The organism is Chitinophaga polysaccharea (assembly GCF_902150045.1).
In the GTDB taxonomy this organism is placed as follows: domain Bacteria; phylum Bacteroidota; class Bacteroidia; order Chitinophagales; family Chitinophagaceae; genus Chitinophaga; species Chitinophaga polysaccharea_A.
Genome location: NZ_CABFVU010000001.1, coordinates 1845491 through 2076176, shown reverse-complemented (window position 1 = coordinate 2076176; position 230686 = coordinate 1845491). Strand labels below are relative to the sequence as shown.

Below are 230686 nucleotides of genomic sequence, written 5' to 3'. Positions count from 1 at the left end.
AAACTTCCATTCATGCAAAGGAAATCACCATCCTGTCCAAATCACTGCGCCCCCTGCCGGTGGTAAAAGCCAAAGAAGGAGAAGTATTTGACGAGGTAACAGATCCGGAATTCAAATACCGCCAGCGTTATGCCGACCTGGTAATTAACCCGGAAGTAAAAGAAGTGTTTATTAAACGCACCCGGATCATGCAAACGATCCGCGACTTCTACAACAACCTGGGGTACCTGGAAGTGGAAACGCCTATCCTGCAGCCGATTCCCGGCGGCGCTACTGCCCGTCCGTTTATCACGCATCACAATGCGCTGGATATGCCTCTTTATCTTCGTATAGCCAATGAATTGTACCTGAAGCGCCTCATCGTGGGCGGTTTTGAAGGAGTATATGAGTTTGCAAAGGATTTCCGCAACGAGGGAATGGACCGTACGCATAACCCGGAATTTACCGTAATGGAAATGTATGCGGCCTATAAGGATTACGAATGGATGATGCGCACCACAGAGTCGCTGCTGGAAAAAATTGCCATTACCTTACACGGTACCACCCTTGTACAGGTAGGCGATAAAACCATCGATTTTAAAGCGCCGTTCCGCCGGGTATCCATGTATGAAGCCATACAGGAGCATACCGGTTTTGATATTGCCGCTATGGATGAGGCACAGCTGCGTGATGTGTGTAAACAGCTGGGCATCCATGTAGACGCTAAGTTCGGCAAAGCCAAACTGATAGATGAAATTTTTGGTGAAAAATGCGAAGGCAACTATATCCAGCCAACCTTTATTACCGATTACCCGGTGGAAATGAGCCCTCTCACCAAAAAGCACCGCAGCAAAGCAGGCCTGGTAGAACGTTTTGAGCTGATGGTAAACGGTAAGGAAATTGCCAATGCCTATAGTGAGCTGAATGATCCTATTGATCAGCGTGAGCGCTTTGAAGAACAGGTGAAGCTGATGGAGCGTGGCGATGATGAAGCCATGTATATTGACTACGACTTCCTGCGCGCCCTGGAATATGGCATGCCGCCTACTTCAGGTATCGGTATAGGTATTGATCGTTTAACCATGCTGATGACCAACCAGCCATCTATCCAGGATGTGCTCTTCTTCCCGCAGATGAAGCCGGAACAACAGAAATAGGATCATCTTTATAAAATAAAAGAAGGCGAATGGCTACGGTCATTCGCCTTTTTGCTTTATACAGGGTAAATGTGGCATTAAATTTTCATTAAGCGTTCATATACCAATGCACATCGTTAACTTTAAGTAGTGCTTATTAGTATCTTAAAATTAGCCCATATGAAAACAATATTAGTACCCACTGATTTTTCTGATACCGCTTATAATGCCGCTACCTACGCTATTGCGCTGGGAAACAGTTTAGGCGCCACCCGCATTGTATTGTACCACGCATATGAGCTGATCGTACCTATCCCGGATGTACCCACTATGATCCCGATGGTAAACCCGGAAGATCTGAGAGCTGCCAGCCTGGAAGGTTTGGAGAAAATGAAAAGGGAACTGGCGCCCCTGGCCGGGGAAGGAACCACGCTGCTTATGCGGGCAGACAATACCCTGCTGGCGGCAACTATTGAAGATGTATGTAAAAATGAAGGGGTAGACCTGATTGTGATGGGCATCACCGGTGGCAGTAAACTGGAGGAAGTGCTGGTGGGCTCCAATACGATCGATGTAGTGAAGAATACCAGCTACCCGGTGCTGATAGTACCAGGATCCGCAAAGTATAAACACATAGAAAAGATAGTTTTTGCGGCAGACCTGCGGAAGGTGGCAGATACCACACCGGTAGAACCATTGAAAAAATTACTACATATTTTTAATGCGGAACTGCATGTGATCAATATAGACCACGAAAGCCGTCATTTCAGTACCGATACGCCTTTTGAAACATTAATGCTGGATACGCTGCTGGAAGATTTCCACCCGGAATATCATTTCATTGATAATCCCAATGTGGTAGCTGGTATTGCAGAATTTGCCGAAGAAAACAAAGCCGACCTGATTCTCACCATTCCTAAAAAGCATGGGCTATTTGAAGGTATTTTTAAACGCAGCCGTACTTCCAAACTGGCGTATCAAACACATATACCACTGTTGACTTTACACGAATAATTTATACTTTTGAAAGATATTAATATTTATAATAACACTATGTTTAAACGTTCATTATTGGTACTGCTGGGCTTATTCAGCCTGCAGGCAACTCAGGCCCAGCTGCTGAAGAAACTGGGTAAACAACTGGAAACCGCTACCAACAAAAGTAGCAGTACAGGTACCGGCAGTGGTACTTCTATTGCGGGTTTAACAGAATCTGATGCCGGTTCTGCCATCAAAGAGGCGCTCTCAAAAGGCGTGGCTGCCGGTATTGCAAAGCTTAATAAAAAGGATGGTTTTTTTGGAAGCGACATATACAAACTGTTGCTGCCGGAAGATGCGGTGAAAATCGGTAATACCCTGCGGGCCATCGGCTTGGGTAGCCAGGTAGATAAGGCCATCCTGCAAATTAACCGTTCTGCTGAGAAGGCCGTTGGTTATGCAGCCCCTATTTTTGTAGGCGCTATCAAACAAATGACCCTCACCGATGCGCTAAACCTGGTAAAAGGCGGCAATACATCTGCCACTGATTTCTTTAAAAGCAAAACAACAGATTCCCTGAAAACCGCGTTCCGGCCGGTGATCAAGAAAACGTTGGACAGCACCAGCGCCACCCGTTATTATGCAGATATCGTAAATAACTACAACAAGCTGCCTACTACCTTCAATAAAGTAAATCCCGACCTGCAGGATTACGTAACCACTATGGCGGTAAATGCTTTATTTGACCAGATAGCAAAAGAGGAGCTGGCCATCCGTGCCAATCCTGCTGCAAGAACAACAGACCTGCTGAAGAAAGTTTTCGGCGCCAAATAATATCAACAGCATAAAAAGAAAGGGTCGGAGATCATGATCTCCGACCCTTTCTTTTTATGATTTATAACGCTAATAGCTGCCTGCCAGCAATATTTGCCATGCTGCCGCTACGTTCCCCTCATCCAGTAATTTCTTTGCATAATAATGCAGTTCCTTTTCCATTTCATCCGGTGTTACACTGTAGTACTGGATAATGTTTTTGAGATGATCATCATGGAAGGTGGCATCTACAAAAGGCACTTCATGAACATTGCCCAGTTGCCCCAGGTTGTTGCCGGTAAGGATACGGCTGTTCCGGATGGCCAACGGCAACGCATCTACGCCGATGCCTAGTTTCGTATTGGGTTTAGCCACCTCGAAAACGGCATCGCCGGAGGCGCGGCAATAGTAATCACCTCCCATACGGGCCACCAGGTCTATTTTATGCGGATCTATTTTGCCGTGGCTATCCAGTATGTTTTCATTGATATGCAGCATTACCGGTTCGCAGATCACCAGGTTGCCGGCGCCGCCACCCTGCCCTGTTTCAATGATTTGTTTAACAATACATTCCATTTGCACCGGGCTTTCCTTTACCCGGAACGGCTGTACTTTTTCCGATTTCAGCGCGGTAAATCCTGCTTTTTCAAATTCATTTACACCTGCCGGGTACTCGCAACTCGATAAAGAAGCCTGCTGCACCATGTTGTAGCTAACCACGTTGATCACTACTTCTTTTGTGGCGTATACATTTTCCAGTGTATGCTTTACCGTATTGTCGCGCACACGGCGTGAAGGGGAAAAGATCAGCGTTGGCGGATTTGAGCCAAACACATTAAAGAAGCTGAACGGCGACAGGTTAGGTTGACCGCTGGCATCGATAGTGCTGGCAAAGCAAATAGGACGGGGTGCTATTGCCCCCAGGAGGTAAGCATGTAGCTCACTTGTTTTCACCTGTGATGGATCTATCTGCATGGTTATGCTTTTTTCTTAAGTGCCAGCAGGGAGAAGTCGGTATCTTCTTTTACGATGGTATTGGATAAAATACCTAAACCGGATACTTCCATTTCCACTACATCGCCGGGTTGCAGCCATTGTTCTGTGTAATCGGGGTTATTCAGTTTGCCCGTACCATTCAGTTCCAGGAAGCAGCCGGTACCTACCGTGCCGCTGCCGATAATATCGCCGGGGAGAATATTTACCCCATAGGCACAGCGTTCCACTATTTCGGCGAAGGTCCAGTCCATATCGGCCATATTCCCTTCACTTACAGGGATGCCATTTACCTTACAGGTCATTTTCAGGTTAAAGTTATTGCCGGTATGCCCATCTTTTGCCGGCACTTTCAGGTGTTCCAGTTCATCGGCCGTTACCAGCATGGGGCCTACCACCGTACTGAAATCCTTTCCTTTTGCGGGCCCCAGGTTAAGCAGCATTTCTTCCATCTGCAGGGTGCGTGCGCTCATATCGTTCATGATCATGTATCCGCCTATATAATCGTCTGCTTCAGCAGCTGTGATATTGCGGCCTGCTTTACAGATAACAATGGCTACTTCCAGTTCAAAATCCAGTTTTTCGAAATGGTCGGGCATACACACTATTTCGCCAGGTCCCTGGATGGCGTTATGATTGGTAAAATAGAAGATCGGGTATTGATCGAACTCCGGGATCATAGGCACCTTGCGGTTACGCCTTGCTGCGGCTACATGCTGCCGGAATGCGTATCCATCCCTGCAGGAAGTAGGGAATGGCACGGGCGAAAGCAATTGTACGCTGTTTACGGGAATACCGGTAGCAGAGCCGGGGTGTTTACCTTCCTTCAGGAGGGCATCGGTCCGTTTGGCGATCTCTATCACCTCTTCCCACATCATGAGGAACATGCCCATGTTGTTAGGCAGATCGGGATGCAGTTCCTGTGTATTGTATAACAAACCGTTTACCAGGATGGCCAGCTGGTCTGTTTCTTCTCTTAAATAACTTACTAGTTTCATGGTTTGGTAATTGTTCTGGTTGTATGAAGGATCAAATATAAGAATGGCGGTTAAAAGCAATGGCTATTTTTTTGCCTGCCGGCGAATTACTTTATATTTATAAGCAGAACCACCAATATGCGTTGCCGTTTGCTGCTATTCCTGATGTATGGCCAGTTATTAACTGTGCAGGGCCAGTCCCGCACAGATACGCTGCTGAAAAACCTGCTGGACCGCGAGGCTTCACCGGCGCTCCGGCATATCCTGCAATATCCTGATTCATTCCGTTACCAGCTTATTTATACGCAAATTGACCGGGATGCCCGTAACCGCCCGCATTTTAAAAGTTATTACCTGGAGGTAGACGGCGGTAAATATTTTAACCCCGCCAGTACTGTGAAGCTACCTATTGCTTTGCTGGCGCTGGAAAAGATGCATCAGCTTAAGGTGCGGGGGCTTCACCGGAACACGACCATGCTTACAGACAGCGCCTGGCAGGGCCAGGTAACCGTGCATACAGACAGCTCGGCAGCGAATTTGCTGCCATCTGTAGAGCATTATATCAAAAAAATATTCCTGGTCAGTGATAACGACGCCTACAACAGGTTGTATGAATTTGTGGGTCAGCGAACCATCCACGAAAAACTATGGGCAAAAGGATATAAGGATGTGCGCATTGTGCGCCGGTTTATGCCGCTTACGGAAGAAGAGAACAGGCATACCAATCCCATACGTTTTGTGGATAACGGGAAGCTGGTATACGAACAACCAGCAGCTTACAACAACCAGATATTCGATTTCAGCAGGGAAGTAAAGCTGGGACGTGCTTACCTGGATAAAAACGACAGGCTGGTGTTTACGCCCATGGATTTTACCAAACATAATAACCTGCCGTTGATGGATTTGCAGCAAATGTTGCAGTCGGTGCTGTTTCCTGCCAGTGTACCGCTATCGCAGCGGTTTGATATAACGGAAGATGATTACCGTTTTTTATACCGCTATATGTCGCAATACCCGTCAGAAACCCTTTGGCCGAAGTATGACACTGCCGAGTATTATGACAGCTACACTAAATTCTTTTTTTTCAAGGCAGGGAAGAAAAACATTCCGCCGTATATACGTGTATTTAATAAAGCCGGCTGGTCGTACGGTTTTCTTACGGATGCAGCCTATATTGTCGACTTTAAGCATGGAGTGGAGTTTATGCTGACCGGTAACATTTACGTGAACCGGGACGGTGTTTTAAATGATAATAAATATGAATATGAAGAAGAGGGGCACCCATTTTTTAAAGAAGTGGGGGAAATAATTTACCGGTATGAATTACAGCGGAAGCGGAAACACCGGCCTGATCTGCATAATTTCAGGATAAACTATAAAGAATGACAGGGAACAGGATAAATAGAATTTATAGCCTTATAGAGTGATATAGTGAGCGAAATAATCTACGAACGTTGTATTTTTGCGTTCGATAATGACAGCCATCTTCAAAATGCGCATCATTTTTGAGGCGGCTGCCAGGGTAAATAAGGAAGGTTTTATTCATGTCCCGTAACTGCACTCTAAAATTTGGGAGCTATGAAGTTTGAAAAGATTAAGAACAAAGGACAGGCAAGATTATTTGAAAGCCAGTATCTTGAGATGCTTACCAAAACGCATCCATTGGTGATCTGGGGGCTCTATCTGCCCATTATTGGCTATATGCTCTATTATAGCCACAACACCTTAGGTTTTACACCCGGTACAGTTGTAGCTATATTCGTTGGGGCCATGTTATTCTGGTCGTTTTTTGAGTATCTCATGCACCGCTTTTTGTTTCACTTCGCAAGTGATAACCCCAGGGTGCAGCGTTTCATTTACGTAATGCATGGTAACCACCATGAGTACCCGAGAGACAAGCAGCGTTTATTTATGCCTCCGGTGCCCAGCCTGATACTGGCTTCCGCCATCTTCGGCATGCAGTATATCTTCCTGCGTGAAATCACATTTATGTTTTTCCCTGGCTTTATCCTGGGATACCTGATCTATGGAAGCATGCACTATGCCATTCATGCGTGGAATCCGCCACTGAAGTTTATGAAGCCATTGTGGCGTAACCACCATCTTCACCATTATAAGAGCGAGGATAAGGGCTTTGGAGTGAGTTCTTCTGTATGGGATCATGTATTCGGTACTTTCTTCGACCTGGAAAAGGAAAAAGAAGATAAGGAAAAAGTGAAGGAACTGACATTTTAAGTTTTTAAAGAAGAAGGGGTGATGCTTACGCGTCACCCCTTCTTCTTTTACCATCTTTCTTCATCGTCGGGCAAATCATGTTGTTTGTATGTGGCCCGGGATGTTATTTTTTGCAGTTGCCTTTCAATAATCAGTGCGGCAATGGCCTTATACGGATCCTCTCCTGTAGTTGCCGCGTCCTCCAGTATTCCTTTTACTTTTTTTTCCGCCACATCAGTACGGTACAGCAGGAAGATGAACCTGGAGAAATCTTCGCTGATGAGCTGTTGTAGTTTGCCCGCGAGTATCTCCCACAGTTGTTCATAACTAACATTCACGGGCACACTTATTTCAAAGTTGTCCTGTGCCCATGCGGCTGTTTCCCGGAGATATTGCGCTGGCAGTGCAGTCATTACTTCATCTGTTTTATTTTATACGATGCATTGGTAACTACCTTTACCGGTACTTTCAGGTCGTGCTTAATACGTTTTGCCTTATCCGCTTTATAGGTATAGTTGCCAGACATCTCGGTGTTTTGTACGCAGATGCCTGGTAAGCCGCTGCTGCGGTTAATCAGGTAGTTGGAAGAGGTAGTGCCGCTGATCTCTGCGGTAGCTTTGATGCCATCGTCAAGGGTGAGCATTTGCACCTTATCTGTGTTGATTTTAGAAGTGCCGCCAACTTTGGCGGTTTGTGCATCCCAGGTTTGCAGGTTCCAGTAAAGGTCTATCCGGCCTACAAGCCCGCCACGCAGCGGTACATTTTCTTCCCATTGCGTACCGGTTTTAATGCCATGGGCGGGATACATGATGAGCAGCTGTTCCAGCCAGCTTTGGAAAGCTTCTGTTCCAAACTGGTCTTTCATCAGTTTTTTATAGGCTTCCTGTTCATCTTTTTTAAGCGAGCTGAAAGCGCTGGATGCGTTGTCCAGTATGCCTTCCAGGCCGTCTATTTTATTGATGATCCCGGTGGACTGAACTTCTACGGTGAAGGGTTGGTCCAGTACTTTTTTCAGGCCGGCCTGAAAGGGTTCTTCCTGTTTGGTGACCTTTGCATCTACGAAGATGTTCTGATTTTTGGCGTTGAAATTGAACTTAAGATCTTTATAGCGAAAGGTGAGCGTGGTTTTGCCCGGCTCCACGGCTGTTACTTCCATCGCAATAATGTTGTTATAATCGCGGGTGGTCCGTTGCACTACTTCATTTACCGTCATATAGGTTTCGCTCCGGCTCTTTTGTTCCAGTTCAAACAGTTCGCCTTTATTGAAAGTATATTTCAGATCCACATATTCCTGTGCTTTAACGGATAAAGACAGTGTTACTACCATTGCAATCAGTCCCAGGATTCTTTTCATTATCATGTTTATTTTATCAGACATATTTTTCTATCACTCCCAGGCCAAATAAGGCAAAGTCATATTTGGCAGGATCATCAGGATCCAGTTTCTTCAACTGGTGTGTGAGAGCGGTGGCTGTTTTCCAGTCGGCCTTCGCGTCCTCTATTATTCCCAGCCTGGTGGCCACTCTGCTTACATGTACATCCATCGGGCATACCAGTTGTGAAGGTGATATGTGCTGCCAAAGCCCAAAATCCACGCCATTTTCGTCATTTCTCACCATCCAGCGTAAATACATATTCAAACGCTTGCAGGCAGAGTTCCTGGCCGGCGTAGCAATATGCTTACCGGTCCTTTCCGGGTGTTCCAGGGCAAAAAATACTTTCCTGAACCCTATCAGTGCTTTTTCCACATTTTCATCCTGTGGGGTGATGTGAGCGCTGAAGGCAAATTCCAGCGATGTTACATTCATGTAGTAATGCTGGAGGAATTCCACAAAATACAGCAGATCCAGGCCGTTGAAGGTGCGGTGGCAGAAGGAAAGTAATTTCATACGGTCCTTCGGCTGATGATGGCGGATAAAATCATAGGGGGAGTCGTCCATCATTTTCATCAGCTCTGTGCATTTGTTGATGATACTGGTACGGTTCCCCCATGCCAGTATTGCTGCAAAAAGGCCGGCGATTTCAATATCCTGCAATACACTAAACCGGTGTGGTATGCTAACCGGATCGTTAGCAATAAAGTCCGGGTGATTATAATATGCCGCCTTGGCATCTAAGAACTCCCTTAGTTTCTGGATCTTCATAAGTTAAATCACGTGTATTACCATAAGCTTTTTTATACCGGAATTTTCCATTCAGATATAAAAAGGCGCTGGATATGGTTAGGATAAATATTTACGCTCCCGGTAAAGATAATTTTTACTGCATAAGAATTAAAATCTATTACTTAACCGATAGCTTTTGCGAGATCCCCGGTCAGGTCGTCTGCATCTTCAATACCTACGCTCAGCCGGATCAGGGAATCGGCAAGGCCGTTCTTTATTCTTTCTTCACGGGGAATGGAGGCATGCGTCATGCTGGCAGGATGGCCTATCAGTGATTCTACCCCTCCCAGTGATTCTGCCAGGGCAAAGAGCTGGGTGCTGCCCAGGATCCGGTTGGCCGCTTCCAGGCTATCGTCTTTCAGGGTAAAGGACATCATTCCTCCGAAACCTCTCATTTGTTGTTTGGCGATATCATGATTAGGGTGGTCGGTGAATCCCGGCCAGTATACCTTATCCACTTTGGGGTGGCTGCGGAGGAAGTTGGCTACCACCTCCCCGTTTTCACAATGGCGCTGCATACGCACATGCAATGTCTTAATACCACGCAGCACCAGGAAGCAGTCTTGCGGACCCGGTACGGCGCCGCAGCTGTTCTGGATAAAGTACAGTTGCCTGGCGAGTTCTTCATTTTTTACAATTACCGCGCCGTGCACCACATCGCTGTGCCCTCCCAGGTACTTGGTGGCCGAATGCAGAACAATATCGGCGCCCAGGTCAAGCGGGTTTTGCAGGTACGGTGAGGCAAAGGTGTTATCCACGCAAAGGATTACTTCGCTTTTGCGGGCTATGGTGGCACAGGCTGCAATATCTATGATCTTTAAAAGCGGGTTGGTAGGGGTTTCCAGCCATATCATCCGGGTTTGGGGGGTAATATGGGACTCTATGTTCCTGGCATCAGACATGTCTATAAACCGGAACCTGATACCATAGCGTTCAAACACTTTGGTAAAGATCCGGTAGGTACCCCCGTAGAGGTCATTTGTGGCAATTACTTCATCGCCGGGGCTGAGGAGCTTCATCACCGCATCTGTGGCTGCGAGACCGCTGCCAAAAGAGATACCGTGCGTACCGTTTTCAATGGCTGCCAATGCGTTCTGAAGGGCGTCGCGGGTAGGATTCTGTGTCCGGGCGTATTCATAGCCCTTATGCACCCCAGGCGCACTCTGTACATAGGTAGATGTTTGAAAGATCGGCGTCATAATAGCGCCGGTTGACGGATCGGGAGCTACACCTGCGTGTATGAGTTTTGTACCCAGCTTCATGTCTTAAATAGTTTAGAATGATCAATTTTGGTGGTTTCCAAATATACTCCAGTTTTTGCGATTGGCGGGTTACAATTGATAAAGGACAAACTTGTCCATTTTAGCTGATACCAAAAATATGAGCGCATAAATTTCAACGCTTACGAACATTTTTATATCGTTCACCAATTAGCTACTAACGGATATGGTTAATCGCGCTAAATTCGTTTTAGGTTTTTCATAGGATATGGTTAAAATTCTTAAGGCGGTATTCTTACCGCTTTTTCTTTTTAAAGCAGCAGCTGTGTAAACAGTTTTCGTATAAACGTTACCGGGGCGAAGTAAAGCAGTAGCACACTGCATTTACTTCGCCCCGGCGGCATTTTATATTGTAGGTGTTATTTCTTTTTTGCAACAGCGGTTTCCGTCCACTTAATGGGCAGGCTTACGCTTACTTTATCCCAGGCAATGATAAGATTTGCGCCGGGATCTCCCTTCTCAAATACCATTGTAAATGCCTCTACCGGCGTATCCAGCGACAATACAGGAAGAGCAGTTCTCACCACATCTTTTTTCTGATCGTATTTAAAAGCGCCCCATACATCAGTGTCTTTGTTCAGGATGATGGTCCAGGTTTTTTCTGTTGGGATAGCATACAGGGTATAACGTCCTTTCGGAATGTTCTTTCCGGCTATGATCACCGGTCTGAAAAATTCAATCTCAGTAGCTTCATTAGCGCCCAACCGCCATATTTTGCCGTATTCTTCCAGGTTTCCAAAGATATCCCTTCCTTTTGTCTGGGGGCGGCTGTAAATAATCCTGGCTACCAGGGAGCCAGGTTCGCCTTTTACTTTTACAACATAGGGATACATTACAGGGTAATAGGCCATATCCATCGGGCTGGCATCGAGTGGTGGTAGTTTTTTATCCTGTGCGGCAGCGCTGAAACCAATCAAACCTGCTACAAAGGCAAAAAGGAGAACTTTTTTCATCATCCTGGGAAGCTTTATTTCTTTTATAGATTATTGGCGGCAAACCTACTTTTTTTTAAGGAATCTGAAAAGCGTAGTTCTCTCATTTAACAAGCCGTTAGCGGTTTTCGGTTTGCAGCAGTCCTTTCACGTAAGCCTGCAGCTCGGGGAAGAAATCCTGGTAGCATTTTTTCAGCGCGGCATAATGCTCCATAAACACGGCAAATACAATACTGTTGTCTGTTTCCAGGTATTTGGCCCGGCGTGCTACTCCCCTGATGGAGCTGGAAATACCATCGGTGCTATGGTAATTATACAACCAGTTATAGGCCTGCATGTGCTCAAACATCTGCAGAAAAGCCGGCGGCAGCTGCCCGGCGCGCTGATCCACCTGGCTGTAAACGTAACGGGCAAACGAATATAGTGAGTTGTTGGTAAAGCGCTCAGGATCAGTGGCCAGGAAATGATCGTACACGAGATCAGTGAATACGCCGCTGTATAATCCGCACGACGGGCGGAAAAATTGTTTAGCCCTGGCCGTTACCGGATGTTGGTCAGTAAAGTTGTCGATAGCCCGGTGTATACGGATGCCCTGCTGAATCCCTTCCGTGTAGGCCAACAAGCCCTTTTTACCCTTTACAAAATCGGCAATGAGATTACCGGTGATCAGTTCCGGCTGGTTAAACGATAAATAAGCATGGGCCAGGTAATTCATCGTCTCAAGGTACGTTTTATACGCCAATTGGCAGCGACAGGTCCGCACGGCCCCGAACCTTATCCATTTTAACAATTTCTTAACTCTGCCCCAAGCAACATTGGCAGGTTGGCACCAACAAACAGGCTATGGCTGGTCTTTACAGGCCGTTGTCCGCCACCGGTCAGGCGGACGTTCATTAGCGGATAGCCCAACTAATCATGTGCTCCCACCAGTAAAGTATGCCTTGACCACCAGTCACTTTGGGGCGTAGCTTTGACTCATCGAAACAAAAAAAATTACAATCACCATAAATTTTTTCCGCCATGAAAAAACTTATTGTATTAATCAGTGCAGCGCTTATGCTGAGTGCAAATGTACTTTTTGCAAGCCCTTATGAAACTACTGTTAACAACAAGATCAACAGTACATTCAACGAATCTTTTACCGGTGCTACCGATGTGAAGTGGTATACAGAGGATAATAAAACCTTTACCGCCAAGTTTACCATGAGCAATACGAAAGTGACCGCTTTCTTTAAAGAAGATGGTACCCTGCTGGCCACTTCCCGCTACCTGCAGGGGGATCAGCTGCCACTGAGAGTGCTCAGCAAGCTGAATAAGAAGTATTCCAATAGCAGCATTTATTGTGTAGTGGAATATGCATCTTCAGAAAATGTGGTATATTTTGTAACACTGGAAAGCACCGATACCTGGACGGTGATCAAAACAGATGCAGAGGCCAATATGAAAGTATACAGCCGTTTGAAAAAAGCTTAGTTTTAGTAGTGTTAAAAATACGGGGCCTGTGGCATTTGCCACGGGCCCTTTTGTTTTATCCCCACGCCCTTGCCCCTGCAAAAATTATCTTAACTTTGCCCCCTGTTAAGGCTTTATTAGCCAGACCGTTAATGTATAAATGATTAAATGACATGAATAAGGGACCTGTTTCTCAATTTATCCAGCACCATTACCGCCACTTTAATGCAGCTGCATTGGTGGATGCTGCCAAAGGATATGAAACACATCTGCTGGAAGGCGGTAAAATGATGGTGACATTAGCCGGTGCGATGAGCACGGCTGAACTGGGCATTTCTTTCGCGGAAATGATCCGTCAGGGTAAAGTGGATATCATTTCCTGCACCGGTGCCAACCTGGAAGAGGATATCATGAACCTGGTAGCGCATACACACTATAAGAGAGTACCCAACTATCGTGATCTGAGCCCGCAGGAAGAATGGGATCTGCTGGAGCAGGGCTTCAACCGCGTTACAGATACCTGTATCCCGGAAGAAGAAGCTTTCCGCCGTATTCAGAAGCATATCTACAAAATATGGAAAGACGCTGAAGAAGCCGGTGAACGCTATTTCCCGCATGAATTCATGTACAAGCTCCTGCTGAGCGGCGTCATGAAAGAGCATTATGAAATTGACCCTAAGAACAGCTGGATGATCGCTGCTGCTGAAAGAAATATTCCTATCATTGTTCCGGGTTGGGAAGACAGCACCATGGGTAATATCTTCGCATCTTACTGCATCAAGGGTGATCTGAAAACGTCTACCATGAAAAGCGGTATTGAATACATGATCTACCTGTCTGAATGGTACCGTAAAAATTCTGCTGGTAAAGGTGTTGGTTTCTTCCAGATCGGTGGCGGTATTGCGGGCGACTTCCCCATCTGCGTGGTACCGATGATGTACCAGGACCTTGAGTGGACAGATGTGCCTTTCTGGGGTTACTTCTGCCAGATATCCGATTCTACTACTTCCTATGGTTCTTACTCAGGCGCAGTGCCTAATGAAAAAATCACCTGGGGTAAACTGGATATCAACACACCTAAGTTTATCGTGGAATCAGATGCTACCATTGTAGCCCCGCTGATGTTTGCGTATATCCTGGGATGGTAACTAAGCATTGTGAATATTTATATAACAGGCAGCGGAGATCATTTCCGCTGCCTTTTTTATAAGATAAATAGCTCGCCTGCTATTCCATCTGCAAACAGGCGGCCGGCTTTTGTTAACCGTAACGTTTCCCCTACCCGCTCTATGCGGCCCATCCTGATATAGGGCTCGCTATGTGCCAGCAGGTGAATGGTATGATCCGTCCCGAATTTCTCCGACACCCATTCCAGGTTACATCCGGCCGAAGTGCGGAGGGAGGTCATAACGTATTCATTAAACTGCATGGCGGTAGTGAGGGATTCAATCTCAAAAGGCACTTTACCGGCTGCCATACTTTTGATGTATTGTGGATTACTGGCAATGTTCCATTGCCTGGAAGTGCCGTTGAATGAATGTGCCGATGGTCCCAGGCCAAGATAAGGCTTACCCTGCCAGTAGCTGCTGTTATGCCGGGAATGCCATCCGGGCAGAGCGAAATTGGAGATTTCGTAATGTTCATATCCTGCGGCGCCCAGCCATTCCATCAGCATTTCAAAATGTTGTGCCGCCTTATCCGGATCAGTGGCAGCCATTTTCTTTTTCTTTATAAAGTGATCCAGCGCTGTTCCTGGCTCCACGGTAAGTGCATAACACGATAAATGCGGAATACCTAGGGCAATGGCCCGCCTTACATTTTGCTCCCAGCCCTCATCCGTGAGGGTAGGCCCTCCGTAAATGAGATCGATGGTAATATTCTGAAATCCCAGGTCCTGCGCCAGTTTGATACAATCCTGCGCCTGCCGGCTATTGTGCGCACGGTTCATCCAGGTAAGGTCTTCTTCATGGAATGACTGTACGCCTATGCTCAGCCGGTTGATGCCGGCAGCTTTGAGTTGGGTCAGTTTTTCAGCGGTAAGGTCGTCGGGGTTAGCTTCCAGGGTAATTTCTGCATCCGGCGCCACATTGAAGGTAGTCCGAAGGTGCAGTAGCAATGCAGTGAGCTCCTGCTCCTTTAGCAGGCTGGGAGTGCCGCCACCAAAGTAAATAGTATGTACCGGCTCCTCCCCCAGGTAGTTTTTTTGTAGGGTGATTTCCTGCAACAGGCTATTTACCATTGTTCCCTGTTGCGCCAGCGAGGTGGAAAAATGGAAATTGCAGTAGTAACAGGCCTGCCTGCAAAAAGGGATATGTAAATAAATTCCGGCCATGACGTTTTTTGTAATTTGTTACCTGTATTGGCCGCAAAGATACCTTCTTCCCCTTACTACACCCCGGTCAACTATGGACTATTTTAATATCTTTGCGATATTAAAATTGCGTTTCCTTTTTGTTATGTGGGCCGGACGTTGTTAATTGCTGTTGATTCCTTCTTTGGAAACGTGTTATTGAAAAACCGATTTAAAAATCATTGCAAAATATTTTCCTGGTGCGAAACTGGTTACTGCTGTTATTCATTTTTGGTTATTTGCCGGTTTGGGCGCAAACAACAGATTCCGCTGCGGCGACGGCAGTAAAGAAAAAGCCGGTGGCTACCCGTACCGTTGCAGATTCACTGCGTCCGAAACCGCGTACCACGCCTGTCAGAAAAGACAGTACCAGGGCCGTTTTACCGGCAATTGCGCGGGCCGGTAAGGATTCCACAAAGTCAGGGAAGGATTCTGCCACCCTGAAAACAGACAGCCTTGCCCTGGCGGCAGCGCCTAAAGTAAAGCCAGTATCTGCCTATGATCTTTACCTGAAGAAGATATCGCAGGAAAACATCTTCCTGAAACCCGGCAAGCCCAGGTTTGTGGATACTAACCCGATAAGGCCCTACCGTAATATGGACTGGCTGATCTACCTGATGGCCGGTGTATTGCTGGTACTGAGTATCATCCGCTTGTCTTACAGGAAATATTTCTCTGACCTGTTCCGGGCGTTTCTCAATCCCACATTGAGCCAGCGCCAGTTGAAAGACCAGCTGTCGCAGTCGCCTTTCCCAAACCTGCTGCTGAATATTTTCTTTGCCATTGCACTGGGACTGTATTTTTACCTGGTATTATACCGCCAGCAGGTGTTTCCACAGGCTGAGCCATGGTTGCTTATACCCGGACTGATATTAATGGTAGCGGTGGTATATGGTTTTAAATACGTTATGCTGCGGTTTTGCGGATGGTTGTTCGGGAATTCTGAACTGGCAGATGCCTATATTTTCATTCTTTACCTGATTAACAAAATTCTTGGGGTGTTGCTGGTGCCGTTTTTGGTGATTATTGCCTTTTGTTCGCCGGAAATAGCGCGTACTTTCCTATATATATCTTTGTTTTTTATTGTATTACTTATTATCTACAGGTATATTAGATCTTATTCTCTGGTTCGGCAGTACCTATCTTTCAGTAAATTGCATTTTTTTCTTTACCTTTGCGCTTTCGAAGTAGCGCCTGTTTTAATATTAACCAAGGTGCTGCAGAATATCTGGTTAACTGGTAATCCCTGATTATCGCCTATTGTTAACACAAGAGCAAAAAAAGTATGATAAAAGGCGGGCCAAAAAAAGATTTGCAAGGAAAACAAATTCAGTCAATCCTAATTTCTCAACCTAAGCCTGAAACAGAAAAGTCACCCTACTTTGATCTGGCCAGGAAATTCAATATAAAATTGGATTTTTATCCGTTCATAAGGGTGGAAGGTTTGCCAGCGAAGGAGTTCAGAAAACAGAAAATCGACATTCTCAGCTATACGGCAGTGATTTTCACCAGCCGTAATTCGGTGGACCACTTTTTCCGGATCTGCGAGGAAATGAAGATTAAGGTGTCACAGGAATGCAAATACTTTTGTATTACTGAAGCAGTTGCGTTGTACCTGCAGAAATTCATTCTCTACCGGAAACGGAAGGTATTTTATGGGGCAGACGGTTCTACCAAAGGAGTGCTGGAAGTGATGAACAAACACCGGGACAATGAAAAGTTCCTTTTCCCGAGCTCCGATAGCCAGAAAAAAGATATTGAAGAATGGTTGAAAGCGAACAAGTGCGACTATGCCACTGCTACTCTTTACAAAACTGTTTCAACTGATGTAAAGGAGGTATTGGCAGCTACTGCTTATGATATGATCGTGTTTTTCAGTCCTTCCGGTGTGAAATCGTTGTTTGAGAACATGCCGGAGTTTGTGCAGAACGGGACGCATATCGGTGCCTTTGGCCCAACTACTTCTGCCGCTGTGGAAGAAGCAGGATTGAGACTGGATGTAAAGGCTCCGCTTCCGCAGGCGCCATCTATGGCAGCTGCGCTGGAGCAATACCTGACAACCCTGTCAAAAAAGTAAGCATTTTTTACTGCAATAAAACTGGCAGGGATGGCACAATGCCATCCCTGTTTTTTTGCTGCAATGGCAATGCAGGGGCTGTTTCCAAAATATTTCTTTATAATCCTGAAAAAATAAATTTCTTTGTAGAAGAAATAGAAGATCAATCATTATTTATCGAGTAGGGGGGATCCATGAATAAGCTTATCAGTGAAACCAGTCCATATCTGCTGCAGCATGCGCATAATCCTGTAAACTGGTATCCGTGGGGAGAAGAGGCGCTGCAACGTGCGTTGCAGGAGGATAAACCTATACTGGTAAGTATTGGGTACGCTGCATGCCATTGGTGCCACGTAATGGAGCGGGAGAGTTTTGAGCAGAAGGCCACGGCTGCCATTATGAACGAGCATTTCATTAATATCAAGATAGACCGCGAGGAGAGACCGGACCTGGATCATATTTACATGGATGCCGTGCAGGCTATGACCGGCGCTGGTGGCTGGCCACTGAACGTTTTTCTTACACCCGACAGGAAACCTTTTTACGGGGGTACATATTTTCCCCCGGTGAAGGCATACAGCCGTCCTTCCTGGACAGATGTGCTGCTGTCGCTGGCCGATGCGTTCCGGCATAAGCGCGACGAAATTGAGTCCCAGGCCGACAACCTCGTACAGCATATCCGGCAATCGGCCCAGTTTGGCCAGCAGCCAGGTTTACATCTGGATATTCCTTTTGAGGAATTATTTACCAAAGCGCAATGTGATACTATCTGCGAAAATATACTGAAGCAGGCAGATACCCGGTGGGGCGGTTTCGGACGGGCGCCCAAATTCCCGCAAACGTTTACTATTGCTTACCTGTTGCGGTATCACCATGCCTATCAGTATCCGGAAGGGCTGCAGCAGGCGTTGTTGTCGCTCGATAAAATGTTGCAGGGAGGCCTTTACGATCAGCTGGGCGGCGGTTTTGCCCGTTATTCCACCGACGAAAAATGGCTGGCTCCTCATTTTGAAAAGATGCTGTATGATAATGCGTTGTTGCTGGATGTGCTGTGCGACGCTTACCAGCTCACGCACAATGAGGTATATGCACAAACGATCAGGGACACGATGAGCTTTATAACCCGTGAAATGACCTCGCCGGAGGGGGGCTTTTATGCCGCCCTGGATGCGGATTCTGAGGGAGTGGAGGGGAAATTTTATACCTGGAGCAAAACGGAGATCCATCATATACTCGGGGAGCAGGCAAAGCCTTTTTGCGAGTATTATGATGTAACAGAACATGGCAACTGGGAAGAGCAGAATATATTATGGGTGCAGCAGCCCCTGGAGGCTTTTGCTGCCGGGAGAGGATATGATGCAGGTATTTTCGGGGCGATGTTAAAGGGTTGCCGTGAAAAGCTGCTGGCAGTAAGGGAGAACCGGATCAGGCCAGGTTTGGATGATAAGATCCTGCTGGGGTGGAATGCCCTGATGGTGCATGCCTGCTGTAAAGCTTATGCAGCCCTGGGTGATCCGGCTTACCGGGAGATGGCTGTCCGCAATATGGATTTCTGTTTAACGAGTTTCCGCGAGGAGACTGCCGGTGGCGGGTTTTACCATACCTGGAAACAGCAGCAGGCGAAGTACCCTGCATTCCTGGATGACTATGCATGTTTGATCCGGGCGTTGATAGCTTTACAGGAGATCACCGGCGATACCCGGTATTTGTATGAGGCACGGGATATTACAGCATTTGTAACTGCTCATTTCAGTGATGAAAGCGGCTTGTTTTTTTACTATACTATTGAGGGCCAGAACGATGTGATAGTACGGAAGAAGGAAGTGTACGATGGAGCAGTGCCCAGCGGTAATGCAGTAATGATGCAAAACCTTTGGTACCTTTCTGTTGTTTTTGATCGGAAAGAATGGGCGGATCGGTGTGTGGAGGCTGTTTCCAGCCTTTCGCAAACAATAATCAGATACCCTACTTCGTTTGGCGTGTGGGCGAGCCAGTTATTACAGCTGGTAAAAGGCACTCCTGAACTGGCCATTGTTGGAAAAGATTACAGGAAAAGGATGGAAGAGGCAGGAAAATGGTTCCTCCCATACAGGGTACTTGTGGGCGCCGGGAAAAATGTTCCGGGGATTCCCCTGCTGACCGGACGGGAACAGAAGAATGAGACGCTGGTGTATTTATGTAAAGATTATCATTGCATTAAGCCGGTACATTATATAGAAGAAATTGTTAATTTAATATAATATTTATGTAACTTGCCCCTTGTAAGGGAGGGTTTAGATTCAATAAATGTTATTACGTTCATATAATAAAATGTTAAAAGGAGCGTTTAAACTAGTTACAGACCGGATATAAGGCGAATTGAAAAAGTTGGATAAAAAGTCACTACGGATTAAAATAAATTATTACATTTGCTATCTTTCATATAAACAAAGCGGGTGAAAAAATGAGAAATGTGTTCCCTTGCATACAGGCAAATCACACCAGGCTGGTTAATAGAAAAAACATATTCTGATGAAAGCTACCCTTATGAAGCTTAACTATGTAAAAGGTCTGTTGGCAGTTTTGCTGGTTTCCCTGCTGGCCAGCTGTGGCGGTAGTAAAACCCCAAAAAATGCACAAGGGCAATTGATCGGCGTGAGTCCGAGACCGAAGTACACTCCCCCTGTACCGTACGGAATGGTATACATACCAGCCGGAACTTTTCACATGGGTCCCAGTGATGAGGACGTAAACTATGCGTACACGGCGCGTAACAAGTCGATTTCCATTTCCGGTTTCTACATGGATGCTACGGAAATCACGAATAACGAGTACCGCCAGTTCGTGAATTGGGTACAGGACTCAATTGCGCATATTTTACTGGGGCATGTAAAATCTGATGATGGTCATGATATAATTGACTGGAAGCAGAAGATTGTATATAAAGATAAGGCGACCATGGAAAAGCTGGATGCGATGGTATATACCGAAGCAGACCGGTTATATGGCCGTAAGGATATTGACGTAGGCAAACTGATATACCATCAGGAAACCTTTAACTGGGATAAAGCGAAGCTGAGAGAGAATTTCGGCAAGCCGCGCTCTACTTTTATAGTAAAGAAAGATGTGCCCATTTACCCGGATACACTGTGCTGGATCAGGGATTTCTCTTACGCCTACAACGAGCCGATGACACGTATGTACTTCTGGCACCCGGCGTTCGACAACTATCCGGTAGTAGGTGTAAACTGGCACCAGGCGACAGCTTTCTGTGAGTGGAGAAGTAAGTTCTGGGAAGACTACCGCGCCAGCAAGAAGCTGTTTACGGAAGATAAATTCCAGTTGCCTTCTGAAGCACAGTGGGAATATGCCGCCCGCGGCGGAAGAGAGCAAACGCCTTACCCATGGGGTGGTTACTATATCCGTAATAAAAAAGGATGTTTGCTGGCTAACTTCAAACCAGGCAGAGGTAACTATCCGGAAGACGGTGGTTTTTACACCGTTCGTGCAGATGCTTACTGGCCTAATGACTATGGTTTATACAACATGTCCGGCAACGTTGCGGAATGGACAGCAGATATCTTTTACGAAAACGCCTATTCTTTCACATCAGATATGAACCCATATCTGAGAATGGATGTGCCGGATGACGCACCATTAAAGATGAAACGTAAAGCAATCAGGGGTGGTTCCTGGAAAGACGTGGGATATTTCCTTCAAACCGGTACCAGAACTTATGAATACCAGGACAGTTCGAAATCCTATGTTGGTTTCAGATGTACCATTGCCCTTAGCAGACGAGTAAAGCACAGATAGAGATAGGATAATTAAAACCAGTAATAGCCTGTATTTATTAACACCAAAGAAACCTTTGTAGTATGTACACTATTATGAGTAAATCAGTGAGAATTAACTATTCCATACAGACTTTAACTAACATTTTAACCAGTAAATTTTAACCTATGGCTATGAATCCTAACAAAGCTAAATGGCTGAACTTTTTCGTATGTATTGCGGCCTCCGTGGTAATTATCGGGGCATTATTCAAATTACAGCACTGGCGCGGAGCAGACATCGCTTTGATCCTGGGTCTGAGCACAGAGGCGCTCATCTTTTTTGTATACGCTTTTGTACCTGATACCGGCGCACATACAGAAGGACAGGTAGTAGCAGTAGCAGGAAGCCCTGCTGTGGCCGGCCTGGACAAAATGCTCCAGGAAGCAGACATTACTCCTGCCAACCTGCAGCGCTTAAGCGAAAACTTCCAGAAACTGGGTACAACCGTTGATAAAATGAGAGACATCAGCGATGTAGTAGCAGCTACAGGAGATTATACACAAAAAACCAGAGAAGCTGCCAGCGCTATCGGTAATGTAGCAAATGCCTACACCACTGCCGCCGCTGCTGTATCTTCTTTCAACAGTGCATCAGAGTCTACCAAAGACTTCCATGTACAGATGCAGGGTATGACTAAAAATCTCGCTTCCCTCAATGCTATCTATGAACTGGAACTCCAGGATACCAACAACCACCTGAAAGCAATGAACTCATTCTACAGCAACCTGCAGAATGCCTCCAGTGCAATGAGTGGCAGCATTGAAGATGCCAGGAAAACACAGGAGCAAATTTCCCTGCTCGCTAAAAACCTCAGCAACCTGAACTCAATTTATGGTAACATGCTGAGTGCTATGCACGGAGGAAGATAAGGTACAGCTAATAGTTTCTGAATTAAAACATATCAATTAAATCTGCAAACAAACTATGGCACTACCTAAAGATCCTAGGCAGAAGATGATCAACATCATGTACCTGGTCTTGACGGCCATGCTGGCGTTGAACGTCTCTGCTGAAATATTGAACGCTTTTAGTATCGTAAATAACTCAATTAATACTTCAAATAAATCCTTAGCCGACAAGAATGACTTTATCTACAGGCAGTTTGACGCACAGATGAAGGATAACGCGGAAAAAACTGCACCTCTCAGAGCCAAGGCCCAACAGGTGAAACAGATCTCTGCCAGCATGTACGACTATGTTGAATCTTTAAAGAAAACCATCATTACAGAAAGTGGCGGTTTTGATGAACATGGTGAAATCAAGGATAAAGCCGGACTGGATGCTCCTACCAGGGTGATGGAAAATATGAAGAAAGGCCCTGAACTGGAAGCTAAACTGAAGGACTTACGTGCTAAATTGCTCTCTTTCGTTGATCCAAAAAAGAAAGATCAGTTCGAAAAAACTTTACCACTTAAAATAGAAGTAGGCAAATCAAATGATGAGCATGGCAGTGGTCCTAAATCATGGACAACCTACCACTTCAACATGGTTCCTACCATTGCTGCAGTAACCATCCTGGGTAAATTCCAGAATGATATCAAAAACTCTGAGTCTGCCATTATCGATGACCTGTTCCGTCAGATTGATGCGAATACGTTCAAATTCGATAAAGTAAGACCGTTTATTTCTCTGAACTCCAAAAACCTGATGGAAGGACAAACCTTAACTGCCAACATCGCAGTAGGCGCTTACAGCACCACGGTGAACCCGACTATCGTTGTGAATGGTCAAACCATTGAAGCACACGAAGGTTTAGGAGTATTTACAACTCCTGTTTCCGGAATTGGTGAAAAAACACTGACCGGTACTATTACCTTACCTAGCCCAACTGGTGGCGCTCCTGAATCCTATCCCTTTACAGAAACTTATAATGTAGGTGCTTCGGCAACCTCTATTTCCGCAGATAAAATGAACGTGCTGTATATCGGCCTGCAGAATCCTATCTCGATCTCTGCTGCTGGTGTGCCCGCTGAACAGGTATCTGCCTCTATAACAGGTGGTAATATGACCAAACGTGCTTCCGGCGAATACATCGTAACTGTAAGCCAGCCAGGCAAGGCAGTAATTAATGTAGTTGCCAACATCGATGGTAAAACCAAGTCACTCGGCCAGAAGGAATTCCGTGTAAAACGTGTTCCCGACCCGGTGCTGAAAGTAGGAGTTAATAAAGGCGGAAGCATGAAAGCTGCCGACTTTAAAGTACAGGGCGGTTTACGTGCCGACCTCGAAGATTTTGAATTTGAAGGCGTGAAATATGAAGTAATCGGTTACCGCGTAGGTATCTCTGCAAAAGGCAAAGAATACCAGGAAGGTGATGCTACTTCAGCTTATTTCCCGGGAAACGTAGCCGCATCCATCCGTTCACTGCGCCCAGGCGATGAAGTTTTCTTTGAAAACGTGAAAGTGAAAGGACCGGATAACGTGGTTCGTTCCATGCCGAGTACAATATTTAAATTAAACTAACGGTCCATTAATTACTGAATTATGCGAGCAGTAATATTTAACAGAATTGGTTGGTGCACTCTTTTGCTGGTGATGCTGGCAACAGCTGCTGAAGCGCAACGCCGTGGTGGTACTACCCGCCGCAGAACCGCAACCACAGCAACACCTGCACCGGATAGCGTAGTAAACCCGGCTACCGGGAATGCCGTGGCACCTCCTCCCCCCACTGCTGCTCCCCCGGCTTCTTTGCGCCCGGACGATATATCAGCCCCGCTGGTAGATACTCCCCGTAAATCGCTGCGTGTGGATGGTGTGGTGGAAAGGAACCTTGCCAGGGAACGTACCCCCATTGCCTACGATTACATACGTGAGGATGACAGGTTCTGGGAAAAGCGTGTATGGCAGGTAATCGATATCAGGGAAAAGATCAACCTCCCCTTCCAGTATAATGTGGAAGATGAGTCTGGTGTGAACCAACTGTTCATTAATATTTTGCTCGAAGCCATCAAGAATAAAGAGGTAGAAGCTTTCAGCGCTATCGACGACCGTTTTACCACTGTAATGCCCTACTCGGAAATACAGACTAAGTTAAGCGGAGAAGAAAGAACTGTACGTAGTATAGATCCGGTGACCGGCGAAGAAAAAATGGTGACTACCCGCGACGACTTTGATCCGCGTACCATCAAACAGTACAAGATCAAGGAAGTATGGGTATTCGACAAAGAAGCCTCCGCCCTCAAAGTTCGCATACTCGGTATAGCTCCCATGGTATCCCGTATAAACGAAGATGGTAGCGTACGCGCATCCATTCCTTTATTCTGGGTGTATTATCCGGATTGCCGCGCTGTTCTGGCCAAACATGATGTGTATAACCAGAATAACGATGCCTCCACTATCAGCTGGGAAGACCTTTTTGAAATGCGCTTCTTCGGCAGCTACATAGTAAAGGAAAACAATACCTACAACCGCGAGATCAAAGACTACATTAAAGACGGTACCATGCGCCTCCTGGAAGGACAAGCCATTCACGACCGTATCTTTAACAAAGAGCAGGACCTCTGGCAGTACTAATCAAAAAATGATCACCGATCAATACGGGAAGGCAATCAGTTATGCTGATTGCCTTTCTTTTTTTATCTTGCCGTTATGCCCCTTCAGCAGTTACGTAAAATTGTTTTCCAGGTAATGCCTCTCCCCGATGATGTATGGGAGGCACTGGCGGCCTGCTGGCATCCGGTTCAGTTTAAACGGAAAGAAGTCATGACCGCAGCAGGGGAAATAGAAAAATACCTCTATTTCGTGACTGCAGGTGTTCAACGCGTTTTCTCCCTGGAAAATGATAAAGAATCCACGCTCGTATTTACCTATGCCAGTTCATTTTCAGGAGTGCTGGATTCCTTCCAGCTCCAGCAACCCTCTCCCTGGTATCTTGAAACACTTACCCATAGCGAGCTTCTTCGCCTGTCGTATACAGACTTTAACCAGCTTACATTACAATATCCCATCCTGGAAAGATGGGTCCGGCTGGCAACCGTTGCCGCATTGGCCGGCGTACTGGAAAGACATAAAGAATTGCTGTCTTTTTCCGCAGAACAAAAATTCAGAACATTGCTTACCCGCAGTCCTCATGTGTTACAGATAATCCCACATAAGTACCTGGCCTCATATCTTGGTATAGATCCGGCTACCTTCAGCAAACTGCTAAGTACTGTAAAGCTATAAAATGTTGATCTGCACAAAGATTTTGTATCCTCCGCACGCCTAGTTTTGCAGTAAACAAATACAACATGACCAGCGTAAACAGTGATGAACTGCTGCAGGAACTGCGAAGGAAGAATGTGGAAATCCAATATAAAGCTGAGAACCGTTTCGGTGGACAAACAGACGCGGTACTGCAACATATGCCCGGCCCCGGCCAGTGGAGTGCCATGCAATGCCTGGAACATCTGAACACTTATGGCCGGTTTTATCTGCCAGCTTTGGATGAGGCCATTACCAGGGCGGAAAGGCGCAACAGCCGGCCCGCTCCCCGGTTCCACAGCAGCTGGATAGGCGCCTGGTTTACCCGGCTTATGGAGCCCGGAGCCGACGGTCAGTTACGGTCACGTATGAAATCTCCAAAGGGGCATTTACCGTCTGCTCAACCGGAGGTAACACCAGTATTGCATGAATTTATCCGGCAGCAGGAACAGATGGAAGACCTGTTGCTCCGTGCGGCAAAAGTAAATATCCAGCAGATAAAAGTGCGCACTTCGTTATCACGGTTTATAAAATTATCTGCAGGCGATACATTTGGTTTTTTAACCGCGCACACCCGCCGGCATGTTTTACAGGCGGAGAAGGCCATCAGTAGCCGGCGGCAGGTGGAAAATGCCATATAGCTGCCGCTGGCCTGCAACGGTAATGCACCTGGCGAAGGTGTAGTGGAAAAAAACTGTATAGCCGGTAAGATCAGGCATCTTCTTTATGGAAATGATCCCAGATCAGTTTGGCCTTGGCGGCGCCCACTTCTTTCACCAGGTCGTCTTGTGAAAGAAGTTTGATTTTAGCTACAGAGCGGAATGTTTTCAATAGTTGTGTAGCCGTACTTCCCCCGATGCCCTTTATGCTTTCCAGTTCATTTTTAAACGTTCCCTTGCTTCTTTTCTGGCGGTGGAAAGTGATCCCGAACCGGTGTACCTCATCACGTACCCGGCGGATCAGTTTCAGGCTCTCGCTGTTATAGGGCAGTTTGATGCTTTCCGAGTCTCCCGGGAAAAATATTTCCTCTTCATTTTTTGCGAGCCCCACTACCGTCATGCTGCCTATAAGGTTCAATTCCCGGATGCTTTCCATGGCGGAGCCCAGCTGCCCTTTACCACCATCAATGATTACTAACTGGGGTAATGGTTGTTGTTCTGCAAGCAGGCGGTTATAGCGCCGGAAAACGATTTCCTTCATGGAAGCGAAGTCGTTGATCCCTTCTACCGTTTTGATATTGAAATGACGGTAATCTTTTTTAGAAGCCAGGCCGTCTTTGAACACTACACAGGCAGCCACCGGGTAGCTGCCCTGGAAGTTGGAGTTATCGAAACATTCGATATGTTCCGGTAAGGCGGGTAATTCCAGGTCGGCCTGCAGCTGGTAAAGCACCTGCCTGCGTTCCATGTCCGATTTCCCTTCCAGGTGCAGGATCTTTTTACGGTATAGCTCTTCTTTAAAATAGTTCACATTTTTTTCAGACAACTCCAGCACCTTCTTTTTATCGCCGCCTTTGGGAACCGTCACCGTGATATTACTTTCCGGATAGGTTAACGGGAACGGCACTATGATTTCTGAATTGATGCTTTTAAATGCTTCCCGCAGGTAGGCAATGGCATAAGTCAGCACTTCTTCATCGCTTTCTTCCAGCTGTTTTTCGAGCGTTACGGTTTTGGTATCGGCAATAGTGCCATTCAGGATGCGTAGGTAATTTACATATGCATGATTACCTTCGCTAATGATGGAAAACACATCCACATTGCCCATGCGGGTATTTACAATAGTGGATTTGGCAGAATAATCCTCCAGGCTTTCTATTTTTTTCCGCATGATCTCCGCTTTCTCAAATTCCATCTTTGATACATGCTCCAGCATTTGTTCTTTGAACAGGTTTACTACCGGGGTAAGATTGCCTTTTAATACATTCTTTACCTGTTGCAGCCCTTCACGATAATCATCCTGTGTTTGTAATCCTTCACAGGGACCTTTGCAATTGCCCAGGTGGTATTCCAGGCATACCTTAAATTTTCCCCTACGGATATTTTCTTCAGATAAGTTCAGGTTACAGGTACGCAGGGGAATGTTATACTTGATCACATCCAGTATTTCCCTTACCCTCCCTACCGAGGTGAAGGGCCCCAGGTAATCAGAGCCATCCTTTATTACATTCCGGGTGAAAAATACCCGTGGAAATGGTTCATGTTTGATAACGATGTAGGGGTAGGTTTTATCATCTTTCAGGTTGATATTGTACCTGGGCTTGAATTGTTTGATAAGGGAGTTTTCCAGCAGGAAAGCATCCTGTTCAGAATCAACAATGGTAAACTCAATATGATGGATATGTTCTACCAGTTTGCGGGTTTTATAGTTGTCGTGATTTTTTACAAAATAGGAACTTACCCTTTTACGCAAACTTTTGGCCTTCCCTACATATAAGAGGGTGCCTGATTCATCGTAGTATTTGTAGATACCGGCATCTCCCGGTATGGTGTGTGATATTTGCTGAAACTCCGCTGCTGTCATGTTTACAATCCTGTTTTGGGTGCAATCGTTACATTTACTTCAAGTTGTTTGGGCGCCAGGAAAGCAATCTTCTGATAGGTAGTCATCCGGACCTGCCGGTTTTGCTGGTAATGCAGATCCTGCCGGAATTCATATACCATATTGCTGGTATAGGAGTGAATGTTTACCTGTTGTATGTTGCCTTGTTTATCCAGCTCAAGGGTAATTTCCGAAGGGGTGGTCTGTTTTCCTTTTGATTTATAGATCAGTGATCTTCTCCCGGAAAACGGATCATACAAGCCGGAAGTATCGTATTCATCCCGGAGGGAAGGCTTATTTAAATCTGCATCCATGAAGGGCTTTAACAGATCGTGTACGGTAGCGCTGTCGTTGCCGGGGATACTGATTGTATCAGTTTTACCATTGAGGGTCACTGATTTATGCAGTATATAGCCGCCTGCGCGGATATGAGCGTTCTCCTGGCTGAAATATTCAGGCAGTTTTATGAATTTATCGGGAGCCTTTTGCTTTGATGGGTTATTTGCCAGGTTACAGGCCATTAAGCCAATCATGGTAAACAGTGCCGTTGCTTGCCTGTATTTTTTCATGTTGCAAAATTAATACTTAAATGTGGGTCATAAAAAATGCGCCGTGAAAACGGCGCATCGATGCATGAGCAAATCTGTCGAGAGCACTAAAAATATGTAAATCAGCGTGTTGAGCTGATATTTTTCGTGGGTAACGCTTGTTAAACGGAGGTGATGAACTAAATGTTACAGGGGTTAATAAATAAAACGGGAAATATCGCCTTCGGAGATGAGAAAATTGTCTTGGAACACTGATTAGGCTGATTTTGATGATTAGTTTGATTTTATAATAATTGAGAGCGATAAAAATTAAGGGAGATAAAAGCATAGATGCTTCTATCTCCCTTAATTCTTTGTGCATAGAATGATTTCAATGAAATCATCAAAATCAGTTCCGCAGTGCTTATACCAGCAGGTTTCCGGTCATTTCCTTCGGAATTTCCAGGCCCATGAAGTGAAGTATAGTAGGTGCAATGTCGCCCAGTTTACCGTCTTTTACGGGGCCCTGGAAGTCTTTATTGATAATAAAGAAAGGTACCAGGTTCAGTGAATGGGCGGTGTTGGGAGTACCATCTGCGTTGATCATGAAGTCGGCGTTACCATGATCTGCTGTCAGGAAAACGGTGTAATCACTTGCCAGCGCGGCGGTAACTACGCGCTCCACGCAATGGTCTACTGTTTCCACGGCTTTAATAACGGCTTCAAACACACCGGTATGCCCCACCATGTCTGCATTGGCAAAGTTGAGCACTATGAAGTCGGCAGATTTTGCCTGCAGTTCCGGTACAATGAGGTCTGCCAGCTCATTGGCGCTCATTTCCGGTTTCAGGTCATAAGTGGCCACCTTGGGTGATGCCGCCATCAGCCTGCGTTCTCCTTCAAATTCCTTTTCCCGTCCGCCGGAGAAGAAGAAAGATACATGGGGGTATTTCTCTGTTTCAGCAATACGGATCTGTGTGCAATGGTCTTTCTCGAGCACTTCACCCAGGGTCATATTGAGGTTATCATTTTCGAAGATGACATGTACATTTTTATAAGTACGGTCATATTCTGTCATGGTGGTGTAGTAGAGATCCAAAGGCTTCATACCAAAATCAGGAAATGCTTCCTGGGTAAGTACCTGTGTTATTTCACGGCAGCGGTCTGTACGGAAGTTGAAACAAAGCACAGCATCGCCATCCTGTATGGTGGCAATGGCTTTGTTTTGTGCGTCGGTTACGATAATGGGTTTAATAAATTCATCGGTAACGCCTTCGGCATAAGATGCTTTCACGGCTGTGAGCAGGTCCTGGGTAGGTGTACCGGTACCATTTACCAGTGCATCATAGGCCAGCTTAACCCTTTCCCAGCGCTTATCGCGATCCATCGCATAATAGCGCCCGGTAACCGAAGCAATTTTGCCGGTTGTTTTTTCCAGGTGGGCAGAAAGATTTTCCAGGAAGCCCAACCCGCTTTTAGGGTCGGTATCGCGGCCATCTGTAAATGCGTGTATATATACTTTTTCCAGACCATGTGCCTGGGCAATGGTAGCCAGTGCTTTTACGTGCTCAATATGAGAGTGAACGCCGCCATCGCTTACGAGGCCAATAAGATGCAGCGCTTTATTATTGTTTTTCGCATGTGCCAGGGTATCAAGAAGGATCTGGTTTTGTGCCAGTTCGCCTTCACGGATGGCCACATTAATCCTTTGCAGCTCCTGGTATACGATCCTTCCGGCGCCTATATTCAGGTGACCTACTTCAGAGTTACCCATTTGCCCGTCAGGAAGACCAACAGCTTCTCCACAGGTGATAAGGTGGCTATGCGGGTATTGTTTGTATAAACTGCTTACAAAAGGGGTTTTTGCGTGTGCAATGGCATCGGCAGCAGGAACTTTACCTTCGCCCCATCCGTCCATAATTACGAGAATGGCTCTTTTCTTTTCCATATCCTATCTGGTTATAGTTTTAATGTAAAAAACTCGAAAGGGTGAAAGTACTTATAAAGGGTTTAAATATTTTGCAAAAATAAAGTTTCCCGGAAAAATAAGCGTTCCGGCCTTTCCAACAGATGCTGCATTATAATTATTCAAAATGAAACACATATTATCTTACTGTTATTGTTTACAGGTTAAGTGCTACTACTATAATGTGATTTTGTTGATTTGCAGGGTGTTTGGCATAGTTTTCGCTTTTAATTTGAGTTGGAGAAAATCACATTTTTAATAAAAAAACTGACAATGAAGAAGCTATTGATGGTGCTGGGGATTATGTTGTTGGGAGGTGCTTTTACAACACTAAAATTATCAGCCAGGTCAATTGAAATCACTGTTGCCGGCCCGTTCGAAGATGTAGTGGCGGCACTTAAGAAAGGAGATGTAAGCGGTTTAGCCAGTTACCTCGATAATAATGTAGAGATCAATATAGCCGGAAAATCAAATACTTATAGTAAGGCACAGGCTGAAATAATTTTGAAAGATTTCTTTTCAAAAAACCAGATTAAATCATTTGAACTGGTGCACCAGGGAGGGGATAACTCCCGTTTCGGTATCGGTAATATGACTACCACTGCCGGCAATTTCAGGGTTTCTTTTTTCCTGCAGAAGAAAGGGGGGTCAATGGTATTGAACGAGCTTAGATTTGAGAATAAATAAAGATGCTAATATAAATTAGTTGAAAAACCACGGTGCCCCGCAATTAATTGCGGGGCACTTTTTATTTTTGACCTATCTTTCGCGCTCAGAAACAAAGCACATCTCTTTGCGTGAACACCAGATAATACAATCAATTATGTTAGATGAAGCAGCGCTGAATGCGTTTATCAGAAGCGCACTGGCAGAAGATATCGGAAGCGGCGACCACTCCACGATGGCCTGTATTCCTCCCACCGCCAAAGGTAAAGCGGTGCTGAAAATTAAGGAAGATGGTATCCTGGCCGGAATGGAAGTGGCAGAAGCCATATTTAAGTGGCTGGATATGTTTACCGTTTTTACGCCTCATAAGAAAGATGGCGACCCAATGAAGGCTGGTGAAACAGCCTTTGAAGTAGAGGCCGCCGTGCATACCCTGCTGATGGGTGAAAGACTGGTGCTGAACTGTATGCAGCGGATGAGCGGTATTGCCACGCTAACACACAGGTACGTGGAAAAACTGAAAGGCTATCATACCCGGATACTCGATACCCGTAAAACCACCCCAAACTTCAGGATGCTGGAGAAAGAAGCGGTTCGTATAGGCGGCGGCGTGAATCACCGGATGGGATTGTATGATATGGTTATGCTGAAAGATAATCACATCGATTTCTCAGGTGGCATCACTGCGGCAGTAGCCAATACAGTGGCTTATCTGAAAGCGCATAACCTGCCGCTTGCCATCGAGGTGGAAACACGTAACCTCGAAGATGTGAAAGAAGTGCTGGCTGTAGGGCAGGTGAACAGGATTATGCTGGACAACTTTACCCCCGCCGATATTGTTAGCGCCATGGAGCTGATTAACGGCCGTTTTGAAACAGAAGCCTCCGGCGGCATTACACTGGATACTATTGAATCGTATGCAAAAACGGGAGTGGATTATATCTCCGTGGGCGCTGTCATACACCACGCGGTGAGCCTGGATCTGAGCCTGAAGGCAATTATATTATAAAACAGTTTTTTTGAAGAAGATTCTATTTATCATTAACCGCAAGGCGGGCACCGACCGCGAAAAACGATTGGAAAATGCTATCAGCAGGCATTTGCCGGCTGATCAATACGAAGTGAGCACTACCTACCTGGCGTATCTGGGCCATGGTGCAGACCTTGCCAGGGAAGCTGTGAATAATGGTGTAGACACTGTAGTGGCAGTAGGCGGTGATGGCTCTATCAATGAAATAGCACAGGGACTTGTAGGCAGTAATACGGCAATGGCCATCCTTCCACTGGGTAGCGGTAATGGCCTGGCACGCGCGCTGAAAATCCCGCTGGATGTAAATAAGGCTTTGAGCCTTGTTGTAGCCAATAAGCAACGCGCCATCGATGTGGGATATGCCAACGAACATCTTTTCCTTAGCAATGCAGGAGTGGGTTTTGATGCCCTTATTGCAGAACAGTTCCGGCATAATACCAAACGTGGCTTATCCGGGTATGCCAAACTGGTATTGAAAAGCTTTAATACCTACGAACCTGCAGAATACCGCATCGAGATAGACGGCGAAGTGCTGCAAACAAAAGCCTTTCTCCTAACGGTGGCCAATGGCAACCAGTTTGGTTATGAATTTAAGCTGGCTCCGAAAGCCAGTGTTTTCGACGGTCAGCTGGATCTTTGCATAATGCCGCCTGTAGGCATTATGAGCCTGTTGCCGGTCAGCATTTTTTCCTTAATGGGTAATATCGATCAAACAAGATACCTGAAACATTATACCGGTAAAGATATTACCATTAGCAGCAGTGCATTGCAATACCTCCAGGTAGACGGAGACGCGGTGCCGCTCACAGAAAACGGAGTGGTACGCATCCGCATTCAAACGGGTGCTATCAATTTAGTGGTCAACGAATAACCTTTAAATATTTTAGAGAGATGTCGAAAAAGAAAAATACACCAGGCAATGGAATTGTTTATTCCACCAATCCCAACTTCTCATTTGAACCCGAACAGGAAGAAGACGCAGTTACCCTTGCGCCTGCAGAGCAAATATTAAGAGTTACGTTAGATAAAAAACAACGTGCCGGTAAAGTTGTAACCCTTATCACCGGTTTTGTTGGCAAAGAAGAAGATATTCAGAAGCTGGGTAAGGAACTCAAAACCAAATGTGGCACGGGCGGGAGCGTGAAAGACGGTGAAATCCTGATCCAGGGAGACTATAAGGATAAAGTAATAAAGTGGCTGCTGGACTGGGGATATAAGCGCACTAAATAATGCAGCGGATTTTGTCCGGCTCAGGATTTTGCTGTTTTTTTTGAATAAATATTAAGGGAGATATAAGGGGACCTACCCACTTATATCTCCCTTAACTATTAGAAATTCAATTTCTAAAAAAATAAATCAGCAAGATCAGCAAAATCCTGAGCCAGACAAAATCTGCATCGCCGTAGGCGATCCGTTTACTATCTGTTCACCAGTTTCATTCCTCCCTCTGTATACCGGGTACCGGCAATGGCGTTGTCGCGTAAAATACCATCTATGGCAGCCAGGTCATCTGCAGATAAATTCACTTCAGCTGCTGCAGCGTTTTCCTGTAAATATTTTCTGCGCTTTGTTCCCGGGATAGGCACTATATCTTCGCCTTGCGCCAGTAGCCATGCAAGCGATAACTGCGCCGCAGTAATACCCTTTTCTTTGGCAAATGCTTCCAGCGCATTTACAGTTTGTAAATTCTGCTCAAAATTTGCTCCCTGGAAACGGGGTAAATTTTTACGGAAGTCGCCGTCCTTTATACTATCGGTGTTGTTGATAGCGCCGGTGGAAAGGCCTCTCCCCAGCGGACTGTAGGCTACCAGTGTAATACCGAGTTCGCGGGTGGTGGCTAAAATACCTTCTTCTACATCGCGGGTAAACAGGGAGTATTCTGTTTGGAGCGCTGCTATGGGATGTACCGCATGGGCTCTTTTAATAGAGTCAATGCCTGCTTCAGACAACCCGAGATAACGCACCTTGCCTTCTTTCACAAGTTGGGCCATAGCGCCTACTGTTTCTTCTACAGGAATTGTTTCATCTATCCGGTGTGTATAGTAAAGATCAATCACATCTACCTTCAGTCTTTTCAAACTGTCTTCCACTGCCTGTTTCATATATTTCGGTGAACCATCAAAATAGTAAGTGCCATCTTCTTTAAACCTGAACCCGAATTTGGTAGCAAGAAAAACTTTATCTCTTTTGGTGGCAAGTATTTTTGATAACAGGATTTCATTAGCTCCCTGGCCATACATATCTGCGGTATCCCAGAAGTTGATGCCCAGGTCCAGCGCCAGCTCAAGTGTGGCAAGTGATTCTGTTTCATTAAAATCCTGTGCTGTGCCGTATGCAAACGACATGCCCATGCAACCCAGTCCTATTGCGGAAATTGATTCGCCTGTTTTACCTAGTTTTCTGTACTGCATATTGTTAAAATTTTTGTGATACAAATGTACATGCAGGTACAGGGCCTTGAATTGTAGAAGGCAAAGTATTAATTGTTAATATCAAAGTACTATTGCGCCCGGTAGAGATGCGGGGAAATGCCACTATGATTTTTGAAGAAATGCGTAAAGTTACCGGGATCCTCAAACCCCAGGCACCATGCAATTTCAGCGATCTGCCAGTCGGTATGCATCAGCAGCAGGCGCGCTTCCAGCAGCATCCTCTGCCGGATATGCTCACTTACTGTCCGACCGGTGGCTTGTTTCACACAGGCGTTCAGGTGATTGGGATGCGTATTTAATACCTGTGCAAACTCTTTTGCTGTTTTCAATGACAACTGGTTATGCGTAAATTCTATTGGAAATTGTTTTTCCAGTATATCAGTAAAACGATGCGCGAGGGCCTGTGCAGCTGTTAGCTGGCGTTTGGGCTGATTAGCCTGGGTGGATAAGCGTTTGCCTTCCAGCATCAGCAGTTTCAGGTAAATGAGAATGGCTTCATGTTTAAAAGCTGCATTTTCCCTGTATTCTTTTACCAGTTGCCGGAAAATGGATTGAAGATAATCTACCTGTTCATCTGTTAATGTGAACACGGCCTTTGCTCCCATCTGCCAGAGCGGATGTTGTAACAGGTTTTCCTGGTGATTGGGTTGCGACTCAAACAACAGGTCGGTGAACAGGCAGTAATAGCCTTCCTGCTCATCAGAGGTAGCATGCCATGTTTTTAATTCAAAAGGATTAATAAAAAGTAAAGCGGGGCCATTGATCTCATAGCGATCATCACCGAGAGTAAAAATACCAGAACCTTTGGTGAAGAAACTAATTTTATAATAGTCCCGTCTGCTGGCACTGACTTCGTCCAGGCAGGGATACTCAGATCTTTCATGTACGGCGAAACTACCACGTAACGGCGCTTTGGGAGTTACCTCTTTGTGTGTGTATAATAGCAGGTCGTCGTTAAAATCGTTGAAAGTTTTGAGCTTAATGGAGTTGTTTTTACTTGAAGACATACTCAAATTTAAACAATTCTATGTTAAAATCTTCTCACCCAACTTGCGCGTATGTTAACTTTTAGCAGGATGAATTGCCTGTAAACCCTTACTGGCATTGTCTTGTTTTTATAAATGAAACATCGTTGCAATTTCATTTTTGATTAATCAGAAAAAATTTCACAATTTGTTAACGCCTTTATCAACCAAAATCTTGTTATCATCAGGCCCTGATGATCGCTATGTAGAGCAGCCTGCCACATATGCCCTGAACAAGAAATTTTAAAATCTATAAACGGAAATACATTGCAGCACAAGCAGGTATTTCCGTTTTTTTAATAGTTAAAATTTTTTGTCGCTGCGTATGACACATCGCATTACCGGGCAACCGGAGCATTACCGCACTTCTTCATGGCTGTTATTATCATTTATCATTATAAAAATGATTTTCCAGTTTGCAGTACTGAGCCCCTGTTATGAGCTGCACCGCGATGAATACCTGCACCTGGATATGGCCAATCACCTGGCTGCGGGATATTTGTCGGTACCTCCGCTTACTGCTTTCAATTCTCTGCTGGTACAATGGCTGGGAAATAATTTTTTCTGGGTAAAATTTTTTCCTGCACTTTATGGCGCGCTCACCATGGCGCTGATATGGAAGATGGTGGAAAAGCTTAATGGCGGCTGGTTTGCACAGGTATTGGCGGCATCGGTATTTTTATGTTCTGGTTTCTCACGAATGAATATCCTTTACCAGCCCAATTCTTTTGATATCCTCGCATGGACGGCGCTGTTCTGGTGCCTGATGCAATACCTGCAAACTGGGGAGAATAAATGGTTACTGTGGATGGGCGTTGTTACCGGTATAGGGATACTTAATAAATACAATATTATTTTCCTGGTGATCGGAATGGCTGGCGCCCTGGGATTGTCGGCCCACCGGAAAGTATACAAGAACAAATACCTGTATACAGGAATGGGAATAGCGTTGGTGATCATCGCGCCAAATATCATATGGCAATTGCAGCATGGAATGCCCGTATTGCATCATATGAAGGAACTGAGCGAAAACCAGCTGGTGCATGTAAGCCGTATTTCTTTCCTCGGAGATCAGCTCCTTTTCTTTATGGGCGGTGCTTTTATAGTGGTGGCAGCAGTTATAGGGTTAATATTTTCGCCGGGGTTCCGGCCTTACCGTGTTATCATCGGCGTTTATGCATTAACCATATTATTGTTTACCTACCTGCGTGCAAAGAGTTATTACGCTGCGGGTTTGTACCCGGTGTTGCTTGCTTTTGGCAGCGTATACTGGGAGCAGATTTTTACCCACGACTGGACCCGCTACCTGCGGTTATTGTGGCTGGCATTGATAGTAGTGCCTTTCGCCCTGCTGGTAAATGTTATTTTCCCGGTAATGAAGCCGGCGCAGATCAGTGAAAAGGCCGGCAAATTCAAGAAGCTGGGGTTGCTGCGGTGGGAAGACGGGCAGGATCATAGCCTGCCGCAGGATTTTGCGGATATGCTTGGCTGGCGGGAGCTGGCAGATATGGCCTGGCAAACCTGGCAGCGGGTGCCTGAGGCCGACAGGCCGTATACATTACTTATCTGTGATAACTACGGGGAGGCCGGCGCGCTGAATTATTATAATAAGGGCAGAAACATTCCATTGGCCAATGCCATGAATGCGGATTATGTTTTCTGGTTTCATGAAATGGATACTATCCGTTATATCGTTAAAATAGGTACGAAGCCGGAAGCTGAATACATGAAAATGATTGGCCACATGGAGCAAACCGGCATTATGAAAGACACCTTATCAAGGGAATATCAATCGGGGGCGGGCGCCTGGCTGATGTCCGACCTGTCGCCGGATTTGCCGGCAGTGCTGAAGATGGCTTTGCGGGAGAAGCAAAATGTTTACCAGGGCAGATAATGTATGGTGTCCCAAATGTAAGCGACCTCAATGCTCCGTGGCCCTGGCAGCTATTATGTTGTAACTGGTTCCGGTTCAATTGGAGAAAGCACCTATAACAGGCCGTTACAGGAGTAATAATTCCTGTTAACTACTTTTAAATGCTACTGCCCGCCATCAGGAATGCGGTTACCGCGTAATGATAAATTCCACTTCTCCGAAACCCAATTGCAATATTTCGCCGTTCCTTTCCAGGCAAAGATGTCCATCCGGCAATACGTTGCGGATGATGCCTTCAAATATTTCCCCGTCTTTACGATAAAGGCCTGGCTGTTGCCAGCGGAAGAGCCGCGAATTGTATTCGGTAAGCAATGCTTCATAGTTTGCGGGTTGCAGCTGCCGGATCCTTTTATCCAGGAAGGTGCATAATTCCCTGGCCAGGTCTGCCGCCTGGCGGGTTTTACCGGTAATTTGCCGGAGGGAAACCGCGTTGGGCAGTTCGGGGGGGAAAGCCGTCTGGTTAATATTGAGCCCTATACCTATAATGGCATATTGCCATATATTTCCGCGTAATACGTTCTCAATCAGGATGCCGCCTGCCTTTCTGTCACGCCAATAAATATCATTTGGCCACTTGATGATAGTTTCGTCGCCGGCGTGCGAAGCAAAGAAATCGGTGGTGCCGAGGGCTACCGCAACGCTAAGTATAAATTGTCTTGAAAGAGGCAATATTGCCGGCTGGAGGGCAATTGTGAGGGCGCTGATATCCCCGGGTTGGGCGAGCCATTGTTTTCCGCGGGTACCTTTTCCGGCCGTTTGGTTGCTGGTAAACCAGGCTGTGCCTGATGTCACCTGGCCGGAATTTACCTGCTCCATGGCATAGTTATTGGTGCTGTCTATTTCGTCTAATATATAAAACGGGTGTCCTATCACATGAATCTTTTTTAGTCTGTATCCGGCCCGAAAAGTAATTCATTTTATTATTTAATTAACATTTTCAGGCCCCCCGCGGCGGATATTAAACATCTTATATTACTGCTTGTTTAGTAACTTTGACAATTAAAGATTATTTTTAACAAAAACGAGATTTATTGGCACCCTTAACCGTTCTGAGCACGAGAAAGAAGGCGCAGCAACGCCTGACCAGAGAAAGTGAAATTTTTACCACCATCATAAAGGCCATACAGGATAAGAAGGGGGAAAATATCGTGTCCCTGGATCTACGCCAGATTCCTGAAGCCGTGGCCGATTTCTTTATAATATGTGAAGCCAATTCAGGCACCCAGGTAAAAGCCATTGCTGATTATGTATCAGAGGAGGTGGAAAAACATACGTCGGAAGAACCGTACAAACACGAAGGATTTGGTTCTCAAAACTGGGTTCTGGTTGATTATGTGAATGTTGTAGTACACATCTTTCAACCCGAAAACAGGAAGTTCTATAATCTGGAAGAAATGTGGAGTGATGCTGACAGGATGGATCACACCGAAGACTGAACAAACAGCTTGTTTTAGAATTTAATTATTCATATTATTCTGATAGCAATAAACATCCGTAAAGGAGCGTAAGATTATGGAAAAAGGAGGCAATAACTTCAATAAGGGTTCGGAGAAATCACCTAAGAAAGGACCGAAGTTCAATATATACTGGGTGTACGCCTTTATTGGCGTGGCCCTGCTCGCAATGAACTTTTTTGATTTAAGATCCCCAACCAAAGAAATCAGTTTCCAGGAATTTCAGATCGATTATCTGAAACCGGGAGATGTTGATAAGCTGGTTGTTGTAAATAAAAAGTATGTAGAGGTCTACATAAAACATGACCGTCTCAAAGAGGCGAAGTTTAAAGATGTTAACAAAAGCAAATTTGGTGGCGAGAACCCCGGTCCTCACTTCCGTTTTTCTATTGGTAGCGAAGAAAGTTTTAAAAAGGATATAGATAAAGCCCAGGAAGGTATTCCGGTAGAAAACCAGGTAAAAATCTCATATGATGAGCGTCAGAGCTGGTTTGAACCTATCTTCCAGTTGCTGTTACCAATTATCCTGATCATTGGTTTGTGGATACTGCTGATGCGTAAGATGGGTGGCCCTGCAGGTGGCAGCGGCGGCCCGGGAGGCATCTTCAATATCGGGAAATCCAAAGCTACGCTGTTCGACAAAGGCACCCGCGTGAATATCACCTTCAATGATGTGGCTGGTTTGGACGAAGCGAAAGTAGAGGTAATGGAAATCGTGGATTTCCTGAAAAATCCTAAAAAATATACTGCCCTGGGTGGTAAAATTCCCAAAGGTGCATTGCTGGTAGGCCCTCCGGGCACCGGTAAAACCCTCCTCGCAAAAGCGATGGCCGGAGAGGCACAGGTACCTTTCTTCTCCATGTCCGGTTCCGACTTTGTGGAACTGTTTGTAGGAGTAGGCGCCAGCCGTGTACGCGACCTGTTTAAACAGGCCCGTGAAAAAGCGCCATGTATCATTTTTATAGATGAGATTGATGCAATTGGCCGGGCAAGAGGTAAGAACGTAATGATGAGCAACGACGAGCGTGAAAACACCCTGAACCAGTTACTGGTAGAAATGGATGGTTTCGGAACAGACAGCGGTATCATTATCCTGGCTGCTACCAACCGCCCCGATGTACTGGACAGCGCATTATTGCGCCCGGGCCGTTTTGATCGTCAGATCTCTATTGATAAGCCGGACCTGGCCGGAAGGGAGACTATTTTTGAAGTGCACTTAAAGCCTATCAAAACCTCCCCTAACCTGGATGTGAAGAAACTCGCTTCCATGACACCGGGTTTCGCTGGCGCTGATATTGCCAACGTATGTAACGAGGCTGCCCTGATTGCTGCCCGTAAAGGCAAATCACAGGTGGAAATGGACGACTTTAACGATGCCATTGACCGTGTAATAGGCGGTCTGGAAAAGAAAAACAAAATCATCTCCCCGGAAGAAAAAGAAGTAATTGCTTACCATGAGGCCGGTCACGCTATTTGCGGCTGGCACCTGGAACACGCTAATCCGCTGGTAAAAGTAACCATCGTTCCACGTGGTGTGGCAGCGTTGGGTTATGCGCAATATCTTCCGAAGGAACAATACCTGTATAATACAGAACAGTTGCTCGATGATATCTGTATGACGCTCGGCGGCCGTGCAGTAGAGGAACTGGTTTTTGGCAAAATATCCACCGGTGCGCAAAACGACCTGCAGGTAATTACCCGTATGGCCTATGCAATGGTAACCGTATATGGTATGAACGATAAAGTTGGTAATGTATCGTTCTATGATCCAAACAGCGACCAGTCATTTACCAAACCTTACTCAGAAGAAACATCCAAGATGATCGACGATGAAGTAAGAAAACTGATTGCGAGCGCTTATACCAGAACCAAAGAGCTGCTCACCTCCAAAATGGACCAGGTGAAGGCGCTGGCGGAAGAATTGCTGAAGAAAGAAGTTTTATACCAGGCCGACCTGGAAAGATTGATCGGTAAACGCCCTTACGATACCCACAAGGAACACCAGCTGGGTAAGGAAGGCGCTCCTACTGAGGGAGTACATCCGTCAGATATCATCAATCCTTCTCCGTCACCAGCTAATGCGTAAATAGTGATATGAAGATTTCTCCTGCTAAGGAAAATATTCTGAAGAGAGTACGGAATGCTTTAAGTCAGTCAGTACAATTGCCCTTCCCTAATTCGGAGGGCAATTCGTCTGTTTTCAAAACTGAGAATGAGAGCCTGGAATTAAAGTTTGCTGAAGAATTTACCAGGTTGCAGGGAAAGTTTGTTTACTGTACGGGAAAAGGCGAATTGATGGAAAGTCTTCGTGCGCTTTGTGAACACAAAGAATGGCACAATGTATTTTGCCAGACGCCTGCCCTGCTGAAAACAATCCACCAGCAGGATTTGCCTGTACTGAACCAGGGCACCATGCATGAAGCGGATGCAGCTATCACAGACTGCGAATACCTGGTGGCGCGTACCGGAACATTGGTGCTGAGCTCCGCACAACCCAGCGGCCGGGCATTGCCGGTGTATGCTCCCGTGCATATCGTGGTAGCCTATACGCACCAGCTGGTTTTTGACCTGAAGGATGCGCTCAATAAGCTGAAAGATAAATATGGTAACGACATCCCGTCGGCAATATCCTTTGCAACAGGGCCCAGTCGTACCGCAGATATTGAGAAAACGCTGGTGGTAGGGATTCATGGTCCCAAGGAAGTATACGTATTTTTAGTAGACGAATAAATAATTGGCTTTTAGTTTTTAACCGTTAGCTTTTAGTAGCAGGGGCGATGTATCGCGTCTTTCACTAAAGGGTAACAGTTAAAAGCTAAAAGCTTCATAATTTTAAGAATGGATATTGCATTACCGGCCAATAAGAAAGTATATTTTGCCTCTGATTTTCATCTTGGCGCTCCCAATCCTGCAGCCAGCAGGGAGCGTGAAAAATTGCTCCTGCAGTGGCTGGAGCAGGTGGAACATGATGCACAGCATATTTTCCTGGTAGGCGATATTTTTGATTTCTGGTTCGAATACAAGCATGTTATCCCGAAAGGCTACACCCGTATTTTAGGTAAGCTGGCAGCATTAACTGATAAGGGGATCGGTATTTCCATTTTTATTGGTAACCATGATATGTGGATGGATGGTTATTTTGAAGATGAACTGAATATACCGGTATACTATGAGCCGCAAACCTATACCATTGGCAACAAGCGGTTTTATATTGGTCATGGCGATGGTTTGGGGCCTGGCGACCATGGTTATAAGATGCTGAAGAAAGTATTCAGGAACCCGTTTTGCCGCTGGTTATTTTCCGCTATTCACCCGGCATGGGGTATTGCCCTTGCCAATTACTTCAGCCGCAAAAGCCGCTCTGCTACCGGGCAGGAACTGGAACATTTCCTTGGAGAGGAAAATGAATGGCTGGCGATATACAGTAAGGAAATATTGCAAAAAGAGCATTTCGATTATTTCATCTACGGGCACAGGCATCTTCCACTTGATATTTCCTTACCGGGAAACAGCAGGTATATTAATCTTGGCGACTGGCTCAATTATTTTTCCTATGCTGTTTTTGACGGCAACACAGTAGACTTGAAATTTTTTACTGAAGAGGGTGAGAAGGCCGCCGCGATTGGCCGGCAGATCAGGCATCCAGGATCTCATGTAAAATAGGCGGGGAATGCATTTCCGTAAAATCCGGCAGGTGCAGCCGGAAAAATTCCAAATACGCATACAGTAACTTCCTTCTTCTTTCCTTATTCATAGTGATCGCCGCCAGGTGCTCCACTGCTGTGCACTGAAACAGCTGATCCGTTAATTCGCTGCTATAGGTATCCAGGTGATTGGAGTGATGCGGGGGCAGGTCTGAGAAAGTACCTTCCTGCAGATCGAGGTATGGTGTATATTCAGAGAACCTTCCGTTAAGCCTGAATCCCAGGTGCTCTCCCATTTTAAGCGTAAAATACAATGGCAGGTTGGCTACTACCTGCAAACCGGAAACATCCAGCAACTGCAGCATATTTTCAGTAAAGAAATAAAGATCTGTTTGCTGCTCCGGTTGTTTCAGGCATTTTTGCAGCAGCTCTATCATATAAAGCGCTACCGTATTTTTCACCACATTCAGGTGTATGGAATGGTAGAGAAAGCCCAGTTTGTATTCAGAGATCCGCTGCAGGTTTTTGATATCATTGTGATATACTACCAGGTCAAGGATATTACCGGGTTGCAGCAGATTGCCTTTGGCTGCCTTGGGTTTGGAAGAACGGGCGCCATTAACCATATACGACTGTACCCCGAAGAGTTCAGTGAATATACTCACGATAAGGCTGGTGTCGCCATACTTTACTGTGCGTAATACGATGCCGCGTGTTTTGTGAAGCAATTTTCCTGGCTTTTGCTGTTAGCAGTTTGTGAAAGCAACCGGCATGCAAGTTAACACAAACCGGGCTATTGAAACAGCTAAAAGCTAAAACCCAGCACCTGGCAGCTAAAAGAAGTCAGCTCATCGCTGCCGGCTAACAGCTAATAGCTATTTTAATTACCTTTACGCCCATTACTAAAAAGGGAATCCTTATGTGGCAACGTTTAGCAGGCTTTGTGCTAAAATATCGATTATTGCTTCTTGTTCTACTGCTTGCCGGCACCGGCTTGATGGGTTATTTTGCCAGTAAGGTACAAATGTCATATGAGTATGTGTCCAGTATACCTCATGATAACCAGAAGTTTCTTGAATTCCAGGAGTTCAAGAATAAATTTGGCGGAGATGGGAATGTGCTTATGCTCGCCGTGCAAACAGATAAATTTTTCCAGGCAGATTTTTTCAGGGATTATGTTCAGTTGAACAAGGACATGAAGAATGTTTTTGCAGTGGAGAATATCATGAGTGTGCCAATGGCAATCAACCTGGTGAAGAATGACAGCACGCAGAAGCTGGAAGCTAATTTACTTTTCCAGGGCGATCTTACCAACCAGGTGGTGATTGATAGTTTATCCCGTATTTTTAACACACTTCTTTTCTACAAGGGGCTGTTATATAATCCTGATACCCATGCTTACCTCATGGCCATTTACGTGAATAAGGATGTATTTAATTCCCCGAAGCGTACAGGAGTGGTGAAGGAAATCACTAAGCTGGCAAATGCTTTCCAGGAAAAGCAGCATACTGAAGTGCGGCTGAGCGGGTTACCGCTTATTCGTACGGCCATGGCCGTTAAAGTGGCTGATGAGCTGAAGCTGTTCCTGAAAATATCGTTCCTGTTAACGGGGCTGATCCTGTTCCTGTTCTTCCGTTCATTTGGCGCAGTATTGATGTCGATGATTGTGGTGGCTATCGGTGTGATCTGGTCGGTGGGTACCATTGTGCTGATGGGATATAAAATTACATTGCTTACAGGGCTAATACCCTCGCTTATAGTAGTGATTGGGATTCCGAACTGTGTATATTTCCTGAGCAAGTATCATACAGAATATGCCAAGGATGGCAATAAAACACGGGCGCTGGTACATATGATACAGCGCATGGGAATAGTTACCCTGTTTACCAATCTTACGGCCGCCATTGGTTTTGGTGTGTTCTGTTTTACAAATAGCGCCCTCCTGAAGGAGTTTGGTGTAGTGGCAGGATTAAATATCATGTTCATCTTCCTGATCTCTTTTATTTTCCTGCCATCTGTTTTAAGTTATTTACCTGCACCTAAAAGTAAGCATACCACTTACCTGGACAACCGGTTTTTCGGAGCAATACTTGATTTCCTGAATACGCTGGTATTTAAGTACCGGCCATGGGTATACGGAGTGAGTGTAGCATTGGTATTGGTGTCTATTGTGGGAATGGGACGGTTACAGTCGGTGGGATATATGCTGGATGATATTCCGCATACCGATAAGCTGTACACGGATCTGAAGTTCCTGGAAACGAACTTCAAAGGTGTAATGCCATTGGAAATATCAGTAGATACAAAGAAAAAGAATGGTGTTATCAGTTTGCAAACGCTGAATAAGCTGGATGAACTGACGCAGCTGATTGCTTCCCAACCAGATTTTGGCCGCCCGTTATCGGTGGTGGAAGGTATCAAGTTTGCCAAGCAGGCGTATTATAATGGCGACAGCTCCAACTATGCAGTGCCTAACCAGTTTGATCTGAGTTTCCTGGCGCCTTACCTGCGTATGAAAGGTGGAAATACGGCCGGGCCGGCTTCTACTTTCTCGAAACTGGTTTCTTCCTTTATGGACAGTACCAGGCAGGTAGCGCGACTGAGCGTGAATATGAAGGATGTAGGATCACAGAAGCTGCCGGTACTATTGGATTCATTGCAGCCTAAAGTAACCGCCATTTTTGATACCGCACATTATAAGGTCACCTTTACCGGTACCAGCGTTATTTTCCAGGAGGGTACCCGTTTTATTATTAATGGGCTGATGGAGAGTGTGATACTGGCTTTTGTATTGATCCTGATTTGTATGCTTTACCTTTTCCGTTCCTGGAGGATGCTGATGATATCATTGATCCCGAACGTAATTCCGCTGGTGGTTACTGCCGGGGTGATGGGATGGGTAGGCGTTCCTTTAAAGCCGTCTACCGTACTGGTTTTCAGTGTGGCGCTGGGTATAGCCATTGACGTTACCATCCGCTTTCTCGTTAACTTCAAGCAGGAATTGCCGCGTCATGATTTTGATATCAGTGTCACGGTAAAGCAAACGATCCATGAAACAGGGTTAAGTATAATTTATACATCTGCCATCCTGTTTGCCGGGTTTATGATCTTCAGTTTTTCCGAGTTTGGTGGTACAAAGGCCCTGGGCTGGCTTACATCCCTGACCTTAGTAGTAGCTATGATCACTAATCTGACCATATTGCCGGCGCTGCTGTTGTGGATGGAAAAGGCGTTACTGAAGAAAGCAAAAAAGAAAGAGTTGTGGAAAACGCTGGATGAGGAAGAGGATATCGACATCCGGGAGTTGGGGATCAGCGATAAGGAATAGTATTTAAACAGATAATTATACCGTGCCACCGGGATGAGCAGTTTGCGTTTTGGGCGCCCTGTTTGTCCCGGTGTTTTTTTAGTGTCATGATACCGCAGTAAATGCTAAATATTTAGCTAAAATGGACAAAAAACAACGCTGAAATGATCTAGTGGGCAGCATTCACATACCCTTATAGCCGCTCGTAAAAAAAGGGGGGGGATTATAATGAAAAAGTATGAGGTTTAGTATGCCATTCTAACCACATAGTTCATGAAAAATAAGTACTTAAAGGGCGCTCATTTATCCGAGCGCAAGTTTAAGGAGATCCTGCGGCTGTTTGCCGATGATCTCACTGCGACCCAGATAGCGAATATCAGCGGTGTAAGCAGGGTAACTATTAACAGCTACCTGAAGAAGCTACGACACCAGATTGCGCGATACTGTGAAACGCAGCATCCTGTGCCGGTTCCCGTATTAACGTATGAACCCCGGCAGAGCGACCTTACCTCCGACCACGACAGCGACACGCTGGTGGCGGTAAAGCCGGAAGTAGACCGGATTGTAAAGCCGGTGATTTTCGGCATCTGCAGATCCTCAGACCGGTTACACACCGAAATTCTCCCAGATGTAAGCAGGTCCATGATCCACGCCGCTACCCGCGGGCGTTCCGTACTGGAAACGCAGTCTGCTACCGAGCGCCTGCGCCGGTTCAACGGGCTGGTTGATCTTGGTCAGTACCGTTTATACCGGTTGGGGCAAACATCAGACACCCATCAGATGGATGATGTAGATGCTTTCTGGGGCTTGACCAAGCACCGCCTAGCTAAGTTCAAAGGGCTTAACCGGAACACCGCGTATTTGCATCTGAAAGAGTGTGAGTACAGGTTTAACCATCGTAATGATGATCTTTTCACGGTATTGCTGGAGTTGTTGAAAACATATCCGCTTACCCTTTCCTGATAAACATATTAGCCCCGCATTTATGCGGGGCAACTTTAATCTCGATTTAGATTTTGGTTGATGAGCACAGGCGGTATTCTTGCCGCTTGTTTCATTTTTATGCCCATACATGTTATTTTATATAACAATATGTTAATGAGACGTTAAAAAGATGTTATCCAAACGTTATCAGCAACTTTCCAAGCTTAACTTTTTGTTAAGAATTATTACATTTGATCCCGGTTGAAAATTGCTTAAGGAAACTGCTTATGAGGAAGAAGTTGACTACTTCTATTTGTGATTTATTGAATAAATCGCAAAAGAAAGGGTTAATTATTTAATATAATATATGGTCAAATATCACTGTACCGTTTACCCGCTCCAGCTTTAAGTATCCAATTACAATTTCACCAACTGCTTATTTAACGGGAACCAATTGAATTAAGGCTTAGGGCCTTGATAATGATGTTTATTATTTTTTAAGGTTAGGAAACAAAATCATGCTTATGAGGAAAGTACTATTTCTCCTCTTGTCCGTGCTATTTCTGGGCGGACAGGTCTATGCGCAAAGTCGCACAGTAACAGGGAGAGTCACTGATGCCACAGATGGCTCAGCAATTCCCGGTGCCAACATCCAGATCAAAGGCACCACCAAAGGAACCGTAACAAATCCGGAAGGGGCTTACACTATCCAGGTAGATGCCAATGCTACACTGATCGTATCTTTTATTGGATTTGAAGCAAAAGAAGTACCTGTTGGTAATGCAGCCACTTTAAATGTAAAGCTGAAAACTGATTCCAAAAGCCTGGAAGAAGTAGTAGTAACAGGTTACACTGTAGAGAAGAAGATCAACTCCACCATTGCAGCCTCCAGCATCAGCGGCGCAAAGATCAACAATGTGGCATTGCCCGACGTAAACCAGATGCTGCAGGGTAACGCACCTGGCGTGGCGGTATCTACCAACTCCGGTCAGCCCGGCGCTAAAACGGAAGTACGCATCCGTGGTATCGGTTCCATTTCCGCCAGCAACAGCCCGTTATATGTAGTGGATGGTGTGATCATTTCTTCCGGTGATTTCACCCAGAACACACCTTCCCAGGATGTAATTGCCAACCTGAACCCTGCCGACATTGAAAACGTGACTATCCTGAAAGATGCGTCTGCAACAGCATTGTATGGCTCCCGTGGTTCCAATGGTGTGGTAGTTATAACTACTAAAACCGGTAAAAAGGGCCAGAGCAGAATTAATTTCAATGCCAAATATGGTTTTCAAAACCTTGCGCACGGTATTGATATGATGAATGCTACAGAGCTCCTTGCGTACCAGCGCGAAGCCATGAAGAATGCTACCAAAAAAGACGGTACGCCTCTTTTCACAGCAGAACAGATCCTTGCCAATCGCCCCAACAGCCTGGCAAATATTAACACCAACTGGATGGACGAAGCATTCCGCACCGGTAAAACCCAGTCCTATGGTATCAATGCCAGCGGCGGAAACGAAAAAACACAGTTCTATGCTTCCGGTGACTATTTCAAACAACAAGGTATCCTGATCGGTTCGGACTTCAGCCGTTATAGCGGACGCTTGAATGTGGATCATAAATTCAACGAGAAATTTGACCTGAGCGTAAAGGTGAATGGTAGTTACACAGACCAGAGAAGCGCCAGTGCAGGTAATAGCTACTCATCCCCATTGATGGGAGCTTTAGCCAATTCTCCGTTTATACCTTCCCGTGATGAGAATGGAAATCCTTATAACGGATATACTACCGGGCAGCCAGGTACTACTTCCTGGACTGGTTTTGCTGATATTCCTTCCTCCTACCGCCCGGTATTACGTGGTGGTAACTTCCTGAGTACTGTAAACAGTAACTATAACAGAAGTAATAACACCCAAACAGTTTTCAATGCTGCATTGGGCTACAACATTATCGACGGGTTACGTTTTGTAGTGAAGGGAAATGCCGAGCTGACCAACATCCGTGAGAAACAATGGACTTCGCCTAACTCCTACGACGGCCGTAACTACGGTGGGTACCTGTATAACGTAAATACCAACATGGCGCTGTACACTACCCAGCAGTTACTGACCTATAATTTTAACATAGGTAAAGATCACAGTATCCGCTTACTGGCAGGAAATGAATATTCTTTCCAGAACCGTGTATGGAATTATAGCGCAAAGAATGGCTTCCCGAATGGCCAGGCGCAGGTGCCGGATGCAGGTTCCCAGTACTTCGACATGGCAGGTGATGAAACTTCTTACGCCTTCCAGGGCTTATTGGCGAAAGCGGATTATGATTACAAATCAAAATATTTCCTGAGTGGTAGTTTCAGGAGAGATGGATCTTCCCGTTTCCCTAAAGACAACCGCTATGGAAACTTTTACTCTGTAGGTGCTGCATGGCGCATTACGGAAGAAGAATTTACAAAGAATATTTCCTGGCTCAGCGATCTGAAACTGCGCACCAGTTACGGTATCATGGGTAATGCGGAAGGTTTGGGAGATTATCCGTACCAGCCGTTGTACAGCCTTGTAGGTGCATATGACGGAGGTTCTGTTGCCTACCTGAAACAACCGGGTAACATGGCATTGAGCTGGGAAAAACAAAACCTGTATGATGTAGGTTTGGATATCAGCGTGCTGAAAAAACGTTTATACGGTAGCGTAGGGTACTACGACAAGCGCTCTTCCGCATTGTTAATGCAGCTGCCATTGTCTATGACCAGCGGCTTTGACGTAATGACGATGAACGTAGGTAAAATGCTGAACCAGGGATTTGAAGTAACACTGGGTGGTATACCGGTGGCTACTAAAAACTTCCAGTGGACTTCCGACCTGAACTTCGCAACACTGAAAAACAGGATCCTGTCGCTGGGTGGCCAGCAGTTTATCCCGGCTGGTTCCCGCCAGCGGATTGAAGTGGGCATGCCGTTCGGGTCCTGGTATATGCCGGTTTGGACAGGTGTGGATCCGGCAACTGGTGCAGCTACCTGGGAAGGTGCTGATGGAAAACCAACATCTGACTACAATTCAGCAGTTAGAAAATATGTTGGCCAGGCACTGCCTAAGATCACCGGCGGTTTCACCAACAAATTCTCCTATAAAGATTTCGACTTGTCTGTATTCATCACTTTCAGTGCTGGCAACAAAGCATATAACTATAACCGTTCCTTCCTGGAAAGCGATGGTAACAACACAACCGGAAACCAGGCAAAAGATGCCGGCAGCCACTGGGAAAAACCAGGCGATATTGCCGACAGGCCTAAAGTTATCTGGGGTAACGGTACCAATTCCAATGCCTCCTCTACCCGCTACCTGGAGGATATTTCTTACGTAAGACTAAGAAACCTGTCGTTAGGTTACAATCTTCCGAAAAGCACTTTGAGCAGACTGAAAATGCAGGGATTAAGAGTGTATGCGCAGGCCGAAAACTTATTTACGCTGACAGGGTATAAAGGATGGGATCCGGATATGAGTACCAACCCGATTTCTCCGACCAGTACTGCGTCTCCGGCTACTACTAATGCAGGAACTGATTTTTACCGTTATCCTACTTCAAGGGTGATCACATTTGGTATTAGTGTGGGACTGTAATGAAGTAACATCAAAAATTTAAGTTAATTATGAAATATACAAAACTCTCCATATTGGCATTGGCTGCAGCTGGTTTGTTTTCAGCTTGTTCCAAGCTGGATCAGAATCCACAGTCCTCACTAAATGAAGGCGATGCGGTAACTGAAGGGAACGCCCGTATCCTGGCAAACGGGATGTACGAGCGTATGCAGGCGCTGGAATATTATGGCCGCGACTTCATGATAGTAACAGACCTGGGTGGTAATGATATGAAGATCACTTCCCAGAACTCCAACAGGTTTATAACAGAATTCCAGCTGAACTATACACCGTTAGTAGCGCCGCAAACCAATACTTTTCTCAATGCCTACCGGGTGGTAAACCAGGCGAATGTGTTGATTGATAAACTGCCGGAAACAGAAAAAACCAGTACTATCCGCGGGGAGGCTTATTTCCTGCGTGCGTTGGCAGACTTTGATCTGGCCAGAAGATACACGAGGCCCTATACCAACGTTGGGGCAAAGGTAAATGAGGCCAATACAGGGATTACATTGGTGACGAAAGCAGTGGATGCACCTGGTACATTTAAACCAGGCCGCAGCACACTGGCAGAAACATATGCATCAATCATCAGTGATCTGAAGGTTGCCCAACAAACTGCTCCTGCCGGCAAATCTGAAAATAAATCAGCCAATATTTTTAACGCTACAAAAGATGCGGCTACCGCGTTGCTTACCAGGGCTTACCTGTACAAAGGCGATTGGCAGCTGGTAATTGATGAAGCGGATAAACTGGTTGGTAAGTATCCTTTGTACGAAGCATCTGAGGTGGCAAAAGCCTTTAACCTGGATGCGGCCGGTGCCGAGGAAATATTTTCACTGCGTTTCCTGACTCCCGATGGTAATGGTGCCAATAACTTTGGTTATATGTATGTGCCGGCTAAATTAGGCGGATATGGTGATATAAGATTGACTGATGGGTTTATGGATTTACTGGATCCGAAGGATGTGCGTAATGAGCTGGTGCAAAACCTCGATGGCAGCAACTACCTGATGAAGTTCTCAGGTAATGAGGCTACCGGTCAGGTAGGCCTTGTGAATGTGAAGATCCTGAGGATCAGTGAAGTGTTGCTGAATCGTGCAGAAGCATATGCTGAGCTGGGCAACCTGCAGAAAGCAACAGATGATGTGAATATGCTAAGGGCGAAACGTGGCCTGGATCCGTTTACTGATGTAGCTAATATCAAGGCCGAAATCGCTAAACAGCGGAGATTGGAGCTGGTGGGTGAAGGTTTTGGTATGACCGATCTGTTCCGTAAGAACGGACAGCGTAATATTAAGGATGCCAACGCACTGAGTACGAGGGTTACAGAAGCAAATGATTTCCGTGTGGCTTTCCCGATTCCACAGGCTGAAATGGATGCAAATCCTAACATGGTACAAAACCAGGGGTATTCTAATTAATGCACAGTATAGTTAATAAAAAAGGTGTCTTTTTCAGAAGACACCTTTTTTATTAACTATACTGGATAAGAAGAATAGCCGAAGAAGGTTATCGAGTGATTTATTTCGGAAATATAAATGCAAGGGTGCATGAACAGGGGCTGGCAGTGAACGTTACTACAATAAATATACTATCAGCTTCATCATTTGAATATTAAATATATAATACTGTTAGCTTTGCTGAAAGATTTAATTTTTAATATAAAATATTAAAAATTAACTGTTTATGAATATTATTTCAAATAAATATCTCAAAATGACGTTATTTGGAGTATACATAGGAGTACGGATTTAAAAAAATGTGTGTTTTGCACTAGTATTTTTTAAATTTCCTATATTGCAGAAGAATTTAAACAATATTTAACAAATACGTACCACAGTAAAAAACAAAATCTAAGAACAAAATCTGAATTAGTTGGTGCTTGTGTGGATTTAACCGCCATTTCAAATCTATACCGGAAACAGTTTCTGATATAGTTTCGGAACGAACAGAGGGGAGAAACTGGAATTTGCTTTTGAGAAATAACAATACAAAACGATGGGCTATGAGGAAGACGGATTTACGGAATTAACCTTGGGATAAATAACTACAGCACTCCCTTTTTTATTAGTTAACTGACAATATCTTTCAAATCTAAATTGCTTATGAAAAGAGGACTACTCTTATGGTTGCTAATGGCCATCAGTGTTGTGCAAGCCTATGCACAAACAAAATTAATCAGCGGCAAGGTTACGGATGCCAAAGACGGTTCCGGACTCCCTGGTGTATCAGTTGGAATTAAAGGTACAGGTAAAGGCGCTTTAACCACCAATGACGGATCTTTTAAACTTGAAGTTCCCGCAGGATCTGTGCTTGTTTTTTCATTTATCGGATATGCGAGCAAGGAAGTGTCAGTAGGTTCCGAGAACACAATCAATGTAACACTTGGTGCAGACAATAAAGACCTCAGCGAGGTAGTAGTTACAGCGCTGGGTATCAAACGTGAAAAGCGTACCCTGGGATATGCAAACCAGGAAGTAAAAGGTGATGATATCGTGCAGACCAAGGAAGTAAACTTCCTCAATGGTTTACAGGGTAAAGTAGCCGGCGTACAGATCAATAACACTTCTGGTATGCCAGGCGGTGGTACCCGTATTATAATACGTGGTAATTCATCTTTAACAGGTAATAACCAACCATTATTCGTTGTGGACGGTAACCCTATCAGTAACGACCAGATCGGTGCAGGTGATGACGATCCGGTACGTGCAGGTGGTACAACTGCTAACAGGGGCATTGATATTGATCCAAATATCATTGAATCAGTAAATATTCTCCGCGGAGCTTCTGCTACTGCTTTATATGGTTCAAGAGCTTCCGGCGGGGCAGTGATCATCACTACCAAAAAAGGTACTAAAGGAAGAAGCTTTAACCTGAGCGTAAATTCCAGTACTACCTTTGACAAGGCAATTCTGCCTGAGTTCCAGAATCAATGGTCACAGGGAAATAATGGTTTGTTTACAGGATCAACTACTTCTTCCTGGGGAGCAAAAATGGATACACTTAAAATTGATGGTAAACCAGCTACGAAATATGATCCGCGTGATATGTTCTTCAAAACCGGAACAACCCTCGATAATAGTTTAAGCCTAAACGGAACCACAGATAAATCCAGCTATCTGTTTTCTTATTCTTCATTAAGACAGGAGGGGGTGGCCCCTAATGCAGATTATTACAGGAATTCCTTTTATGCCAATTTCTCCACCAATCTGACAGATAAGTTAAAAGTAACTGCGGGCCTGAATTACATTGATTCCCGTAACCACAGGTTAACAGAAGGTAACTCCTTCTCCGGTTATTTGTCCAGTCTCTATTTTGAACCTATCAGCTTTAATCCGCTGCCTTATAAAGATCCTTTATCCCAGAAACAGAATCTGTATGCTCCTGCGAGCACCAACAATCCCTTCTGGGCTGCTGATAACATAGGTTTGGAACTGGATGTACGCCGCTTTATTCCTAACGTAAGCGTGGAATATTCTCCGTTAAATTGGTTAACACTGACAGAAAGATTGGGTGCGGACGTTTATACAGAAAAACGTTTGTACCAGGAAGCTATCGGATCAATAGGTAACTTCCCTAATGGACGTATGTATAACGAAACCATTAACAGTCAGCAAATAAACCACGACTTTTATGCTACAGCGCGCAAAAGTTTTGATAAGTTTGATTTAACCTTTATGTTAGGTAATAATATCATTTCTGAATATTATACTGATGAATTTACGAAAGGTATCGGCTTGTCTGTTGACAACTTCTACGATATTTCCAATGCGGAATCAGTTTCATCCAAAATGACCTATTATAACAGGAGAAGGGTTAGTGCATATGCGCAGGCCATTTTAGAGTATAACAGAATGTTGTCTCTAACATTAACCGGAAGAAATGACTGGTCTTCTTCCCTGCCATCCGGAAATAACTCCTACTTCTACCCATCTGCAACTGCAGCATTCATCTTCTCTGAGCTGCAAGGACTGAAAGACAGTAAGGTATTATCCTTTGGTAAGTTAAGAGTGGGTTATACCGGTATTGGTAATGATGCTCCTCCCTACAGGGTAAAAACACCATTCCTGAAAACATCTATCACAGATGCTTTGGATGGTACCATTATTATACCATTTAATGGAGTAAACGCCTTTTCCCAAAACAATGTACTGGGTAATCCGGGTTTGAAGCCTGAAAGTATCAGAGAGCTTGAAGTTGGTTTGGAATCTAAGTGGTTTGGTAACCGTATAGGCTTGGAAGTAAGCTATTATAATAAAATCAGCCGTGATCTGATCTATACTTCTGAAGTGTCTGCTGCTTCCGGATTTAATTCAGCGATTATCAATGCAGGTAAAATCACCAATAAAGGGGTAGAAGTTACCTTAACCGGCAGCCCGGTACAAACGCGGAATTTCAACTGGAATATTGCGGTGAACTACTCTAAGAATAAAAGTATGATCAACGAACTGTCTGAAGGCGTTGATCGTATCCAGATTGGAGGCTTTACTTCTCCTGGTATCTTCCTCATCGCGGGTCAGCCATATGGTTCCATTGTTGGTTCCCGTCAGGCAAGATACACTACAGGAGAAAAACTGATAAATGCCAATGGATATCCGGTTCAGGATCAGACAGGAGATGCTATCATCGGAAATATTCAGCCAAGATGGATTGGTGGTGTTACCAATACATTATCTTATAAAGGCATCGATCTGTCATTCACATTTGATGGCCGTTTTGGCGGAGACATCCTCAACTTTGATGAATACTATTTAACCGGTTCAGGACAAAGTGTGAGAACAAATAACAGGGAAGGAACTACTATCCTTGATGGAGTAACTGCTGATGGTAAACGCAATACCGTAGCAATTAAAACAGATCAGATTTACTACAGAAACTATTGGAGAACGATGTTTGAAAACGTAGTGCAGGATGGAACGTTTGTAAAACTGAGAAACGTAACAGTAGCTTATTCCTTACCTTCAAAATTGTTAGGAAAAACCTTTATTAAAGGAGCAACTATTTCTGTTGCAGGTAGAAATCTCTGGTTATATGCACCAAACTTTACCGGATCTGATCCTGAGTTGAGTTTATATGGTTCCGGCAGTAACTCTGCAGGCGGTATGGTGAACTTTGTATCACCTTCTACCAGATCTTATAATGCAACTGTGAAATTAACTTTCTAAACTGAGTAATGATGAACAAGAAGATAATTATATCCATATTAGCAGGGGGCATTTTATTATCCGGTGCAGGATGCAAAAAGTTCCTCGATGTAAATGACGATCCGGCCAGTGCTACAAAAGTAAGTGATGCACTTCTGTTATCCGGAGTTGAACTTACTACGGCTTTTTCCATTACAGGTGGTTACCCAGCCAGAACCAGTGCCTTCTGGACACAACAGCTGGCGTATAATCAGGCTGGCCCTGATTGGGATTCTTATGAAGTAACTTCATCAGACGTAAATAATACCTGGGCATTTGACATGTATCCTGCAGTGTTACAGAATCTGAAAACGCTGGAAAGCCAGGCCAATGCTGCCGGGCACAAACATTATGAGGCGGTTGCCAAAATATTGATTGCCTATAATATGGCTGTGACCACCGATTTGTGGAATGATGTGCCTTATTCCAAAGCCTTTGGTGGATTTGGTAACCTGAAACCTTCATATGATTCGCAGAAAGACATCTATACAGCTATTGGTGGTTTGCTTGATGCTGCGATCACTTTGTTGGGCCAGGAAGATAAAACTGTTGTTCCTGATGCCAAAGATTTGATCTTTAGTGGTGATGTTGACAAATGGACTTCATTTGCTTATTTCCTGAAAGCCCGCTATGCGCTTCGTTTAAGTTACGCGCCAGGTAATACACCAGTACAGCAGGCTCAAGCTGCTTTGACTGCTATTGCTAAAGCCTTCCCGGATGAAACAGGAAATGCTGCTTTTCAGTTTACTACTGGAGCAGGTGCTGAATCACCATGGTATCAGTTCGTCCAAAACTGGGGCAGTGTTGTTTCCTCAAATACCTTTATTAATTTCTTGAAGGCAAAGAATGACCCACGTTTAGCTGTTGTTGCAAAACCTGCTGAGAATAGTGGAGAATATGTGGGAAGAGTAATCGGAGCCTCACTTACAAGCCCTGCAGGAAGTGTTTCTGATGTTGGAGACGCATTCAATGCAGCTGATCAGAAAATTAATCTGGGAACTTACGATGAACAATTGTTTATCAAAGCTGAAGCTACATTCCTCGCTACCAACGATATTGCAGCCACCCAACCAATTTTGAAAGAAGCGGTGGAAGCGACTATGCAAAGATTCGGTTTAGACCCGTCAAGTGCTGCTGTACAAACTTATATTACAGCTAACTGTACACTTACTCCTGCTAATGCCTACGAGGTGATTATGTATGAAAAATACATCTCCAACTTCGAAACACTGGAAGCGTATAACGACTGGCGCAGAACCAATTTACCCAAACTGACAGTGGTACAAAACGCTTATTTGGGAATGACTACCATTCCGCGCAGATGGTTGTACCCGGCTTCTGAAAATAACACTAATAAACAGCCACAGCAACCCGGTGTAATGACCGATCGCGTTTGGTGGGATACCAAACAATAATCAGTATTTCATTTAACCAATAATACGAAGCGGCTGTCTCTATAGAAAGACAGCCGCTTTTCTTTATGGTGATCGGAAACAACCAACATTATTTATCAGGAATACAACAATTATTGCAGAAGTATTGAGGGAAATGTGTTCAGAAAGTTGCTATTATAATATCAGCTTCAATAAAGCAGGCTTCATGCCCGCTATAGGACTTCCGGCGGGTAAAACAAGTTATTAATCTTTATAAAAAAAACCTCACAGGGATCTTTCCTGTGAGGTTTTTTTTATAAAGATTAATAACTTACTTCAGCACTTCCTGCAACTTGGCTTCCAGTGCGGGGCCTCTCAGGTTGGCCGCAATCACTTTCCCCTGTGGATCAAGCAGGAAGTTGGTAGGAATGGCATTGAGACCATATAAAGGCACCACTGCTGAATCCCAGAATTTAAGATCACTTACATGATTCCAGGCCAGCCCGTCTGCTTTAATAGCTTCCTGCCATTTATCTTTTGTTTTATCCAGCGATACGCCAAGGATAGTGAAGTTCTTTCCTTTGTATTGCTGGTAGGCTTTTACTACATTGGGATTTTCCTGGCGACAGGGACCGCACCAGCTGGCCCAGAAATCCACCAGTACATACTTACCACGGAACGAGCTTAAGCTGATCATTTTGCCGGATGGATCCGGAAGTGTAAAGTCGGGAGCTACCTGCCCTACTTTTACGGCAGACGGCTCTTCTCCACCTGCAGCATCACCGCCGGCCTGGTTTTTCTCCAGTTCCAGGATCTTATCGGTCATGCTTTTTACCAGGGTGTTTTTAGGAAAACGGGTAGCAAGATTAGTGATCACCTGCTTGTGCGCCACAATTTCTTCCCCGCTTCTTACCTGGCTGATAGCAAATACTGCTGTAGCAGGATTTTTTGTTTTATCTGCCATCAGGAAAAAGCCGTTTTCAAACTCTTTTTCTTTTTTCTGAAAAGCAGCCACCTTAGGTTGGAATGCGCTATCAGGCAGTATAGCGTGAAGACTATCCAGGCTACGCATTTCTTCTGTAAGGGCAATAGATTGTTTGCTGATGTCGCTCATAAACTGCTGCAGTTCGGCAGTTGGTTCAGAACCACTGATCTTCACATCTTCCAGTTTATCGGCATCTCCATCTATTTTCATATTACCGGCATCAAGTGCGAGCAATATAAATTTGCCATTTTCAAAGCGTATGCGGTACAGGCCCTGTTCGGGTACCATTCCTTTCAGTGTGAATTTTCCACTGGCGTCTTTTACATTGGTAGAATCAACTACTTTCACATTGTCCAGTGTCAGTTCTTCCAGTAATACAGCACCCAGTGGTAAATTATTCAGGTGCCCCTCTATTTTAAATTCACCTTTTTCCGTTTGTCCAGCACATCCTGCAAGGAGAGCAGCGGCGGAAACCCATAATAAGTATTTTTTCATGCTACTATTTTTTGAACATTCATCTGACGGATGCCACTCAAGATAGGCTAAATATTTTCAATGCAGATTTAGCCCTTCAGTTTTTCAGCCAGCAATTCGTTGGTAAGTCGCGGATCTGCCTTGCCTTTAGACAGTTTCATTACCTCTCCCACAAACAGTGACATAAGCCCTTTCTTGCCACCTTTAAAAGCAGCCACTTTATCGGGATACTTAGCCAGCACTTCGTCAATGATAGGAGAAATATTATCGGCATTGTTATCCTGTAATAAGTTCAGGCGGGTGGCAATATCCATCGGGTGATCCGCAGGCGCCTGGATCATTTCCGGCAAAATACGGGACGAGGCGATGGAGAAGCTCACCTTCCCGGCGTCTGTAAGCGTAATCAATGCAGCGAGTGCCTGTGGCGTTACCGGGAAATGGCTGATTTCCGCAGAATGCTCGTTCAGCCATGATTTAACAGGGCCTAACATCCAGTTGGCGGCCGCTTTATATTGCGAGGTAACAGCAATAAGACTTTCGTAATAATCTGCGGTAGATTTATCATCGCAAATTACACGGGCATCGTATTCCGGCAACCCGAAATCGGTCGTATACTTACGGATAAGCTCTTCCGGCAATGCAGGCAATGTGGCCCGTATACTATCGATAAATTCATCAGTTAGTTTGAATGGCGCCAGGTCCGGTTCCGGGAAATAGCGGTAATCGTTGGCTTCTTCTTTGGAACGAAGCGAAAAAGAGCTGCCATTGGAGGCGTCAAAGCTGCGCGTTTCCTGTACCAGCGTACCACCGGCTTCTATCAGATCAATCTGTCTTTTTACCTCGTTATCAATAGCCCGCTTTACGTTGCGGATGGAGTTCATATTTTTTACTTCCACCTTTGTACCCAGGGTGGTGCTGCCTTTCAGGCGAACTGAAATGTTGGCATCGCAGCGCATGCTGCCTTCTTCCATATTACCATCACATACGCCAAGATAACGCACCAGTCGGCGCATTTCGGTGAGATAGGCGTATGCTTCCTCACTGCTGTGAATATCCGGTTCAGTTACAATTTCCACGAGAGGCACGCCGGCACGGTTCAGATCTACATAGCTGTCGTGAGTATCCTGGTCGTGCAGTAATTTGCCGGCATCCTCTTCAAGATGAATACGGTTCAGCTGTACATTGCGGGAGCCGGCGTCTGTAATAATGCTGATATAGCCTCCTTTACAGATAGGCGCTGTATGTTGTGATACCTGGTATCCTTTGGGAAGATCCGGGTAAAAGTAATTTTTACGGGCAAAATAGTTGTCCTTTTCAATCTCACAATGACAGGCAAGCCCCAGTTTAATGGCATATTCAGCCGCTTTGCGGTTCATACGGGGCAGTGTACCCGGATGTCCCATTGTAATCGGGCTGATATGTGTATTGGGAGCGCCGCCAAAAGCTGCGCTGTCGCTGCAGAATAATTTACTTTCGGTAAGCAGCTGGGCATGTACTTCCAGCCCGATCACTGTTTCATATTTGCTGTATATATCGCTCATTTTCCGTACTGATTCCCACAAATATATTCAAATAATACCGTGATTTCAGGCTATTTGGTGCCAATAAATCCCTAAATTGAGATAACACATCAAAATTTCTTCTCTATGATCAGCAAGGCCCAGGCAAGTCAGCTTTACCAGGCGCAACAGGTTTATTTCGACTCAGGCGCTACTCTTTCGTATTCCTTCCGGAAAACGCAGTTAAAGCGCCTGAAAAACGGGATCAAAAAGTATGAAGATAAAATTACTGCTGCCCTGCATGCTGATCTGCATAAGCACCCGCTGGAAGCTTATGGTAGCGAGATAGGATTTTTGTATGAAGAAATCAGCTATATCCTGGAAGGTCTGAAACATTGGATGGAGCCGGAGCTGGTGACCTCCCCCTTTGTGACCTATCCCAGCAGCAGCCGGGTGTATAAGCAGCCGCTGGGACTTACACTTATCATTGGCCCCTGGAACTACCCGTTTATGTTGCTGCTCAGCCCTTTACTGGGAGCTATTGCCGGCGGCAACTGTGCCATTATCAAACCCTCCGAACTGGCGCCGCACACCGCAGCAGTAACTGCTGAGCTGATAAAAGATACTTTTGATCCTGCCTATATTACAGTAGTGGAGGGCGATGGCTCGGAGGTGATCCCTGCCCTGATGAGCTTTCGTTTCGACCACATATTTTTTACCGGTAGTATCCCGGTAGGAAAAAAGATCCTTGAAATGGCCGCACCTCATCTAACTCCGGTTACATTGGAACTGGGTGGTAAATCGCCCTGTGTGGTAGATGAAAAGGTGAATGTAACGGTAGCGGCTAAACGAATAGTATGGGGTAAATTCTGGAATGCGGGACAAACCTGCGTAGCGCCCGATTATTTGCTGGTGCACCAGAAAGTGAAAGCAGAACTGGTTACTGCGCTGAAAGCAGCCATCACGGAGTTTTTCGGAGAAGATCCTTCCCGCAGTGACGATTATGCCCGTATTATTAATGCCAGGCGTTTTGATACGGTGGCAGGCTACCTGGGGGAAGGGCATATATTACATGGAGGACAAACCGACCGGGAACAACTGTATATAGCTCCTACCCTGCTGGAGGATGTGGAATGGACGGACCCCATAATGCAGGAAGAAATATTTGGCCCCGTATTGCCCATCCTTACCTATACGGGCCTGCCCCAGGCTATACAGGCTATTAAGCAACTTCCCTATCCGCTGGCGTTGTATGTATTTACAAAGAATAAGAAAACGGAAAAAGCCCTGATAGAACAGGTGCGTTTTGGCGGGGGGTGCGTAAACAATGCGCTGGTGCATCTTACCAATCCTGAACTGCCTTTTGGCGGCGCAGGCTACAGCGGGATGGGAAAATATCACGGCAAATACAGCTTTGATACTTTTACACATCAGAAAGGAATGCTGAAAACTGCCACCTGGCTGGATGTTCCAATGAAATACCCGCCGTTTAAGAATAAGCTGAAGATGATGAAAATGGTGATGAAATAGAAGATTGCAGATGTTGGTATTTTATAGGAGATGGATACCAACACCTGCATTGAAGCTATATATCTGCTTTATTTAATTTTACAGGTAGCTTTATGGTCAGCGTTTTATCCGATCCGTTCCGGCGGATTTTTGCAGATGCATCGCCTTTAACTTTGGCTTGTGTTTCACGATAGGCGTTAGACAATTCTACTGCATTTTTAACCGGTATTCCGGCAAGCTCCGTCACGATATCATCTTTCTGGAAGCCGGCAGCAGCAGCCGGGGAGGAAGGAGTTACGTCAATAACCTGTGCGCCTTCGTTGTTTTCTGTATCCTGTACCCGGAGGCCCAGTTTTTCTTTGTTATCAAAGTTGTGGCCAAACCCCTGGAACCCGCGCGGCATCGGGAAAGAAAAGGACCTGGGCCCATTCTTTGGAAATGTAGATAAAGGCGGATGCGTGCTCCAGCTGTTATCCATTTCTTTTCTTTCATCGAGGGTAACGGATACCTTGTTTGTTTTGGTATTGCGTATATATGTTACCGTTATCTTATCTGCCGGTTTATGTTTGCCGATCTCTTCAAATAATTCTGCCGGCTCATTGATCTTTTTATCATCTACGGAAGTAATGATATCGCCGGTTTTTATTCCTGCTTTATCGGCGGGAGTGCCTTTGGCTACTGATTTTACGGTTACGCCGGTGGCAGCCGCTTTTTCTGTGATCACACCAAGGATGGCTTTGTTCATTACCGGCATTTCTATATCGTCTCCTTCGTCGTCGCCATTGTCGTTGAAAAGATCAAAGCTACCGCCCTGTAAAGGATTACTTTCGAAGCTAAAGGCATTGCCATCGCGGGGCGTAATTTTCCGGCGGAAAACAGAGAGGTCGGAGTCTTTATACTGGTCCAGTTTTTGGCCATTGATGAGTACGTCGCCGTTTTTGATCTCCACGGTCACCTTACCGTCCTTATTGCTTTTGTGCTTGATCACAATTTCATCGAACTCTCCCATCTGGTTTTTGGAGCTGTCTTTTGTTTGCGCAGATACCGCGCTCATGGTGAAGCAGGAGAAACCCGCTATAGTGAGAATTTGCAGTAACCTGGTCATGGTGCTAAGGTATTTTGTTGATTAAATTTAACTAATGCGACAAAATTAAAGGGTGGGTCAGGAAAGAAAAAGTTAAAATGTACGGGAAATAGGCAAAAAAGAAGAGGAATCAAAATAAATGAAGGTGCTGAGCATCGCTTAAACTGCTGCCCAGCCCCCAATTCAGATTCCCGAATAGAAGGAGGGTGTATCGAATGTTGAATTGATCCCCGGGAGTTAAATACTTTTTTGGCGGCACTTCAACATTCGATACACCCTCTTTTTTTCTTCCGGCAGAGACCAACCTAAAAGTAATCCCTTCGCAGTAAGGGGGAAACAGGCTGCAAAACACGTTTTAGCATCGTCAACACCTGTTTACCTTTTAGTCAGACCCTGTTTATGCGTTGAGTAATTTTTTTACTGCAGCTATTACCTGATCAAGTTTATCTGTTTCCTGTCCGCCTGCTGTGGCAAAGGTTTTCTGGCCACCGCCGCCACCTTTGATCAATGGGGCAATATGCTCTTTAATAATCTTTGGGGCTTCCCATCCTTTGGCGGCCACCAGTTTTTCATCTATGCTGAGCGCCACACTGGCTTTCCCGCCGATATTGGCCACAAACAGCAACACATGATCCGGGATCTCGTTTTTAAGCTGGAAAGAAAGTTGTTTCAAACCTTCAGCATTGCTCACATTTACTACCTGTCCAAGGAAGTTAACGCCATTAATACCTTCTGCCTGTTGGCGTATGGTAGCTGCCAGGGCCCGCACTTTTTCCTGTTCCAATGCTTCCAGTTGTTTTTCCAGGGAAGCCTTATCCAGGAGTAGTGTTTCTATGGTTTTCACCGGTTCTTTCGGATTTTTCAGGGCCGCTTTAATTTCTTTCAGTTGCTGCAGCTGTTCGTTCACAAATGCTTCCGCTTTGGCGCCTGTTACGGCTTCCACGCGGCGTACGCCTGCGGCAACTGCCCCTTCGGAAACAAATTTGAACTGGCCTAATTCCCCGGTAGAACTGATATGTGTGCCACCACAAAGCTCCACGCTGTAGGCCGGATCTATGATCACCACCCTTACCGTATCGCCGTATTTTTCACCAAATAGTGCCATGGCGCCGAGCTTCAGGGCTTCTTCCTTTGGCAGCTCGCGGATTACCACGGGAATATTTTCACGTATTTTTTCGTTTACAATAGCCTCTATCTGCGCCAGTTCCTCATCAGTTACTTTAGCAAAATGGGAAAAGTCGAAACGCAGGGCATCTGCATTTACCAGCGAGCCTTTTTGTGCTACGTGCGTACCCAATACCTGCCGGAGTGCGGCATGCAATAAGTGGGTAGCGGAGTGATGGCGCTCGGTATTATGGCGTTTTTCTTTAGCTACAGCAGCTTTTACAGGTGCGCCCGGTTGTGCAGGCAGTTTATCGGCAAAATGTATGGTGAGATTGTTTTCTTTTTTGGTATCGGTAACATGAATTACTTCATCGCCAAAGTGCAGGGTGCCGGTATCGCCTACCTGTCCGCCGCTTTCAGCATAGAAGGGTGTTTGCCCCAGCACCAGCTGGAACTGTTCTTTGCCTTTTGCTTTCACAGTGCGGTACTTCAGCAGTTTGGTGGTGCTTTCCAGTTGCTCGTAACCAACAAAAACAGAATTGGGCGTTTCATCCAGAATTACCCAATCGCCCATATCCAGCTCAGTAGCAGCGCGTGAGCGGTCTTTCTGTTGTTTCATAGCGGCTTCAAAGCCTTTTTCATCTACAGAAAAGCCATTTTCAGAGGCTATCAGGCTGGTGAGGTCGTAGGGAAAACCGTAGGTATCATATAACTCGAAGGCGGTTTTACCATCTACGGCTTTAGCAGTGCTGTGCTGGATAAAATCCTCTATCCGGCGGATGCCGCTTTCAAGAGTCCGCAGGAAGTTATTTTCTTCTTCAAATACTACTTTCTTCACAAAATCCATCTGCTGCTGCAGTTCAGGGAATACGTGTGAAAACTGGGCGGCCAGTACAGGTACCAGGTCGTGCAGCAGGGGTTTTTTCACTTCCAGGAAGGAGAAATAATAGCGTACAGCCCTGCGGAGGATACGACGGATCACATAACCGGCGCCGGTGTTGGATGGCAACTGCCCATCGGCGATGGTAAAGGATATAGCCCTGATGTGATCGGCAATAACACGGAAGGCAACATCTTTTTTATCATCGGTGCCGGTGTATTTTTTGCCGGTAAGCCCTTCCGTGGTGTGGATAGTGCCCATGAACAGATCCGTGTCGTAATTGGAGGTTTTATCCTGCAATACCCTTACAAGACGTTCCAGTCCCATACCTGTGTCAACGTGCTGGGCCGGTAATGGCTCGAGTGACTTATCTTTCAGGCGGTTGAACTGCATGAATACATTGTTCCATATTTCAATCACCTGGGGATGATCGGCATTTACCAGGGTTTTACCGTCAACCTGGCTTCTTTCAGCCGCCGGCCTGCAATCCACATGAATTTCGGAGCAGGGCCCGCAGGGACCCGTATCCCCCATCTCCCAGAAATTATCTTTTTTATTACCCAACAGGATACGGTCTTCCGCAATATGTTCTTTCCAGAAGTCATATGCCTCCTGGTCTTTAGGTAAATTTTCATTTTCATCTCCCTGGAAAACAGTAACATACAGTTTGTCTTTAGGGATCTTATATACTTCGGTGAGCAGTTCCCAGCTCCAGGCAATGGCTTCTTTTTTAAAATAGTCGCCAAAGCTCCAGTTACCGAGCATTTCAAACATGGTATGGTGGTAAGTATCAATACCTACTTCTTCCAGGTCGTTGTGCTTGCCGCTTACCCGCAGGCACTTTTGCGTATCAACCACCCTTTTATTCGGGGGAACCCTGTTGCCGAGGAAGTAATCCTTGAACTGGTTCATACCCGCGTTAGTGAACATCAGGGTAGGATCGTTTTTAATAACGATAGGGGCAGATGGAACGATCTGGTGCCCTTTTGACGCAAAAAAGTCCAGGAATTGCTGTCTTATTTCAGATGCTGTCATAAATATTGATACGAATTAATATGTATTTTATATCTTATAAGCCGTAACCGGGTAGGGGCTTGTAGTTGTATTTCAAGCCCTTATGAAGTAGTTAGAAAATTGACAATCAAAAGGTTGATGTTTTAATCTAATTACAGTAGGTTTGTGCGCCTTATTTTCCCGCCGTGTTAAAGGGAGTGCAAAAATATTGAAACCTGTATGATTATGCAAAACAGGTTGTGTTACCCGGCAAAAATAGTTCAGTGGGAGAAGAAACGCCAACAATACCCATCCATAAGTTTGTACCTCGTGAAATAAATCTGCTGTCATAGCGTTCACTGCACTATGGCGCATAAAGTACACCCTGGTGCATGAAGAAGGTTAAATATTTTTATAATACCCAAACATTAAAATACGAGAAGCTCGTTGTTTCTCTGCGGGTAAAAATCCTGAGAATACTGGGATTTGTATCTGCGGCTATTGTGACCGGGGCTATTTTTCTTTCCGTAGCCTATCGGCTGGTAGACTCCCCAAAGGAGAAATCCCTTCGCCGGGACCTTGAAGGTATGAAGGAAAAATATGATGCGTTGCAGGGGCGGATGCGGGAAGTAAAGGGAAAACTGGCGGAACTGGAAGAACGTGACAATGAAATTTACCGTGTCATATTTGAGGCCTCCCCCATTCCCGACAGTACCCGCATGGGTAAAGTAAAGCGGGATGAAGAAGCGGCGCAGCTACAATCCTTTGCCAGCAGCGAAATCATCGCCTCCACCTCGGTATTGCTGAAAGAACTTGATAACCGCGTAAAAGCACAGGAAGCATCTTACAATGAAATTGATAAGATGGTGAAGAACAAGCAGCAGATGCTGGCCTCTATTCCTGCCATACAGCCGGTATCCAATAAAGATCTTAAACATATTGCCTCCGGTTTCGGGTACCGGATCGATCCTATTTATAAAACCATGAAGTATCACGCCGGGCTCGATTTTGCGGCGCCCAGCGGTACTCCTATCTATGCTACCGGCGACGGCACGGTGGAAGAAGCCAGCCTGAGCGATGTGGGTTACGGCAACCACGTGATTATACGGCATGGATATGGCTATAAAACCCTTTACGGGCATATGCTCCGTATGAAGGTCAAAGCCGGGCAGGCTGTTAAGCGCGGCGATGTACTGGGTTGGGTAGGAAGTACCGGTAAATCGACCGGGCCTCATTGCCATTACGAGGTGATTAAAAACGGAGATAAGGTAGACCCGGTATACTTCTTCTTTAATGATCTCACCCCGGAACAATTTGACAGGATGCTCAAAATGGCAAGGTCAGGAAACCAGTCGTTTGACTAAATCTGTTAGCTTTTAGCTGGTTATAAAGTTTCAGGATGTTATCTTAACCCAAAAAATGAGGGGGGAATGTTACAAGCTACAAGCTAAAAGCTTAACTTCATCTTTGTAAAAGATATTTGTCACCTCGTTTTTTACTACGATGCACCAGCTAGACCTTTTTTCGACATCTGGAGTACCGCATCCTGCCGAAGCTGCGGTAACAAGACCAGTTAAAGTAAAAGCAAAGGCCAGCAGCAAGAAGGCTGCCGTAGCAACCACCATACCTGGGAAAAAACGAGGGCGTAAATCATTGAAAGAGTTATCGGAGGACCCGGATCTGATTATGGAATTGGACAAATTGGTATTGGATAAACAGTATTATTCTATCAGTGAGGTAGCAGCCATGTTTAAGGTGAATACTTCGCTGATACGCTATTGGGAGAATGAGTTTGATATACTGCAACCCAAAAAGAACCGGAAGGGCGACCGCCTTTTCCGGCAGGAAGATATTCACCACCTTAAATTAATCTACCACTTACTGCGCGAAAGGAAGTATACGATAGAAGGAGCGAAGCAGAAACTAAAGGAAGATCATAAGCTGGCCGCCCGTAATTTTGAAATGGTACAGGCTTTGCTAAAGGTACGGGGTTTCTTAACGGAACTGAAAGATCAATTATAAAAACAACATTATGAGATTGAAAACATTACTATTGGGTGGTGGCTTGTTATTCTCGACCCTGGCCTGGGCTCAGAATGAAACAGTACTGAAGGGTAAGATAGATATGAAAACACTGATGAACGATACCTCCACAACGTGGTTCTACAAAGGTGTAAACAGCTACCAGCCTAACGACAATATGCTGAACTATATCAAAACCAACCGCGCCAATTTCAATATGGTAGTGGTAATGGGAACCTGGGACAATACCAGCCGCGAGGTGGTGCCAGCCTTATATAAAGTAATGATCACCGGCGGCAGCCCTGATGAGCAGATCACGATGTTTGCGGCAGATAAGAAACTGCAAACAGATGCACCGGTAGATTATAAAATAAAGAAGTTACCTACCATCATCGTATTCAAGGATGGTAAAGAAGAAGGCCGCATTGTAGGCGCTCCAAAAGAATCAATTGAAGCCGACATTTCCCGCATCCTGCTGAGCAGCACGAAGAAGGAGAAAGAGTAGTGTAGCGGATCGCCTTCGGCGATCCCCTCCGCTCACCGCATGTTGGTGAGCGTCACACTGGTAGAAGTACTCGGCAGTTTGAGCCCGCGAGCTTCCAGCAGCTTTATTACATTCAGGTTAACTGTTTCCCTTAAGGAGTTATACTGAGTGCCATCAATAATATAGGTGTTGAAAATGATCTGGATCACATAGGTATCTTTGGTAAAGTCGTTAAGATTCACCGTAAAATTTTCCAGGATGTTAGGATTGCTGCCCAGCATATGCCGCACATCCTGGAGGAACAGCAACAGGGTTTCCGCGGGAGTTTCCGTTCCCAGCTCCAGTTTCAGGGCCACCCGCTGCTGTGTGCGCAGCGAAAGGTTATCCAGGATACTATCCACCATTTTTTTATTGGGAACTGTTACAAATGTTTTTTCCAGTGTTCGGATGCGTGTACTGCGTAACCCGATTTTTTCCACGGTGCCCTGCCATGAATCCACCTTAACGTTATCGCCTACACGGAATGGTTTGTCAAAGAAGATGATAAAGGAGCCGATCAGGTTTTCTATACTTTCTTTTGCAGCCAGTGCCAGGGCGGCAGCGCCTATTCCCAAACCTGCAACGATCTTTTCTACCAGCCCCGGTCCGAACAGGATACGGATAAAGGCAATGGCGCCCATAATGAATATAATGGCCTTGAAAAAATCGCGAAAGAAAATAATGAACTGGTTATCCGTTTTATCTTCCGTAAGATCCGCTTTCTTTTCCAGTACAAGGGCAACGAAATCGATCAGCCGCAGCATGATCCAGATAATGCTCATGCTCAGCGCCAGGTTCAGTATAGTATTGGTTACATCGTGCAGGGTGGCCTTATTGTAAATATGGACATTAAGGATCTGCGGGAATGTAAAGCGGTCGATGGTAAGCATAAAAGTAACCAGCAGGAAAAAATATTCCAGTGGGCGCAGCAGCAGGCTGATAAAGTCTTTTTCCTCGATTTGCGGCGACCAGTGCCGCACCAGCCGGAACAGGATGGTGGCCAGTCCTTTTGAAATATATCGTTTGATAATAAATACAAACAATAAAACACCGATCAATATCAGGTAGTCCTGTACAGGGTTCTCTAAAATTACTTTGTTTAAAAAATCGTTCATAAGTTACAGCTAAATAATTCTACTGCTTTCCTGGTTAATCAATATTACGCCTGGCTTGCTGCCGGGATTAAAAGTACCATAGGTATCCTGTATGCCCAGGGCCTTTGCGCCATTAAATGTAGCCCATTGCAGTATTTCTTCCAACGGAATTTCCGGAAAATGCCGGCGGATGGTTTTTATTTCTTCCCAGATGGATAAACAGTGATTGGAAGCCAGGCTATCGGTGCCCAGGGTGATATTGCATTGCAGTTGCCTGAACTGTTGAATATCCGGTAAACGGTTCTCGATGTACAGGTTGGCCTGGGGACAAAGGCACCACCAGGTTTCTACAGGTTGCTGCTGCGCAAAGCGGATATCGGCTGAAGCGGTAAAGGTATTGTGTACCAGCAGGATCTTATTCCGGGAAAAGTAAGGGAGATAGGCTTGCAGGCTGTTGGTACCGGTAGGCTGAAAGCTGCTGATATCCATCCCGAAATGCTGGTAGAAAGACAGGAATTCTCCTGTTTTCTGCTGGTACAATTCGTTCTCCGACGGTGTTTCCTGGTTATGAATGCATACCGGCGCATTATCCGGGGTACCAGCCAGTAACCCGAATAAAGTATTGCTGACGGAATAAGGTGCGTGCGGCACAATAGAACAGTGGTGATGGGATCCGTTAATTTCCCGGAACGATGCCAGTACATCCATGCTGTATTGATAGCGGCTGTCGGCGCCGGCAGGAGCTACACCCATACATTCCACAAAAGTGTGGTAGTACATCCTGTTCTGCTGTTTCTTTACCAGGGTGGCCGTACCGTTGCTGATATCGCCCACCGCGGAAATACCGCTTTCCCACATCTCCTGCTCGGCCTTGTCGATAATAGCGTTATAGTCGCCGCCAGCAAGGTGCCTCGATTGCATTACCTGTGTGAGGAAGGCAGGCAGGCCGGTTTTTTCGGGAATCACACCTTTCATATGGGATAATTCCAGGTGACAATGGGTGTTTACAAATCCCGGGCACAGTATTCCATCCAGCTCCCCGACATTTTCACCAGCGTCGGATTCGGCCACAATGCCCGCTACTACGTCATCTTCATTAAGTATTAATACTTTCCCGGGACCCAGCAGATGCGTACCGTTAAATATATCTTTTCCCTTTAATTTGATCTGTTTCAATTACCTGCTGTTTAATTAAGTTAATGGTGTTAATTTTGCAACCCGATTGGCAGTATCATTTCCGGTTGGAAAGGGTACTCAAAAGTCAAATATAATTATGATAGACAAACTGGAAGCTATAAAAGGTCGTTTCGAGCAGGTATCGATGGCGCTTACCAACCCCGAGGTTGTTAGTGATAACAAAAAATTTGGTCAGCTCAGTAAAGAATACCGGCAGCTGGAAAAGATCGTGAAGGCATATGACGCCTACCGTAAATTGCTGGATAATATTGCATTTAACAAGGAAGTGCTGGACAGCGGCGATGATGAAATGCGTGAACTGGCCAAAGCCGAAACAGAAGAACTGCAGGAGCAGAAAGGCGCCCTGGAAGCCGAGATCCGTAACCTGCTGATTCCAAAGGATCCACAGGATGAGAAGAACGCCATCCTGGAGATCCGCGCCGGTACAGGTGGAGATGAAGCCAGTCTTTTTGCCGGTGACCTGTTCCGTATGTACCTGCGCTTCTGCGAGCTCAAAGGCTGGACCACCAGTTTGCTGAGTGAAAACCCCGGATCTGCAGGTGGCTACAAGGAAATAGTGATGGAAGTAAACGGCGACGATGTATACGGTACCCTGAAATTTGAATCCGGCGTGCACCGGGTACAGCGTGTACCGGCTACAGAAGCCTCCGGGCGGGTGCATACTTCAGCAGCAACGGTAGCAGTATTGCCGGAAGCGGAAGAAGTGGATGTGGATGTACGGGAAGCAGATATTAAAATGGATACTTTCCGTTCCTCAGGTGCAGGCGGACAGCACGTAAATAAAACCGAATCGGCTGTTAGGTTAACGCATATCCCTACCGGTGTGGTGGTAGAGTGCCAGGAAGGGCGCAGCCAGCATTCCAACAGGGAAATTGCAATGAAAATGTTACGGACCCGCATATACGAAGCAGCAGTACGTAAACACGAGGATGCTATTGCCTCCCAAAGGAAAAGTCTTGTATCTACGGGCGACCGCTCCGCCAAGATACGTACCTACAATTATCCCCAGGGCCGTGTAACGGATCACCGGATCGGGATGACAGTCTACAATATGGACGCCTTTATGAATGGCGATATTAAGGATATGATAGACGCCCTTCAGTTTGCCGAAAATGCAGAGAAGCTGAAACAGGGCAGTTAATAATCATTGATTTTGATTTTGTGGAAGGATAAGAGCTCTCCCCTGCTGTTATCTTTCCACAAAATTCCGGACAGCTTAATTTGTAATCACATAAAATATCCTACATTTAGTCAGCGGTCACAGGCCGTAGCACTAAAAGAAAACCTTTTCTTCCCCTAAAATTATCATCAAAATGTTAGAGCAATTAATGGACCTCGTCCGCGAAAATGCCCAGGGCGCTGTGGTAAACAACCCTGCAATTCCTAACGAACAGAATGAAGCCGTAATAGGTGCGGCTACTTCTTCCATTGCATCAGGTCTGCAACAGGAACTGGCAAGTGGCAATACTGAAGGAGTGTTGTCTTTACTGGGAGGCGCCAATAGTGATACTTCCAGTGCTAACCCGGTAGTGGGAAACATATCCAATAACTTCATAGGAACGCTCCTGGAAAAATTCCACCTGGATAAAGGCACCGCCACACAACTTGCGGCTACCCTGATCCCAACTGTATTAGGCTCCCTGGTTAATAAAACAAAGGACCCCAATAACAGCAGTTTTAGTCTGGACGGTATCCTTAATTCACTGACAGGCGGCTCTGCGCAGGGGCTTAACCTGAACGGTATACTGGGCGGACTGTCTGGCGGCCTCGATAAGAACGGCGATGGCCAGGTAAACCTGGAAGATTTGAAAAGCCTGCTATCCAACGGCGCCCAGCAGCAGCAGCAACAACAGGCGGGCGATGGTGGTGGAATTGGCGGATTATTAAAAAACCTGCTCGGGTAATCTTTTTCGCTACTTCATTGTTATATAGTCGTATACGTTACTTTTCTATGCGCAATTATTGTTATGTGATTTATGGCTGCAATTTTTTTATTGCCTGTTTATTTCTACTTATCAATATGTTGTGACTCATAAATCAACTTGGCAAGTTATTTGATTACAAGTTTTTCAATTAGTTTTGTTAACGGAATTAATGCAAAAAAAACTTCATGTCTAAATTTATTATGATGAAAAAACTCAATGTTCTGATAGCTGTGGTCTTGTCTGCAACCATGTTGTTCAGTTGTAAAACCTGGCAGGGTATAGATAATACTAAAAAAGGCGCTGCCATTGGTGTAGGTGGCGGAGCAGCCGCTGGTGCAATAATTGGTAAAGCAGCCGGTAACACTGCATTGGGAGCTATTATTGGTGCTGCATTAGGTGGTGCCGGTGGTGCTTTGATCGGTAAGAAAATGGATAAGCAGGCCCAGGAAATAAAAACCGAGGTGCCAAATGCGACCGTAGAACGTGTGGGTGAAGGTATCAATGTAACATTTGATGCCGGCGTTTTATTTGGCTTTGATAAATCCAACCTGTCTGCCGTAGCCCAGGACAATATTAAACAGCTGGCAGTTATCCTGAACAAATATCCTGACACTTATGTGCGTGTGGAAGGTCATACCGACGACAAGGGTACAGATGAATACAACATGGGATTGTCTGAAAGAAGAACTAAAAGTGTAATGGCTTACCTGGAAGCACAGGGTATTGCAAAGAGCCGTATTCAGGGATTCTGGTATGGTGAGTCACAGCCTAAAGTACCTAACGATTCAGATGCTAACCGCGCCATTAACCGCCGTTGTGAGTTCTCTATCTTTGCAAATGATAAAATGAAGAACGAGGCGAAGAAAGAGGCTGGTCAGCAGTAAAAAAAATAATAAAAACACTTATTTCTCATAAGCAGATATATATTCCCCCCTGGTTACAGGGGGGATTTTTTATTTATCCTTGTTAAAGAACAGGTAAACAACAATTTTGAATACCCATACTCCGGCAATAGCGCCTAAAGTATCTGCAACTAAATCATACATATCAAAGCTGCGGCCTATAGCCCAGTATTTCTGGATAAATTCTATTGCAAGGCCATAACCTGCTGCCAGCAAAACCAGGAGCACAAGTGTGGTGGTGGAGATGTGTTTCTTTTGCCAGTAAATAGCAAGGCTCAGGAACAGCACGATGCCGCCGAAAAGGCAGAAGTGAACAAACTTATCAAAATGGATCCTGTCAAGAAATGAGTTGGAGGGAATATCCTTCCCCGGAAGGGTGCACAAAACAAGGATCAGGATGATCCATAAAATAGCTGGTGTATAATATCTCAGAAGTTTCATGATCCTTTTTTAGTAGTAGTAAAAAGGACAACAGGCTTACCGTTCAATAACGTAGCCTGTTGTCCTTGCTTATATAAAAGATTATTTTGGTCAGAATTATTCACCTACCAGCGCCTGGTAAGCAGCAGCATCCAGGAGCGCTTCCACATCAGCCGGGTTGGTAACGGTAACTTTTACCATCCAGCCCTTACCATACGGATCCTGGTTTACCAGCTCCGGAGAGGCCTCCAGCTCAGGATTCACTTCACTAACGGTACCTGCAACAGGCATAAACAGGTCGGACACTGTTTTTACTGCTTCTACTGTGCCAAATACTTCTTCGGCGTTTATTGTTTTGCTCAATGAGTTGATATCTACAAAAACGATATCGCCTAATTCGCGTTGTGCAAATTCAGTGATGCCGATGGTAGCTACATTACCCTCTAATAAAACCCATTCATGATCCTTTGTGTAACGCAGGTTTGACGGAAAATTCATATCAAGTTTGATTTTGAGCCGTAAAAATACAGAAACTATTATGATTTTAACGGCGGGCTATCGTAAATTTTGACTTTCTGCCGACATGCTATTTTTCTCTAGAAGAACAGCCATTTCTTCACAATACGGATTTTCATAGGCACGTCCTGTAGAGGCCTGTCGTGGCTATCGGTTTTGAGCGCTGCAATTTTATCGATCACTTCCATGCCTTTGATCACCTGGCCAAATACAGTATAGTTTTGATCCAGGTGAGGGCTGCCTCCTGCTGTTTTGTATACCTGCCGCTGGTCTACAGGTATTTTGCGGCCTTTCAGCCTTGTTTGCTCCAGCTTGTCCAGTTGTTCATCAGTAAATACTTTGCCTTGCACAATGTAGAACTGGCAACCGGAAGATGCTTTGTCGGGCCGGTCTTCCCGGGCCGCAGCCAGTGCGCCTTTGCGGTGAAATAAATCCAGCTGGAATTCTGGTGGAATGGTATAACCCACATCGCCGTTACCCAGTGTATCGCCCGGAAGGGCATGTTTGGAATCAGGATCACCACCCTGGATCATAAAGTTCCGGATAACACGGTGAAACAGGGTACTGTCGTAGAAGTGTTGCCTGGCCAGCTTTACGAAGTTGTCGCGGTGTTTGGGCGTTTGGTCATACAACCGGATAACCATGGTGCCATAGGGAGTAATTACTTTTACTTTCCGGTTTTTGGCAGCCGCCAGGCTAACAATCAGTAAAAAAAGGGTACTAAGGAGTAACAGTTTCTTCATATGGGTGTATTATGCTTCTTCATGACCGGCAAAGTAAGCAATTACATGCTCTTTCAGGAAGATTTCCTGTTCAGTCATTTCCATTTTTGGAACCGGCTGCGTTTCTTTGAAATGCGGCCATCCGTCTTTATCGTAGCCATCAAGTTCAAAGTAACCACTCTGGCTCAGCAGCGTGCATACAGCCACGTGCATCAGGTCCTGCTTTTGTTCTTTGGTATATTTCTTCTTTAAATTATTTATTTCATTTACGCCGATGAGAAAAAGAATAGCTTCCATATTGGGCGTTTTACCAAATCTTTTGGTAAGCATATCTTCTACAGGTTTCCAGCGCTTCTCAAAATCTTCCATATTGCTGTTACTTTTAAATGATGAGCGTTTTTGCCAACGCCTTATTCCCCGCAAAGGTACGTTATAGGGAAAATATTATATAAATATGCCGGGCTTTATTAATTTAGGCAGCGCCCTAGAATGATTATTTATCGGAAATGAGCCATAGTAGCAAGTTTAACAGCATTTTAACGGCCCATTCACATAGTGATAAGTTTTATTTGACCAGAGAATGTTTATTTTAGCACACCTGAAAAATTATTAGCATGGAAAATACATCGTCCGACATCCGGCAACTGAATGAGAAGATCCACCAGGCAAGCGCTTTCGTGGACCTGCTCACAATGGAGTTAGGTAAAGTAATTGTTGGCCAGCGTTATATGGTGGAAAGACTGCTCATCGGTTTGCTGGCCCAGGGCCACGTACTGCTGGAAGGCGTACCCGGTCTGGCAAAAACCCTGTCTATCAAGTCCCTGTCATCCGCTATCAACGCCAAATTCAGCCGTATCCAGTTTACGCCCGACCTGCTGCCTGCGGATGTGATAGGCACCATGATCTATAACCAGCAAAAGAATGAATTTGTAGTACGCAGAGGCCCCATCTTCGCCAACTTTATCCTGGCAGATGAGATCAACCGCGCCCCGGCAAAAGTGCAGAGCGCCCTGCTGGAGGCTATGCAGGAAAGACAGATCACCATTGGCGATACCACTTTCAAACTGGATGAGCCTTTCCTGGTACTGGCCACCCAGAACCCGATTGAACAGGAAGGAACTTATACCCTGCCGGAAGCCCAGGTAGACCGTTTCATGCTGAAAGTAGTGATCGGGTATCCTACAAAGGAAGAAGAAAAACAGATCATCCGTCAGAACCTGAACCCGGAGCTCTCCACGCCTATCCGTTCCATTATCCAGCCTTCAGATATCCTGGAAGCACGTAAACTGGTAAGGGAAGTATACATGGATGAGAAGATCGAAAAATATATTCTTGATATCGTTTTTGCCACCCGTAACCCGGAAGATTATAAACTTAATAAACTGAAACCGCTGATCGCATATGGCGGTTCTCCAAGAGCCAGTATCAACCTGGCCTGGGCTGCCAAAGCCTACGCTTTCATGAAGCGCCGTGGCTATGTGATCCCGGAAGATGTGCGTAATATATGCTTCGACGTTATGCGTCACCGCGTAGGCTTAACCTACGAAGCAGAGGCAGAAAACGTTACCAGCGAAAATATTCTGAGTGAGATCCTGAATGCAGTGGAAGTTCCATAGCAGGACCGGTCATTTTCCGTAATTAGTAACTCAAAATCTTTCCCATTGGATACGGCTGAAATATTAAAAAAGGTAAGGCAGATAGAGATTAAGACGAAAGGGCTTACCAACCACATATTTGCGGGTGAGTATCATAGCGCCTTTAAAGGACGCGGTATGTCGTTCAGCGAAGTAAGGGATTATCATTTTGGTGATGATGTAAGGTCTATCGACTGGAATGTAACAGCCCGGTTCAACCACCCTTTTGTAAAGGTTTTTGAAGAAGAAAGGGAACTTACCGTAATGCTGCTGGTGGATATGAGCGAAAGCTCCTCCTTCGGTACCAAAAAACAGGATAAACGCGACCTGATCACGGAATTATGCGCTGTACTTGCTTTTTCTGCCATCAAAAATAATGATAAAGTGGGCGTTATCTTTTTCAGCGATGGTATGGAAAAATATATCCCGCCTAAAAAAGGTAAATCACATATTCTTTTCATTATCCGTGAGCTGCTATCGTTTACGCCTAAACGAAGAGGAACAAATATTAAAGAGACCCTGCGTTTCTTTAACAACGCTACCAAAAAACGGAGCATCGTTTTTATGCTGAGCGATTTCTTATCAGGAAATTACCAGGACGCATTGAACATCGCTGCAAAAAGACATGATGTGGTAGGGGTACAGGTGTATGACCAGCGCGATAAAGAACTGCCACCGGTAGGCCTGATCCAGGTAGCAGATGCTGAGACCGGCGCCACCCAATGGGTGGATACCAACGACCGCAGGGTGCGCCAGTATTATGAACAGCAATTTCTTCAGCATTCACAATATTGCAAAAATGCGTTTATGAAAAGTGGCGCAGAATTAGTGAGCGTACGTACCGACGAGGATTATGTGAAAGCGTTACAAACATTTTTCCTGAACAGGGCATAGATATAAAGGAGAGCAAATTAAACATGTATAAACAACAAGTTATAAGGCGTATATTTTTATGTTGCATACTGGGACTGTTATTCCCCTTTTCCCTGCTGGCACAGCAGGCAGTGGATGTAACCGCTAAAGCAGATACCAACAGTATCAGGATAGGCGAGCAGATAAAACTGCAGCTTACCGCCAAGCTTACAGCGCAACAGTTTAAAGACGCCAACTTCAAAGTGCTCTTCCCGGTATTACCTGATTCACTGGATCATTTTGAAGTGGTAACCCGCTCCAATCTTGATACACTGGTAAACCAGGATCAGCATATACTCCATCAAACTTATACTCTTACCAGCTTTGATTCCGGCCATTGGGAAATTCCCCCGATGCACTTTGAAGTTTTCAGCGGCGCCAATGCCACTGCCGACTCTGCAGTGACCCTGCCTATCGGGATAGATGTAAACACCGTGGCGGTAGATACCACCAAAGCATTCAAGCCTATTAAATCGATAAAGGGTGTTGCCTGGAGTATATGGGATTACTGGCTGTATATTGTAATTGGCGCAGCAGCTGTGCTTATTATAGGTGGGCTGATATGGTATTTCCGCACCCGTAAAAAGCCGGAACCGGTTGTGAAAACGCCGGTTGTTTCTCCTTACGAAATTGCTGTCCGCGAACTGAGAACATTGAAAGAAGAGAAAGTTTGGCAACAGGGCGATATCAAGCAATACTATACCCGGTTAACGGATATTTTGCGTACTTACTTTGAGCACCAGTTCAATATTGCTGCCCTGGAGCAAACCAGTGAAGAGTTGTTGCAGAATATTAAACCGGTAACTAAGCTGAACCAGCAAAGGGATAAACTGCGTTCTTTGCTGGCAATTGCAGATCTGGCAAAGTTTGCCAAACTGCAACCCACGGCAGATGAGCACACAGAATGTATGCAGAAGGCCGAAGAAATCCTGGAATGGACCAAGCCGAAAACAGGACCTGCAGAGGAAACCGGTGCGGATACAACCCTGGAGAAAGCATAAAGTCAGCATGGATCTTAATTAAAAATTGATGAATTTTTCAACCTGGAAAAATATTGAATTTGCCTACCCGGCTTTCCTGTGGCTTCTGCTGCTGGTGCCGGTATTAATATACTGGTACTTTGCACGGCGTAAAGGCCGGCAAAGTGTTATGATGGTGTCTTCCATTGAAGGTTTGAAAGGATTGCCGGTATCCTGGAAAATACGTTTCAGGCCCTTATTGCTGGTGCTGCGTATCCTGGCGGTGATTGCGCTGATTGTAGCCCTGGCGCGGCCACAAACCTCCAACACTTCTGAAAGCATCGACAGTGAAGGGATTGATATTGTAATGGCGATCGATATTTCAGGCAGTATGCTGGCGGAAGATCTGCAACCCAACCGAATGGAAGCGGCCAAGCGGGTAGCCACCGATTTTGTGGATAAACGTATCAGCGACCGTATCGGCCTGGTGGTATTTTCCGGTGAAAGCTTCACCCAATGCCCTATCACCACTGATCATGCGGTACTGAAGAACCAGATCATGCAGGTGAAAAGCGGTATGCTGCAGGATGGTACTGCTATTGGTATGGGCCTTGCTACTTCGGTAGACCGCCTGCGCAATAGCCGGGCAAAAAGCAAAGTGATCATTCTCCTTACAGACGGGGTGAATAATACTGGCCTTGTAGACCCGCTCACTGCACTGGAAATAGCCAAGGCATTTAAGATCCGTGTATACACTATCGGCGTAGGTACCATAGGTAAAGCCCCATTCCCTATGCCGATGTCTGATGGCAGCGTACAAATGGTAATGCAGGATGTACAGATCGATGAGCCATTGATGAAAAAGATCTCCAGGGAAACCGGAGGTAAATATTTCAGGGCCACCAATACCAATGATCTGAAGAGCATCTACAATGAAATTGACCAGCTGGAAAAAACAAAAGTAGAGATCACTTCTTATAAGCGTTTCGCAGAACATTTCTTCCTGCTGGCAATGATTGCTTTAGGCTGCATGCTGCTGGAAGTTGTACTGCGTTACACGCTATTCAAGAGCCTGCCGTAGTTGGGCGTAACTTTGGGCATCTTATAAATATGCAAGCAACAGTATATAAATCAACGGGAAGCTGGTATGTGGTAAGAACCGCTACCGGCGAAACTTTCCAGGCCAGGATGAAAGGTATTTTCAAAAAGAATGAAGATATCACTTCTACCAATCCTATCGCCGTAGGCGATGTAGTGGAAATTGTGGAAGATGATAGTGATGCTAACGCCAAGAATGCCATGATCACGGAAATAGGTTCCCGGAAAAATTATATTGTGCGCAGTTCTCCCCATGGTAAAAACAAAAAACATATAGTAGCCGCCAACATGGACCAGGCAATGCTGGTGTGCACAGTAAAGGAACCCCGTACTTCGCAGGGCTTTATTGATCGCTTCCTGGTTACTGCCGCCGCCTATCACATCCCCGTGATACTGGTTTTTAACAAACAGGATATTTACAGGGAAAAGGAAATCGAAAAGTTTGAAGAAATGGAAGCGCTGTACAGCGATATCGGTTACCAGGTATTATTAATTTCCGCTGCTAATGGTGGGGGGGTAGATGATGTAAGGGCGCTGCTGAAAGATAAAACCACTTTAATGGCAGGGCATTCCGGTGTAGGGAAATCTTCCCTGATCAATGTACTGATGCCCGGACTGGAGCTGAGGACCAAAGCTGTAAGTGGATGGAGTGGCAAGGGATTGCATACCACCACCTCTGCTGAAATGTACGACCTGCCTTTTGGTGGCTGCCTGATAGATACCCCCGGTGTCAGGGAATTTGGAATTGTAGATATTTCAAAGCCGGAGCTTTCCCACTATTTCCTTGAAATGCAGCCCTATATTGCCCAATGCCAGTTTAATAACTGTTTGCATATCAATGAGCCCGGCTGTGCCGTAAAAGCAGCAGTAGAGGAAGGGCATATCGATGCCGACAGGTATGTGAGCTACGCTACCATCCTGGAAACCATTGAGGAAGAACAATACTGATCAGCCTTTTCCCGGTTTGCCTAATTCGTCCAGCACTTTTTCAGCGCCCCAGTTACGCCTGGGTTGGGGACAGCCTTTTTTTTGTGTTCTGCAGGCGGTAAAGGCAAGAATAGCTGCCAGGGCCAGTAGAATAACCTTGCGCATAGGATAGGTTTAAAACAGGCGCATTTGTTTGCCCGCCTTACGGTTTTGTTGCTTTATTTCTTTTGTGTAGTAGTTGGAAGCGGGGCATCCTGTTTTTTGCGATGAACAGCTGGCAAACAGGATACTCCCCGATATCAGCAGGCATACTGGTATTTTCATAGGAGGATATTTACCTGCAATATAACATTTTTCTATAACATGAATATTATGGTTCCTTTACTTCCTCTGCATGCTGGTACCAGGATGCGTACATGCTGTAGTTTTTGGAAATACGGTTAATCTCCCCGTTGATAAGCGCCATGTCAATATCCTTCACTTTACGGGCAGGCACACCCGCGTAAATAGTGCCGGGTTCCACGTGTGTGTCGCTAAGCACAACAGCGCCCGCAGCAATAATACTGTTGCTGCTTACACGGGCATTATCCATCACAATAGCGCCCATACCTACCAGCACATTGTCTTCAATAGTGCAGCCATGAAGTATGGCATTATGGCCAATAGACACATTATTGCCTACTATTGTTTTTGTTTTCTGGTAAGTACAGTGAATTACTGCACCATCCTGTACGTTCACGTTTTCGCCGAGGCGGATACTGTTTACATCGCCGCGAACAACAGCATTGAACCATACTGTGCAACCTTTACCCATTACTACATCCCCTACTATGGTAGCGTTAGGGGCCACGTAACAGTCTTCAGGGATTTGAGGAGTAACTCCGTTCAGTGGAATAATGTGCGCCATAATTAAATGTTTTAGTGCTTATATTACAAATATAACAATTACTAATTAGCAGTTGTTTTCTAACTTCGCAAAGAACAGCGTAGTTAGTGATATGAATAACAGGCAACTTTTTTTGCAGCATGTAGCACAAACCTCCGATGCCCCTCTGGCACTGGAGATAGTGAAGGCGGAAGGCATGTATATGTGGGATGTAAACGGAAAACGATATCTCGACCTCATTGCCGGTATTAGTGTATGTAATGTAGGGCATTGCCATCCCGCCGTTGTAAAGGCCATCCAGGACCAGGCGCAACAGTATATGCACCTGCTGGTATATGGCGAATTTGTGCAATCGCCCCAGGTAGCCTTTGCCAGCCTGCTCACAGAGCACCTTCCGGAAAACTTAAACTGTGTATACTTTACCAACTCCGGCGCCGAAGCTGTGGAAGGCGCTATGAAGCTGGCCAAGCGATATACCGGTCGCCATGAAATAGCGGCCTTTAACCGCAGTTATCATGGTTCCACCCAGGGCGCCCTGAGCATCCTCGGGGATGAATACTGGCGCAACGCCTACCGGCCCTTGTTGCCCGGGATTCAGCACCTGGAGTATAATAACTTTGCATCACTGGAGTTAATAACAGAAAGAACTGCAGCGGTGATCGCGGAAAGCGTACAGGCAGAGGGCGGCGTAATAGTGCCACAACGGGAATGGCTACACGCTTTACGGGAAAAATGCTCTGCTGCAGGCGCACTGCTGATACTGGATGAAATCCAATGCGGTTTTGGGAGAAATGGAACACTATGGGCTTTCGAACAGTTCGGTATTGTGCCCGATGTTTTATTGCTGGGTAAAGCACTCGGCGGAGGTATGCCTCTGGGCGCTTTTATTGCCTCCCGAGATATTATGTGGACGCTGACCAACAACCCTGTATTAGGCCATATCACAACGTTTGGCGGGCACCCGGTTAACTGCGCCGCGGGCCGCGCCGGCTTCCAGGCTTTGCTTGACCAGCACCTTTTGCCAGAGGTGAATGCGAAAGGACAATTGTTCCTCGATCACCTGAAACATCCGGCCATAAAATCAGTGCGTTCGCTGGGCTTAATGATGGCAGTGGAGTTTGAAAGTTTTTCCGTAAATAAAAAGGTGATCGACTATTGCATCGATAAAGGAGTGCTTACAGACTGGTTCCTTTTTGCCGCTGAATGTATGCGTATTGTACCTCCGTTGATCATTACGCCCGAAGAAATTAAATGGGCCTGCAGCATTATCTGCGAAGCAGCAGATAATATATAACTATATAACAAGGCTAAATAAATAGTAAGCATTCCTTACTATTTATTCAGGAATTCAACCTGCTGAAAGTAAGTGTAACCCGTTTGGAAAATAATTCTATGGCATCATTTCCGAGAAAAGATAAGTAGTAATAATATTTTCCCTGTGCAGTTATTTCGTGAAGGTTATTGTTGTACTTAAATTTCCCCCGGTAAAACTGATCAAGGGTACTGCTATCTGCGGTTCTTTCCGGGTGAATGGAAAAACTGGTGATAGTTGCCTGGTGAAACTCGGCAATGATTTTAAAATCGTCGTTTGTAAATCTTAACTGTAGCAGTTTTTCTTCAGGGTCCAGTTTAATTTTTATGCATTGATAATCATTATGCAGATCATAATAGTTACCATCTATTTCTCCCTGCAGGATGCTTTCAAATAACGGGGTATGTGTTACATCTTTCATGACCAGCAGTTTAAAACTGTAATTTGAAACTACCGAATACACCAAAACGTTTGTTGGCAGGTTCTCCCGGTGTTACATCCGGTGTTACTCTCCAGATAAAATCTACCCGGAGGAATTTAAAGATATTTTCTATACCGGTACCCAGCTCCAGGTAAGGATCGCCCTGTAAGGTTTTGAAAGCAAAGCCGTTGTTGAGGTTCAGCTGTTTGTTGGATTCAGACAATGAGCCTATCACCCCTTTGGCGGTCCAGAATTGCCGCCACTTCAGCTTTTTAATCAGCGGGATATAACCAAAAATACCATTGCCAATGGTATGTTCCACATTAAATCCTGCGTATTGATCACTGATGAATTCGAAGCGGTTCATCATGTTGAATGCATATTTGTTGTAGTAGTAAATTTCATTACCAGGATGCACTTCGAGCGAAGTATAAGGCACAGTACCAAAAATTTTACCACCAAAAACATTATAGTAAAAGGAGCCGAAAGGCGGCAGTTTAACATAGTCCGATACACTGAGTGCAACACGCTGATATTTTTGCCCGCTGTTGGCAATACCGGGTATGCCGGCAGCTAATTTCAGCTCGGCAATAGGGTATTTACTGCCAAGACTGATCCGGTAATAATTTCCTTCCAGGAACTGTTCGTGGAAAGCATAACGGAATTTTACTTCTATTTCCGTATTGGTCAGCGGATCACGTCCATCGGGTGCTTTGGGATAAAACGCAGCGGTAGGAAGCGGTTCAAACGGCCTTACTTGTTTATGCGTCAGCGAAATCTGGTGAGAGAAGCCGCTGTAATATTCCTTGAAGAACTCAAAACGTTTTTCATCTACCATTAAAAATTTTTGTGGCACGCCGTTTTTACGGATGGCCAGGGTAAAGATATTATCTGTACCTACTTCATCATAATAGTGAGTGCCATTGTCGAGGTCTTTGGTATAAGACGCATACAGGTAAGTACGCGGATGTCTTTTCAGCAGCCAGAGGGCCGACATTTTACCTTTATACACATGATCCGAGAATCCGTAGGCCAGGTAGCCATACAGGTAAAGATCCTTGTTGAACTTGGGAGTGGTGCCAAGATCCAGCCGCAACCGGAATCCTTCCAGCCTGTTTTGAGAGAACAGGTAATAGTAAGGTCCCCATTCAATAGGCCCAAAAGGTTTATAGCCGGTGGCCAGGAAGCGGATGGTATTGGAATAACTGCGGAAAAGCGGCATTTTCTGGAGAGTATCCACCATTTTATAAATGCCTTCTTCGTTTTTGCTGAGATTTTCCGGGCGGTTATCCATCCAGAAATCATCTTTCCTTGCCCTTGCACTATCCAGCACTACTACATTTTCAGGATATTTTTTATTACTGAAGATGTTGGTGGCAGCGGTATCATTCGTAATTACATCATCGTAAGTCGTGGTTTTACGACCTATGAAGTCGAACGTTTTACCGGGCTTAGGGCTCGGAGCCCAGAAATCGGCGATGAATTTATCTTTATAGAGGAACCAGGAACTGTCTGGCAATTGCCGGAATTCCTGTACCATACTGATTTTGCGGACAAAGTTGATATTGGCGTCCCGGGGCACCGACAGCGTGGTTTTCTGCACAGCATAGGTAGTATCATGTACCCATATATCGCCAATAAAAGTATTCTCCCCTTTACGTTTAGGCGTGAAGTTTAGTTTGATGAAACGCTGGTTATTTACATACTGCGTATCAGCAATGGAGTAATCGTAGTAGAATGCGCCGTTATGGTGAATAGGGCTTACAAACTGTTTATCAAATACCGGGATGAAATTGTCGTAGATATTTACATTCTGGTACATCCCTCCCAGGAATTTGGTAACGCTTTCATTATCTATACCCGATGTGCGGGCAGCTTTGATTATTTCTTTTGTTTTACGGGGGCTCGACTGGAAGTAGTAGTCCGATAATGATTCCGTAAGGAAAATAGGTAGAAAGGGTTTGTCTTCAGACGTGCTGTCTATATTATCGAGAATAAACGCAAATGGTTTGGTGAAGCGGTTTTTGCCGAGTTTCTCTTTGTTGAGATTCTTCATATCCAGCTCCAGCTTATTATACACCTCGTATTTGTAGTTGTCGAGGCGATTGTAATTATTCTCCGGTTTGTGCTTAATGATCTGTTTCAGAAGGATGAGCGCCCAGTTTACGTTCGCTTTTACTTCGTATGTTTTCAGGGAAACATCTGAGCGGGTTACCTCGAAGTTGATGACCTGTTCCTTTTGTTCTTTGTTCACCGGCAGTTTAAGGATGTTGTATCCCATTACCCTGACCAGCAATGAATCTGATGGGATAACATTTAGTTCGAACAGGTATTTCCCTTCCGCATTGCTAACCATACCTGTTTGGGTATGCACAAACTGAAGAGTGGCGAACGGAATGATTTCCTGTGAGTGCGCGTCTCTGACCACTCCACTAACCTTGTACTGCTGCGCCATCAAACCCGAACCCCAACCGCTTACGCCGATGATTATTGCTAATATTCTTTTCCAGCCAACCATATCTGACAACAATATTATAGTATTTATCGCTATTCTGGACAGATGGTATCCTATAGGTAACGCAGTTATAACAAAAAATTATATTTTGTGATTCAAATTTTTCTGTTAGCTTTGTAGTGCAAAGTACTTTTTTGTATGACAGACCAACAACATCTGGAGGCATTAACGGATATCAAGCGGATGATGGAGCGCAGCAGCCGTTTCATTTCGCTAAGCGGGTTAAGCGGCATTTCTGCCGGCGTCTGTGGCCTGATCGGCGCATTTATTGCCAACACCTGGCTGAATGAATATTATTTCCAGTGGAATTCCACCGGGGTGCATAGCCATTCAGATTTCATGGAGCTGAAATTCCGGTTAATTGTTTTGGGATTCTCTGTATTGGCAGCTGCGCTTATTGGGGGCACTTTTTTTACCTGGCGGAAAGCGAGGAAAAATAATTTGCCCATCTGGGATCTGACATCAAGGAAAGTGCTGATCAATACAGCGATCCCCTTGGCTGCAGGCGGTGCGTTTATAGCGGGTTTGTTATATAATCACCTGGAAGTGCTGGTAGCTCCCACCTGTCTGGTGTTTTACGGGTTGGCAATTATTAATGCCAGTAAGTATACTTTGCCGGATGTGAAGTACCTGGGGATCTGTGAAGCAATTCTTGGTATACTTAATCTTTTCTATTTGAGGCAGGGGCTTTATTTTTGGGCCATAGGTTTCGGTTTACTACACATCATTTATGGAGCCCTGATGTGGTGGAAATATGAACGGAAAGGGACAGTTTAATCAATCGCATGAACCCGATAGGTAACTTAAATAAGATTTTCGAGAGCCGTATACGCCTGGGCGTTATGAGTGTATTGATGGTGAACGAGGAAGTTAATTTCAACGATCTTAAACAGATGCTGGAAGTAACGGATGGTAACCTGGCGTCGCATCTCAGTACGCTGGAGGAGAACGGGTATCTCAAAGTGCATAAAGGTTTTATTGGCCGCAAAACCAATACTACCTATGCTATTACCGCGGCAGGCGAGAAGGCGTTTAAAGGCCATCTCGCAGCGCTCGAACATATGATCCGATTCACTAAATAAATTTTTTTTGTCTTATTACTTTGAAATACAAAGTACTTTCTAAAAACAAAAAACATGGAACCTTCAACAAACGACTCTCCTTCTTTCTTTGACCGTTACGCCTACGCTATTAAAGCGGTTATCATTTTTGTACTGATGCTGGTGTTACTTATTCCAGCTACTTTAATTCAGAACATTATCTGGGAACGCCGCGACCGGCAAAACGAGGCTACCCAGGAAATCAGCAGCCGCTGGGGCGGCGAGCAGAATATTACGGGACCTGTGCTCGCCATTCCGTATAAGGGAAAAAGCACCTATGTGTATCTTCTGCCGGAAAACCTGAAGATCAACGGGGAGCTGCTGCCGGAGAAACTGCACCGTGGTATTTTTAACGTAGCGGTGTACAATGCCAGGCTGCAACTCAGCGGCGCGTTTAACAGCAATGAGCTGTTAGCCCTCAACCTCCCTCCTTCCGCCCTGGATTGGGAACATGCATCGTTGCTCATTGGCATCAGCGATCTGCGGGGTATTGGCAACCAGGTGCAAATGATGTGGAATGGTAAGAACTATGCGTTTAATCCTGGCCTGGTGAGTAACGACCTGTTTGATAACGGTATTCAAACACCGGTATCCATTACTCCCGGCGACACCGGCGTCCTGGGAGGTAATTTCTCGCTGGAACTGGGAATAAAAGGCTCCGGCCGGATCAGCTTCTCTCCCATTGGCAAAACCACCACAGTAGGCATCAATTCCAGCTGGACCGACCCGGCATTTGATGAGGCTTTTCCTCCTAAAACCCGCAGGGTAGATGATAAAGGCTTTGCTGCCACCTGGCAGATACAGCACCTGAACCGCAACTATCCCCAAAGCTGGGAAGGCAAAAAATTCAATATTCATTCCGCTGATTTCGGGATCAGGTTATTTATGCCGGCAGAAAGCTACCAGATGTCTATGCGCGCAGTAAAGTATGCTATTATGATCATTGGGTTAACCTTTTTTGTCTTCTATTTTATTGAGTTATCACAGCGCCGCGCCCTTCATCCATTGCAGTATGCCCTCATCGGGCTGGCCCTTGTTATTTTTTACACCCTGCTCATCTCTATTTCAGAACAAATTAACTTTACTATGGCTTACCTGATTGCCAGTGCGCTTACAATAGGTCTGATTATTGCATATACGGCAGCTGCCTTTAAAAGCATTCGTATTGCATCGGGTATCGGGGCTACACTTATTATCCTTTATGGATTCATTTATGTGATTATCAGTGCAGAAGATCAGGCGCTGCTGATGGGAAGCTTAGGACTCTTTATTATCCTGGCCCTGATCATGTATTTCAGTACTACTATCAAATGGGATAAGTTAGGACAAAAGAACACCAATATCCAATAAAAACTAACATGGGAAATTCATATATCAGCAAACGGTTAGCCAGCTTCGGATACGCATTTAATGGTATTGCCGCTTTTTTGCGCAGCGAGCCACATGCACGTATTCACGCCCTGGCTACCATAGTGGTAGTGGCAGCCGGTTGCTGGTATAAAATAGCAACGCCGGAATGGATCTGGATCATCCTCGCCATTACACTGGTGTGGATCACAGAAATGATGAATACAGTGATAGAAAAAATAATGGACCACCTTTCGCCGCAATTGCATCCTAAAGTGAAATTCATTAAGGATGTAGCTGCCGGCGCTGTACTGGTAGCGGCCATTGCTGCCGCTATTATAGGGGCTGTCGTATTTATTCCCTATATTTTTTAATTATCTAAAAGTAACCATATGCAATTGAAGAGAACCATCCGTTTATTACAACACCGTATAGGCCGGTCGCGGCACCAATACACCCTGTATACCTCTGTGCTGTTCAGTTTGGCGTTGCTGTTTTTCCGTGTAATGCATACCGGCAGTTATTTGCGGGTATCTCTGATCTGGAATCTTTTTCTTGCCTTTATTCCTTTTGCCATTACCGGCTGGATGGAGAAGCATCCGGAACAGGTAAAGAACCGGTATAACTGGTATGGCTGCTTCATTGTATGGCTGCTGTTTATTCCCAACGCCCCTTACATACTCACGGACCTGTTCCACCTGTTTGATGGCGGTGTGCCATTATGGTTCGACCTGTTCGTTATTTTTTCTTTTGCCTGGAACGGCATGATGTTCGGATACATGTCTATCCGCAGCATGGAAAAAATGTGGAGTAACCGTCATAGCCGCTGGCCGGCATGGCTGTTCACTTTCCCTGTTATGTTCCTCTGCGGAATGGGCGTATATATAGGCAGGTATTTACGTTACAATAGTTGGGATATTGTGAAAGACCCGCTCACCCTGCTGGGCGACATGAGGGATATTTTCCTGCATCCCGTGGAAAACCGGCATGCCTGGGCTTTTACTATCTGTATGGGAATATTCCTGAGCTTAATGTACCCGCTGGTAAAGAAGCAGCATGCGTAGTTAGCGCCTTCGGCGCTTTTAAATAGTCCTGAAACACTGATTACGCTGATTTTGATGATTAGCTTGATCTTTTATTTTTGACTGATCATATTTGATTTTAAAAGTTAAGGGAGATAGAAGTAAATACTTACTTCTATCTCCCTTAATCATTTTATAAAGTATCAAAAAATCAGCGTAATCAGTGTTCCAGGCCGAAGGCCTTTACCTAGAAATCAACCCCCATACCGAAGTACCAGATCGGGCTGCCCCTGAAAAACGCTACAGCAGGCCAGCCTGCATCAGCACGGAGGAAGTAACCGGCAATAGTGGTGCGTGCACCAAAACCATAACCACCTACAAACGGCCCGAGGAAGCCTTCTTTGATACGGCTAGTTACACCCTGCCCATCATCATAAGTAGTATAGTTCGCATCTTTAAAGCTCAGCTTTTTATTCCATGCAGTACCGATATCAACAAAGGAAGTTACCTGGAAATTACGCAGGAAAGCAGAGTTGATGGGTTTGTCGATGAATGTGGCAAACACCGGTAAACGGAGTTCTGTGTTCAGCAACATCACGTTATTACCGTTTCTTGCATTCTGCTTGTAACCACGCAGGTTGCCGGCCAGGGTCTGGAAAGCATAGTTTTCACTGAGATTTACAGGGTTCCTGGTATTGATCTGCGGATTCAGCCAGTTATCAATACCGCCCAGGTAATACAGCAGTTTACGGGTACCCCACGACATATCCATTGCAAAGCGGGTGGCCCATATAAAGTTGCGATAAATTTTGGTATAGTGGCGGATATCCACTCCCATATTATAAGTAAACCTGCCCTGGGCAGCGGGAGCATCTTGGTTGAACCGCTCGTTCAGTCCGCCGTTGGTGAGCTGTGCATTGGTTTCTCCGTAAATTTTATAACGGGTACCATTCCAGATATTAATAGCCGGGTTAATGGTATTGTCGTACACGTATTCCAGGCGCATTAATGCGTAGGTTTCCTTGTAATCCTTGTTTATCAGGGATGGTTTGTCTACCGCCTGCATCACCAGCTTGTCTGTACGGATACCGGCCGATAAGCGGATGCTTCTCACCTGGTCAAAAGGATATCTCATTTCTCCCTGGTAGATGTTGGTGATCATTTTGGCAGGGATAAAAGCGGAGTCGTTACCAAACTGATCGCGGAAAACAAACCCATTGTTCTTATCTACTTTGCGGTAGTAGGTAAATTTATAGTCGAAGCGTTTCTTCAGGTAACTGGCCGAAAAGAAATACTCAGAGCCCTGCAGGGAAGACGGGATACGGAAGCCGCCATTGAACTTCAGATCTTCAAATAAGTCGCTTACCCCAATGCGGATCAATCCGTTCACCGGGTCGGTAAGGCGGATAGGGCCGCTCGGCGGACCGGTAAACGGTTGGTATTTATTTATCAGGATAGAGTTGTCCAGTTGCAGGATCAGGTAATCGGAGGCAAATTTGAATTTATAAGGGAACAGTTTCGATTTTTTAAGGATCGATTCATCCTCCTTTCTTTTTTCAAACAGCGCAGGTTCATTTGCAATAATAGCGGTGGAAGTATCTGCCGGCTCATTACCAAACTCATTCTGGAAGAAGTTAGGATGCGTAGAGGTATCCTTCGTTGGCGCCAGGTAGGTAGGCAGGCCTAAACGTAAGCTGTCTGCATGCATCTGTGCTCTTCTGAAATTGGTGTTTTTTGCCGTTATATTCCTTTTTTTCAACACCACGGTGTCTACTTTCAGCTTCATCAGGCGTTTGATATCTGCATATTGCACCACTTCTGATACTTCTCCTTTTTCGCCGGTGATCCTTGATTCCTGGATACCATAAGGGTAATTGGAGATAGGGAAAGTGTAGGTAGAATCTTTTGTGATGGTTACGGCTTCTACAGAATCGGGGGCTGTAGAGCCATAGGCTGCCAGGGCGGAATCCAGTTCTTCCTGGTCAGGGTTATGGAGTATTTCAGAGCCCACATAGAAAAGGGAATCCACGCCGTCGGCCTGCGATTTGAAGAAACCGGCGTAACGGTTACGGATACCGTTGGCATCAGAAACAAAGGTAAAGTGAGTGGTATTGTATTGCATAGGCAGTTTGGCATTGCCATACTGCAGGTCGGTCAGCTGGGTGATCTGTTTCTCAGAGCTTTTGTTCCAGTTGTCGACCATGAATATATTGAATGGCTTGTTCATCAGCGAGGTATCGCTTCCTCTTCCTTTAGGGCCTGGCCTGTTGGAGGAGTAAAGGATACCGCTTTTGCCGGGAAATGCGGCAAATGACGGATCCAGGTCATCATACACATCGTTGGTGATCTGCTCTGTTTTGGAATTGCTGATGTTGTAGGTAAAGATATCTGTATGCCCGTTTTTCACAGCCGAAAGCAACAGGGTGTTTTCCTGCACTGGCATGTATTTAAAGTCTATGACCCGGTCGAACTGGGGCAGCTCCTGGCGTATAGTCGTACGGGTGATAAGGTCATAGATCATCAGTTTGGTTTTGCCTTCATGTTCGTACACCACGGCCAGCCGGTTACCTTTTGTATTCCATGCCATCTGCGGGTAGTTCGGATCTACCTGGTTGGCCAGTTGCATTACGCCGCTATGCAGCAACACTTTGGGCTTGTTCCAGCCAAGCTGGATCTGTACCCTGTATACGCCTTTCCGGAACTGGACTACAGCGTAGGAATTATTTTTAGGATTAGGGTTGAAGCGGTAATAATCGGCTTTGGGCGTAATTTCCTGGGCTACAATAGTGCGGCCTTTGGCGGAAGTTTTCCTTCTGCGGTTATCTTCCTGGAATCTCTTCTGGTAAAATACAAAGAAATCCTTGGTGGCATTTTTGGGGGTTTTGTTCAGCACCTGCTCAAATCCCTTTTTCAGCCCGCGGTTGATGCGGGTGATATACATCAGGTAAGGCACGGCATCTTTTCCGTATTTGCTTTCCACGTAGTACCAGAATGCCTGGCCTGCCAGGAGGGTATGATCATAGGCAAGGGCGTTGAAGTTGCTGTATTTGCCAGACATGATGATGAGCTTCAGTTCTTCATCCTGTTTGGCGGTCCAGTTTTCAGCCGCATAACCAATAAAGCCGTCTGTGAACCATTTTGGGAAGTCGATCAGGGCTGCATTACCGGCAAATTCGCCGATATCTTCCCCAAATAGCAGTGTTTCCAGCATAATACGGGCAATTCCCTGCCGGATCTGGCGGCGGAGGTTCTCGTGGTTGCCATCAAAATAAACGATCATTTTATTGCCCACCAGTTTGGTGACCCCTCCTGTATTCTGCCAGTCCACGCCAATCCCGATGTTGGACTGCTTCATTTCCCCGAAAGAGTTGTAAACCACAATATTAATACGCTGCCTGGGGTTTGATTCCATGAACTGTTCCAGCTGGGGTAATTCCTTTTCGGCTACCTGTGCCGCATACTTACCGAGTTCCAGCCCGTTCTGGGCGAAATAGGTATTGAAATGGCGGCTCTGATAGTATCTCCATTTAAAATTCTTGAACTGCACACGATTTTGTCCGAATTCTACTGTATTGGTCTGGGCCTGGGATACTATCGTTCCAAGTAATAGGGTACCGTGGAATAATAACCTGGTAATAAATCTGTTCATACAGAAAGTATTGATAATATTGTGATCTGTTTTAAAATTAGCCTAAAAAAATCGGGTTACAATGATTGAAATACAACAATTCACTTTTGGCCCCCTACAAGAAAACACTTTCCTGCTTATTAACGGAAAAAAGGAATGTATAATTATAGACCCAGGGTGTTATTTTCAGGACGAAAGAAAAGAATTATTACAATATATACAAACACAGGGATTAAATGTTATAAGATTATTGAATACGCACTGCCACTTTGATCATATATTCGGTAATAAATTGGTATCGGATACGTATAAGGTGCGGCCTGAGTTTCATGAGCTGGAACAGCCTGTACTGGATAATTCCCAGCGGGCGGCAGGGATGTACAACATCCCGTTTGATCCCTCCCCGGAAGCGGGCCGCTACCTGGCAGAGGGGGAAAAGATCCTTTTCGGTACCGATGAACTAACGGTATTGTTTACCCCTGGCCATTCTCCGGGGAGTGTTGCCTTTTACTGCCCGGGTCAGCATTTCGTGATAGGAGGTGATGTGTTGTTTTACCAGAGCATTGGCCGTACGGATCTCCCGGGCGGTAATCATGCTACCCTGCTGAAAACTATCCGGGAACAGTTGTTTGTATTACCGGATGAGGTAAGGGTATTCCCCGGCCACGGGCCGGCCACCACTATAGGTTTTGAGAAAAAACACAACCCCTTCCTGGTGTAGTGGCTTATACTTTAATAAACTTCCCGATCACCGGTAACCGGGCAAACTCCTTCTTCTCCATACGGAAAATAAACCAGGCATACGCCGCAAAGAAAGCCGTTGCCACTGCGAGGGGAAGGGGCTTGAGGGCATATATATCTTTAGGCGACAGCACTGTCGCATTGAGCCAGCTGAACAGGTAGTAAATGCCGGTGGCCAGCCCTGTGTAGGTAATTAATTTGGGAAGATGATAAGGGATCGGGTAATACTTCTGCCCCAGTACATAGCAAATCACCATCTGTATAAAATAGCATACCATGGTGGCCAGCGCAGCGCCATAGTATCCCATTACCGGGATCCACCAGTAGTTGAGCAGAAAGGCCAGCACGGCAGTGATGATGGTGATCACCGCGCCTGTTTTGGTGCGGTCAGTAAGCTTAAACCAGATAGTAAGATTGTAATATATACCCAGGAACATGTTGGCCAGCAGCAATACCGGTACAATACGCATGCCCTGGTAATAGAAGGGCATCCGCAGGAACGCCTTCCATATATTCAGGTAAAGGCTTACAAACAGGAACATAAAGCAAAGCATGATCACAAACAGCTTCATGATCCGTGCATACATTTTCCTGGGATCCCCGCTTTCTGCCTGTTTAAAGAAAAAAGGCTCCGCCCCTAACCGGAATGCCTGTATGAACATGGTGATCAGGATAGCCAGTTTATAGTTGGCGCTGTAAAGGGCAATAACCTCCTTTTTTGCCTCCATGTCATTGCCGGGCAGGAACTGGGGTAAAAACCAGGCCCTGTCGAATGTTTCATTTACCATGCCCGCCATGCCCACTATGATCAGCGGAAGGGCGTAATGCATCATCTGTTTCCATAACCCGGCATCAAATTTCCATTCGATTTTACGGATCTGGGGCAGGAATAACACCAGCGTGAGGGCGCTGCCCAGCATATTGCTCAGGTAAATATAACCCGTCTGATCGCTGCCGCTTTGCAGGTCCGGCAACCAGTGATGACCTGCAGCGTATAGTTTGGGACAGATCACCAGGAAGAAAATATTGAAAAAGATAGTAGTAACTATACCGGCTATACGAATTGCGGCATACCTCATAGGCCGCCCCTCCAGTCTCAATTGTGCAAAAGGAATGGCTGTGAGCGCATCAAAACCCATCAGGAGCACTACGTAAGTGTAATAAGTAGGATGTCCGTTGAGCCCCGCAAGTTCCCCGGCGTAGGAATTAATGACCGGCGATCGCAACAGCAACAGCAAAATGGTGATGCTGATGGTGGAAAGCAACAGGGAAATGGTGGAAGTGCCCAGCACATGCGCCTGGTTCTCTTTTTTTGCAAAACGAAAGAAAGCCGTTTCCATACCATAGGTGAGCACAATATTGGCAAACGGGATATAGGCATATACGTTGGACATCTCCCCGAAAGAGGCACGGGTCAAGATGGTCAGATAAAAGGGCGTAAGGAAATAATTGAGCAGTTTGCTCACTATATTACTTAATCCGTAAAATATCGTTTGTCCTGCCAGGTTCTTGATACTCAATTCCCAAAATATTTTGTCGCAAATTACGAATTACGGATTACGAATTGCGGATTAATGGAAGAAACGGGCATGTAACAGCTGTAGCGTAGCTTTCGACGGGCTATTCAAATCCTCCCCTTCTTTGCTGCTTCTTATCGGAGTGTCTTTTTTTAGATTCCATCCTTTTCTCCCGGGCTGCTTTGGAGGGCCGGGTGGGCACTCTCTTCTTACGGGGAATGAGGGCTTTACTGATCAGCTCAGTCATTTTGGAGATCACTTCCTGCTTGTTGCCAAGCTGGGTGCGCTCTGTCTGGGATTTTATCTGGAGCAGGCCGTCTGTATTAATGCGGTTCGACAACTTCTCCATCAGCATTGTTTTTTGCTCATGGGTCAACAGGGCAGAAGCCATTACATCAAAGTAGCCTTCCACCATGGTTTCCACCTTATTCACATTTTGCCCGCCGCTGCCGCCGCTACGGGCGGTTCGGAATGTGATCTCAGGGGTCACATCGATATTCATTTTAATTTAATTTTTAATATAAAAGATGTCTTAGGGAGGGCAAGTTATTAAAACTACGGGGAATAGCCCTTTTTTACTGCCAGGCAGCAGGCTTCCTGCATCCATGCTGTTGCCATGGGGCGCTTATGGCAACTTAACACCACGGAAATAGCTGGTTCTTTACAGTTGGTATCTATGCCGGTTACCAGAGGTAGCCTAAGACAATTATTATAAATTATACGGGATGAGATAAATATTGTTGCTGTCTTTCGGTACAGCAACAGGGTTATCGTTTAACTGTAAACTATATATTTCAGTACCACAGCAGCCAACTGATCTTGTCAGAAAATTTAGTTTATCGAGGGTTACTTTATCAGGCCGGCCTACCCGTAAAGATTGAGGCCCCAGTACAGAAAAGTATAACAGCGCTGTATTATTGGGTGTATCTATCACCTGCTTTACCTGTATGGAGGTGTCCTTCATCTGGATTTTGATACTGTCAAGCAGTATACGTGCATAAGGACCATAAACAAGATCACGCCCGGTTCCCGGCTCAACCAGCCTGAACTTACAGATCGGCGCCATATAGTCGCACATAATACCATCACAGGGATTTTTTTCCGATGAAACTTCGCAGGAAGCGAACAAGAGCAAACCGGCCATTAAAAGGGAATAAATACGAACCATAGCGTACAGTGATTTTGGTGCCTGTTAAACGTTATCAACCCCTGATATGTTACAGATACAAACGATTTGCCTTAATTTTCCGGCGTTAAACGAAAACCCATGAGAGCAGTCATACAACGCGTAAGTTCGGCGTCAGTTACAGTAGACGGAGCTGTAACAGGGGAAATCCAGCAGGGCCTGCTGGTATTGCTGGGCATAGAAGATATTGATACGGAAGAAGACATCCACTGGCTGAGCGCCAAAATAGTGAACCTCCGGATCTTTAATGACGACGGGGGAGTAATGAACCTGTCTGTTAAAGATGTTCATGGCGATATTTTACTGGTAAGCCAGTTTACCCTGCACGCCTCTACGAAAAAGGGCAACCGCCCTTCGTATATACGTGCCAGTAAGCCCGATGTGGCCATTCCCCTGTATGAAAAAATGATCGTGCAGCTGGAGCAGGATATGGGTACTACTATCCAGCGGGGAATTTTTGGCGCCGATATGAAAGTGTCGTTGTTAAACGATGGACCGGTTACAATTATCATCGACTCACATAACCGGGAATAAGATCAATCTGTTATCTTTAATAAATAAAAATTAATCCATGACCATTCAGGAAGCCCAGGAAAAAATTGATAACTGGATCAATACTACTGGTGTACGCTATTTCAGTGAGCTTACCAATATGGCTATCCTCACGGAAGAAGTGGGAGAAGTGGCCCGCATCATGGCCCGCAAGTATGGCGACCAGTCATCAAAAGAAAGCGATAATAAAAAGCTGCTGGCAGATGAACTGGCAGATGTGATGTGGGTGTTGCTTTGTATCGCCAATCAAACCGGTATTGATATGACGGTGGCCCTGGAAAAGAATTTTGAAAAGAAGAATATCCGTGATGCACAAAGGCATCATAATAACCCTAAATTGAAATCATAACAGCCTGCATACTTTTTGTTTGCTGTTATTAAAATGCTGCTATGAAAAAAACGAGCAAGCTGAAGGTCTTCTGGCAGGTGCTGAAGCAATCCGGTAGCGATTTTATTGACGATAAAGTAATGAAGCTCAGCGCTGCACTGGCCTACTATACCATATTCTCCGTAGCCCCCATGCTGATCATTATTATCTTCCTGTGCGACCTGTTCCTGGGGAGAGACGCCATAGAAGGGAATATTTATGGCCAGATCAGGGGAATGGTAGGTAATGACGCCGCCATTCAGATCCAGGCCATGATTAAAAACGCGTCCCTCTCTGGCGATATGAGCTGGGCTACCATGGTGGGGTTTATTACCCTGACCATAGGCGCCACCGGGGTGTTCGCGGAAATACAGGACTCTATTAATTTTATCTGGCGACTTAAATCAAAACCCAAAAAGAACGGCCTGCTGCGCATGATACTGAACAGGTTGTTGTCTTTCTCGCTGGTGGTGAGCCTGGGGTTCATTTTGCTGGTATCATTGGCTATTAACGGGTTGGTGGAATTATTTTCCTCCCTGGTGATAAGCCTGCTTCCCGGCAGGATTACATCGGGTATTCTTTTCTCCCTGGCCGATTTTGTAGTGCCCTTCCTGGTGATCTCCACCTTATTTGCCATCATTTTCAAGGTGCTGCCGGATGCCAGGATCAAATGGAAAGACGTACGGGTGGGTGCTGTAGCCACTGCCATCCTTTTTATGATCGGCAAGTTTGCCATTGGTTACTATCTCGGCGCCAGCAGGGTAAGCTCCACTTATGGTGCCGCCGGCTCTATTGTTATTATACTGCTATGGGTATACTATTCAGCGGCGATCCTGTATTTCGGGGCTGTATTTACCCGTAACTATGTACAGTATTTCGGCGAACAGATTTATCCCAACGATTACGCCGTTTGGATCAAACAAATTGAAGTTCCTCACGAGCCGGAAACTGTTCAGGAAGGGTAGTCACGGCATTATAAATTATTTTATAATCGCATACGTATTTTCAAAATAGGCCTTTATCTTTGCGCCACTATGTCTACAGATCAGAATAAATTCCAGGCGATCATATCGCATTGTAAAGAATATGGTTTTGTTTTTCAGTCCAGCGAAATTTACGATGGGCTCAGCGCCGTATATGACTACGGTCAGTATGGTTCAGAACTGAAGAAGAACATTAAGGATTATTGGTGGAAAAGCATGACCCAGCTGCACGAAAATATTGTTGGGATCGATGCAGCCATTTTCATGCATCCTACTACCTGGAAAGCATCCGGACACGTGGATAATTTCAGCGACCCGATGATCGATAACAAGGATAGTAATAAACGCTACCGGGTTGATCACCTGATTGAAGGTTTTGCAGAAACATTACCACAGGAAGCCGCCAATGCCCTCCTGGCACAGATGGATGAGCTGCTGAAGGAAAACGACTTTGCAGGACTCAAAACACTGATAGAAAGCAACAAAATAAAATGTTCCATAAGCGGTACTTCCAACTGGACCGATGTGCGTCAGTTTAACCTGATGTTCTCCACCCAGCTGGGTAGCGTTACCGATGAAGCCAGCGAAATTTACCTGCGCCCCGAAACGGCACAGGGTATTTTTGTCAACTTCCTGAACGTGCAGAAAACGGGCAGGATGAAAGTGCCGTTTGGTATTGCGCAAATCGGTAAGGCCTTCAGAAATGAGATTGTGGCCCGGCAGTTTATTTTCCGTATGCGCGAATTTGAGCAGATGGAAATGCAGTTCTTTGTTCGCCCCGGCACACAGCAGGAATGGTATGAGAAATGGAAGGAAGAGCGTATGCAGTGGCATCTGAGCCTCGGCACCGATCCTGCGAAATACCAGTTCAAAAACCACATCAAATTAGCGCACTACGCAGATGCCGCAGTGGATATTGAATATGAATTTCCGTTCGGGTTCAAGGAAGTGGAAGGTATCCATTCCCGTACTGATTTTGACCTGAAGCAACACCAGGAATACAGCAAGAAAAAAATCCAGTATTTCGATACAGAGATCAACCAGAACTATGTTCCTTACGTGATAGAAACGTCTATCGGCCTGGATCGTATGTTCCTGCTGACCATCTGTAATGCTTATGCGGAAGAAGACCTTAGCACGGAAGATAAACAGGATAGCCGCGTGGTGCTTCGCCTGCCCGCTAAACTGGCGCCGGTTAAACTGGCTATTTTCCCGCTCACAAAGAAAGATGGCTTACCGGAACTGGCCCGGGAACTGATGGATGATTGCAAACATGCATTCTATTGTTTTTACGAAGAAAAAGATGCCATCGGTAAACGTTATCGCCGCCAGGATGCCATTGGTACACCATTCTGTGTTACCATTGATCATCAGACCAAAGAAGACGGCACTGTTACCATCCGTCACCGTGATAGCATGGAGCAGGAACGTATCCCGCTGAGTGAAGTGAAAGCGCTGGTATTAAGCAAGATTCTCTAATTACTTTTCAGGGCTGCAGCCGTTATATGTAGTATAAGCATTTCTATATGCCTGTACGAACTACTTATAACTTATAACTGTTGCAGCTCTTTTTATTTTCCCGGATACATTACCCGTATAATTCCTGGTGTATATCATGCCGGTCGTACCCCATTGCCTGGATCCGCTGTTTGGCCTCATCAATCATGGCTTTCCAGCCGCAAAGAAAGAAATTGGCCGGGCGTTTCTCCTGCAGCAGCTCCTCGTAAACATTGTGTACATAGCCCTTTCTGCCGCTCCAGTTTTCCTCTCTCGATAAAGTGGGTATGTAATTGAAATTTGGCATGGAGGCGGCCAGTTGCTGCATCTCGGCGGCATACAACAGATCATGCTGGTAACGGACCCCAAAGATCAGGTGAATTGGGGCATGCGGAACATCATGCAAGTGAATATAATTAGCCATAGAACGGAACGGCGCAATGCCAGTACCCGTGCAGATCAGGAACAATTCCTTGTCTAACTGTTCCGGCAGCACGAAAACGCCCTGCGGCCCGCGCAGCAGCAGTTCGCTGCCTTCTTTTATTTCGTTGAACAGGTAAGTGCTTCCCAATCCCCCTTCCAGTAAAACAATCACCAGCTCAATCACATTGGTGCCATCCGGATGGGACGCAATGGAATAACTACGCCAGCGTTTGTTTTTTTTCTCGTGGATGGGAAGGTCCAGGGTTACGAATTGTCCCGGTTTGAAATCAAACCGTTCCATGTCCGGTACCTGTATCCAAAAACGGCGCGTGTTGTGGGTTTCGTCCACCAACTTGGTTACGATTCCGGTATGCCATAGGTCCAGCATGGAAGTTGAGTTTGGTCTTATTGAATATAGTGAAAATTTGCCATTCTGCTATAGGGATATTTTCTTATTTATTTTATTTATTATGAAAAAAAGGGAAGGGAATTCTATAAATATCTTCCCTTATCAAATCTCAAAACCGGTAAATCTTCGTACCTTTGCATTCTTCATGAATTTACAGGCTGTATTACAATTATTTCAACGTGATCCGCGCCTGCAGTCGCTGGTGAAGGGGATTCAATTACCCACCCCACAATACTTTCAGCTTTCCTCCATTAGTGGAAGTGCAATAAATTTTGTGGCAGTGAGCACCTGGGCGCATGCAGATGCGAACCATCTTTTTATCTTAAACGATAAAGAGGAGGCAGCCTATTTCCATAACGACCTGGAACAACTCAGCCAGGCACTGGATATTTTCTATTTCCCCGATTCATTTAAGAAAGCCGGCCAGTTTCATGAGATCAACAGCAGCCACAGCATGCTGCGTACGGAAGCGCTCATGAAATTTTCGGGAGACAGCGTACGGAAAAAAATACTGGTCACCTACCCCGAAGCCCTTTGGGAAAAGGTGGCGGGCAACCAGGCTTTCAGTGCCAATATGGTACAGCTGAAAGTGGGCGATGTACTGAAAGTGGATCCGCTGCTGGAACAACTCGTCGGCTGGGGTTTTCATGCCACCGATTTTGTGTATGAGCCCGGCCAGTACGCCGTAAGGGGAGGTATCCTGGATATCTATTCTTTTGGTAACGAGAAACCTTACCGTATTGAATTATTCGGGGAAGATATAGATTCCATCCGCCTGTTTGATCCCGAATCGCAGCTCAGCGAAAGGAAGCTCACACAGGTGACCCTGATCGCCAACATGGATACCCATGCAGCAGACCATACCAGAACGCCCCTCACAGAGTTCCTCCCGGCCAATACCGTAGTATGGATGAAAGATCCCGCCTATGTAAAAGGCGTGATTGAGCAAATGGAACAACGGCTGGACGATTTCCTGCAAACCGGTCAGAAAGTGAAGGTGGATGAAGATGAAGAAATGGCGCTGAAGGAAGAAGACTTTGTAAAGGCCGCCCCCTTACTGGAACAACTGCTGCAAAAGCCGACCATTGTTTTTGGTAACAAAGACTGGCTTACAGACAATGGTTACCAGCCGCAATTCATCGCTTTCGATACACAGGAACAACCCGTGTTTAACCGGCAGTTTGATCTGCTGATCAAAGATCTCGGCAAACATAACAGCAATAAATATTCCCTCTTTATATTCTCAGACAACCCGCGTCAGCTGGAACGTTTGCGCAGTATATTCGAGGACCTCAAAGCAGATTTTGTATTCTTCCCCATCCCCGTTGCTATCAGCAGCGGGTTCATTGATCACTCGCTGAAACTGGCCTGTTATACCGATCACCAGATCTTCCAGCGCTTCCACAAATACAAGGTAAAACAAGCCTATAACAAGAATAAGGCGATTACCATGAAAACCCTGAGAGAGCTGCAGGCAGGCGATTTTGTAACACATATCGATCATGGAGTGGGAATGTACAGCGGCCTGCAGAAAATTGAGGTGGGTGGAAAAATGCAGGAGGCCATCCGTATTATTTACAAAAACAACGACCTGTTGTATGTAAATATCAATTCACTGCATAAAATCAGTAAATATACCGGCAAAGAAGGCGTAGAACCTAAAGTGAATAAACTGGGCAGCGATGCCTGGGATAAGCTGAAAGAGAAAGCCAAAACGCAGGTAAAAGATATTGCAAAAGACCTGATCCGGCTGTATGCTGTACGTAAGGCCCAGCAAGGCTTCGCGCATACCCCGGATACCTACCTGCAAACAGAACTGGAAGCATCTTTCATTTATGAAGATACGCCGGATCAGAGTAAAGCCACCGCCGATGTGAAACGCGATATGGAATCGCCTGCACCGATGGACAGACTGGTATGCGGAGACGTAGGCTTTGGCAAAACTGAAGTGGCCATCCGGGCAGCATTTAAATCTATTGTAGATGGTAAACAGGCTGCCGTACTGGTACCAACCACTATCCTGGCATTCCAGCACTATAAAACATTTGCCGACCGCCTGAAAGATTTTCCCTGCACCGTCGATTATCTCAACAGGTTCAAATCTTCCAAAGAAAAAAAGGAAACACTTAAACGCCTCGAAGAAGGAAAAATAGATATCATTATAGGCACGCACGCCTTACTGGGAAAGGAAGTGAAGTTTAAAGACCTCGGTGTGCTGGTAGTGGATGAAGAACAAAAGTTCGGTGTTTCTGCCAAAGAAAAACTGAAACAGATAAAGCATAACGTAGATACCCTCACACTAACGGCAACGCCTATACCGCGTACGCTTCAGTTTTCATTAATGGGCGCGCGCGATCTTTCTGTTATCAATACTCCTCCGCCTAACCGCCAGGCGATTGAAACGGAAGTACAGGTATTTAACCAGGACCTGATCCGTGAAGCCATTTATTATGAAGCGGAAAGAGGCGGACAGGTATATTTTATCCATAACAGGGTAAAAGGCCTGAAAGAAATGGCGGGCCTGATCCAGGGGCTCTGCCCCGACCTGTCTGTTGCCACTGCACACGGACAACTGGAAGGACATCAGCTGGAAGAGGTGATCCTGGATTTTATTGACCGTAAGTACGATGTGCTGGTATGTACCAACATCGTGGAAAGCGGTGTGGATATTCCCAACGCCAATACTATCATTATTAATAACGCCCATCATTTCGGGCTCAGCGATCTGCACCAGCTGCGTGGCCGTGTAGGACGCAGTAATAAAAAAGCATTCTGCTACCTGCTGGCGCCGCCTATGAGCACATTGCCATCCGATAGCCGTAAACGCCTGCAAACACTGGAACAGCATAGTGAACTGGGTAGCGGTTTCCAGATTGCCATGCGCGATCTCGATATCCGTGGCGCCGGTAACCTGCTGGGTGGAGAACAAAGCGGTTTCATGGCGGAAATAGGCTTCGACATGTACCAGAAGATCCTGGACGAAGCCATCCGCGAACTGAAACAAAATGAATTCCGCGATCTGTTCAAAGATCAGCTGGAAGAGAAGAAGGATTTTGTGAGCGACTGTACTATTGATACAGACCTCGAAATTCTTATCCCCGATACTTATATTGAAAGCATCCAGGAAAGACTAAACCTTTACCAGGAGCTGGATAATATCACAGAAGAAGGCAAATTACAGGCTTTCGCCAATGATATGATAGATCGCTTCGGTCCTATGCCTGAGCCGGTGAAAGACCTGCTTACAGCTATCCGCTGCCGCTGGATGGCCATACAACTCGGCTTCGAAAAAATGATGCTGAAAGAAGAGAACCTGCGCTGCTATTTTATCAATAATCCTGATTCTCCTTATTTCGAATCTCCTACGTTCAATCACATATTAACGTATATACAAACCCGTACCAACAACGCCAAACTAAAACAGGTAGGTAAAAACTTTATGCTGGTAGCCTCCCGCATCCGTCATATGAACGACCTGTACGACTTCCTGAAAGCCATGACGGATAGCCGGAAATAATTTTCCCCTGTAACATAATTCCCTTGTAATCGTTTCATAGCTAATATGAAATGTATAATTCTATTTCTGTAACTATTGCATTAACAAAATTTTATAAATCCCCTTTTGTGGAAACACTTTTTAACCCGGCATCATGAGGGCGTAAACAACAACAAAAACAATTTTTTTAACAATAGAAAACTTCGACACATGAAAAAGGTAATGTTATTAGCAGCAGGATTATTTTTTGCACTGGCTACTTTTGCACAGCAGACAGATAAGCAACCCCCGGTAAAAAAGATTGAGGTAAATGGTTCCGCAGAAATGGAAATCACACCGGACGAAATTTATTTCAACATCTCTTTAAGGGAATACCTGAAAGGAAAAAACAAAGTAGAGATCAGTACACTGGAAAAGCAACTGCAGAAAGCTGTAGCCGATGCCGGGATTCCGAAGGCAGATTTTACCATAGAAAATGTATATGGTAACAACTTTGAAATTCTTAAAAAGAAAAAAGATCCGCTGGAATTTATGGCGCGTAAACAATACCGTCTTAAATTAAGCAAGCTGGATAAAATCAATGAAATCCTTGGAGCAGTAGATGCAGAAGGTATTGAAAGCGCCAGGATCGCTTCTTATTCTTCCAGCAAAATGGAAGCATACCGTAAGGAAGTAAAAATTAAAGCCTTACAGGCAGCGAAAGAAAAAGCAGAGTATATGCTCGCTGCTATCGGTAATAAAACAGATGGCGTAATAGAGATCCAGGAAATGAATACAGATAACTATGCGGATGCCCGCCCTATGATGGTGAACTATATGGCGAAATCTGCAGAAGGCGCTGCGGATGCATCTTCCGATATTGATTTCAAAACTATTAAGATCCGTGCAGAAGTAAGAGCAGTATTTGCTATTAAATAATTACACCGGAGATGTAATCACAGAAAAAAGCGGTTGTTCCATTGGAACAACCGCTTTTATATTTTATAACGACAAGCTGAATTAGAAGCTGTATCTCAGGCCCAGCTGCATCTGGTGACGGGATGCAAAGAAATCCTTTGAGTAGGGAGCGCCCGGAGTGCTGAAGGTATAAGTTGGATAATTATTAACCACTTTACCGGTTGGAGACAAACCAACACTTGCCATTGAGTTAAAGGTGTTAGGCGTGAAGTACTGAATACCCCAGTCTTTGTTCAGCAGGTTGGTAACATTCACGATATCATAAGTTAACGTGATGGTATGTACTTTTTTACCAGCCTGGAAATTGAAGTCCTGTGCGAAACGGAAGTCGGCCTGTGTGTTCCATGGAGTACGGCCACCGTTACGTTCAGTGAACTGGCCTTTACGGCCGCTCAAGTAGCTGTTGCTATTCACATAGTTCATGAAATCAGCAGCCTGTTGGGCAGCTGTTTGTCCGCCGGCTTTATCAGTAAAGAAGTTGGTAGCTTCAGCCACATCTTTCGGGATGTAGGTAAGGCTTACCTGCTGAGGTGTTCCGTTGATGGTAGCGTTTACTAAACCATAAGAGAATGGTGTTCCGGAAGAAGTATTGAAGAAGGCAGAGAAGTTGGAAACCCATTTGCCTTTGGTGCCCCAATCCTGTTTGTAAGCAACAGTAGCCACGATGCGGTTACGGATATCGAAGTTAGAGTAAGCCAGTCCCGGGCTGTTAGGATTCAGCGCCTGGTTCAGCTGCCAATTCGATTCCATGGAGTTGCGGATACCATTGGTGATATCTTTTGCCTGTCCATAAGTGTAGGCCACCATGAAGTTCAGGCCAAATGGGAATGTTTTGGATACCTGGCCGGTGATGCTGTAACGGTAACCTTTATCGGTGTTGGATAACAGGTAAGCGTTAGTATATAAAGGATTGATCTTGGAACCGGAGAAGATCGGCTGTTGCTTGTTTACATCGTATGCAAAGTAAGTAGGATTATCTGCCAGGTTTATCTGCTGGAACATCAGGTCCTTAATTACTTTGGTGTAAATACCTTCTATAGAGAACTTCCACTGGTCGTGGGTAGTATAATCCAGTGCGAGACTGCTTCTCCATACCTGTGGCATTTTAAAATTGTTGTCGATCATATCTACCTGGGTAGCGCCCGCAGCATTTTTTACGTCTACGCCATTCTGTGCCGCAAAGTCGGCGATACCATTAGGTGATGGTTTCGCAGCAGGCAGCGGTGTGTTAACAAATGGTTTGGAGCTTCTCTGATCATAAGCGCCATAAGTAACACCATTATTATAGTAAGCATAACCGATCCATGCAAAAGGAATACGGCCGGTGAATAAGCCGGATCCGCCACGCAATACGAGGCTGTTATCGCCTTTAATATCGTAGTTAAAGCCTAAGCGAGGAGAGATCTGTACATTATTCAGGAAGTCGTTTTTGATATCCTTTGGTTTGGTATAAGTATAGGTGGTACCGTAGTTAGGATCTTCCGGAGATTTGATGGTTTTATCGCTCAATGGCTGTTTGTTGGGAATGCCGGTGTAATCCAGACGGATACCAGGTGTAATCCTGAAACGGTCTGTCAGCTGGATCTCATCCTGTCCGTAAACGCTCAGCAGGTTTGCTTTGAACTGAGCAGGAGGATTAGCCATGATATAGTCACGGGAATTGTTGGTGTAGTTATAGTTACCACGTACACGTGCCGGGTTATTATTCAGGAAGTCTTCGATGCTGTTATAATCCAGGCGTCCATTCCAGGAGTTTACAAAACCATAGGTGATGTTGTAGAACTCATTGTGTGTACCCAGGGTGATAGTATGATTTCCTTTGAACAGGGTTACGTTGTCAGTTACTTCAAATGTTTTTTGTTTCATGTTGAAGATACTGGCTTCACGGTCGGTACCCAGGAAGATGGTAGAACCAGGTGTTCTTCCTTTGATCTGGATCTGCGGTGTTGCAGGATCAGACAGGGGATCCCTGTAATCGTGTACATTGGAATAACCGAGGATCAGGCTGTTGGACAAGGTACTGTTAAAATTACTTTTCAGTTCAAGTACAGTAGATGTCTGGTTATTTACCTGTTTGAAGTCGATGCCTTTGAAACGGAAATTTTGCTGATCGCGTTCCAGGTTGGTGGCTTCGGAGGTAATAGTGTTGTTACGGATGGCCAGCTGGTGTTTCTCATTGATGTGCCAGTCGATCCTGTTAAAGAACTTGTTGGAGTTGGAATAGATACTGGTGTTACCGGCAGTGCCTGGATCTACGCCATATGTTTTCATCAGTGCAGTGATATCAGCAGCGTCTTTTTCTGTTAAGATACCGCCGCCATCAGCAGAACCTGCGCCGAGGATCACGGGATCCACGCGGCGGGTAATTTCTTCGTTGGTAAAGAAGAATAATTTGTTTTTGATGATAGGGAAACCAAGGCGTACACCGGTTTGGTATTCATGAAAATCGCTGGGAAGTTTGGAACCATCGCCGGCATTGTTTTTACCCACCATGGAAGCGTTACGGCCAAATCCGTAGATGGAGCCGTGTACTTCGTTGGTACCGCTGCGGGTTACCGCGTTTACGCTACCACCCAGGAAGTTACCTACTTTTACGTCGAATGGAGCCAGTAATACCTGTATGTCCTGGATCGCATCTACTGATACGGGGTTGGTACGGGTGCTGCTTCCTGGCTGGCCGCTGGTGTTGCTCTGGCCGCCCAGTGAAGGACTGAAGCCAATAGCATCGTTGTTGATGGCGCCATCTACTGTTACGTTATTATAACGGTAGTTGGTACCCAGGAAGGAGTTGTTGTTGCTCTGCGGAGTTACTTTAGTGAGGTCCTGCAGGCTGCGGCTTAGTGTAGGAAGCGCTTTTATCTGCTCCTGTCCTACCCGGGTGCCTGATTTGCCTGCACCGGCGTTACCGGTCACCACTACTTCGCTCAGTGCGGTTGATTCTTCCTGTAATTTAAAGTTGAAACTGGTGGTTCCCAGTCCGAGGTTAACATCTGATTTTACTTCTTTTTTATATCCAATGAATGAAACAGTAATGGTGTAAGGACCGCCTGGATTGAGGTTGGGAAGGTTATAGCGGCCGTCTGTATTGGTTTGTACACCGGATTTGGCGCCGGTGCTGTTATTTACTATCACTACGGTAACGCCTGGAATGGCTTGGCCACCCGGATCGGATACCTTACCCGATATTACAGAAGTGGTTACCTGCGCATGCGCGTTGTAGCACAGAATTACAAGAAAGCTAGCTAGTAGCGTAAAAAATGATTTCATAAACTGTTTTGTAAGTATTTACAGGTGCAAAGGAAACAGTCTGATGCAACCAGAATGTTAACAGATTATTACGGAATTGTTAAGAAGTGCATAAAACGTCCAGGAAACCTGCTTTTGATGGCTTATTTGTGTTTAAATACTATCAGAAATGCGATCTGTATATGACCTTAATGTTAACAGTGCGGGAAAATGAGGTAGGAATTATTTGTTAACCCAGGGTAAACAACAAACAATATAATATAACCTTAACGTACCTACGAAAAATAGCCCCGCCTTTAAAGGCAGGGCATGCAGGAAGTTCATCAAATATGTTTAATAAATTACGATTTTAAAAGTCCCGTCCGTTAGAGGTTTTTCTGTTTCACCACTTATTAATACACCAGAGAAAGTACCCTCCGCGTGTTTACTATTAATGCCAGTTATAATTACTTTGATGTTTTTGCCCAGGTAACCGGGTTCCTTTTCCTGGATGTTCATCAGCGACATTTCCACATCTTCAGTATAAGTGCCGGCTTTCAGGGAATCAGGGAAAGTGATCATCAGTTCCATATGATGCCCGAAGTTGTTGGTAACGCCATCCAGTACCAGCGTTTTCCTGCCGGCGTACACTGTATCGGTAACATAGGCCTCAGTGGCGTTTGACTGGTATTGAGCGCCATCCAGTTTAAAGGAAAAGATACTGGATGGGGTGATCCCGGTTTTTTTATCACAGGAACAGAAAACCGTTCCTATAGCAGCAATAACGGCTACCATGAAGAGTTTCATTCTCATAACACTATAATTTAGGTATGCCGCTCTACAGGAATGAAACCAGTGCCGGCTGCTTTGTGCGCCGCCGGCCTTAGTCAGTTTAGCATAGGATACTGGTTAGATTCTGTTGGCATAGGGATAATATGGATGCAATATATATAAATATTTATTAATTAAATAAAATATATATGGATATAGAGTTAATTTATTGTTTCTTCATACATGCAATCACTTACAGGGGTTCTAACGGAGCCGGACTTGTGTATTTTTGCAGATACCCGGAAGTTCAGGCACAATTAACACTTTTTTGCGGCCGAATTGCGTATTATTACGGGGTTACTGAATAATTAAACAGAAGCACATTATGTCATCGGAAGTAATAAAGCAATTACAGGAGGCGGTGCAGTTTTCACCGGAGAATGTGCCTTTACGTATGCACCTGGCGCAGGTACTGCTACAGGATTATGAGTATACTGCCGCAGAAGAACAATACAGGAAAGTACTGGAGTTGTCGTCATCCAATACTGCAGCGCAGCTCGGTTTGGCGCGCACTTTTTACCATCAGCATAAATATTCCGCAGCCATTGTGGTACTTGAGCAGCTGGAGAGCCGTGAACCGGATCATTTTGATGCCCTGCTGCTGCATTGCCGTATCCTGGTAAAGGAGCAATCCATGCCGGCTGCAAAAGAAATATACCAGCATTTACTGCAAATTAACCCGGGCTTCCGCGACGAGGCGCTGGACGGGCTTTTCAGGGTGGCTCAGCAACCATCCCCTTCCTTTAACGGGGAAGATGAGGACGAGGAAGAAAGCGAAAGCTTATTCATGCTCGAGAAACCGGAAATCAATTTTTCAGATGTAGGTGGTATGGAAAGGGAAAAGCAGGAAATAGATCTGAAGATCATCAAGCCCCTGCAGTTCCCTGATCTCTATAAAGCTTATGGGAAAAAGGCCGGCGGCGGTATTTTATTATATGGCCCTCCGGGATGTGGTAAAACATATCTTGCAAAAGCTACGGCCGGGCAAATTCAGGCAGAATTTATCAACGTAGGTATTCATGATGTGCTGGATATGTGGGTGGGCACCAGTGAGAAAAACCTCCACAGCCTTTTTGAGCTGGCACGTCGGAGTAAACCCTGTGTACTGTTTTTTGATGAGGTAGATGCTTTAGGCGCTAACCGCTCCGCACTCCGGCAGTCGGGTGCAACGCATATTATTAACCAGTTCCTGGCCGAAATGGATGGCATTGCCGCCAGCAATGAGAACATTCTTATTATTGGCGCTACTAATGCTCCCTGGAGCCTGGACCCGGCATTCCGCCGCCCCGGCCGTTTCGACCGGATCATTTTCGTAGCACCACCGGAAACAGAAGACAGGGAAGAGATCCTGAAACTGCAGTTACGTAATAAACCCGTGAGCGATATTAATTACAATGCACTTGCAAAGGCCACCCCGGGCTATTCCGGGGCCGACCTGAAAGCGATTGTGGATATTGCTACAGAAGAAAAACTGCTGGAAGCCCTGCAAAAGGGAGTGCCACAGCCTATTACACAGAAAGAATTATTAAAAGCCGCTAAAACACATAAACCCACCACAAGGGAATGGTTTAATACTGCCCGTAATTATGCGCTGTATTCAAATGAAACCGGTCTTTATGATGATGTTTTGAAATACCTGGATATTAAGAAATAACGATTATGGCTGTATTAATTCAGCGCGCCCAGATTCTTGTACAACAAGGCCGCTTTGAAGATGCCTTCGCCGCATTGCGCCAGCACCTGAGTACTAATGCCCACGATACCGACGGATTATACCTGCTGGCAATTTGCTACATGGAAACAGGCAATACCGCGGAAGCTTCACAGATAGCCGGCAATACCCTCAGCTTTGCGCCATACGACGATCGTTTCCTGTACCTGCTGGCCAGGATCGCTTTTGCAAAGAACCAGTTTAATGAAGCCATCAGAACCATCAGCAATGCAGTGGCAATAAACCCTTACCGGGTAAATTATTTTGCCATGTGGAGCCAGATCCTGCTGTCGAAGAAAGAATACGAGGCGGCCCTTCACAAGGCGGAAGAAGGACTGGCTATTGAGCCGGAAGATGAGGCCTGTCTTAATCTCCGCTCCCATGCCCTGTTTCGGCTGGGTAAGAAGGAGGAAGCCTTTTCCAATTTACATGAGGCATTGGAGCATAATCCTGAAAATGCATACACGCATGCCAACCTCGGGCAGAAGTGGCTGGAGGCCGGTGATCACCGGAAATCGCTGGAGCATTTCAGGGAGTCTCTGAAACTGGACCCTACCAATGAATGGGCGCGGCAAGGCATGGTACAGGCCATGAAAGCCAGGTACTGGCTGTACCGGCAATTCCTGAACTACGCTTTTTTCATGGCGCGACAAAAAGCGCGCACACAGTGGATCATTATCATTGCCATTTTTATACTTACACAAATTGCCAGCCAGGTGTTTTTCCCGGTGTATGTGCTGCTGGCATTCCTGGCGCTTTCCACCTGGCTGATTACGCCTGTAAGTAACCTCTTCCTTCGCCTGAACCCATACGGCAGGTATGCGCTCAGCAAAGAACAGACACAGGTATCCAATGTAGTGGGTATATTGTTATGCGTATCGCTGGCCGCCGGTGTGGCGTTCCTGTTCACCCACCTGCAGGGGTTACTGGCGCTGTGTCTTTGCAGCGGTATTATGTTGCTGCCGGCTGCAGGGTTTTATATACCCGAAAGTAAAAGAAACCGCCGGATCATTACCTGGTATACAGCCACACTGGCGCTTTTGGGCGTGCTGGGTGTTGTGCTGGCATTCGTTATAAACGATGCCTTTAATATAGTAGTTACAGCTATGCTGATTGGTGTATTCCTGTACCAGGTGCTGGCAAATTATATTCTTACAAGAGAAGGATAGTTATAAAGAAAGAATCCTGCCGCTGAAACGGCAGGATTCTTTCTTTATAACTTAAACGTATCTACGTAATTAAGCATCAATTTTCGCATATTTCGCATGTGATTCAATGAATGCCCTGCGTGGAGGAACTTCATCGCCCATCAGCATACTGAATACGCGGTCTGCTTCTGCAGCACTTTCAATAGTTACCTGTTTCAGCGTACGTTGTTCAGGGTTCATGGTAGTATCCCACAGCTGTTCTGCGTTCATCTCACCCAAACCTTTATAACGCTGAATGGTCACACTGTCTTCCTTACCACCTGCGGCGAGCCTTATAGTCGCTTCCTTACGCTGTTCTTCTGTCCAGGCGTAAGTCTGCTCTTTACCTTTCTTTACAAGATAAAGTGGTGGCTGGGCAATGTATACATAACCCTGTTCTACCATTGCTTTCATATAACGGAACACAAAGGTGAGGATCAGGGTGGCAATGTGGCTACCATCCACGTCGGCATCCGTCATGATGATGAGCTTGTGGTAGCGTAATTTGGAAAGGTTCAGTGCTTTATCATCCTCTTCTGTACCAATGGTTACCCCCAGTGCAGTGAAGATGTTTTTGATCTCATTGTCTTCGTAAATTTTGTGCTCCATGGCTTTCTCCACGTTGAGGATTTTACCCCTCAGCGGCAGGATGGCCTGGAAGTTACGGTTACGGCCCTGTTTGGCTGTACCACCCGCGGAATCTCCTTCCACAAGGTACAGTTCACATTTAGCAGGATCGTTGTCGGAGCAATCGGCCAGTTTACCGGGTAAACCGCTACCTGTCATCACGCTTTTGCGCTGTACCAGCTGACGGGCTTTACGGGCAGCTTCACGGGCCTGTGCGGCAAGTACTACCTTATTGATTACCGTTTTAGCTTCGCGCGGATTCTCTTCCAGGAAAGCATCCAGTACGGCAGCTACAGAACTGTCCACCACACCCATTACATCGGAGTTACCGAGTTTGGTTTTGGTTTGTCCTTCAAACTGCGGCTCGGGTACTTTCACGCTGATAATAGCGCTCAGGCCTTCACGGAAGTCATCTCCGGTAACTTCTACCTTCGATTTCTCGAACATTTTATTTTTATCACCATAAGATTTGAATACACGGGTAATAGCACGGCGGAAGCCGGCTACGTGCGTACCTCCTTCAATGGTGTTGATATTATTTACATAAGAGAAGATGTTTTCGCTGAAAGCATCATTATAAACCAGCGCTACTTCAACGGCAACATTGGATGCCGCATCATGTGCTTCCACGTAAATAGGAGCCGGTAACAGTGGGTTACGGCGGCCACTTTTATCCAGCATCTGGATAAACTCGCGGATACCACCTTCACTATAGAAGGTTTCAACAAAGAAGTTACCTTCTTCATCTTTTTCGCGTTCATCAGTTAAAGTGATCTTGATCTTACGGTTCAGGTAAGATAACTCGCGCAAACGACCCGCCAGGATCTCCCGGTTATAGGTGGTTTCCTTGAATATTTCGCCATCCGGCTTGAAGTGCGTAGTAGTGCCGGTTGCGTTACTGGTACCGATTTCACGTACTGAATATTGCGGTATACCACGGTGATATTCCTGTTCAAATAATTTGCCTTCCCGTTCTACTGTCACATGCAGCCGGTCACTCAGGGCGTTCACACAACTTACACCCACACCGTGCAGACCACCAGACACCTTATAGGTGTTCTTGTCAAATTTACCACCGGCGTGAAGTACTGTCATTACCACTTCAAGGGCAGAACGGCCTTCTTTCGGGATAATGCCGGTAGGAATACCACGGCCATCATCCTTCACCCGGATAGAGTTATCTTCCAGGATAGTAACTTCGATGTTTTTGCAGTACCCGGCGAGGGCTTCATCTATAGAGTTATCTACTACCTCATAAACAAGGTGGTGGAGCCCCTTGATGCCAATATCGCCGATATACATGGCCGGACGCTTCCTAACGGCTTCCAGTCCTTCCAATACTTGTATACTCCCTGCATCATATCCGTTGCTGCTGGGGCTGGGTGCTTGCACTAATTCTTCGCTCATATGTTGGTGTAAAATCTATTAGAAATAAAATCGGTAGACAATCATGCAAAAATACGAAAAATAAGCCTTATTTCCACAAAAGAAGGGCTGTTTTTATGCGGGGAAGACCCATCATTTTTCCCCTTAGAGATTTCCGGCGCCAGCAATGTCTTTTACGCCTGTAAATAAAGTTTTCCACACCAAGTTAAAAAAGGATTTCTGGATGTCGCGGGTATAAGTAACATTGGCGGTCCGGGCATTTTCCCCTTTTTCAGGGTTTTCGGATTTGATTACCAATGCATTGGCCACCAGGCTGATGAGCCCTTTCCTTTTAAATCCTTTATGATCTGCATTTTGCTTTAAAACGGCAATTTTAAGATTTTGGTACAACAGCTTTACAAAGGCACTGGCCCGCCGTTCATCACCTTTAATATTAAAGGTGAGATCCCGGATATCACAAGATCTGATTTCAATTTTACCCATCGGCTGGGTCACAACATTCAGATCTTTGCCATTCATGTTATTCAGCCTGCCGGAAACGCCAAACCTGCCGTTCTTATCGTTTAACAGGAAATCGAACCGGGCGGTGAGCTTGCCGCTTTTCAGAAATACAGCATCAAAGTCTGCAATAAGATGATTGTTTTTAGCCACCAGGCTGTCGATATTTGTGATATTCCGGAACCGGCCGTGTATATGGCTGAAGTTAATGTACCCGGTTTGTTCCGTTACCGGGCTTAGTTCTGTATACTGTAAGTTGATATTATTGCCGGTGAGGGTGTCGATATAGACAGGGACTTTAAGTTTGGCCAGCAACTGATGGGGGTATTGTCCCAGCTTATTGCCGGGTGGCATTGGCAGCATGCGGTTCCTGTAGATGTCCAGTTTACCGCTTTTAATATTTACCCGCTCGGCCCAAACCTGTTGCTCCTGTAAAAGCAGCCGGGGATTGAGATTGTGCAGGCTGATATCATTGAACACCACTTCAAACCGGTCCTGCTGTACGCCCGTCTTTTTCTGGAAGGCGACCCTGTCGTACCGCGGCTGCAGTTCAAACTGGCCTATGTGGAGAGTGCGTAAAGCCGCATCATAACGGATCCCGCGAACATACATCCAGTAAAGGCTATCCCTTGTTCTGTTCATATAATCCTTCATCCCGATCTCATAATTGCGGGCATATAAAAAGCGGGTGGGGTCATCCAGGGCCACTGAGTCGATCAGGAAATCATTGATCCGGATCCGCAGGTTGTGGAATTGATGAATAACACGCGACGAATCTTTCCGGGTAAAGATATACTTGAAGTTGGTGCTGTCCAGTACCAGCTTGCCTATGAAAATGGATTTCATTTTGGCAGAAATGTTCTGGTAAGCCGTTCTTGGGGCGCTGGTATCTTTTACAGTGGCATTTTGCTCCATAATTACACTTGGACCGCTTACTGTAAGCACCCCCGCGCTGAGGTCCCTTCCAAAAAAATAGCGCCAGGGCTTAAAATATTTGAGCTCCAGCCGGTCTACGCTGATGGTGTATATATCGGCGGGCGCTTTCTGTTGGGCCAGCAGGCGCTGATATACCAGGGAATCGGCCGTCATACTGGCTTTATCTATAGTGATGCTGCCCGACAGTACGTCGAGATGAAGATCTTTGAACTTCACGGTATAAAGACTATCGGACAAATCACTCACATAGCCCTGCAGCTCCCGCTTCAGCAGGTTATTCCAATGTTGGTTGAGATACCAGCCGGTGGCCAGTATCAACAAGATAAGTATACCGGCAACTGCGAGTATGATTTTGACCAGTCTGCGGATATTAAAGCCAATTTTTGCCATCAGTAAAGCCTAAACGAAATTTATACCAATTACTTCAACGGTTTGAACCCGGAAATGGAGGCAGGGTTTGTAAGTGTATTGTCAAAACATATTTGTTTAAAAAACGAATCCCTAAATTTGTGACTTCTATAACAGCTCGGCGTTAAAAAACAGATAAAGTGAAAGAAATACAGGAAATATTGTCTTTGGCCATTCCGCAGCCCGCGATGAGCGATCAGTTAAGGCTGGCGGAGCAGGATAGTGTGTCGGTGCCAGACTGTCTCGATTTTACATTACAACGTTTTACATATGACAAACCATTACCCGTTGAAGACGTGGCAATGGTTATTTACCAGCCAGCCAAAAGAGGGCAATCGGCTGCTATTGAGCTCCGTTATTGTGTGGCCGGCAGTAAATATTGTAAAAACCCTTCCTGTACAGACCAGCTTTGTGCTGAAGGTAAAAAGGAAGCCTGCAATGACAGGGTACCATCAGTAGACCTGATCACCGTTAGGTTCCAGCCAGCGTTTATACAATCCCTGCAAAAAGGTACCACAACATTCTCTTTATTTGAAAACCAGTCCCGCAAGCCGTTTGTGAAAACCATTCAGCCGTGTACGAAGTCTAAATCCGTACTGGAAACAATGGTGCACCACGACTATGAGGGCATCCTGAAGAATATATTCCTGCAAAGCCGTGCACTGGACCTGTTATTATACAGTTCCGACCAGTTTATGCAGAATGACACCGATGAACGCTATGGTTGCCGCTTCCTCACTCACCTGGAAGACCGCGAAAAAATAGAAAATGCCCGTAGCATCCTGCTGGAACAACTGGATTCGCCGATCACCATCAGGGACCTGGCCCGCCGCGTAGCCATGAATGAATGTTACCTGAAGAAAGGCTTCAAAGCCATGTATGGTACCACTATTTATGACTATTTCCAGAAAGAGAGAATGGAAAAGGCTAAAGGCCTGCTCTATGAAAAAGGTATGTCTGTATCAGAAGTTGCCATGCTGATGGGATACTCCTGTATCTCCCATTTCTCCACAGCCTTTAAAAAGCATACAGGGCTGAAGCCTTGTGAACTGCTGCTGCGTTAAAAACTGCTGCTCCACTTTTATTTTCCTCATCTCCCATTAGAGAGGATATTGCTGTGTTAGGAATAACAAAGCTATATTCATATGACTTATAAATCATTTGTTTAAGTCTTAGCCACCACAAAGAAACCGGCCTTATTTTCCCTTTTCGATCATTTGTTTTCCCGAATTGAAAAACAGAAAATAAAATATAGGTGTTTCTTTGTAACACGATAGGCAAATATCTATTTGCGTTTCCTATAAGCTTCCTTATCAGATTTGACCATGGAAGAAACTTAGCTGGCAAAAGTAAGTAAAGCCATAAATCATACTTGCATGAATATCAAACACCATTGAAGTGCAATATGTCAGAGAAGTTTCTACCAGATTTATAAAGTCGTCCGCTTCTGCGGGCGACTTTTTGTTTTGGGAAAACGCTGCTACCAGACTAAGCCCAGGTGTATCTGTATTACACCGGTAAACAAAACAGCGATAAGCTGGAGATAAGCCAAACTTATTAGGTATGGGTTATCTCTGGCTTATATATGGGGGAATTATGGGTTAAACAGGGAGTATCCATACTGTAGCTATGCTTTGTCCATGCTTTGGGCTGCCCCCGGTACAGAAAATGATCAGCGTTAAAGCCGGAGTTTTTAGCAGGAGCTTACACCTGCAATATATAATATTATTTGTTTGGTTTCAACTGCCTTCTTTGTTTGTTGATATCCGGATGGTTTGTGGAATTTGCGGATTCTACCGTTGGAAAAAGTTCCCATATTGTGAAACGGGGAACTGGTAAAATAAAATGTAAGGAGTTCTAACAAATGAAAAACCCCGCCCAAAAGAGCAGGGTCTGTCCTATTTATCCCTATACCTATGAAATACGTGTTTGTGTTATTCAGTGATGGTACCAGCTTCATTCAGCAACACTGCCTTGTCCGTACCATTATCCTGAATATTGATTTTGTAGTATGCAGCTACATCTGATCTCTCAATTTTCCAGCCATCTTTTATGGTTGCCGCCGGATATTTTGTTTTCAGTGTACCAGCCACTGATTCCGGGAGGTTTTGAGCATCATATGCGCTTCTTGTGGCAATCCATTTGCCATCTGCATCATACTCTGCAATAGTGTTTATATTGTCTTTTTGGAAACTTGCTGTCCAATGTCCTGCACTTGTCTTTGTCCACTTAGCAGCTGCTGTTCCCGCAAAATTCTGATCAAAAGAACTTTTAACTGCCTCAGGTGCTTGCACCGCTTTGGCAACTATTTTTGTTTTTTTAACTGATTTTTTTTGCTGTGCAAAAGTTATGCCGGAAGTGAATAGAACCGCGCAAAATATTAACGTCAACTTTTTCATATTCGATATGGTTTTTTCCGTTGGGTTAAAATTAACTACTAGGTTTTTCTAATCTTCCTGGCAAGTTAGCTAAAACAATGCCAAAAACGCTGTTTATTTACTCTTTATTGCAAATTACAAAAAAAATTATAAAAAATATCTGAAAAGCATAGTTTTTAGCAAATATAGCTATTTAGGAGCCAGCGTATTTTCTTAACTTTGCACAATTTTAATCAATTATTGTATAAATAACATCAAAGGGCGGGGAATTGTTTTATGTCCAGCAAATACCAGGAATATAACCAGTTGAATTTACCTCAGATAGAGAAAGATATACTCCAGCACTGGGAGCAGCACCAGGCTTTTGAGAAAAGTGTGGAGGTACGCGATGGCGCCACTCCTTTTGTTTTTTATGAAGGGCCTCCGAGTGCCAACGGTTTGCCGGGTATTCACCATGTTATTTCACGTACTTTGAAAGACCTGGTATGCCGTTATAAAACCATGCGCGGTTATCAGGTAAAACGTAAAGGCGGATGGGACACCCATGGTTTGCCGGTAGAACTGGGAGTAGAGAAAACTTTAGGTATTACCAAGGAAGACATAGGAAAAAAGATCTCTGTAGCCGAATATAATGATACCTGCCGCCGGGAGGTATTAAAATATAAAGATTTGTGGGACGACCTGACCCTTAAGATGGGATATTGGGTTGACCTGAAAGATCCTTATATCACTTTTGAAAATAATTATATTGAAACACTCTGGTGGTGTCTTCAAACGCTTTATAAAAAAGGATTCTTATATAAAAGCGTAAGTATCCAGCCCTACTCTCCCGCAGCCGGTACCGGTTTAAGTTCCCATGAGCTGAATCAGCCAGGCACCTACAAAGATGTAAAGGATACTACTGTGGTGGCTATGTTTAAGGCCCAAAAAGTAGATAACTCACAATTCCTTTTTGACGCTGCCGGATCAGACGAGGTTTTTTTCCTGGCCTGGACCACCACCCCCTGGACCTTACCGTCCAACCTGGGTTTGACTGTAGGCGCCAATATAGAATATGTACTGGTAAATACTTTTAATCCATACACCCACCTTCCGGTGAACGTGGTAATGGCTAAAGTATTACTTGGTAAATATTTTAAGGCAGAAGGAGAAAACGGCGACTTTGCCGCCTATAAGGAAGGGGATAAAATAATTCCCTGGAAAATACTGACCAGCTTTAAGGGCAGCCAGCTTGAAAATATCCGTTATGAACAATTGTTACCATTTGCTCAGCCCGAAGAAGGTGATCCATTCCGGGTGCTGCTGGGCGACTTTGTAACCACAGAAGATGGTACAGGCATCGTTCATACTGCCCCGGCCTTTGGTGCAGATGATAACCGTGTAGGTAAGAAATACGGTATCGGTATTTTGACATTGGTGGACAGATCCGGTAAGTTCACTGATAATGTAGGTGAATTCTCAGGCCGGTATGTGAAGAATTATAAGGATGATCCCGACTACAAAGATGTAGATGTGGATATTGCGGTGAAACTGAAAAAAGAGAACCGCGCGTTCAGAGTGGAAAAGTATGAGCATACCTACCCGCATTGCTGGCGCACCGATAAGCCGGTGTTATATTACCCGCTGGATGCCTGGTTTATTAAAACCACTGCCGTAAAAGACAGGATGGTTGAGCTGAACAAAACCATCAACTGGAAACCAGCCTCCACCGGTACCGGCCGTTTTGGTAACTGGCTGGAAAATATGGTGGACTGGAACCTTAGCCGCAGCCGTTACTGGGGCACACCATTACCGATCTGGCGTACTGAAGATGGCTCAGAAGAGATCTGTATCGGGGGCATTGAGGAACTGAATGCGGAGATCCGTAAAGCCAACCAGGTTTTAGGAGGAGATGTGAATAAGTCCTACCTCCATGAAGGTATTCTCGACCTGCATAAGCCTTATGTAGATGATATTATCCTGGTGAGCCCTTCTGGCAAGCCGATGCGCCGCGAGCCCGACCTGGTGGATGTTTGGTTTGATAGTGGGGCTATGCCTTACGCACAATGGCACTATCCTTTCGAAAACAAGGAGCTGGTAGATAAGGGACAGGCTTTCCCGGCCGATTTTATTGCGGAAGGGGTAGACCAGACCCGTGGCTGGTTTTATACATTGCACGCTCTTGGAGTGATGTTATTCGATAGCGTGGCATATAAAACAGTGGTTTCCAACGGATTGGTGCTGGATGCGAAAGGCCAGAAAATGAGTAAACGCCTCGGTAACGTAGTGAACCCATTTGAAACCATCGAGAAATTTGGAGCAGATGCCACCCGCTGGTACCTGATCACCAATGCTTCGCCCTGGGATAGTTTAAAGTTTGATGTAAAAGGTATAGGAGAAGCACAGCGCAAGCTGTTTGGCACCCTGTATAATACATATAACTTCTTTGCTATGTATGCCAATCTTGATAAGTTTACTTTCAAGGAGGCATATATTCCACTGGAAGAACGCCCGGAAATTGACCGTTGGATCATTTCAGTATTGAACACCCTTATAAAAGATGTGACCAGCAGTTTTGACGACTACGAGCCTACCCAGGCGGGAAGAGCGATAGAGCGTTTTGTGGATGAGCAGCTGAGTAACTGGTACGTACGTTTGTGCCGCCGCCGGTTCTGGAAGGGAGAATACGAGCATGATAAGATCAGTGCTTACCAGACATTATACGAATGTTTGGAAAAAATTACACAATTGATGGCCCCGGTTTCCCCATTTTTCACCGATTGGTTATTTAGCAACCTGAACAGCGTAAGCGGCCGCAATAAAGCGGCTTCTGTCCACCATACTGATTTCCCGGTGATCAATGAAGCTGGGGTAGATGCTGATCTGGAAGAAAGAATGCAGCTGGCCCAGGATATTTCCTCACTGGTATTATCCTTGCGTAAAAAGGTGAACATTAAAGTGCGCCAGCCTCTGCAGAAGATTCTGATCCCTGTAGCCAATGGCCGGATAAAAGAGCAGATAGAATTGGTTGCTGACCTGATAAAAAGTGAGGTCAATGTCAAAGGGATTGATTATCTTACGGAAACGGAGGGTTTTATCAAGAAAAAGATTAAGCCTAACTTCAAGTCCCTCGGTGGTAAAATGGGAGCAAAGATGAAAACCGTGGCAGCCGCTATCAGCGCGTTCACGGAAGCAGAAATTGCCACTATAGAGCGCGACGGCCATTTTAACCTGGTGGTAGAGGGAGAGCAGTTGCAAATCCAGCTTTCCGACGTTGAGATCATTTCAGAAGATATTCCAGGATGGACAGTAGCTAATAAAGGTGCCCTGACGGTAGCGCTGGATATTACTATTACCTCCCAGTTACAGGATGAAGGAAACGCCAGGGAACTGGTGAACCGTATACAAAAAATCCGCAAGGATAGTGATTTTGCATTGACTGACAGAATTGATGTGACAGTTGAAAGTGTAGATACGCTCAAGTCGGCCATTGTGAACTATAATGATTATATTTGCACGGAAATTTTGGCAGATAGTCTGGAATTAGTGGAGCGATTACAGGATGGTACAGAAATAGAGGTAAATGACCTTAAATTTAATGTATTAGTTAACAAAAAAAGCTAATCCCCCATGGCAACAAAAAAGAAGGTTGCTAGTAAAACGACCCAAAAGGCAGCTCCGGCTAAAAAGACTGTAGCGAAGGCATCAACAGCAAAAAAAGCTGCCAAACCTGTTGCTCCGGTGAAGAAAACGGCGCCCGCTCCTAAAAAAGCAGCTGCAAAAGCGGCCCCTGCAAAGGCGGCTTCCAAAGCGGCAGCAAAACCAGCAGCCGGAAAAGCCGTGGTAGCTAAAAGCACTGCCAAAAAAGCCGCTCCGGCGCCTAAAAAAGCAGTGAAAAAGGCCTCTGCCTTACCAAACAGTAAAACAACATCCGTCAAGAAAGTTGCTGTACCTGCGAAATCGACCGTTAAAAAAGAGCCTGCTGTAAAGCAGCGAGTGGTAACGAAAAGTGTTTCCGCTGAAAAAGAGAAACCATTTATTTCTAAGTCAGAAGAAAAAGAACTTAAAACGATGGCAGTAAAGAAAGCAGATACTAAGGTAGAAGTTGCTAAGGAAAAAGAATCCAGCAAGAAAGCAGCGGAGAAGCCTGTTGTTAAGGCTGAAAAATCAGTAAAGGCGGAAAAATCCGAAAAACCCGAAAAACCTGAAAAACCTGAAAAGAAAGGCGGAAAAGCTACCCTGGTAACTTATCAGCCTGAATTTACAAAATCAGTGCTGGACCAACCGGCGCAACCTTCCGGTCCTGTATACAGATACAGTGATTCAGACCTGCAGGAATTCAGAGAATTGATCCAGAAGAAGCTGGAATCAGCTAAAAAGGAGCTCATCTATCTGCAAGGCCTGATCACCCGTAAAGACGAAGCAGGAACTGATGATACAGAAAACAAATACATGAGCATGGAAGATGGCAGCGGCTCACAGGAAAGAGAGCAACTGAACCAGATGGCCAGCCGTCAGATCCAGTTCATTGATCACCTGGAAAAAGCAATGATGCGTATCGAAAACAAAACCTATGGTATTTGCCGCGTAACCGGTAAATTGATAGATAAGGCGCGTCTCAGGGCTGTTCCTCACGCTACATTGAGCATTGAAGCCAAACTGGCTAAAAGTAAATAGTTCTGGTTTTACCAGAACAAGAAAGGCGCAGCGGTTATCCGCGGCGCCTTTTTCTTTTAAGGTGAAATATTTTAACAGGCAGCTACTGCTGCTTTTTTATTGCGTATCTGCCGAACAGCGAAATAAAGTAATCCTGCTCCGGCAATACCAATCAGGCTGCTTACCCCAATAGTACGTGCCTGCTTTTTACTGATAGCCGGTAATTTGATCCCGAATCTTGCCGGACTTGCCTGGGCAATATCAAGCAACGGCGCTAACGACAAGCCACTGATGATTTTATCGGCAACCTTTTCTACAACATTGCCGGGATACTGTGGACAAAAAGCAACGCCGATCCCGGCCTCGCTCAATAACCTGCTGTCCCGTTTTCCATCTCCCACATAAATAATATTCTGGGTATTAATATGATACTGCTCAGCTATGTATGGGAATACATTACTCCGTTCATACTCCTCTCCTTTCATAAAATAATCAGCCACGGTAAATTCGCCGGTGGCCACACTATTGATCAGGTGCAGCTTATTGGCAAATACGAAATCCATTCCCAGCTGATTTTTGATATGGCGTGCTACAGTACCAAATCCATCGGTGATCAGACCAACGGCATAGCCTCTTTTCTTCAGCTCCCGCACTATTTCACGGATACCCGGTAACAGCGGAATAGCATCTGCTACTTCCAGGAGCTCGGCAATATTGCGGCCTTCGAAAAGCGTAGCTTTCAGGTGAAGTGCAGTTACCGGGTCATGCCCGGCAGATTCGATTTCCTGCAATCCTTCCTCCTGGCCAAAGGCTACTGCGGCCCATTGCATGTAATCCTGTGTAAACACGGCATGGTCCAGGTTGAAGATGACCATCTTCTGCAGCTTGTCAATAGACTCCAGGATAGAATACTCCATCTGCTCCCGTATCAGGTTAATATTACCCAGTGTTTCCAGGTTTTCCTGCGGTATATTTTCCGCTTTGCGAAGAATGGTACGCGATACTTCCCTCGACATTTTACTCAGCTGTTCCCATGTTTGCATGGCATTTTCCACCTTGCCGATATTGGCTTCTGTGATACGTGCGCCAAGATGATGCATATCTATCAGCAATCCAATATCCACCCCATAGTCATTTTCAAAATGCACCCGTGAAAGGAATGATTTACGGGCTGCGATCATACCGCTGAGCGGCTGCTGGAAGTGGGCAAGCTCCGGGTATAAGATACTCAGCAGCGGCTTGGCCACCAATTGGGTGACCCTGCCTGCCTGCCTTTCAAAATAGGATTTGACGAAGTCTGCTTCATCTTTTTCAATAGGACCAGTTAAGAGGTCTATAATATTATCAGGATAAGTAAGGATGTCGCCGTCTACATAGGCAATAATATCGTGTTTTGCTGCCATCATCCCTTCACGCATAGATATCCCTTTTCCGCGCTGGCTGCTGGTGATCACTCTCACATGTTCCTTCATGGCCTCTTCCACTGTGTTGTCTGTAGAATTATCATCTACCACAATGATCTCAATTTTCCGGGATGTTTTTTTTACTGTTTTAATAACCTGGCGTATGGTAGCACCTTCGTTTAATACAGGAATTACGATAGATATCATAGGAGTTCGCTATGTTAAAAGGTTAAAAAATAGTGCTGTAAAGAGCTGGTGTTGGCATTATAAGGCCGCTTTAATAACAAAAACCGTACCCATTGCCGGTTTTTTGAGAAGAAGGAAATGTTATGGAAACCCATACAGGGATTGAAAAACGCCGGATGCGCTACCTGTAAAGTAGTTGCATCCGGCGTTTACGTATATTCTTAAACGTTAGTTGTTCCCTATTTGAATTCCTGCATTTCCACCAGTTTGTGGTAGATCCCGTTTTGTTTCAGTAAAGCATCATGCGTACCGCGTTCTTTGATCTCTCCCTGGTCCATTACAATAATTTCGCTGGCATGCTGAATAGTGCTCAAACGGTGTGCAATTACAATAGTGGTGCGGTTTTGCATGAGTTTATCCAATGCAGCCTGTACCAGTTTTTCAGATTCTGTATCCAATGCGGAAGTAGCTTCATCCAGGATGAGAACAGGAGGATTTTTAAAGATAGCCCTGGCAATAGTAAGGCGCTGACGCTGGCCCCCGCTAAGTTTCAGCCCGCGGTCGCCGATAATTGTATCGTAGCCATTATCGAGTTGCTCAATGAATTCGTGCGCATTGGCAATTTTGGCAGCGGCTATAATGGCTTCCCTGTCGGCTTTCGGCTGGCCAAAGGCAATATTATTAAATACGGTATCATTAAACAGGATCGCTTCCTGAGAAACCACGCCGATCAGGTTGCGAAGATCGTGCACCTTCAGGTCGCGTATATCGGTACCGTCTATCCGGATGGCGCCTTCATTCACATCATAGAAGCGGGGTAAGAGGTCGGCCATTGTGGATTTTCCGGCGCCGCTGCGGCCTACCAGCGCTACCATCTGTCCTTTGTGAATAGTAAGCTGGATTTTTTTCAAGACATATTGCTGCTCGTATTTAAAGGACACATTATCGTATTCAACCCTGGTAGTAAACTCACTAACAGGGCTTGCCCCGGGTTTTTCATGAATAGTTACCGGCGCGTCCAGTATTTTAAAAATCCTTTCACTCGCTACCATTCCTTTCTGGATAGTAGTTATAGAAGTAGATACATTCTTTGCCGGCTGCATGATCTGTGAATAGAAAACGAGGTATGTCATGAAAGTAGCGCCGGTAAGCAGTTCGCTGCCGGACAATACCAGGCTTCCGCCGTAAATAACAAGGATAACAATTACAATTACACCCAGTATTTCGGAGATAGGAGAAGCAAGTTCCCGCTGGTTGTACATCGACTTGCTTACTTTCACAAAGCGGTTGTTGACCTCACCGAATTTATTTTTCATAAAACGTTCGGCGGTAAAGGATTGTATGATCCTGATACCGCTTAATGTTTCTTCTGTTACAGATAGAATTTTTCCCAGCAGGTCCTGGCTGAACTTTCCTTTTAATTTTAATTTTTTGGAAACGTAAGATATCAGCAGCCCGGAGATAGGAAAGAATACGATAGTGAACAGGGTAAGCTTTACAGAAAGATAGAACAATGCCGCAAAGTAACCGATGATGATGAAAGGGTCGCGCAACAGTGTTTGTATGGCATTGATCACACTGTTTTCGATTTCCTGTACATCGTTGGTCATGGAAGAAAGCAGGTCGCCTTTCTGCTGTTCGCTGTAAAACGACAGTGATTGCTGGGTGAACTTTTCATAGAGGCGTATACGTAACCTGGAAAGTACGGTCATTTTTAGTCGTACCATTACCCTTGCGCTCATATACCGGCCGAAGTTGGCGATCACAATACATACACCAATCACGGCGCAAACAAAGTAAAGAGCGCTTTGCTTGGAGCCGCTGGCCCTGATAAAGTTATAGAAATAGTAGTTGAACAGGTCTATAAAATAGTTGATAGAGAAAGTAAAATGAGGTTCAGGCAGGGCCTGGGGCACTTCGCCCACCTGGTTGAAAATAACGGTCAGTAGCGGGATCAGCATAGCGAAATTGACCATGCCGAATATGATACCTATAAAAGTATATATAACGTATTCGGGCAGATAATGATGCAAAGGTGTGGCAAATCGTAGTAATCGCTTGAATGTCTTCATGCCTGTTAGTCTGTTTAACTTGCTGGCAAAAATAGCATAATTAAGGTATGAGGGGGTGTAATTGCGGCTATTCTTTGCCGGAAATGGTTAATTTCGCAACTGACGGGCTGCCGGCAGCCGGTTACGGTTTGGCGGCGTGGGGTAATTGTGTTATTATCGTACGCAGACTGTTTTATTAACGATTAAAATTGAAAGAGATGCAGGAAACTAAAAGGCAGAAACAAATAGGACAGCTGGTACAGCAGGAGCTGAGCAGCATTTTCCAGCGTTTAGGATTTAATGTGGTGGAAGGAGGAATGATATCTGTTGCTGCCGTGAAGATGACCCCCGACCTGCTGGAAGCGAAGGTATACCTGAGCATGTTCCAGATCAAAGCGCCTTCGGAGATGCTGGAGCGGATCAAGGAAAGAATGGGCGAGATCAAGAAATTACTGGGAATAGGGCTGGGCAAGCAATTGCGCAGGATACCCGAACTGAGCTTCTTCCTGGACGATACCCTTGATTATGTGTTTAAGATGGAAGAGCTGTTTAAGAAGATCAGGGAGGAGGATGCCAATATCAAAGATGGCAAGAAATAGGGTTACGGATCTTTCATTCTTCATTCGTAATTCAAATACATGGTCTGGCAGTTTGCTTCCCGTTATTTCCGTGCAAAGAAATCTACCAATGCTATCAATATCATTGCCTGGGTAAGTGTGGCAGCAATTGCGGTTGGGGCAGGCGCCCTGATTGTAATTTTGAGTGTATTCAATGGTTTTGAGGGCCTGGTGAAATCCCTTTATTCTTCTTTTTACCCGGCGGTGAAAGTGGCGCCGGCTACGGGTAAAACCATTATTCTTACGCCTGCACAGCTGCAGCAAATATCTGCGGTGCAGGGAGTGACTCACTTTTCCAGGGTAATTGAGGAGAAGGCGGTGCTTCGCTACGGCGACGAGCCAACGATTGCTGTATTGAAAGGTGTGGACAGCAGTTATAATTATGTGACTGATGTGAAGAGCAACATTATCAGAGGGCGTTTTGACACTGGTGATAGTGTGGCCTACCGCGCAGTACTTGGGCTTGAGCTGGAAGGTGCGCTGGGGGTAGATGTAGTACATAGCATCGCCCCTGTTACCGTATATCTTCCCCGGAGAAATGTGAATGCTTTTGTGACCCCCGAAGATGCGCTTAACAACGGGGTGCTGTACCCGGCAGGTACTTTTGCCATACAACAGGAGTTTAACAGCAAATATGTTATTACTAACATAGAATTTTTACGGAACCTGTTGCAGATGGGGCCCGATGAAATGTCGTCGCTGGAAATAGGGATACGGGCAGGGGTAAACGATAACCTGCTGAAGGCGCAACTGGAAAAGTTGCTTGGCAGTAAGTATAAAGTACAAACCCGGTATGAGCAGAACCAATCGCTTTATGCTATTATGCAAACCGAGAAGTGGGCAGTGTATGTGATACTTAGTTTTATCATGATCATTGCTGCTTTTAACATGATAGGTTCGTTATATATGCTGGTGATAGAAAAGCAGAAAGACATCACTATCCTGAAGGCGATGGGCGCGCGTAAGTCGTTGATTATGCGGATATTCCTGGCGGAGGGGCTGATCATTGCCGGTATAGGAACGGCATTGGGCTTCGGCTTGGGAACCACTTTTTGCCTGTTACAGCAGCATTTTGGTATTATCAAGCTGGAGGGAACTTCTTTCCTGGTAGACTCCTATCCTGTTAGCATGCATGCAGCAGATTTTGTACTGGTATTTATTACGATCATGGTGATTGGTATTGCAGCCAGCTGGTACCCGGCCAGAAGGGCGGCGGTGGAAGCGATTACCCTGAAAGCGACCTGATTACCAAATAAAAACATTAAAAAAGGCTGCATGTGAATTCACATGCAGCCTTTTTTAATGTTTTTATTTAATTGTTCTATTAATAATCGCCGAGTGTTTCAGGCAATTGGGCCAGTGCTTTTGCCAGCTGATCATCGCTTGGGGCGATACCATGCCATTCGTGGTGGCCTTCCATAAAGTCGACCCCCTGACCCATAACGGTTTTCATAATAATGGCAATGGGTTTACCCTGGCCGGTGAAGCTCTTGGCCTTTTCCAGTGTAGCTACTACATCGTCCATATCATTACCATTCATGTGCAATACCTGCCATCCGAATACTTCGAATTTAGCGCCAACATCGCCAAGACCGGCAACATCGTCGGTAGTTCCATCAATTTGCTGACCATTCAGATCCACCGTGATGATAAGATTATCTACTTTATGATGAGGGGCAAACATCACTGATTCCCAGATCTGTCCTTCTTCCAGCTCACCATCGCCATGGAGGGAGAATACCAGGTGTTTATCGTTATTCAGTTTTTTAGCAAGCGCTGCGCCTATAGCCACGCTCATGCCTTGTCCCAGGGAACCGGAGGCGATACGTACGCCCGGTAAGTGTTCGTGGGTGGTGGGGTGTCCCTGCAGGCGGGAATTCAGCTTACGGAAAGTGTTCAGTTCCTGTACGGGGAAGTAGCCGGAACGCGCCAGGGCGCTATAGAACACCGGTGAAATATGACCATTGGACAGGAAGAAGAGGTCCTGGTTTTTACCATCCATATCAAATGGTTCTGGTTTGTGGTCCATCACCTTGAAATACAATGCGGTGAGAAAATCGGCGCAGCCTAATGACCCACCCGGGTGACCGCTTTGAACGCCGTGTACCATCCGTACAATGTCTCTCCTGACCTGAGTCGCAATATCTTGGAGCTGTGGCTGTGGCATGATAGTTGTTGATTTTGTGCCGCAAAACTAATAGAATTTCGTAGAATTTGTGGCCGTTGAATGTTTTTTTTGCGATCTCAAAGTATTAAAAAACTTGATTTTTTTAACGTTTCTTTTCATATTTCGTTGAAATTAATATCTTTGCACAATTAAGCCCCACTGATGGAGAATGTATTAATTGCCACCGTCCTGAGTTTTGTTGTTACCTATTTTTCTATTCCAATACTGATAAGAGTGGCGGAATTAAAGCACTTATACGACGAGCCGGACGAGAGAAAGACGCATAAACAGCGTATACCAACGCTTGGAGGAATCGGATTTTTCTCCGGATTTATAATCGCCACTGCTATCTGCGTACCCGCGTTAGCCAATTCCCCATTTCAATACATGATGGCAGCGTTCTTTATCATTTTCATGGTGGGGATGAAGGATGATATCGTAGGGCTGTCTCCGTTAAAGAAATTAATCGGGCAACTTGCTGCCTCTTTTGCCATTATTTACCTGGGTAACCTGCAGATAACCAGCATGTATGGTTTTTTGGGGATTTATGCCATGCCTCCCAATATCAGCCTGATGCTGACCTATTTCACTTTTATTGTGGTTATTAACGCTTTCAACCTGATAGACGGGGTAGACGGTCATGCCGGCAGCATTGGTTTACTGGTGAGTGCGGTATTGGGTGCTTATTTCCTGCATGTGGGCGAAATAACCTATGCGGTGATCGGTTTTGCGCTTGCAGGCGGCCTGGCCAGTTTCCTTATCTACAATATTTCTCCTGCCCGAATTTTTATGGGTGATACAGGATCCTTACTGATAGGGCTGGTAAATGCGGTGCTTGTGCTGAAATTTATTGATGTGGCAGGAAACCCTGCCGGTAAAATGCCCGTTGGAGCTACTCCGGCTGTGGCATTCGCCATCCTGATCGTACCCTTATTTGATACCTTACGCGTATTTGCTGTTCGTATGCTGCAGGGAAGATCTCCTTTCTCTGCCGACAGAAATCATATCCATCACTACCTGCTTGACCTGAAGCTTAACCACAGGCAAACCACGCTTGTTTCAGTAGCCATTAACGCTACTTACATACTCGGAGCATTTGTATTACAGGGAATGGGCGCTACCTTGCTGTTAATGGTCGTAATAGGTTCTGCCACCTTTTTTACAGGAATATTATACCTGGCACGCCGGAGGAAACTCGCTGTGAAAGCCATCCCCGAACCTGTTGTACAGCCAGCTGCGGCAACAGCCAAAGAAGCTACCAAAATATTGCGTGTTACAACAGAGGGTGTATTACAAGATAAATAATCCTTTGCTGCGGTTATTTGTAGGCATTTCTACTTCCATTATCAGGACCTTACTTTGACGATTAAAAGAAAACCTGTAGGTTTGCACGCACTTAACTATTTATGTTATGCAAGATGATCTAACGCTTATCATTGATGAAGCAGGGGACTCGATGAAAAAAGCTATCGGGCACCTGGAATTAGAACTTACAAAAATCAGAGCCGGGAAAGCCAACCCGCAAATACTGGATGGTATTTTTGTTGATTATTATGGCGCGCCTACCGCATTGAACCAGGTGGCTAATGTAAGCATCGCAGATGCCCGTACACTTACTATTCAGCCCTGGGAAAAAAATATGCTGCAACCAATTGAAAGAGCCATTATTGCTTCTAACATTGGTCTCAATCCACAAAACGACGGTGTTATCATCCGTTTATTTCTCCCGCCATTAACCGAAGAACGCAGGAAGGAATTTGTAAAAAGGGTGAATAATGAGGGTGAACAGGCAAAAGTAGCCATTAGGAATATTCGCAGGGATGCTATTGAAGCGGTTAAAAAATTGCAGAAAGACGGTTTGAGTGAAGATACTGCAAAAGATGCAGAAGCGGATATCCAACAGTTAACCGATAAGCATATTACGCTGATCGATAAACATTGTGAAGTAAAAGAGAAAGAAATTATGGCTATTTAACAAATAACAGCCTGGAAGAATATAACAGCGGAGATATTAACGGATAACAGTCCGGCTAATATCTCCGCTTTGTTTTAGGAATTATTTAGCCGGTGCAGCAGCCCTGCTGGCCCTGTTTACGAGGTAAACGCCAAGGAGGATAATTCCCATGCTCAGCACCTGGACCCAGGTAATTGTTTCATGCGCCAATAAGCCCCAGCCAACCGCTACTAACGGTAACGCATATGCCACCATGGAAGCAAGCATGGAGCCTGCCCTTTTAATCAGCAGGAAGAAGAGCACAGCTGCTATCCCTGTTCCCATTACTCCCAGTACAAGGCCTGCGGAAAGTGAGCGCCAGGGCGCATCAGGCCGTGCAAACTGCGGAAAGAAGTTACTAAACCAGAGTATGGGGAAAGTGAACACAGCGCAGAAGAACATCGCAATGGATCCCAGCTGCAGCGAACTAAGGCCCTGCAGCTTATGATGCACCATGCTGATATTAATACCATAACTTATAGTGGCCAGTATTACCAGCAGAGCATAATACCAGTGGCTGTTGGTATTGATACCTTTGGCCGTAAATAATAATACTACTCCCATCAATCCTACGAATATACCTGTGAGCTGCGCCTTTTTAAATGGGCTTTTAAAGAGAATGATACCGGATAACAGGGCCATTAATGGAGTTAGTGCATTCAGGATGCCGGCCAGGGAGCTGTCGATCTCCGTTTCTGCCAGGCAAAAAAGAAAGGCCGGAATGCCATTGCCCAGGGTGCCAGACAGGATGATAACAGGAAGCTTGTTTACAGGGACCTGTTTGAAGGCTTTCGGCAAAAAGGGACAAAGCGCTATGCCGGCTGCTACCAGTCTTAAGCTGGCTACCTGGTAAGCAGTAAATGATTCAAGGCCTATTTTCATCAATATAAAGGAACTGCCCCAAGTGAGTGATAACAGGAAGAACACTCCCCAATGGGCGAAACGTTGATGCATAATTGTTATTTTTCGAGTACAAAGGTGCAGGGATCCTTAATACCCAGCAAAATATAAATCGTGATAATCGCAACACTTCTGTCCTGATTTTGTTAAATTTATTTATAAGAATGCGCTACATGGGTAAAATCAAATTGTCTGCTATCAGCACATCAGCTCCCAAAAAGCTGGAAAAAGAAACCATTAAGGCAGTAACCCGGGAATTGCTGGAAGAACTTGATGAGCTCCAGAACCTGCTCTACGCCCAACATAAATACAGTGTATTGCTGGTGGTGCAGGGAATGGATGCCAGCGGGAAAGATGGGGTTATCAAAAATGTTACGGGTACCTTAAACCCGCAGGGATGCGTTGTTCACTCCTTCAAAGCGCCCAGCGCAGAGGAATCAGAGCACGATTTCCTTTGGAGGGTACATCAGCATGCCCCCGGAAAGGGCATGATCCAGGTGTTTAACCGCTCGCATTACGAAGATATCCTCATACAACGTGTGCATAAGTGGATTGACGATAAAATGGCTTTTAAACGGATGGAAGCTATTAACGATTTTGAAAAGCTGCTGACTGTTCATAATAATACGCACATCATAAAATGTTATCTGCACGTATCGAGGGAAGCGCAGCAGCAGCGCCTGGTGGAACGTACAGAAGATCCCCGTAAGATGTGGAAGTATAACGAAAATGACCTGACAGAGGCCAAGTTATGGGATAAATATATGGATGCCTATGAAGATGCTATCAATCATTGTAACTATGTACCATGGCTGATTGTACCTGCAGATCAGAACTGGTATAAGGAGTATCTCATTGCGCTAACGTTGAGGGATACACTGAAATCGCTGAAGATGAAATATCCCCGCTTAAAGAAATAATAACCTAATAATTAACGTGTTCGGTTATTATCCTTTAATTTTGTTCACTTATTTAACCAATAAAAACCTTGCATTATGTCGTTCATCAAAGAGTTTAAAGAGTTTGCCATGAAAGGCAATGTAATGGATCTTGCTGTGGGTGTGATTATAGGTGGTGCGTTTGGAAAGATTATTACATCCCTGGTAGATAATATCCTGATGCCTATTATCGGATTATTTACAAAGGGAAAGAATTTTAACGACGTCTTTTATGTATTGGACACAAGTAAGGGAGATGTGGCCACCCTGGCAGACGCAAAAGCCAAAGGCATCGCTGTATTTGCTTATGGTGCGTTTATACAGAGCGTGATTGATTTCCTGATCATTGCCTTCTGTATTTTCCTGCTGGTGAAATTTATGAACAGACTTACGAGGAAGAAGGAAGAAGCCCCGGCTGAACTGTCTACACAGGAAAAACTGCTCATGGAAATCCGTGATGAACTGAAGAAATCCAGATAAAATTTTTTAGCAATATCCCATCATTTCATTTTTCCCTTCCGGAAGAAGTGGGATAGTTATTACGTATACTCAACTTAAACACAATTTGATGAAAAAAATTACTTTATCCATTGCCTGCTGTATGCTACTGTTTACAGCCGTGCATGCGCAAAATGACTGGATGAAGACGTCGAGAGAAGAAGCTGCAGGTAAGATCAAGAAAGATCCTAATGACACGATTCCCAAATTATGGAGAAAGGGGATGAATATTAATGTAAACATCAACCAGGGATCACTGAGCAACTGGGCTGCAGGTGGTGATAACTTTGCGTTCTCCATCGGCTCCAATTTATTTGCATGGGCTTTTTATAAGAAAGGGAAACATTCCTGGGATAACGTAGCCGACCTGGCATATGGTTATATTAATACCACCAGTTTGGGAGGCCGGAAAAATGATGACCGTATAGACCTCACTTCCAAATACGGCTATGATATTGGTAGGAACTGGTATTTAAGCGGTTTGGTGAACCTGCGTACACAATTTACCAATGGTTACCTGTATCCGTCGGATACCACTCCGCAGCTGTCGTCCAAGTTCTTCTCCCCTGCTTATGTACTGGTGTCGCCGGGTTTTGATTATAAGCCCGATCCGTCATTTTCTTTATTCCTGTCGCCCGCTACTTCCCGTTTTGTGTTTGTAATGGATGATGTGCTCTCCAAACAAGGTGCTTACGGAGTAGATACGGGCTCGCATTTTAAATATGAAATAGGCGCCTACCTGTCTGCCAATTATATAAAAACCTTCGCCAAAAATATGACCTATAAGGGCCGGCTGGATTTATTTTCAGATTACCGGCATAACCTTGGGAATATAGATGTGTTTTTTACCAATGCATTGGAACTGAAGGTGAATAAGTGGATTTCAGCCCTGCTTACAGTAGATATGATATATGATGATGATGTAAAAGTATTTGAAAATAAGGAAACTGGTGTAATGGGTCCCCGCCTGCAAATAAAACAGGTAATAGGGATCGGCTTTGCAGCCAAGTTCTGATTCGGAGGAATTTTGTTATTTTTGATATCGCGCAGCGGCGCAGGAAAAAATCTGATGATCCTGTGCAGTTGTGCGATATCTTTTTTAAAAAACTTTAAACACATTACGTGAGCGAACAAGCACCTGTCTATAAGATCAAATTACCGCAATTTGAGGGTCCTTTCGACCTGTTGCTGTTCTTTATTGAACGTGATGAACTGGATATCTACAATATCCCTATCAACACCCTCACACAGGATTTCCTGGACTATATTCATCATATTGAATCGCTGAATATTGAACTGGCCAGCGAATTCATTCTCTTTGTATCCACCCTTATGCGTATAAAGGCGAAAATGCTGTTGCCCCGCAAGGAACTGGATGAGCAGGGAAATGAAATAGATCCCCGGATGGAACTGATAGACAAGATCCTGGAGTATAAGCGCTATAAACTGGCAGCTGCAGAACTGGCCGAAATGGAGGCCGACCGCATGCTGTCTGTAAAGCGGGGAAATATCGCCAAAGAACTGGCGGAGATCGGGGAACTGACCAGTGAAGGGACCGAAGTACAAACCCTTACTCTCTTCAAGCTGACAAAAACCTTTGAAAAGGTGATGCAGCGCATGAAAGAGCGTGATAACAAGCCCCAGCATGTTGTATACAAGTATGATTATACCATGGAAGGCTCCAGGATGTATATGGAGGAGCTGGCAAGGGCGGAGCGTACTTTATCTTTTGAAAAAATATTTGATCACTGTAAAGACCGGGTGCACGCCATTTTCCTGTTCCTGAGTATGCTTGAACTTGTGCAGATGAAGCATATGGGTATTATGGTGGGAGAAGGCAGAAATAATTTTATTATTGAATACATTGATCCTTCCGACAGGGAGGAGGAACCTGCAGGAACTTTAATAGATGGCTGAGAAACGTGAAAATATAGGAATTGTATCCTTACCGGAATACTCCCATGCAGACCCGGGATTTGTGGTGTCTGGCCTGTGTGAACTGGGTAACAGCTTTTTTGACCAGATAGGCGTGCCCCACCGGCACGACTTCTACACCATTTACTGGATTAAGAAGGGCAAGCTGCTGCATACCATTGATGCTGTTACACACGAAGTAAAGAAGAATACGCTTTTTTTTGTGGCGCCCGGCCAGGTGCATAACCTGCAGGCCACCGATAAAATAGACGGATACATGATTGCGTTCCGTGATGCCTTTATGTGTTTAAAAGATCAGACACAGGTATCCGGTATTAATTCAGGTTTATTTTTCAACAGCCAGTTCAGCAGTGTTATTCATATTGACGATGAGCAGGAAAAAGACATTGATGCTATTGTGCGCCTGATGCTGAAAGAGCTTACCCTGCGTGAGCCTGAATATGAAATGGCGCTCCACGGGTTGCTGCGCTATTTCCTGGTGCTGGCTTCCCGCATAAAGGGTGAAAATGTAGCCATCAGCCCGGAACAGCATGCTGCCCATAACAGCTCTATCTTCCTTAAATTTAAAAACCTTATAGAGGAAAAATACCAGGCATTAAAGACGGTGTCTGATTATGCAGGGCTTTTACATATCAAACCCGTGCTGCTGAATGAGATCAGTAAACAGTTATCCGGTATTACTGCCGGTGAACATATCCGCAACCGCGTGATCCTTGAAGCACAGCGCTACCTGTATAATACCGATCTTACAGCGAAAGAAATTGCCTATAAACTGGGCTTTGATGATCCGCATTATTTCAGCCGCTTTTTTAAAAAGTATACCAACCAGAGCCCTTCTGAATTTAAAGAGGTTTCCCGTACTTCTGTAAGCCCTTCGGCCTAAATTTTCCGCAATTTTTGAAAAAAGTCCATCAGCGGGAGAGTTTTATCCATTCTCAAACGGTGTTGTAACATGTATTTTTGTGTTGTCTTAAGGAGGCAAACAATATGAAAACACAAAAACATGTAAGCCAGATCGTAATCGCAGCTGCACCACATATGGTGGGCGACGGGTTCAGGGTACAAAGTACGCTCCCCGGCGGTACCCGGTCCGAAGGGAACAGGATCAGTCCTTTTATCATGATGGATTATGCGGCACCCAATTATATTCCACCGAGTGTAAGACCCAAAGGTGTTGGCGAGCATCCGCATAAAGGTTTTGAAACTGTTACCATCGTATACCAGGGAGAACTGGAGCATCGGGATTCTACCGGTAGCCATGGTTTATTGTTCCCTGGCGATGTTCAGTGGATGACTGCTGCCGGCGGTATTTTACATGAAGAAAAATACAGTGATGCATTCAGCAGGCAGGGCGGGAAAGTAGAGTTTGCCCAGTTATGGGTAAATCTTCCCCAAGCATTTAAAAATAATCCTCCCTCCTATCAGAATCTTACCAAAGCAGAAATACCTGTGATCAAGGTAAGTGAAGAAGGATATGTGAGAGTGATCGCTGGTGAGTATAATGGAGTGAAAGGAGCTGCCAGTACTTTCTCCCCGGTAAATGTGTATGATATTCATCTGAAGAAAGATGACAGGATCTCTATGAACATACCGGAAGGTTTTAACACTGCAGCAGTAGTATTCCAGGGAGAAGCAGATGTGAATGGTCAGTCGCTGAAAGGTGTGGAAACGGCCCTGTTTGAAAAGGAAGGCACAGAAATAACCATCACTGCGCTGAAAGATACCGCTATGCTGGTGTTGAGCGGTGAACCGATCGATGAGCCCATTTTTGCATATGGCCCGTTTGTAATGAATACAGAAGATGAGATCAGGACAGCAATAGATGATTATAATGCCGGTAAAATGGGTGTATTAAGCTAATTAAACATTTAATAATACTAAAAAAACAAAGTTATATGACAACCTGGAAAATTGATGCTTCGCACAGTGATGTGCAATTTAAGATCAAACACCTGATGATTACGACCGTAACCGGTCAGTTTGCAAAATTTGATGGTACCATGCAAACCGTTGATAACGATTTCAGTACTGCCAACATCACTTTTGAAGCAGACATCAACAGTATTTCCACACAGAATGCGCAGCGCGACGCTCACCTGCAGGCCGCTGATTTCTTTGAGGCAGAGAAATATCCCAAGCTCACCTTCGTGTCTAAAGAGGTGAAGAAAATAGATGCAGATACTTTTAAGCTGGTAGGTGATTTAACCATCCGCGATAATACCCGCCCTGTAGAGCTGAATGTTGAATTTGGTGGTGAAGTGGTAGATCCGTATGGCCAGACTAAAGCAGGATTTGAACTGAGCGGTAAAATCAACCGTAAAGATTTTGGTCTTACTTTCCACGCTACTACCGAAACCGGCGGTTTACTGCTGAGCGATGAAGTGAAGCTGCTGGCCAGCGTGCAGATGATAAAACAACAATAAAATGGATGGCTTTGACAGAGCCGGATAAGATAGGGTATTAGGAATTGACAGCAATAATATAAGAATCAATTGCCAGGAACCATGTATAGCTGCACAGGAAACTGTGCAGCTTTTTTATGCGCTTTGGCCGCCCGGGTAGCTCCGGCGTTTTTTATTGCCGATTAATTTGTAATTTGGGCCTCCGCACTGATTTTTCTAACAGGAAAAAATAAAAATTAAACATGAAAAGATTTGCATCTGCCAATTGGCAAGGTACCGGTAAAGAAGGTAAAGGCACTTTAACTTCCCAGTCAACTGTGTTAAACAAGACCCAGTACTCTTTCAGCAGCCGTTTTGAAGATGGCATTGGTACTAACCCTGAAGAACTGATTGCTGCAGCACATGCCGGCTGCTTTACTATGAAACTGAGCTTTGTGATCACTGGCGCCGGTTTTACACCTGGTAACATTGATACCAAATGCACCATCACCCTGGATAATGGAGCTATTACCACCAGCCACCTGGAAGTAACTGCCAGCGTGGAAGGCCTGGATGCCGCCAAGTTCGCTGAATTTGTAGCGGATGCAGAAGCTAACTGCCCGGTGAGCAAAGTGCTGAATGCAACCATTACCACAGATGCCAAACTGGTGTAAATAAGCGCCTGAAATCGTTACTGCGTTACGGATTTTTCATATGCATACTGTTTTTTTGAAAGCAGTTACTGCATTGAAAGATCCGTATTTTTTTGTCCACGTTTTTCAACATATGATCCATTCCCGGCGCCTTCGTTTATAGCGATATTTGTACTGTTAAAAACAAAGGAGATCAGTTATGAAAAAAGTTATTCATCGTGCAGATACCAGGGGATATGCCAACCACGGCTGGTTGAAGAGTCATCACACTTTCAGTTTTGCCAATTATTATGATCCCAACAGGATCCATTTTGGCGCATTGCGTGTGTTGAACGATGATGCTGTAAAAGGCGGAATGGGTTTTGGCGCGCATCCTCACGATAATATGGAAATTGTATCCATTGTGCTGAACGGAGAGTTGGCACACAGCGATAATACCGGCAATAAAGAAGTGATCCGTAAAAATGATGTGCAGATTATGAGTGCCGGCACAGGCGTTGTTCACTCAGAATTTAATGCGTCTAAAACAGATGATGTGAATTTCCTGCAGATATGGATAATACCTAAAGAAAGGAATGTGACACCCCGTTACGATCAGAGAACATTTGATCCTACCGCCCGTGAAAACGCCTTACAGGTGGTGATTTCACCAGACAAAAACGCAGGTGGGCTCTGGTTGAACCAGGATGCATGGTTTACATTGGGTAAGTATGAAGCCGGTAAAAAACTCGATATTACAGCAAAGGCACCCAACATCGGCAGCTATTTGTTTTTGCTCAGCGGTGAATTAAAGGTAGATGGAGAAACATTAAGCACACGTGATGCGATCGGGTTATCTGAGTATGATAAAGCAGGTATTGAAGTGGTCAAACCGGCAGAGTTTTTGCTGATAGATGTGCCAATGCTGAACTAATCATACCGTTATCTACTAACCCAATATATCTAAAGGAAGATCAGTCGTTTCGGCTGGTCTTTTTTTTATATTTTTATCGGCATCTGCATTCATTGAAATTTTTAAAGTCACCCGGGAATTATGTTATTAGCTACAGATCTGGACGGTACATTTTTAGGAGGTACATCAGAAGATAAAGAGAAATTATACAGTTTATTGCGGCAGCAAAAGGAGATACAGCTGGTATTTGTAACCGGAAGAGGAATACGCAGTGTGTTGTCGTTACTGGAAGATAATACTTTGCCACGGCCTGAATATATTATCTGTGATGTAGGCGCTACGGTAACCCACCTGCCTACGTTAACTGCGGTAGAGCCGGTGCAATCAGATATTGCAGCCAAATGGCCGGGAGAACAGGTGAGGGAAACCCTGAAAACAGTAAGAGGATTACTGCACCAGGAAGCGCATCAGCAGTACCGCTGTTCTTACTATTATGATAACAGCACAGATATAGACAGTGCGCGTGAAATCGCAGCATCATTGCAATGCGACCTGGTTTTATCTGCCGGTAAATACCTCGATATATTACCTGCCGGAGTGAACAAGGGATTTACACTGAAACAGTTGTTACAGGTGCTGGCATTGCCGCATCAGAAGGTGCTGGTGGCCGGCGATTCCATGAACGATTACTCGATGTATGAAACCGGGTTCAAGGGTGTGGTAGTGGGTGATTCGGAGCCCGAATTAGTAGCCCGTACTGCAGGAATGCCGCATGTATTACAGGCACAGCGGCCCGGCGCCGGAGGAATTCTGGAAGCGATGGATTTTTTTCCTGAATTCGGAATTTATCTGTAAAAAGGTGGAAGCAGAATAGAAAAAGATTGTACCTTAGAACAGGTCTTTTCGGATAAAAAATGGCTATTGACAACAACGCTTGGTATGATGAATAGTTCTTTAATCATCATTTAAATTGATAAATCAATACACCATGGAAATTACAACTCCCACCGAAGAACTGCACCAGCAGTTAAATTCCTGGAAAGAAGAAGTAAACGAAGTAAGAAACGAAGTAAAAATGATGCGGGAGCGGCTGGAACAGATCGCGCTCAGCAAAGCTTCCAGGGATGTAATGACACAGGTTGAACATTTTGAAAACCGTTTACTGCGTGAACGTGAAGTAGCGGATGAATTGCATCATGACATTAAGCAATGTGCCAAAAGAGTGGCCAACACTCCGGTAACAGTGATACATGACGACCGGCCCATTGATGACTTTCAGACCATACAGCACCGTATGGAAATTTTCAGAAAATTATATTTATCATTAAAGGAAGAGTTCAATCAATTTATACCTTGCGAGGTATAGTTACTGGAGGGCTTTTACTTTGTGCTCAATTTTATGAATGATCTCATCCAGTTGAAGGGTGGATTCATGCAGCCATTCCATGAGCTGGGTGTTGAGATGCAGATCCTGGTTGCTTTTATCGAACAGGCCGGCAATACTGAGTATAGATACTACAGGTCGGCGTATTTCATGTGAGTTGATCCAGGCAATTTCTTTTAACGCTTTATTTTGTTCTTCAAGCTGGGTGGCTTGTTTTAGGAGCCTGTCGTGGGTAAGCTGTGCCTGCTGCTCATAGCGCATGCCAAGCTCACGCGCTTCTTTTACTGCTTTCATTTGTGCATCCACATCCCTGGCCATAATAAAGCGGGCGCTTTTGCCATAATAAGTGGCAGGAAGAGAGTAGATCTCTACAAAGAAATTAACACCGTCCTTTTTACGGTGTTTCCAGATACCCCTGTATTCATCGCCGCTGCAAAATTCTGCAGCGTTTTCCATGAACAATGGTATGTCTTCCTGATTACGTATATCCTTTAACGTTAGTCGTAGGAATTCTTTTTTGCTATAACCATATTTTTCAGCGGCCGCATTGTTAACAGATAAAAAGCGCATGGTAGCTTTTTCATAGATCCACATAGGGATGGGGTATTCATTGAAGAGTCGTTCAAACTGAAGGGAATGCTTATCAAATAAGAAGGTGGTAATGAGCAACAGGGCAAATACACTGCAGAGGGCCACTATATTGAATGATAGTAATAGTGATGATGGATGGAATGTATGTGTAAGTAGCAGGTAGCCGTTTGTTACAATAACTACAAGCAGCAATGACAGGCATATAATTTTTATTGGGGCATTCCGCATCACCTGATTTTCCACATAATTTAGCTAAAATTTTAGCAATCGAAAAAAACAATATCAGATCCTTGTGATTGATACTATTTTTTACATTATGTGATTTTATAATTCAAGGATTATCTCATCGCTTGCAGGGTACCCTACACAAGTAAGCACCAGGCCCTCGGCCAACTCTTTGTCTGTAAGCACCTCATTGACGGGCATCCATACTTTGCCGCTTACACATTGCGCTGTACAGGAACCGCATACCCCGCCTTTGCAGCTGTAAGGCAGTAACACGTTGTGGGCAAGCGCATAGCTCAGGATAGTTTCGTTACCGGGAACAGCGAGCTTATATTCTGCATTACGATAACGGATGATTACCTGTTTCGGATCGTGATCCTGTGGCAGCTGTGTTTTAGCGATCCTGGTATCCGTATTTACCACGAAGTTCTCTTTGTGCAGCTGGGCTTCGCTGAAGCCCATAAATGTGAGTGTGAGCAGGATAGTACGCATGTAATCGGGAGGCCCGCAAAGGAAGAACTGTGCATCTTCCCGGCGGTAACGAAGATGTGCATTTACCAGTTGCTCCAGTAAAATATTGTTGAGCCTTCTGTAGGTATGAAGACTATCAGGATCGTTACTGAAAAGCCATATACATTCCAATTGGCTGGGGTAGCGGCTTTGCCAGTTTTGAAGCGCTTCACGGAAGATAGTTCTTTCCGGTGTGGTGTTGCTGTAAATCAGTTTAACATGGACATTTTCCTCTGTTGCAAGTATATGTTTGAGCAGCGAAAATACAGGTGTAATACCGCTTCCTGCGGCCAGCAGGAAAATATCTTTCCTGGTATTGTCAGACTTTTCATAGGTGAACCTGCCGGATGGTTCGAGGGCGGTAACAATATCGTTTACTTTCCAGTTGTGAATAAGATGTCGTGATATTTCCCCGTTTTCTTTTTCGCGTATTGTTACAGAAAGATAGGGATCCACGCCCGGTGTGGAACTGAAAGAATAGGAGCGCCTGTATTCTTTGTTATTAAGGGTGATGAGGAAAGTAAGGAATTGCCCTGCGAGATATACCAGTGGTTCCGGCGATGTATTTTCCAGCTTATAAGTATAAGTACCGGGTGTTTCGCGTATGATCTCCGTTATCCTGAGCTGAAAGTACATGGTATAAAAAAGTTTAGCTATTCCGCTATTCAATTTCCGGGAAATCAAATGGCTGAATAGCTAAATAACTAAATTCTTTTATTAAATGGTGACAGTAATTTTTTCTTTCAGCATATCCCTGGTGGCGCTTGCAATACCGGCTGCATCGTAACCACATTCGCGGTATAATTCTTCCGGCTTACCGTGTTCCACAATTTTATCAGGAATGCCTAATCTTCTAACAGCTGCCTTATAGTTGTTGGATACCATGAATTCGATAACGGCGCTGCCGAAGCCTCCTGCAATGGTGCCATCTTCAACAGTAATTACTTTGTCGAACGACTGGAAAATATCATGTAACATGGCTTCATCCAATGGTTTTACGAAGCGCATATCGTAATGAGCGGGTTGTAGCCCGTCTCCTACAAGTTCTTTACATGCTTCCGCCACGAAGTTGCCGGTGTGCCCCAGGGAAAGGATAGCGATATCCTTTCCGTCACGTATTTTGCGGCCTGTACCTGGTTTGATCGCCTTAAATGGTGTACGCCATTCCGGCATTACGCCCTGGCCGCGTGGGTAACGGATTACATAGGGCTGGTCATTTTCCGGCAGTTGAGCGCTGTACATCAGGTTACGGAGCTCTTCCTCGTTCATGGGGGCGCTGATAATAACATTGGGAATACTGCGCATATAGGCAATATCGTAGGCGCCATGATGGGTAGGCCCGTCTTCTCCTACCAGTCCGGCCCTGTCGAGGCAGAATATCACTGGTAGCTTTTGGATGGCCACGTCATGTACGGCCTGATCAAAGGCGCGTTGGAAGAAGGAGGAGTAGATGTTGCAGAAAACGCGCATGCCCTGGGTGGCCATTCCGGCTGAGAGGGTAACCGCGTGTTGTTCGCAGATGCCCACATCAAATGCCCTTTGCGGCATTTTCTCCATCATAAATTTGAGGGAGGAACCGGAAGGCATGGCTGGGGTGATACCGATAATTTTATCGTTTTGTTCTGCAAGCTCAATGATGGTATGGCCAAAAACGTCCTGGTATTTAGGAGGTTGGGGGCTGGTAACCGGTTTTTTGAATATTTCGCCGGTGATTTTATCAAAAAGGCCTGGTGCATGCCAGGTGGTCTGGTCTTTTTCTGCGAGGGCATAGCCTTTACCTTTGGTGGTAACGATGTGCAGCAGCTTCGGACCGGGAATATCTTTCAGATCCTGGAGGGTATCGGCCAGTTTGGTGATGTTATGGCCATCGATGGGGCCAAAGTAGCGCATCTTCAGTGCTTCGAAGAGGTTGCTGGATTTTGACACCACGCCTTTGAGGCTGGCTTCCAGTTTGGAGGCCATGTCGCGGGTAAATTTCTTTCCTACAGGTAATTTGCCAAGCAGGTTCCACACATCATCCCTTACTTTGTTGTAGGTGGGTGAAGTGGTGATATCTGTCAGGTATTCTTTCAGCGCGCCCACATTAGGATCTATGGACATGCAGTTGTCGTTCAGGATGATCAGCACATTGGCGTTTGCCACACCTGCGTGATTAAGGGCTTCGAATGCCATACCGGCGGTCATAGCGCCATCGCCGATCACTGCAATATGCTGGCGGTCGAACTCCCCTTTATAGTGGGAGGCCATTGCCATACCAAGGGCAGCAGAGATAGAGGTAGACGAATGGCCTACACCAAAGGTATCGTAACGGCTTTCATCCCTTTTGGGAAACCCGCTGAGGCCCTTGTATTTCCGGTTGGTAGGAAATGATTCCCGGCGCCCGGTAAGGATCTTATGTCCATATGCCTGATGCCCTACATCCCATACCAGCTGATCGTATGGGGTATTAAATACATAATGCAAAGCGACTGTTAGCTCCACTACACCGAGACTGGCAGCAAAATGACCACCATGCACACTTACTACGTCAATAATGTATTGACGCAGCTCCTCACATACCTGGTGAAGCTGTTCTTTACTCAGCTTTCGCAAATCAGCGGGATATTCTATCTGGCTCAACAGTTGACCTGCCTTAATATTCATAATTGGGCTCAGGGTTTATATGAAGTAACAAAAATACATAAAAATAAGTGGTAAATAGTGTAACTATGACAGGAAAATAGGTCCGTTCCGTGATATCTCACCATTCAGATACAGTCATCTGCCATTTACCTTTTCTGATTCACCATTTATAACATTTAGGTTTCTGCAGGGGGCGCTGTAGGGTATTTTTGGAATATAGGTGAAGTTTACTAATTTGATTGAATGTTTAAACAAATAAACAAATATTGGTGGTGCCAGATATTGGGGTGGTCGGCATATTTTCTGATCAATGTTTTCTTCGCCTTTTCTGTTTACAGAAAAACGTCACCGGACGCGGCTTATTATCTGAACCTGGTAATTTTTGTTTTATTCGGATTTATAGCCACCCACCTGTTCCGCAACCTCATTCACAGGTTTGCGTGGGTGAACTATAATTTTGAGAACCAGATCTTATTGTTTATCGGGTTAATGACGGGGTCGGGACTGGTATCATATATCGGCTATTACTTTTTTGGGATATACCTGTTACACTTATCGGATACGCCCATCCAGGTGGGGATTGTGGGTTCTTTCCTGATCACTACCATCTGGTGGTTTCTTTATTTTATCTGGCATTATATCGAGAGGAACCGAAGGTCGCAGGTAGATCAGCTGAAGCTGGAAGCTACGGTGAAGGAGCTGGAGCTGAAAACGATCAAGGCTCAGCTGAACCCGCATTTTATTTTTAACGCGCTGAACAGTATCCGGGCGCTGGTAGATGAAAACCCTCAAAGGGCAAGAACTGCCATCACAGAGCTTTCCAACATCCTGCGAAGCTCTATGCAAACGGAGAAAGCGGAAACTGTGAGCCTGGAAAATGAATTGAATATAGTAAAGGATTACCTTGCATTGGAGCATATCCGTTTTGAAGAGCGGCTGAGTGTAAAGTATGAGATAGACCCGGATACACTGGAATTGCAGGTGCCGCCGATGATGTTGCAAACATTGGTGGAAAATGCCATTAAACACGGTATTTCCAGGATTGTCAGGGGCGGGTCGGTGTATATTCAGTCTTCCCTGAAAGGGATGCAGCATGTGATTACCATTGAGAATACCGGCCAGATCGTAGAGAACGGTATGAACGGGCACGGGTTTGGTTTACAAAGTACCCGGCAGCGGCTGGGCCTTTTATTTGGAAGCAGGGCTTCCTTTGAAATCAGGAATAAAGATGAGCAAACGGTAGAAGCTACCGTAGTGATGCCTTTGCTCTGAATCGCTTGTTATAAACTGCTATGGCCGGATAAACCGGTTGTAGCGACTATTTTTAAATCAATTAAATCATCAACCAAACTTCATATTGCCAATGAAAAAAGCATTGATAATAGATGATGAACGCCTGGCCAGGAGTGAATTGAAAAAATTACTGGCAGATCACCCGGAGATAGTGGTGGTAGGAGAAGCTGTGAACGCGAAGGATGGTATAGAAAAGATAGAAACGCTCCATCCCGACTTACTGTTCCTGGATATCCAGATGCCCGATAAAACGGGTTTTGACCTGTTGGCAGACCTGGAGAAAACGCCGCAGGTGATTTTTACTACTGCATATGATGAGTATGCGTTGAAAGCATTTGAGTACAATGCGCTGGACTACCTGTTGAAGCCGGTAGAGCCCAAGCGGCTGGCAGATGCCATTCATAAGCTGCATCAGCAGGATGAGAAAGACCGTATGGCTGCCAATGGCGGTATCCGTTCCCTGCTGTCTGAAAACGACCAGGTGTTTGTGAAAGATGGCGACAGGTGCTGGTTTGTGAAGTTGCAGGAGATCCGGCTGTTCGAAAGCGTGGGTAACTACGCCCGGGTATATTTTGAAACAAATAAGCCGTTGATCCTCAAATCATTGAATGCATTGGAAGAAAGGCTGGATGAGCGTACCTTTTTCCGCGCAAACCGGAAACATATTGTGAATCTGCGAATGATCGAGAAAATCGATACTTACTTTAACGGAGGCCTGTTGCTGGAAATGCGCGGGGGCGAAAAAATTGAGGTAAGCCGCAGGCAGGCAGTGAAGTTTAAGGAAATGATGAGCCTGTAAGTTCTTGTTACCGGCTAATAAAGACGAATGACAGCAGATTCCCTGCTGTCATTCGTCTTATATCTTAGAATTTATTTTTTATGCTTTCACGGGAACAGAATGCACTGCATCTGCCAGTTCCTTGATGAGGGAAAGGTCTTTCTCGATAGCGTTACCTACTACGAGGATATCAGCACCTGCTTTACAATTCAGGTAGGCTTTTTCCGCATCCCTGATACCTCCTCCTACTATGATGGGAGCCTGTACCTGGCTGGCTACACGGCTGATCATACTTTCTGTAATGGGTACCCGGGCGCCGCTGCCGGCATCCATATAAATCACCTTCATACCCAGCATCTCGCCTGCAATGGCGGTACACATGGCTATATCCGCCTTGTCTGCCGGGATGGGCATGGTATTACTGATATAAGATACGGTTGTAGGTGCTCCACCGTCAATTACCATATAACCGGTAGAAATAACTTCCAGGCCGCTTTTCTTCACAGCCGCCGCGGATACCACATGCTGGCCGATCAGTAATTCGGGGTTTCTGCCGGAAATTACAGACAGGTAAAGCAGGGCATCAGCATATTTTGATACCTGTGAAGGGCTTCCGGGGAATAGTACAACGGGAATGTTGCAACTGGCTTTCAGCTGTTGCACGCAGTCATCAAGATGATCGGAGATCACCAGGCTACCTCCAAGGAAGATATAATCAACTTTGGCAGCCGTGCATTTATCTGCAATCTCTATGATTCCGGCAGGTGTAACCTTATCGGGATCAATTAAAACCGCGAATGCCTTTTCCTTTTTAGCCTTTCTTTCGATGAACGAAGTGTATATGTTATTGTACATCAATAGCGCATTGTTCCGGTTGTCGCAAATGTATAATATTTTTGTTAATAACACACATTGCTAAATAAATATGCATTCAATTCATTTTCTATTCATGAACTAAATGATACCTAGCTGATTATGTGGCGCAACTGTAAAGATTTTGTTAATGACAAATTTTAAGCCGGTTTTTTCTTTGGCTTTATAACAAATGTGCTGGCAAACTGTTTGCGCAATTATCCACAATCTGTGCAAAATAAATGCATGGGCCCAGGCATTTAAAAATTAATTTTAGAGTACTCCGCTATACTAACTCATTTATATCATCTAAGAAAAAATTTACGGGCATGAAAAATCCAGTCAATAGTAAGAATGGGCTTACGTTTTCCCGCCATTTTACGAAAGAAGGCGTGAGCCCTTATGATCAGTTTGCATATGAGCTCCGCTCCTCTGTGATCCGTAATCCCGGCGGCGATGTGGTATTTGAAATGAACAATGTGGAAGTTCCGGCTGCCTGGTCGCAGATTGCCACGGATATCCTGGCGCAGAAGTATTTCCGTAAAGCCGGGGTACCACAGCCGGATGGGGCGTCGGGCAGGGAAACCTCCGTGAAGCAGGTGGTACACCGTATGGCCAATTGCTGGCGTGTTTGGGGCGAAAAGTATGGTTATTTCGCTTCAGCCGAAGATGCCCGGATATTTTATGAAGAACTGAGCTACAGCATGCTTAACCAGTCGTGTGTGCCTAACTCCCCGCAGTGGTTCAATACTGGCCTGTTTGAGAGCTATGGAATTAAAGGTAAGCCGCAGGGGCATTATTATGTGGAGCAGCATACGGGTAAACTGGAAAAATCTACCTCCGCTTATGAGCGGCCTCAGCCGCATGCCTGTTTTATATTAAGTGTGAACGACGACCTGGTGAATGAGGGCGGAATTATGGATTTGTGGATGCGGGAGGCGCGGATCTTTAAATATGGTTCCGGCGTGGGCACCAATTTTTCGAGTATCAGGGGAGATGGAGAAAAACTCAGCGGTGGAGGAACTTCCAGCGGGTTAATGAGCTTTCTGAAGATCGGGGACCGGGCAGCAGGCGCTATTAAATCAGGTGGTACTACAAGACGGGCTGCCAAAATGGTATGCCTGGATCTGGATCATCCTGAGATCATGGACTTTGTAAACTGGAAGGTAGAGGAAGAAAAGAAGGTGGCAGCATTGATTGCAGCCGGTTATTCTTCTGATTATGAAGGAGATGCATATAAAACGGTATCTGGTCAGAACTCCAATAACTCCGTAAGGGTGCCGAATTCTTTTTTCCGCACGCTGGAGGCCGATGGTGAATGGGAGCTGAAAGCCAGGTCTACCGGTAAAACGACTAAAACTGTAAAGGCCAAAGAGCTCTGGGATCAGATCACTTATGCCGCCTGGCGTTGTGCGGATCCGGGCACCCAATATGATACCACTATCAATGAATGGCATACCTGCCCTCAGGGTGGCCGTATCAACGCTTCCAATCCCTGCTCGGAATATATGTTCCTGGATAATACCGCCTGTAACCTCGCATCTGTTAACCTCCGCCGCTTTTTCGATGATGAAAGGAACCTGTTTGACGTGCCTGGATTTGAGTACACGGTGAGATTGTGGACAGTAGTGCTGGAAATTTCCGTGCTGATGGCACAGTTCCCTTCCAGGGAGGTGGCGCAGCTTAGTTATGAATACCGTACGTTGGGCCTGGGATATGCTAACCTCGGCTCCATGCTGATGGTGAGCGGTATTCCATACGACAGTGAAGAAGCCCGTGGCATCGCTGGGGCTATATCCGCTATTATGACGGGAGTTGCCTACAAAACTTCGGCAGAAATGGCTGCCCACCTGGGTGCTTTTCCGCGGTATGCAGAGAACCGGGAAGATATGCTGCGGGTGATGCGGAATCACCGGGCTGCCGCCTATGATGCCGTTGATGCGTATGACGGGCTGGAAATAAAGCCAAAAGGCATTGATGCGCGGTATTGCGCGGATTATTTGCTGAAATCGGCCACTAAAGCATGGGATGAGGCAGTGAAGCTGGGAGAGCAGTACGGTTACCGCAATGCGCAGGCTACGGTGATTGCTCCTACCGGTACTATTGGCCTGGTGATGGATTGTGATACCACAGGGGTAGAACCTGATTTTGCGCTGGTGAAATTCAAAAAGCTTTCCGGTGGCGGCTACTTTAAGATCATTAACCAGTCGATCCCCACCGCGTTGCAGAACCTGGGTTATTCTTCCCATGAAATAAAGGCGATCGTGGATTATGCAAAGGGAACCGGCAGTTTTGCCGGGGCGCCCTATATTAATCACCAGTCGCTGAGCGAAAAGGGGTTTATTGGTGAAGAGCTGAAAAAGCTGGACACTGCCGTTGCTTCTTCTTTTGATATATCATTTGTATTTAATGTATATACATTGGGAGAAGAATGTCTGCAGCGGTTGGGCTTCAAGGCGGAGGAATATTACAATCTTGAATTCAGCCTGTTGCATGCCCTGGGATTTACGGAAGAGCAGATAGAAGCGGCAAACGATTATGTGTGCGGAACTATGACCGTAGAGGGCGCTCCTTACTTAAAAGAGGCTCATTTGCCTGTATTTGACTGCGCCAATAAGTGTGGTAAGCATGGAGAGCGGTACATACATGCACATGGGCACATCAGGATGATGGCGGCGGTACAGCCTTTTATCTCGGGGGCCATTTCCAAAACCATTAACCTGCCTAATGAGGCAACAGTAGAAGAAATTGCGGATGCCTATAAGCTGAGTTGGGAACTTGGATTAAAAGCCTGTGCCTTATACAGGGATGGCAGTAAGCTGAGCCAGCCTTTAAGTAATAAGAGCGATAAAAAGAAGAAGGCAGAAGCGGCAGGAGAGCCGGCTACAGAACAAAATCTGCAACAGGCTACCATAGATGAGCTGCTGGAGGAAGTGAACAAGCGGATGCAGGCCAGCCGGGATACCACCCTGAAACGCCAGTTATCGAGGATTGTAGAGCGGCAAAGTTTGCCATCCAAACGGGGTGGTTTTACGCAAAAGGCGAATGTAGGTGGGCAGGTGATCTTTGTGCGTACAGGTGAGTATAGTGATGGTACGCTGGGAGAAATATTCATAGACCTGGCAAAAGAGGGCTCTACTTTGCGTAGTTTGATGAACTGCTTTGCTATTGCGGTTTCTGTGGGATTGCAGTATGGTGTTCCATTGGAAGAGTTTGTAGATAAGTTTGTATTTACCCGGTTTGAGCCGGCCGGAATGGTGGATCATCCCAATATTAAATCGGCCACATCGCTGATCGACTATATTTTCAGGGTGCTTGGATACGAGTACCTGGGGCGTACAGACCTGGTTCATGTGCTTGATTCGCCCGGGAATACCGGAGAAGAAGATGGAGAAGAGGATGCGGTGGCTCCGTTTACAGGCAGGGTGAACAATTCCGGTCCGACTGCTCCACGGATTCCTAAAAAGCAGGCTGCCGCTACGTTTCAGCAGGAAGGGAGTACCCAGGATTATCTGAAAAGTATGCAAAGTGATGCGCCGGCCTGCGCTACCTGCGGGCATATCACGGTACGTTCAGGAACCTGCTATAAATGTTTGAATTGCGGTACCAGCATGGGTTGCAGCTGATGGATGTTGCAACTTCATTGTTAATGATATGTTATTTAGCCTCTAAAATTTCAAAGAAAAATAACATGCCCTTACCTTTGTATTCAAATAGGGTTTTCATAGGATAGTAACAAATTGAGGGCGCTTTTCTAGGCGCCCTTACTTTTTTCCAAAAACACCCGTTTCTTTCTCACTTCCCCGATCAATATTTAAGTCCTTAATTTTCATCACACTTTTTTTCTATTTGATATTTTTCTAAAAAGAGTAGTTTTATTGCATCTTTTGAAATTTTATCTTCAAATATTTTATTATTTCTAATGTTTGATGGTTTGCCTAACTCACGATATAATTTTATTATATTTGTTATTGTATTAATTTTTATTATGGTTACTGTCCTATGAAAAACCAAATATTCCTACACCGCATGATTCATCATGCACTGTAAATGACTCTCGAAAGCAATGGTTCGTCCATTGCTTTTGTTTTTTCAGGGGTTTTTACGCATATTTTGGAATCTACTAGAAATCTCAAAATATAATTGTATTTTTAGACTCGAAAATTTGACACCTTATGAAAAAGCTGTTGTTAATGCTGTTGGTAGTTTTGGCCGCAGCCGCATCAGCAAATGCCAGCACTGGTTTCAAAAACGGAGACAATAATGGTGATAAAAACGGGGACAACAACGACAACCGTAATAATGCCAAAAACACAAATAACGCCAAGCCTGTAAGGGTAGAAGAGTTTGTGTTAATGTTTCCAAGGGTAGAGACAACTGAGAAGGTTGATGAAGCAGAGTTGGAAAAAGCTATTGTGGATTTATACAAGTGGTATTTACAAAACGAAACCAAGTTAAATACAAACGACTTCCTTAAAGGAAGTGGTAAGGAGTTGGCTTTCCCTTTTAAGGTTGATCCAAAAACCTTGCAGCAATATTTTCTGTTCATCAAGAAGAACTTCCCCGGATTTGGCGAGGACGATCTGTCTAATGTAAAACGCAGCCGGAAGAATGCACCTGTTACTGTGCGTGATGAAATGGATAATCCTATGTCGATTTCTGTTAACAGATAAAATAGTTTTGCCAGGCGATAATGCATTTAGAGTTTAACTACGATAAGGGGGATGTGTTGCATGCATTGCGCTATCATTTTATGCGGAGAGGTGAGATCAAGGTCTTTCGCAACACGCTCATTATCTTACTACTTGCTACTTTAACAGGATATTTTTTCAGTGTAGTGACCACTGGCGCCCTTACCGGTATTGTTATCATGATACTGGTGCTTGGCTGGGTATTCTGGTACCTGTTGCCCATTTCCATTTATAATAAGGCGGCTACTTTTAAAGACAGTATACATCTTAAGTATTCTGAGGAGGGGTTATTGATTACCACCCGTGGCAGTGACCATCCCCGGAATATCAGCTGGAATAATTTTTCCCGGGTAGTGGAAACTGAGAAATTCTTTTTCCTCTACCGCGATAAGAAAACCTTCTTCCTTATTCCTACCAGTGCTTTCCAGACAGAGGAAGCCTACCGCAATTTCGCGGGAATACTCAAATCGAAATTTAGTAATTACCGCTGATGCGGATTTTGCCTGACCCAGGATTCCACTGATTATAATGATTAGTTTGATATTCTGAATATTCCGGGAAATGGATATTCCGTTTTCATCTCCCCGGAATATTCACGACCCTGTTGAAATTACAGGTTGATGTTCTGGAATACGCTGAAGTGCAGGATATGATTCATGGTTTTAGCCCCGGAGGTAACCTGTACTAACTGGTTCATGTAGCCGATGTCTGCTTTGAGGTTTGCATTGAACTGGTATCCAAAGGCAACAAGGAAGCGGTTTTGATCGAACAGCAGGTTACTGATGTCGTTTCCCCACAGGTTCAGAAAGATCTCATCCTGTAAGGCCACATAAAACGGGGTGGCTGCTTTTTTATGTAAGACCGGGAGTTGTGTGCGATTGAAGTAGCGGGCGCGGTTGCCATACTTCCAGTTACCGATCGCATGCGGATCTCCCGGTGCTGATGGTTGTGAAACCCAGCGTTGTTCCAGTCGTACCCGGTGTGTCATATCCAGTTTTTTTGCCTTATGGATATATTGTTCGAAGATGCGGTGTTCCGGCAGCCAGGTATTGCTTGTATTATTGTAGGTGGGAATAAAGGAATAGCCCAGTAAAATATGATCCCGTTTGTTAACGGAATATTGCAATCCTCCACGCATGAGCAGCTGTCCTTTATTGCTGATGCCATCCCTGATACGTAACTGTACGTCGAAAGGCACCGCCCATTTGCTGTTAATTTTCATAGTACCAAAATAGGTATACCAGTTCTGGTAGGCATGCGTTGTTTCCTGTGCGGACACAAAATGTACAATAGCCAGCAGGGCCATTGTTAACAGTACTTTCCTCATAATTGCTAATATAGGTGGGGTTAAAGATAAATAAATCAGTATAAAAAAAAGAAGCGCCTGCAGATGCAGGCGCCGGTAGATTGTTGTTTAGCTATAGTTGATTGTTGTATCAGTATTTATTATACCACAGTTTGGTGCCTTTTTTATCACCACCGATGGCCGAAGCTGCTTTTTCGTAGCTGGCTTTGTTCTGTGTTTGTTCGGATTGCAGATAAGTTAACCGGTAAGGAACCATTGTTACGCTGGGATCCAGGGAACCGGATTTTGGAGCGATGAACAGTGACTGGCCACCTGGTTTGCTGAAATGCAGCCTGGTTCTTTCAAACCATGCCTGGAAGCCTTGTGGATAAAGCGCTAACCATTTCTGAGTGCCTATCACATTTCTCCAGTCGCCCGCCACGTAAGGCACTTTTGCAATATATGCCTCAATAGTAGCGTCTGTAATGTCTGTATTGTTGGTGAGCGTGCGCCAGTAGTTGATAGAAGCGGTGATACCTTTTGCATAATGTGTAGCGGCATCATCGCCTACGCTCATGCCTCTTGCAGCGGCTTCGGCCAGGATAAATTCCACTTCCGAGTAGGCCATCAGGATACCTGGCATGGTGGATTTATAGATCTGTGTGCCGGGGAAGGAGTAGTGCCCTTCTGAAAGCCGGTCCGGATCGGAGGCAGCAGAGCCGTATGTTAGGCCTTTGATAGTGTCATCATCTTTTGAAGGACGGGCATAAATACCGAGGCGCGGATCATTTACACTTTTCATATAATCTACCAGGGTGGAGGTTACAGAAAAGTCGATGATAGCGCGTTCGGATTCATTATAAGGAAATTTATTTGGAGCAGCATCCAGGTACTGGAACTGTGCATTGTCCTGGTTATTGCTGAGGGCGTCTTTGTAATGTGCTTCTATCACCTGTTTGGCTTTTGTCGGATTTGCATCTGCCATACGGATAGCTAACCTGAGCATCAGTGAATTTGCCAGTTTTTTCCATTTTATCACATCTCCGTTATAAATGATATCCCCGGTTTCAAAGCTTACCTGTGACGAGTCCAGTATATTTATTTGTGCCTGCAGGGTATCGAGCAGGGAGTTATAAATGGTTTGGGCGTCGTCATATTGAGGGGTAATGTTGCTGCTACCTTGGAAGCTTTGTGAGTATGGAATATTTCCGTAGGTATCTGCCAGGATCTGGTATATCCAGGCGCTGGTGATTTTTGCAATAGCGTTTTGATTTACCACGCCCGGAAGCCCCGGGTTGGCGTTGTTTTGTTTCACCAGGTCGTCGAGGTTGTGCAGGGATATCCTGTACAGTGTATTCCAGAAAGCGGCGTTATTACCTTCATCGAGATTGAACTGGCTATCATTGGTCCTGGAGTTGCCTGTCCAGTATTGTGCATAGTTCATGGCAATGAAGCCATTTTGTAACCCGCTGTAAAGCATGTCCATGGTGCTTTTCTGAGCGCCGGTGAGCAGGTTTGCCGGCGCCGCGGTGGTTGGTTTGGTTGGATCACGGTTCATATCATCCAGCTTTTTACAGCTGGTTACCACCAGAGAAACCAACAGGAACAGGATGCTGCTATATTTAAGAATCTTTTTAGTCATCTTCACAAAATTTAGAATGATACATTCAGGTTTAATCCATAAGACCGGAGTGATGGCAGTGCGCCACCTTCAATACCCTGTACGTTAGATGCAGAGTTGAGGATGTTGGACGGATCCACATTTGGTGCATTGGATTTGATCAGCCACAGGTTACGTCCGTAAAGGGAAATACGTGCAGCCTGTGCGCCTATCTTCTTATACCATGATTCCGGCAGGTTATAACCTATTTTGGCTTCTCTCAGGTAGATATAGCTGGCATCATAAAGATTGGCCTTGCTGATCACGTTTCCACCGTTATAGTTGAAGTGATCCTGGGCGCTGATCTTCGTAGTATTGGCATGTCCGTCGGCGGTAACACCGGGAACAATGATACCATTTTCACGAATGCCGTTTTCTACGGTAGATTCCAGCAAACCGGATTTATTTCCGTACAGGTTAGTGTAGGAGAAGAAATCGCCCCCGTGCTGGAAGTCAACCAGTGCCGACAGGTAAATTCCTTTGAATGTAAATGTGTTTGTAACACCGCCTACATAGTCAGGATATGCGTTACCGATAGGTTTGATTTCGCTGGGCACATAACGACCGAGCGCATCTACTACTTTCTGGCCGTTGAGGTAGGTGTAGTCGGTACCGCGGATGGTTCCCAGTGGTTCACCCACCTGGCCTACTACAGACACTTTCTGTGTACGGCGGTCGGTGCCGATGGTCAGGAAGTCCAGTGAAGTATTGTACTGTGCAATATCCAGGTTCAGTACCTTATTACGGTTGCGGGCGAGGTTGGCGCTGATATCCCAGCGGAAGCCATTTTTCAGGCGGATGGGATTCAGGTTCAGACCTATTTCAATACCCTTGTTTTCCACGCTTCCGCCATTCACATAGGCACCGGTGAAGCCGGTAGCTGTTGGCAGCGCCAGTGTGATGATCTGATCTTTGGTAACACGTCTGTAATAAGTGAAGTCAACACCGATACGGCTGTCCAGGAATTTTAATTCCACCCCTGTTTCCACTTCGGTAGTACGTTCCGGTTTCAGGTCTTCGTTGAATAAAGTTGGAGAGAACTGTGTAACCGGGTTGCTGCCGAAAGGCGGGATGAAATCATATGTGTTATAGATCCTGTATGGATCGGCATCGTTACCCACCGCAGCAACGCTACCTCTTAATTTACCGAATGTCAGCCATTTCCATTCTTTCAGCAGATCGGAGAATACGAAGGAAAGGGAAGCAGATGGATAGAAGTACTGGTTATTGCCTTTTACCAGGGTGGAAGACCAGTCGCTACGGCCGGTGAGGTCGAGGAACAGGAGGTTCTTATAGCCGAGGTTAGCAGTGGCAAAAACGGAGTTGATCTGTTTTTCGTAGTACTGATCAATTGACTGTGCAGGTTGTACAGAATTAGCAAGGTTATAAACACCTTTAGTGATCAGGCCTCCCTGGGCTATACCGCCGGTAACGGTCCATTTCCGGTGCATCACATTTCCTCCTACGGTGGCATTCAGCTGGAAGTCTTTACCAAAATCCTTCTTGATGTCCGCTGTTAACTGGTAGTTCATTTCGCGGTTGCTTCTTACACGTTTGATATATCCGCCTACCAGATAATCTTTTGCAGTTCTTTCTTCTTCGAGTGTGTTGTAATCATCCATGAAAACGCGGCCGGAGAAGGAAAGCCATTTTGTAGCATCTATATCCAGTCCTGCAGATCCAAAGAGCCTGTTACGGCTATCTGTTTCATAGTCCATATAACGGTTCCAATAAGGGCCGTTACTGGAGGAAATGCTTGGATCGTCCCAGGCGCGGCGGTTCCAGGTAATCTGGGAACCATCATCGTATTTATATCTTTTTTCTTTTTCTATATCCAGCTGGCGCTGACCGTACATGGTGAACTGCAATGTAGGGTTGGGCCCGGTAAAACCTGTGCCAGGCCGGCCTTTCACATTTAAGGAAGTATAGTTCATGGAGGCCACGGCTTTTACTCCTTTTGTGAGCTCATAGCTACCATTGAAAGAGAGATTGTTTCTTTTGTTGGTAGCATTGGGAAGTACGAAGGTTTGATCCATATTACCGTACGACAGGCGGAAGCTTCCTTTATCATCGCTGCCTGCCATGGAGATATTATTTGTAAGTGTAAAACCTGTTTTGTAGAAGTCTTTCACATTATTCGGGTGAGGCGACCAGGTGTCGGTTTGACCGAAATACGGGTTATTTTTATTTTTATCCCATGACCAGTAAGGACGGATGATTTGTCCGTTCAGTTTTGGTCCCCATGATTCGTCTACAGCGTATTGCGGCATCAGGTCGTAACGGCCTTTACCATTGTTATCATCATAAGTAGCGCTTTGTTCATTAAGGAAGCCTTCGGGATGCTCGTTGTAGTACAGGGTATCGAATTTGCCTGCATTACCGCCGCCATACATATTCTGGTACTTTGGCAGTACGGCTACCTGGTCTATCTGGGCATTGAGGCTGTAAGTAACCCCGATTCCTTTTTCAGTATCCGGGCGTTTTTTAGTGGTTATCTGGAGAACGCCGTTAGCTCCGCGGCTTCCGTAGAGAGCGGTTGCGGCTGCCCCTTTGAGAACGGAGATATTTTCAATGTCTTCCGGGTTGATATCCTGCATTGGGCTACCGTAGTCATAACCACCGCCGCCATTTTGCTGACCGGGATCATTGGTGACGTTGTTCATCATTGGTACACCGTCCAGTACAAAGAAGGCGTTATTGTCGCCCAGAATGGATTTCACCCCACGGATGGTAATTTTGCTGGCGCCGCCCATGGAACCGGTATTGGAGCTGATCTGCACACCGGGAACTTTTCCTGTGAGGGCGTTTACAAAGTTTACTTCTTTTGCTTCCTGTACAGCGTTACCGCTTACTTCCTGTATGGCATAACCTACAGAGCGGGGATTCTTTTTAATGCCGAGGGCGGTGACCACTACTTCTCCCAATACTTTTTTAGTAGCGTTGGAGGGAACCAGTGTAACATTTAGCTCTCCTCTTTTTTCTACCGGAATGGACTGTTCGCCAAAGGTAGGGGCAGTAACGAGTATGGTATCGCGTATGGCAGCCTTGATGCTGTATTGACCGGTTGGATCTGCCTGTGCATTCAGTTTAGTTGTTTTGTTACGGATAATGGCTCCGGGAATGGGAGTGCCTTTATCATCTTTCACTGTTCCTGAAAGCTGGAATTTTCCTACTTCGCTTTTTGCGGTAGCGGAGTCCGGTGGGAGGATGAGTGCGGTATCCTCTTTGGGTTTAGCTACAGGTTTTGCGGTATCAGCAACTGGTTTGGAAGTATCCTGTTTAGGTTTAACAGTGGAGTCGGATGCAGCAGGTTTGATCACTACCGGAACAGTGGTATCCTGTTTAGGTTTAACACTGGAATCAGCAGCAGCGGGTTTAATCACTACCGGAACGGTGGTATCGGCTTGCAGCTGTTTTGCTGTGAGATACCCTTCGGGTTTTGCGTATGCGCTGCTGGAGGTATAGCAGAAAAAGGCATAGCACAGCCCCGACCAGGCTAGTACATGGCTTCTCATCGTATTATGAAAGATTTGGTTACAAAATTTTTTGACAGGATTCCGATACTGTCTGTTGTTACATTGCTTATCCATCAATATAACAATACAATCAAAACGCCTTCTACAATGGGTTGCAGAAGCAAAAAAATAATTATTTCAGGTTTTTCCTCATTTCGTAGTGTGGAATGCCCACCTCTGTAAATTCTTCTCCACAGATTTTATACCCCAGTTTAAGATAGAACCCGGTGGCTTCTTTCCGGGCGTGCATGGTTAATTCATCAAAGCCGTTGCTACGGGCATATTGTTCCGCGAATACTACAATTTCTCTGCCGATACCTTTTCCCTGAAAGCCGGGCGATACCGCCATCTGCCTTAGTTGTACGGTGTTTTCATTCAAAGGGGTAAGTATACAGCAGCCTGCAATTGTTTCCTGGTCATTGTGCTGAGTAAAGCCCGCAATGAAGATGTCGTTCATCTCCTTCTGTAGTTGTTCTGCCGAAAATGTGAGCCCCAGCGGCTTCCGGAGTACTTCGCTACGAAGGTCAGTCATGGTATGGTAGTCGCAACTACCGTATTCGAGTATACGAAAATCAAGCATAAATGTTTGTCAGATTTGTGGATGGCAATTATGCCATTTCATTTTGCAGGAAATACTGCTACATGGTTCACATACCGCTACATGGTTCACAAGTGTTTGGATGACAAATAGCCTGCCAACAGCAATCAGGAGTGTTGTGACTGAAAGTAATTGAAGATCAGCTGATCTACTGATTTGACGAGCAGCATGGGGTCTTTGATGGCCATGGCGCCGGGGTGGGTATCGGTACAAACCACTTTTTTAATGAGTCCTGAGCTTTTAATTTTTTCAAAGCCATTTCCTGCAAAGATGCCATGAGTGGTGATAACAAAGATATCTCCGGCGCCTGCATCACGATAAGATTGTGCTGCATGGATAAGAGAACCGCCGGTACGGATCATATCATCATAGATGATCACCGTTTTATTTTTTACATCGGCACTGATAGCAGTAATGGCTGTTTCATCGCCGGAGAGGCGGCGTTTAAAGGCGAATGCCGCCGGTACATGCAGGTCGTTGGCGAGTGATTCCACCCATTTTGCCCTGCCGGCATCGGTGCTGGCCAGTACAAATGGTTTTCCTGCCGCAAGTTCCATGGCCGTATTCATTACAAACTCTTTCGCATATAAATGCACCGGGCGAACATCATTTTCAAAATACCAGGTAATACCGTCCACATGCAGATCAATCATCACTATCCTGTTGCCCCGGGAGGTATTGGGCAGCGATGAGAACAGTACTGCGCGTGTTTTGGCTTTTACGATTTCGCCGTATTTTACTGCGCGTTCCATAGTAGAATACCCAAAGAATGGAATAATGATCGTCAGGGAATAAGCTCCCAGCTGTATACAACCACTGGCCAGGTCATATAATTCCAGGGTTTCTTTATCATCGATGGTGCCTCCAAGCAAAATCACTTCTTTGTTGCTAACATTACTCAATATGCGGTGATAATGTTCCCCATCAGGAAAATCGCGGATATCTAATTCCCCATTTTCCCAGGCGGAGCCTGCAATAGAGAGGATCCTGTCTTTCAAATACAGATAATGTTGGGTTGCAAAGATGATTTTCTGTGGCATGACTTTTACAAGATAACAGGTGACAGCCGTAAAAATAAGTGATTGGAGGGATATTTATAACGTTGATAATTAATAATTTTGCCGTTGAGCACTCATATTTTCCCCGTTTTTTAACTTTTCATTTGCGGGTGGAACATTAAATTTGAAGGATTACTATATTCATGATTCGTTTTACAGCATATATCGGAGCACTGTTTTTTTTCTTTTTCATTAACCTGCAAGGAACTTTCGCACAGGTGCGTTTGTCTGGTATGGTAGCGGATCAGGATACCAAAACGGGATTACCTTTTGTTTCTATTGTTAACAAGAGGACCATGACGGGTACATTAAGTAATGAAAATGGCCGGTTTTATATTGAGGCCGTTCCAGGAGATACACTTGAATTTTCCATGTTAAGCTATACACCGAAATTACTGCTGGTACCGGGAATGTCGTCATCGCAGGATGTTTATCTGCAGAAACGATTGTTTGAGCTGCAAGGGGTAAACGTGCGTGGTAAAAACTATAGAAACGACTCACTGGCAATGCGTGATGAGTATGGCCGGTATTTCGATTATCGAAAACCCGGAGCAATGGATGTACTTAAAACGTTGCCGGCAAATCCTATCACTGCTTTAAGTTATCTAGTGCCGAGTAAGGTGCGTAAAAGAAAAGAGCAGTTTCATGAGCAACTGGTTTACTGGGAGAAGGAGAAGTTCATTGACTACCGGTACTCTCCCGAACTGGTGGGAAGGATGACCAAGTTGCAAAGCCCGGAGCTTGATTCCTTCATGTATAAGTACAGACCAGGATACCAGTTTTTAAATTCAGCATCCGACTATGACCTGTTACTTTATATAAAGCAGTCGTTTGAAGAATACCAGAAGCAGAAAGTACAGAAGAAAGAGCCTTAATAAAACAGAGGATCAAAAATAAATGAAGCACTGAGCTTCGCTTAAACAGCGGCCAATCTCCATCAGTCAGGTACCCGAACAAAGTATTGTATTGCTTTATTTCATATGAATAGCGATGTGTTTGATGCGTGTAGCCTACTGTCAGTTATCCGGCTCTAGCTCCTGTTTTAACGCCGGTAATGAGAAATAATGATGTTCTTTAAGAAAATGAGCGAGCCCTTTATCTTCCATCAGCAAATTTTCCAGTACGCTTGAAACCGGCCATTTCCCTGGATCCAGGGGCATCAGCTGATTACGAAGCGGTTCATAAATATTAGCAATATAGGCGGCAATTTTTCTTTTCTCATCCAGGGAAAATATTTTGAAAGGGTTGTGGGTGTAGATGTCGTTGCTGCTATTATCGTATAAATCGTAGGCATAATATGACAGTGCCTGAAGCAGGGAGATATCATCTGCGCGGGTGTGATCTATAATCCATTGCAGCAGCTCCTGCTTTATTTCAAGCTTACCTGCCGCATTTTTTACAAAGATGATCTCCCCCACTGTTGGCATATGATCATCATCGAGGCCGAGGTAGTCATTCATTACGAGTGTGTTTATTTTTTCTTCTTTTGTGTAGCCAAATGATATGACCAGCGTTTTGAGGAAGAGGGTATCTTCAGCGAGAAGGTATGCGAGGTCGGAGCGGCTGTTGTTGAAGAGGTATTTGTTACGGGCGATCAATCTCGGGTGAAGATCAATTTTGTAATTGCGATTGGCTGTATCAAGTTCAATAAAATCCCCCAGGAGAGGAACCCATGATATGAATTTATATTCTTTTGAAACAAAAATATTTTCAATGGTGTAATCGTATTCGTCTACTTTTTCTTGTCCCTCTTCGATAATGGTGTAGTATTTATCATGAAACCGTACCCTGTCGGTTTTATGGGTGAATATTTTCCCAAATATATTTTCCAACGCCTGTGTGAAAAAGCTATCCCTGAGTTGTTTGAATCCTTTGTCTTTCAAGCCTTGCGCAATAACTGGTAAAGCGATATTTACGTCCTTCTCCGTATAATTGTAGCTTGCCGGTATTCCGTCTTCTGTTGCCTCAATATGGGCTTGCCATTCCATGTGCTGTTTAATGGCTTCTATATTCATTGTATATTCTTTTTCCCCTTTGATGATTTTATCACTTTTTTCGATTGGCTGCTCCGGTTTGGGCTTCGTCTTGTTTTGACAACCTATGCTGAATAGCATGAAGACTACTACAACTATAAAACTAATTGTATTCATTTTCTAATATTTTTCTTTCTTAAACCGATATGGAAATGATTCTGATGTATGTTAGTAAGAAGGCCCAATGTATTACTGATATTTTTGTTATAGGCGAAATTGTTTTTGAATCCCCATTTCCCGGCTATTTTAAGTATGTTTTCCAGCACCTTCAGAAACTCCCGTTCGCTGCCATACGCCAGTTTCGCTTCTGTCCACAACACTGATCCTTTCTTGTTTGAGCTTCCGGGATACCTGATGTCAATATCGTTGCCCTGAATATGTCCCTTATGCCCTATGTTTCGTTTATCACTGGCAGAGATATCATTAAAATAAAGTTTGTCATTATAGCCATTGCCTGGAAGTGCGTAAAAGAACCCAAACAACGGTGCAGCAATGGCAGGGGCTATAAAGTTATCGTCCCCTCCATCGCGATCACCATACCTTCCCCAGTTAGGGCCGGTTTCCGGGAATGGCAACAGGCCATTGCTGTTTTTTTGAAGAAGGAATGTTTTAAGATGCGTACTGGCATTATACAGATCATATCTATACTGATTTGAGGCAGCATTTTGTTCCACAAGTTCGTAGCTGAATTTATCTATTTTGATGATATACCTGTTGGGTGCATCATTGGCTATGCTCTTATACCGGCAATCTTTTGTTCTGAATAGAACAGACGATTTAGCATCAAAGAAATATTTCTTTTCTGCATGAGCACTTTTTCCATTTGATATAGTGTCCAGTCCTACTACTTTGCTTATTTGGGTGGTTACTTCCGTATTACCGTTTGAAATGCATGCCAATCCTTTCCATTTCCAGAAAGCCATTGATGAAAGCACTGCTATTTTTATATCTGTGGCCACCAGCTCCGGATGAAGAAGAATATCTGCATTTTCTTTCCGGGTAAAATTATTTGCATAAACGTAAGCGGTTCTGCCGGTGAGTTGTATAAGGCCGCGCCCCCGGAATTTCCATCCATCTCCCGCTTGTGTGTTACCTAATGTTTTCCCTTTTACCGCGTCGGGGCCATATACATAATTAGCAATGCGCTGTTGGTTTTCTTTTGTTACGCCGGGATGGGCGGGTTTTCGGACCTGCCTTCCCCACTCTTTTGCTTTTATTTTGCCTTCTGCTGTTCTGAAAGGAGGAAAATTTTTAGCCAGGTCTTCCCAATACCAGTTAAAGCTTTCCCCTTCTTTAATGTTCAAATGTCCACCGCATTCAATGGCCACCTGGGCAAAAAAATGTGCCTTATTCCAGCAGGTGTTCATACCGGTTGATTCCATAAACCTGTTGTAAGTAGCAGCTACTGCCTGCAGGTCTGTGCTCCCGGCATGGGGGAATACTTTAGCCAGTTGTTCAGTAGTAATCGGCTCATTACACCTGGGACAACCGGTATCCGGTTCGCCGGTGGCAAGTGGCTCGCCGAGTATTACCGGGGCATTGGCCCCGGAATACCTGTTATCAGACTTGCTGAACCAGTCTGATAACTTTATATGCTGATAATAGCCAATGTTATCCGGGTTTAGAATATTTTTATCTGCTATTTCATGTGGATAGAAATATTTTTCAGATGTGGATCTGATGACTACATAAAAGCAGCGGAGAAACCCATTTTCCAGCATGTTAGCGGATTTCAAACGCTTTGAGTCTATCAGTGCGTTTGCTGTTCCGTAATCATTTACCAGGAATTTATCGCTGAAAATATGTTTGTCCTTTTCCTGGTACCTGTTTTCCCATATCTCGAACAATAACTCCTTTCCGGTAAGATTCATGGTTTGAACATGCATACGGAATTGCTCTCCGTATTTATATGCCCTATAAGCGGGATTATTATGCTGGTCGTAAAAGTGTACGGACACCACCCTTCTTTCTGCCTTTATTGAGATATATAATCTCTTTTCCAGTGTGCGTTTATTACTTTGATTTATAGGAATCCAATATTCTGTTCCATCACAGGTGATTTTTTTCATATCGGCAAACAGGATGTTGCTGGCATAACGGGGAATTGCAAACAGGAGGCGAAATGTATCCCATTCAAAGCTGGTATCAGTTAGCAATGATTTCAGGCTGTGCATGCCGATGTCAATTTGTAATCCCCCATCAGCATTAAAGGTATGCATCCCGAGGTTTTTTACATAATGTATACGGTTCGCAGGATTTACCTGAAGCAGATGTAATGGTATTTTTTCGTTAGCAGCTTCCGGACTGCTGATCACCACCCGGATTAATTCCTCCCATCCTGTAGATGCTTTACAGATACATTGTTCATCCGTAAAACACCAACGGGTTATAGTAGCTTTTGCTGCATTTATCTTTATAGATTTTTTTAAATTACCAAGACGGGCGCTGATCGTGAATGTCCCTTCCTGTGTTGCGGAAACATCTGATATTGTATTGGAACGCGCTCCATAAGGTTCCCAGAAAACAGGGCCATCCAGTGTTTCGTTATATTCCATCAGGGTTTGTGCGGTAACAATGTATTGTTTCCCGGTAATCCAGTAGGTGTTGCCGTTTGCCACCAGGATCTTTACCACCTCATTATTTTTTACTTCAAAATGCCAGGCGCTTTGCTCAGTCGTATAGTATTCTTCTTCGCCGGTACTTACCCGTGCTGCAACAGTGTATTTCCCGGGAATACTGAAATGTATATGGCCATCCAGTGTGATGGAAGGCCCGGCGCCTACCAGCTTACCATTCAGCAACCATTCAATAGCTGTTAAAATGGCCGGTGGCAGCGTATGATGCATCATTTCAGAAACAATGAAATTCATATCTGTCCGAGGCCTTATCATATGAGTCGATTCCTTGTTGATAACAGATATAACTCCTGTTTTTTTAGTACTAAGTTTTTGAATAACAGGTTTGTTGTTTGCCATCCGGGCGGAAACAAAGTAGGTAGCAGATACGTTGGCAGGAGTAAAGCAGATTTTGTCGCTGTCAGCTATTGCAACAATGTTCTCCTTGTTATCGGTTATCTGCATTGATACCACGGCCCTTTCAGCTATGGTAGGAGGCATAATCCTGTAAACAGCTTCAACACAAACGCTAGTTCCGTATTTCAGGTGTCGGGGATTACTCTTTACTTCATTAATAATAAATTCATTCTCAAGATTATTGTTATCTGCATGCAGGTCAATATAAATAGAGCCCTCCTCCTGCGATTCGCCATAGGCCATTACCCGGTAGCTACCGCATGTATCGAATGAGAATAATAATTCAAATCCGAACGACTCAACCCACGTGTAGTTATCGCCGGATTCCTGTTGCCGGAGTATTCTCCATCTTATTTTTAAATCATCTGCAGAAACCTGTTTATTGTCGCATTCAATTTCAAACAGCAATGGCTCATTGACCCGTACAGGAACGACCTTATCCTTTTGCTTTTCACTGTTGAATATTACCGGTTGATCACGACACTCAATACGTAAAGTAATGGCACGTACAACAGGATTCTTCTGGTTTAATTGCTGTTGATTGACCAGCGGGTTTAACGCGGATATGGAAACAGCTGCACTTCCGGAAACGTGGTGGTTGGTAATACACGCGGTTTGTCCGTGGTGCAGTATGCTGACGCAGGCACTTCCTGACACCGCACAAAGGGCAGTACTATGTTCCGTTAATATTTCCCCTCCATTAGAAAGTATAATACCCGGTAATGTTTTTTTCCATTGAAGAATATTGGGAACACAGGTGGTACGTGTTAACGTGCAGGCGCCAAATGCCCCCGGCATGAAGGGATTGCCGGTTTCTGCTGAACTGGCCACCGGTTTGGAGCTTCCACTGCCATCGTTCATGTATTCACCATGTGCTGCCACCAGCATCCTGCCGGGCGTACTACCGAAACTGCATTTGCATAAAGCGCCATGCACTACAAAATGTTTGTCTGCCATTGAGGATACAGGTTTTATTTTTCAGGGTTATGAATAACCGTCTCCTTATAGAATTTTATCCCATTCCGTTTACCATTTATGACTACAGATTTCCCGGAATAAAGAAACAGTTTTCCGGTGCTATGCCAGCGGATACTTTTCCCGGATGCTGTATATTTTTTACAGATCACCAGTATGCCTCCTGCTATGGGGTTACGCATAAGCTGTTATTTTAGAATAGTTTTGACTTCTCCGTACTCTTTATACAAACAGCCTTTCCCGAGCTGATCTGCAGGTCTTCGCCGGAGCTGTCGATATTTATTTCTTCTGCATGTTTTTCTATTTCCCTGGCCTGGATGTTTATATTTTCCAGGGCAATTTTGGTGATATTGGTTGCCGTTAACTGGTAATCGTTTACAGTGTACTGATAAAGGCAATTGCCGGCATGCTGAAGGATATCTATGCCTGCGGAATGATTTATGTTGTTTCCTGCATCAATGCTGATGTTTTCAGCAGCATTGATATTGATATTCCTGGCGGTAATGCTTATTTTTTCAGGGGCCGAAAGTGAGATATGCTGTCCCCGGGTGTCCATCATAATAGTATTGCCTCCCTGATCTGTAATGATAATATTTTCATTGCCATCTGTATCATCAAGGCGGATCAGGTGCCCACTGCGGGTTTTAATTGCTTTGATGTTGTTTAGCGGATCTCCGAAACCGCTTGAGGCTTTCCCGTTATAGGCACATCCGGTGACATAGGGAGCTTCCGGATTACCTTCTTCGAAATCTACCCACACTTCCTCATTTATTTCAGGAATAAAGTGAAAGCCTTTATTACTTCCTGAATGTGGCTGACAGAGCCTGATCCATGGGCTATGGCCCTGCTGCCAGTTAAACCGTACCCTGATACGCCCAAGCCCTTCAGGATCGTTGTTGTCGGTTACGGTTGCACTTTGTGCCCCGCATCGGGGAAATTTTTCAGAATCCATAACCGGCACGGCAGTATCAGCAGGGATGCCTTCAAACGTATTATAATAGTCGCCATTACCATTGCAGTAATGCGCCAGTGTTGTAAGCATAAATTCACCATGGTTCTCCACTGCATCCGGTTGCCCGTGAATACTGACAGTATTTCCGATACACAGGCTGGTATTCCGGCTTTTACCGTGTATACGAACCAGTGCTGCAATGCGGCTTTTGTGAAAGCGCTGTGAAAATGCTGTCAGTGGGGAGTTGCCGACGGAGGCATAAGGGATTTTGAAAATTGTTTTACCGGGGAATAATTTCCGGCTCACAGATAATGCGTGTTGTGAATATGGATTAAGATGTAAGGAAACACCGCGACTATCTTCTTCCAGTATCTTATGCAGGCTGTAATTATATGTCTGAAAGGTTTGATGAACAGGATGCACCGCAGTGCTCAACTGGAAATTAACCAGATCTTCCTGGAATACCAGATCCGTTTTCTGCTGACTGTAATGTCCGAAGATGATCTGTTGCCCGTTGTAGAAGAAATGTTCACCAAAGCGTTGCGAAAGACGACGAATAAAATCGAACCCCGTTTCCTTATATTGTACAATATATTCCAGTGGCTGTGTAAAAGAAGGATTTACCTGTGGTACAACTGCAAACGGGTAACAGTTTTTTATAACGGTATTTACAATGGAGGATAAAGGTTGCTGCTCAAAAGACCGGATATGCGGACTGCCTGAAAGCAGGATAGTAGGGCTGTTACCCCGGATGATACAACTGCCGGTGTTGTTGCTGCTTTCTTTTCCTGCGCTCACACCGGTGATAATGCCATTAAACAACAAAGGGCTGAATGCCGGTTCAACCGGCTGTATGCATATGCTAATCTCTTTCCCCAGCAAATGACTGCCCGCTGTAACAACGTTTGAGCCATAACGGGATAGCCATCCGTATCCTATGCTTAATTCAAATTCATGATGATGCGTTATAAATTGTTTCAAATGCAGAAAGTCAAATTGCCTGAATTGCTGGTCTCCTATTGATATGGTAGTTGTCGTGTATAGTGCCATGACTAAACAGATTAAAAAGAGTTGAGGATAAGTTTTGGTGAGAAGTTAACGTGAAACTTAATGGTTGGTAACAAACATTGAAACTAAATTATGTAAATAATTTTAATTGATAAAAAATAATTAAGATTCCTACCTGAATTTATTTTGGATTTAAAAAATGATCTGCAAAAAAAGGCTTTAAGAACCGGTGTTCCTAAAGCCATACTTCTAACATATCAATCAACAGTATTAATCTATTTTCAGATTCTTCCAGTCCCCGCCGGAACCGTTGCCCACCCAGTATCCTACCATACCTGTTTTTTGTGTGCCAAGCAATGTAACGGTTAAGCATCTTTTACCATTTACATAGGCTGCTGCTTCATCGTCTGTTACAACTATTTTTACATGAAACCATTTGTTGGGATCTGTAGAAGAATCTATTTCATTTTCATATTTCCCCGGATACTTCTCCCTTAATAATTCCCAGTCGTTTGCAGGAAGCGAAATGTATTGTACGGAGTGGCTTCTCCTGCCGGCTTCAGGAACCTGGAAATTAAAAGGCCTGAAGTAAATAGCATCATATGTGGAGTCATTGACGCCGTGAAATGCAAAGCCAACAAAACTTTGCTGAAGAACATCTTTTCCTTTTACATCGAATTCAATGGTGCCCTTATCAAATTGTTTGTTCCTGATCCAGGCTACTCCCGCACCGGGTGCTTCATTTAAATGGATCACATCATTACCGGTGGCCGTCCGGTTTACGGTACGAAGTTCCTGTGCGGCGCATATACTGTTAAAAGAAACAATGCCAATGAAGGCAAATAGAATGTAACGTAACATGTTTTATCCTGTTTTATAATATGGTAACCTGGTTTGCAAAACCATGCCTGACAAAGGGACTTTGAGTTGTAATATATTTTACATTACACAATATAAGATATGTTCGTTAACGATACAATAGCCTGTTCATGCCCGTACAGTAGGGCCGGCGATATGACTGGAAACAGGAAGCGGATAAGCAGGAGATCTCTCCCTTACTTATCCGCTTACAATATAAAAAAGATAAACTATTGCAGCAATGCTCCATTCAGCCTACCCAGCTCAGTTTCGGCGAGCTTGGTGTTATAGCGGGCCTGTATAAGACGGTAGTAGGAGTCTTCCAGGCTTTGCTGTGCTATTTTTACTTCCAGGATAGTAGACACGCCCTGTTTAAAACGCTCCAGCGCCACCATCGCGTTCTCCCTTGCCAGGTCGTTGGTCTCTTCTTCCAGCGATACCTGTTTTTTATAGTATTCATAGTCCCTGAACGCATTGTTCAGCGAAAGATCTACCTGGGATTTTACATTATCCAGCGTGATGTTCTGGAAGTCAAAATCAATCCGTGCGTTCTGCACCTGTCTTTTTACATTAAAGCCGTTAAAGATAGGGATGGCTGCAGTGAAGCCGTAGCTGAGAACGCCATTCCTGCTGAATCTGGGGCTGAACGCATTGGTAGCGGCATTGGAAGTATTACGGTTGTAGTTATAGCCCGAATTAAAGGATATTACCGGGAAGTAATCCGCTTTACTTTCCTTTATGGTGAGCGCAGAGATATTTACATTCTGCTGTTGCACTTTGATAGCTGTATTGTTGTTGGCAATATTTTGTTGCAGCACTGAAAAGGAAAGACCGGTGTTTAACGGGATAGAGTCTACCACATCATAACCTGTAGCGCCCGCTGGCACAGCCATCAGCTGGTTCAGCAAGGCTTTGCTTTGTTCTATCAGTGTTTGCTGGCGGATATACAATGCCTTTTGTGCATTAAGGTCCACTTTTGATTGGAGCAGATCTGTTTTAGGAGCAAGGCCGGTGCTGAATTTTGCATCAGAGAGTTTTACTCTTTCTTCGGAGATGGACATCTGCTCTGCCAAAGCTTTCAACTGTTGCTTTTGCTGTACAATGTTATAGTATCCGCCGATGATAGTGGAGATGGAATTTTGTACCTGGTCTTTGATGGCCAGTTCGCCAAGATCACGGATAGACGCAATCTTATTACGTGTGGCAAACATCTTCAGGCCATCGAACAACGTCCAGCTGAGGGTTACATTACCACTGAGATTATTGCTCTTAATGCCACTCGTATCACGTTTGGTACCATTTACAAATTCCTGTTTGGTAGCTGTATTATTCCAGGTTGTTCCGGCAGTGGCATTCAGGCGTGGCACAAATGCAAAATTCGCATAGGCGTAATCGTTAGCTGCCAGTTCTGCTGTATTCCTGGCCAAACGGATATCGAAATTATTTTTCAGCGCCACATCTATGGCCTGTTCGAGGGTAAGCACCTGTTGCTGCGCTTTTAACGCACCCACACTTACCAGTAACAGGAATAAGAGGAAACACTTCTTTATATTTTTCATCATAAATAACATATCGTGATCATTCAAATCAGTTATACTCAGGCATGTGCTGCTGCCACCTGTGCTTCTTCATCGTTTTCCATTTCATCTTCCTCATCGTTCTTATTGCGGCCCCTGCGCGACAGGAAGGTGTACATAGCCGGGATTACAAACAGCGTTAACACCAGTGAGAATATGATCCCGCCTACGATAACGATCCCCAGTGGAATACGGCTGGTAGCTGCAGCGCCCAGCGACATGGCGATCGGTAATGCGCCGAGGGCCATGGCAAGGCTGGTCATCAGGATAGGCCGTAAACGCATGGACGAAGCATGGATCACCGCGGCTGATTTTTGCATGCCGGAATCCCGCTGGTGGTTGGCGAATTCCACGATCAGGATACCGTTCTTCGTTACAAGCCCTATCAGCATAATTACGCCGATTTGTGAGAAGATATTCCATGTTTGGTTAAATAACCATAGCGACAGCAATGCTCCTGCGAATGCCAGCGGCACGGTTAACATGATGATAAGCGGATCCACCCAGCTTTCAAACTGCGCGGCCAATACCAGGTAAATAAGCACCAGCGCCAATCCCAGTGCAAACATGGTGTTGGAACCACTTTCTGCATAGTCGCGTGATGAGCCGGATAAGGCGGTATTAAAGGAATCGTTCAACACATGTTCCTGCTGCAGTTTATTATAGATGCGGTACATTTCGTTAATACCGTCGCCGATAGTTCTGCCAGGCGCAAGCCCTGCAGATACGGTAGCTGATTTGTAGCGGTTAAAGTGATAAATGATCGGCGGACTGGTTTCTTCTTCTATACTCACTACGTTATCGAGCTGTATGGCTTCACCGCGGGAGTTGCGCACATACAGGTTCTGGAGATCCATGGGATCGTCGCGGTCGGCGCGGAACACCTGTCCCATTACCTGGTACTGTTTACCATTCCTGATGAAGTAACCATAGCGGAGATTACTCAGCGCCAGCTGCAGCGTAGAGGAAATATCCTGTACGGAAACGCCGAGCTGTGTTGCCTTGTCGCGGTTAATATGAATGCGCAGTTCCGGTTTATTGAATTTAAGGTCCACATCTGTTCCCTGGAAAACAGGGCTGTTGCCTACTTCCTCCATGAATTTTGGCAGTACATTGGTAAGACTGTCGAAGTTAATATGTTCCAGTACAAACGATACCGGCAGCCCGCTACGCCGGCCTACCTGGATGGTTTGTGACTCAATGGCAAATACCTTGCCCTCGGGGAACTTGTTCATGTTCCGGTTCACCATATTCACAATATCTTTCTGGGAGCGGGTACGGTCGTGCGGTTCTGTGAGCATCACGTTGGCGAAGGCGGTGTTTACCGCACCGGAGCCGCTGAAGCCGGGGGAGGTTACGCTCAGGATAATTTTCTTTTCAGGAATAGAGTCGATCATGAATTTGGTGAGCTTATCCACATAATTATCCATGTAATCGAACGCGGTGCCTTCCGGTGTGGTGATAGAAAGGCGGAAAGTGCTGCGGTCTTCCAGCGGCGCCAGTTCCGATTGCAATGTTTTGAAAAGGAAATAGATCATAACAAGGCAACCGGCAATGATCAATCCTGCTACCCAACGGACACGCATAAACGCTTCAAGTGATTTCTGGTACCCGTCTTCCATCCAGCGGAAGAAGGGCTCTGTTTTGGTATAGAACCAGGAGTGGGTATGTGTTTTACGGCCAAGTTTTACGTTAAGTACCGGCGTTAATGTAAGTGATACAAAGGCGGAGATGATTACCGCGCCGGCTACCACGATACCAAACTCACGGAACAGTTGCCCTACGAAGCCCTGCAGGAAGATGATGGGTAAGAATACAAAGGCCAGTGTGATCGAGGTAGCGATCACGGCAAAGAATATTTCTTCAGATCCTTCCCTGGCCGCCCTCATACGGGGCATTCCCTGTTCAATCTTTTTATAAATATTTTCTGTTACCACGATACCATCATCCACTACAAGACCGGTAGCCAGTACAATTGCCAGCAAGGTGAGGATATTGATGGTGAAGCCGCAGGCGTACATAATAAAGAAGGCGCCGATCAGGGATACGGGAATATCGATGAGTGGGCGCAGGGCCATGAGCCAGTCGCGGAAAAACAGGTATACAATGATAATTACCAGTACCAGTGCGACGATGAGGGTTTCTTCCACTTCATCAATAGATTTTGTGATGAAGCGGGTATTATCCATGGCGATGTTTACAGAATAATCGTCCGGGATATCTTTTTTCAGTTGTTCGAAGCGTTTATAGAATTCCTCTGCAATAGCTACATAGTTGGAGCCCGGCTGCGGGATGAGGGCGAGGGCGATCATGGGGCTGCCTGATTCCTTCAGCACGGTTTCTTCGTTTTCGGGGCCCAGTACCGCCTGGCCGATATCGCGGATACGGATTTCGCTGCCATTTACATTTTTGATGATCAGGCCGTTGAAATCATCTTCCGATACGAGCCGCCCGAAGGTGCGCACGGTGAAGTCGGTGGCGTTACCGGCTATTTTACCGGAGGGAAGTTCTACGTTTTCGCGTAGCAGGGCCGCCTGTACATCTCCAGGGGTAAGGCTGTAGGATGATAACCTGGCGGGGTCCATCCAGATACGCATGGCGTATTTTTTTTCTCCCCATATCTGTATGGCGCTTACGCCGGGAATGGTCTGAAGTTTTTCCAGTAGTACGTTAGAGGCATATTCGGTTACTTCCAGCTGGTTGCGGGTGTTGCTCTGTACTGTCATGGAAATGATGGGATCCGAATTGGCGTCCTGTTTGGACACTACCGGGGGGGCATCAATATCGGGCGGTAACTGGCGCAGTGCCTGCGACACTTTATCACGAACGTCGTTGGTAGCGCCTTCCAGGTCTTGCCCCAGTTCAAATTCCACGGTGATGTTACTGCTTCCCTGGCTGCTGCTGGAGGAGATATTTTTGATCCCTGCGATACCATTGATCTGTTTTTCCAATGGTTCGGTGATCTGTGTTTCGATGATGTCGGAGTTGGCGCCTGCGTATGAGGTGCGCACATTTACGATAGGCGGATCGATTGCCGGGAAATCCCTTACCCCCAGAAAAGTAAAGCCCACCAGGCCGAATATCACAATAATGATATTCATCACGATAGCAAATACCGGGCGTTTGAGAGATAATGAAGGTAAACTCATGATAATTATTTTCAGATTTTCCTGCCGGGCATCCCTTTGGCGTGAGGCTGCCGGGGATAGTACGGTGGGGAAAATGATTATTGTATCTTATTATACTTCAACTGCATGCCTGGTTTCAGCTGGAGGATACCAGTGATAATAACCGTATCACCGGGCTGGAGGCCGCTGGTGATCTGAACGCTGCTTTCTGTTCTGATGCCTGTTTCTACTGTTACAAATTTGGCTTTGCCTTTATCGGCAATAATTACTTTTTTATCACGGGTACCGGGAATAACTGCCTGGGATGGTATCAGTATGGCGTCGGGCAGGTCTTTCAGTAAAATTTTCACTTTCGCAAAGGAGCCCGGGAACAGGATACCGTTATTATTGGGAACGATGGCACGAAGCTTTACAGTACGGGTGGTAAGGTCTATTTTAGGATCGATGGCATAAATGCTGCCTTTATATTCTTTATTGTCGCCGGATACTAAAAAGTTGACCTGGTCGCCGTTCCTGATGGAGTTACGGTATTTCTCTGCTACAGAGAAGTCCATTTTAAGCGGGTCTATCTGCTGGAGGGTAGTTATAATGGTAGCGGAAGACACGATAGCGCCTTCGCTGACGTTGCGTAAACCGAGCTTACCGCTGAAGGGGGCCCGCAGTTCGGTTTTCTGTAATTGTGTTTGGGTATATTCCATATCTGCACCATAAGCACTTACCTGGTTACGGGTCACATCTACATCCTGCTGGCTGATACCATTTATTTTAAGGAGGTTTTCCTGGCGTTCCAGGGTTGTTTTGGCCAGTTGTTGCTGCAATTTCAGTTTTTGAAGCTGTGCTTTGAGGTCTTCATCATATAGTTTAACGAGCAGATCCCCTTTTCTGACATTGGTGCCTTCTTTAAAATAGAGGTGTGTGATACGGCCATTGATCTCGGGTTTTACCTCCACTTCTTCATTGCTTTGTAAGGTGCCGCTTGCTTCAATAGATTGATCGAGCCGGGATGTTTTAACGATCCAGGCGTCGGTGAGCAGCAACCGGGAAGCGCCTCCTTTTGTGCCGGATGCGGCTGCAGCTGGCTCTCCGGCAGATTTGTTGCCGGCTATTTTCTTATAAACGAGGAAAGTGACGATACCGGCTGCGGCCAATATAACTATTGTGCGAACGGTCTTTTTGGTGATGGCCATATCTTTTTATATATGTTTTTCTAACTTTTCACTATTGGTTCGTAACACAGAAACAGGCTCCAAAAGGGATACTATCTCACAAGCCGGACAAATTTACGCATTGAGGGGGCTGAATGCTCCGGGCAACTGTTAAATAGCGTTAATGCTTTAGATAAGTGGTGAAATAGCCGGTTGAATGGAGATATTTAAAGATTTATATGTTTTGGATTTCAGAGAATGGCGTAATTGTCCCGAAAAAGGCGACTTTTGTGGTAAAATATGCAAATCTGTAATCCAGCCAGTATCAAAAATATATAAATTCTTTTATTAACAAAGCTATGAATATGTTTACTGTATTGGGTTTGGGGAGATTGTTACTGCGGGACCGCCCTTAAAATTCGGGCTATCTGTTGGCAATTCAATAAAAATTATATTTTTGCAGTCAAGTTTTAAACCAAAAACACTTAAAATTATGTCAGACATTGCATCAAGAGTTAAAAAGATCATCATTGACAAATTGGGCGTTGACGAAGCCGAGGTAACTCCTGAAGCCAGCTTCACCAATGACTTAGGCGCTGACTCTTTGGATACGGTAGAACTGATTATGGAATTCGAAAAAGAATTCAACATCTCCATTCCTGACGAACAAGCTGAAACTATTACTACTGTTGGCCAGGCAGTTGCTTACCTGGAAGAACATGTAAAATAATCCTACTAATCAGAATTGTTTTAATGCAACCAAGACGAGTTGTCGTTACAGGTTTAGGCGCTCTTACACCGCTCGGCAATACTGTAGCCGATTTTTGGCACGGATTGACGAACGGTGTATCCGGCGCGGATTATATCAAGCAATTTGATGCTTCCAAGTTCAAAACCCGTTTTGCTTGCGAACTGAAAAATTTTGATCCTGCTAACTACCTGGACAAAAAGGAGGCCCGTAAAATGGACCCCTTTACACAAACGGCTGTAATTGCCGCAGATCAGGCGATACTGGACGCCAATATCAATAAAGACAAGATCAATGCTGATCGTGTTGGAGTGATATGGGGCACTGGTGTTGGAGGTATGATCAATTTCAGTCATGAGCTGAGAGATTTCCACACAGGGGATGGTACGCCCCGTTTCAGTCCTTTCTTAATTCCGAGGCTTATTCTTGACATCGCTGCCGGGTACATTTCTATCCGCCACGGTTTCAGGGGGCCTAATTTTTCCGTTGTATCCGCCTGCGCATCTGCTACCAATGCTATTATTGAAGCGATGTACAGTATCCGTTACGGCAAAACCGATATGGTGATTACCGGCGGTTCGGAAAATGTGATCAATGAACCTTGTGTTGGCGGCTTCAACGCCATGAAGGCTTTGTCTGAAAGGAATGATGATCCAAAAACTGCTTCCCGCCCCTTTGATCTTGACCGCGATGGTTTTGTAATGGGTGAAGGAGCCGGCGCACTGGTACTGGAGTCGTTGGAACACGCACAGGAAAGAGGCGCCAGAATATACGCAGAACTGGCCGGCGGCGGCGCTACTGCAGACGCATACCATATTACTGCACCCCACCCGGAAGGACTGGGCGCACTCAATGTAATGCGGAATGCTTTGGCAGATGCCGGAATGCAGGCTAGCGAGATAGATTACATCAACGTTCACGGTACTTCCACCCCATTGGGAGATATTGCCGAAGTAAAAGCCATTCAGCGCGTTTTTGAAGAGCATGCCTATCAAATGAACATCAGCTCTACAAAATCCATGACAGGGCACTTACTCGGGGCTGCCGGCGCCGTTGAATCCATAGCCGTAATTATGTCTATCATTGATAGCATAGTTCCTCCTACGATCAACCACTTTAATGACGACCCGCAATTAGACCCGAAACTGAATTTTACTTTTAATATCGCACAAAGGAGAGAAGTAAACGCCGGATTGTCCAACACCTTTGGATTTGGCGGACATAACGCTTCCGTGATTTTCAAAAAATTTGTTCCTTGATCTTGATTGTGTGAGTTTACTGCCAGGTTTTTTATATCGACTGATTTCCAAAAAAAGGCACTTATATAAAGAGCTGCACAACCTTCTGGGCTTTCCGCCTGGTAACTTTGCCCTTTATGAAGTGGCCCTGAGCCATCGTTCCAGTAAAGAAAAATTCCTGGAAAGCAACGAAAGGCTGGAATACCTCGGTGACGCTATTCTCGGCGCCATTGTGGGAGATTATCTCTTTAAAAAATACCCCTATAAAACAGAAGGATATTTAACAGAGATGCGCTCCAAGATCGTTAACCGGCAACAACTGAACGATATCGCTATCAAGATGGGCTTACGTAAGCTCACTATCTACGATAAATACAACAGCTTCCTCAAAATCAGCCAGATATTCGGTAATACCCTCGAAGCCCTTGTAGGCGCAGTATACCTGGACCGTGGCTATAATAAAACCCAACAGTTTGTGCATAAACGCATTATCATGCCTTATATAGACATGGAGCTGCTGGAGACCGTGGAAATGAACCACAAAAACAAATTATACGGCTGGGCCAATAAAAACGGTAAAACACTGGAATTCGAACTGCTCGAAGAACAGATGGACAACGGCCGGCGTATCTTTACTGTTGGCGCCGTAGTGGATGGCCAGCTCATTTGCAGCGGTAAAGCCTTCAATAAAAAAGATGCCAGCCAGATAGCCGCCCAACAAGCCATTATACAGCTGGGATTAACTGATTAGCCTTTATCTTCTTATCTCCTCACAGGGTGCCTCAATATCGTTTTTAGCTTTGCCGGCGCCGTTTTCCTGAAGTCGGATAAATAAATTTCATGATGACGCCCATTCATATGTAAGCCCTGCTGCTGCATGAAATCATCCATTTTTTTCAGTGATACCGGCTCTTCACTGAAGGGACCAATATGCATAAGCTGTACGCACAGCCCTTCTTTCATGTACTTCAGATCTACCTGCCGGATGAATGTGGATCTCTTCTTTTTTTCCGCAGAAAGCACCGCTTCTGAAAACAGGTGGCGTGTAATATGATCGGGCATCCGGATGGCCAGTTCATAATGCCATTGATCCCGGGGAACCTCAAGGGGATTGACCTCGTTGTTTTCCACCCACCAGAAACCTTCCAGCTTGCTCACGGTAAAGTCGATGCCCCTTTGTTTGCTGCCAAACTTAATGCTGTAAGCCACCGTATACAAGGCCCCGGTAACCTCCGCAAAAGTGGCCCCGTTGGGATCGCCTTTCCCGGTGATGGTTATAAACAAACCCTTGTCTATGATGGCCAGTTCCGGTGTTTTAGCCGCGGAATAGTATGATTTGAATTCCTTTGTCAGATCCAGTTTACTCATATTTTTCAGTGTTAATTGTACATCAAAAGCAAAGGCAACGAGCAGCAGCCAGCCCGAGATGATATAGACTTTCATTTTTTGAGGATTAAAATCCCCCGGGAAGGCCCGGGAGATGTTTATAGCGGTTAACTCACACCAATCTGTATGTTGGTAATATTTTGCGCCGGTTGTTCAAAATTATACCGGAGATATTGTTCCCTTGTATAGCCGGTTACCTGCATGTTCAGCATTCCAATGCCGGCAAACAGTTGTCCGTAGGTATCGGCAAGCTGCTTCCAGGGGCCATGATGCTGCATGCTTACACAGTTAAAGGCCGGAAGCGTTTCGCAATGCCACGGAGCTGCAACAGGTTTCATGGTTGTTACGGGGAGGCCTATATCCAGGGTAAATACCGTATCTGGCTTCCCGTCGAAATTACGGTAATGCCATTCCGGTGCACCGCATATCTCCATCCCGGCGTTGATGGCCTCCTGGTATACGTCTTTAATGGCGGTACGTACAAGAGATATCATGCCGGCATAGTTGGTTTCGTAGCGCTGATAGAAGAAGTGAAAGGGCGCAGCAGCCGACATCTCCGGAAGAACAGCCGAATGATCAAAGAAGCCGAACCAGAATTGCAGAGGTGCTATCTCCAGTAAATTAAAATGCTGATAGATGGCTTTGGCAAAGGCAGTCATTGCAGTACCGCTGGCGGTAATGATCTGCTTATCTGCTACTGCAGGCGCCTGCTGGTATTGGTTCGCACCTTTATAACCGGGCGCCTGCAGTTTTAACACTCCGGGATGATTACTGGTATGGGCAATATGATCGAGGAAACCATGTTGAGCCAGCAAAACGGTGGCCCCACAAATAGCGGCAATCGTTTTCTGCTGTGCCAGCAATTGTTTTACCAGCGGGATGACAGCCACATTGGCGCCGTTCTCCATGGCTTCCCCGCCGGGAAGTATGAGCAGGTCGATATCTGCTTTCATTGCCTCATCAAGGCTTATATGAGGTTGTATATTCAGGCCCCCGCCGGAAACAACTGCTTCGCCGGTAAAAGAAAAGGTGACGATGCGGACATCTGTAAAGTTCGCTATGCCATACATGGCCAGTGCAGGTTCCCAGTCGGAATAGCTATTGAACAGGAAGACGTAACAATTGCGGAGCTGATTCATATTTGTATTGTTTTAATCACAATACAAAGCAACAACCGGGGGGTGACAACCTTATGTCAGCAGTGTCCGGAAATTTATAAATAATGTCCGTGGAGCTCTGTTATAAGATCTCCTATGGCGGTTTTCAGCTCCTGTGGCTGGAGCACCTCCGCCCGGTTGCCAAACATAATGAGCCAGCGGGCAAAGTGATTGAGGGAGGAGTGCAGGAAGGTAAGTTCGGTTTTATCGCCCACCACTTTTTCTTCCATGAGGCCAAAGTAGTATTTCTGTTCCCTTACGTACCGTATCATGTCGTTGTCAAGGGCTATTTTAATGAGATAGGTATTTTCGTTGTGCCTGCTGCGTTGCTGTTCGAGGTAGTCCTGTAAAGACAGGTGTTTATCTTTTTTATAGGTGGCAGGCAATACATTTAGTTTACGGATCCGGTCTACCCGGAAATCGCGGTACCCCTGCCGCAGCCGGCAGAAAGCGATCAGGTGCCAGTTGGCGCTGCTATGGAAAATGCCTACCGGTTCTACTTCTCTGCGGGTGGTTACTTCTTCCTGGAAGGAAAAGTATTCCATACTGATCACCTGGTTCATGCCCAGGGCATGCTGAATATCAGTGAGGAAGCGGTTGGGGAATTCGGAGGCATCTGCTACTACAGGACGGTAGCGCAATACGGCGATGTTCTCATCCAATGATTCAAGGTAGTCTTTTTCTGTTCCACGGAGCACTGAGCGGATCTTTTCCATTGCCAGGCTGAACTGTTTCCGGTTGCTATGGTCGCTGAACTGTTCCATCAGCTTTTCCCCTGTCAGGAGCGCGGCCGCCTCTTCTTTGGAAAACATCACAGGAGGCAGGTGATATCCTTCCACGATGTAGTAGCCGGTACCTGCTTCCGCTCCTATGGGTACGCCCGCCTCCTGCAAGGCCTTTACGTCCCTGTACACCGTTCTTAAACTGATATTAAAGCGATCAGCGATTTCGGAGGCCTTTACTATTTTTTTACCCTGTAATTGTATGAGGATGGCGGTAAGCCGGTCGATACGGTTCATGGAAGTATTCAATTCTGAGCACTAATTTCGGCTTCCCGGAATTATTTTCAGAAATTTTTTTAAACCGGTTAAACTTTTATCAAAGTAGATGGTCTTAAATATGTACATCTCCTGATAAAAGATGGGATACCGGGAAAATGACAACTGGCGACTTTCGGGAGATCATCAACACAATGCTACAGTACAGAATATAGGTTAAATGGTAAGTCCCTGCAATTTCTTGCGGGGACCTGTTTTTTTAGCCTGATCCTGCGGGATTTAATAGCTCATCTCGTTCAGCTTCACCTTACCCCGGAATGTCCAGAATAAGAAAGTAGTATACCCGATGACCATAGGAGTGCCTATAGCTGCAATCAGCAGCATAATTTTCAATGATTTAACAGAAGACGCTGCCGCATAAATGCTGATACTATATGCCGGATCTGTGGTAGATATAACAATGTTGGGGTACAGCCCTACTGCGAACAGGATGAGCAGACAGGCCGTAATAACAGAGGAATAGAGAAAGGCCGTGTAGTACCTGCGGGCATCTACATTCCTTTTGATGTTCAGCAGGATCAGCACTGCCAGCATGGGTAACAGGAACAGCTGCGGATGTGATTTAAACTGGTGCGTCATATGGGGAACATATATAAGGGTAGCCATTGACGTTAGGATAAAACAGAGGATAAAGAATTTGCTGCAGTTGTTCACAATCACCGTGAGCTTGGCATACAGCCTGTTCTCCGTTTTCATTACCAGGTAAATGGAGCCGTGCAGCATAAATAGTGAAAGGGTGGTAAAAGCAATCAGTATGGCATACGGGTTAAAAAAGGTAAGCAGTGTGCCGGTAAATTCGTGTTCCTTATTGATAGGAAGCCCATGAATGAGGTTGCCCAGTACTAAACCCAGCAGCAAGGTGATGCTGGTGCTGGACACGGTATAACTGATGTCCCACATTTTACGCCACCATAACCAGGGCTCCTTGCTTCTGAATTCTATGGAAATAGCCCTGAAAATGAGGACTACGAGAAACAACATAAAGGGAATATAGAAGGTAGACAGTACTACGCCGTATACCAGCGGGAAACCGGCAAACAAGGCGCCGCCTGCAATTACCAGCCATACTTCATTTCCGTCCCATACAGGTCCTATTGCATTAAGCACCAGGCGGCGGCTTTCTTCTTTATTAAAGAACAGGTGTAAAGCGCCTGCACCCAGGTCGAAGCCATCCAACACGCCATAACCGGTGATCAATCCGCCAATCACCAAAAACCACCAGGTGGGAAGGTCCAGTCCGAGAATTGTTTCCATGAGTTATAATTTAGTTGGATGGTAAGTGATATTATCGTGATAATAACCGTCGTATTCTATTTCTGCGTTCTCTGAAACATCAGGCCCATGCTGTATTTTACGGGTCAGCAAATAAATGAACAGGGTAAATAGCAGGATATATACCAGTGTAAACAGGATGAGTGAGAACATCACCTGGTCTGCCGTTACTTTGCGCGATAGTGCATCGGAGGTGCGTAATAATTTATATACTACCCAGGGCTGGCGTCCTACTTCGGCCGCATACCATCCTACCTGGTTGGCTATTTGCGGTAACAATACTGCCCATGCAAAAATGATCATCAGCCAGCGCTGGTTAAACAGCTTCTTTCTCCATAAAAGAAAAACCGCCAGAAGCGTAAGCCCTATGAGGATCATGCCAATAGTGATCATAATGTGATACATCTGGAACACGAAGTTGACCGCACGGGGCCTGTCTGCTTTCGGCGTAGCCCTCAAACCTTCTACCGGGGCGGAGAAACTGCCATGGGTAAGGAAGGAAAGTCCTCCGGGGATTTTTATACCGGTTGTTTTTTCATTTTTATTATCTACCCAACCTACAATATACATGGGCGCCACTGCGGAACTATCGTAATGGCCTTCCATGGCAGCGAGTTTGGCAGGTTGGTATTTACTTACGTAATGCGCAGACCGGTGGCCGGTAAAAAGCTGCATCAGCGCTGCAATAGCGGCTACGCCAAGACCTACTTTGAACATGGCCTGCGCATGTTTTGCATGAAGGTTCCTGAGAACATACCAGGCCCCTACGCTCATTACCAGGAAAGCGCCTGCCAGGAAAGAGCCGATGATCACATGTGAGAACCTATCGACCGAAGAGGGGTTCAGTACCATTTCCCAGAAATCAGTGACTACTGCGCGTGCCTGCAGGTCATGGCCTTCTATGCGGTAGCCCGCCGGCGTTTGCTGCCAGGAATTGGCAATAACGATCCACAATGCGGAGAAGATGGAGCCCAGCGCCACCATACAGGTAGAAAAGAAGTGGACGCCTTTATGAACACGGTTCCAGCCAAATAATAATACGCCAAGGAAGGCGGACTCCATGGCAAAGGCAAAAATACCTTCCGCTGCGAGCGCGCTTCCGAAAATGTCACCTACATAATGTGAATAGGTGGCCCAGTTGGTGCCAAATTCAAATTCCATTACAATGCCCGTGGCTACACCGATCCCGAAGATCAATGCAAATATCTTAATCCAGAATCGTGTGATATCCTTATAGAGCGATAAACCCGTTTTAAGGTAGAGGCCTTCCATAATCACAAGGCATAGTCCCAGTCCTATGCTCAGCGGGGGATAGATGTAATGGAAGGCAATGGTAAACGCAAACTGTATCCTGGATAGTATTTCTACTGAAGGCATAATATTCAATTATTGATGCAAAGGTAGCGGGTGAAGATATCCATGAAACTGATGTTTGTCATGTATTGATAAAAATATAATGTTATCATCACCTTAACAAGTTAATAATCCTGTTTTTCCACTTGTTTTCACTATCTTGAAACAATAATTTTAGTGTAATGGTTTACTTGATATAACGTCCTGCTGAGGAGCAGGACGTTTATATGTCTGCTACTTTATTTCATTTCTATTACCACTTTTCCAAAATAATTACCACTTCCCATGTGCTTAAATGCTTCCTGCGCCAGGCTTACAGGGAATACACTGTCTATTACCGGGTGAATGTTGTTTGTTTCCACCGCGGCAGCCAGCTCCAGGAAACTTCTCAGGCCGCCTACAGAATATCCCTGTAACCTGATATAGCTGCCTACTATGGTGAACAGGTCGAGCGGGAGCTGAGCGCCTGCAATAAAGCCCACCAATCCTACAAAGCCATTGAATCCGGCGGATTTCACGGAATTGACAATGGTGGCGGCGCCGGCAATATCCAGAGTAGCATGCACGCCTTCTCCGCCGGTGATACGTTTTACTTCTTCGTGCCAGGCGGGATACTTTTTATAGTCGATCACTTCATGTGCGCCCAGATCCTTTAATTTTTCAGTTTATCCGGATGACTGCTGGTGGTAATCACTTTGGCGCCCGCTGCCAATGCTATTTGCATTGCAAAAAGGGATACGCCGCCGGTGCCTTGAGCACTGTTTGCCCGGCTTTGATGCCGGCCATGAGGCCTGTCCACGCAGTAACGCCGGCAACAGGTAATGTAGCGGCTTCCACGCTGCTTAAATCAGCCTAATCAGTGTTCCAAGACAAATTTCGCATCGCCGAAGGCGATCTTTCCGCTCAGGACAGCGCCGCCATTGACTCGAACTCCTGCTTCCTTTCGCGGTACTCTTCCATGGTGAAGTTGTATACCACGGAGTCGCGTTTGTTCTTATTCGCCACAAAGTGACAGGCATGAATGTAAGGCTCTGCAATATTCAGTTTGTCCAGTGGCGTTACTACCAGTAACTGCAGGTTCAGTTGTCCGCAATATTCCATAAGGTAGTGGCTTTTTTCAGGATCCAGCTTGCTGAAGGCTTCATCCACCGTAATGAAGCGCAGGCTACGGTGCTGGCGGTTGGCTTCATTGATACCAAACTGGTAGGCAATGGCTGCACCAAGGATGGTGTAGGTGAACTGTGCTTTTTCACCACCGGAAAGACTGGCAGTATCTTCATAATATTTGAATGCCTTATTATCTGCCACATAAAATTCTTTAGCGCCGAAGTCGAGCCAGTTGCGCACATCTGTTACTTTGCGGCGCCATGTTTCATTTTGCTGCAGTTCAGTGATGAGCAGTTTGATATTTTCAAACAGCTGATCGCCGTAAGCTTCATCTTTTTCGAGCTGATATTTGTAGGAATCCGGTACTGCGTTGCTGAGTTTTTCTTTGAAGTTGCGGATCTCCACATCGCGTACATGGCGGCATTCCAGCTGGAGGTAGGTATCCGGGTTTTTATTAAAGGTGATGTTGCGCAACGGTTCGTTCAGGTCTTCCATTACTTCGCGGATAAGGTCTTCCTGTCCGTATATCCATGCCCGGTAGTTGGTGATGGCGTTGAGCATACTGGTGTCCATATATTTACGGAACCGTTCCTTGTGCTCAATGAGCCGCTGGAACTTAATGCGCTCATACAGCGATGTAAATTCGTCCAGGTATTTCACATGCGGCTGAAGGTCCGTTACATCGCCCAGCCAGTCGGGGAAGGCGTCGTGAATGGCTTTGGGTGGCATTACAAAGGCGGCCAGCTGCCGGGTGATTTCCGCTTCTTTTTCTGCAGAGAGGCGCATGGCATCGTGCAGGGTGGCCTGCATATTATCATTAGCCCGTTTGCGATAGGATGCCAGCTCAATGGTGGTTTCAGCCGGTTCGGTCAGCGACAGGTCGGAAAGGTATTCCAGCACATATTGAAGCGAAATGTCATCCAGTTTATTTACCTTCAGCTGGTTGAAGTGGCGTAGCTTTTCCGCAGCCTTATCGTCCAGGCTTCCTTTTTGTTGCAGTGTTTTTTCCTTTTCCTTTTCTTTTTCCTGTATTTGCAGCACTACTTCATCCAGCTGATCGCAGATCACCTGGTATTTATCGCTGGTTTTGAGCAGCGCTGCTTTTTCCCGCGCAAAGGATTCAATAACACCGGCATGGGTTTGCCAGTTAATTTCATTGTAGTTGCGCAGCGACAGCAACGCATTCAGCAATGCATTGATATTGCCGATGGCTTTCCTGCTGTCTTCCAGTTTTGAAATACTGTGCTGCAGTGTTTCAATAATGCTATTGCATTCCTCTTGTTGTTCTTTTAACAGGCGTAATTTGTTTTTATTGTTCCATCCCAGTACATAATTGTTTTGCTGGGAGCGGTTGGGGCGATCGTCTTTTTCATGGCGTGTAGCCTGTCGCGTTAGCCCGTTGGATGTAACCGCTTTCCGGCAGCGGTTAAACACCGCCATATCGTCGGTACAGGTATAATCAAACTGATCGAGCAACTGGTTTTGCAGCCATTCCTTGAAGATAGTTCCTGGTTTGATCTCTATTTTTTGCAACAGGCTTTCCTTTTCGGAAGGCATCCGCAGCATGGTATAACTCTCCTCTTCCACTTTGTGATATACGAGGCGGGTTTGCAGGTTGTTGGAGTTGATATACCGGTTGATGTCCAGTATATATTCTTCCGGTACCAGGAGGCGCAAACCGAAGTTGTGCAATACTTTTTCAATGGCGTTTTCCCAGTGAAGTTCTGCATCTTTCACCCTTATCAGTTCACCGGCAAAAGGCAGGTCATCTTCCTGGATATCCAGCATATCTGCCAGCTGCTGACGGATACGGATCAGTTCATACGGAATATTATTTTTCCGGTGAAGGAAAGAATCTATTTCTTCTTCCAGTTTTGTTACCTGTGATCTTTCGGCGGCCAGGCTGCTTTTATGATGAAAAATTTCTTCCTGTATCGTTTCCAGCTGTTTATCGTGCGCCGTTTTCATTTGCTCAGCGCCGGCAATATTTTCATGGAACTGTTGCTCATCAGGATTGGGAGCCAGTTCCAGCCGGTCTGTGAGCATATTGTATTCCTCCATCTTATTACGTTTGGCCTCCATGGCTTTTTGTTCGTAATGGATGGATTTTTCTATAGAGCGCAGTTGCTCATCCACGCTGTTATTCGCCTTCTGGGCTATCAGTTCGTCTTTACGCAGGTGAAGCGACTGTAGTTGTTCATTAATGCCGGCGAGGTTGCGGGTAGTTATCTGTTGTTCTTTTTGTAAAGATTCCAGTTCCCTTTCCAGGATATCTTTTTCCTGTTTATTGAACCATGAAGGGAGGAGATCCTGGAGCATTTGCAGTTCCCGGTTCCTGTCCTGCAATTGCCGCCAGGCAGCACGGTTTTCAATGATGGGTTCCAGTAGTTTCAGCTGGGTTTCATCTTTCTGGATAGCGCGGTGACTGGTGAGTAAGCTATCATAGTTTTCACGCAGTTTCAGGAATTCGCTTTCGCTGTCTGTTTCTTCCAGCATCTGGCCACGGATAAACGTGTTTAGGTCGCCGAGCACTTTGATCCCAACGGTTTGGTTAAAGAGAGACAGGGCCTTTTCACTTCGCAATCCGAAGATATTACTGAACAGGGCTGCGTATTCTTTAAAGCTGTCGGTGATTTCTGTTTTTGGGAATTCGAGGCGCAATCTTTTTTTCCAGTCGCCTTTCACGTCAAATTTCCCGTTACCGAAATGCTCGTTGATATTGAGCTTGTGTGGAGAAACAATGAACTGGCGTTTCATTTCCCCTGAGTACCATCTTACCTGTGCCAGTGTGATCTGGTGCATGGTGGCGGCGTTGTAAAAATAGGCCAGCAGCACAGAGTAGGGATTGTTTTCTTTATGACGCAGCTGGTCTGTTTTTGATTGCTGGGATTCTTCGGAGAATGTTTTACCGTAGTAGCCCCAGAAGTAGGATTCTTCTCCCCTGTCGCGGCGTTGCTCCGTACCGGACGACTGGTTATAGAACCTTTTGCCGGATGGTACCAGCAAAGTCAGAAGGGCATCGATGAGGGTGGTTTTACCGCTACCGTTTGCGCCGGTAAGCAGGGAAGTATTTCCGTTTGTATTAACGCGATATATTTTATTGTGAAAAGTGCCCCAGTTGTATATTTCAAAATATTGCAACCGGAATCCACTTTCTTTTGAATCACTATTGAACAGGGTGGACATGCAGTTTTAATTTTGATTTTATTTCTTCCAGTTTCTCGTTATTCACCAGTGCTTTAATAATCCTTTTTACCTCGTATTGATGCAGTTCCTTATTGGCAGCGTCTTCCCGGGTAGCTTTCAGCACGCCTACATTTAAGAGGCTGTTAATAGGTTTGTTGAGATCTTTCAGCAGTTTTGATTTGTTGTGTCGTTCTTTGAAGAAGAGAGCGAGTCTTTCTTTGATTTCTTTCTGCGTCATAAAAAGACGGGTACCATTGCCCTGGATATCGAATTCATCGAGGGCTTCGCGAAGCACGATGCATAGCAGGGTGGCTTCGTAAGTGAGCCTGGTTTTGCGCATGAGGCGTGGCAATGGCTTATCGGTGGTATCATCAGTTTCGGGTTGTACGATGCGTGCAAAGCCGTCGGGTTCATTTACCACCAGCTGCAGGCCTGTTTGCTGCAGGTATTTGCTGAGCTCTGTTTGCCATCCAAGCAGGTCTTTCCAGTAAGATTTATCTTCTTCGTATACAGGTCCCTGCATGAGTTTTAGAAACACGTGTGCAAAGGGAGATATATTTTTCTCGGCCATGATATTAGTTTTGTGAATTTGTGAACAGTACCATCGGCATATTGATGGTACGGTTGCCCAGCGTTACCGGATCCGGGGTTTCCAGGATGATGTGGTGAGCCGACTGGCTGGCGATGGAAAAATAGGTAATGAGCTCAGTGAGTCCTTTTTCGGCGCCATAAATTTCTACCAGTTCTTTCAGGCTAACCTGCTTTTTGTTTTCCAGTTGTGTGGAAATACGGTTTTCCAGCAGGGTGCGGTCTATATTAAAATGGTTGAATAATGCGTTCAGGTCATTATCGTCAAACTCGGTACCACCCATTCCTTCGGGAAATTCCACTTCCACGTTGGGCTTTTTCTCTTCCGCCATATCCCAGCGGTCGAGGAGGTCTATTTCGGGATCGCTTTCTATCTCTATAAAAAATTCCTCGCCCGGCGGGTTTTCCAGCGATTGGAAGGCCAGTTGCCTGATATCGTTGATCAATTCCAGGGCTTTCCGGCGATCGGTGAGATTATTTTCGCTGAGTACGCGGCTGAGTTTATCGCTCAGTTTTTTGTTGGCATCAATTACTTTTTTGCCGGAGGCGTGGAGGAATTGTTTAAGTTTTTTCAGGAAGCGGTCATTTTTATATTCGATGTTCCGTTCTTCGAGCAGGTTATAGAGTTTTTCTATGAGCTGCTGCATTTCCGTTTGTTTATTTTCATCCATGAGGAATTGCCAGAATGAGTAAAAGCTTTTGCCCTGGTCTTTTTGGCGGAGTGCTTCGAATGAGTCGAGCGTATAGGCCAGCAGAGCGCCTTTGGCGATGTCTCTTTCGCTTTGTTTGCGGTAAATTTCCTGGGTGATCTGTTCAAAGTTCTGTTCCACTTCCTTGAAATCACTCAGGAGCTCGCGCGACATGCGGTTTACGTCATAGAACCTTTCCTTGATCTGGGTATCATCAAATACCTGTACTTTACCGGTGATAGTGATGGCTTTTATTTCCTGTTCTATTTCGTATTTCTTTTTCTCCAGTTCCTGGATCCTTTGTTCCGGGTTTTTATTGCTCTGATCTATCAGTTCTTTGAGTTTGGAGAAGATATCTTTGAAGCGGCTTTCCGTGCCTACAAACTCTCTTTTCTGGAGGGTGGATACCCAGTGCATTACTTTTTCCATGTCGCTGCTCAGCTCATGGATATCCAGTCCGTCGTCGTCGGGGTATTTGCGGAGGAAGCCTTTATTGCTCCATTGATCGATATATTTCCTGGCTTTCACATCATCGTGTTCAAGCAGGCTGGTAGCGTCTATTTCATCATCTGTGGCGCGGTAGCCGGTTACGCCGAGGTAGTCGGATAAACGGGTTACCAGTTCCACATTGGAAATGGTGGTATGGTTTTTTTCCTTGAATGTGTAATGAAAAAATGACAACATCATTGGCGCGCTACGTGCCCGTAGTATCTTGAGGGTAACTGACTGGGCATATAGATTACATAATTGTTCATACGTCATGGATGTAAAAATACGGAATTACGTATTATAAAGTGAATGCGTTTCCTGTTGGTTTTACATAACATAAAGTCCATCCTGCCGTGGCTGTACGGGGGCGGGCACCGGTTCATCTCCCAGGAGCTGGATAACGTTGATCTCAATGGTCCGGGCGATGCTGTCGAGCGGAATGGCCAGGGGCTGGAAATCAAAGGGATCCATGAGGGTGATGCCGTTCAGGTGGGTAACATGGAAAACGAAGCCGAACATCCATCCAAAGGGAATGGCCCATGCACCGATGGATTCTGTCATCATGAGCGTATTCATGATCACATAGAACCAGATAAACATCTTCGTAAAATATAAATAGCTGGGAGGAAATATGGTGTTCCTGATCCTTTCCGACTGGCCCATATAATCGCAGAACTTTACCAGGAGCTGGTTCAGTTCTATGAAAGTAAAGCCATCTATGCTGCCGGAGTTTCTGAGGTATTGAAGATCGCGGGTTTGAAGGTTCAGGATGGCATTGGGAATATTATTTTGTTTTTGTACTTCTTCGATTTCTTCGGTAGTAAGGTAGCGGGTGTAGTAGTCGTCGGGCCGTTTGCGGAGAGCGGTTTTAAGGGCATATACAAAAGCCAGGTGCCGGTAAATCATGTGCCGGCAAAGGGCTTTAGTTTCCGCGGAGGCATTGTAGGAGGGATAATTGAGTACAGATCTGCTCCAGGTGCGGGAATCGTTTACCAGTGCCCCCCATATTTTGCGGGCTTCCCACCAGCGGTCGTATGCCTGGTTGTTGTTGAAGCCTATAAAAAAGGCAATGGCTGTACCCAGCACGGTAGATACAGCTATGGGAATATTGATATGTGCTGCCAGCCAGCGTGAGTCGAGGAAATATACCAGGGTGCAACATCCGAGCAGCATAAGATCCACCTTCCAGGTGAAGGAAAAGATCTGGCTGAGCGATAGTCTCTGTTTCAGCAGCATATAGTTTTTCTTTTTATGGCTTCCTGTAAATTATGCTTTCCGGATTTATCCTGGCAAAATTTTACCATTTTTTTTAAGATAGAGATTTCCCCGGGGGCATTTATAACAATGACGGGCACACGCTGTGAAAGTTTAACCAAGGCAGGAATACCCCTGTTTCAGCTCTCTATAAAAATACTTTTTGCTCAAATGTATTAGGAACCAATTATTTATATTTTATAAACCTAATAGTCTATAGGAATAGTAGGGTAATTAAAATATTCTCCCTATATTTGTTATACGAAAGCGAAAAATATTCACCAAACCTATAACAGCGGCCATTTTATCAGCCATTAAAAAAGCATTTTATATGTCATCATTATACAGATACGCCGATTACTTACCGCAGCCTACGCCGGAAAATTTCCCCAGCCCTACCCGGAACAGAGAAAAAATTAACCCGGTAAAAGCAGGAAGTTTTTTCCCTGAATTTTTTATTGAAGAGGCGCGTGTGATCAACGCGGGCCAGCTGCTTAATAATGCTCACCAGGGAGCCTCATTGCACAGTCTTACGTTACAGCCGTTGTTAGTTGTTTTTTATTCCTGGCATTGGAATGATTATGCTGACCAGCTGATGGAGCAGCTGAAGAAGAGCCATGCAGCTATTGTTGCAGCCGGAGCCCGCTTGCTGGTATTGTCCAGTGAGGATAAAAAGCACTTTACATCAGTTTATCCGGAGGCCCTGCCATTTGATGTAGTGCACGACGCGCAGCACCGCATAGCCAGGAAAGCGGGCATATACAGGGAATCAGACCCGATATGGGGCCGTGTTTCCGGTGTTAATGCAGATGTACCTGTACCTGCAGCCTACCTGATTACGCCTTCCCTGGAAATCAGCTACAATTTTGTTGATCTGTATTTAGAGGAAGGATTTTCCCCGGAGGCTGTGATAGCTGGCGTTGGCAAAAAACTGGCTATCAGTGCCTGATCAGCAGGCTGGTTCCATCGATTCGCATTTACGTACATGCATCAGGGCGTACCGGTAGATGCTCCATTGTAAGCTGTTACACTCCAGCGGCGACAGATTTTCTATTTTTTCCCGGAGTAAAGTGAAGATTTTTTTTGAAGAAGCGGTATATTCCTTTTTTATAGAGGCCAGTAGCTGGTCTGCCTGCTGGTAATCTGTTACAGCCCCCAATTGTGCGATAATCTCTAAAGCAAGTCCGTCTGTAGTCATTGTATTAATTTTTGTATTACCCAAGTCCTATCTTCTGATCCACATTTTTAGCATTAAATCTGTAGAAGCATCCACCAGCTGGTAACAGGGAGGCACTTCATCTTCAAGACTGTGGTAGGTTACGAGTCTTGTGCCGCTTGCGCTGCTTTCCAGTTTTTTAAATAAAAAGCGGCTATAGTAGTTATATAAACTGGTTGAATATTCTACTTTATCATCTATCTGATCCTGGTCTACCAGGTTTTCAAAGAAAGAATTATAGAAATAGAAACCATCATACGCAGAAAGATCTTCCTGTGTAAAATTCCCGTGAATAAAGCTTACGTTCCTTGTTTGTGTGGCAGCCTTTGCTTCAAGTGCATACCGGTAAAGCTCTTCCCGTTGTTCAATGCCATAAAAACTGGTTTCCGGGTAAAAGCGTGCCCCTACCAGGCAAAATTTCCCAACACCGCTGCCGATGTCGAGGATCTTCTTTCCGGGTTCATTTGCGAGAAAACGGGCCGCTGTTTTAGCGATACTGAGTGGCGTCCAGTGCCGTCTTGAAAGTTGCTGTATCTTTTCAGGATATAACCAGTCAAATCCGGCGTCATTTACGTAGCAATTCGGCTTTAATAAAGTAGAAGTCTGCATGAAGGCGCAAAGGTACGCATTTACTGGCATTTTTGGAAGCCCCGCGGCTCTATATATATGCAAAAAGGCGTATGTAAACAGGGATACAGCCGGTAACAGCACATTTAATATTACAATTGCCCTGCTAACAACAGGATAAAACGCATTCCGTTTAAACAGTTACAAAAATTCAATCAGTAAGATCAGTGTAATCCCGGGTCCGGGGGTTAGATAAAGGTCCGTGTTCCCGAAGAAGTATAGGCCAGCCTGAATTCTTTGGGAGTACAGTCTTTTTTCTTTTTGAAGATGCGGTTAAAGTTGGAAATATTATTAAAACCGCATTTATAGGCAATTTCATTCACGGTGTGAGTGGTTTCTATAAGTAACCGGGAGGCATGTCCAAGCCTGATTTCTATGAGGGTATCCACGAAGGTTTTGCCGATTTTGGCTTTAAAAAAGCGGCTGAAGGCTACTTCTGTCATGGCGGCCAGCCTGGCGGCTTCTCCCAGTGAGATATTCTTGTCGTAGTTCGCATTCAGGTAGGTCATGATCCTTTCCACCCGGCGGCTGTTATAGGAGAATGTTTCGGTATTGCCAAAAGTAGAATTGGACAGGATGCGCATATTCCGGCTGATAGACAGGTCATGCAAAATAGACATCAGTTCCAGTACGGAATCAAAGCCCTGTTGTTGTGGCAGCCGGATAAGGCGGGGCATGATCTGCTGGGTGGTTTCAGTGGAAAAGAGGATTCCCCGCAAGGAACGCTCAAACATGTTTTTGATAAAGTTCATCTGGTTGCGCTGGAGAAATTTATCATCAAAAAGGTCGCGGTGGAATTGTATGGTTATTTCACGGACAATACCGCCGTTATGCTCATCAGAAAACCAGCCGTGCTGAAGGTTGGGGCCTACCAGTACCAGTTCAAGATCGCCAATTTCTTCTATATGGTCGCCGATGATCCGCTTGGCTCCGCGGGCATGCTGGATAAAGTTCAGCTCAAATTCGTCGTGGTAATGTAAGGGAAAGTCGAACACCTTTTTCTCCCGGGCAAACAATGTAAAGCAATCACTTTGCGTAAGAGGGGTGATCTCTCTTAATAATTTACTCTTCATAATGAGCGCAGTTTTTATAACGTACCGGAATACTGAGGTGGATGATAAACATTGTTTAATACCGGCTTCTTGTCAAGCTGGCGATTTTTATGACCTGGTTGCTAAAAAAGCATTATAAAAGTAATGTTATCAGATGTAAAATACAATTTTTACTTTCTTCTTTATATTGTTAACTATAAAGAGATGCAGAGGTATTGGTGTTTATTTTACATTTATTATGTTCTAATTTTGATTATCAAAGTATAATTAAAAGATAAAAAAGTATTAAGTAAATGCCCAAATAAAAGGCATATTTGTAGTGAAGACCTATAAGAGGTATATCTACAGAAATTATAGCTACTGTTTTATATTATTTCCAGGTGTTGGGGCCGGAGTGGTGCAGATGGGTAACGGAAGGAGCTGTTGTTGAAATCAACGATCCGGATGCGCGGATAGTTGATCTTACGGTAGCCCCGGAAGGGAACATCGCCTCCGGAATCAATACCTGGATCTTTTGTGTAACCCTTTTTAGAAGAATGGACCGGTTGCATTTTATTCATTCCACCTTCACGTTTTATTACACAATTTACCAATGGCGCTGGTTTCCGGCAGGTGTTTGATTACTGTTCCTGTGGTTCATAACAGGTACGGGCCTACGGATTTAACTGTTTGCCTGGAGCGGATGTTGGCAGACCCGGGATTAAGCTGATTTTCCGGATTTTTTTCTACCCTTGATTGCTATGGGCAGTTCATATAGGATGTATCAAAAACAGAATGAAGGCGCTGGTTTTCGCTTAAACGGCTGCCGGCCTCCACCTGGCCTGGATGTATAGTAATATGGATATACCTTTTCATCTCTTAAAGAAGCTGCGTATTACTGCCATATGCACAGTAAGCTGAAGCATATAGCAACAATCCGTCAGTTGCTGTTTGTTCATAGCCCTGCCGGTACGGGGAAGGTGGCAACGGAAATAACCGGCGATGTGCCATTACTCAGGTTTCGTTGTTCTACCGGCGGTTAATTTCTTTTCCAGTGTATTGCCATCGATTAATGCCCGGTGCTCAATGATCCGGTTATCCTGCAAACGAAAGCACCGGTAGCCTGGAATGCTAACGGTTAAGCCGGTGGGAGGTATTTCCCGCCATGTCCCGGCATGTTTCATATGCATAGTTATCCTGATCATGCAGGTACCAGGCTCGGCTACCTGTTCATTAATGATAGTTTGGGGTTGAAAGGATGCATGCGCTAATGCAATCCATTGCTTAAGCCCGGTGCTATCGGGCGGCAGACCCGGCGGTAGCGAATGGTCCACATAATCGGGATGCAGGAATTGCTCCAGGCGGCTGGTATCTCCGAGGTTCCAGATGGTGTTGATGTAATGGGTGATGAAATCTTTTTGTTCCTGTATAGTCATAACCGTTAGTTTTACCCTGTAAAGGTAGAAGCCCTGTAGTAAAGGGATTGTGTCAAACGTCACATAATCCGGTCAGGATAGGCGGCGGCGGATACGGCTGAGGGTTTCCCGGGAAACACCGAGGTAGGAGCTAAGTTGTGTAAGGGATACACGTTGCAGAAGATCCGGCTGGGTGTCCAGGATAGACTGGTATCTTTCTTCCGGGCTGTTTTTCTTGAGCCAGTGTGTATGTTTTTCCTGTTCAATGAACAGGTGCTCCAGCCACTGGCGGCCAAAGGCAGCTATTTCGGGGGATTGGCCATAGAGCAGGAACAGGTCACCTTTATGCCATTTCCATAAGCTGGCAGCTTCTGTTGCCTGTATATTATAATCGGCCGGAACATTATTCCGCAGGCTGTTCAGGTTAGTAAGGAAGGTGTTTTCAAAGTAGAAACCGGTATTGATCTCCCTTTCATGATAATAGTGAAAGGCCCTGCAGGCACCACTTTCAATGAACCATATATAGTGGCAGTGCTGTTCTTCCCTTAATAAGTAGTCACCTTTTTTTACCTTCTGGCATATAGCTTTCCCTGCAAATAATTCCCTTGCCTCATGGCTTAAGGAAGCAATGTGCAACAGGCTTTGAAGGAAATGTACCGGGCTGGGTTTCATAACCGGAAGATCACTTATTTTTTTTAAAAATACTCACATGTAGGTATTTGTTTCCCTTTAGCTTTAACATATCTTTGTAAGATCAATCTGATTTCACCTTATTCATACATAAAGTCATCCACCTGATTTAGTCAATCACCGTATTTTCTATCCCCAAAAAAGGGTCTCTTCTTTGTGATGGGACCCTTTCTTATTTTTACTACATTTGTTACTGATAAAGAGCACACAATAAGTAGTCAACCAACGTCACAGAGGATTCCTATACACGATTTTATATCAGGTACATGATTGAGCATGCTGTATTTAATAATGACGGATCAGGGCTGGAAGAGAAGCTGAACGCTTTAAAGGCCATTGACCAGGAACTTCCGGTAGTGGTAATTGTAATGAATGTGGTAAAGAGTTACGTGGAGTATATGTCGCCCCGCGGCTGCAGGGAGCTGGACGTTACGTTGGAGGCTTTACGGGAAATGGGCGCCCGGTATTACGATACTTTCTTTAATCCCCACGATGTAGCAGATTATCTGCCTAAGATCATCAATATGCTGGATGCGCCGGTGGAAGCCAATATGACGGTTACTTTCTTTCAGCAGGTACGCACTACTGCCTCGCGTGACTGGACCTGGCACCTCGGCTCTACGCGGGTGTTTATGCGGGATGCCAAGGGGATGCCTACGCATGTGATTACCTGTGCTATTCCTATTGATCCGCTGCATCATGTTACCAGTAAGGTAAACCGTTTGCTGGAGGAGAATAATTTCCTGCGTCGTAACCAGCACATTTTTGCATCGCTTACCAGGAGGGAGAAAGAGATCCTGCGGCTGCTGGCGCTGGGGCTCAGCGCTATTGAAATTGCCGAGCAGGCGGGTATCTCGGAAAAGACCGCTGTAACCCACCGGCGGAATATTAAAGCGAAGATCGGGGCACAGTCGAGCTACGACCTAACCAGTTTTGCACAGGCATTTGACCTTATATAAATATTAAACAGCATATTATTGATGTGCTGAAAGGCAGTGCCCTGCGTCTTTTGAAGCCATTTCTCAAAAATAACCTTCAATTTTTCTGCATGTAAACAGAAATGTGTATTTTCATTCTGTATACCATATTTTTGTGCCTGTCTGTTGCGCCTTGTAACGGACCTGTTAACCAGAAAAATTATGTCTTTTAAAGCCGTTCTCAACATCGATGGGGAAGAAATGAACATCCTGGAATGCAGGTTTTCATTTACCCAAAATACAGATCATAACGGGAAACCTGCCGCCCGCCCCAAAGGAGGCACTATTAACCTGTTGGTTGAGTCTGCCGGTGAAACAAGTTTGTTTGACTGGATGATTTCCAACACCCAAACGAAAAACGGCAGCATTACCTTCTTCCGGAGGGATTCTATGTCGCGGCTCAAAGAGCTGAAATTTACAGATGCCTATTGCGTTGAGTACGCAGAGACGTTTAATTCAGCCAATGAGCAACCTTTGCAAATACAGCTGACCTTGTCATCCAGGGAAGTGAAATTAAATAATTCCACTTACCAGAATCCGTGGCCGGCATAGCATGGCGCCGTTATCCATCTTTTTAAAAAATAACAATCCGCATGAACACCTGTTACATGCGGATTGTATCTTTATATCTGGCCGTCATACGTCACCCGGTATTATTTTCCAATTGCCAGGGCAGAGCGGGAGGTGATTGTTCACTGATGGGTAATTACAAATATTTAAGAACATATGCTCACACTTAATTTTGACCCCTTTCCCAGCCTTGCTTCCCAACGGTTTATCCTGCGGGCCCCTGCATTATATGACGATGAAGCCTTTGTTATTTTGAGGTCGGATCCGCTTGTGAACCAGTACCTGAACAGGGCTGCCACCACTACTGTAGCAGCAGCCAGGCAGTTTATTGAAATGATCCAGGCCAATATTGCCACTAACAAATCGTTGTATTGGGTGATCACCACGAAAGAAAGTGATGTTCCTATAGGTACCATTTGTTACTGGAATATTGAACCGGAGCTTGACCAGGCGGAAATAGGATACGAACTGCAGTCTGCTTTTTTCGGAAAAGGGATTATGCGGGAAATACTGCCGGTGGTAATACAGTTCGGCTTTGAGCAAATGCATCTTCAAAAAATTACAGCTTTCCCTTTCCATAAAAATGAAAGGTCTGTCAAACTCCTGGAGCTGAATCATTTTATTAAAGATGATCCGCTGAGAGAGAAACTGGAAAAAGAAGAGGACCTGTCGGGGCAGCTATGTTATTCTTTGTCAAAACCGGTATAGATCTCTTATTGACAGATGGTGCTTTGTTTTTATCTTAGATAAAAGCAATTGATCATGCCAGTGAAAAAAGGAATAGCGGTATATCACCCGGGTTCATTTACAGCCAGGTTTATGCAACCCCGGAGGGAGCTTGATAACATCTTAAAACCTGATTTCGACAAATTTTTTATTGTGAAGGTAGAGGAGATGTACCGCCTGGTAACACAGGCAGTACCTGCTTCACGGTCTACCAATCATAGCTGTTTGTTTATTACAGGTGGAGAGGCAAGTATAAAGATCGGAAGCGAATTGTATACGATCTATAAAAATGAAATGCTCTTTGTGCCGGCAGGACAAGTCTTCTCTTTTAAAAGCGGCGAAGTAAATAAAGGATACCTGTGTAATTTTCATACGGATATCCTTACCGGGAAATATAGTACACAGGAGCCGCTGAAAGCATTTGATTTTTTAAGGGTATGGGGTAACCCTAAAGTGCGGCTGGATAACCAGACTGCAGGATTTGTATTGCATCTTTTTAAACGCCTGCTGCTCGATTACAGCCGGAACGGGTTGAATAACCTGGAAATTATCCAGACATACCTTATCACATTGCTGTGTGAAGTGAAACAGCTTTACAAACCGCAGACGGGCACTCATCAAACCGCCGCCATTAATATTACCCATCGCTTTAAGGAACTGGTATTTGCCCATATCAGCACATTGCATCTTGTAACAGACTATGCTTCCCTGCTGAACATTACGCCTAATCATTTGAATAAATCAGTGAAAGCCGTTACGGGTAAATCCCCTGCACGGTGGATCGCTGAAACGATTGTACTGGAAGCAAAAGTATTATTGAGCCAAAGTAACCTAAGTATCAGCGAAGTGGCTGGGGACGTAGGTTTTGAGGACCAGTCGTATTTTACCCGGCTCTTCAGAAAATATGAAGGCATTACGCCAACCGAGTTTCGCAAGAAGATTGAATTGTCCTAAAATCACCCATATTGGTCCTAACAGCCGGAAGCTTTTAAACAGAGCTTTGCGGACATGTATTCGTTGTTCCCATGGAAAGCGGTATGAAGCTTTTATAAGATCGATTAACTATGCTGAAGTTTTTTAATACACAAGTTGGAAGATTGCGGCTGATAGCCTTTTTAGAAGGAATTTCCCTGCTGGTACTGGTTGGTATAGCGGTGCCCCTGAAATATGTATATCATGATCCTTCGCTGGTGAAGGCGATGGGACCTGCACATGGAATATTATTCCTGCTCTTTGTGTTAAATACCATGAGCGTTGGAATTGCCTACAGGTGGAAGTTCCGTACCACAACCTGGAAGGTATTGCTGGCATGTTTTATTCCTTTCGGGACATTTTATATAGACAGGGTTATTTTGTCGAAGTATATCTGAAATTGGAGATAGCGGGCGATGTGCGCTACTTTACCGTAATCTTAGCCAGGGCAACTTTTGACTTGCCAAATATTCTGTCCGTTTTCCCAACCATATACATATCATTTCCAAATACTACTCCTAACCGTGGCATAGCTGTAGGCACATCGCTATTGGTGAAAAATAGTTTTCTGTTGAGCTCACCGGTGAGTTCATTTACATTTAAAACAAAGCAGTCCGATTTTGCAAAGCGGTTAATTGCTTTTGCTTTCTGACCGGCCTGGATGATGTTCGCGTTTTTTGTATTATCGTTAAATATGATCTGGATAGTATTGCCTGTTTGAATAGCGCCAAACCCTGAATAAAACGGTCTGTTTCCGGCCATAAAATAGCTGGGAGTATATTGGAACCCACTACCATAGATTCTGCCTGAAGATTGAATCACCTCGCGTTGTTTTTTAGGTATGATCCGGAGCCATGCAATATTGCCGGCGGCATCTACTTTGCACATCATGAGATCGCCGGATATATAATTATAATTGGTAGTACTGGTCCACTGGCCGGGTGTGCCGTTGGCGCCTGCGCTATAGCTCTGACTGGTTGTAATGAAATGATGGAAGTATTCCGCCAGGATAATAAGACCATTGTCTGCCGTATAAAAGATATTCCTGAATTGCATGTATTTTGAAAATCCTTCTCCTTCATCCTTCAGTTTACTTATACTTTCCCTTAGTTTTTTTTCTTCTTTACTTTCATCCTTATCATCGTCGGTATCATTATCTGTGTTGTCTACATTGGCAGATAAAAAGGAATTATTGATAGGTTTATCACTTGTGGATATTACAGTTCCGTTTGCAACGTTAATTCTTTGTACCAGCATTCCATCGATGGTTTTGCCTTTTTTTTCATTACTGTAAAATGCTGCAAGAACCAGGTCATTGTTTTTCTCCTGTACTAATTTTGTACTGATCAGCCATTTCCCATTAATACTGGTATTTATTTCTGACCGTTGTTTACCTTTTTCATCGTAAATACGAATATTGTAATTCATAAAATCAAGGAATTTCTCCTTTTTCTTTTTACCTTCTTCATATTCGTACATGCGTCCTACAAGTATAACCTTTTGTTCATTGGTATACAATACATCTTCCAGCTGATATTTTTTAGATTCAAATTCATTTGAAATAGTAAAAGGGTTGGCCGTAGCTTTAAGATTTTTATTAAGCTCCTGGAACCTGTATTCATTTCTTTCTTTCCCCTCAATACTGCTAACAATGATCATTTTCGTGCTGTCTGTATTGTAAGTGATCCTGAAATTAATATCATCAGCTTTTTCTTCTTTCTGATAGCTGGCTACTTCCCTCCATTCTCCTGTAAGTTCCCCGGAGTTCTTATCTACCGCTGAAGCGTAAAGGGATAAGGTTTTGTCGCGTTTACTATAGTCGGAAGAAATCAAGAACAACTTGTCTTCACAGCTAAAGAACTGAACGAATTCTTTGCCCCTTAATTCTTTGTTGAAGTCGTTGCGGAAAACTTCCGATAGATTTTTATCCACCTTAACGAGTGAAGCTGATTCCCTTAGCGTTGCGCCAACTACAAAATAGCTTTTCATTGCAGGGTGGCTTTCCTGCAAAAAAGCACTGTTTTTATCTGCCAGTACAACTCTCAGATCTGAACTACCTTTTTTAAGGTTAAATTCTTCTCCCCATTTGATGGTTGTTTTTTGTGCATAGGTGGTTGTGCAGAGCATTGCTAAAGTTAGCGCCAGGGAAACAACTTTCATTAAATCAGTTTTTAGGTATCAGGATTACAATAATAAATAATATTAAGTAATACTATTGGAGATTTTTTGGCTGGAAGGATGGTGTGAAAGGTTTTTTGATGAAGCCCTTAAAAGAAAAACCCGCTCAATGAGCGGGCATCTTTAAAGCTTGCGGAGAAGAAGGGATTCGAACCCTTGATAGGCTTTCACCTATACACACTTTCCAGGCGTGCCAGTTCAACCACTCCTGCACTTCTCCGTGATTATCTTTCCTGAACAAACGGAAGGGTTGATTTTCCAATTCAGGGTTGCAAAGATAATCCTTTACTTTATATTTCAAAAAAAAGTTTAATTCTTATCGTAGAGCTTCCATATACCCCCGCCTAAAAGGCCGCCTACAATGGGTCCTACAATAAATACCCAGAGATGGGAAATAGCGGCACCACCAACAAACAGGGCTGGCCCGATGCTCCTGGCAGGATTCACAGAAACCCCTGTAACCGGGATGCCTACAATGTGGATCATGGTCAGGCAAAGCCCGATTGCCAGTCCGGCAAACGCTGTGTTGCCGTTGTTTTTACTGGTGCTGCCATGCACTACTACAAGGAATATGGCGGTCAGGGTGATTTCCGCCACCAGGCCGCTGATGAGGGAATAATGATCCGGTGAGCCATCTTCTACTCCGTTGGCGCCAAGACCGTTCGCCGCAATACTGTAATCTGCTTTACCCTGTGCAATAAAATACAGGAGCGCTGCAGCTACAATACCACCAATGATCTGTGCAACAATATACCCGCCTGCATCTTTGCCGGATATTTTGCCTGTAGACCACAGGGAAATGGTAATAGCTGGGTTTAAATGACATCCGGAAATATGACCTATTGCGTAGGCCATTGTAACCACCGATAAACCAAATGAAAAAGAGATACCAAGAAATCCAACATGACTGCCTGCTAAAACGGCACTTCCACAACCCATAAATACGAGCACAAAAGTGCCAAAGAATTCAGCAATGCATTTTTGTGATAACGAAACTCCCATAGAATAATAATTTTTGTGGTGAATAGAAATTGGGGAATAAGTGTTTGGTGATATTTAAATTTACTTTAAATATTCAAAATAAAAAAAAGTAGGATGTATAATTGAATGTACTTCCCGCTTCTAAATGCTTCCTTGAATAAGATATTTAATATACTTCAATCGGTGTAAGTTCGCCCCGCAGAGATGTTTCCAGCATTTTTTTGGCATCGCTGACAGAAAGCCCCTGGCCCAGTACAAACATCAGTTTGGTCACTGCTGCTTCAAAGGTCATATCATGACCGCTCACCACACCAATTTCCACCAGGTGCTGGCTGGTTTCATATTTCCCCAGCTCCACAGATCCACCGTCACATTGAGTGATATCTACTATAATAGCGCCGTTGTCGATCACTTTTTTAATGCTCTCTATAAACCAGGGTTGTGTGTTGGTATTACCACTGCCAAAGGTTTCCATGATTACGCCTTTTAAGCCGGATACGCTTAGTATAGCTTCCACTGCCCTCCTGGTAATACCTGGGAATAACTTTAAGACGGTAATATTTGTTTCCAGTTCTTTATGCACCTTTAATGGTTGTGTGGGTGGGGGTAAAATAAACTGGTGTTTGAACTTGATATCAATGCCTGCTTCTGCAAGTTGCGGGTAGTTCATTGTGTAAAAGGCCTCGAACTTTTCCGCATTATATTTTTTTGAACGGTTGCCTCTGAACAGGGAAAAGTCGAAGTAAATACATACTTCCGGTACCATAGAAACAGTGGTGCCGTTATGCCTGCTGCAGGCTATTTCCATTGCTGTAATAATGTTCTCTTTGGCGTCCGTACGTATTTTCCCGATGGGAAGCTGGGAGCCGGTGAGAATAACGGGTTTGGAGAGGTTTTCCAGCATAAAGCTCAGGGCGGAGGCTGTGAAAGCCATGGTGTCCGACCCATGAAGAATTACAAAGCCATCGTAACGGTCGTAGCGGTCTTCAATAATACTGGCCAGTTCCACCCATATCTCCGGCTGCATGTCTGATGAATCGATAGGCGGATTAAATGCGTATACATAAAAATCAATGCCCATCCGGTATAGTTCCGGTAAATTATTTCTTATCTCGTTGAAGCCGATCGGGCGCAGTGCTTTGGTTTTATCGTCATAGATCATACCTACAGTACCGCCCGTGTAAATTATCAGAATTTTACTCATTGTGCTAGTAGCCATTGCCTGCAAAGGTATTCACTAAACAGTTAGAGCATTTTGAATAATTTCCGGGCATTGCTGCTTGTTATAGCTGCAACGTCTGCTATTTTTAGATTTTTTATATCTGCCACCTTTTCTCCTGCCAGCGGGAGGTAGGCGCTTTCATTACGTTTTCCGCGATAAGGAACCGGCGCCAGGTAAGGTGCATCTGTTTCCATTACGATATGCGCCAGGTCAATTTCTTCCAGCAGTTTGTCCAAACCTGATTTCTTGAAAGTAACCACACCGCCTATACCGAGGTAAAAGCCCAGGTCGATGATTTCCTTTGCCTCATCCAGGGTTCCGGAGAAGCAGTGGAATACCCCGCTCAGGCGGCCATCCTGTAATGCTTTTACTTCGTTGATGCATTCCCGTGTGGCTTCCCGGCTGTGAATGGATACCGGGAGGTTGTACTCCCTCGACAATATCAGCTGCTCCTGGAAAGCTTTGTATTGCTGGATTAACAGGGATTTATCCCAGTAGAAGTCCAGCCCTATTTCACCGATGGCGCTGAACGGCCGTTGCTGTAACCAGGCCCTTACCAGGTCAAGCTGCTCATCCACGGCTTCTTTTACATAACAGGGATGTATGCCCATCATGGCGTAAATATGATCCGGGTGCTTTGCTTCCAGCGCCAGCATCCCATCAACAGAGCTTTCATCTATATTCGGCAAAAACAGTTTATCTACCCCTGCTGCTATGGCCCGCGCTACCATCTCCTCCCGGTCGGCCTCAAATTCTTCGGAATAAAGGTGCGTGTGGGTATCTATCCAAAGCATAATAATTATTTTATTGAATTTGTAATTTTTTTAATATTTAAACGGTATCTTTATTATTGCAAAGGTAAAGACCGGAAAACCTAATTGCTAATAAAACCTAAACTATGAAAAGCTATTTCAGTACAAATCGTGTGCTGGCATGGACTATTGCCAGCGTGGCGGTTGTCACCATTTTTTTCGCCTGTAAAAAGGAAGTAACCACAGATACCGCACCGAATAACCAGCCTGATAATAACACTATTGCTGCCGCGCAGCACGAGGCCGCCGCCAGCGCTATGTACAGCGGGCTTTTTGAAACAGTGGCGGAAGTAGCCGTTACCCAGGGACTGTTTACAGCCCGCAAGGCCGGTGTGAATAATGTGATGCCCAATACTGTAACAACTTCTTGCCCGGTAGCAGAGTTATTGGATGCCACCAATCCCGACCAATGGCCTAAAAAAGTGTTGATCGACTTTGGCGAATCCTGCCTCGACCGGTATGGCGTGTACCGCAGTGGTAAATTGAATGTTACTTTCAGTGGCCCGTTGTTTGACCCCGCTTCTACCATTACAGTGGAACCGGCAGACTATAAGCTTAATGGGAAGTTAATAGAAGGCCTCTTTAAGATCAGCGGTGTAAGCTACAGTTCAACAGCCGGCATCCAGTATACCACTGAATTAACCGGGGGAAAAGTAGTGCTGAACGATACGGTAGTGATCAACTATACCAGCAAAAGAACTATAAAACAAACAGCAGGGTTTGATCCGGTAAGCCCTCTGCTGAATCCTTCTGATGATGTATATGCGGTGGAAGGCAATGCCGGCATTTCTTATGAGAAGGGCCCTGTAACCGGTGTTACCGCTACTTTTACAACACAGGTGCCACTGGTAAAAGTATATGACTGCGGGCACTTCGTGAAAGGAAAACTGAAGGTTGAATTTGATAAGGTAACAGGGGTAGTTGATTACGGGAATGGTAAATGTACCGATCCTGTTACAATTACCGTAGGAGATAAAACAAAACAGATCAGCTTATAAAACTACCTGCAACAGCTGTTGCTGATGCCGTTTGTGATCGGCAACAGCTGTTACATGATGGCGGCTACTTCAAGTTTCTGTTTCCTGCAATATTCCAAAACCCGTGGCAGCGCATATTCCAGCCGGTCCCAGGCCTTGGCGCTATCGTGAAATACGACGATAGACCCGGGTTGTAATTTGAATACCACGTTTTGTACACATGCCTCTCCGTTGATCTGCGTATCGAAATCACCACTGAGAATATCCCACATAATAATTTGGGCGCCGGGGATCTTATCCCTGATCTGTTTGATCTGGAAGGGCGTGATCCTGCCATAGGGAGGCCTGAACAATGGTGAAGCAATATATTTCGCTGCTTCCAGCACGTTTTCAATATATTTCCCGGTACTGGTTTTCCATCCGTTCAGATGATTATGGGTGTGATTGCCGGTGGTATGACCCGCTTCCAGGATCTGCTGGTAAATAGCAGGATGTTCCAGTACGTTTTTCCCGATGCAGAAGAAAGTGGCTTTGGCATTGAATTTTGCCAATTGCTCCAGTACAAAGGGAGTAGCCTGGGGATGTGGGCCATCATCAAAAGTAAGATATACCTTATTGCCTGCCGGGGAAAGATTCCAGACACAGCTTTTATATAAGGCTTTCAGGATGCCGGGAGTTTTAGTAAGATAGAACATATAGCCTTTGGCTTTTAGCGATGAGCTTTAGTATACCGCAATATACTTAATGTCTGTTAGCACAACTTCGCATTAAAAAATTTTAATCTCCACATATCTCCCGGTACAATCACTTTCAGCTAAAAGCGAAATCCTTATCTTTGCCGCCTATGGATCACAAAAAAGTAAGAGTGCGTTTTGCGCCCAGTCCTACTGGTGGCTTACATCTTGGAGGTGTGCGCACTGTATTGTTCAACTATTTATTTGCGAAGCAGCATAAAGGCGATTTTATACTGCGTATAGAAGATACAGACCAGACCCGCTATGTTCCCGGGGCGGAAGAGTATATTAATGAATGTTTGCGCTGGTGCGGCCTTACTCCCGACGAAAGCCCGGAAGCAGGCGGTCCGTATGCTCCTTACCGTCAAAGTGAGCGGAAGCAGCTGTACCGTCAATATGCGGAGCAGCTGGTAAAAGCAGGGCATGCGTATTACGCTTTCGATACCCCGGAAGAACTGGAGAGTATGCGCGAGCGCCTGAAAACGCCGGAGAATCCATCTCCCCAATACAACCACATAGTGAGGGAAAAAATGCGTAATTCCCTTACGCTTCCTGATGCGGAAGTACAGGACCTGCTGGCGAAAAATACAGCGCATGTGATCCGTATAAACATGCCTGCCAATGAGGAAATTACTTTTACCGACCTGGTTCGGGGAGAAGTGACCTTTCATACTTCGCAGGTAGATGATAAAGTTTTGCTGAAAGCAGATGGTATGCCTACCTATCACCTTGCAGTGGTGGTAGACGATTACCTCATGAAAATAACCCACGCTTTCCGCGGCGAAGAGTGGCTGCCATCGGCGCCGGTACACCTGTTGCTGTGGAAGTTCCTGGGTTGGGAAGCGGATATGCCGCAATGGGCCCATCTGCCACTGATCCTGAAACCGGATGGCAATGGCAAGCTCAGCAAACGTGACGGAGATCGTTTAGGCTTCCCCGTATACGCCATGAACTGGACCGATCCCAACACCAAAGAAGTGACCAAAGGCTTCCGTGAACGCGGTTTCCTGCCGGAGGCATTCATCAATATGCTGGCTATGCTTGGCTGGAATGATGGTACGGAACAGGAAATATTTTCCCTGGAGGAACTGATACAAAAGTTCTCCCTGGAACGGGTACATAAGGCCGGCGCCAAATTCGATTTCGAAAAAGCGAAGTGGTTTAACCACCAGTATATTCATCACAAAGACAATGAAAGCCTGGCTGCCTTATTTCAGCCGGTACTTGAAGAGAAAGGCATTACAGCGGATCCCGCTTATGTGGCCACGGTAGCAGGGCTTGTTAAAGAACGCTGCTATTTTGTGAATGAAATATGGGATCATGGATTTTTCTTCTTCCAAAGCCCGGGCAGTTATGATGAAGCAGCCGTAAAGCCTAAATGGAACGCAGATAAAGAAGCGTTTTTCCAAACCTGGTCTGAACAGCTGGAGTCGTTATCTGCTGCACCGGCAGCTGAGCTGGAGGCAGCGTTCAAAGCCCTGGCAGCAGAAAAGAACCTTAAAATGGGAGATGTACAACTGCCATTCCGCATTATGCTCACCGGTGGAAAATTCGGACCTCCTGTGTTTGATATCGTAGCCACCCTGGGGGCAGCTGAAACCCGTTCGCGTATTGCAAAAGGGCTGGAAGCGTTTAAGTAGGACTGTTAGTTGTTAAATAGATAAAGGCTAAGCGGTGATGAATTGCTTAGCCTTAGTTATTTTTCCACGTTTTTAATTCCGAGTGGCTGCTGATCAGGTCAAAGTCGCTGTCGTTGTGCACCACTTCCAGGTTAAAGCTCAGGGCATAAAAAGCGATTACGCAATCATTACTTTTGCGGATGGTAATACCTTTTTTGCGGAGCGAGCGGAATAATGCGGAGGCGCCAATAGCGGTGGCCATGGGAGATAATTCCAATCTGGTAAAATGCCGGAATGTTTCTTTTACTTTCCTGTGTTCATTATCATCTCTTATCCCTTGAAGGCATTCCTGTACCACGATAGGAATAAGCGGAATTTCGAAGTCATTATTCAGGTAATGGGTTAACAGATTGGTTTGTGGTGTTTCTTTCTGGCGTAAAGCGTCAATCCAGACAGATGTATCGAAAAGTAGTGGCTTCATTTTTTCCCCCTCATTTCGTTTAGGTCTCCATCCCATTGTACTTTTCCCTTCAGATCTAAAAATTTGCGCTGATTAATACCTAGAATATATTTTTTAAGCGCTTCATTTATTACTTCTTCTTTTGTTTTACCCTTATTAAGCCGCATCGCTTCTTTGATCAGTTTATCATCTAGGTCTATATTGGTTTTTGCCATATAAAGTGGATTACTGTAAATAAAAATACATATAATAATACACATAAAAAGGCCGGACAGTAACTGCCCGGCCTCCCCATATCTGAAAGAAATATTTTACTTCCCTTTGGCACTTTCTTTTGCCCATGCGTCTTTCAGGGTTACTGTTCTGTTGAACACCACTTTTTCAGGAGTGCTGTCTTTATCTACTACAAAGTAACCTTTGCGCAGGAACTGGAAGCGTTCGCCTGGTTTGGCCTGTAGCAGGCCCGGTTCTACATAGGCCTGTTTAATTACCTGCAATGAATCCGGGTTGATAAGGGTTTTGAAGTCGGCTTCTTCTGCCTGTGGATTTTCCGCGGTAAACAGGCGGTCGTAGATCCTTACTTCGGCAGTAGCGGCGTGCGCTGCGCTTACCCAGTGGATGGTTCCTTTAACGGTTAGCCCGCTCTGGTCGCCCCCACTTTTGCTTTCCGGCAGGTAAGTGGCGTAAATGGTAGTGATATTACCGTCTGCGTCCTTTTCAAAGCTTTCTCCTTTGATGATATAGGCGTTTTTCAAACGCACCATCAGGCCGGGACCGAGGCGGAAGAATTTCTTTGGAGGCTCCTCCATAAAATCTTCCCGCTCTATATACAGCGTATTGCTGAAAGGCAGGGTACGGGAGCCTGCGTTTTCATCTTCCGGATTGTTATCGGCGGTCATTTCTTCTACCTGTCCTTCGGGATAATTGGTGATCACCAGTTTTACGGGGTCCAGCACGGCCATTACGCGGTTGGCGGTCCTGTTCAGCTCTTCGCGGATACAGAATTCCAGGAGACCCAGTTCGATCATATTATCGCGTTTCTGTACGCCTACGCGTTCGCAGAGCTGGCGGATGCTGGCAGCGGTATAACCACGGCGGCGCAGGCCGCTGATGGTAGGCATACGGGGGTCATCCCATCCGCTTACGTGACCTTCTTCCACCAGTTGTTTGAGTTTTCGTTTACTCATCACCGTATAGGTAAGGTTTAAGCGGGCAAACTCGTACTGGCGGCTGGGGAAGATCTCCAGTTCTTTAATGAACCAGTCGTACAGCGGGCGGTGCGGAATGAATTCCAGCGTACAGATGGAATGGGTAATATGTTCGATGCTGTCGCTTTGTCCATGCGCAAAATCATACATTGGGTAGATGCACCATTTATCGCCGGTACGGTGGTGGTGTGCATGTTTAATGCGGTACATCAGTGGGTCGCGCATGTGCATATTGGGCGAAGCCAGGTCTGCTTTGGCGCGGAGGGTTTTTTCGCCGTCCTTGAATTCGCCTTTGCGCATCCGCTCAAACAGGTCGAGGTTTTCCGCTACGGAGCGGCTCCTGGCCGGGGTGGGCGTACCTGGTACGGTAGGCGTACCTTTGGCAGCGGCAATTTCATCGGCGCTGGCGTCTTCTACATAGGCCAGCCCTTTTTCTATCATTTTTACGGCAAATGCGTAGAGTTGTTCAAAGTAATCGGAAGCATACAGTTCCTGCTCCCACTCAAATCCCAGCCAGCGGATATCATCTTTAATAGATTCCACGTACTCGGTATCTTCAGTAACCGGGTTGGTATCGTCGAAGCGGAGATTGGTTTTTCCATTGTATTTCTGGGCCAGTCCAAAGTTCAGTACAATGGATTTGGCATGACCTATATGCAGGTAGCCATTGGGTTCGGGCGGGAACCGGGTCAGTACCCGGCCGTCATTTACGCCGTTCGCTATGTCTTCCTCAACAATTTGTTCTATAAAATTGAGGGATCTTTCTTCGCTCATAATAATTTTATCTTGGACGGCAAATGTACAAAAAAGCCGAGAGCTTAAGCTTTCTGCTTTTTCGTACATTTACTTCCTTAATATGAAAATGGTATGGTCAACCCGTTAAATCGTCCTGTTCGTGTATTGGTAGCTAAAGTAGGCCTGGATGGCCACGACAGGGGCGCAAAGGTAATTGCGGCAGCACTGCGGGATGCCGGCATGGAGGTAATATATACCGGTTTGCGCCAAACCCCGGAGATGGTGGTGAATGCCGCCCTGCAGGAAGATGTGGACGCTATAGGCATAAGCATTCTCTCTGGCGCTCATATGACCGTATTCCCCAAGATCATTGCCCAGATGAAGGAAAAGGGCATGAACGATGTGCTGCTCACCGGTGGTGGCATTATCCCCGACGCCGATATGGAAGCACTGCAGGAAATGGGGGTAGGAAAACTGTTCCCTCCCGGTACCAATACCAAAGACATTTCCGAGTATATCACCAGCTGGGTGGCCAGTCACAGGAATTTTTAAAAAAATTCCCGGATCGCCGTAACATTTTTAAAACCGGGTCGTCTTTAGTGGAAATAGTCCACCAAATATCTAAAAAACCATAACACCCGCTTTATGAAATGTAAGTTATGCCCGTTATTCCTGTTACTGTTGATATTGTGTTGTAATGTATTCGCCCAGGAAAAGAAAGACTCGGTCACTAAGACTGCGACCACCACTTCTGCTAACGCTGATACCTCTGTTGTTAGCAGTGAGAAAACCGTTTTTTCCATCATTTTCGGAAAATATCCCAAACACCGGGAAGGAGTATACATAACCCACGGTGGAGATGGCCCCCTATTGTCCTTTGCTTCTATGAAAAACAACGGGGAGCATCTGCGTAACATTCCGAGGTTTACCATGTTTCTGAATGTCGGCTCTAACTTTAATAAGGACTTTTCCCGGAATTTTGGTGTTTTTACAGGGATCAACCTGAAGAACATCGGGTTAATCTCAAAGCCTGCGGATTCCCTGAAATTGAAACAACGGGTGTACACCCTGGGAGTTCCGCTGGGTATCAAGGTAGGTGATCTTTCTTCCGGTAGCTTATTCTTTTTTGCCGGTGGCGAAATAGACATGGCTATTAACTATAAAGAAAAACAATTTGTGGATGGTGATAAGGTCCATAAATTCAATGAATGGTTCAGCGACCGTACGCCCCTGCTGATGCCTTCCCTGTTTGCAGGTTTCCGCTTTAATCCCGGCTTTGGACTGAAGGTGCAGTACTATCCGCAAAATTTCTTCAACAAGGACTTTAAAACAAAAGATAAAGATGGCAATTCCGTTTACCCCTACAAAAATTTAGAGGCAAACCTGATGTTTGTTACCTTCAGTTATAACTTCAGCGGCATCGATTATTTTAAAGTAAAGAGAAAAAGACACTATATGAAGATGAAAAGTGGCAAAGCAGAGTTTGAGGTGAACTATTAACTTAGCAAATAAGTCTTCTTATCCAGTAGGTTATCTCTGAACAATTGACAGTCCATTTGATAGACTAGCACCCTGTTTTCGTTGACAATCGGGGATTCTATTTCTCCCATATTTCTTGTTAGTTGGTTTATAAAGCTTCAAAGCCAACTTTGAAGCTTTATAGTTTTCTCCTCACAAAGAAAGAGCAATCGTTTAAAAATTGTTGGCATGAATTTGCCGAATAGCATTTCTTTACAGAAATTATCCTATAAAAAACATTGTTATGAAACACCCATCTCATCCCCCTACTAGGAGTCTTGTTCGCATTTGTTATTCTTGTTTTCAGCTGTAAAAAAGAAGGAAATGACTCAGGAGATTCTCCAGCAATTCAACCTGGTGATTCCGTAGTTTTATATCCTGAAAAAGCACACGTTGAAGGAGCATTGCCTTTTGATATTAAGTTGGTACGGGCGATGGATCCAAAGCGGATCCCTCTGCCGCCTCCGCAAATGGGTTTTCGTAATGAATATGAAGATAGATCAAAAGCTTATACCAGGGAGATTGTTGCAGAAAACTGGACAATCGACGGCAAATGGTTTACTTTCAAAAGCATTTTGACTTTTCCCTATGTTAGCAATCCTGAACTCATTAAATCGGCGTATTTGACACTTCATTCACATTTCTCCCCTGGGGGAAGGCAATAAAGTTGATGCTAACCCGGGTCCCAATAACGCATTTTATATCCGACGTATTGATATGGACTGGGACGTATATAATCCGCAAACTGTAACCCCTAAAAGCGATGTTTACGATTTTGGTAGTACGCTTGAAGATCAGGTACTGGTACCACATACTAATTTAAAACAGCTTGATATTACTGTTGATGTAACCGCACTTATGAAAAAGATGAAGAATGTAAATGGGAGTGGGTTCATGATGGGATTTATGATTGAACTTAAGGAAAGCTCTAAAGTTCTTAATAGAAGGATTTTTTATTCTAATCAATATCCCGATAACATTACTCCAGATGTGGTTAAGGCGCCCCGACTTGTTATTAACTATTAATTTTCCGAGATGTGCTATTTTAATGGTAAAAGAAGGTAGAACTCATTAAAAGAATAGAATTATCGTACTGCGACCTCATAGAGAAGATCATCAAAAGGGGGAGCGGTAAAAAGGTTGAATCCTTTTGTAGGATGGTGGCCTTGTAACCAGTTATAATAGTGAACTGGCTGAAAAATATCTCAATCTTATATAGACTTCTTCCTTGAGGCAGAATGCTGCTATGCTTAATCCTAAGTTCAGGCCGGGATAAGCAACTCTATCGGGCTGATTCGTTAGGTTATTGAATATTGCTTAATATTGATAAACTAAAATACGGCACATGTATCAGACCATAAGCACCCATTTGGAGAATAACATCCTGACGATCACCATCAACCGCCCGGAAAAGATGAATGCCCTCAACCAGCAGGTGCTGGCGGACCTTGCATTGGCAGTAGATGAAGTGTACAGCAACAGGCAAATCAAAGGAGCCATTATTACCGGCGCAGGTGAAAAAGCATTTGTAGCCGGCGCAGATATCAGCGAGTTCCTGACGTTATCAGATAAACAGGGAGAAGAACTGGCCAAGAAAGGCCATGTTATCTTCCAACGCATAGAAAGCAGCCCTAAGCCCATCATAGCCGCTGTAAACGGTTTTGCATTGGGCGGAGGCTGTGAGCTGGCCATGGCCTGTCATTTCCGGATTGCCAGCGAAAACGCTAAGTTTGGCCAGCCGGAAGTGAACCTGGGGCTGATTCCCGGTTACGGCGGCACCCAAAGGCTTACCCAGCTGATTGGTAAGGGGAAAGCCCTGGAGCTTATGCTTACGGGAGATATGATCAATGCCACGGAGGCACAGGCCTGGGGACTGGTGAACCATGTTTTAAAGCCCGAAGAATTGCTGCCCAAAGCCATTTCCATCTTACAAAAAATACAGACAAAAGCACCACTGGCAGTGGCCCGCGTGATTAAATGCGCCAATGCCGCACTGGATAAAGACCAGGACGGCTTTGAACTGGAACTGAAAGAATTCGGGGCCTGCTTTGCTACAAAAGATCTGCAGGAAGGGGCAGCAGCCTTTATCCAGAAAAGACAGGCGAATTTTACCGGGGAATAGCTTGCAGCCCAAACCGTAAAGCCGTACTTTTGTAGCCTTAAAAGTTTAAGTCATGGAATTCAGAATAGAGAAAGACACAATGGGCGAGGTAAAAGTGCCTGTAAATGCCTATTATGGCGCTCAAACACAGCGCTCCATTGAAAATTTCAAGATCGCGCAGGACATCAACAAAATGCCGAAGGAAATTATCAAGGCATTCGCTTACCTGAAGAAAGCGGCAGCTATCACTAACCTCGAAGCAGGTGTACTGTCCAAAGAGAAAAGTGACCTGATTGGCCAGGTATGCGATGAAATACTGGAAGGTAAACTGGACGACCAGTTTCCGCTGGTAGTATGGCAAACCGGTTCCGGTACCCAGTCTAACATGAACGTAAACGAAGTGGTAGCTTACCGCGCCCACGTTATTCATGGCGGTCAGCTTACTGATAAGGACAAATTTGTTCATCCAAATGATGATGTGAACAAATCACAGTCCTCCAACGATACCTTCCCTACTGCCATGCACATCGCTGCTTATAAAATGCTGTTGGAAGTAACTATTCCCGGCATTACAAAGCTCCGTGATACGCTGGCCAAAAAAGCAGAAGCATATAAAAATGTAGTGAAAATTGGCCGTACCCACTTCATGGATGCAACGCCACTTACACTGGGACAGGAAATCAGCGGCTATGTTGCCCAGCTGAATCATGGCCTGAAAGCCATCAACAATTCACTGCCTCACCTGAGCGAACTGGCATTGGGCGGCACTGCCGTTGGTACTGGCATCAATACACCTAAAGGATATTCTGAAAATGTAGCCAGGAATATTGCGCAGTTAACCGGTTTGCCTTTTATTACTGCTGAGAATAAATTTGAGGCGCTGGCTGCACACGATGCTATTGTGGAAGCACATGGCGCTCTGAAAACAGTAGCTGTAAGCTTAATGAAGATAGCCAACGATATACGCATGCTGAGCTCCGGCCCCCGTGCAGGTATCGGCGAAATTCATATCCCCGACAATGAGCCGGGATCATCTATCATGCCGGGTAAAGTAAACCCCACCCAGTGCGAAGCCCTCACCATGATCGCCGCGCAGGTAATGGGTAATGACGTTGCCATCAGCATCGGAGGCGCCAATGGCCACTTTGAGCTGAACGTGTTTAAACCGGTGATGATCTTCAACTTCCTGCATTCTGCACGCTTAATCGGCGATGGTTGCGTAAGCTTCAACGATAAATGTGCTGAAGGCATCGAACCAATTGAAGCCAATATCAAAAAGCACGTGGAGAATTCCCTTATGCTGGTAACTGCACTGAATACCAAAATAGGCTACTATAAAGCAGCTGAAATTGCGCAGAAAGCCCATAAGGAAGGAACTACCCTCAAGGAAATGGCCGTGAAACTAGGTTATGTTACCCCTGCTGAATTTGACGAGTGGGTGGTACCTGCAAACATGGTAGGAGAAATCAAGTAAGTACAGATCATATTTATGGAAGAAAAGAGTCCCGCTGACAACGGGGCTCTTTTTTTATTACCTTCCCTGTAAATAAGCACTATAGCCATGGACATACTCTTTTTCAGTGCACAGCCATACGACATCTGTTATTTCAATCAAAGCAACCAGTCGGGTGAACATCGCTTCCGCTTCCTGGAGGCGCAGTTAAATGAAGATAATACCGCCCTGGTAAAAGAAGAACCTGTTGTTTGCGTGTTTGTGAACGATAAGGTGAACGCTGCTGTAATTGATATACTCCGGCAAAAAGGAGTTCAACTGATAGCATTACGTTGCGCAGGATTTAATAATGTAGATCTCAAAGCCGCCGCTGCCGCAGGCATTAAAGTAGTAAGGGTGCCTGCCTACTCACCCCATGCAGTGGCAGAACATGCTGTTGCTTTACTGCTGGCGCTGAACCGCAAAATATACAAATCGTATAATCGTGTACGTGACGGGAACTTTACACTGAACGGCCTGGAAGGTTTTGATCTCTACGGTAAAACAATTGGTGTGGTAGGTACAGGAAATATCGGAGCTGTATTTTGCAGGATTATGCTGGGCTTCGGATGTAAGGTATATGCCCATGACATATATGAGAATGAGGAATTGATGGAGATAGGTGTAAAGTATGTGCCTCTTGATAAAATTTTTGCACAGTCGGAGGTGATATCGCTGCATTGCCCGCTGATGGAAAGTACCCGGCATATGATCAATGAACAGTCTATTGCTACTATGAAAACAGGTGTGGTCCTGATCAATACCAGTCGTGGCGGTTTAATAGATACCGCCGCAGTAGTGGCAGCATTGAAGGTGGGTCATATAGGCGCATTGGGAATAGATGTATATGAACAGGAAGAGCACCTGTTTTTTCAGAATTTTTCGGGAAGTATTATCCAGGATGATGTGTTATCAAGATTAACAACATTTCCAAATGTGCTGGTAACTGCCCATCAGGGCTTTTTTACAAAGGAAGCGCTCACACAGATAGCAGAGGTAACGCTGAACAATATACGTAGTTTTGAGAGAGGGGGAATAATATTAAACGAGGTGAAGTAAGGTGTCAATAATAGTACGCAGGCTCAATATGATAATAAGTACTCCTACCATTATCATCAGCGGTTTGCGTTTTATCCTGCGCACCAGGATGGCAGCAAACGGAGAGGCAATCACACCGCCTATCACCAATCCCACAATCACCTGCCAGCTGGAGATACCGGTAAAGATGAGGAATGTGGCAGCGCTGGAGAGTGAAATAAAAAACTCTGCCGCATTTACAGAACCAATGGTATAGTGTACGGTACGGCCTTTACTCAATAAGGTAGAAGTAACAATGGGGCCCCAGCCACCGCCACCGATGGCGTCCATAAATCCACCGGCGAAGGCCAGGGGAGCAAGTCTTTTCGTTTTTGTTTTCCTTTTATTTTTCTGGATCCCTTTCCGGATCACAATAATACCAAGTACGAGCAGGTAAGCGCTGATAAAGGGTTTAATAACATCTCCATCTATCTTGTCGGCTAAGAGGTAGGCGCCTGAAACAGCACCGATCATACCTGGTATGAGCAGGCAAAGGAATAGTTTCTTGTTAACGTTGCCCAGTTTAAAATGCGCAAAGCCGGAAGCCCCGGTAGTAAATACCTCTGCCACATGTACGCTGGCGCTGCTGATGGAGGGGGATACTCCCAGGCCTAATAACAACGACGACGAAGTAGCGCCGTACGCCATACCCAATGCGCCGTCTACCAGCTGGGCACATAGTCCTACGATAATATAGAACAACAGTTCCGTGGTAAAAAGAGAGTGAAAGAACCGGCGTACATCTCCCTGTACAGCATCCGGTACTTCATAGTAATAGAGGGCTGTTAGCCCTGTGACAATCAACAACGATACAACAGCAATCTGCCACCATTTGATGGATGGCTGCGGCTTTGCGGATACGGTGCCTGCAACGGCTGTTGTACGTGTAGTCATTCCGGTTATATTTAGTGATTTTTGGAAAAGGGATGCAGTTATACAACTGCATCCCGTGTTTCAGCAACTATTATTTATTACCTCTCTGAAAAATGTTGTCATAAGTTAAGCTCAGGTAGTATAATCCGCCTATAGTTGGACCGCCAACATACTGGAAGTATTTGGAGTTCAGGATATTGGAGGCCCCCAGTTTAAAGGAGGTTTTGATCTTTGGTACACGATAAGTGATTTGCGCATCTACGGTGCTGTAGGAAGGCACATCGCCATTACCAAAGAGGTTCTGCCAGTAGAAGGTGTTTTGCCAGTGCCACACTACGTTGAAGCCAATGTTTTTATACATATTACGGTTACCGAGGCTTACATTGGTAAACCAGTCTGGTGTATTAAAGCCGGGGATCAAAGCGTCATCCTTTGTTTTATCCTGTGCCAGTTTATTGTAGTTGGCATTACCGCTGATGGTATAGTTTTTATACAGATCGTAGGTAACAGCTACAGCGAAGCCGTAGTTGTTTACGGTAGATTTACTGTTGGTCCATACGCGGTAACGATCCTGCTGTGCTTTATCCAGCATCTGGTTCAGCACAGTTTGATCAGGGTTGTTGACATTGCCTGTTTTAGGTACCACAGTTTCAATTTGCCCGATGAAGTGTTTGTAGGAGCTATAGTAGCCATCTACATCAACAAAGAGCTTATTATCGAGCAGTACTGCTTTATAGCCTGCTTCAAAGGAGGTGATCTGCTCCGGAACGATAGGGTCCAGGTTGGCCACTTTCAGTATACCGGCATTTTTGGCGGCAGCTGCCTCCTTGGAAATGTGTTCCGCATTGATGGTTTTATTTACGGCTACGCCGAACGCATCAACACTGCTGGTGAGGAAGGAATTCTTAAAGTAACCCAATCCTTCTTCAATAAAAGCAAGACCGCCTACACGCCGTACCTGTCCGTTGTTTACGAACGAGTATGCTTCAAACAGGGAGGGGAACCGGAACCCGTTCTGCCAGGAGAGGCGGAAATTGTGTTTGTCTTTGATGCTGTAAACTGCCGCGATGCGTGGGTTTACTTTACCATCGAACTGTTCATTTTTATCATAGCGCAGGGAGCCGGTGAGCTTTAAGGCGTCGTTAAAGAATGTTTTACTGATTTGTGCGAAGCCACCGTATTTGCCGTACCAAATATGTTTACCGCCGGGTTCATTGCGTTTGTCGACCGGGCGGGAGAAGTCCACGAAGTTATTACCATCGGGGATGATCTCATAAGTCCGGTAATCGGCGCCTACCAGTACATCGGCGAAGTGAATATATTTACGCAGGTTCCAGGTACCTTCTGTGTGATAGAAGCGGCTTTTTTGCAGCAATGCGGCGCCACCGCTGGTATTTTCAGGATTCTTGGAAGTAGGGTAAATATCCCAGTCGTTGATACTTTTTATTTTAGCTACCTGTGCATCAAATGCAGGTGTACCGGGAGTCCATCTGCCGGCATCGGCAAAGGAACGTGCTGCGGCATGGGCTGCCACCAGGTCGGAACCGGCTGTGAGGGCATTATTAAGACCAGTGGTATAATCTGCCAGCCATTTTTTATCCGGTTTAAATGACTTTTCCAGGTTATCTGCCAGCGGGTTCATGTTATACGAATCGCCGGTGTTTTCGATGGAGATGTAGGAACGTACTGTAAAGTCGGGGTGTACCAGTTCCAGTTTTCCGTTTTGTACAGTTACGCCACGGAGGCCGATACGGTTACCACGCTGGAAGAAACCGTCCATTTCGCCGTAGCGGTAGGAAGCAGACAGTTCTACTTTATGGGGCAAGCGGAAGTTGAAGGATACATCGGCTTTTTTATTTTTAACGGTATAGTCGCCTACGAGGTCTTTTTCCCAGTAGCCGGTGCGGTGCACGGTGTAGGCGCGGCCATCTTTGTCAATTACCTGGAGGTTGGAGTTATCGGCGTATTTATTCCATGCGTCGTTGGCAATGTTGTTGGGGCCGCTGAGCTGTGGAAAATCGGGATTGGCTTTGGATTGAGGGGAGAAGTCGTTGTGACTGTCGGCATACCAGTCCGTACCCTGCATGTAGCTTAGGTTGATCTTCCATGCAAACCAGGGAGTGTATTGTTGCGCATAACGTACAGCCGTTTCCGTGAGCAGTTTGGCGCCTCCGTCGTCGCCAACATGGTTGACGGCTACTTTCTGGTAAACGCTTACGCCCTGGTACTGGAATGGATTTTTAGTGATCAGGTTCGACATCCCGTTGATGGCGTTCATACCATACAAAGCGGAAGATGCGCCGGGCGTAACTTCTACGCTGGAGATATCCAGCTCTGTGGGGCCGATGGCGTTACCCAGTGGTACACCGAGGGTAGCCGCTTGGTTATCCACACCATCTACCAGCTGCATAAAGCGGAAGTTGTTGGGAACATTGAAACCGCGGGTGTTGAATACTTTAAAAGTAAGACCGGCGGTGGTCATTTGAACGCCTTTCAGGTTACCGAGAGCATCATAGAAAGTGGAGGAAGGGGTTTCTTTCAACGCCCTGATGTCCAGTTTTTCGATGGCCACCGGTGAGCGCAGCAGTTTTTCCTGTTGCCGGGAAGCAGATACCACCACTTCATTTACCAGCAGCGATTGGGTGTATAACTGAATGGCCAGCTTGCTGCTGCTGCTTTTTACTTCAAACTCCTGGGGTTGATAGCCTATGAGCCTGATGACCAGCTTTAGGGGGAATTTAGAGTTGGTAGTCACTTCAAACCGGCCGCTGGTATCGGTTTGAGCACCGAAAGAAGTGCCTTTGATCTGAACAGATGCCCCGGGAAGTGCTACCCCGTGATCGTCTGTGATTTTACCCTGGATTACGTACGAGCCATTCAATTGGGCTTGTACCAGTGCCGGGCTGAATACCAACATTAAGAACAGGTATTTTGCCAGCATTAAAAACTTTTGCATGTGCAGTAAACATTATTGATTCTGGAATGATAAATTGATAAGGGGACCTTTTTCAATGTCGTGCCTCAACATCGTACTGAAAATGAATGCTTTGTAAAAAGTATTATCATATAGTCTATAGAATTAGTAGACAAATATAATCCGGGTATTTTTCATTTCAAAGCAAATGCGGGTATAATTTGGAAAAAGCCAGGGCCGGGAATGCGGGGAGACTGCATTGGGGGCTATAATCCATTCAGGGTGAGGCGATTGGAGCACTTAGAATTTATGATGGTTAATCCTGCGTCAGACAATCTCCTTCATTAAAAAAGCGTCCGCCGTTCGGCGGACGCTTTTGCATATAAATAAGTTTGGTAATTATGCTACAGGATCCTTTGCCACAGGATGTTCAACGGCTTTGGGCTGCATATGCTTTCCGAAGAAACGCTTCTGGAACAGCAGGATAGCGATAACGCCTGTAGAAATGGCAGCATCGGCCACGTTGAATACAGGGCGGAAAAACACGAAGTAGTCGCCACCTTTAAACGGCACCCATTTAGGCAGGTAACCTTCATAAATTGGGAAGTATAGCATATCTACCACGCGGCCATGTAAAAAGCTGCCATAACCGCCGCCGGCAGGCATAAACTTCGCTACATCATAACCTATGCTGTCATTAAAGATAAGACCGTAAAACATGCTGTCAATCAGGTTGCCGGCAGCTCCAGCCAGGATCAGGGATCCACAGATCAGCAAACCGGTGCTGTATTTTTCCCTGATGAGCTTCTTCATATACACAAAACCCACTACCACAGCCACCAGGCGGAAAAGCGTGAGGAGTATTTTACCAAAGTCGCCTCCAAACTTAAGGCCGTAGGCCATACCTTCATTTTCAATAAAGTGGATCCGGAACCAATTGGGGAAAATCACAAATTCCTGTTGCATAAACATATGCGTCTTGATCCAGAATTTCAGCGTCTGGTCGATAGCCAGGATCAGGATAACGATAATTACTACGTGACGATATTTCAACTGATATTAGAATTTTATCAAAAATAATAGTTTATTTCAAAGTCGAAGCCTGCAATATCATTATTCCTGGAAATATACCCTTTTTACACGTTGTGAAATTCCTGTTAATATTTCATAGGGAATGGTTTCAGCCCAGTTGGAGAGCTCCTGTACAGGCAGATCCTGGCCGAAAACGATCACTTCATCGCCTTCTGCCACATCGGGGATATGTGTTACGTCCAGCATAAGCATATCCATGGCCACTACGCCGGCCACTGGCGCCAGTTTGCCGCGCACCAGCATTTTACCTGTGCCCATGCCTAACCTGCGGGGATAACCATCGGCATAGCCAATACGCACGGTAGCTGTTACTGCCGGCCCTTTTGCCTCCCATTTGCCGCCGTAACCCACGGTGTCGCCGGCTTCCAGGTGTTTCAGCTGTGCTACCGTGGTTTTCAGTGTACTTACATTACGGAGTTGATCCTGGATACCATTGCTGCTGTCGATGCCGTACATTCCTATGCCCAGCCGTACCATATCCAGTTGCAGATCCGGATGGCGGCTAATGGCGGCACTGTTGGCGATATGGCGGATCACGGTATAGCCCAGCGCTTTCTGCAGTTCGTGACTCATATCATAAAACAACCGGCCCTGTTGCTGGGTGAAGGCATCCTTTGCGGGATTTTCACTGGCAGCCAGGTGGCTGAAAATGGACTGTACCTTCATCAGCGGAGTGGCGGTGAGTATCTGCGCCAGCTCGGGGATCTCACTTTTCACAAAGCCAAGACGGTGCATCCCGGTATCCAGCTTTATGTGAACGGGGAAAGCTGTTTTGCCTGCAGTAGTAATTTCTTCCATAAACTGCAGGAGTATCTGCATGGAATAAATCTCAGGCTCCAGGTTCCAGTGAAGAATAGCATCGAAACTGGCAGGTTCGGGGTTCATCACCATGATGGGCATGGTAATACCGGCCCTTCTCAGCTCCACGCCTTCGTCTGCATAGGCTACCGCAAGGTAATCCACCCCATGGAACTGGAGGAGATTGGCTATTTCAAAACTGCCACTGCCATAGGAGAATGCTTTCACCATTGCCATTAATTTGGTATCGGGCTTTAATAGCGACTGGTACAGCTTTACGTTATGTGAGATGGCAGTAAGATTGATTTCCAGGATGGTTTGATGCGCTTTTTGTTCCAGTAGTTTACCGATGCGTTCAAACTGGAAAATGCGGGAACCTTTTACCAGGATGGTTTCATTCTGGAAATCGTCGGCATTGAACTGTTGTATGTATTCATCGGTAGTGGTGAAGAACTGGGTCTTCAGACCTTCTATCTGCTGGAAGCTCTTTTTCTCCCGGCCAATATTTTTACCGATAGCAATAAGTTTATTGATGCCTTTCTTTTGTAAAAGGTCGGCCACTTCTTCATAAAGAGTAGCATCGCTTTTTCCGCTTTGCAGGATATCGCTGAGAATAACCGTTCGGGTGGCGTGCTGCTGCTGTTGCTGGAGAAAGTCGAGCGCAATGGTAAGGGAACCGAGATCCAGGTTGTAGCTATCGTTGATCACAGAGCAGTTATTGATCCCCTGTTTCAGTTCCAGGCGCATGGCAATATTGCTGAGCTGATCCATCCTTTGCTGTATCACGGCCTGTTCCTTGCCCAGGTATAGCATAAGGGCTACACAATGAATGGCGTTTTCGATAGATCCTTCATCAACAAAGGGGATCTGGAAATGCAGTGGTGTTTGTTTGTACAGGACATCTATGCGGGTATGGTTGTCCTTCTTATCCACATTGGTTACACGCAGATCGGCATCTGTTTTCCTAGACCAGGAAAACAGTTCAGGGCCTCCTTCCTGGTTTTCTTTTTTGCCAACCTGGTTATGAAAGGCAAGCACACATTCATTGAGGGCGAGATAATCTTTGCAATAGATAAGAATATCGCTCTTGGCAAACAGCACCAGCTTCTCATTTATTTTCTGCCGGATATTTAAAAAGCCTTCACTGTGAGCCTCTCCTATGTTGGTAAAAATGCCGATAGTGGGACGGATAATTTTTTCAAGGTTCACCATCTCGCCGGGTTGCGAAATGCCTGCTTCAAAGATAGCCAGCTGATGTTCCGGTTTCATTTGCCACACAGAAAGGGGAACGCCTATCTGTGAGTTATAGCTTTTAGGACTGCGAACAATATTGTAATCCTTTTCCAGCAGTTGGAACAACCATTCCTTTACAATGGTTTTGCCATTGCTGCCGGTAATACCAATAACGGGTATGTGGAACTGTTGCCGGTGAAAGGCCACCAGCGTATGTAATGCCTGCAGGGTGTCTTTAACGAGGATAAAATTGGCTTTCGGATACTTCTCCAGGGGTACCTGTTCACTTATTACAAAATTGCTGACCCCTTTGCGGTACAATTCCTCTATGTACTGATGCGCGTTGCGCCGCGGGCTAACCAATGAAATAAACAAAGATGTTTCGGGGAAGCTGAGCTTCCTGCTGTCCAATAAAAGATGGTCAATTTCAGAAAATCCGGTCTCTTGCAACAATTCCCCTTTCAAAGTCTTGTTGATACTTGCTGCGTTATACACGTTTATCAGGTTTGAATAATCACTTAACTGCTGCAAAATTGCTGTTTGCGCAGCTTTTTACTTCACGTCTGCTTCGGTAATTCTTTTTTCTGATGATAGAGAGAATAGAGGATAGAACCTCCAAGGCATAGTACAATCACTATCAACGATACATATACCGGTATTTGAATATCATGCTTGTGCAGGAAATATTCTGCCAGCATTTTCAGTCCAATAAAAACCAGGACAATGGCAATACCCTGGGGCAGATAATCAAATTTATCAACCGCTCCTCTCAGTAAAAAGAACAGGGACCTGAGTCCCAAAACCGCAAATATATTAGAGGTATATACTACCATCGGATCCCGTGAAATAGCAAATACAGCCGGGATAGAATCTACCGCAAATAAGATATCTGTTATTGCCAGCATCACTACAACCAGTGATAACGTGGTGAGATAAGCCTTATTATGTTTACGGATCAGGAACCTGCCCTTAGGCTCTTCCATGGTTACCCGCATGTATTTGTTCATAAAACGGTAAATCACATTTTCTTCCGGTTTAAATTCATTATCCTCTTTCGTGATAAACATTTTAATACCGGTATAAATGAGAAAAGCACCAAAAATGTATAATACCCATTCAAATTTTTCTATAAGCGCAATCCCCAGCCAGATAAATATGGCCCTGAAAATAATAGCCATCAGGATACCTATGAGTAACACCCGGGAATAATACTCTTCTTTTATTTTAAAAAAACTAAAGATGAGTACAAACACAAAGATATTATCTATCGACAGGGATTTCTCCATCAGGTATGCGCTCAAAAAGCTGATGGCCGGTTCTGCGCCGTCTTCCAGCCACATGAACCCAAAAAAGAGCATAGATAAAACTACCCAGAAAATGCTTTGCCAGAGCGCTGTTTTTAAACTTGTTTTTGTATTCTTCCTGCTAAAAAAGCCAAGATCAAATACAACCGCCAGGATGATCACAATAAAAAATACCAGATATGTTATCTCTGTTTTTCCCACGTGATTGCATTTTGTGAGCAGCAAAGATAGGAAAACGGCGGCTAGGTTTCCGGTTTAAGCTGGCCTTTTCCTCTAAGCAGATGCTGCAGTAAGCTCTGTAATACAGTGCCTTACAGCATTTCAGGCTATTCAGTAAATTTACGTTGCCGTATAAACTGGAATACCATGGCAAATAGTAAAACCAGTCCTACCGGCACCAGGAAACAGATCACCTGCCACTTGGTCTTTTCCTGTCTCACCTTCTCCCCATCCAGCAAACGCAGTGTCAGCTCCTTGTTCCGGGCTTCCATGATACCGCTGTTTCCGCAGAGATATTCCAGGCAGTTGAGAAAAAATTCCTTATTGGCGAAGGCAAAGCCCGGGTTAAATTCATTGATACCCATTTGCAGCGGTCCTTCTTTACGCGATACTGCATTGGCAATTACATCGCCATCACTTACTACAATCATTTTGTTGATAGTATCGGCAGATTCCCTGAAAGGCTGTCCGGATGCATGAAACAACTGGTTTACGGCTTCCGGGTTTTCCCGGTTGCGGAACAGCGACGTGAATTTTCCTTCCAGCAGTACAGCTGCAGGCAGGTAACGTTGCCGGTAGTCGCGCGGGTTAGGCTGTGTTTTTACAATATCCCAGCTTACCTGTGCCGGCAGCCGCGTGGTACGGCTGTTCCTGGAAGTGGTAAGCAGTATGGTTTTACGGATGGCGTCGTTTTTTATCGTATCGATGGAACTTACAAAGCGGCTCAGCACCATATCCAGGTTTTTTACTATGGGATGCGCTTTGGTGGGCATCAGCATAGGAAAATAGGGAAAAGGCATGGGCTGTATCTGTGGCCGGTTGCCCACATTGCCCACTACCAGCGGTACTACATCGCTCTGCAGATCCAATACGAGGTCCTGGTTAATACGCACGCCATAGCGGAACAGGAGGTCTTCCAGGTTCAGTCCCCGGTCCATGGCAAAAAATTCCGGATGCTCATGCAAACTGTCCATACTGGCGGTGGATTCATCGATGAACCACAGCACTTTCCCCCCATTCATCACGTATTGATCTATCTTAAACTTATCTGCATCAGAAAAGGCGCTGGCAGGTTTCGCAAACAGGATCACATCAAAATCGCGGGGAATATAGGAAGCGGCCTGCAGGGTAAGGGTATCCAGGCCATAATTGGTTTGCAGGGTGCTGAGAGCATCATATACTTCGGCTCCAAGCGATTCGCCATGGCCGAGCATATAGCCTACCAGTGGCTTTTCTTTTTCCTGCAGTTTGTGGATAGCATAGGCAAACTGGTATTCCAGCAAGGCTTCCGAGCTGTTCATGGTTTGCATGGGATCCTGTCCGCCCTGGTTTTTCAGAAGATTTATTCCTAATGTTTTGCCTTTGTAATGTACCAGAGCGCCGGGAAAGATAAGTTTCTCCGCAAAGCCGTCGTTGGCTTCCTGCTGTACTTTCATATTAAAAGGCATGATACCCTGGGCGGTGAGCTCGCCGAGGAACTTCATGCGTGCGGAATCCGAAAGGCCCTGCCCGGGATTCACAAAGGTGAACCGGAGATTTTGCCTGCCGTATTCCCTGAATTCTTCCAGCAGTTCAGCGGTTGACTGTGCCAGTTGCCGGAAGCTGGCCGGGTAATCACCTTTAAGGAATACCTCGATTTCCACGGGGCTGTCCAGTTTGCGCAGCATTTGCCGGGTGCTGGCGGTAAGCGTATAACGCTTTTCCGCTGTCAGATCCCATCTGCCGTGAAAATAGGCTGCTGCTATATTAATGCCCGTGAGTACCAGTATTACTGCTATTGCACGTTGTATGTATTTTTTTCGTGTAGCCATGTTATTTAATAAGAACGGCTGTTAACCGTTTTGCCAGAGTTTTCTTTGGAGGGATAATTTAGTGAGATAAAGCATCAGGCCTATAATGCTGATAAAGTAAACAATATCGCGGCTATCAATTACGCCGCGGCTGATAGAGGTATAATGGAATTTGATCCCTGCCATCTGCAGATAGTAATCGGCGCCGCCGCTAAAGACCGGTATTTTGCTTATTGCATCAAAGCCGTTATACAGTATAAAGCAGGTAAACAATGCAATGAGAAAAGCGATCATGGCATTATTGGTGAGGGATGACGACCAGATGCCTGTGGCGGTGAATGCGGCTCCCAGCAGCAACAGGCCTATGTAAGAGCCGGCGATACCACCGGTATCGAGCTGCTGGTTATCTACACCTAATTGTTTTATCGCGAAATAGTAAATGATGGTGGGAAGCAGGGAAATGGCCACAATAAGCAGGCTGCCCCAGAATTTACCCATTACAATCTGCCAGCCGGTGAGTGGTTTGGTGCTCAGTAATTCCATAGTACCGGTTTTGAATTCATCTGCGAAGCAACGCATGGTAATGGCAGGTATAAGCAGCAGGTAAATAAGCGGCGCCAGGTTGAACAGCGGATCCAGGTTGGCATACCCGGTATCCAGCAGGCTGGTTTCCGGGAAAACGAACAACATTAATCCATTCGCCAGTAAAAACAGTATGATGGCCACATAGCCGGTAACACTGCTGAAAAACTGGTTGATCTCTTTCTTAAAGATGGCTAGCATGAACAGTTTGTAAGGATTAGGATATTAGTAAAGATACAAATATAGGGTAAACGCTATTACCTTTCCGCCTATTGTACGGAGGCGCCGGAGTGCCTGTATCCTTTACGTGTACTTGGGGTAAAAGTGAGCTTAAAGTACTCCATCCTTGTACATTTCCCAGATGGGGCTTACTTTTCTCAGTTCATTTACCGATTCGGTAATGGTTTGGATGGTAAAATCGATTTGTTCCTCCGTTGTGAACCGTCCGAGGCCAAAGCGGAGCGACGCATGGGCGAGATCGTCGCTAAGCCCCATTGCCTTCAGTACATAGCTGGGTTCCATGGAGGCGGAGGTGCAGGCCGATCCGGAGGAGACTGCAATCTTCTTATTAAAGCCCATCATGAGGGTTTCGCTCTCCACGTACTTAAACGACAGGTTACAGGTATGTGGCAGGCGTTGGAGGAGGGCGCCGTTTAAAAAGGTTTGTTCTATTGCCAGCAGGGCTTTTTCCAGCCTGTTCCTCATGGGAAGGATACGTTGGGCATCTGCTTCCATTTCCTCCAGGCATAGCTCGCAGGCTTTTCCCAGTCCTACAATGCCGGGCACATTCAGGGTACCCGAGCGCATACCTCTTTCATGACCGCCTCCATCGATTTGCGCATTGAGCTTTACCCGGGGAGAGCGCCGGCGAACATATAAAGCGCCCGTTCCTTTGGGCCCGTACATTTTATGGGCGCTGAGGGTGAGCAGATCTATGCCGTCGTTGTTTACATCTACCGGGATTTTCCCGGTTGCCTGGGTGGCATCCGTCATGAACAGCACGCCGTGTTTCCGGGCAATATCACTGATAGCGCGCACCGGGTGAATAACCCCGGTTTCATTATTAGCGTACATCAGGCTTATCAGGATAGTTTTAGGCGTAATAGCAGCTTCCAGTTGCTGAAGGTCAATAAGCCCATCACGGTTTACCGGGAGCCAGGTAACCTGTGCGCCCAGTTTTTCCAGGTGTTTGCAGGTATCCACTACTGCTTTATGTTCGGTAACGGCAGTTATGATATGATTGCCTTTACCGCTATACACTTCGTATACGCCTTTAATAGCCAGGTTAACGGCTTCCGTAGCGCCGGAGGTAAAAATAATTTCTTTAGGTTCGGCGCCAATCAGCCTGGCCACCTGTTCCCGGGCATTATCTACTGCTTCCTCTGCCGCCCACCCCAGCGGGTGGCTCCGGCTGGCGGCATTACCAAACATCTCAGTGAAATAGGGTAACATGGCAGCTACCACTCTGGGATCGCAGGGTGTAGTGGCATTATTATCAAGATAAACGGGCAACTGCAGCATATCTTTCTGTTTATATTAAGGTCCGGGCCAAACAAAATTACAACATAAGTTCTATTTTTACCGGGTTAAGCTATTCCGGAAAGTCGGTACGGATACCGGGTTCCGCGCATCTATAAATAATTGTAAACATGCTCAGGGTAGAACATATAGGCATTGCCGTTAAGGAATTATCTGTATCCATTCCATTATTTGAAAAGCTGCTGAACGCCCCTTGTTATAAGCAGGAGGTGGTAGACAGTGAACAGGTACAGACCGCTTTCTTCCGGCAGGGGGAAACCAAAATAGAATTGCTGGAAGCCACCGGACCAGATAGCGTTATCGCAAAGTTCCTGGAAAACAAAGGTGAAGGAATGCATCATATCGCATTCGAGGTGGAAGATATCCACGCAGAAATGAAACGGTTGCAACAGGAAGGTTTCGTTTTACTACAGGAAACACCCAAAAAGGGAGCTGATAATAAGCTGATCTGTTTCCTGCATCCTAAGCACAGTAACGGGGTTTTGATCGAAATATGCCAGGATATCAAGTAAGCATTTACTTATATATTTAAAATATAAATAATAATATTTTTTTTAATTTTTTTTCCATTTTAGCAATCCAAAGGAAATTCTGATCCGTAAGTAATATCAAACACCCCGGAAAGAAGGGCCCAAAATGTTAAGACCAAATATTTTTTATAAATTTTTGAACAAATACATTTTCCATAACGTTATCTCGTTATACACAAATAGACAGAACATCAATACTCAAAATATTACAAAACTTAGGCTTTATAGGTTACTAGCGGTTTAAGTTTTTACGATTACTCTAAAGTTGGCATAGGTTATGAACACCTGCGGGTTTTTTAGCTTGCAGGTCTTTTTTTTTAGCCACCTTCTTCCACTAAGGGTAGATTCATTTCAAAAATATAAGGGAATTACTTCGGGCAGGATAGGTCTTTCTTGCTTACCTAACGCTCAATGAGTTCAATAAATTGTATATCGCGCATTTTGTCTTGGAACAAGACAAAATACGCGTTAGTTAAACATATACCGGATACCCAGTTGCCCCTGCCACCTGGAAATAGTACCGGTATTATCCCTCCATGAATTGGTGAGCGGAATCTGGTTTGCTGCATCCAGGTAAGGGAAAGAATAAGCGGCTGCCGCAGTAGCATTGCCGGAGGCGTCCCGGTATTGTCCTTCATATTTCAGGAAAGAAGGTTGGTTCGGTATTTTAGAAATTCCCCAGCGTTTATTGAGGAAGTTTCCAAAGTTGATGATATCAAAACTGATACGCAGGGTATGTTTGTTTTTTTCCTTGCCGCTGAAAACAAAAATATCCTGTGTTATATTCAGGTCCATACGTTTTGCGAATGGCAGCACCACTGCGTTACGTTCTGCATATTCTCCCCGGTGACTGCTCAGGTAATTATCCTGTTTGATAAAATTATCGAGCTGGTTCCAGATGATATCTGTAGTACGTTTATCCGCATTGGTTGCAGGATTGTAGGTTTTATCGCCATAACCTACAGGTACCAGTTTGATATCATTCCGGGTTTTAGGAACATAGATCAGGTCGTTGTTGCCACCGGAAGCATCATTGTTCACATCACCATTGTAGGTGTAGGAAGTGGTGCTGTAAAGACCGTTAACACTTGGCGCCGCTTCATATACCACCCCTACAGAAGTAGCGAAATGTTTGGCCCAGGTAAAGCGGTAGGTAGCAGCAGCAATGATACGGTGAGGCATATAGTAATTGGAATAACCAAGTACATTGGCATTAGGATCGCCGGCTACGGGGCGGTCGCGCCAGTTGCTCTGTGCAATGGAACCACCATCATTTACGCTACGGGCCCTACTGTATGTATAGGCTGCGCTGAGGTAAAGATTGGGCAGGTTCTTTTGTAACTGGATAGTAGCAAAATAAGAATAGCCTTTATTGGTATTCCGCATCAGGATGGCATCGCTGATATTAGGGTTGCTCAGGCTGTTTCCTGCGTATATTTTGGAGGAGTTATAGCGCGTGCGGTGGTCCGGGGTGCTATCCAGCTGGAACCCTGCAGCAGGAAGGTTCACGTTCTGAAAATATACGGCGTTGATATCCTTGGAATAATTGAATTCCAGGGTACCAATTACGCCCCATGGCAACTGGCGATCTACCGCCAGGGTTGCTTTCAGCACCTGCGGATACTTGAAGTTCCTATCGGTAACGGCTATATTATATTGATAAGATAGCTGGCTGCCACCTTTGTAAGCATTGGGATCAGGATTGAAGGGATAAGGAATAACAGGCGTAGAGGCACTTGTTTGTGCTACAAATGATCCAAACTGTACGCCGTTGTTTCCTGCCTGGTTACTCAGCCATACTGCGGGAGGCGGTCCTGCAAATAAACCGGCGCCTCCACGGAGCTGCGTTTTACCGTCATGGGTAATATCCCAGTTAAAACCAACTCTTGGTGATAAGAGGGGTGTTGTTTTTGGCGCCTGGCCAACATCTATCTTCACACCATCTCTGAAAGTGAGCGCAGCAAGGGAATCATTTTTATCAAATGTGCTGCCTATAACAGGAACGTCTATACGCAATCCATAGGTAAAGGTAAAGAAGT

Annotated in this window: 192 protein-coding genes, 1 tRNA gene and 3 pseudogenes (2 of these 196 cut by a window edge); 101 read left to right on the top strand and 95 right to left on the bottom strand. The window is 45.3% G+C overall.

Features of this window, described 5'->3' with window-relative positions; genetic code table 11:
- The 3 genes from lysS to FN124_RS08390 all read left to right on the top strand — a co-directional run.
- Positions 1-1136 carry the 3' portion of a lysine--tRNA ligase gene (gene lysS / locus FN124_RS08400; RefSeq protein ID WP_142684282.1) on the top strand. The gene continues 379 nt to the left of window position 1, outside the view, so 1136 of the gene's 1515 nt are visible here — the last part of the coding sequence; its start codon lies off the left edge, out of view; it ends in the stop codon at positions 1134-1136.
- 159 nt (positions 1137-1295) lie between these two features.
- Positions 1296-2129 (top strand): universal stress protein, encoded by an 834-nt coding sequence (locus tag FN124_RS08395; RefSeq protein ID WP_142684281.1) that lies wholly within the window; start codon positions 1296-1298, stop codon positions 2127-2129.
- Positions 2130-2168: 39 nt separating this feature from the next.
- Positions 2169-2927, top strand: coding sequence for a DUF4197 domain-containing protein (locus FN124_RS08390; RefSeq protein ID WP_142684279.1), 759 nt, complete (start codon positions 2169-2171; stop codon positions 2925-2927).
- A 513-nt stretch (positions 2928-3440) separates the two neighbouring features.
- Here the strand turns inward: FN124_RS08390 and FN124_RS31730 are convergent.
- Positions 3441-3881, bottom strand: a pseudogene (locus FN124_RS31730) (flavin reductase family protein); the annotation flags it as partial.
- 2 nt (positions 3882-3883) lie between these two features.
- Complete coding sequence (locus FN124_RS08380) at positions 3884-4897, bottom strand: fumarylacetoacetate hydrolase family protein (protein WP_142684277.1); 1014 nt, start codon at positions 4895-4897, stop codon at positions 3884-3886.
- Positions 4898-5014: 117 nt separating this feature from the next.
- Between FN124_RS08380 and FN124_RS08375 the strand changes: the two genes are divergently transcribed.
- Together FN124_RS08375 and FN124_RS08370 are read left to right on the top strand one after the other, a co-directional pair.
- Positions 5015-6262 carry a serine hydrolase gene (locus FN124_RS08375; protein WP_142684275.1) on the top strand — a complete coding sequence of 416 codons (1248 nt, stop codon included), beginning with the start codon at positions 5015-5017 and terminating at the stop codon, positions 6260-6262.
- Positions 6263-6454: 192 nt separating this feature from the next.
- The gene (locus FN124_RS08370) at positions 6455-7111 is read left to right on the top strand and encodes a sterol desaturase family protein (RefSeq protein ID WP_142684274.1); all 657 of its coding nucleotides are present in this window, start codon (positions 6455-6457) and stop codon (positions 7109-7111) included.
- Positions 7112-7158: 47 nt separating this feature from the next.
- Here FN124_RS08370 and FN124_RS08365 read toward each other — a convergent pair whose 3' ends face one another.
- The 6 genes from FN124_RS08365 to FN124_RS08340 form a co-directional block, all read right to left on the bottom strand.
- Entirely contained in the window at positions 7159-7503 is a 345-nt protein-coding gene (locus FN124_RS08365) for a hypothetical protein (protein ID WP_142684273.1), read from the bottom strand.
- Positions 7503-8444 (bottom strand): DUF6263 family protein, encoded by a 942-nt coding sequence (locus tag FN124_RS08360; protein WP_142684272.1) that lies wholly within the window; start codon positions 8442-8444, stop codon positions 7503-7505. The genes FN124_RS08365 and FN124_RS08360 overlap by 1 nt, the downstream gene beginning before the upstream one ends.
- 16 nt (positions 8445-8460) lie before the next feature.
- On the bottom strand, positions 8461-9234 hold the full coding sequence (locus FN124_RS08355; protein WP_142684271.1) for a TIGR02757 family protein: 774 nt from the start codon (positions 9232-9234) through the stop codon (positions 8461-8463).
- 143 nt (positions 9235-9377) lie between these two features.
- Positions 9378-10517, bottom strand: coding sequence for a cystathionine gamma-synthase (locus FN124_RS08350; protein ID WP_142684270.1), 1140 nt, complete (start codon positions 10515-10517; stop codon positions 9378-9380).
- Between the two features lie 377 nt (positions 10518-10894).
- On the bottom strand, positions 10895-11488 hold the full coding sequence (locus tag FN124_RS08345) for a DUF2911 domain-containing protein (RefSeq protein ID WP_142684269.1): 594 nt from the start codon (positions 11486-11488) through the stop codon (positions 10895-10897).
- 97 nt (positions 11489-11585) lie between these two features.
- Complete coding sequence (locus FN124_RS08340; RefSeq protein ID WP_142684268.1) at positions 11586-12182, bottom strand: acyl carrier protein phosphodiesterase; 597 nt, start codon at positions 12180-12182, stop codon at positions 11586-11588.
- Between the two features lie 305 nt (positions 12183-12487).
- On the opposite strand from FN124_RS08340, the gene FN124_RS08335 reads away from it, so the two are divergent.
- Positions 12488-12940: a hypothetical protein gene (locus FN124_RS08335; protein WP_142684267.1), complete on the top strand. Its 453-nt coding sequence runs from the start codon at positions 12488-12490 to the stop codon at positions 12938-12940.
- 152 nt (positions 12941-13092) lie between these two features.
- On the top strand, positions 13093-14067 hold the full coding sequence (locus FN124_RS08330) for a deoxyhypusine synthase family protein (RefSeq protein ID WP_142684266.1): 975 nt from the start codon (positions 13093-13095) through the stop codon (positions 14065-14067).
- 56 nt (positions 14068-14123) lie between these two features.
- Here FN124_RS08330 and hemW read toward each other — a convergent pair whose 3' ends face one another.
- Complete coding sequence (hemW, locus tag FN124_RS08325; protein WP_142684265.1) at positions 14124-15251, bottom strand: radical SAM family heme chaperone HemW; 1128 nt, start codon at positions 15249-15251, stop codon at positions 14124-14126.
- Between the two features lie 218 nt (positions 15252-15469).
- Here hemW and FN124_RS08320 point away from each other — a divergent pair, with 218 nt between their 5' ends.
- The 9 genes from FN124_RS08320 (at position 15470) to FN124_RS08280 (ending at position 25964) form a co-directional block, all read left to right on the top strand.
- On the top strand, positions 15470-16519 hold the full coding sequence (locus tag FN124_RS08320; RefSeq protein WP_142684264.1) for a DUF4271 domain-containing protein: 1050 nt from the start codon (positions 15470-15472) through the stop codon (positions 16517-16519).
- A 35-nt stretch (positions 16520-16554) separates the two neighbouring features.
- On the top strand, positions 16555-17346 hold the full coding sequence (locus FN124_RS08315) for a uroporphyrinogen-III synthase (RefSeq protein WP_142684263.1): 792 nt from the start codon (positions 16555-16557) through the stop codon (positions 17344-17346).
- A gap of 173 nt (positions 17347-17519) precedes the next feature.
- On the top strand, positions 17520-19565 hold the full coding sequence (locus tag FN124_RS08310; protein ID WP_142684262.1) for a thioredoxin domain-containing protein: 2046 nt from the start codon (positions 17520-17522) through the stop codon (positions 19563-19565).
- A gap of 271 nt (positions 19566-19836) precedes the next feature.
- The gene (porK, locus tag FN124_RS08305; protein ID WP_260607365.1) at positions 19837-21120 is read left to right on the top strand and encodes a T9SS ring complex lipoprotein PorK/GldK; all 1284 of its coding nucleotides are present in this window, start codon (positions 19837-19839) and stop codon (positions 21118-21120) included.
- Positions 21121-21272: 152 nt separating this feature from the next.
- Positions 21273-22010 (top strand): type IX secretion system motor protein PorL/GldL, encoded by a 738-nt coding sequence (gene porL, locus FN124_RS08300; protein ID WP_260607364.1) that lies wholly within the window; start codon positions 21273-21275, stop codon positions 22008-22010.
- Between the two features lie 55 nt (positions 22011-22065).
- Complete coding sequence (gene porM / locus FN124_RS08295) at positions 22066-23604, top strand: type IX secretion system motor protein PorM/GldM (protein WP_142684260.1); 1539 nt, start codon at positions 22066-22068, stop codon at positions 23602-23604.
- A 21-nt stretch (positions 23605-23625) separates the two neighbouring features.
- Positions 23626-24654, top strand: coding sequence for a type IX secretion system ring subunit PorN/GldN (porN, locus tag FN124_RS08290; RefSeq protein WP_142684259.1), 1029 nt, complete (start codon positions 23626-23628; stop codon positions 24652-24654).
- 75 nt (positions 24655-24729) lie between these two features.
- Positions 24730-25305: a Crp/Fnr family transcriptional regulator gene (locus FN124_RS08285; protein ID WP_142684258.1), complete on the top strand. Its 576-nt coding sequence runs from the start codon at positions 24730-24732 to the stop codon at positions 25303-25305.
- Positions 25306-25370: 65 nt separating this feature from the next.
- On the top strand, positions 25371-25964 hold the full coding sequence (locus FN124_RS08280; protein ID WP_142684257.1) for a DinB family protein: 594 nt from the start codon (positions 25371-25373) through the stop codon (positions 25962-25964).
- A gap of 70 nt (positions 25965-26034) precedes the next feature.
- Here FN124_RS08280 and uvrC read toward each other — a convergent pair whose 3' ends face one another.
- The 3 genes from uvrC to gpmI all read right to left on the bottom strand — a co-directional run bounded on the left by uvrC (position 26035) and on the right by gpmI (position 30339).
- Positions 26035-27846, bottom strand: coding sequence for an excinuclease ABC subunit UvrC (gene uvrC / locus FN124_RS08275; RefSeq protein ID WP_142684256.1), 1812 nt, complete (start codon positions 27844-27846; stop codon positions 26035-26037).
- Between the two features lie 2 nt (positions 27847-27848).
- Entirely contained in the window at positions 27849-28433 is a 585-nt protein-coding gene (locus FN124_RS08270; protein WP_142684255.1) for a hypothetical protein, read from the bottom strand.
- 382 nt (positions 28434-28815) lie between these two features.
- Positions 28816-30339 carry a 2,3-bisphosphoglycerate-independent phosphoglycerate mutase gene (gene gpmI / locus FN124_RS08265; RefSeq protein ID WP_142684254.1) on the bottom strand — a complete coding sequence of 508 codons (1524 nt, stop codon included), beginning with the start codon at positions 30337-30339 and terminating at the stop codon, positions 28816-28818.
- A gap of 291 nt (positions 30340-30630) precedes the next feature.
- Here gpmI and FN124_RS08260 point away from each other — a divergent pair, with 291 nt between their 5' ends.
- The 4 genes from FN124_RS08260 to FN124_RS08245 all read left to right on the top strand — a co-directional run bounded on the left by FN124_RS08260 (position 30631) and on the right by FN124_RS08245 (position 33283).
- Positions 30631-31044 carry a DUF4783 domain-containing protein gene (locus FN124_RS08260; protein ID WP_142684253.1) on the top strand — a complete coding sequence of 138 codons (414 nt, stop codon included), beginning with the start codon at positions 30631-30633 and terminating at the stop codon, positions 31042-31044.
- A 136-nt stretch (positions 31045-31180) separates the two neighbouring features.
- On the top strand, positions 31181-32032 hold the full coding sequence (gene nadC, locus FN124_RS08255; protein WP_142684252.1) for a carboxylating nicotinate-nucleotide diphosphorylase: 852 nt from the start codon (positions 31181-31183) through the stop codon (positions 32030-32032).
- A gap of 10 nt (positions 32033-32042) precedes the next feature.
- A complete protein-coding gene (locus FN124_RS08250) occupies positions 32043-32924 on the top strand; it encodes a diacylglycerol/lipid kinase family protein (protein ID WP_142684251.1) in 882 nt (293 codons plus the stop codon).
- 20 nt (positions 32925-32944) lie between these two features.
- Entirely contained in the window at positions 32945-33283 is a 339-nt protein-coding gene (locus FN124_RS08245; protein WP_142684250.1) for a translation initiation factor, read from the top strand.
- Positions 33284-33471: 188 nt separating this feature from the next.
- On the opposite strand, the gene FN124_RS08240 is transcribed toward FN124_RS08245, so the two are convergent.
- Positions 33472-34464: an aldo/keto reductase gene (locus tag FN124_RS08240; protein WP_142684249.1), complete on the bottom strand. Its 993-nt coding sequence runs from the start codon at positions 34462-34464 to the stop codon at positions 33472-33474.
- Positions 34465-34553: 89 nt separating this feature from the next.
- Complete coding sequence (locus FN124_RS08235) at positions 34554-35492, bottom strand: helix-turn-helix transcriptional regulator (protein ID WP_142684248.1); 939 nt, start codon at positions 35490-35492, stop codon at positions 34554-34556.
- A gap of 343 nt (positions 35493-35835) precedes the next feature.
- Here FN124_RS08235 and FN124_RS08230 point away from each other — a divergent pair, with 343 nt between their 5' ends.
- A complete protein-coding gene (locus FN124_RS08230; protein WP_142684247.1) occupies positions 35836-37404 on the top strand; it encodes a glycosyltransferase family 39 protein in 1569 nt (522 codons plus the stop codon).
- Positions 37405-37572: 168 nt separating this feature from the next.
- On the opposite strand, the gene FN124_RS08225 is transcribed toward FN124_RS08230, so the two are convergent.
- Positions 37573-38316: a biotin--[acetyl-CoA-carboxylase] ligase gene (locus tag FN124_RS08225; protein ID WP_142684246.1), complete on the bottom strand. Its 744-nt coding sequence runs from the start codon at positions 38314-38316 to the stop codon at positions 37573-37575.
- A 158-nt stretch (positions 38317-38474) separates the two neighbouring features.
- Here FN124_RS08225 and rsfS point away from each other — a divergent pair, with 158 nt between their 5' ends.
- The 4 genes from rsfS to FN124_RS08205 all read left to right on the top strand — a co-directional run bounded on the left by rsfS (position 38475) and on the right by FN124_RS08205 (position 42560).
- The gene (gene rsfS, locus FN124_RS08220) at positions 38475-38879 is read left to right on the top strand and encodes a ribosome silencing factor (RefSeq protein WP_142684245.1); all 405 of its coding nucleotides are present in this window, start codon (positions 38475-38477) and stop codon (positions 38877-38879) included.
- Positions 38880-38955: 76 nt separating this feature from the next.
- On the top strand, positions 38956-40983 hold the full coding sequence (ftsH, locus tag FN124_RS08215; RefSeq protein ID WP_142684244.1) for an ATP-dependent zinc metalloprotease FtsH: 2028 nt from the start codon (positions 38956-38958) through the stop codon (positions 40981-40983).
- 8 nt (positions 40984-40991) lie between these two features.
- Entirely contained in the window at positions 40992-41627 is a 636-nt protein-coding gene (locus FN124_RS08210; RefSeq protein WP_142684243.1) for a LutC/YkgG family protein, read from the top strand.
- Positions 41628-41735: 108 nt separating this feature from the next.
- A complete protein-coding gene (locus tag FN124_RS08205; RefSeq protein WP_185937132.1) occupies positions 41736-42560 on the top strand; it encodes a UDP-2,3-diacylglucosamine diphosphatase in 825 nt (274 codons plus the stop codon).
- Here FN124_RS08205 and recO read toward each other — a convergent pair.
- Positions 42532-43269, bottom strand: coding sequence for a DNA repair protein RecO (gene recO, locus FN124_RS08200; protein WP_142684242.1), 738 nt, complete (start codon positions 43267-43269; stop codon positions 42532-42534). The two genes, FN124_RS08205 and recO, sit on opposite strands and share 29 nt — an antisense overlap.
- A gap of 233 nt (positions 43270-43502) precedes the next feature.
- Between recO and FN124_RS08195 the strand changes: the two genes are divergently transcribed.
- From FN124_RS08195 to FN124_RS08170, 6 genes are all read left to right on the top strand, one after another.
- The gene (locus FN124_RS08195) at positions 43503-45869 is read left to right on the top strand and encodes an efflux RND transporter permease subunit (RefSeq protein ID WP_260607363.1); all 2367 of its coding nucleotides are present in this window, start codon (positions 43503-43505) and stop codon (positions 45867-45869) included.
- Positions 45870-46121: 252 nt separating this feature from the next.
- Positions 46122-46811 (top strand): hypothetical protein, encoded by a 690-nt coding sequence (locus FN124_RS08190; RefSeq protein WP_142684240.1) that lies wholly within the window; start codon positions 46122-46124, stop codon positions 46809-46811.
- Positions 46812-47296: 485 nt separating this feature from the next.
- Positions 47297-50389 carry a SusC/RagA family TonB-linked outer membrane protein gene (locus FN124_RS08185; protein ID WP_185937131.1) on the top strand — a complete coding sequence of 1031 codons (3093 nt, stop codon included), beginning with the start codon at positions 47297-47299 and terminating at the stop codon, positions 50387-50389.
- Between the two features lie 29 nt (positions 50390-50418).
- Positions 50419-51831, top strand: coding sequence for a RagB/SusD family nutrient uptake outer membrane protein (locus FN124_RS08180; protein WP_142684238.1), 1413 nt, complete (start codon positions 50419-50421; stop codon positions 51829-51831).
- Positions 51832-52515: 684 nt separating this feature from the next.
- Positions 52516-55575, top strand: coding sequence for a SusC/RagA family TonB-linked outer membrane protein (locus FN124_RS08175; RefSeq protein WP_142684237.1), 3060 nt, complete (start codon positions 52516-52518; stop codon positions 55573-55575).
- Positions 55576-55586: 11 nt separating this feature from the next.
- Positions 55587-57008: a SusD/RagB family nutrient-binding outer membrane lipoprotein gene (locus FN124_RS08170; protein WP_185937130.1), complete on the top strand. Its 1422-nt coding sequence runs from the start codon at positions 55587-55589 to the stop codon at positions 57006-57008.
- Between the two features lie 289 nt (positions 57009-57297).
- Here FN124_RS08170 and FN124_RS08165 read toward each other — a convergent pair whose 3' ends face one another.
- Together FN124_RS08165 and gatB are read right to left on the bottom strand one after the other, a co-directional pair.
- A complete protein-coding gene (locus FN124_RS08165) occupies positions 57298-58446 on the bottom strand; it encodes a TlpA disulfide reductase family protein (RefSeq protein ID WP_142684235.1) in 1149 nt (382 codons plus the stop codon).
- 68 nt (positions 58447-58514) lie between these two features.
- Positions 58515-59966 carry an Asp-tRNA(Asn)/Glu-tRNA(Gln) amidotransferase subunit GatB gene (gene gatB / locus FN124_RS08160; RefSeq protein ID WP_142684234.1) on the bottom strand — a complete coding sequence of 484 codons (1452 nt, stop codon included), beginning with the start codon at positions 59964-59966 and terminating at the stop codon, positions 58515-58517.
- A 105-nt stretch (positions 59967-60071) separates the two neighbouring features.
- On the opposite strand from gatB, the gene FN124_RS08155 reads away from it, so the two are divergent.
- On the top strand, positions 60072-61454 hold the full coding sequence (locus tag FN124_RS08155) for an aldehyde dehydrogenase (protein WP_142684233.1): 1383 nt from the start codon (positions 60072-60074) through the stop codon (positions 61452-61454).
- A gap of 55 nt (positions 61455-61509) precedes the next feature.
- On the opposite strand, the gene FN124_RS08150 is transcribed toward FN124_RS08155, so the two are convergent.
- On the bottom strand, positions 61510-62538 hold the full coding sequence (locus FN124_RS08150; RefSeq protein ID WP_142684232.1) for a PDZ domain-containing protein: 1029 nt from the start codon (positions 62536-62538) through the stop codon (positions 61510-61512).
- 376 nt (positions 62539-62914) lie between these two features.
- Positions 62915-65536, bottom strand: coding sequence for an alanine--tRNA ligase (alaS, locus tag FN124_RS08145; protein WP_142684231.1), 2622 nt, complete (start codon positions 65534-65536; stop codon positions 62915-62917).
- Between the two features lie 350 nt (positions 65537-65886).
- Between alaS and FN124_RS08140 the strand changes: the two genes are divergently transcribed.
- The 3 genes from FN124_RS08140 to FN124_RS08125 all read left to right on the top strand — a co-directional run bounded on the left by FN124_RS08140 (position 65887) and on the right by FN124_RS08125 (position 68021).
- Entirely contained in the window at positions 65887-66858 is a 972-nt protein-coding gene (locus FN124_RS08140) for a M23 family metallopeptidase (protein WP_142684230.1), read from the top strand.
- Positions 66859-67147: 289 nt separating this feature from the next.
- The gene (locus FN124_RS08130; protein ID WP_227024430.1) at positions 67148-67516 is read left to right on the top strand and encodes a MerR family transcriptional regulator; all 369 of its coding nucleotides are present in this window, start codon (positions 67148-67150) and stop codon (positions 67514-67516) included.
- Between the two features lie 10 nt (positions 67517-67526).
- The gene (locus tag FN124_RS08125) at positions 67527-68021 is read left to right on the top strand and encodes a thioredoxin domain-containing protein (protein ID WP_142684228.1); all 495 of its coding nucleotides are present in this window, start codon (positions 67527-67529) and stop codon (positions 68019-68021) included.
- 32 nt (positions 68022-68053) lie between these two features.
- On the opposite strand, the gene FN124_RS08120 is transcribed toward FN124_RS08125, so the two are convergent.
- Together FN124_RS08120 and FN124_RS08115 are read right to left on the bottom strand one after the other, a co-directional pair.
- Complete coding sequence (locus FN124_RS08120) at positions 68054-69154, bottom strand: mechanosensitive ion channel family protein (RefSeq protein WP_142684227.1); 1101 nt, start codon at positions 69152-69154, stop codon at positions 68054-68056.
- 9 nt (positions 69155-69163) lie between these two features.
- The gene (locus FN124_RS08115) at positions 69164-70309 is read right to left on the bottom strand and encodes an amidohydrolase family protein (RefSeq protein WP_142684226.1); all 1146 of its coding nucleotides are present in this window, start codon (positions 70307-70309) and stop codon (positions 69164-69166) included.
- A gap of 97 nt (positions 70310-70406) precedes the next feature.
- Between FN124_RS08115 and prfA the strand changes: the two genes are divergently transcribed.
- The 3 genes from prfA to FN124_RS08100 all read left to right on the top strand — a co-directional run bounded on the left by prfA (position 70407) and on the right by FN124_RS08100 (position 73139).
- A complete protein-coding gene (prfA, locus tag FN124_RS08110) occupies positions 70407-71471 on the top strand; it encodes a peptide chain release factor 1 (protein WP_142684225.1) in 1065 nt (354 codons plus the stop codon).
- Positions 71472-71643: 172 nt separating this feature from the next.
- Complete coding sequence (locus FN124_RS08105) at positions 71644-72234, top strand: hypothetical protein (RefSeq protein ID WP_142684224.1); 591 nt, start codon at positions 71644-71646, stop codon at positions 72232-72234.
- 224 nt (positions 72235-72458) lie between these two features.
- A complete protein-coding gene (locus tag FN124_RS08100; protein ID WP_142685508.1) occupies positions 72459-73139 on the top strand; it encodes a YiaD family glycine zipper/OmpA-like lipoprotein in 681 nt (226 codons plus the stop codon).
- 69 nt (positions 73140-73208) lie between these two features.
- Here FN124_RS08100 and FN124_RS08095 read toward each other — a convergent pair whose 3' ends face one another.
- The 4 genes from FN124_RS08095 to FN124_RS08080 all read right to left on the bottom strand — a co-directional run bounded on the left by FN124_RS08095 (position 73209) and on the right by FN124_RS08080 (position 75184).
- Positions 73209-73598: a VanZ family protein gene (locus tag FN124_RS08095; protein WP_142684223.1), complete on the bottom strand. Its 390-nt coding sequence runs from the start codon at positions 73596-73598 to the stop codon at positions 73209-73211.
- 96 nt (positions 73599-73694) lie between these two features.
- The gene (gene gcvH / locus FN124_RS08090) at positions 73695-74075 is read right to left on the bottom strand and encodes a glycine cleavage system protein GcvH (protein WP_142684222.1); all 381 of its coding nucleotides are present in this window, start codon (positions 74073-74075) and stop codon (positions 73695-73697) included.
- A gap of 98 nt (positions 74076-74173) precedes the next feature.
- The gene (locus tag FN124_RS08085) at positions 74174-74836 is read right to left on the bottom strand and encodes a peptidylprolyl isomerase (protein ID WP_142684221.1); all 663 of its coding nucleotides are present in this window, start codon (positions 74834-74836) and stop codon (positions 74174-74176) included.
- 9 nt (positions 74837-74845) lie between these two features.
- Positions 74846-75184 (bottom strand): hypothetical protein, encoded by a 339-nt coding sequence (locus FN124_RS08080; protein ID WP_142684220.1) that lies wholly within the window; start codon positions 75182-75184, stop codon positions 74846-74848.
- Between the two features lie 245 nt (positions 75185-75429).
- On the opposite strand from FN124_RS08080, the gene FN124_RS08075 reads away from it, so the two are divergent.
- From FN124_RS08075 to rsgA, 5 genes are read left to right on the top strand one after another with little or no spacing between them, the layout of a single operon-like run.
- A complete protein-coding gene (locus FN124_RS08075; protein WP_142684219.1) occupies positions 75430-76431 on the top strand; it encodes an AAA family ATPase in 1002 nt (333 codons plus the stop codon).
- 45 nt (positions 76432-76476) lie between these two features.
- Positions 76477-77343 (top strand): DUF58 domain-containing protein, encoded by an 867-nt coding sequence (locus FN124_RS08070; RefSeq protein ID WP_142684218.1) that lies wholly within the window; start codon positions 76477-76479, stop codon positions 77341-77343.
- Between the two features lie 23 nt (positions 77344-77366).
- On the top strand, positions 77367-78362 hold the full coding sequence (locus FN124_RS08065; RefSeq protein WP_142684217.1) for a BatD family protein: 996 nt from the start codon (positions 77367-77369) through the stop codon (positions 78360-78362).
- 28 nt (positions 78363-78390) lie between these two features.
- Positions 78391-79401 carry a vWA domain-containing protein gene (locus FN124_RS08060; protein ID WP_142684216.1) on the top strand — a complete coding sequence of 337 codons (1011 nt, stop codon included), beginning with the start codon at positions 78391-78393 and terminating at the stop codon, positions 79399-79401.
- A 29-nt stretch (positions 79402-79430) separates the two neighbouring features.
- Complete coding sequence (gene rsgA / locus FN124_RS08055; protein ID WP_142684215.1) at positions 79431-80366, top strand: ribosome small subunit-dependent GTPase A; 936 nt, start codon at positions 79431-79433, stop codon at positions 80364-80366.
- On the opposite strand, the gene FN124_RS30865 is transcribed toward rsgA, so the two are convergent.
- Genes FN124_RS30865 through FN124_RS08050 form a run of 3 tightly spaced genes read right to left on the bottom strand, consistent with a single transcriptional unit; the run spans position 80367 to position 81252 of the window.
- Positions 80367-80510, bottom strand: coding sequence for a hypothetical protein (locus tag FN124_RS30865; protein WP_185937129.1), 144 nt, complete (start codon positions 80508-80510; stop codon positions 80367-80369).
- A gap of 9 nt (positions 80511-80519) precedes the next feature.
- Positions 80520-80669 carry a hypothetical protein gene (locus FN124_RS30860; RefSeq protein WP_185937128.1) on the bottom strand — a complete coding sequence of 50 codons (150 nt, stop codon included), beginning with the start codon at positions 80667-80669 and terminating at the stop codon, positions 80520-80522.
- 46 nt (positions 80670-80715) lie between these two features.
- A complete protein-coding gene (locus FN124_RS08050; protein WP_142684214.1) occupies positions 80716-81252 on the bottom strand; it encodes a gamma carbonic anhydrase family protein in 537 nt (178 codons plus the stop codon).
- A gap of 91 nt (positions 81253-81343) precedes the next feature.
- On the opposite strand from FN124_RS08050, the gene FN124_RS08045 reads away from it, so the two are divergent.
- A complete protein-coding gene (locus FN124_RS08045) occupies positions 81344-82525 on the top strand; it encodes an aspartate aminotransferase family protein (RefSeq protein WP_142684213.1) in 1182 nt (393 codons plus the stop codon).
- 46 nt (positions 82526-82571) lie between these two features.
- On the opposite strand, the gene FN124_RS08040 is transcribed toward FN124_RS08045, so the two are convergent.
- Positions 82572-82964, bottom strand: coding sequence for a hypothetical protein (locus FN124_RS08040; RefSeq protein WP_142684212.1), 393 nt, complete (start codon positions 82962-82964; stop codon positions 82572-82574).
- A 10-nt stretch (positions 82965-82974) separates the two neighbouring features.
- Complete coding sequence (locus tag FN124_RS08035) at positions 82975-85482, bottom strand: DUF5686 family protein (RefSeq protein WP_142684211.1); 2508 nt, start codon at positions 85480-85482, stop codon at positions 82975-82977.
- 135 nt (positions 85483-85617) lie between these two features.
- On the opposite strand from FN124_RS08035, the gene FN124_RS08030 reads away from it, so the two are divergent.
- Genes FN124_RS08030 through FN124_RS08010 form a run of 5 tightly spaced genes read left to right on the top strand, consistent with a single transcriptional unit; the run spans position 85618 to position 88990 of the window.
- A complete protein-coding gene (locus tag FN124_RS08030; protein WP_142684210.1) occupies positions 85618-86256 on the top strand; it encodes a hypothetical protein in 639 nt (212 codons plus the stop codon).
- 8 nt (positions 86257-86264) lie between these two features.
- Positions 86265-86561 carry a winged helix-turn-helix domain-containing protein gene (locus FN124_RS08025; protein ID WP_142684209.1) on the top strand — a complete coding sequence of 99 codons (297 nt, stop codon included), beginning with the start codon at positions 86265-86267 and terminating at the stop codon, positions 86559-86561.
- Positions 86562-86615: 54 nt separating this feature from the next.
- A complete protein-coding gene (gene creD / locus FN124_RS08020; RefSeq protein ID WP_142684208.1) occupies positions 86616-87929 on the top strand; it encodes a cell envelope integrity protein CreD in 1314 nt (437 codons plus the stop codon).
- An 8-nt stretch (positions 87930-87937) separates the two neighbouring features.
- Positions 87938-88300 carry a diacylglycerol kinase family protein gene (locus FN124_RS08015; RefSeq protein WP_142684207.1) on the top strand — a complete coding sequence of 121 codons (363 nt, stop codon included), beginning with the start codon at positions 87938-87940 and terminating at the stop codon, positions 88298-88300.
- 18 nt (positions 88301-88318) lie between these two features.
- Positions 88319-88990 carry a DUF1361 domain-containing protein gene (locus tag FN124_RS08010; protein WP_142684206.1) on the top strand — a complete coding sequence of 224 codons (672 nt, stop codon included), beginning with the start codon at positions 88319-88321 and terminating at the stop codon, positions 88988-88990.
- Between the two features lie 205 nt (positions 88991-89195).
- On the opposite strand, the gene FN124_RS08005 is transcribed toward FN124_RS08010, so the two are convergent.
- Positions 89196-92597: a hypothetical protein gene (locus FN124_RS08005; RefSeq protein WP_142684205.1), complete on the bottom strand. Its 3402-nt coding sequence runs from the start codon at positions 92595-92597 to the stop codon at positions 89196-89198.
- A gap of 61 nt (positions 92598-92658) precedes the next feature.
- Here FN124_RS08005 and FN124_RS08000 point away from each other — a divergent pair, with 61 nt between their 5' ends.
- Positions 92659-93297 carry an MBL fold metallo-hydrolase gene (locus tag FN124_RS08000; RefSeq protein WP_142684204.1) on the top strand — a complete coding sequence of 213 codons (639 nt, stop codon included), beginning with the start codon at positions 92659-92661 and terminating at the stop codon, positions 93295-93297.
- A 4-nt stretch (positions 93298-93301) separates the two neighbouring features.
- Here FN124_RS08000 and FN124_RS07995 read toward each other — a convergent pair whose 3' ends face one another.
- From FN124_RS07995 to FN124_RS07985, 3 genes and pseudogenes are all read right to left on the bottom strand, one after another.
- On the bottom strand, positions 93302-94837 hold the full coding sequence (locus tag FN124_RS07995; protein ID WP_142684203.1) for an oligosaccharide flippase family protein: 1536 nt from the start codon (positions 94835-94837) through the stop codon (positions 93302-93304).
- A gap of 100 nt (positions 94838-94937) precedes the next feature.
- Positions 94938-95336 (bottom strand): annotated as a pseudogene (arfB, locus tag FN124_RS07990) (alternative ribosome rescue aminoacyl-tRNA hydrolase ArfB); the annotation flags it as partial.
- Positions 95337-95543: 207 nt separating this feature from the next.
- The gene (locus tag FN124_RS07985) at positions 95544-96002 is read right to left on the bottom strand and encodes a hypothetical protein (protein WP_142684201.1); all 459 of its coding nucleotides are present in this window, start codon (positions 96000-96002) and stop codon (positions 95544-95546) included.
- Positions 96003-96101: 99 nt separating this feature from the next.
- On the opposite strand from FN124_RS07985, the gene dtd reads away from it, so the two are divergent.
- From dtd to FN124_RS07965, 4 genes are all read left to right on the top strand, one after another.
- Complete coding sequence (gene dtd / locus FN124_RS07980; protein WP_142684200.1) at positions 96102-96554, top strand: D-aminoacyl-tRNA deacylase; 453 nt, start codon at positions 96102-96104, stop codon at positions 96552-96554.
- 37 nt (positions 96555-96591) lie between these two features.
- The gene (locus tag FN124_RS07975; RefSeq protein WP_142684199.1) at positions 96592-96921 is read left to right on the top strand and encodes a nucleotide pyrophosphohydrolase; all 330 of its coding nucleotides are present in this window, start codon (positions 96592-96594) and stop codon (positions 96919-96921) included.
- Between the two features lie 41 nt (positions 96922-96962).
- On the top strand, positions 96963-97904 hold the full coding sequence (locus tag FN124_RS07970; RefSeq protein ID WP_142684198.1) for a YihY/virulence factor BrkB family protein: 942 nt from the start codon (positions 96963-96965) through the stop codon (positions 97902-97904).
- A 69-nt stretch (positions 97905-97973) separates the two neighbouring features.
- Positions 97974-99401, top strand: a complete 1428-nt coding sequence (locus FN124_RS07965; RefSeq protein ID WP_142684197.1) for a glycine--tRNA ligase — start codon at positions 97974-97976, stop codon at positions 99399-99401.
- Between the two features lie 109 nt (positions 99402-99510).
- Here FN124_RS07965 and FN124_RS07960 read toward each other — a convergent pair whose 3' ends face one another.
- Positions 99511-100230, bottom strand: a complete 720-nt coding sequence (locus tag FN124_RS07960) for a ferredoxin--NADP reductase (RefSeq protein ID WP_142684196.1) — start codon at positions 100228-100230, stop codon at positions 99511-99513.
- Between the two features lie 82 nt (positions 100231-100312).
- On the opposite strand from FN124_RS07960, the gene mfd reads away from it, so the two are divergent.
- Positions 100313-103768 carry a transcription-repair coupling factor gene (gene mfd / locus FN124_RS07955; protein WP_260607361.1) on the top strand — a complete coding sequence of 1152 codons (3456 nt, stop codon included), beginning with the start codon at positions 100313-100315 and terminating at the stop codon, positions 103766-103768.
- Between the two features lie 189 nt (positions 103769-103957).
- Positions 103958-104665: an SIMPL domain-containing protein gene (locus tag FN124_RS07950; RefSeq protein WP_142684195.1), complete on the top strand. Its 708-nt coding sequence runs from the start codon at positions 103958-103960 to the stop codon at positions 104663-104665.
- 81 nt (positions 104666-104746) lie between these two features.
- Here the strand turns inward: FN124_RS07950 and FN124_RS07945 are convergent, their stop codons facing one another.
- Together FN124_RS07945 and FN124_RS07940 are read right to left on the bottom strand one after the other, a co-directional pair.
- Positions 104747-107971: a TonB-dependent receptor gene (locus FN124_RS07945; protein ID WP_142684194.1), complete on the bottom strand. Its 3225-nt coding sequence runs from the start codon at positions 107969-107971 to the stop codon at positions 104747-104749.
- A gap of 312 nt (positions 107972-108283) precedes the next feature.
- Positions 108284-108742, bottom strand: coding sequence for a hypothetical protein (locus tag FN124_RS07940; protein WP_142684193.1), 459 nt, complete (start codon positions 108740-108742; stop codon positions 108284-108286).
- Positions 108743-109085: 343 nt separating this feature from the next.
- On the opposite strand from FN124_RS07940, the gene FN124_RS07935 reads away from it, so the two are divergent.
- Both FN124_RS07935 and FN124_RS07930 read left to right on the top strand, forming a co-directional pair.
- Positions 109086-110414 (top strand): ATP-binding protein, encoded by a 1329-nt coding sequence (locus FN124_RS07935; protein WP_142684192.1) that lies wholly within the window; start codon positions 109086-109088, stop codon positions 110412-110414.
- A 5-nt stretch (positions 110415-110419) separates the two neighbouring features.
- Positions 110420-111640 carry a tetratricopeptide repeat protein gene (locus FN124_RS07930; protein ID WP_142684191.1) on the top strand — a complete coding sequence of 407 codons (1221 nt, stop codon included), beginning with the start codon at positions 110420-110422 and terminating at the stop codon, positions 111638-111640.
- Between the two features lie 69 nt (positions 111641-111709).
- On the opposite strand, the gene gyrB is transcribed toward FN124_RS07930, so the two are convergent.
- Complete coding sequence (gene gyrB / locus FN124_RS07925) at positions 111710-113692, bottom strand: DNA topoisomerase (ATP-hydrolyzing) subunit B (protein WP_142684190.1); 1983 nt, start codon at positions 113690-113692, stop codon at positions 111710-111712.
- A 123-nt stretch (positions 113693-113815) separates the two neighbouring features.
- Positions 113816-115495 carry an AsmA family protein gene (locus FN124_RS07920; RefSeq protein ID WP_142684189.1) on the bottom strand — a complete coding sequence of 560 codons (1680 nt, stop codon included), beginning with the start codon at positions 115493-115495 and terminating at the stop codon, positions 113816-113818.
- Between the two features lie 158 nt (positions 115496-115653).
- Here FN124_RS07920 and FN124_RS07915 point away from each other — a divergent pair, with 158 nt between their 5' ends.
- Positions 115654-116577, top strand: a complete 924-nt coding sequence (locus FN124_RS07915) for a helix-turn-helix domain-containing protein (RefSeq protein ID WP_142684188.1) — start codon at positions 115654-115656, stop codon at positions 116575-116577.
- Between the two features lie 870 nt (positions 116578-117447).
- Here the strand turns inward: FN124_RS07915 and FN124_RS07910 are convergent.
- On the bottom strand, positions 117448-117912 hold the full coding sequence (locus tag FN124_RS07910) for a PepSY-like domain-containing protein (RefSeq protein WP_142684186.1): 465 nt from the start codon (positions 117910-117912) through the stop codon (positions 117448-117450).
- 255 nt (positions 117913-118167) lie between these two features.
- Between FN124_RS07910 and ileS the strand changes: the two genes are divergently transcribed.
- Positions 118168-121494, top strand: coding sequence for an isoleucine--tRNA ligase (gene ileS, locus FN124_RS07905; protein ID WP_142684185.1), 3327 nt, complete (start codon positions 118168-118170; stop codon positions 121492-121494).
- 6 nt (positions 121495-121500) lie between these two features.
- The gene (locus tag FN124_RS30855; RefSeq protein WP_185937127.1) at positions 121501-122547 is read left to right on the top strand and encodes a TraR/DksA family transcriptional regulator; all 1047 of its coding nucleotides are present in this window, start codon (positions 121501-121503) and stop codon (positions 122545-122547) included.
- 71 nt (positions 122548-122618) lie between these two features.
- On the opposite strand, the gene FN124_RS07890 is transcribed toward FN124_RS30855, so the two are convergent.
- Both FN124_RS07890 and FN124_RS07885 read right to left on the bottom strand, forming a co-directional pair.
- Complete coding sequence (locus FN124_RS07890) at positions 122619-124136, bottom strand: glycosyltransferase (RefSeq protein ID WP_142684184.1); 1518 nt, start codon at positions 124134-124136, stop codon at positions 122619-122621.
- A gap of 218 nt (positions 124137-124354) precedes the next feature.
- On the bottom strand, positions 124355-126187 hold the full coding sequence (locus FN124_RS07885) for an ABC transporter ATP-binding protein (protein WP_142684183.1): 1833 nt from the start codon (positions 126185-126187) through the stop codon (positions 124355-124357).
- Positions 126188-126384: 197 nt separating this feature from the next.
- Here FN124_RS07885 and rbfA point away from each other — a divergent pair, with 197 nt between their 5' ends.
- Both rbfA and FN124_RS07875 read left to right on the top strand, forming a co-directional pair.
- The gene (gene rbfA, locus FN124_RS07880) at positions 126385-126765 is read left to right on the top strand and encodes a 30S ribosome-binding factor RbfA (protein WP_142684182.1); all 381 of its coding nucleotides are present in this window, start codon (positions 126385-126387) and stop codon (positions 126763-126765) included.
- A gap of 39 nt (positions 126766-126804) precedes the next feature.
- Positions 126805-128028 carry an FtsX-like permease family protein gene (locus tag FN124_RS07875; protein WP_142684181.1) on the top strand — a complete coding sequence of 408 codons (1224 nt, stop codon included), beginning with the start codon at positions 126805-126807 and terminating at the stop codon, positions 128026-128028.
- A gap of 79 nt (positions 128029-128107) precedes the next feature.
- Here FN124_RS07875 and FN124_RS07870 read toward each other — a convergent pair whose 3' ends face one another.
- Positions 128108-128950, bottom strand: coding sequence for a transketolase (locus FN124_RS07870; RefSeq protein ID WP_142684180.1), 843 nt, complete (start codon positions 128948-128950; stop codon positions 128108-128110).
- A 162-nt stretch (positions 128951-129112) separates the two neighbouring features.
- Between FN124_RS07870 and FN124_RS07865 the strand changes: the two genes are divergently transcribed.
- Positions 129113-130255: a glycosyltransferase family 4 protein gene (locus FN124_RS07865; protein WP_142684179.1), complete on the top strand. Its 1143-nt coding sequence runs from the start codon at positions 129113-129115 to the stop codon at positions 130253-130255.
- A 106-nt stretch (positions 130256-130361) separates the two neighbouring features.
- Positions 130362-130925, top strand: a complete 564-nt coding sequence (gene frr, locus FN124_RS07860; protein WP_142684178.1) for a ribosome recycling factor — start codon at positions 130362-130364, stop codon at positions 130923-130925.
- Between the two features lie 81 nt (positions 130926-131006).
- On the opposite strand, the gene FN124_RS07855 is transcribed toward frr, so the two are convergent.
- Positions 131007-131897 carry a DMT family transporter gene (locus FN124_RS07855; RefSeq protein ID WP_142684177.1) on the bottom strand — a complete coding sequence of 297 codons (891 nt, stop codon included), beginning with the start codon at positions 131895-131897 and terminating at the stop codon, positions 131007-131009.
- A gap of 119 nt (positions 131898-132016) precedes the next feature.
- On the opposite strand from FN124_RS07855, the gene FN124_RS07850 reads away from it, so the two are divergent.
- From FN124_RS07850 to FN124_RS07800, 11 genes are all read left to right on the top strand, one after another.
- Entirely contained in the window at positions 132017-132763 is a 747-nt protein-coding gene (locus FN124_RS07850) for a PPK2 family polyphosphate kinase (protein ID WP_142684176.1), read from the top strand.
- Between the two features lie 75 nt (positions 132764-132838).
- Positions 132839-133261, top strand: coding sequence for a large conductance mechanosensitive channel protein MscL (gene mscL / locus FN124_RS07845; RefSeq protein ID WP_142684175.1), 423 nt, complete (start codon positions 132839-132841; stop codon positions 133259-133261).
- A gap of 88 nt (positions 133262-133349) precedes the next feature.
- The gene (locus FN124_RS07840) at positions 133350-134294 is read left to right on the top strand and encodes a DUF3078 domain-containing protein (RefSeq protein WP_142684174.1); all 945 of its coding nucleotides are present in this window, start codon (positions 133350-133352) and stop codon (positions 134292-134294) included.
- Between the two features lie 107 nt (positions 134295-134401).
- Positions 134402-135196, top strand: coding sequence for a segregation and condensation protein A (locus tag FN124_RS07835; RefSeq protein ID WP_142684173.1), 795 nt, complete (start codon positions 134402-134404; stop codon positions 135194-135196).
- Positions 135189-136097, top strand: a complete 909-nt coding sequence (locus tag FN124_RS07830; protein WP_142684172.1) for a helix-turn-helix domain-containing protein — start codon at positions 135189-135191, stop codon at positions 136095-136097. The genes FN124_RS07835 and FN124_RS07830 overlap by 8 nt, the downstream gene beginning before the upstream one ends.
- 104 nt (positions 136098-136201) lie before the next feature.
- Positions 136202-137074 (top strand): pirin family protein, encoded by an 873-nt coding sequence (locus tag FN124_RS07825; RefSeq protein ID WP_142684171.1) that lies wholly within the window; start codon positions 136202-136204, stop codon positions 137072-137074.
- Positions 137075-137109: 35 nt separating this feature from the next.
- Complete coding sequence (locus FN124_RS07820; protein ID WP_142684170.1) at positions 137110-137637, top strand: YceI family protein; 528 nt, start codon at positions 137110-137112, stop codon at positions 137635-137637.
- Between the two features lie 221 nt (positions 137638-137858).
- Entirely contained in the window at positions 137859-138269 is a 411-nt protein-coding gene (locus FN124_RS07815) for an OsmC family protein (protein WP_079469807.1), read from the top strand.
- A 178-nt stretch (positions 138270-138447) separates the two neighbouring features.
- The gene (locus FN124_RS07810) at positions 138448-139161 is read left to right on the top strand and encodes a pirin family protein (protein WP_142684169.1); all 714 of its coding nucleotides are present in this window, start codon (positions 138448-138450) and stop codon (positions 139159-139161) included.
- Positions 139162-139281: 120 nt separating this feature from the next.
- A complete protein-coding gene (locus FN124_RS07805) occupies positions 139282-139995 on the top strand; it encodes an HAD-IIB family hydrolase (protein ID WP_142684168.1) in 714 nt (237 codons plus the stop codon).
- Positions 139996-140128: 133 nt separating this feature from the next.
- Complete coding sequence (locus FN124_RS07800; protein WP_142684167.1) at positions 140129-140506, top strand: hypothetical protein; 378 nt, start codon at positions 140129-140131, stop codon at positions 140504-140506.
- Here the strand turns inward: FN124_RS07800 and FN124_RS07795 are convergent, their stop codons facing one another.
- The 3 genes from FN124_RS07795 to dxs form a co-directional block, all read right to left on the bottom strand.
- Positions 140507-141307 carry a PAS domain S-box protein gene (locus FN124_RS07795; protein ID WP_185937126.1) on the bottom strand — a complete coding sequence of 267 codons (801 nt, stop codon included), beginning with the start codon at positions 141305-141307 and terminating at the stop codon, positions 140507-140509.
- Between the two features lie 132 nt (positions 141308-141439).
- On the bottom strand, positions 141440-142486 hold the full coding sequence (locus tag FN124_RS07790; protein WP_142684165.1) for a flavin reductase family protein: 1047 nt from the start codon (positions 142484-142486) through the stop codon (positions 141440-141442).
- 81 nt (positions 142487-142567) lie between these two features.
- Entirely contained in the window at positions 142568-144493 is a 1926-nt protein-coding gene (dxs, locus tag FN124_RS07785; RefSeq protein ID WP_142684164.1) for a 1-deoxy-D-xylulose-5-phosphate synthase, read from the bottom strand.
- A gap of 222 nt (positions 144494-144715) precedes the next feature.
- Between dxs and FN124_RS07780 the strand changes: the two genes are divergently transcribed.
- Together FN124_RS07780 and FN124_RS07775 are read left to right on the top strand one after the other, a co-directional pair.
- Positions 144716-145744, top strand: a complete 1029-nt coding sequence (locus tag FN124_RS07780; RefSeq protein WP_142684163.1) for a sensor histidine kinase — start codon at positions 144716-144718, stop codon at positions 145742-145744.
- Between the two features lie 91 nt (positions 145745-145835).
- On the top strand, positions 145836-146564 hold the full coding sequence (locus FN124_RS07775) for a LytR/AlgR family response regulator transcription factor (RefSeq protein ID WP_142684162.1): 729 nt from the start codon (positions 145836-145838) through the stop codon (positions 146562-146564).
- Positions 146565-146642: 78 nt separating this feature from the next.
- Here FN124_RS07775 and FN124_RS07770 read toward each other — a convergent pair whose 3' ends face one another.
- Positions 146643-147398 carry a phosphoglycerol geranylgeranyltransferase gene (locus tag FN124_RS07770; protein ID WP_142684161.1) on the bottom strand — a complete coding sequence of 252 codons (756 nt, stop codon included), beginning with the start codon at positions 147396-147398 and terminating at the stop codon, positions 146643-146645.
- A 326-nt stretch (positions 147399-147724) separates the two neighbouring features.
- Here FN124_RS07770 and FN124_RS07765 point away from each other — a divergent pair, with 326 nt between their 5' ends.
- From FN124_RS07765 to FN124_RS07755, 3 genes are all read left to right on the top strand, one after another.
- Positions 147725-151021, top strand: a complete 3297-nt coding sequence (locus FN124_RS07765) for a vitamin B12-dependent ribonucleotide reductase (protein WP_376765838.1) — start codon at positions 147725-147727, stop codon at positions 151019-151021.
- 549 nt (positions 151022-151570) lie between these two features.
- Positions 151571-152068, top strand: coding sequence for a hypothetical protein (locus tag FN124_RS07760; RefSeq protein ID WP_142684159.1), 498 nt, complete (start codon positions 151571-151573; stop codon positions 152066-152068).
- A 20-nt stretch (positions 152069-152088) separates the two neighbouring features.
- Positions 152089-152577, top strand: a complete 489-nt coding sequence (locus tag FN124_RS07755; RefSeq protein ID WP_142684158.1) for a YcxB family protein — start codon at positions 152089-152091, stop codon at positions 152575-152577.
- Positions 152578-152696: 119 nt separating this feature from the next.
- On the opposite strand, the gene FN124_RS07750 is transcribed toward FN124_RS07755, so the two are convergent.
- The 5 genes from FN124_RS07750 to prs all read right to left on the bottom strand — a co-directional run bounded on the left by FN124_RS07750 (position 152697) and on the right by prs (position 160184).
- Positions 152697-153413, bottom strand: a complete 717-nt coding sequence (locus tag FN124_RS07750; RefSeq protein WP_142684157.1) for a DUF2490 domain-containing protein — start codon at positions 153411-153413, stop codon at positions 152697-152699.
- Between the two features lie 109 nt (positions 153414-153522).
- Positions 153523-155013, bottom strand: a complete 1491-nt coding sequence (locus tag FN124_RS07745) for a SusD/RagB family nutrient-binding outer membrane lipoprotein (RefSeq protein ID WP_142684156.1) — start codon at positions 155011-155013, stop codon at positions 153523-153525.
- Positions 155014-155024: 11 nt separating this feature from the next.
- On the bottom strand, positions 155025-158546 hold the full coding sequence (locus FN124_RS07740; RefSeq protein WP_185937125.1) for a SusC/RagA family TonB-linked outer membrane protein: 3522 nt from the start codon (positions 158544-158546) through the stop codon (positions 155025-155027).
- A gap of 133 nt (positions 158547-158679) precedes the next feature.
- Positions 158680-159126 carry a GNAT family N-acetyltransferase gene (locus FN124_RS07735; RefSeq protein ID WP_142684154.1) on the bottom strand — a complete coding sequence of 149 codons (447 nt, stop codon included), beginning with the start codon at positions 159124-159126 and terminating at the stop codon, positions 158680-158682.
- Positions 159127-159251: 125 nt separating this feature from the next.
- On the bottom strand, positions 159252-160184 hold the full coding sequence (prs, locus tag FN124_RS07730; protein ID WP_142684153.1) for a ribose-phosphate diphosphokinase: 933 nt from the start codon (positions 160182-160184) through the stop codon (positions 159252-159254).
- A gap of 161 nt (positions 160185-160345) precedes the next feature.
- On the opposite strand from prs, the gene FN124_RS07725 reads away from it, so the two are divergent.
- Positions 160346-161077, top strand: a complete 732-nt coding sequence (locus FN124_RS07725) for a carboxypeptidase-like regulatory domain-containing protein (protein WP_142684152.1) — start codon at positions 160346-160348, stop codon at positions 161075-161077.
- Positions 161078-161218: 141 nt separating this feature from the next.
- Here FN124_RS07725 and FN124_RS07720 read toward each other — a convergent pair whose 3' ends face one another.
- The 7 genes from FN124_RS07720 to FN124_RS07690 all read right to left on the bottom strand — a co-directional run bounded on the left by FN124_RS07720 (position 161219) and on the right by FN124_RS07690 (position 174952).
- On the bottom strand, positions 161219-162352 hold the full coding sequence (locus FN124_RS07720) for a hypothetical protein (RefSeq protein WP_142684151.1): 1134 nt from the start codon (positions 162350-162352) through the stop codon (positions 161219-161221).
- On the bottom strand, positions 162349-166224 hold the full coding sequence (locus tag FN124_RS07715) for a PAAR-like protein (RefSeq protein ID WP_142684150.1): 3876 nt from the start codon (positions 166222-166224) through the stop codon (positions 162349-162351). The genes FN124_RS07720 and FN124_RS07715 overlap by 4 nt, the downstream gene beginning before the upstream one ends.
- 211 nt (positions 166225-166435) lie before the next feature.
- Positions 166436-168244, bottom strand: a complete 1809-nt coding sequence (locus FN124_RS07710; RefSeq protein ID WP_142684149.1) for a type VI secretion system Vgr family protein — start codon at positions 168242-168244, stop codon at positions 166436-166438.
- A 228-nt stretch (positions 168245-168472) separates the two neighbouring features.
- Positions 168473-169063 carry a 3-keto-alpha-glucoside-1,2-lyase-like domain-containing protein gene (locus FN124_RS07705; protein WP_142684148.1) on the bottom strand — a complete coding sequence of 197 codons (591 nt, stop codon included), beginning with the start codon at positions 169061-169063 and terminating at the stop codon, positions 168473-168475.
- 227 nt (positions 169064-169290) lie between these two features.
- Positions 169291-170622, bottom strand: coding sequence for a TolC family protein (locus tag FN124_RS07700; RefSeq protein WP_185937124.1), 1332 nt, complete (start codon positions 170620-170622; stop codon positions 169291-169293).
- Positions 170623-170657: 35 nt separating this feature from the next.
- A complete protein-coding gene (locus FN124_RS07695) occupies positions 170658-173786 on the bottom strand; it encodes an efflux RND transporter permease subunit (RefSeq protein WP_142684146.1) in 3129 nt (1042 codons plus the stop codon).
- Positions 173787-173863: 77 nt separating this feature from the next.
- Positions 173864-174952 carry an efflux RND transporter periplasmic adaptor subunit gene (locus tag FN124_RS07690; protein ID WP_142684145.1) on the bottom strand — a complete coding sequence of 363 codons (1089 nt, stop codon included), beginning with the start codon at positions 174950-174952 and terminating at the stop codon, positions 173864-173866.
- Between the two features lie 451 nt (positions 174953-175403).
- Here FN124_RS07690 and FN124_RS07685 point away from each other — a divergent pair, with 451 nt between their 5' ends.
- Genes FN124_RS07685 through rnc form a run of 3 tightly spaced genes read left to right on the top strand, consistent with a single transcriptional unit; the run spans position 175404 to position 177647 of the window.
- Positions 175404-175640, top strand: a complete 237-nt coding sequence (locus tag FN124_RS07685) for an acyl carrier protein (RefSeq protein WP_012788038.1) — start codon at positions 175404-175406, stop codon at positions 175638-175640.
- A gap of 23 nt (positions 175641-175663) precedes the next feature.
- On the top strand, positions 175664-176917 hold the full coding sequence (gene fabF, locus FN124_RS07680; RefSeq protein WP_142684144.1) for a beta-ketoacyl-ACP synthase II: 1254 nt from the start codon (positions 175664-175666) through the stop codon (positions 176915-176917).
- Between the two features lie 10 nt (positions 176918-176927).
- Complete coding sequence (rnc, locus tag FN124_RS07675; RefSeq protein ID WP_260607360.1) at positions 176928-177647, top strand: ribonuclease III; 720 nt, start codon at positions 176928-176930, stop codon at positions 177645-177647.
- Positions 177648-177658: 11 nt separating this feature from the next.
- Here the strand turns inward: rnc and FN124_RS07670 are convergent, their stop codons facing one another.
- The 10 genes and pseudogenes from FN124_RS07670 to FN124_RS07625 all read right to left on the bottom strand — a co-directional run bounded on the left by FN124_RS07670 (position 177659) and on the right by FN124_RS07625 (position 190417).
- On the bottom strand, positions 177659-178339 hold the full coding sequence (locus FN124_RS07670; protein WP_260607359.1) for a GyrI-like domain-containing protein: 681 nt from the start codon (positions 178337-178339) through the stop codon (positions 177659-177661).
- Positions 178340-178389: 50 nt separating this feature from the next.
- A complete protein-coding gene (locus FN124_RS07665) occupies positions 178390-179421 on the bottom strand; it encodes a DJ-1/PfpI family protein (RefSeq protein ID WP_142684143.1) in 1032 nt (343 codons plus the stop codon).
- Between the two features lie 74 nt (positions 179422-179495).
- Positions 179496-180458 carry a helix-turn-helix transcriptional regulator gene (locus tag FN124_RS07660; RefSeq protein ID WP_142684142.1) on the bottom strand — a complete coding sequence of 321 codons (963 nt, stop codon included), beginning with the start codon at positions 180456-180458 and terminating at the stop codon, positions 179496-179498.
- Between the two features lie 258 nt (positions 180459-180716).
- Entirely contained in the window at positions 180717-181751 is a 1035-nt protein-coding gene (gene cydB / locus FN124_RS07655) for a cytochrome d ubiquinol oxidase subunit II (protein ID WP_142684141.1), read from the bottom strand.
- Between the two features lie 3 nt (positions 181752-181754).
- Positions 181755-183146, bottom strand: coding sequence for a cytochrome ubiquinol oxidase subunit I (locus FN124_RS07650; protein WP_142684140.1), 1392 nt, complete (start codon positions 183144-183146; stop codon positions 181755-181757).
- Between the two features lie 215 nt (positions 183147-183361).
- A pseudogene (locus FN124_RS07645) lies at positions 183362-183772 on the bottom strand (zinc-binding dehydrogenase); the annotation flags it as partial.
- 253 nt (positions 183773-184025) lie between these two features.
- Positions 184026-187415: an ATP-binding protein gene (locus FN124_RS07640; RefSeq protein ID WP_142684138.1), complete on the bottom strand. Its 3390-nt coding sequence runs from the start codon at positions 187413-187415 to the stop codon at positions 184026-184028.
- A complete protein-coding gene (locus FN124_RS07635) occupies positions 187396-187986 on the bottom strand; it encodes a DUF4194 domain-containing protein (RefSeq protein ID WP_142684137.1) in 591 nt (196 codons plus the stop codon). The genes FN124_RS07640 and FN124_RS07635 overlap by 20 nt, the downstream gene beginning before the upstream one ends.
- A gap of 4 nt (positions 187987-187990) precedes the next feature.
- Positions 187991-189454 carry a DUF3375 domain-containing protein gene (locus tag FN124_RS07630; RefSeq protein WP_142684136.1) on the bottom strand — a complete coding sequence of 488 codons (1464 nt, stop codon included), beginning with the start codon at positions 189452-189454 and terminating at the stop codon, positions 187991-187993.
- Between the two features lie 54 nt (positions 189455-189508).
- Entirely contained in the window at positions 189509-190417 is a 909-nt protein-coding gene (locus tag FN124_RS07625) for a bestrophin family protein (RefSeq protein ID WP_142684135.1), read from the bottom strand.
- Positions 190418-190766: 349 nt separating this feature from the next.
- On the opposite strand from FN124_RS07625, the gene FN124_RS07620 reads away from it, so the two are divergent.
- A complete protein-coding gene (locus FN124_RS07620) occupies positions 190767-191384 on the top strand; it encodes a redoxin domain-containing protein (RefSeq protein WP_142684134.1) in 618 nt (205 codons plus the stop codon).
- Here the strand turns inward: FN124_RS07620 and FN124_RS07615 are convergent, their stop codons facing one another.
- The 6 genes from FN124_RS07615 to FN124_RS07590 all read right to left on the bottom strand — a co-directional run bounded on the left by FN124_RS07615 (position 191385) and on the right by FN124_RS07590 (position 195396).
- Positions 191385-191633 (bottom strand): hypothetical protein, encoded by a 249-nt coding sequence (locus FN124_RS07615; RefSeq protein ID WP_142684133.1) that lies wholly within the window; start codon positions 191631-191633, stop codon positions 191385-191387.
- Between the two features lie 27 nt (positions 191634-191660).
- Positions 191661-192260: a class I SAM-dependent methyltransferase gene (locus FN124_RS07610; RefSeq protein WP_142684132.1), complete on the bottom strand. Its 600-nt coding sequence runs from the start codon at positions 192258-192260 to the stop codon at positions 191661-191663.
- Between the two features lie 206 nt (positions 192261-192466).
- Positions 192467-193351, bottom strand: a complete 885-nt coding sequence (locus tag FN124_RS07605) for a helix-turn-helix transcriptional regulator (RefSeq protein ID WP_142684131.1) — start codon at positions 193349-193351, stop codon at positions 192467-192469.
- A 344-nt stretch (positions 193352-193695) separates the two neighbouring features.
- The gene (locus FN124_RS07600; RefSeq protein WP_142684130.1) at positions 193696-193890 is read right to left on the bottom strand and encodes a hypothetical protein; all 195 of its coding nucleotides are present in this window, start codon (positions 193888-193890) and stop codon (positions 193696-193698) included.
- Positions 193891-194319: 429 nt separating this feature from the next.
- A complete protein-coding gene (locus tag FN124_RS07595; RefSeq protein ID WP_142684129.1) occupies positions 194320-194745 on the bottom strand; it encodes an ester cyclase in 426 nt (141 codons plus the stop codon).
- 72 nt (positions 194746-194817) lie between these two features.
- On the bottom strand, positions 194818-195396 hold the full coding sequence (locus FN124_RS07590; protein WP_142684128.1) for a Crp/Fnr family transcriptional regulator: 579 nt from the start codon (positions 195394-195396) through the stop codon (positions 194818-194820).
- A 284-nt stretch (positions 195397-195680) separates the two neighbouring features.
- Between FN124_RS07590 and FN124_RS07585 the strand changes: the two genes are divergently transcribed.
- The 5 genes from FN124_RS07585 to FN124_RS07565 all read left to right on the top strand — a co-directional run bounded on the left by FN124_RS07585 (position 195681) and on the right by FN124_RS07565 (position 199057).
- Entirely contained in the window at positions 195681-196373 is a 693-nt protein-coding gene (locus FN124_RS07585) for a response regulator transcription factor (protein WP_142684127.1), read from the top strand.
- A 180-nt stretch (positions 196374-196553) separates the two neighbouring features.
- Positions 196554-196943: a type VI secretion system tube protein TssD gene (tssD, locus tag FN124_RS07580; RefSeq protein WP_142684126.1), complete on the top strand. Its 390-nt coding sequence runs from the start codon at positions 196554-196556 to the stop codon at positions 196941-196943.
- 174 nt (positions 196944-197117) lie between these two features.
- Positions 197118-197669: a GNAT family N-acetyltransferase gene (locus FN124_RS07575; RefSeq protein ID WP_142684125.1), complete on the top strand. Its 552-nt coding sequence runs from the start codon at positions 197118-197120 to the stop codon at positions 197667-197669.
- Positions 197670-197723: 54 nt separating this feature from the next.
- Entirely contained in the window at positions 197724-198641 is a 918-nt protein-coding gene (locus tag FN124_RS07570; protein WP_142684124.1) for a helix-turn-helix domain-containing protein, read from the top strand.
- 110 nt (positions 198642-198751) lie between these two features.
- Positions 198752-199057: a DUF3817 domain-containing protein gene (locus FN124_RS07565; protein WP_142684123.1), complete on the top strand. Its 306-nt coding sequence runs from the start codon at positions 198752-198754 to the stop codon at positions 199055-199057.
- A 25-nt stretch (positions 199058-199082) separates the two neighbouring features.
- On the opposite strand, the gene FN124_RS07560 is transcribed toward FN124_RS07565, so the two are convergent.
- The 5 genes from FN124_RS07560 to FN124_RS07540 form a co-directional block, all read right to left on the bottom strand.
- Entirely contained in the window at positions 199083-200819 is a 1737-nt protein-coding gene (locus tag FN124_RS07560) for a hypothetical protein (protein ID WP_142684122.1), read from the bottom strand.
- 151 nt (positions 200820-200970) lie between these two features.
- Positions 200971-201057 (bottom strand) — tRNA-Ser (locus FN124_RS07555).
- 89 nt (positions 201058-201146) lie between these two features.
- Entirely contained in the window at positions 201147-201839 is a 693-nt protein-coding gene (gene aqpZ, locus FN124_RS07550) for an aquaporin Z (RefSeq protein ID WP_142684121.1), read from the bottom strand.
- Positions 201840-201984: 145 nt separating this feature from the next.
- A complete protein-coding gene (locus tag FN124_RS07545) occupies positions 201985-203022 on the bottom strand; it encodes an asparaginase (RefSeq protein ID WP_142684120.1) in 1038 nt (345 codons plus the stop codon).
- Positions 203023-203063: 41 nt separating this feature from the next.
- The gene (locus FN124_RS07540; protein WP_142684119.1) at positions 203064-203834 is read right to left on the bottom strand and encodes a TatD family hydrolase; all 771 of its coding nucleotides are present in this window, start codon (positions 203832-203834) and stop codon (positions 203064-203066) included.
- Positions 203835-203938: 104 nt separating this feature from the next.
- Between FN124_RS07540 and FN124_RS07535 the strand changes: the two genes are divergently transcribed.
- Positions 203939-204850: a hypothetical protein gene (locus FN124_RS07535; protein ID WP_142684118.1), complete on the top strand. Its 912-nt coding sequence runs from the start codon at positions 203939-203941 to the stop codon at positions 204848-204850.
- Positions 204851-204900: 50 nt separating this feature from the next.
- Here FN124_RS07535 and FN124_RS07530 read toward each other — a convergent pair whose 3' ends face one another.
- The gene (locus tag FN124_RS07530; protein WP_142684117.1) at positions 204901-205524 is read right to left on the bottom strand and encodes a polysaccharide deacetylase family protein; all 624 of its coding nucleotides are present in this window, start codon (positions 205522-205524) and stop codon (positions 204901-204903) included.
- Positions 205525-205673: 149 nt separating this feature from the next.
- Between FN124_RS07530 and gltX the strand changes: the two genes are divergently transcribed.
- On the top strand, positions 205674-207203 hold the full coding sequence (gene gltX / locus FN124_RS07525; protein WP_142684116.1) for a glutamate--tRNA ligase: 1530 nt from the start codon (positions 205674-205676) through the stop codon (positions 207201-207203).
- 52 nt (positions 207204-207255) lie between these two features.
- On the opposite strand, the gene vapC is transcribed toward gltX, so the two are convergent.
- The 3 genes from vapC to FN124_RS07510 form a co-directional block, all read right to left on the bottom strand.
- Positions 207256-207663 carry a type II toxin-antitoxin system VapC family toxin gene (gene vapC / locus FN124_RS07520; protein WP_142684115.1) on the bottom strand — a complete coding sequence of 136 codons (408 nt, stop codon included), beginning with the start codon at positions 207661-207663 and terminating at the stop codon, positions 207256-207258.
- Positions 207660-207857: a type II toxin-antitoxin system VapB family antitoxin gene (locus tag FN124_RS07515; protein ID WP_142684114.1), complete on the bottom strand. Its 198-nt coding sequence runs from the start codon at positions 207855-207857 to the stop codon at positions 207660-207662. Before FN124_RS07515 ends, vapC begins: the two co-directional genes overlap by 4 nt.
- Before the next feature lie 96 nt (positions 207858-207953).
- On the bottom strand, positions 207954-209624 hold the full coding sequence (locus tag FN124_RS07510; RefSeq protein WP_142684113.1) for a glutamine--tRNA ligase/YqeY domain fusion protein: 1671 nt from the start codon (positions 209622-209624) through the stop codon (positions 207954-207956).
- Between the two features lie 93 nt (positions 209625-209717).
- Between FN124_RS07510 and FN124_RS07505 the strand changes: the two genes are divergently transcribed.
- From FN124_RS07505 to FN124_RS07475, 7 genes are all read left to right on the top strand, one after another.
- Complete coding sequence (locus tag FN124_RS07505; RefSeq protein ID WP_142684112.1) at positions 209718-210137, top strand: cobalamin B12-binding domain-containing protein; 420 nt, start codon at positions 209718-209720, stop codon at positions 210135-210137.
- Positions 210138-210230: 93 nt separating this feature from the next.
- On the top strand, positions 210231-211085 hold the full coding sequence (locus FN124_RS07500) for a hypothetical protein (protein WP_142684111.1): 855 nt from the start codon (positions 210231-210233) through the stop codon (positions 211083-211085).
- Between the two features lie 296 nt (positions 211086-211381).
- Positions 211382-211768 (top strand): hypothetical protein, encoded by a 387-nt coding sequence (locus FN124_RS07495; protein WP_142684110.1) that lies wholly within the window; start codon positions 211382-211384, stop codon positions 211766-211768.
- Positions 211769-211820: 52 nt separating this feature from the next.
- Positions 211821-212129 carry a hypothetical protein gene (locus FN124_RS07490; protein ID WP_142684109.1) on the top strand — a complete coding sequence of 103 codons (309 nt, stop codon included), beginning with the start codon at positions 211821-211823 and terminating at the stop codon, positions 212127-212129.
- Positions 212130-212448: 319 nt separating this feature from the next.
- Complete coding sequence (locus FN124_RS07485) at positions 212449-213225, top strand: enoyl-CoA hydratase/isomerase family protein (RefSeq protein WP_142684108.1); 777 nt, start codon at positions 212449-212451, stop codon at positions 213223-213225.
- Between the two features lie 52 nt (positions 213226-213277).
- Positions 213278-214678 (top strand): class II fumarate hydratase, encoded by a 1401-nt coding sequence (fumC, locus tag FN124_RS07480; RefSeq protein WP_142684107.1) that lies wholly within the window; start codon positions 213278-213280, stop codon positions 214676-214678.
- Positions 214679-214765: 87 nt separating this feature from the next.
- Positions 214766-215755 carry a 2-hydroxyacid dehydrogenase gene (locus FN124_RS07475; RefSeq protein WP_142684106.1) on the top strand — a complete coding sequence of 330 codons (990 nt, stop codon included), beginning with the start codon at positions 214766-214768 and terminating at the stop codon, positions 215753-215755.
- On the opposite strand, the gene FN124_RS07470 is transcribed toward FN124_RS07475, so the two are convergent.
- The 8 genes from FN124_RS07470 to FN124_RS07435 form a co-directional block, all read right to left on the bottom strand.
- Positions 215738-216667 (bottom strand): sulfite exporter TauE/SafE family protein, encoded by a 930-nt coding sequence (locus tag FN124_RS07470; protein ID WP_142684105.1) that lies wholly within the window; start codon positions 216665-216667, stop codon positions 215738-215740. The two genes, FN124_RS07475 and FN124_RS07470, sit on opposite strands and share 18 nt — an antisense overlap.
- Positions 216668-216737: 70 nt before the next feature.
- Positions 216738-219602, bottom strand: coding sequence for a TonB-dependent receptor (locus FN124_RS07465; RefSeq protein ID WP_142684104.1), 2865 nt, complete (start codon positions 219600-219602; stop codon positions 216738-216740).
- 357 nt (positions 219603-219959) lie between these two features.
- Positions 219960-220613: a lipoprotein signal peptidase gene (locus tag FN124_RS07460; RefSeq protein ID WP_142684103.1), complete on the bottom strand. Its 654-nt coding sequence runs from the start codon at positions 220611-220613 to the stop codon at positions 219960-219962.
- A 60-nt stretch (positions 220614-220673) separates the two neighbouring features.
- Positions 220674-223178, bottom strand: coding sequence for a bifunctional UDP-N-acetylmuramoyl-tripeptide:D-alanyl-D-alanine ligase/alanine racemase (locus tag FN124_RS07455; RefSeq protein WP_142684102.1), 2505 nt, complete (start codon positions 223176-223178; stop codon positions 220674-220676).
- Between the two features lie 62 nt (positions 223179-223240).
- Complete coding sequence (locus FN124_RS07450) at positions 223241-224188, bottom strand: TerC/Alx family metal homeostasis membrane protein (protein WP_142684101.1); 948 nt, start codon at positions 224186-224188, stop codon at positions 223241-223243.
- 125 nt (positions 224189-224313) lie between these two features.
- Positions 224314-226017 carry a gliding motility-associated ABC transporter substrate-binding protein GldG gene (gldG, locus tag FN124_RS07445; RefSeq protein WP_142684100.1) on the bottom strand — a complete coding sequence of 568 codons (1704 nt, stop codon included), beginning with the start codon at positions 226015-226017 and terminating at the stop codon, positions 224314-224316.
- Between the two features lie 21 nt (positions 226018-226038).
- The gene (gene gldF, locus FN124_RS07440) at positions 226039-226779 is read right to left on the bottom strand and encodes a gliding motility-associated ABC transporter permease subunit GldF (protein WP_142684099.1); all 741 of its coding nucleotides are present in this window, start codon (positions 226777-226779) and stop codon (positions 226039-226041) included.
- A gap of 129 nt (positions 226780-226908) precedes the next feature.
- Positions 226909-228099, bottom strand: coding sequence for an IscS subfamily cysteine desulfurase (locus tag FN124_RS07435; RefSeq protein ID WP_312847215.1), 1191 nt, complete (start codon positions 228097-228099; stop codon positions 226909-226911).
- 128 nt (positions 228100-228227) lie between these two features.
- Between FN124_RS07435 and mce the strand changes: the two genes are divergently transcribed.
- Positions 228228-228629, top strand: a complete 402-nt coding sequence (gene mce / locus FN124_RS07430) for a methylmalonyl-CoA epimerase (RefSeq protein WP_142684098.1) — start codon at positions 228228-228230, stop codon at positions 228627-228629.
- A 486-nt stretch (positions 228630-229115) separates the two neighbouring features.
- On the opposite strand, the gene FN124_RS07425 is transcribed toward mce, so the two are convergent.
- Positions 229116-230686, bottom strand: partial view of a TonB-dependent receptor gene (locus tag FN124_RS07425; RefSeq protein WP_260607358.1) — the final stretch only. The gene runs 1768 nt beyond the window's last position; 1571 of the gene's 3339 nt are visible here — the last part of the coding sequence; its start codon lies off the right edge, out of view — the gene reads right to left on this strand; the stop codon is at positions 229116-229118.

Coding starts and splice junctions, on each gene's coding strand:
- gldG (WP_142684100.1), bottom strand. CDS start 226,017: ATGGCTACACGAAAAAAATACATACAACGTGCAATAGCAGTAATACTG.
- FN124_RS07670 (WP_260607359.1), bottom strand. CDS start 178,339: ATGAAAGTCTATATCATCTCGGGCTGGCTGCTGCTCGTTGCCTTTGCT.
- FN124_RS08330 (WP_142684266.1), top strand. CDS start 13,093: ATGAATAAGGGACCTGTTTCTCAATTTATCCAGCACCATTACCGCCAC.
- FN124_RS07465 (WP_142684104.1), bottom strand. CDS start 219,602: ATGCAAAAGTTTTTAATGCTGGCAAAATACCTGTTCTTAATGTTGGTA.
- porK (WP_260607365.1), top strand. CDS start 19,837: ATGAAAGCTACCCTTATGAAGCTTAACTATGTAAAAGGTCTGTTGGCA.
- FN124_RS08080 (WP_142684220.1), bottom strand. CDS start 75,184: ATGGAAGATTTTGAGAAGCGCTGGAAACCTGTAGAAGATATGCTTACC.
- FN124_RS08050 (WP_142684214.1), bottom strand. CDS start 81,252: ATGGCGCACATTATTCCACTGAACGGAGTTACTCCTCAAATCCCTGAA.
- FN124_RS07755 (WP_142684158.1), top strand. CDS start 152,089: ATGCATTTAGAGTTTAACTACGATAAGGGGGATGTGTTGCATGCATTG.
- FN124_RS08100 (WP_142685508.1), top strand. CDS start 72,459: ATGAAAAAACTCAATGTTCTGATAGCTGTGGTCTTGTCTGCAACCATG.
- FN124_RS08060 (WP_142684216.1), top strand. CDS start 78,391: ATGAATTTTTCAACCTGGAAAAATATTGAATTTGCCTACCCGGCTTTC.
- FN124_RS07855 (WP_142684177.1), bottom strand. CDS start 131,897: ATGCATCAACGTTTCGCCCATTGGGGAGTGTTCTTCCTGTTATCACTC.
- FN124_RS08280 (WP_142684257.1), top strand. CDS start 25,371: ATGACCAGCGTAAACAGTGATGAACTGCTGCAGGAACTGCGAAGGAAG.
- FN124_RS07665 (WP_142684143.1), bottom strand. CDS start 179,421: ATGAATCAGCTCCGCAATTGTTACGTCTTCCTGTTCAATAGCTATTCC.
- FN124_RS08315 (WP_142684263.1), top strand. CDS start 16,555: ATGATAAAAGGCGGGCCAAAAAAAGATTTGCAAGGAAAACAAATTCAG.
- FN124_RS07705 (WP_142684148.1), bottom strand. CDS start 169,063: ATGTTACGTTACATTCTATTTGCCTTCATTGGCATTGTTTCTTTTAAC.
- FN124_RS08375 (WP_142684275.1), top strand. CDS start 5,015: ATGCGTTGCCGTTTGCTGCTATTCCTGATGTATGGCCAGTTATTAACT.
- FN124_RS08235 (WP_142684248.1), bottom strand. CDS start 35,492: ATGTCTTCAAGTAAAAACAACTCCATTAAGCTCAAAACTTTCAACGAT.
- dtd (WP_142684200.1), top strand. CDS start 96,102: ATGAGAGCAGTCATACAACGCGTAAGTTCGGCGTCAGTTACAGTAGAC.
- FN124_RS08075 (WP_142684219.1), top strand. CDS start 75,430: ATGGAAAATACATCGTCCGACATCCGGCAACTGAATGAGAAGATCCAC.
- dxs (WP_142684164.1), bottom strand. CDS start 144,493: ATGAATATTAAGGCAGGTCAACTGTTGAGCCAGATAGAATATCCCGCT.
- FN124_RS08370 (WP_142684274.1), top strand. CDS start 6,455: ATGAAGTTTGAAAAGATTAAGAACAAAGGACAGGCAAGATTATTTGAA.
- FN124_RS07760 (WP_142684159.1), top strand. CDS start 151,571: ATGAAAAAGCTGTTGTTAATGCTGTTGGTAGTTTTGGCCGCAGCCGCA.
- rsgA (WP_142684215.1), top strand. CDS start 79,431: ATGCAAGCAACAGTATATAAATCAACGGGAAGCTGGTATGTGGTAAGA.
- FN124_RS08190 (WP_142684240.1), top strand. CDS start 46,122: ATGAAAAATAAGTACTTAAAGGGCGCTCATTTATCCGAGCGCAAGTTT.
- FN124_RS08030 (WP_142684210.1), top strand. CDS start 85,618: ATGACAGACCAACAACATCTGGAGGCATTAACGGATATCAAGCGGATG.
- FN124_RS07700 (WP_185937124.1), bottom strand. CDS start 170,622: ATGATGAAAAATATAAAGAAGTGTTTCCTCTTATTCCTGTTACTGGTA.
- creD (WP_142684208.1), top strand. CDS start 86,616: ATGGAACCTTCAACAAACGACTCTCCTTCTTTCTTTGACCGTTACGCC.
- FN124_RS07625 (WP_142684135.1), bottom strand. CDS start 190,417: ATGCTGCTGAAACAGAGACTATCGCTCAGCCAGATCTTTTCCTTCACC.
- FN124_RS08170 (WP_185937130.1), top strand. CDS start 55,587: ATGAACAAGAAGATAATTATATCCATATTAGCAGGGGGCATTTTATTA.
- FN124_RS08165 (WP_142684235.1), bottom strand. CDS start 58,446: ATGAAAAAATACTTATTATGGGTTTCCGCCGCTGCTCTCCTTGCAGGA.
- FN124_RS07825 (WP_142684171.1), top strand. CDS start 136,202: ATGAAAACACAAAAACATGTAAGCCAGATCGTAATCGCAGCTGCACCA.
- frr (WP_142684178.1), top strand. CDS start 130,362: ATGCAAGATGATCTAACGCTTATCATTGATGAAGCAGGGGACTCGATG.
- gatB (WP_142684234.1), bottom strand. CDS start 59,966: ATGAGCGATATATACAGCAAATATGAAACAGTGATCGGGCTGGAAGTA.
- FN124_RS07470 (WP_142684105.1), bottom strand. CDS start 216,667: ATGACTACACGTACAACAGCCGTTGCAGGCACCGTATCCGCAAAGCCG.
- FN124_RS07710 (WP_142684149.1), bottom strand. CDS start 168,244: ATGGCACTATACACGACAACTACCATATCAATAGGAGACCAGCAATTC.
- FN124_RS08360 (WP_142684272.1), bottom strand. CDS start 8,444: ATGAAAAGAATCCTGGGACTGATTGCAATGGTAGTAACACTGTCTTTA.
- FN124_RS08000 (WP_142684204.1), top strand. CDS start 92,659: ATGATTGAAATACAACAATTCACTTTTGGCCCCCTACAAGAAAACACT.
- porL (WP_260607364.1), top strand. CDS start 21,273: ATGAATCCTAACAAAGCTAAATGGCTGAACTTTTTCGTATGTATTGCG.
- FN124_RS07765 (WP_376765838.1), top strand. CDS start 147,725: ATGAAAAATCCAGTCAATAGTAAGAATGGGCTTACGTTTTCCCGCCAT.
- FN124_RS08065 (WP_142684217.1), top strand. CDS start 77,367: ATGTATAAACAACAAGTTATAAGGCGTATATTTTTATGTTGCATACTG.
- FN124_RS07910 (WP_142684186.1), bottom strand. CDS start 117,912: ATGAAAAAGTTGACGTTAATATTTTGCGCGGTTCTATTCACTTCCGGC.
- FN124_RS07540 (WP_142684119.1), bottom strand. CDS start 203,834: ATGCTTTGGATAGATACCCACACGCACCTTTATTCCGAAGAATTTGAG.
- mscL (WP_142684175.1), top strand. CDS start 132,839: ATGTCGTTCATCAAAGAGTTTAAAGAGTTTGCCATGAAAGGCAATGTA.
- fumC (WP_142684107.1), top strand. CDS start 213,278: ATGGAATTCAGAATAGAGAAAGACACAATGGGCGAGGTAAAAGTGCCT.
- FN124_RS07790 (WP_142684165.1), bottom strand. CDS start 142,486: ATGTACTTTCAGCTCAGGATAACGGAGATCATACGCGAAACACCCGGT.
- mce (WP_142684098.1), top strand. CDS start 228,228: ATGCTCAGGGTAGAACATATAGGCATTGCCGTTAAGGAATTATCTGTA.
- FN124_RS08395 (WP_142684281.1), top strand. CDS start 1,296: ATGAAAACAATATTAGTACCCACTGATTTTTCTGATACCGCTTATAAT.
- FN124_RS08015 (WP_142684207.1), top strand. CDS start 87,938: ATGGGAAATTCATATATCAGCAAACGGTTAGCCAGCTTCGGATACGCA.
- FN124_RS07735 (WP_142684154.1), bottom strand. CDS start 159,126: ATGCTTGATTTTCGTATACTCGAATACGGTAGTTGCGACTACCATACC.
- ileS (WP_142684185.1), top strand. CDS start 118,168: ATGTCCAGCAAATACCAGGAATATAACCAGTTGAATTTACCTCAGATA.
- FN124_RS07600 (WP_142684130.1), bottom strand. CDS start 193,890: ATGAATAAAATGCAACCGGTCCATTCTTCTAAAAAGGGTTACACAAAA.
- FN124_RS08270 (WP_142684255.1), bottom strand. CDS start 28,433: ATGAAAAAATACAGGCAAGCAACGGCACTGTTTACCATGATTGGCTTA.
- FN124_RS07940 (WP_142684193.1), bottom strand. CDS start 108,742: ATGAGAATGAAACTCTTCATGGTAGCCGTTATTGCTGCTATAGGAACG.
- FN124_RS08045 (WP_142684213.1), top strand. CDS start 81,344: ATGAATAACAGGCAACTTTTTTTGCAGCATGTAGCACAAACCTCCGAT.
- FN124_RS07630 (WP_142684136.1), bottom strand. CDS start 189,454: ATGACGTATGAACAATTATGTAATCTATATGCCCAGTCAGTTACCCTC.
- FN124_RS07770 (WP_142684161.1), bottom strand. CDS start 147,398: ATGTACAATAACATATACACTTCGTTCATCGAAAGAAAGGCTAAAAAG.
- gcvH (WP_142684222.1), bottom strand. CDS start 74,075: ATGAATTTTCCGTCAAACCTGCGTTACACAAAGGATCATGAATGGGTT.
- FN124_RS07870 (WP_142684180.1), bottom strand. CDS start 128,950: ATGCCACAGCCACAGCTCCAAGATATTGCGACTCAGGTCAGGAGAGAC.
- gpmI (WP_142684254.1), bottom strand. CDS start 30,339: ATGGAAAAGAAAAGAGCCATTCTCGTAATTATGGACGGATGGGGCGAA.
- FN124_RS07615 (WP_142684133.1), bottom strand. CDS start 191,633: ATGACTACAGACGGACTTGCTTTAGAGATTATCGCACAATTGGGGGCT.
- gyrB (WP_142684190.1), bottom strand. CDS start 113,692: ATGAGCGAAGAATTAGTGCAAGCACCCAGCCCCAGCAGCAACGGATAT.
- FN124_RS07920 (WP_142684189.1), bottom strand. CDS start 115,495: ATGGCAAAAATTGGCTTTAATATCCGCAGACTGGTCAAAATCATACTC.
- FN124_RS07530 (WP_142684117.1), bottom strand. CDS start 205,524: ATGTTCTATCTTACTAAAACTCCCGGCATCCTGAAAGCCTTATATAAA.
- hemW (WP_142684265.1), bottom strand. CDS start 15,251: ATGGCCGGAATTTATTTACATATCCCTTTTTGCAGGCAGGCCTGTTAC.
- FN124_RS07970 (WP_142684198.1), top strand. CDS start 96,963: ATGAAAAAAACGAGCAAGCTGAAGGTCTTCTGGCAGGTGCTGAAGCAA.
- FN124_RS07800 (WP_142684167.1), top strand. CDS start 140,129: ATGGAAATTACAACTCCCACCGAAGAACTGCACCAGCAGTTAAATTCC.
- FN124_RS08260 (WP_142684253.1), top strand. CDS start 30,631: ATGAAGAAGCTATTGATGGTGCTGGGGATTATGTTGTTGGGAGGTGCT.
- FN124_RS08230 (WP_142684247.1), top strand. CDS start 35,836: ATGACACATCGCATTACCGGGCAACCGGAGCATTACCGCACTTCTTCA.
- FN124_RS07595 (WP_142684129.1), bottom strand. CDS start 194,745: ATGACTATACAGGAACAAAAAGATTTCATCACCCATTACATCAACACC.
- FN124_RS07690 (WP_142684145.1), bottom strand. CDS start 174,952: ATGGCCATCACCAAAAAGACCGTTCGCACAATAGTTATATTGGCCGCA.
- FN124_RS08085 (WP_142684221.1), bottom strand. CDS start 74,836: ATGAAGAAACTGTTACTCCTTAGTACCCTTTTTTTACTGATTGTTAGC.
- FN124_RS07535 (WP_142684118.1), top strand. CDS start 203,939: ATGAAAAGCTATTTCAGTACAAATCGTGTGCTGGCATGGACTATTGCC.
- FN124_RS08245 (WP_142684250.1), top strand. CDS start 32,945: ATGTCGAAAAAGAAAAATACACCAGGCAATGGAATTGTTTATTCCACC.
- FN124_RS08025 (WP_142684209.1), top strand. CDS start 86,265: ATGAACCCGATAGGTAACTTAAATAAGATTTTCGAGAGCCGTATACGC.
- FN124_RS07965 (WP_142684197.1), top strand. CDS start 97,974: ATGTCTACAGATCAGAATAAATTCCAGGCGATCATATCGCATTGTAAA.
- FN124_RS07650 (WP_142684140.1), bottom strand. CDS start 183,146: ATGCCTTCAGTAGAAATACTATCCAGGATACAGTTTGCGTTTACCATT.
- FN124_RS08345 (WP_142684269.1), bottom strand. CDS start 11,488: ATGAAAAAAGTTCTCCTTTTTGCCTTTGTAGCAGGTTTGATTGGTTTC.
- FN124_RS07640 (WP_142684138.1), bottom strand. CDS start 187,415: ATGTCCACCCTGTTCAATAGTGATTCAAAAGAAAGTGGATTCCGGTTG.
- FN124_RS07515 (WP_142684114.1), bottom strand. CDS start 207,857: ATGGCAAAAACCAATATAGACCTAGATGATAAACTGATCAAAGAAGCG.
- FN124_RS07890 (WP_142684184.1), bottom strand. CDS start 124,136: ATGATATCTATCGTAATTCCTGTATTAAACGAAGGTGCTACCATACGC.
- nadC (WP_142684252.1), top strand. CDS start 31,181: ATGTTAGATGAAGCAGCGCTGAATGCGTTTATCAGAAGCGCACTGGCA.
- FN124_RS07565 (WP_142684123.1), top strand. CDS start 198,752: ATGCTGAAGTTTTTTAATACACAAGTTGGAAGATTGCGGCTGATAGCC.
- FN124_RS08150 (WP_142684232.1), bottom strand. CDS start 62,538: ATGACCAGGTTACTGCAAATTCTCACTATAGCGGGTTTCTCCTGCTTC.
- FN124_RS07810 (WP_142684169.1), top strand. CDS start 138,448: ATGAAAAAAGTTATTCATCGTGCAGATACCAGGGGATATGCCAACCAC.
- tssD (WP_142684126.1), top strand. CDS start 196,554: ATGTCTTTTAAAGCCGTTCTCAACATCGATGGGGAAGAAATGAACATC.
- FN124_RS08210 (WP_142684243.1), top strand. CDS start 40,992: ATGAAGATTTCTCCTGCTAAGGAAAATATTCTGAAGAGAGTACGGAAT.
- FN124_RS07820 (WP_142684170.1), top strand. CDS start 137,110: ATGACAACCTGGAAAATTGATGCTTCGCACAGTGATGTGCAATTTAAG.
- gltX (WP_142684116.1), top strand. CDS start 205,674: ATGGATCACAAAAAAGTAAGAGTGCGTTTTGCGCCCAGTCCTACTGGT.
- FN124_RS07815 (WP_079469807.1), top strand. CDS start 137,859: ATGAAAAGATTTGCATCTGCCAATTGGCAAGGTACCGGTAAAGAAGGT.
- FN124_RS08350 (WP_142684270.1), bottom strand. CDS start 10,517: ATGAAGCTGGGTACAAAACTCATACACGCAGGTGTAGCTCCCGATCCG.
- FN124_RS08140 (WP_142684230.1), top strand. CDS start 65,887: ATGAAGAAGGTTAAATATTTTTATAATACCCAAACATTAAAATACGAG.
- FN124_RS30865 (WP_185937129.1), bottom strand. CDS start 80,510: ATGCGCAAGGTTATTCTACTGGCCCTGGCAGCTATTCTTGCCTTTACC.
- FN124_RS07745 (WP_142684156.1), bottom strand. CDS start 155,013: ATGACTAAAAAGATTCTTAAATATAGCAGCATCCTGTTCCTGTTGGTT.
- FN124_RS08285 (WP_142684258.1), top strand. CDS start 24,730: ATGCCCCTTCAGCAGTTACGTAAAATTGTTTTCCAGGTAATGCCTCTC.
- FN124_RS07985 (WP_142684201.1), bottom strand. CDS start 96,002: ATGGTTCGTATTTATTCCCTTTTAATGGCCGGTTTGCTCTTGTTCGCT.
- FN124_RS07620 (WP_142684134.1), top strand. CDS start 190,767: ATGTCATCATTATACAGATACGCCGATTACTTACCGCAGCCTACGCCG.
- FN124_RS08335 (WP_142684267.1), top strand. CDS start 12,488: ATGAAAAAACTTATTGTATTAATCAGTGCAGCGCTTATGCTGAGTGCA.
- FN124_RS08120 (WP_142684227.1), bottom strand. CDS start 69,154: ATGAACGATTTTTTAAACAAAGTAATTTTAGAGAACCCTGTACAGGAC.
- FN124_RS08035 (WP_142684211.1), bottom strand. CDS start 85,482: ATGGTTGGCTGGAAAAGAATATTAGCAATAATCATCGGCGTAAGCGGT.
- FN124_RS08040 (WP_142684212.1), bottom strand. CDS start 82,964: ATGAAAGATGTAACACATACCCCGTTATTTGAAAGCATCCTGCAGGGA.
- FN124_RS07975 (WP_142684199.1), top strand. CDS start 96,592: ATGACCATTCAGGAAGCCCAGGAAAAAATTGATAACTGGATCAATACT.
- gldF (WP_142684099.1), bottom strand. CDS start 226,779: ATGCTAGCCATCTTTAAGAAAGAGATCAACCAGTTTTTCAGCAGTGTT.
- FN124_RS07775 (WP_142684162.1), top strand. CDS start 145,836: ATGAAAAAAGCATTGATAATAGATGATGAACGCCTGGCCAGGAGTGAA.
- FN124_RS07885 (WP_142684183.1), bottom strand. CDS start 126,187: ATGAAGACATTCAAGCGATTACTACGATTTGCCACACCTTTGCATCAT.
- FN124_RS07695 (WP_142684146.1), bottom strand. CDS start 173,786: ATGAGTTTACCTTCATTATCTCTCAAACGCCCGGTATTTGCTATCGTG.
- cydB (WP_142684141.1), bottom strand. CDS start 181,751: ATGGAAACAATTCTCGGACTGGACCTTCCCACCTGGTGGTTTTTGGTG.
- FN124_RS07570 (WP_142684124.1), top strand. CDS start 197,724: ATGCCAGTGAAAAAAGGAATAGCGGTATATCACCCGGGTTCATTTACA.
- FN124_RS07585 (WP_142684127.1), top strand. CDS start 195,681: ATGATTGAGCATGCTGTATTTAATAATGACGGATCAGGGCTGGAAGAG.
- vapC (WP_142684115.1), bottom strand. CDS start 207,663: ATGAAGCCACTACTTTTCGATACATCTGTCTGGATTGACGCTTTACGC.
- FN124_RS08175 (WP_142684237.1), top strand. CDS start 52,516: ATGAAAAGAGGACTACTCTTATGGTTGCTAATGGCCATCAGTGTTGTG.
- FN124_RS07505 (WP_142684112.1), top strand. CDS start 209,718: ATGGTCAACCCGTTAAATCGTCCTGTTCGTGTATTGGTAGCTAAAGTA.
- FN124_RS07950 (WP_142684195.1), top strand. CDS start 103,958: ATGAAAAAGGTAATGTTATTAGCAGCAGGATTATTTTTTGCACTGGCT.
- FN124_RS08185 (WP_185937131.1), top strand. CDS start 47,297: ATGAGGAAAGTACTATTTCTCCTCTTGTCCGTGCTATTTCTGGGCGGA.
- fabF (WP_142684144.1), top strand. CDS start 175,664: ATGCAACCAAGACGAGTTGTCGTTACAGGTTTAGGCGCTCTTACACCG.
- FN124_RS07635 (WP_142684137.1), bottom strand. CDS start 187,986: ATGGCCGAGAAAAATATATCTCCCTTTGCACACGTGTTTCTAAAACTC.
- FN124_RS08355 (WP_142684271.1), bottom strand. CDS start 9,234: ATGAAGATCCAGAAACTAAGGGAGTTCTTAGATGCCAAGGCGGCATAT.
- FN124_RS07435 (WP_312847215.1), bottom strand. CDS start 228,099: ATGCTGCAGTTGCCCGTTTATCTTGATAATAATGCCACTACACCCTGC.
- FN124_RS07935 (WP_142684192.1), top strand. CDS start 109,086: ATGTCATCGGAAGTAATAAAGCAATTACAGGAGGCGGTGCAGTTTTCA.
- prs (WP_142684153.1), bottom strand. CDS start 160,184: ATGCCACAGAAAATCATCTTTGCAACCCAACATTATCTGTATTTGAAA.
- ftsH (WP_142684244.1), top strand. CDS start 38,956: ATGGAAAAAGGAGGCAATAACTTCAATAAGGGTTCGGAGAAATCACCT.
- FN124_RS07560 (WP_142684122.1), bottom strand. CDS start 200,819: ATGAAAGTTGTTTCCCTGGCGCTAACTTTAGCAATGCTCTGCACAACC.
- FN124_RS08380 (WP_142684277.1), bottom strand. CDS start 4,897: ATGAAACTAGTAAGTTATTTAAGAGAAGAAACAGACCAGCTGGCCATC.
- FN124_RS08105 (WP_142684224.1), top strand. CDS start 71,644: ATGTTAGAGCAATTAATGGACCTCGTCCGCGAAAATGCCCAGGGCGCT.
- FN124_RS07830 (WP_142684172.1), top strand. CDS start 135,189: ATGGCTGAGAAACGTGAAAATATAGGAATTGTATCCTTACCGGAATAC.
- porN (WP_142684259.1), top strand. CDS start 23,626: ATGCGAGCAGTAATATTTAACAGAATTGGTTGGTGCACTCTTTTGCTG.
- FN124_RS07740 (WP_185937125.1), bottom strand. CDS start 158,546: ATGAGAAGCCATGTACTAGCCTGGTCGGGGCTGTGCTATGCCTTTTTC.
- FN124_RS07660 (WP_142684142.1), bottom strand. CDS start 180,458: ATGAACCGTATCGACCGGCTTACCGCCATCCTCATACAATTACAGGGT.
- FN124_RS07875 (WP_142684181.1), top strand. CDS start 126,805: ATGGTCTGGCAGTTTGCTTCCCGTTATTTCCGTGCAAAGAAATCTACC.
- aqpZ (WP_142684121.1), bottom strand. CDS start 201,839: ATGGGAGTTTCGTTATCACAAAAATGCATTGCTGAATTCTTTGGCACT.
- FN124_RS08125 (WP_142684228.1), top strand. CDS start 67,527: ATGAGATTGAAAACATTACTATTGGGTGGTGGCTTGTTATTCTCGACC.
- FN124_RS07605 (WP_142684131.1), bottom strand. CDS start 193,351: ATGAAGAGTAAATTATTAAGAGAGATCACCCCTCTTACGCAAAGTGAT.
- FN124_RS07805 (WP_142684168.1), top strand. CDS start 139,282: ATGTTATTAGCTACAGATCTGGACGGTACATTTTTAGGAGGTACATCA.
- mfd (WP_260607361.1), top strand. CDS start 100,313: ATGAAAAAAAGGGAAGGGAATTCTATAAATATCTTCCCTTATCAAATC.
- rbfA (WP_142684182.1), top strand. CDS start 126,385: ATGCAGGAAACTAAAAGGCAGAAACAAATAGGACAGCTGGTACAGCAG.
- FN124_RS07750 (WP_142684157.1), bottom strand. CDS start 153,413: ATGAGGAAAGTACTGTTAACAATGGCCCTGCTGGCTATTGTACATTTT.
- FN124_RS07545 (WP_142684120.1), bottom strand. CDS start 203,022: ATGAGTAAAATTCTGATAATTTACACGGGCGGTACTGTAGGTATGATC.
- FN124_RS08340 (WP_142684268.1), bottom strand. CDS start 12,182: ATGAATTACCTGGCCCATGCTTATTTATCGTTTAACCAGCCGGAACTG.
- FN124_RS07590 (WP_142684128.1), bottom strand. CDS start 195,396: ATGAAACCCAGCCCGGTACATTTCCTTCAAAGCCTGTTGCACATTGCT.
- FN124_RS07715 (WP_142684150.1), bottom strand. CDS start 166,224: ATGGCAGACAAACATTTTGTAGTGCATGGCGCTTTATGCAAATGCAGT.
- FN124_RS07510 (WP_142684113.1), bottom strand. CDS start 209,624: ATGAGCGAAGAAAGATCCCTCAATTTTATAGAACAAATTGTTGAGGAA.
- FN124_RS30860 (WP_185937128.1), bottom strand. CDS start 80,669: ATGAAAATACCAGTATGCCTGCTGATATCGGGGAGTATCCTGTTTGCC.
- FN124_RS07610 (WP_142684132.1), bottom strand. CDS start 192,260: ATGCAGACTTCTACTTTATTAAAGCCGAATTGCTACGTAAATGACGCC.
- uvrC (WP_142684256.1), bottom strand. CDS start 27,846: ATGACAGCAGCGGAGTTTCAGCAAATATCACACACCATACCGGGAGAT.
- FN124_RS07475 (WP_142684106.1), top strand. CDS start 214,766: ATGGACATACTCTTTTTCAGTGCACAGCCATACGACATCTGTTATTTC.
- alaS (WP_142684231.1), bottom strand. CDS start 65,536: ATGACAGCATCTGAAATAAGACAGCAATTCCTGGACTTTTTTGCGTCA.
- FN124_RS07780 (WP_142684163.1), top strand. CDS start 144,716: ATGTTTAAACAAATAAACAAATATTGGTGGTGCCAGATATTGGGGTGG.
- porM (WP_142684260.1), top strand. CDS start 22,066: ATGGCACTACCTAAAGATCCTAGGCAGAAGATGATCAACATCATGTAC.
- FN124_RS07850 (WP_142684176.1), top strand. CDS start 132,017: ATGGGTAAAATCAAATTGTCTGCTATCAGCACATCAGCTCCCAAAAAG.
- FN124_RS08005 (WP_142684205.1), bottom strand. CDS start 92,597: ATGAACAGATTTATTACCAGGTTATTATTCCACGGTACCCTATTACTT.
- FN124_RS08155 (WP_142684233.1), top strand. CDS start 60,072: ATGATCAGCAAGGCCCAGGCAAGTCAGCTTTACCAGGCGCAACAGGTT.
- FN124_RS08390 (WP_142684279.1), top strand. CDS start 2,169: ATGTTTAAACGTTCATTATTGGTACTGCTGGGCTTATTCAGCCTGCAG.
- FN124_RS07490 (WP_142684109.1), top strand. CDS start 211,821: ATGGACTGGGACGTATATAATCCGCAAACTGTAACCCCTAAAAGCGAT.
- FN124_RS08180 (WP_142684238.1), top strand. CDS start 50,419: ATGAAATATACAAAACTCTCCATATTGGCATTGGCTGCAGCTGGTTTG.
- FN124_RS08310 (WP_142684262.1), top strand. CDS start 17,520: ATGAATAAGCTTATCAGTGAAACCAGTCCATATCTGCTGCAGCATGCG.
- FN124_RS08240 (WP_142684249.1), bottom strand. CDS start 34,464: ATGCAGTACAGAAAACTAGGTAAAACAGGCGAATCAATTTCCGCAATA.
- FN124_RS07500 (WP_142684111.1), top strand. CDS start 210,231: ATGAAATGTAAGTTATGCCCGTTATTCCTGTTACTGTTGATATTGTGT.
- FN124_RS07960 (WP_142684196.1), bottom strand. CDS start 100,230: ATGCTGGACCTATGGCATACCGGAATCGTAACCAAGTTGGTGGACGAA.
- FN124_RS07485 (WP_142684108.1), top strand. CDS start 212,449: ATGTATCAGACCATAAGCACCCATTTGGAGAATAACATCCTGACGATC.
- FN124_RS07720 (WP_142684151.1), bottom strand. CDS start 162,352: ATGAATACAATTAGTTTTATAGTTGTAGTAGTCTTCATGCTATTCAGC.
- FN124_RS08205 (WP_185937132.1), top strand. CDS start 41,736: ATGGATATTGCATTACCGGCCAATAAGAAAGTATATTTTGCCTCTGAT.
- FN124_RS08365 (WP_142684273.1), bottom strand. CDS start 7,503: ATGACTGCACTGCCAGCGCAATATCTCCGGGAAACAGCCGCATGGGCA.
- FN124_RS07930 (WP_142684191.1), top strand. CDS start 110,420: ATGGCTGTATTAATTCAGCGCGCCCAGATTCTTGTACAACAAGGCCGC.
- FN124_RS08010 (WP_142684206.1), top strand. CDS start 88,319: ATGCAATTGAAGAGAACCATCCGTTTATTACAACACCGTATAGGCCGG.
- FN124_RS07840 (WP_142684174.1), top strand. CDS start 133,350: ATGAAAAAAATTACTTTATCCATTGCCTGCTGTATGCTACTGTTTACA.
- FN124_RS07685 (WP_012788038.1), top strand. CDS start 175,404: ATGTCAGACATTGCATCAAGAGTTAAAAAGATCATCATTGACAAATTG.
- FN124_RS08095 (WP_142684223.1), bottom strand. CDS start 73,598: ATGAAACTTCTGAGATATTATACACCAGCTATTTTATGGATCATCCTG.
- prfA (WP_142684225.1), top strand. CDS start 70,407: ATGATAGACAAACTGGAAGCTATAAAAGGTCGTTTCGAGCAGGTATCG.
- FN124_RS07575 (WP_142684125.1), top strand. CDS start 197,118: ATGCTCACACTTAATTTTGACCCCTTTCCCAGCCTTGCTTCCCAACGG.
- FN124_RS07865 (WP_142684179.1), top strand. CDS start 129,113: ATGGAGAATGTATTAATTGCCACCGTCCTGAGTTTTGTTGTTACCTAT.
- FN124_RS30855 (WP_185937127.1), top strand. CDS start 121,501: ATGGCAACAAAAAAGAAGGTTGCTAGTAAAACGACCCAAAAGGCAGCT.
- FN124_RS07725 (WP_142684152.1), top strand. CDS start 160,346: ATGATTCGTTTTACAGCATATATCGGAGCACTGTTTTTTTTCTTTTTC.
- FN124_RS07945 (WP_142684194.1), bottom strand. CDS start 107,971: ATGAAATCATTTTTTACGCTACTAGCTAGCTTTCTTGTAATTCTGTGC.